Origin of the sequence: Streptomyces pseudovenezuelae (assembly GCF_001513955.1) — a bacterium.
Lineage (GTDB): Bacteria > Actinomycetota > Actinomycetes > Streptomycetales > Streptomycetaceae > Streptomyces > Streptomyces pseudovenezuelae.
In genome coordinates this window covers 525,090-754,157 of the sequence record NZ_KQ948144.1, presented here as the reverse complement: position 1 = coordinate 754,157, position 229,068 = coordinate 525,090, and the positions used below count along the sequence as shown (strand labels likewise).

The 229,068-nt window shown below is 70.8% G+C and carries 197 protein-coding genes, 5 tRNA genes and 2 pseudogenes (1 of these 204 cut by a window edge); 67 read left to right on the top strand and 137 right to left on the bottom strand.

Going from position 1 to position 229,068, the window contains the following annotated elements; translation table 11 throughout:
• Positions 1–172: 172 nt before the first annotated feature.
• The 4 genes from AQI94_RS03225 to AQI94_RS03210 form a co-directional block, all read right to left on the bottom strand.
• On the bottom strand, positions 173–1,597 hold the full coding sequence (locus AQI94_RS03225) for an APC family permease (protein ID WP_051831876.1): 1,425 nt from the start codon (positions 1,595–1,597) through the stop codon (positions 173–175).
• 217 nt (positions 1,598–1,814) lie between these two features.
• Entirely contained in the window at positions 1,815–3,017 is a 1,203-nt protein-coding gene (locus AQI94_RS03220; protein WP_051831875.1) for an NAD(P)/FAD-dependent oxidoreductase, read from the bottom strand.
• Positions 3,014–3,214, bottom strand: coding sequence for a ferredoxin (locus AQI94_RS03215; RefSeq protein WP_031036582.1), 201 nt, complete (start codon positions 3,212–3,214; stop codon positions 3,014–3,016). Before AQI94_RS03215 ends, AQI94_RS03220 begins: the two co-directional genes overlap by 4 nt.
• Before the next feature lie 47 nt (positions 3,215–3,261).
• On the bottom strand, positions 3,262–4,446 hold the full coding sequence (locus AQI94_RS03210) for a cytochrome P450 (protein ID WP_031036579.1): 1,185 nt from the start codon (positions 4,444–4,446) through the stop codon (positions 3,262–3,264).
• A 612-nt stretch (positions 4,447–5,058) separates the two neighbouring features.
• On the opposite strand from AQI94_RS03210, the gene AQI94_RS03205 reads away from it, so the two are divergent.
• On the top strand, positions 5,059–5,688 hold the full coding sequence (locus AQI94_RS03205; RefSeq protein ID WP_051831874.1) for a TetR/AcrR family transcriptional regulator: 630 nt from the start codon (positions 5,059–5,061) through the stop codon (positions 5,686–5,688).
• Between the two features lie 372 nt (positions 5,689–6,060).
• On the opposite strand, the pseudogene AQI94_RS45455 reads toward AQI94_RS03205, so the two are convergent.
• The 4 genes and pseudogenes from AQI94_RS45455 to AQI94_RS03190 form a co-directional block, all read right to left on the bottom strand.
• Positions 6,061–6,195: pseudogene (locus AQI94_RS45455) on the bottom strand (RICIN domain-containing protein); the annotation flags it as partial.
• 1,263 nt (positions 6,196–7,458) lie between these two features.
• The gene (locus AQI94_RS03200) at positions 7,459–8,601 is read right to left on the bottom strand and encodes an acetate/propionate family kinase (RefSeq protein WP_031036574.1); all 1,143 of its coding nucleotides are present in this window, start codon (positions 8,599–8,601) and stop codon (positions 7,459–7,461) included.
• 430 nt (positions 8,602–9,031) lie between these two features.
• On the bottom strand, positions 9,032–11,206 hold the full coding sequence (locus tag AQI94_RS03195) for an FUSC family protein (protein WP_031036571.1): 2,175 nt from the start codon (positions 11,204–11,206) through the stop codon (positions 9,032–9,034).
• Between the two features lie 107 nt (positions 11,207–11,313).
• A complete protein-coding gene (locus AQI94_RS03190) occupies positions 11,314–12,444 on the bottom strand; it encodes a hypothetical protein (RefSeq protein ID WP_078852131.1) in 1,131 nt (376 codons plus the stop codon).
• Positions 12,445–12,936: 492 nt separating this feature from the next.
• On the opposite strand from AQI94_RS03190, the gene AQI94_RS03185 reads away from it, so the two are divergent.
• A complete protein-coding gene (locus AQI94_RS03185; protein WP_030323692.1) occupies positions 12,937–13,386 on the top strand; it encodes a DUF1931 family protein in 450 nt (149 codons plus the stop codon).
• Positions 13,387–13,421: 35 nt separating this feature from the next.
• Here the strand turns inward: AQI94_RS03185 and AQI94_RS03180 are convergent, their stop codons facing one another.
• From AQI94_RS03180 to AQI94_RS03130, 11 genes are all read right to left on the bottom strand, one after another.
• Positions 13,422–13,814 (bottom strand): DUF2267 domain-containing protein, encoded by a 393-nt coding sequence (locus AQI94_RS03180; protein WP_030323694.1) that lies wholly within the window; start codon positions 13,812–13,814, stop codon positions 13,422–13,424.
• Positions 13,815–14,011: 197 nt separating this feature from the next.
• Positions 14,012–14,509: an Hsp20/alpha crystallin family protein gene (locus AQI94_RS03175; RefSeq protein WP_030323698.1), complete on the bottom strand. Its 498-nt coding sequence runs from the start codon at positions 14,507–14,509 to the stop codon at positions 14,012–14,014.
• Between the two features lie 46 nt (positions 14,510–14,555).
• Entirely contained in the window at positions 14,556–16,337 is a 1,782-nt protein-coding gene (locus AQI94_RS03170) for an FAD-dependent oxidoreductase (RefSeq protein ID WP_031036568.1), read from the bottom strand.
• Entirely contained in the window at positions 16,337–16,600 is a 264-nt protein-coding gene (locus tag AQI94_RS03165; protein WP_031036564.1) for a UBP-type zinc finger domain-containing protein, read from the bottom strand. The genes AQI94_RS03170 and AQI94_RS03165 overlap by 1 nt, the downstream gene beginning before the upstream one ends.
• A gap of 6 nt (positions 16,601–16,606) precedes the next feature.
• Complete coding sequence (gene trxA, locus AQI94_RS03160; RefSeq protein ID WP_031036561.1) at positions 16,607–17,065, bottom strand: thioredoxin; 459 nt, start codon at positions 17,063–17,065, stop codon at positions 16,607–16,609.
• Positions 17,062–19,701 (bottom strand): ATP-dependent chaperone ClpB, encoded by a 2,640-nt coding sequence (clpB, locus tag AQI94_RS03155; protein ID WP_030323707.1) that lies wholly within the window; start codon positions 19,699–19,701, stop codon positions 17,062–17,064. The genes trxA and clpB overlap by 4 nt, the downstream gene beginning before the upstream one ends.
• Positions 19,692–20,060, bottom strand: coding sequence for a chaperone modulator CbpM (locus AQI94_RS03150; protein ID WP_030323709.1), 369 nt, complete (start codon positions 20,058–20,060; stop codon positions 19,692–19,694). The genes clpB and AQI94_RS03150 overlap by 10 nt, the downstream gene beginning before the upstream one ends.
• Positions 20,060–20,989 (bottom strand): DnaJ C-terminal domain-containing protein, encoded by a 930-nt coding sequence (locus tag AQI94_RS03145; protein WP_031036557.1) that lies wholly within the window; start codon positions 20,987–20,989, stop codon positions 20,060–20,062. The genes AQI94_RS03150 and AQI94_RS03145 overlap by 1 nt, the downstream gene beginning before the upstream one ends.
• A gap of 6 nt (positions 20,990–20,995) precedes the next feature.
• A complete protein-coding gene (gene grpE / locus AQI94_RS03140; protein WP_030323714.1) occupies positions 20,996–21,583 on the bottom strand; it encodes a nucleotide exchange factor GrpE in 588 nt (195 codons plus the stop codon).
• 10 nt (positions 21,584–21,593) lie between these two features.
• A complete protein-coding gene (dnaK, locus tag AQI94_RS03135; protein ID WP_030323716.1) occupies positions 21,594–23,510 on the bottom strand; it encodes a molecular chaperone DnaK in 1,917 nt (638 codons plus the stop codon).
• Positions 23,511–23,576: 66 nt separating this feature from the next.
• Complete coding sequence (locus AQI94_RS03130; protein ID WP_030323718.1) at positions 23,577–24,104, bottom strand: general stress protein; 528 nt, start codon at positions 24,102–24,104, stop codon at positions 23,577–23,579.
• A gap of 253 nt (positions 24,105–24,357) precedes the next feature.
• On the opposite strand from AQI94_RS03130, the gene AQI94_RS03125 reads away from it, so the two are divergent.
• Positions 24,358–26,118 carry a PucR family transcriptional regulator gene (locus AQI94_RS03125; protein WP_037940949.1) on the top strand — a complete coding sequence of 587 codons (1,761 nt, stop codon included), beginning with the start codon at positions 24,358–24,360 and terminating at the stop codon, positions 26,116–26,118.
• 132 nt (positions 26,119–26,250) lie between these two features.
• Here AQI94_RS03125 and AQI94_RS45270 read toward each other — a convergent pair whose 3' ends face one another.
• From AQI94_RS45270 to AQI94_RS03105, 4 genes are all read right to left on the bottom strand, one after another.
• Positions 26,251–26,592: an IS3 family transposase gene (locus AQI94_RS45270; RefSeq protein ID WP_030323725.1), complete on the bottom strand. Its 342-nt coding sequence runs from the start codon at positions 26,590–26,592 to the stop codon at positions 26,251–26,253.
• A 595-nt stretch (positions 26,593–27,187) separates the two neighbouring features.
• A tRNA-Ile gene (locus tag AQI94_RS03115) sits at positions 27,188–27,261 on the bottom strand.
• A 168-nt stretch (positions 27,262–27,429) separates the two neighbouring features.
• Positions 27,430–27,502 (bottom strand) — tRNA-Asn (locus AQI94_RS03110).
• Positions 27,503–27,508: 6 nt separating this feature from the next.
• Positions 27,509–27,581: transfer RNA gene (locus AQI94_RS03105), tRNA-Asn, on the bottom strand.
• Between the two features lie 157 nt (positions 27,582–27,738).
• Here AQI94_RS03105 and AQI94_RS03100 point away from each other — a divergent pair.
• The 4 genes from AQI94_RS03100 (at position 27,739) to AQI94_RS03085 (ending at position 33,436) form a co-directional block, all read left to right on the top strand.
• Positions 27,739–28,044, top strand: a complete 306-nt coding sequence (locus tag AQI94_RS03100; protein WP_031036549.1) for a hypothetical protein — start codon at positions 27,739–27,741, stop codon at positions 28,042–28,044.
• Positions 28,045–28,172: 128 nt separating this feature from the next.
• Entirely contained in the window at positions 28,173–29,609 is a 1,437-nt protein-coding gene (locus AQI94_RS03095; protein ID WP_031036546.1) for a xylulokinase, read from the top strand.
• A 165-nt stretch (positions 29,610–29,774) separates the two neighbouring features.
• Positions 29,775–31,508 carry an ABC transporter ATP-binding protein gene (locus AQI94_RS03090; protein WP_031036544.1) on the top strand — a complete coding sequence of 578 codons (1,734 nt, stop codon included), beginning with the start codon at positions 29,775–29,777 and terminating at the stop codon, positions 31,506–31,508.
• Positions 31,508–33,436, top strand: a complete 1,929-nt coding sequence (locus AQI94_RS03085; protein WP_031036541.1) for an ABC transporter ATP-binding protein — start codon at positions 31,508–31,510, stop codon at positions 33,434–33,436. Before AQI94_RS03090 ends, AQI94_RS03085 begins: the two co-directional genes overlap by 1 nt.
• Before the next feature lie 33 nt (positions 33,437–33,469).
• Here the strand turns inward: AQI94_RS03085 and AQI94_RS03080 are convergent, their stop codons facing one another.
• The 5 genes from AQI94_RS03080 to AQI94_RS03060 form a co-directional block, all read right to left on the bottom strand.
• The gene (locus AQI94_RS03080; RefSeq protein WP_031036539.1) at positions 33,470–34,759 is read right to left on the bottom strand and encodes an RNA polymerase sigma factor; all 1,290 of its coding nucleotides are present in this window, start codon (positions 34,757–34,759) and stop codon (positions 33,470–33,472) included.
• Positions 34,760–34,909: 150 nt separating this feature from the next.
• Positions 34,910–36,805 carry a DNA primase gene (dnaG, locus tag AQI94_RS03075; protein ID WP_031036536.1) on the bottom strand — a complete coding sequence of 632 codons (1,896 nt, stop codon included), beginning with the start codon at positions 36,803–36,805 and terminating at the stop codon, positions 34,910–34,912.
• A gap of 29 nt (positions 36,806–36,834) precedes the next feature.
• On the bottom strand, positions 36,835–38,100 hold the full coding sequence (locus tag AQI94_RS03070; protein ID WP_062229570.1) for an NAD(P)/FAD-dependent oxidoreductase: 1,266 nt from the start codon (positions 38,098–38,100) through the stop codon (positions 36,835–36,837).
• 134 nt (positions 38,101–38,234) lie between these two features.
• The gene (locus AQI94_RS03065; RefSeq protein WP_031047051.1) at positions 38,235–39,476 is read right to left on the bottom strand and encodes a deoxyguanosinetriphosphate triphosphohydrolase; all 1,242 of its coding nucleotides are present in this window, start codon (positions 39,474–39,476) and stop codon (positions 38,235–38,237) included.
• A 109-nt stretch (positions 39,477–39,585) separates the two neighbouring features.
• Positions 39,586–40,362: a sirohydrochlorin chelatase gene (locus tag AQI94_RS03060; RefSeq protein WP_031047047.1), complete on the bottom strand. Its 777-nt coding sequence runs from the start codon at positions 40,360–40,362 to the stop codon at positions 39,586–39,588.
• Between the two features lie 209 nt (positions 40,363–40,571).
• Here AQI94_RS03060 and AQI94_RS03055 point away from each other — a divergent pair, with 209 nt between their 5' ends.
• Positions 40,572–41,258, top strand: coding sequence for a SanA/YdcF family protein (locus AQI94_RS03055; RefSeq protein WP_031047044.1), 687 nt, complete (start codon positions 40,572–40,574; stop codon positions 41,256–41,258).
• A 57-nt stretch (positions 41,259–41,315) separates the two neighbouring features.
• Here AQI94_RS03055 and AQI94_RS03050 read toward each other — a convergent pair whose 3' ends face one another.
• Genes AQI94_RS03050 through AQI94_RS03040 form a run of 3 tightly spaced genes read right to left on the bottom strand, consistent with a single transcriptional unit; the run spans position 41,316 to position 44,875 of the window.
• Positions 41,316–42,083 (bottom strand): enoyl-CoA hydratase-related protein, encoded by a 768-nt coding sequence (locus AQI94_RS03050; protein ID WP_031047041.1) that lies wholly within the window; start codon positions 42,081–42,083, stop codon positions 41,316–41,318.
• A 12-nt stretch (positions 42,084–42,095) separates the two neighbouring features.
• A complete protein-coding gene (locus AQI94_RS03045) occupies positions 42,096–43,343 on the bottom strand; it encodes a ferredoxin reductase domain-containing protein (protein ID WP_031047039.1) in 1,248 nt (415 codons plus the stop codon).
• A complete protein-coding gene (locus tag AQI94_RS03040; protein ID WP_031047036.1) occupies positions 43,340–44,875 on the bottom strand; it encodes an amino acid adenylation domain-containing protein in 1,536 nt (511 codons plus the stop codon). The genes AQI94_RS03045 and AQI94_RS03040 overlap by 4 nt, the downstream gene beginning before the upstream one ends.
• 302 nt (positions 44,876–45,177) lie before the next feature.
• On the opposite strand from AQI94_RS03040, the gene AQI94_RS03035 reads away from it, so the two are divergent.
• Positions 45,178–47,280, top strand: coding sequence for a molybdopterin oxidoreductase family protein (locus tag AQI94_RS03035; RefSeq protein WP_031047033.1), 2,103 nt, complete (start codon positions 45,178–45,180; stop codon positions 47,278–47,280).
• Between the two features lies 1 nt (position 47,281).
• Here AQI94_RS03035 and AQI94_RS03030 read toward each other — a convergent pair whose 3' ends face one another.
• Complete coding sequence (locus tag AQI94_RS03030) at positions 47,282–47,701, bottom strand: gamma-glutamylcyclotransferase family protein (protein ID WP_031047030.1); 420 nt, start codon at positions 47,699–47,701, stop codon at positions 47,282–47,284.
• Positions 47,702–47,831: 130 nt separating this feature from the next.
• Here AQI94_RS03030 and AQI94_RS03025 point away from each other — a divergent pair, with 130 nt between their 5' ends.
• From AQI94_RS03025 to AQI94_RS03015, 3 genes are all read left to right on the top strand, one after another.
• Positions 47,832–49,487, top strand: a complete 1,656-nt coding sequence (locus AQI94_RS03025) for a M4 family metallopeptidase (RefSeq protein ID WP_031047027.1) — start codon at positions 47,832–47,834, stop codon at positions 49,485–49,487.
• A gap of 76 nt (positions 49,488–49,563) precedes the next feature.
• Positions 49,564–49,911, top strand: coding sequence for a hypothetical protein (locus tag AQI94_RS03020; protein WP_031047024.1), 348 nt, complete (start codon positions 49,564–49,566; stop codon positions 49,909–49,911).
• Positions 49,912–49,986: 75 nt separating this feature from the next.
• Entirely contained in the window at positions 49,987–50,886 is a 900-nt protein-coding gene (locus tag AQI94_RS03015; RefSeq protein WP_031047019.1) for an aminoglycoside phosphotransferase family protein, read from the top strand.
• Here AQI94_RS03015 and AQI94_RS03010 read toward each other — a convergent pair.
• Together AQI94_RS03010 and AQI94_RS03005 are read right to left on the bottom strand one after the other, a co-directional pair.
• Positions 50,880–51,311: a VOC family protein gene (locus AQI94_RS03010; RefSeq protein ID WP_031047017.1), complete on the bottom strand. Its 432-nt coding sequence runs from the start codon at positions 51,309–51,311 to the stop codon at positions 50,880–50,882. The two genes, AQI94_RS03015 and AQI94_RS03010, sit on opposite strands and share 7 nt — an antisense overlap.
• Positions 51,312–51,429: 118 nt before the next feature.
• The gene (locus AQI94_RS03005; RefSeq protein WP_031047013.1) at positions 51,430–52,011 is read right to left on the bottom strand and encodes an NADPH-dependent FMN reductase; all 582 of its coding nucleotides are present in this window, start codon (positions 52,009–52,011) and stop codon (positions 51,430–51,432) included.
• A 275-nt stretch (positions 52,012–52,286) separates the two neighbouring features.
• Here AQI94_RS03005 and AQI94_RS03000 point away from each other — a divergent pair, with 275 nt between their 5' ends.
• Positions 52,287–52,811 (top strand): hypothetical protein, encoded by a 525-nt coding sequence (locus tag AQI94_RS03000; RefSeq protein WP_031047010.1) that lies wholly within the window; start codon positions 52,287–52,289, stop codon positions 52,809–52,811.
• 112 nt (positions 52,812–52,923) lie between these two features.
• Positions 52,924–53,550, top strand: coding sequence for a class F sortase (locus AQI94_RS02995; RefSeq protein ID WP_062229569.1), 627 nt, complete (start codon positions 52,924–52,926; stop codon positions 53,548–53,550).
• A 477-nt stretch (positions 53,551–54,027) separates the two neighbouring features.
• Here the strand turns inward: AQI94_RS02995 and cpt are convergent, their stop codons facing one another.
• Positions 54,028–54,570 (bottom strand): chloramphenicol phosphotransferase CPT, encoded by a 543-nt coding sequence (cpt, locus tag AQI94_RS02990; RefSeq protein WP_031047372.1) that lies wholly within the window; start codon positions 54,568–54,570, stop codon positions 54,028–54,030.
• Positions 54,571–54,584: 14 nt separating this feature from the next.
• A complete protein-coding gene (locus AQI94_RS02985) occupies positions 54,585–55,367 on the bottom strand; it encodes a sulfite exporter TauE/SafE family protein (protein WP_031047370.1) in 783 nt (260 codons plus the stop codon).
• Positions 55,368–55,585: 218 nt separating this feature from the next.
• Here AQI94_RS02985 and AQI94_RS02980 point away from each other — a divergent pair, with 218 nt between their 5' ends.
• The 6 genes from AQI94_RS02980 (at position 55,586) to AQI94_RS02955 (ending at position 61,929) form a co-directional block, all read left to right on the top strand.
• Positions 55,586–56,806, top strand: coding sequence for an NAD(P)/FAD-dependent oxidoreductase (locus tag AQI94_RS02980; protein ID WP_031047368.1), 1,221 nt, complete (start codon positions 55,586–55,588; stop codon positions 56,804–56,806).
• Entirely contained in the window at positions 56,806–59,409 is a 2,604-nt protein-coding gene (nirB, locus tag AQI94_RS02975; RefSeq protein ID WP_031047366.1) for a nitrite reductase large subunit NirB, read from the top strand. Before AQI94_RS02980 ends, nirB begins: the two co-directional genes overlap by 1 nt.
• Entirely contained in the window at positions 59,406–59,756 is a 351-nt protein-coding gene (gene nirD, locus AQI94_RS02970; protein ID WP_031047365.1) for a nitrite reductase small subunit NirD, read from the top strand. The genes nirB and nirD overlap by 4 nt, the downstream gene beginning before the upstream one ends.
• 46 nt (positions 59,757–59,802) lie before the next feature.
• Positions 59,803–60,387, top strand: coding sequence for a TetR/AcrR family transcriptional regulator (locus AQI94_RS02965; protein ID WP_031047364.1), 585 nt, complete (start codon positions 59,803–59,805; stop codon positions 60,385–60,387).
• 72 nt (positions 60,388–60,459) lie between these two features.
• Entirely contained in the window at positions 60,460–61,221 is a 762-nt protein-coding gene (locus AQI94_RS02960; RefSeq protein ID WP_031047363.1) for an SDR family NAD(P)-dependent oxidoreductase, read from the top strand.
• A gap of 57 nt (positions 61,222–61,278) precedes the next feature.
• The gene (locus tag AQI94_RS02955; RefSeq protein WP_031047361.1) at positions 61,279–61,929 is read left to right on the top strand and encodes a LysE family translocator; all 651 of its coding nucleotides are present in this window, start codon (positions 61,279–61,281) and stop codon (positions 61,927–61,929) included.
• 3 nt (positions 61,930–61,932) lie between these two features.
• Here AQI94_RS02955 and AQI94_RS02950 read toward each other — a convergent pair whose 3' ends face one another.
• Positions 61,933–62,859 (bottom strand): oxidoreductase, encoded by a 927-nt coding sequence (locus AQI94_RS02950; protein WP_031047358.1) that lies wholly within the window; start codon positions 62,857–62,859, stop codon positions 61,933–61,935.
• A gap of 142 nt (positions 62,860–63,001) precedes the next feature.
• On the opposite strand from AQI94_RS02950, the gene AQI94_RS02945 reads away from it, so the two are divergent.
• Together AQI94_RS02945 and AQI94_RS02940 are read left to right on the top strand one after the other, a co-directional pair.
• Positions 63,002–63,490: an excalibur calcium-binding domain-containing protein gene (locus AQI94_RS02945; RefSeq protein ID WP_031047356.1), complete on the top strand. Its 489-nt coding sequence runs from the start codon at positions 63,002–63,004 to the stop codon at positions 63,488–63,490.
• 156 nt (positions 63,491–63,646) lie between these two features.
• A complete protein-coding gene (locus AQI94_RS02940) occupies positions 63,647–64,072 on the top strand; it encodes an excalibur calcium-binding domain-containing protein (RefSeq protein WP_225890140.1) in 426 nt (141 codons plus the stop codon).
• 7 nt (positions 64,073–64,079) lie between these two features.
• Here the strand turns inward: AQI94_RS02940 and AQI94_RS02935 are convergent, their stop codons facing one another.
• The 3 genes from AQI94_RS02935 to AQI94_RS02925 all read right to left on the bottom strand — a co-directional run bounded on the left by AQI94_RS02935 (position 64,080) and on the right by AQI94_RS02925 (position 69,061).
• Positions 64,080–64,520, bottom strand: coding sequence for a VOC family protein (locus AQI94_RS02935; RefSeq protein WP_031047351.1), 441 nt, complete (start codon positions 64,518–64,520; stop codon positions 64,080–64,082).
• Positions 64,521–64,731: 211 nt separating this feature from the next.
• On the bottom strand, positions 64,732–67,452 hold the full coding sequence (gene ppdK / locus AQI94_RS02930) for a pyruvate, phosphate dikinase (protein WP_031047349.1): 2,721 nt from the start codon (positions 67,450–67,452) through the stop codon (positions 64,732–64,734).
• A gap of 406 nt (positions 67,453–67,858) precedes the next feature.
• On the bottom strand, positions 67,859–69,061 hold the full coding sequence (locus AQI94_RS02925) for an ROK family transcriptional regulator (RefSeq protein ID WP_062229568.1): 1,203 nt from the start codon (positions 69,059–69,061) through the stop codon (positions 67,859–67,861).
• Between the two features lie 120 nt (positions 69,062–69,181).
• Between AQI94_RS02925 and AQI94_RS02920 the strand changes: the two genes are divergently transcribed.
• The 3 genes from AQI94_RS02920 (at position 69,182) to AQI94_RS02910 (ending at position 74,464) form a co-directional block, all read left to right on the top strand.
• On the top strand, positions 69,182–70,630 hold the full coding sequence (locus AQI94_RS02920) for an MGH1-like glycoside hydrolase domain-containing protein (protein WP_031051454.1): 1,449 nt from the start codon (positions 69,182–69,184) through the stop codon (positions 70,628–70,630).
• Positions 70,627–72,567 (top strand): amylo-alpha-1,6-glucosidase, encoded by a 1,941-nt coding sequence (locus AQI94_RS02915; protein WP_031051451.1) that lies wholly within the window; start codon positions 70,627–70,629, stop codon positions 72,565–72,567. Before AQI94_RS02920 ends, AQI94_RS02915 begins: the two co-directional genes overlap by 4 nt.
• A 166-nt stretch (positions 72,568–72,733) precedes the next feature.
• Positions 72,734–74,464, top strand: a complete 1,731-nt coding sequence (locus AQI94_RS02910) for an LTA synthase family protein (RefSeq protein WP_031051449.1) — start codon at positions 72,734–72,736, stop codon at positions 74,462–74,464.
• A 487-nt stretch (positions 74,465–74,951) separates the two neighbouring features.
• Here the strand turns inward: AQI94_RS02910 and dusB are convergent, their stop codons facing one another.
• Positions 74,952–76,073 (bottom strand): tRNA dihydrouridine synthase DusB, encoded by a 1,122-nt coding sequence (gene dusB, locus AQI94_RS02905; protein WP_031043045.1) that lies wholly within the window; start codon positions 76,071–76,073, stop codon positions 74,952–74,954.
• A gap of 96 nt (positions 76,074–76,169) precedes the next feature.
• Here dusB and AQI94_RS02900 point away from each other — a divergent pair, with 96 nt between their 5' ends.
• A complete protein-coding gene (locus AQI94_RS02900; protein ID WP_031043043.1) occupies positions 76,170–77,615 on the top strand; it encodes an MFS transporter in 1,446 nt (481 codons plus the stop codon).
• A gap of 258 nt (positions 77,616–77,873) precedes the next feature.
• On the opposite strand, the gene AQI94_RS02895 is transcribed toward AQI94_RS02900, so the two are convergent.
• Positions 77,874–78,770, bottom strand: a complete 897-nt coding sequence (locus tag AQI94_RS02895; RefSeq protein ID WP_031043041.1) for a helix-turn-helix transcriptional regulator — start codon at positions 78,768–78,770, stop codon at positions 77,874–77,876.
• 101 nt (positions 78,771–78,871) lie between these two features.
• Between AQI94_RS02895 and AQI94_RS02890 the strand changes: the two genes are divergently transcribed.
• Both AQI94_RS02890 and AQI94_RS02885 read left to right on the top strand, forming a co-directional pair.
• Positions 78,872–80,299: an MFS transporter gene (locus AQI94_RS02890; protein WP_031043039.1), complete on the top strand. Its 1,428-nt coding sequence runs from the start codon at positions 78,872–78,874 to the stop codon at positions 80,297–80,299.
• An 85-nt stretch (positions 80,300–80,384) separates the two neighbouring features.
• On the top strand, positions 80,385–80,591 hold the full coding sequence (locus AQI94_RS02885; protein ID WP_031043037.1) for a hypothetical protein: 207 nt from the start codon (positions 80,385–80,387) through the stop codon (positions 80,589–80,591).
• A gap of 14 nt (positions 80,592–80,605) precedes the next feature.
• On the opposite strand, the gene AQI94_RS02880 is transcribed toward AQI94_RS02885, so the two are convergent.
• The 4 genes from AQI94_RS02880 to AQI94_RS02865 form a co-directional block, all read right to left on the bottom strand.
• Positions 80,606–81,193, bottom strand: a complete 588-nt coding sequence (locus AQI94_RS02880; protein ID WP_031043036.1) for a TetR family transcriptional regulator — start codon at positions 81,191–81,193, stop codon at positions 80,606–80,608.
• A gap of 160 nt (positions 81,194–81,353) precedes the next feature.
• Positions 81,354–82,364 (bottom strand): aldo/keto reductase, encoded by a 1,011-nt coding sequence (locus tag AQI94_RS02875; protein ID WP_031043034.1) that lies wholly within the window; start codon positions 82,362–82,364, stop codon positions 81,354–81,356.
• 70 nt (positions 82,365–82,434) lie between these two features.
• Positions 82,435–83,043: a LysE family translocator gene (locus AQI94_RS02870; protein ID WP_031043020.1), complete on the bottom strand. Its 609-nt coding sequence runs from the start codon at positions 83,041–83,043 to the stop codon at positions 82,435–82,437.
• Between the two features lie 81 nt (positions 83,044–83,124).
• Positions 83,125–84,507, bottom strand: a complete 1,383-nt coding sequence (locus tag AQI94_RS02865; protein WP_031043018.1) for a glycine--tRNA ligase — start codon at positions 84,505–84,507, stop codon at positions 83,125–83,127.
• A 131-nt stretch (positions 84,508–84,638) separates the two neighbouring features.
• Here AQI94_RS02865 and AQI94_RS02860 point away from each other — a divergent pair, with 131 nt between their 5' ends.
• The 5 genes from AQI94_RS02860 (at position 84,639) to AQI94_RS02840 (ending at position 90,285) form a co-directional block, all read left to right on the top strand.
• On the top strand, positions 84,639–85,586 hold the full coding sequence (locus AQI94_RS02860) for a metal ABC transporter substrate-binding protein (protein WP_031043017.1): 948 nt from the start codon (positions 84,639–84,641) through the stop codon (positions 85,584–85,586).
• Positions 85,583–86,359 carry a metal ABC transporter ATP-binding protein gene (locus tag AQI94_RS02855; protein ID WP_078902689.1) on the top strand — a complete coding sequence of 259 codons (777 nt, stop codon included), beginning with the start codon at positions 85,583–85,585 and terminating at the stop codon, positions 86,357–86,359. The genes AQI94_RS02860 and AQI94_RS02855 overlap by 4 nt, the downstream gene beginning before the upstream one ends.
• Positions 86,359–87,261: a metal ABC transporter permease gene (locus tag AQI94_RS02850; RefSeq protein ID WP_031043012.1), complete on the top strand. Its 903-nt coding sequence runs from the start codon at positions 86,359–86,361 to the stop codon at positions 87,259–87,261. Before AQI94_RS02855 ends, AQI94_RS02850 begins: the two co-directional genes overlap by 1 nt.
• Before the next feature lie 58 nt (positions 87,262–87,319).
• Positions 87,320–87,736 carry a Fur family transcriptional regulator gene (locus tag AQI94_RS02845; RefSeq protein WP_031043010.1) on the top strand — a complete coding sequence of 139 codons (417 nt, stop codon included), beginning with the start codon at positions 87,320–87,322 and terminating at the stop codon, positions 87,734–87,736.
• A 149-nt stretch (positions 87,737–87,885) separates the two neighbouring features.
• The gene (locus tag AQI94_RS02840; protein ID WP_031043004.1) at positions 87,886–90,285 is read left to right on the top strand and encodes a M4 family metallopeptidase; all 2,400 of its coding nucleotides are present in this window, start codon (positions 87,886–87,888) and stop codon (positions 90,283–90,285) included.
• A 33-nt stretch (positions 90,286–90,318) separates the two neighbouring features.
• Here AQI94_RS02840 and AQI94_RS02835 read toward each other — a convergent pair whose 3' ends face one another.
• From AQI94_RS02835 to AQI94_RS02825, 3 genes are all read right to left on the bottom strand, one after another.
• Entirely contained in the window at positions 90,319–91,167 is an 849-nt protein-coding gene (locus tag AQI94_RS02835) for an isoprenyl transferase (RefSeq protein ID WP_031042999.1), read from the bottom strand.
• A gap of 27 nt (positions 91,168–91,194) precedes the next feature.
• Complete coding sequence (recO, locus tag AQI94_RS02830; RefSeq protein ID WP_031042994.1) at positions 91,195–91,944, bottom strand: DNA repair protein RecO; 750 nt, start codon at positions 91,942–91,944, stop codon at positions 91,195–91,197.
• A 102-nt stretch (positions 91,945–92,046) separates the two neighbouring features.
• Positions 92,047–92,250 carry a hypothetical protein gene (locus tag AQI94_RS02825; protein WP_031042979.1) on the bottom strand — a complete coding sequence of 68 codons (204 nt, stop codon included), beginning with the start codon at positions 92,248–92,250 and terminating at the stop codon, positions 92,047–92,049.
• Positions 92,251–92,400: 150 nt separating this feature from the next.
• On the opposite strand from AQI94_RS02825, the gene AQI94_RS02820 reads away from it, so the two are divergent.
• The 3 genes from AQI94_RS02820 to AQI94_RS02810 all read left to right on the top strand — a co-directional run bounded on the left by AQI94_RS02820 (position 92,401) and on the right by AQI94_RS02810 (position 94,957).
• The gene (locus AQI94_RS02820; protein WP_031042974.1) at positions 92,401–93,231 is read left to right on the top strand and encodes a helix-turn-helix domain-containing protein; all 831 of its coding nucleotides are present in this window, start codon (positions 92,401–92,403) and stop codon (positions 93,229–93,231) included.
• Positions 93,213–93,410, top strand: coding sequence for a DUF397 domain-containing protein (locus AQI94_RS02815; protein WP_031042972.1), 198 nt, complete (start codon positions 93,213–93,215; stop codon positions 93,408–93,410). The genes AQI94_RS02820 and AQI94_RS02815 overlap by 19 nt, the downstream gene beginning before the upstream one ends.
• A gap of 74 nt (positions 93,411–93,484) precedes the next feature.
• Positions 93,485–94,957, top strand: a complete 1,473-nt coding sequence (locus AQI94_RS02810; RefSeq protein WP_051832069.1) for an alpha/beta hydrolase — start codon at positions 93,485–93,487, stop codon at positions 94,955–94,957.
• Here the strand turns inward: AQI94_RS02810 and AQI94_RS02805 are convergent.
• Positions 94,945–96,066 (bottom strand): hypothetical protein, encoded by a 1,122-nt coding sequence (locus AQI94_RS02805; protein ID WP_062229567.1) that lies wholly within the window; start codon positions 96,064–96,066, stop codon positions 94,945–94,947. The two genes, AQI94_RS02810 and AQI94_RS02805, sit on opposite strands and share 13 nt — an antisense overlap.
• A gap of 87 nt (positions 96,067–96,153) precedes the next feature.
• Here AQI94_RS02805 and bla point away from each other — a divergent pair, with 87 nt between their 5' ends.
• Positions 96,154–97,104: a class A beta-lactamase gene (gene bla, locus AQI94_RS02800; protein WP_031042968.1), complete on the top strand. Its 951-nt coding sequence runs from the start codon at positions 96,154–96,156 to the stop codon at positions 97,102–97,104.
• Here the strand turns inward: bla and AQI94_RS02795 are convergent.
• Entirely contained in the window at positions 97,079–97,516 is a 438-nt protein-coding gene (locus tag AQI94_RS02795; RefSeq protein WP_391271769.1) for a phosphatase domain-containing protein, read from the bottom strand. The genes bla and AQI94_RS02795 overlap by 26 nt on opposite strands.
• Before the next feature lie 81 nt (positions 97,517–97,597).
• Here AQI94_RS02795 and AQI94_RS02790 point away from each other — a divergent pair, with 81 nt between their 5' ends.
• The 3 genes from AQI94_RS02790 to AQI94_RS02780 all read left to right on the top strand — a co-directional run bounded on the left by AQI94_RS02790 (position 97,598) and on the right by AQI94_RS02780 (position 100,067).
• Positions 97,598–98,125 carry a SigE family RNA polymerase sigma factor gene (locus AQI94_RS02790; RefSeq protein WP_031042964.1) on the top strand — a complete coding sequence of 176 codons (528 nt, stop codon included), beginning with the start codon at positions 97,598–97,600 and terminating at the stop codon, positions 98,123–98,125.
• A complete protein-coding gene (locus tag AQI94_RS02785; RefSeq protein WP_062229566.1) occupies positions 98,122–99,036 on the top strand; it encodes a hypothetical protein in 915 nt (304 codons plus the stop codon). The genes AQI94_RS02790 and AQI94_RS02785 overlap by 4 nt, the downstream gene beginning before the upstream one ends.
• 95 nt (positions 99,037–99,131) lie before the next feature.
• On the top strand, positions 99,132–100,067 hold the full coding sequence (locus tag AQI94_RS02780) for a dihydrodipicolinate synthase family protein (RefSeq protein ID WP_031053526.1): 936 nt from the start codon (positions 99,132–99,134) through the stop codon (positions 100,065–100,067).
• Positions 100,068–100,070: 3 nt separating this feature from the next.
• Here AQI94_RS02780 and AQI94_RS02775 read toward each other — a convergent pair whose 3' ends face one another.
• From AQI94_RS02775 to leuA, 5 genes are all read right to left on the bottom strand, one after another.
• Complete coding sequence (locus AQI94_RS02775; protein ID WP_031053523.1) at positions 100,071–100,736, bottom strand: response regulator transcription factor; 666 nt, start codon at positions 100,734–100,736, stop codon at positions 100,071–100,073.
• On the bottom strand, positions 100,733–102,016 hold the full coding sequence (locus tag AQI94_RS02770) for a sensor histidine kinase (protein ID WP_062229565.1): 1,284 nt from the start codon (positions 102,014–102,016) through the stop codon (positions 100,733–100,735). Before AQI94_RS02770 ends, AQI94_RS02775 begins: the two co-directional genes overlap by 4 nt.
• Positions 102,013–102,228, bottom strand: a complete 216-nt coding sequence (locus tag AQI94_RS44520) for a hypothetical protein (protein WP_158806314.1) — start codon at positions 102,226–102,228, stop codon at positions 102,013–102,015. The genes AQI94_RS02770 and AQI94_RS44520 overlap by 4 nt, the downstream gene beginning before the upstream one ends.
• A 137-nt stretch (positions 102,229–102,365) precedes the next feature.
• Complete coding sequence (locus AQI94_RS02765) at positions 102,366–103,061, bottom strand: TerB family tellurite resistance protein (RefSeq protein WP_031051342.1); 696 nt, start codon at positions 103,059–103,061, stop codon at positions 102,366–102,368.
• A gap of 186 nt (positions 103,062–103,247) precedes the next feature.
• A complete protein-coding gene (gene leuA, locus AQI94_RS02760; protein WP_031051344.1) occupies positions 103,248–104,969 on the bottom strand; it encodes a 2-isopropylmalate synthase in 1,722 nt (573 codons plus the stop codon).
• A gap of 319 nt (positions 104,970–105,288) precedes the next feature.
• On the opposite strand from leuA, the gene AQI94_RS02755 reads away from it, so the two are divergent.
• From AQI94_RS02755 to AQI94_RS02740, 4 genes are read left to right on the top strand one after another with little or no spacing between them, the layout of a single operon-like run.
• On the top strand, positions 105,289–106,356 hold the full coding sequence (locus AQI94_RS02755) for a M4 family metallopeptidase (RefSeq protein ID WP_031051346.1): 1,068 nt from the start codon (positions 105,289–105,291) through the stop codon (positions 106,354–106,356).
• Positions 106,357–106,377: 21 nt separating this feature from the next.
• A complete protein-coding gene (locus AQI94_RS02750) occupies positions 106,378–106,644 on the top strand; it encodes a protealysin inhibitor emfourin (protein WP_031051349.1) in 267 nt (88 codons plus the stop codon).
• Between the two features lie 46 nt (positions 106,645–106,690).
• Positions 106,691–108,013 carry a GH1 family beta-glucosidase gene (locus AQI94_RS02745; protein WP_031051351.1) on the top strand — a complete coding sequence of 441 codons (1,323 nt, stop codon included), beginning with the start codon at positions 106,691–106,693 and terminating at the stop codon, positions 108,011–108,013.
• Complete coding sequence (locus AQI94_RS02740; protein ID WP_062229564.1) at positions 108,010–109,248, top strand: MFS transporter; 1,239 nt, start codon at positions 108,010–108,012, stop codon at positions 109,246–109,248. The genes AQI94_RS02745 and AQI94_RS02740 overlap by 4 nt, the downstream gene beginning before the upstream one ends.
• Before the next feature lie 65 nt (positions 109,249–109,313).
• Here the strand turns inward: AQI94_RS02740 and AQI94_RS02735 are convergent, their stop codons facing one another.
• Positions 109,314–110,168, bottom strand: coding sequence for an NAD-dependent epimerase/dehydratase family protein (locus AQI94_RS02735; RefSeq protein WP_031059208.1), 855 nt, complete (start codon positions 110,166–110,168; stop codon positions 109,314–109,316).
• 118 nt (positions 110,169–110,286) lie between these two features.
• Between AQI94_RS02735 and AQI94_RS02730 the strand changes: the two genes are divergently transcribed.
• Positions 110,287–111,141 carry a helix-turn-helix transcriptional regulator gene (locus tag AQI94_RS02730; RefSeq protein ID WP_031059210.1) on the top strand — a complete coding sequence of 285 codons (855 nt, stop codon included), beginning with the start codon at positions 110,287–110,289 and terminating at the stop codon, positions 111,139–111,141.
• A gap of 23 nt (positions 111,142–111,164) precedes the next feature.
• On the opposite strand, the gene era is transcribed toward AQI94_RS02730, so the two are convergent.
• Entirely contained in the window at positions 111,165–112,133 is a 969-nt protein-coding gene (gene era / locus AQI94_RS02725; RefSeq protein WP_078902973.1) for a GTPase Era, read from the bottom strand.
• A 165-nt stretch (positions 112,134–112,298) separates the two neighbouring features.
• Between era and AQI94_RS02720 the strand changes: the two genes are divergently transcribed.
• Both AQI94_RS02720 and AQI94_RS02715 read left to right on the top strand, forming a co-directional pair.
• Positions 112,299–113,609: an ammonium transporter gene (locus AQI94_RS02720; RefSeq protein WP_031059214.1), complete on the top strand. Its 1,311-nt coding sequence runs from the start codon at positions 112,299–112,301 to the stop codon at positions 113,607–113,609.
• Entirely contained in the window at positions 113,606–113,944 is a 339-nt protein-coding gene (locus AQI94_RS02715) for a P-II family nitrogen regulator (RefSeq protein WP_031059216.1), read from the top strand. The genes AQI94_RS02720 and AQI94_RS02715 overlap by 4 nt, the downstream gene beginning before the upstream one ends.
• Positions 113,945–113,984: 40 nt before the next feature.
• Here AQI94_RS02715 and AQI94_RS02710 read toward each other — a convergent pair whose 3' ends face one another.
• The 5 genes from AQI94_RS02710 to AQI94_RS02690 all read right to left on the bottom strand — a co-directional run bounded on the left by AQI94_RS02710 (position 113,985) and on the right by AQI94_RS02690 (position 118,357).
• A complete protein-coding gene (locus tag AQI94_RS02710; protein WP_062229563.1) occupies positions 113,985–114,956 on the bottom strand; it encodes a WxL protein peptidoglycan domain-containing protein in 972 nt (323 codons plus the stop codon).
• Positions 114,957–115,006: 50 nt separating this feature from the next.
• Entirely contained in the window at positions 115,007–116,323 is a 1,317-nt protein-coding gene (locus AQI94_RS02705) for a WxL domain-containing protein (RefSeq protein WP_031059220.1), read from the bottom strand.
• Between the two features lie 157 nt (positions 116,324–116,480).
• Positions 116,481–116,954 carry a hypothetical protein gene (locus AQI94_RS02700; protein ID WP_031059222.1) on the bottom strand — a complete coding sequence of 158 codons (474 nt, stop codon included), beginning with the start codon at positions 116,952–116,954 and terminating at the stop codon, positions 116,481–116,483.
• Positions 116,955–117,159: 205 nt separating this feature from the next.
• A complete protein-coding gene (locus AQI94_RS02695) occupies positions 117,160–117,513 on the bottom strand; it encodes a cytidine/deoxycytidylate deaminase family protein (protein WP_031059225.1) in 354 nt (117 codons plus the stop codon).
• Positions 117,514–117,541: 28 nt separating this feature from the next.
• Positions 117,542–118,357 (bottom strand): helix-turn-helix transcriptional regulator, encoded by an 816-nt coding sequence (locus AQI94_RS02690; protein ID WP_062229638.1) that lies wholly within the window; start codon positions 118,355–118,357, stop codon positions 117,542–117,544.
• Positions 118,358–118,503: 146 nt separating this feature from the next.
• Between AQI94_RS02690 and AQI94_RS02685 the strand changes: the two genes are divergently transcribed.
• Positions 118,504–119,937, top strand: a complete 1,434-nt coding sequence (locus AQI94_RS02685) for an MFS transporter (RefSeq protein ID WP_031046851.1) — start codon at positions 118,504–118,506, stop codon at positions 119,935–119,937.
• Here AQI94_RS02685 and AQI94_RS02680 read toward each other — a convergent pair.
• The 4 genes from AQI94_RS02680 to AQI94_RS02665 are packed head-to-tail and all read right to left on the bottom strand — an operon-like array spanning position 119,899 to position 123,128.
• A complete protein-coding gene (locus AQI94_RS02680) occupies positions 119,899–120,258 on the bottom strand; it encodes an MmcQ/YjbR family DNA-binding protein (protein WP_031046848.1) in 360 nt (119 codons plus the stop codon). The genes AQI94_RS02685 and AQI94_RS02680 overlap by 39 nt on opposite strands.
• Positions 120,255–121,562 carry a hemolysin family protein gene (locus AQI94_RS02675; protein WP_031046845.1) on the bottom strand — a complete coding sequence of 436 codons (1,308 nt, stop codon included), beginning with the start codon at positions 121,560–121,562 and terminating at the stop codon, positions 120,255–120,257. Before AQI94_RS02675 ends, AQI94_RS02680 begins: the two co-directional genes overlap by 4 nt.
• Positions 121,559–122,056 (bottom strand): rRNA maturation RNase YbeY, encoded by a 498-nt coding sequence (gene ybeY, locus AQI94_RS02670; protein WP_020136251.1) that lies wholly within the window; start codon positions 122,054–122,056, stop codon positions 121,559–121,561. Before ybeY ends, AQI94_RS02675 begins: the two co-directional genes overlap by 4 nt.
• Positions 122,057–122,069: 13 nt before the next feature.
• Complete coding sequence (locus AQI94_RS02665; RefSeq protein WP_031046839.1) at positions 122,070–123,128, bottom strand: PhoH family protein; 1,059 nt, start codon at positions 123,126–123,128, stop codon at positions 122,070–122,072.
• A gap of 253 nt (positions 123,129–123,381) precedes the next feature.
• On the opposite strand from AQI94_RS02665, the gene AQI94_RS02660 reads away from it, so the two are divergent.
• On the top strand, positions 123,382–124,098 hold the full coding sequence (locus AQI94_RS02660) for an FAD binding domain-containing protein (protein ID WP_031046836.1): 717 nt from the start codon (positions 123,382–123,384) through the stop codon (positions 124,096–124,098).
• Between the two features lie 2 nt (positions 124,099–124,100).
• Here AQI94_RS02660 and AQI94_RS02655 read toward each other — a convergent pair whose 3' ends face one another.
• The 3 genes from AQI94_RS02655 to AQI94_RS02645 form a co-directional block, all read right to left on the bottom strand.
• Positions 124,101–125,252 carry a carbohydrate kinase family protein gene (locus AQI94_RS02655; RefSeq protein ID WP_031046833.1) on the bottom strand — a complete coding sequence of 384 codons (1,152 nt, stop codon included), beginning with the start codon at positions 125,250–125,252 and terminating at the stop codon, positions 124,101–124,103.
• Positions 125,253–125,373: 121 nt separating this feature from the next.
• A complete protein-coding gene (locus AQI94_RS02650; RefSeq protein ID WP_031046831.1) occupies positions 125,374–126,663 on the bottom strand; it encodes a glucarate dehydratase family protein in 1,290 nt (429 codons plus the stop codon).
• Positions 126,660–127,562: a 5-dehydro-4-deoxyglucarate dehydratase gene (locus AQI94_RS02645; protein ID WP_234438795.1), complete on the bottom strand. Its 903-nt coding sequence runs from the start codon at positions 127,560–127,562 to the stop codon at positions 126,660–126,662. The genes AQI94_RS02650 and AQI94_RS02645 overlap by 4 nt, the downstream gene beginning before the upstream one ends.
• Positions 127,563–127,719: 157 nt before the next feature.
• Between AQI94_RS02645 and AQI94_RS02640 the strand changes: the two genes are divergently transcribed.
• Both AQI94_RS02640 and AQI94_RS02635 read left to right on the top strand, forming a co-directional pair.
• Entirely contained in the window at positions 127,720–128,523 is an 804-nt protein-coding gene (locus AQI94_RS02640; RefSeq protein ID WP_031046821.1) for an IclR family transcriptional regulator, read from the top strand.
• 189 nt (positions 128,524–128,712) lie between these two features.
• The gene (locus tag AQI94_RS02635) at positions 128,713–129,900 is read left to right on the top strand and encodes an MFS transporter (protein WP_031046817.1); all 1,188 of its coding nucleotides are present in this window, start codon (positions 128,713–128,715) and stop codon (positions 129,898–129,900) included.
• 63 nt (positions 129,901–129,963) lie between these two features.
• Here AQI94_RS02635 and AQI94_RS02630 read toward each other — a convergent pair whose 3' ends face one another.
• The 10 genes from AQI94_RS02630 to hrcA all read right to left on the bottom strand — a co-directional run bounded on the left by AQI94_RS02630 (position 129,964) and on the right by hrcA (position 140,716).
• Positions 129,964–130,953, bottom strand: a complete 990-nt coding sequence (locus AQI94_RS02630; RefSeq protein ID WP_031046813.1) for an adenosine deaminase — start codon at positions 130,951–130,953, stop codon at positions 129,964–129,966.
• Between the two features lie 20 nt (positions 130,954–130,973).
• Positions 130,974–131,879, bottom strand: coding sequence for a ribonuclease Z (locus AQI94_RS02625; RefSeq protein WP_031046809.1), 906 nt, complete (start codon positions 131,877–131,879; stop codon positions 130,974–130,976).
• A 6-nt stretch (positions 131,880–131,885) separates the two neighbouring features.
• Positions 131,886–132,239 (bottom strand): histidine triad nucleotide-binding protein, encoded by a 354-nt coding sequence (locus AQI94_RS02620; protein WP_031046806.1) that lies wholly within the window; start codon positions 132,237–132,239, stop codon positions 131,886–131,888.
• A 31-nt stretch (positions 132,240–132,270) separates the two neighbouring features.
• Positions 132,271–135,486, bottom strand: coding sequence for a S41 family peptidase (locus tag AQI94_RS02615; RefSeq protein ID WP_062229562.1), 3,216 nt, complete (start codon positions 135,484–135,486; stop codon positions 132,271–132,273).
• Positions 135,487–135,531: 45 nt separating this feature from the next.
• Positions 135,532–136,065: a hypothetical protein gene (locus AQI94_RS02610; RefSeq protein WP_078902792.1), complete on the bottom strand. Its 534-nt coding sequence runs from the start codon at positions 136,063–136,065 to the stop codon at positions 135,532–135,534.
• A gap of 196 nt (positions 136,066–136,261) precedes the next feature.
• Positions 136,262–136,654, bottom strand: a complete 393-nt coding sequence (locus tag AQI94_RS02605) for a VOC family protein (RefSeq protein WP_031048573.1) — start codon at positions 136,652–136,654, stop codon at positions 136,262–136,264.
• A 17-nt stretch (positions 136,655–136,671) separates the two neighbouring features.
• Complete coding sequence (locus AQI94_RS02600) at positions 136,672–137,433, bottom strand: 16S rRNA (uracil(1498)-N(3))-methyltransferase (protein WP_031048575.1); 762 nt, start codon at positions 137,431–137,433, stop codon at positions 136,672–136,674.
• Positions 137,430–138,506, bottom strand: a complete 1,077-nt coding sequence (locus AQI94_RS02595) for a nitronate monooxygenase (RefSeq protein WP_031048577.1) — start codon at positions 138,504–138,506, stop codon at positions 137,430–137,432. The genes AQI94_RS02600 and AQI94_RS02595 overlap by 4 nt, the downstream gene beginning before the upstream one ends.
• 53 nt (positions 138,507–138,559) lie before the next feature.
• A complete protein-coding gene (gene dnaJ / locus AQI94_RS02590) occupies positions 138,560–139,699 on the bottom strand; it encodes a molecular chaperone DnaJ (protein ID WP_031048579.1) in 1,140 nt (379 codons plus the stop codon).
• Entirely contained in the window at positions 139,700–140,716 is a 1,017-nt protein-coding gene (gene hrcA / locus AQI94_RS02585) for a heat-inducible transcriptional repressor HrcA (protein ID WP_031048581.1), read from the bottom strand.
• Between the two features lie 151 nt (positions 140,717–140,867).
• Here hrcA and AQI94_RS02580 point away from each other — a divergent pair, with 151 nt between their 5' ends.
• On the top strand, positions 140,868–141,596 hold the full coding sequence (locus tag AQI94_RS02580) for an MBL fold metallo-hydrolase (RefSeq protein WP_031048582.1): 729 nt from the start codon (positions 140,868–140,870) through the stop codon (positions 141,594–141,596).
• A 34-nt stretch (positions 141,597–141,630) separates the two neighbouring features.
• Positions 141,631–142,446, top strand: coding sequence for a DUF3097 domain-containing protein (locus AQI94_RS02575; protein WP_031048584.1), 816 nt, complete (start codon positions 141,631–141,633; stop codon positions 142,444–142,446).
• Here the strand turns inward: AQI94_RS02575 and AQI94_RS02570 are convergent.
• From AQI94_RS02570 to AQI94_RS02560, 3 genes are all read right to left on the bottom strand, one after another.
• Complete coding sequence (locus tag AQI94_RS02570; RefSeq protein ID WP_225890139.1) at positions 142,424–143,002, bottom strand: Uma2 family endonuclease; 579 nt, start codon at positions 143,000–143,002, stop codon at positions 142,424–142,426. The genes AQI94_RS02575 and AQI94_RS02570 overlap by 23 nt on opposite strands.
• A 99-nt stretch (positions 143,003–143,101) precedes the next feature.
• Positions 143,102–144,334 (bottom strand): radical SAM family heme chaperone HemW, encoded by a 1,233-nt coding sequence (hemW, locus tag AQI94_RS02565; protein ID WP_031048587.1) that lies wholly within the window; start codon positions 144,332–144,334, stop codon positions 143,102–143,104.
• 30 nt (positions 144,335–144,364) lie between these two features.
• Positions 144,365–146,362 (bottom strand): ATP-binding SpoIIE family protein phosphatase, encoded by a 1,998-nt coding sequence (locus AQI94_RS02560; protein ID WP_031048590.1) that lies wholly within the window; start codon positions 146,360–146,362, stop codon positions 144,365–144,367.
• Between the two features lie 102 nt (positions 146,363–146,464).
• Here AQI94_RS02560 and AQI94_RS02555 point away from each other — a divergent pair, with 102 nt between their 5' ends.
• Both AQI94_RS02555 and AQI94_RS02550 read left to right on the top strand, forming a co-directional pair.
• Complete coding sequence (locus tag AQI94_RS02555) at positions 146,465–150,595, top strand: HAMP domain-containing protein (RefSeq protein ID WP_208611829.1); 4,131 nt, start codon at positions 146,465–146,467, stop codon at positions 150,593–150,595.
• A 13-nt stretch (positions 150,596–150,608) separates the two neighbouring features.
• On the top strand, positions 150,609–151,151 hold the full coding sequence (locus AQI94_RS02550) for a response regulator (RefSeq protein ID WP_031061641.1): 543 nt from the start codon (positions 150,609–150,611) through the stop codon (positions 151,149–151,151).
• Between the two features lie 91 nt (positions 151,152–151,242).
• Here AQI94_RS02550 and AQI94_RS02545 read toward each other — a convergent pair whose 3' ends face one another.
• Positions 151,243–153,117 carry an AMP-dependent synthetase/ligase gene (locus AQI94_RS02545; protein WP_062229560.1) on the bottom strand — a complete coding sequence of 625 codons (1,875 nt, stop codon included), beginning with the start codon at positions 153,115–153,117 and terminating at the stop codon, positions 151,243–151,245.
• Positions 153,118–153,352: 235 nt separating this feature from the next.
• Entirely contained in the window at positions 153,353–155,221 is a 1,869-nt protein-coding gene (gene lepA / locus AQI94_RS02540) for a translation elongation factor 4 (RefSeq protein WP_031061633.1), read from the bottom strand.
• A gap of 261 nt (positions 155,222–155,482) precedes the next feature.
• Between lepA and rpsT the strand changes: the two genes are divergently transcribed.
• On the top strand, positions 155,483–155,743 hold the full coding sequence (gene rpsT, locus AQI94_RS02535; RefSeq protein ID WP_031061631.1) for a 30S ribosomal protein S20: 261 nt from the start codon (positions 155,483–155,485) through the stop codon (positions 155,741–155,743).
• 316 nt (positions 155,744–156,059) lie between these two features.
• Here rpsT and AQI94_RS02530 read toward each other — a convergent pair whose 3' ends face one another.
• The 9 genes from AQI94_RS02530 to leuS form a co-directional block, all read right to left on the bottom strand.
• The gene (locus AQI94_RS02530) at positions 156,060–156,458 is read right to left on the bottom strand and encodes a nuclear transport factor 2 family protein (protein ID WP_031061629.1); all 399 of its coding nucleotides are present in this window, start codon (positions 156,456–156,458) and stop codon (positions 156,060–156,062) included.
• Positions 156,459–156,675: 217 nt separating this feature from the next.
• A complete protein-coding gene (gene holA / locus AQI94_RS02525; RefSeq protein ID WP_199814413.1) occupies positions 156,676–157,665 on the bottom strand; it encodes a DNA polymerase III subunit delta in 990 nt (329 codons plus the stop codon).
• A gap of 562 nt (positions 157,666–158,227) precedes the next feature.
• A complete protein-coding gene (locus AQI94_RS02520; RefSeq protein ID WP_037943528.1) occupies positions 158,228–158,473 on the bottom strand; it encodes a hypothetical protein in 246 nt (81 codons plus the stop codon).
• 72 nt (positions 158,474–158,545) lie between these two features.
• Positions 158,546–159,400, bottom strand: a complete 855-nt coding sequence (locus AQI94_RS02515) for an arylamine N-acetyltransferase family protein (protein WP_031051403.1) — start codon at positions 159,398–159,400, stop codon at positions 158,546–158,548.
• On the bottom strand, positions 159,381–162,113 hold the full coding sequence (locus AQI94_RS02510) for a ComEC/Rec2 family competence protein (protein WP_225890138.1): 2,733 nt from the start codon (positions 162,111–162,113) through the stop codon (positions 159,381–159,383). The genes AQI94_RS02515 and AQI94_RS02510 overlap by 20 nt, the downstream gene beginning before the upstream one ends.
• The gene (locus AQI94_RS45450) at positions 162,110–163,168 is read right to left on the bottom strand and encodes a ComEA family DNA-binding protein (protein WP_318658102.1); all 1,059 of its coding nucleotides are present in this window, start codon (positions 163,166–163,168) and stop codon (positions 162,110–162,112) included. Before AQI94_RS45450 ends, AQI94_RS02510 begins: the two co-directional genes overlap by 4 nt.
• 431 nt (positions 163,169–163,599) lie before the next feature.
• Positions 163,600–164,445 carry a DegV family protein gene (locus tag AQI94_RS02500; protein WP_031051396.1) on the bottom strand — a complete coding sequence of 282 codons (846 nt, stop codon included), beginning with the start codon at positions 164,443–164,445 and terminating at the stop codon, positions 163,600–163,602.
• Positions 164,446–164,517: 72 nt separating this feature from the next.
• Positions 164,518–165,252, bottom strand: a complete 735-nt coding sequence (locus AQI94_RS02495; protein ID WP_079062528.1) for a hypothetical protein — start codon at positions 165,250–165,252, stop codon at positions 164,518–164,520.
• Positions 165,253–165,406: 154 nt separating this feature from the next.
• Positions 165,407–168,283, bottom strand: coding sequence for a leucine--tRNA ligase (gene leuS, locus AQI94_RS02490; RefSeq protein WP_031048444.1), 2,877 nt, complete (start codon positions 168,281–168,283; stop codon positions 165,407–165,409).
• 443 nt (positions 168,284–168,726) lie between these two features.
• Here leuS and AQI94_RS02485 point away from each other — a divergent pair, with 443 nt between their 5' ends.
• Positions 168,727–170,058, top strand: coding sequence for a cytochrome b/b6 domain-containing protein (locus AQI94_RS02485; protein ID WP_225890136.1), 1,332 nt, complete (start codon positions 168,727–168,729; stop codon positions 170,056–170,058).
• Complete coding sequence (locus AQI94_RS02480; RefSeq protein ID WP_031048449.1) at positions 170,055–171,668, top strand: NADH-quinone oxidoreductase subunit NuoF family protein; 1,614 nt, start codon at positions 170,055–170,057, stop codon at positions 171,666–171,668. Before AQI94_RS02485 ends, AQI94_RS02480 begins: the two co-directional genes overlap by 4 nt.
• A gap of 115 nt (positions 171,669–171,783) precedes the next feature.
• On the opposite strand, the gene AQI94_RS02475 is transcribed toward AQI94_RS02480, so the two are convergent.
• The 4 genes from AQI94_RS02475 to AQI94_RS02465 all read right to left on the bottom strand — a co-directional run bounded on the left by AQI94_RS02475 (position 171,784) and on the right by AQI94_RS02465 (position 173,803).
• A tRNA-Ala gene (locus tag AQI94_RS02475) sits at positions 171,784–171,856 on the bottom strand.
• A 99-nt stretch (positions 171,857–171,955) separates the two neighbouring features.
• On the bottom strand, positions 171,956–172,189 hold the full coding sequence (locus AQI94_RS02470) for a hypothetical protein (RefSeq protein ID WP_003976229.1): 234 nt from the start codon (positions 172,187–172,189) through the stop codon (positions 171,956–171,958).
• 3 nt (positions 172,190–172,192) lie between these two features.
• Positions 172,193–172,366 (bottom strand): hypothetical protein, encoded by a 174-nt coding sequence (locus AQI94_RS43815; protein ID WP_107064274.1) that lies wholly within the window; start codon positions 172,364–172,366, stop codon positions 172,193–172,195.
• 69 nt (positions 172,367–172,435) lie between these two features.
• Entirely contained in the window at positions 172,436–173,803 is a 1,368-nt protein-coding gene (locus tag AQI94_RS02465; protein WP_031048450.1) for an MFS transporter, read from the bottom strand.
• A 225-nt stretch (positions 173,804–174,028) separates the two neighbouring features.
• On the opposite strand from AQI94_RS02465, the gene AQI94_RS02460 reads away from it, so the two are divergent.
• Positions 174,029–174,922: a helix-turn-helix transcriptional regulator gene (locus AQI94_RS02460; RefSeq protein ID WP_031048453.1), complete on the top strand. Its 894-nt coding sequence runs from the start codon at positions 174,029–174,031 to the stop codon at positions 174,920–174,922.
• A gap of 55 nt (positions 174,923–174,977) precedes the next feature.
• Here AQI94_RS02460 and AQI94_RS02455 read toward each other — a convergent pair.
• From AQI94_RS02455 to AQI94_RS44950, 7 genes are all read right to left on the bottom strand, one after another.
• A tRNA-Ala gene (locus tag AQI94_RS02455) sits at positions 174,978–175,050 on the bottom strand.
• Between the two features lie 82 nt (positions 175,051–175,132).
• Positions 175,133–175,792, bottom strand: coding sequence for a histidine phosphatase family protein (locus AQI94_RS02450; RefSeq protein ID WP_031048456.1), 660 nt, complete (start codon positions 175,790–175,792; stop codon positions 175,133–175,135).
• Complete coding sequence (rsfS, locus tag AQI94_RS02445; RefSeq protein ID WP_031048459.1) at positions 175,789–176,232, bottom strand: ribosome silencing factor; 444 nt, start codon at positions 176,230–176,232, stop codon at positions 175,789–175,791. Before rsfS ends, AQI94_RS02450 begins: the two co-directional genes overlap by 4 nt.
• Positions 176,233–176,345: 113 nt before the next feature.
• Entirely contained in the window at positions 176,346–178,190 is a 1,845-nt protein-coding gene (locus AQI94_RS02440; RefSeq protein WP_062229558.1) for an LCP family protein, read from the bottom strand.
• 16 nt (positions 178,191–178,206) lie between these two features.
• Positions 178,207–178,845 (bottom strand): nicotinate-nucleotide adenylyltransferase, encoded by a 639-nt coding sequence (gene nadD / locus AQI94_RS02435; protein ID WP_007381975.1) that lies wholly within the window; start codon positions 178,843–178,845, stop codon positions 178,207–178,209.
• 79 nt (positions 178,846–178,924) lie between these two features.
• Positions 178,925–179,089: a hypothetical protein gene (locus AQI94_RS44955; RefSeq protein ID WP_031051387.1), complete on the bottom strand. Its 165-nt coding sequence runs from the start codon at positions 179,087–179,089 to the stop codon at positions 178,925–178,927.
• Positions 179,090–179,207: 118 nt separating this feature from the next.
• Complete coding sequence (locus AQI94_RS44950) at positions 179,208–179,366, bottom strand: hypothetical protein (RefSeq protein WP_031051385.1); 159 nt, start codon at positions 179,364–179,366, stop codon at positions 179,208–179,210.
• A gap of 146 nt (positions 179,367–179,512) precedes the next feature.
• Between AQI94_RS44950 and AQI94_RS02430 the strand changes: the two genes are divergently transcribed.
• Positions 179,513–180,607 (top strand): M48 family metallopeptidase, encoded by a 1,095-nt coding sequence (locus AQI94_RS02430; RefSeq protein ID WP_031051384.1) that lies wholly within the window; start codon positions 179,513–179,515, stop codon positions 180,605–180,607.
• 62 nt (positions 180,608–180,669) lie between these two features.
• Here AQI94_RS02430 and AQI94_RS02425 read toward each other — a convergent pair whose 3' ends face one another.
• The 5 genes from AQI94_RS02425 to proB all read right to left on the bottom strand — a co-directional run bounded on the left by AQI94_RS02425 (position 180,670) and on the right by proB (position 185,755).
• A complete protein-coding gene (locus tag AQI94_RS02425) occupies positions 180,670–181,737 on the bottom strand; it encodes an SCO2583 family membrane protein (RefSeq protein ID WP_031051381.1) in 1,068 nt (355 codons plus the stop codon).
• Between the two features lie 78 nt (positions 181,738–181,815).
• Entirely contained in the window at positions 181,816–182,382 is a 567-nt protein-coding gene (locus AQI94_RS02420; protein ID WP_031051379.1) for an SCO2584 family spore wall biosynthesis protein, read from the bottom strand.
• Between the two features lie 147 nt (positions 182,383–182,529).
• Positions 182,530–183,816: a glutamate-5-semialdehyde dehydrogenase gene (locus AQI94_RS02415; RefSeq protein WP_031051377.1), complete on the bottom strand. Its 1,287-nt coding sequence runs from the start codon at positions 183,814–183,816 to the stop codon at positions 182,530–182,532.
• A gap of 90 nt (positions 183,817–183,906) precedes the next feature.
• A complete protein-coding gene (locus AQI94_RS02410; RefSeq protein WP_107119418.1) occupies positions 183,907–184,470 on the bottom strand; it encodes a hypothetical protein in 564 nt (187 codons plus the stop codon).
• Between the two features lie 178 nt (positions 184,471–184,648).
• Complete coding sequence (proB, locus tag AQI94_RS02405; protein ID WP_031043312.1) at positions 184,649–185,755, bottom strand: glutamate 5-kinase; 1,107 nt, start codon at positions 185,753–185,755, stop codon at positions 184,649–184,651.
• A 292-nt stretch (positions 185,756–186,047) separates the two neighbouring features.
• On the opposite strand from proB, the gene AQI94_RS02400 reads away from it, so the two are divergent.
• Both AQI94_RS02400 and AQI94_RS02395 read left to right on the top strand, forming a co-directional pair.
• Positions 186,048–188,033 carry a membrane protein gene (locus AQI94_RS02400; RefSeq protein WP_037942052.1) on the top strand — a complete coding sequence of 662 codons (1,986 nt, stop codon included), beginning with the start codon at positions 186,048–186,050 and terminating at the stop codon, positions 188,031–188,033.
• 119 nt (positions 188,034–188,152) lie between these two features.
• Positions 188,153–188,437: a hypothetical protein gene (locus AQI94_RS02395; RefSeq protein WP_031043317.1), complete on the top strand. Its 285-nt coding sequence runs from the start codon at positions 188,153–188,155 to the stop codon at positions 188,435–188,437.
• Here the strand turns inward: AQI94_RS02395 and AQI94_RS02390 are convergent.
• The 18 genes from AQI94_RS02390 to AQI94_RS02305 form a co-directional block, all read right to left on the bottom strand.
• A complete protein-coding gene (locus AQI94_RS02390; protein ID WP_031043320.1) occupies positions 188,421–189,623 on the bottom strand; it encodes a glycosyltransferase family 2 protein in 1,203 nt (400 codons plus the stop codon). The genes AQI94_RS02395 and AQI94_RS02390 overlap by 17 nt on opposite strands.
• A 163-nt stretch (positions 189,624–189,786) precedes the next feature.
• Entirely contained in the window at positions 189,787–191,838 is a 2,052-nt protein-coding gene (locus AQI94_RS02385) for a hypothetical protein (protein WP_031043323.1), read from the bottom strand.
• Positions 191,839–191,968: 130 nt separating this feature from the next.
• Positions 191,969–193,468, bottom strand: a complete 1,500-nt coding sequence (locus tag AQI94_RS02380) for a bifunctional cytidylyltransferase/SDR family oxidoreductase (RefSeq protein ID WP_031043325.1) — start codon at positions 193,466–193,468, stop codon at positions 191,969–191,971.
• A gap of 144 nt (positions 193,469–193,612) precedes the next feature.
• Positions 193,613–194,776, bottom strand: coding sequence for a hypothetical protein (locus tag AQI94_RS45265; protein ID WP_031043328.1), 1,164 nt, complete (start codon positions 194,774–194,776; stop codon positions 193,613–193,615).
• A 91-nt stretch (positions 194,777–194,867) separates the two neighbouring features.
• Positions 194,868–196,418 (bottom strand): alkaline phosphatase D family protein, encoded by a 1,551-nt coding sequence (locus tag AQI94_RS02370; protein WP_031043330.1) that lies wholly within the window; start codon positions 196,416–196,418, stop codon positions 194,868–194,870.
• 202 nt (positions 196,419–196,620) lie between these two features.
• The gene (locus AQI94_RS02365; protein WP_031043333.1) at positions 196,621–198,132 is read right to left on the bottom strand and encodes an FG-GAP and VCBS repeat-containing protein; all 1,512 of its coding nucleotides are present in this window, start codon (positions 198,130–198,132) and stop codon (positions 196,621–196,623) included.
• Positions 198,133–198,226: 94 nt separating this feature from the next.
• Positions 198,227–199,663 carry a GTPase ObgE gene (obgE, locus tag AQI94_RS02360; protein WP_031043335.1) on the bottom strand — a complete coding sequence of 479 codons (1,437 nt, stop codon included), beginning with the start codon at positions 199,661–199,663 and terminating at the stop codon, positions 198,227–198,229.
• Positions 199,664–199,781: 118 nt separating this feature from the next.
• Positions 199,782–200,036, bottom strand: a complete 255-nt coding sequence (gene rpmA, locus AQI94_RS02355; RefSeq protein WP_007381992.1) for a 50S ribosomal protein L27 — start codon at positions 200,034–200,036, stop codon at positions 199,782–199,784.
• A 14-nt stretch (positions 200,037–200,050) separates the two neighbouring features.
• Positions 200,051–200,371: a 50S ribosomal protein L21 gene (gene rplU / locus AQI94_RS02350; protein ID WP_007381993.1), complete on the bottom strand. Its 321-nt coding sequence runs from the start codon at positions 200,369–200,371 to the stop codon at positions 200,051–200,053.
• 206 nt (positions 200,372–200,577) lie between these two features.
• Positions 200,578–201,171 carry a dTDP-4-dehydrorhamnose 3,5-epimerase gene (gene rfbC / locus AQI94_RS02345; RefSeq protein ID WP_031043338.1) on the bottom strand — a complete coding sequence of 198 codons (594 nt, stop codon included), beginning with the start codon at positions 201,169–201,171 and terminating at the stop codon, positions 200,578–200,580.
• A gap of 8 nt (positions 201,172–201,179) precedes the next feature.
• A complete protein-coding gene (locus AQI94_RS02340) occupies positions 201,180–203,180 on the bottom strand; it encodes a glycosyltransferase family 2 protein (RefSeq protein ID WP_031043341.1) in 2,001 nt (666 codons plus the stop codon).
• The gene (rfbD, locus tag AQI94_RS02335) at positions 203,177–204,073 is read right to left on the bottom strand and encodes a dTDP-4-dehydrorhamnose reductase (protein ID WP_031043344.1); all 897 of its coding nucleotides are present in this window, start codon (positions 204,071–204,073) and stop codon (positions 203,177–203,179) included. Before rfbD ends, AQI94_RS02340 begins: the two co-directional genes overlap by 4 nt.
• Complete coding sequence (gene rfbB / locus AQI94_RS02330; RefSeq protein WP_031043347.1) at positions 204,070–205,056, bottom strand: dTDP-glucose 4,6-dehydratase; 987 nt, start codon at positions 205,054–205,056, stop codon at positions 204,070–204,072. The genes rfbD and rfbB overlap by 4 nt, the downstream gene beginning before the upstream one ends.
• Positions 205,053–206,120 carry a glucose-1-phosphate thymidylyltransferase gene (locus tag AQI94_RS02325; RefSeq protein ID WP_031043350.1) on the bottom strand — a complete coding sequence of 356 codons (1,068 nt, stop codon included), beginning with the start codon at positions 206,118–206,120 and terminating at the stop codon, positions 205,053–205,055. The genes rfbB and AQI94_RS02325 overlap by 4 nt, the downstream gene beginning before the upstream one ends.
• A gap of 211 nt (positions 206,121–206,331) precedes the next feature.
• On the bottom strand, positions 206,332–210,414 hold the full coding sequence (locus tag AQI94_RS02320) for an Rne/Rng family ribonuclease (protein WP_062229556.1): 4,083 nt from the start codon (positions 210,412–210,414) through the stop codon (positions 206,332–206,334).
• A 263-nt stretch (positions 210,415–210,677) separates the two neighbouring features.
• The gene (locus AQI94_RS02315) at positions 210,678–211,442 is read right to left on the bottom strand and encodes a TIGR03936 family radical SAM-associated protein (RefSeq protein ID WP_031036921.1); all 765 of its coding nucleotides are present in this window, start codon (positions 211,440–211,442) and stop codon (positions 210,678–210,680) included.
• Between the two features lie 48 nt (positions 211,443–211,490).
• On the bottom strand, positions 211,491–212,678 hold the full coding sequence (locus tag AQI94_RS02310) for a phage tail tape measure protein (protein ID WP_031036924.1): 1,188 nt from the start codon (positions 212,676–212,678) through the stop codon (positions 211,491–211,493).
• A gap of 15 nt (positions 212,679–212,693) precedes the next feature.
• Complete coding sequence (locus tag AQI94_RS02305; protein ID WP_031036928.1) at positions 212,694–213,221, bottom strand: GNAT family N-acetyltransferase; 528 nt, start codon at positions 213,219–213,221, stop codon at positions 212,694–212,696.
• Positions 213,222–213,314: 93 nt separating this feature from the next.
• On the opposite strand from AQI94_RS02305, the gene AQI94_RS02300 reads away from it, so the two are divergent.
• The 3 genes from AQI94_RS02300 to AQI94_RS02290 all read left to right on the top strand — a co-directional run bounded on the left by AQI94_RS02300 (position 213,315) and on the right by AQI94_RS02290 (position 215,742).
• Positions 213,315–213,899 carry a TerD family protein gene (locus tag AQI94_RS02300; RefSeq protein WP_031036931.1) on the top strand — a complete coding sequence of 195 codons (585 nt, stop codon included), beginning with the start codon at positions 213,315–213,317 and terminating at the stop codon, positions 213,897–213,899.
• A 171-nt stretch (positions 213,900–214,070) separates the two neighbouring features.
• Entirely contained in the window at positions 214,071–214,769 is a 699-nt protein-coding gene (locus AQI94_RS02295; protein ID WP_031036934.1) for a DUF899 domain-containing protein, read from the top strand.
• Between the two features lie 133 nt (positions 214,770–214,902).
• Positions 214,903–215,742 (top strand): class II glutamine amidotransferase, encoded by an 840-nt coding sequence (locus AQI94_RS02290; protein ID WP_031036937.1) that lies wholly within the window; start codon positions 214,903–214,905, stop codon positions 215,740–215,742.
• A 19-nt stretch (positions 215,743–215,761) separates the two neighbouring features.
• Here the strand turns inward: AQI94_RS02290 and AQI94_RS02285 are convergent, their stop codons facing one another.
• Both AQI94_RS02285 and AQI94_RS02280 read right to left on the bottom strand, forming a co-directional pair.
• Positions 215,762–216,172, bottom strand: a complete 411-nt coding sequence (locus AQI94_RS02285) for a hypothetical protein (RefSeq protein ID WP_031036940.1) — start codon at positions 216,170–216,172, stop codon at positions 215,762–215,764.
• 435 nt (positions 216,173–216,607) lie between these two features.
• Positions 216,608–216,904, bottom strand: a complete 297-nt coding sequence (locus AQI94_RS02280) for a hypothetical protein (RefSeq protein WP_225890135.1) — start codon at positions 216,902–216,904, stop codon at positions 216,608–216,610.
• A 914-nt stretch (positions 216,905–217,818) separates the two neighbouring features.
• On the opposite strand from AQI94_RS02280, the gene AQI94_RS02275 reads away from it, so the two are divergent.
• A complete protein-coding gene (locus AQI94_RS02275) occupies positions 217,819–218,724 on the top strand; it encodes an alpha/beta fold hydrolase (protein ID WP_031036946.1) in 906 nt (301 codons plus the stop codon).
• Positions 218,725–218,750: 26 nt separating this feature from the next.
• On the opposite strand, the gene fxsT is transcribed toward AQI94_RS02275, so the two are convergent.
• The 6 genes and pseudogenes from fxsT to AQI94_RS44510 form a co-directional block, all read right to left on the bottom strand.
• Positions 218,751–222,758, bottom strand: a complete 4,008-nt coding sequence (fxsT, locus tag AQI94_RS02270) for an FxSxx-COOH system tetratricopeptide repeat protein (protein WP_031036949.1) — start codon at positions 222,756–222,758, stop codon at positions 218,751–218,753.
• Complete coding sequence (gene fsxC / locus AQI94_RS02265; RefSeq protein ID WP_051831883.1) at positions 222,755–223,981, bottom strand: FxsC protein; 1,227 nt, start codon at positions 223,979–223,981, stop codon at positions 222,755–222,757. Before fsxC ends, fxsT begins: the two co-directional genes overlap by 4 nt.
• Positions 223,978–224,619 carry a TIR-like protein FxsC gene (locus AQI94_RS02260; protein ID WP_051831884.1) on the bottom strand — a complete coding sequence of 214 codons (642 nt, stop codon included), beginning with the start codon at positions 224,617–224,619 and terminating at the stop codon, positions 223,978–223,980. Before AQI94_RS02260 ends, fsxC begins: the two co-directional genes overlap by 4 nt.
• 8 nt (positions 224,620–224,627) lie before the next feature.
• A pseudogene (locus tag AQI94_RS02255) lies at positions 224,628–225,443 on the bottom strand (aminoglycoside N(3)-acetyltransferase).
• Entirely contained in the window at positions 225,440–227,692 is a 2,253-nt protein-coding gene (locus AQI94_RS02250; protein WP_031036959.1) for an FxsB family cyclophane-forming radical SAM/SPASM peptide maturase, read from the bottom strand. The pseudogene AQI94_RS02255 and the gene AQI94_RS02250 overlap by 4 nt, the downstream one beginning before the upstream one ends.
• A gap of 12 nt (positions 227,693–227,704) precedes the next feature.
• Positions 227,705–227,920, bottom strand: coding sequence for a hypothetical protein (locus AQI94_RS44510; RefSeq protein ID WP_158806131.1), 216 nt, complete (start codon positions 227,918–227,920; stop codon positions 227,705–227,707).
• Positions 227,921–228,290: 370 nt separating this feature from the next.
• Between AQI94_RS44510 and AQI94_RS02245 the strand changes: the two genes are divergently transcribed.
• On the top strand, positions 228,291–228,476 hold the full coding sequence (locus AQI94_RS02245) for a hypothetical protein (protein ID WP_158806133.1): 186 nt from the start codon (positions 228,291–228,293) through the stop codon (positions 228,474–228,476).
• Positions 228,477–228,573: 97 nt separating this feature from the next.
• Here the strand turns inward: AQI94_RS02245 and AQI94_RS46525 are convergent, their stop codons facing one another.
• Positions 228,574–229,068 carry the 3' portion of a polymorphic toxin type 5 domain-containing protein gene (locus AQI94_RS46525; protein WP_404817882.1) on the bottom strand. It continues 75 nt past the right edge of the window, so 495 of the gene's 570 nt are visible here — the last part of the coding sequence; its start codon lies beyond the right edge, outside the window; it ends in the stop codon at positions 228,574–228,576.

Sequence of the window (229,068 nt, the reverse complement as noted above, 5' to 3'; positions counted from 1 at the left end):
GACCGGACAGGCCCTGGCGTATGGGTACGTCTCTTGCCCACTGCACGCGGTGACCACAACCTCTCGCCGGCTCCGGTCTCGGGGCCCGGCACATGGATTCGCCGAGTCCGACGCCAGCCCCTGGCGGCGACGTGAGCCTGAGGCCACGTCGCCGCTACCGGGTCCGATTCCGTCAGTCGACGTCTCCGATCGCGGGCACGGTGCTGGTCGGCAGGGGCGACGGGCCGGCCGGTGCCGGAGCGGGCTCGAACGGGGTGCTTCGCCGCCGCCAGGCCGCGGCCAGTCCGATCACCAGGACGGCGAACGGGGTGACGGAGGTGATGATGTTGACGCTGCCGTTGGAACCGGTCATCAGCGTGATGTTGTCGATGAGCAGATACAGGACGCCGGCGAGAAGTACGGCGGCCATGGCGCTGGAACCGATGATCACAGGTGAGGGCCGGCGTTCGGGGGTGCGCCCTCGTAGGAAGACGACGACGGCCACGGACGTCAGCACCATCAACAGGATCAGTCCGAGCACGGCCGGTGTGCTGAGCCACACCGCCATTTTCGTGTACGGGTCCAGACCGGCGACGGCGAAGAACGCGACGCCCACCAGAGCGATCAGCGCCTGGTAGTTCCCGGCGACGGGCGAGCGATGGACCGGGTGTACCAGCCCGAGACGAGCGGGAAGCAGTCCGTCATGCGCCATCGCGTGTCCGTAGCGGCTGATGGTGTTGAAGTAGGCGAGGGAGGCAGCGATGGAGCTGGTGACCATCAGGACCTGCGTCACGTCGCCTGCCCACGGGCCGACGAACTTGTCGGCGACGACGAACACCATGTCGGTCGGATGGGTGCCGGCCGCGGTGGCGAGGTCGGCGGTCCCGAACGCCTGGATGATCACCCAGGACACCAGACAGTAGAACAGGGCCAGGAACGACAGGGAGATCACGGCCGCCCGGGGCATCGTGCGTTCGGGGTCCCGGGTCTCGGAGCGGTAGACGGCCGTGTACTCGATACCGATGAACGCGCCGAACCACACAAGGGAGGAGGCGGCCATCCCGCCGGTGAACACGTTGTGGGGTGCGAAGGAGGCGCCGCTGAAGCCGTGGGCTCCGCCGTGGGCGAGGACGCCGATGGTGATGATGGTGAGGATGGCGACCTCGGCGAGCAGGAGCACGGCGAGGACCTTGGCGCCGACGTCGATTCCGCGGCGGCCGAGGTACCACACCAGCACGGTGAACACGATCGCGTAGACGGACCAGTGCAGGTGTATGTGGAAGAAGTGGTCGACGAGGGACTGGGTCACCGTGGCGAGGATGCCTGCGCCGCCGATATGGATGGCCAGGTAGGCGAAGAGCGCGACCGCGGCGGCGGCCCCGCCGATCCGGCGTCCCAGACCTGATTCGATGTACGCGTAGAACGTGCCCGGGCGGTCGACGTAGCGGGTCATCGCCATGAAGCCCAGGACGAACAGGGCGAGGACCAGCCCGGCGAGGAGGAACCCGGCTGGGGCGCCGACACCTCCGACGATGTACCCCAACGGCCCGTAGCCCGCGATGAGGTTGAGCGGTGCGGCCGCCGAGATCACCAGGAAGACGACCCCCCAGACGCCCATGGCTCCTGCTTTGAGCCCGTCCTGTGTCGCGGACCGGCCGTCTGCGCTGCTTCTTGCAACCCCTTGTTTCATCGTGTTCCTCTCGGGGACGAAAACCCCCATGACTCATTTATCAGGTATCAGCTGTAAATCGGTGTATGGGGGCTATTTGGCGGGATGGATCACACGGGGCGGGTGCCGTGGCCTAGAGGCGGCGAACCGTCTCAGGATTCGGGGATCAGGTGGCGGCGGTGGTCGGCCGTCCACCGGGCAGTCGGGACCTGAGTTCCTGGAAGGTTCGAGGACTGCCGACCGTGAGGACGCCGGTGAGTCTCCCGCCGGTGAGGTAGCGCGCGACCAGGCTGTCCAGCGATGTGGACGGCCCATCGACGATCACTTCGTCACCGTGGAAGGAACCGGCCCCTTGAAGCAGGGCGCCGTATTGGGACGACCAGAAGTACGGGACCGTGTCGAAGGCCGCGGTCTGCGCCGCATCCGCGGCCAGCAGTTGCTCCGCGACATGGCGGCCCTGCTCCCTGGCGCAGGTCCAGTGCTCGACGCGCAGACGGCGTTCTGCCGAGGCACTGGGCCAGGACACCGCGTCGCCGGCCGCCCACACATCGGGGGCCGTCGTCCTGAGACGCTCGTCGGCAAGAATCTCCCCCCTGCTGCCCAGCTCGACACCGCTGCCCACGAGCCACTGTGTGGCAGGGCGGACCCCGACGGCGCAGACCACGACGTCGCCGTCCACCCGGCGGCCGTCGTCGAGCGTGACCACGCCGGCGTGGGCGCTTCCGGAGACCGCCACGACCCGGCGCCCCAGTTCGAACTCCACGCCCTCTTTGCGATGGCGGCCCTCCATCCACGCGGCGACCTGGGGGCCGACAATGCGCTGAAGCGGACCCTCCCCGGCTTCGACCACCACGACACCGTGGCCGAGCCCGCGCAGGACCGCGGCTGCTTCGAGCCCGATCAGGCCGCCTCCGACGATGACGACCCTGCTGGGGAGGACAAGGTCGTCACGGAGCACGCGCACATCAGCGAGTGAGTGCAGCGTGCGGATCCACGGGGCACTCTCGTGCCAGGGAGTGACCGGTGTGCAGCCGGGTGCGAGTACCAGGTCGTCGTACGGGACCGGCTCGTCCTTCGTCACCACTGTCCGCGTCGTCGTGTCCACCTGCTCGACGGGTGTCCCCGCGCGCAGATCGATGCGCAGTTCGGCCAGTTGCTCATCGCTGCGCAAACGGGCTTCCGTGGCGCCGACGCGCCCGCTGAGGACGTCCTTCGACAGGGGTGGGCGGTTGTAGGGCTGATCGGCGTCGGCATCGACCACGGTGATCGACACGTCGGCGCTGAGCGCGCGAAGACGCTCGGCACAAGCCAGGCCGGCGGCGCCGGCGCCGATGACGCAGACACGCCGCGCTCTGGCTCCGGGGCTCACTCCCGCCACCCGATCGCCTGGGCCGGGCACACGGCGATGGCACTGTCGACGCTTTCCACCGCGTCGTCGGGGACATCACCCGAGGGGTCGTTCAGTACGACGAGCCCGTCCGCTCCGAGGTCGAAGACGGCCGGGGCGGCGGCGGTGCACATTCCCGCTCCGATGCAGACGGGAGAGTTCACGTCGATCTTCTTCATGGTCGCGCTCCGTTTAGTTCCAGGTGTGTCCGGGGTGGACTGTGCGATCAGGCAGGCGTGACACGGACGCGGAGCGGCCCCAACTCTGCGAAGAACTCGGGTTCGCGTACGGTCGGCAGCGGTACGCGCTCGATCCGGCGCCAGCGGGAGGACATCGCCCGGATCAGTTCCTCGCACTCCATGACGGCGGCCATCCGGCCCATGCAGAAGTGGCGGCCCACGCTCCAGTTCAGCGGAGGGCGTGGGGCCTTGCGTGTCACGTCGAAGGCATCGGCGGCGGCGAAGACCTTCGGGTCGCGGTTGGCCGCCATCACCACCGCGAAGGCGTGCGCGCCCTGCGGGATGCGGATCCCGTCGATGTCGACGTCCTCGAGCGCGACCCGGAACGTCGGAATCGACGCGGGATTCCATCGGGCGACCTCGATGACAGCACCGGGCACCAGCGACGGGTCCGCGCGCACGAGGTCCCACTGGTCGGGATGGTCCGCGAAGGCCGCGACGATGTGGACCATCAGCCCCTGAGTCGTCTCGGTGCTCGCGGCCAGCATGATGCTGATCGCGTTGCGGACCTCGTCCAGGGTCAGGGAACCCGCCTGCTGTTGCCTGAGGAGGTGGCCGATGAGGTTGTCCGCGTCCTCACGTCCGTCGGCGACGATCTTCTCGACCCAGTCGTCCGACTCCCGCTGCGCCGCCTCCACCTCGTCCCTGGTGTCCGGGTCCATGGAGAACACCTTCACGACCGAGTCGGAGACGTAGGTGATGAAGTCGCTGTCGCTCAGCGGGACGCCCAGCAGGAGGGCGAAGAACCGGGCCGGGATGTGGCGCAGCACGCTCTCCACGATGTCGAAGTCGCCCGCCGCGCCGGCCCGGTCAAGGAGGTCCTCGATCATCACGCGGACCTCCGACCGGAGCCCTTCGATCCGCGACGGGGTGAGGAAGGAGCCGATGGCGGCCCGCAGACGCATGTGGTCCGGCCCTTCGGCTCCGTTGACGCTGGTCTCGGCGTTGCGAATCATCACCTCGTCGGTCACGCCGACGGACTCGAAAAGTTCCCTGAGACCCGTTCCGAGACCGGTGTGCCGCAATAGGGCGACGCAACTGTCGTAGGTGACGAACTCGAAGCCGGCGGCCGTCCTCACGACGTCCGCGCCGGTGGGTATGGAGCGCCATGGATCTCGGCCTCGCAGGTGCTTCTCCTCCGCGGGTGCGACGGTCGCGAGAGTGAAGGCCATGGCATGTCCTTTCGACCTGGTGCCGACGAGCGACGCGTGGCGTCGTACGCAACGGCGTGGTGACTTTCGGCGGTCGCCGCAACGCCCTGCAGGAAGTCCACATGGAGACGGGATCGGCGATTCATAGAAGCTCTGCCTGCGGCTTTGTGGGTCCGCGTCGGCAGCGGGGCGGGGTGGACGCCCGTTTTTCTGACAGTGTCAGATATAAGGCAGGGGTCCTCGCGTTGTCCAGAGGCCCAGAGCTGCTGTGTACGACCGCCCGCCTGCCGGGCTCGTGAGTGACGCCGGCCCCGCGGGCCGGGTCACGGGGTTGCACCGTCGCCAAATCGCCTGCCGGTCAGGCGACTTGGATCCGTTCGACCGGCGGTCGACCGGCGGGGCGGGTTCCGGGACGGTGCGGTACGGTCGAGCCTGTTTTTACCTGTCCGTCACAGGCCCGCACCGACGTCGCCCGGACGGCGATCCGGTGAGGGGCGCCCGGTAGGCTGACCGCGCAAAGTGCCTTCCTGCTGGGCTGACGAAGATCCTTCCCGGGCGTCATCGTCCCAGCTCAGAGGGTGCTTTTCGTGTTGCGGATCACTATGCGGGCATGACTGGCCGGGAGGGGAACCGATGCCGAAGATCGTCGACCATGAAGCACGCCGAGCCGACCTGGCCCGAGCACTGTGGTCGGTGGTGCAACGCGACGGAGTGAACGCCGCATCGATCCGTGCGGTGGCCACCGAAGCGGGATGGACCTACGGCTCGGTCGCCCACTACTTCAAGACCCGGGACGAGATGCTCCTGTTCGCCTATCGGCTCGCCTTCAGCCGCGAGCGAGAGCACTTTCCCATCGGGAACGATCAGCTCAACGCGCTCGACCGGCTGGTGGGTCTGCTTCTCCGGGCTCTGCCGGTCGATGAGGCTTCGAGCATCGACTTCCAGATCTGGCTCGCCTTCATGGGACGCGTGGCAGATGATCCGTTGCTCGCGGAGTCGGTTCGTCAAGAACACGATCTCTTCCACGACGACGTGCGCGTACTCGTCGAAGAGGCGGTGGTGGCCGGTTTCCTGGGACCGGAGCACGGGGTCGCGGCATTGGTGGACATGGTGGTCACCTTCGTGAACGGACTGGGCGTCGTGGCCGCGCTGGATCCCAAGCACCACGGCCCCGAACAGCTGGAGCGGAAGCTCAGGGATTTCCTGTCGAAGTTCGCCCCGGCCGGCCGCGCTGTCACGAAAGCGCACCGCGAAGCCGGATGACAACCCTTCGCAGCGGTCGGCGTCGACGAGTCAGGACCTCGAACCGCCGTCGTAGGGCTCGGTCCTGAACGTCGGCCAGCCCGGTTTCACGGTCTAGTCGATCGCCTTCGCACGCCGGCCGGCCGGCATGCACGGCGGTGTCCCGGTCCACCGTGAGGCGTCCACATTCCTCAGCCCAAGGGATTCCGCAAGAACGTCCATCTGGCGGAGATCATCCGGCGTAGCCAGGCCGACGACACCTTCAAGGTGACCGGTCCGGCCGTCGGCGCGCCGCGCATCCTTGACGTCCGCCCTCTTGTCCGAAGTCAGTGGCCGGTGCACTCCCTCCGGCTGTGGAAGCGCACTGGCCCCCAGCGGTGCGTGGCGGCGGGTTCAGGGGAATCGCAGGTCGCCGAGCCTCGGCTCCGGCTCGATGCTGGCTCCGTCGGCGGTGCTGCCCTCGTCGACGGCGAGGCAGAGCCCGCTGCAGCGGTTGATGAGGAAGCAGCAGCCGCCACCGGTGGGCGTGAGGGCCCACTGCTACTGGGGGGAGGTGTCCCACCGTCGTCGAACTACCCGGCCGTGTCCCAACGCGACAGGAGCACGCACGCCGCGGCATGAGTCGAGGACACGCCGGGCCGTTCCCAGTACGGGCCGTTATCCCGGCACACTCCCCCGCGCTCGGCCACCGCGCCCTCGGACGGACCGCCACAGCGACGAGCCACCCCGGGCGGAAAGCCGACCCGAAGATCACCAGACGCCACTTGCGATTCCTCGCGTCCAGCCAGCGTCCAGAATCGGGTGTCCAATCCCTCGGAAACGTCGGCAACGGAAGCGTGCCCTGCACCCGGGCCACCACATCAGAGCAGGTCACAGCGATTCGAACTAACGCCTATGGCCCCAGAGTTGAAGTCACGAGCAGCGGATTCCGTCCGTTGACACAAACTCCTGAATCCGCACCCTGGATGAGACGTTTCCGCAGTTCAGGGACGTGCACAGTGGGGCGGGTGGGACTCGAACCCACGGCCGACGGATTATGAGTCCTTTGGGGATCTTGGCGGTCCTTGCCGATCAACGCTCATTCTTGACGTTTTCACAGCTCAGATGCGGTTATCCGTGTTTGGGCTAGTCAGCCCTTGTCAGTCTGTTCCTGTCCTTGCGGCCTCAACTCGGCCTCAATGAGGCCCGACAGGGTCGCGCCGAAGGCATAGAGGACGATCGCGCCAGCTCAAAAACGGGAATCGAACCCGCGCGCAGCGGATTCCGCTTCCAACGCGCAGAGGCTCCGCCCCGGGCGCCGGGGCGGAGCCTCTATGGCAGTGACCATAGGTCAAACGGCAACGCCGAGCCTAGCCGAGTTCCATTGCGGCCAACCGTTAGGCCGCCCGCTTCAGTCCTTGAAGGCCAGACAGAGGAAGGCGTGCGCCGATCACCTCAAGGCGTTGCTGAGTGCGCATGTGGCTGGCGATGACATCGGGACCTTCAGCAGGACTGCGGGGCGCGGATCACGGGCGGTACGCGCCCGAACGATGTCGACTGCGAACTGAAGCCTCGTGTGACCAGCACCGGGATGCCGAGGGCGGCGAGCCAGTCGGTGGCGCAGGGCGCCCCAAGGGCGTTCGAAGGGGAGGTACGGAGCTCTGCTGACGGGCCAGTGGCCCTAAAGCCCCGTGACCGGACGGGGGATGACATACAGGACCAGACGTCTCCACTTCCCCGCGTGTTGTCCTGGCACAGGAGGCCGGTTCTTTGCGCGGGCCAGGCAGATGTGCCGGCAGTTGTCCTGGCCAGTCACATGCCGAGCACACGTCGCGTCTCGGCGGCGATCTGCTGTGTCTCGCCGGTTGCGACCACGAGGACCGGGACACCGCTCCCCGCCTGATCGATGCGTCGGAGGCCTTCCCGCATCAAATCTTCCAGTTCGGGGACGAGTAGCCCGCCTCGTATACCGAGAACAGTCATGCCCGAGCAGATCTCTTCGCGTACCTCGGGTTGGTCTTCGCCGATCTCCCCGGTGAAGACCAGCGCGTCCAGCCGGTCCAGCGAAGCGGCCATCGAGGCGATGCCCCTGCGGCAGCTGAGTGTGAACGTCGCCAGCGCCAACGCGGCCGCGGCATCACCCTCCGCGCGGGCACGCACCAGGTCCCGGGTGTCTCCCGATGTACCGGAGAGGCCGAGCAGACCGGAATGCCGGTGGAGTGCGGCATCCAATTCGTCCGCGCTCAGACCGTGCCGCCGCTGCAGCCACAGCAGGGCGCCGGGGTCGAGGCTGCCGCTGCGCCGGCTCATCACCAGGCCTTCCAGCGGCGTAAGGCCCATGGTGGTGTCCACGCTGCGTCCGTTCCGGACGGCGCAGGCCGAGCAGCCGCCGCCCAGGTGCACCAGCACGACCTGCAAGTTGCCGACGGGTCGGTCCAGGGCCTGCGCCGTCCTCTGCAGTGCCCACGCGTAGGAAAGCCCGTGGAAGCCGTACCGGCGCAGCCCGTATTCGGCTCGCCATCTCTCCGGCACGGCGTACGTGCGCGCCTCTGCTGGCAGGTCCTTGTGAAAGACAGTGTCGAAGCAGGCGACATGAGGAACGTCAGGCAGGAGTTCTCGTGCGGCATCAACGACAGGCAGGGCAGGGGTCACGTGCAGCGGTGCGAGGTCGGCGACATCCGCCAGCAGAGCCCGTACGCGTGCGTCGATCAGCGTATGTCGGGGCAGGTGCGGGCCGCTGTGGACGATTCGGTGACCGACCGACGCAGGAGCGGGCGCTTCACTGAGGAAGTTCCGCAGTTCAACCACCGAAGCAGGCCCCGGGGACTCCGAGGCGTCTCGAGCCGCCACCATTTCACCGTCCGCCGCGAACAGAGCGATGTGCAGGCTCGAAGAGCCGGCTGCGAGGACCAGTACATGACCACCAGAGCTCTCGTGGGAGCGGTCGGCACTCATCGCACACCTCCAGTGCTCACGTCCTCCGGCCCGCTGCGCCCGCCACTCAGCAACGGGCCCGGCACGGGCCCCGCCATCCCTTCACGCCGCTGCGGCAAGGCCGCAGGTTCCTGCGGTTCGTATCGCGTCGGGCTGCCTCATAACGCCTGTCCTGCCGCCGGTAGGCCTCGGTGATGTCGCGCATCGCCGCTTCCTCAGGCTGCCACCCCGAAGAGGGGTCCGCTCGTCCACCCCGTTCGCCCGCACACGCCGCGCGACAGGCAGGGGCACCCCTGGCATGCCGACACACCAACCGGAGAGCAGCCCTGCCAGGCCCGAGCAGTTCGACGCCCCAGTGCAACCCATCTCACGGTACGTATGGCGGTGCTCGACGCCGTCGGGAGACCACTAGCCGCTCCAGGAGGTGCGGCGCTCCCCGTGGCCTGAACCGTCACCCACAGCGGTGCGCGGGTCCCGATCCGTCACCTTCAGCCACGGCCGCCCGCACCCGTTGCTCCTCGCGAGCGGAGCCGATGTCCCGTTCCAGGGGTGTGCGGCTCACGGCTGTCGTGAGGTCCTCCAGGGCCCGCTTCTGTAGTTCCGCCCCGCGCCGTAGCACCTGGTTCCGCTCCCCGGATGCGGCTCCGTCCCACGCATCGAGCGCTTCCTCCACTCGCCCCCAGTCCGGATTCCTGTGCTCCCGCACGTCGACTGCCGCCTGCGCTGTGTCCGCCTCCAAGGCCTCTGCGACCCGCTCCGCCTCGGGGGTGGAACGGCTGTCGGCCTGTGGGACATGGCTCTCCATGAGCATCGCCGCCCGGTCGAGTTCCTCGAGTGCGTCCTGCGCCTGCTCCGCCTCGCGCGATGTCAGACCTCTGGGGCGGACCGGTTCCTGCTTTGCCTGGTCGTACGCCTCCTGCCAGGCGGCACGTGCCTCCCTGCTGGCCAGCAGGGCCCTGCGCATGTCGGCGAGATGCTCCCGGGTCGGTTCGGCGTGGCTGCGGAGCACTGCGGCCGCGTAGCGGCCGTCGGCTGCGAGCCAGTCCGCGAGCCGGCCAGGCAGCCGGGGGGTCTCCCATGCGGGGAACACCACGTACGCCAGCATGGCCAAGGCCCCGCCGAGCAGGGTGAGCACCACCCGCTCCGGGACCGTCTGCTCCCATGCCTGGCCGCCCATGCCGAGCAGGAAGACGACGTACGCGGCAGTGAAGCACTGGGAGTAGGCGTAGCCGGTACGGTTCAGCGTGTACGACAGGCCTACCGAGACGACCGCCAGCGCGCCGAACACATGGGCGTCCGGGCCCAGGGCCCGCACCATCGCGGTGGCGAGCGCCACCCCCACCAGGGTCCCGGCGAAGCGGCCCACCGCGCGCGCATACGTCCGGTGGAAGTCGGGCCGCATCACCATCACCGAGGCGATGGGCGCCCAGTAGCCGTGGCCCACGGGCAGCCGGGAAGCGATGAGATAGCCGAGCGTGGCCACCGCCGCCAGGCGGACGGCGTGCCGGAACACGGGCGAGTCCCGGCGGAGCTCACGGCGGACGGCCCGGACGACGACCGGGAGCAACCGGAACATCGTCGGGCGCACCCGGAAGTGGGCGCTCGCGGTGCCGGACGGCGTAGGCGCCCTGTCGCGCGCGCCGCCGCTCCCGGCGATCTCCAACGCCTCGGCGAGCAGTTCCACGAGCCGTTCGGCGGCCTGCCGGGCGGGCCCCTCCAGCACTTCGTGCTCCTCGTCGACGCGCAGGACGTCCGCGCTCCCGGGCGGCACCTCGGCGGGAGTGCCGCGGCGGATCGAACGGGCTGCCGCGTCCAGTACGTCTGCGGCCGTGCCGAGCAGCTCTCGCGCGCGGTCCCGCTCGGGTCCCTCCGCCGGGGCGCCGACGTCCGGGTCGGCGAGCGCGGCGAGGACCGGCAGAATGCGCTCGGCGAGGCCCCGGGGGCCGTGGAGGACGGGGGGACGGGTGCGGGCCTGTGAAGGCGTCACGGCGGCCGCGTCCCGGGCCGTCATCAAGGGCACCGGGTCGAACGGGGCGGCCGGGTCCTGCCGCAGCCGGCGTGCGTAGTCCGCCACGGCGGCCAGGGCGTCGGCGAGCGCGTCACGATGCGCCCCCCAACGGCGGATCGGGAACAGCAGGATCAGCACGGCCTGCGTCACGCCTCCGAGCGCGATGACCCCGGCGTGTTCCAGGGCTCGTCCGACGCTCGTCGGCAGGGTGATGGTCACCAGCATGCTGCCGACCGTCGTCGCTGCGACGATGCCGGCGGTCGAGCCGAGGGCCCATGCCATCCCCGCGGCAAAGGCCCATACGGCCAGCAGCGGGAGGAACGTCACGAGGCGCCCCGCCGTCAGATAGCCCACGAAGGTGCTGAGTGCCAGACCCGCGCCCGCACCGAGCGCGATCACCTTGCGCGGACGCCAGGTCCGCTGGAAGGTGGCCCCACCCGCGGAGTAGGCACCGAGGGCGGCGGACGCGGCGTACGCAGGGGAAACCAGCCACAGCGCCAGCCCGATGACGATCGCCACCCCCGCAGCCGTGCGGAGCGCGAGCAGGGGCTCCAGCCGCGTCTCCTCGATCGTGAGCCCGGATCGCACGACCTCCCTGAAGGTCCGCAGCCACCTCACCCCTGTGAGCCTAGCCCGAACGCCCTGCCGGGGCCCGTCGGCCGCTCCGCCGCCTCCTGACGGCCCCGCGCTCCGACGCCTCGCTGCTCGTCGTGCCGGTAGTCGGTTCATTTCGAGGGCGGATCATCGTGATCTTGGAGCATGCGGCGACGTTCCTGTTCGCGCTTCGAGTAGGCGGCTGCCCGGATCGCGTCGTCGCTTTCCAAGCCTGATCCCAGCGCGCCGCCCACGGTGGCGACCGAAGCGACGAACCAGGACAGCGTCACGTACTCGTCGGCGTGCAGGGGGGTTCGTGTCACGGAAGCGAACAGTTGGTCGTTGAGGATGAACAGCGCCCACAGCCAGTTGATGACCATCAGACCCACGTAGCAGACGAGCACACCGATCCCCACGGTCACGACCGTCGAGGCGTTGTAGAGCCGCGCCCTCTGCCTCGCCTCCGGCGAGCTCTCCGGTGGGCGATGCCACAGCTCCGCGTCCACGATCAGCCAGCCGATCATGAGCGCGACAGATCCGACCGTGGCGATCACGAGGCGTGGCGTGCTGAGGGACGCGGCCAGGCTCCAGACGGTGGAGTTCACGGTGGCCACTGCTCCCGTGGCGAGTGCGGCCGCCAGGGCTTTCGACAAGCCCGGCACCAACCGCCACGGCCGGTTGGCGCGGACCATACCGACGAGCACCCGCAGGTAACCGCGCGGCCCGTTGACGACGTACCGAAGATCGTCGGTCTCCTTCTCACCGGGTGGGCCCGGATGAACAGGCGCGAGACGATGGACGAAGGGCCCCGGACGCGGCTGACTTCGCGGAGGTCCTTCCGCCCCGGTGGTCCGTGGAGCCGCCAAGCGGAGCACGGCTTCTTCGACGGCCCGACGGGCCCTCACCGGCAGCCGCAGGCCTCCCAGTGAAGGCAGAGAGAGCAACGCCAAGCCGTGTTCGTGATTCAGGTTCACAGCGAGCCTGCGCCCGTGCGCGTGCAGCGGAAGGTCGGTGAGGGCCACGACGATGTCCCAGTTCTCCGCACTCCCGCGGTCCATGATCCGGCGCATCAAGGTGGGCGGGTCCTCGGTCCCCGACGTGAAGGGCTCACTGACCACCTCGACGTCGAACCGTCGCCCCTGGCCCGACTTGTCGGCGAGCCGAGCCGGAAGGGTCCGGGCCATGCGCTGCGCGATCTCCGTCGGCGCGTCCGGATCCGCCAGGAGAGCCACGACCGTAACGTCCTGCGACGACTCCCGCATGGCTGGACCCTCCTCGTCGGCTGTCCCGCGATCCCAAGTGCCCACAGACGCCGCCCAGGTAACGTCGACGCCGCGTGACACACCGGGCCCCGCCGGCAGGTGCAGGCCGTACGGCCAGATCACAGGGCCTGTTCCCAGCGCCGGGCCACAATCGCGTCCCCCACCGCGAAGACCCGCTCGGGCAGCACCCCGGCACAGTGTCCGCCCGGGAGCCGGAGTCCGGCAAAGAGCCGCGACACCCATGGGTGGGATGGGCCGCGTCAACCAGCCCTGGCTGCCGTTCACCGGCCTCTCCCGAGCGCTCTCGGCCCCGCTGTCGGCCGCACGCCCGTCCGACCACCCGGACAGTCGAACGCATGGGCCTGGCAGGGCAATGCAGGGAGGCTAATTGGGCCCCACATGCGCATGCGTTCACGCGCCCCCGTCGGCCAGGCTGGCTGGGAAGCCCAGGGGCCGGGAGCCACCCGGCTCCCGCAGCCGGAGGTTGCCGTCATGACCGTGATGTCCATCGCCAGATTCGAGAAGTTCTTTCGCGCGGCCGCAGGTCTGAACGTCGACAAGAACGATCTCAAGCGCTACAGCGACTTCGTCGACGCCAAGCTCTACGATCTGCTGACCGTCGCCCAGGCCACCGCCAAGGCCAACGGGCGCGACATCATCCAGACCTGTGACCTGCCGATCACGAAAGGCCTGCAGGAAAGCATTCACCACTTCAGGAAGATCGACCAGGAAGTGGAACTCAAGCCGATCCTGGAACAGCTCGCCACCCATCCCGCTCTGGACCGCACGCCCGATGAGGAGACCGAGGCGGCCTATCCGGACATCATCGGCGGACTCAGCCTGGCCCTTGCCCAGAGCTTCAAGATCCTCCACCCCGACCTGAAGAACCCTCAGACCCAGCACTGGGACGAGGCTCGAGCCGTCTTCGACCTCCTGCTGTGAGGGGGCTGCCCCTGGCCGAAGGCCTTGGCAGGGGCTCAGTCCGCGAGGTCGGCCTTGCCGAACAGGGCCGCGTAACTGGAGGGGAGTTGGCTGATGACCTGGTTCAGCTCACCGCCGGTCACCGCGTCGGCAACGGTGGTCAGGACCGCGCTGGCGTCCCACTGCGCCGTGCGCGGCCGGGCAGGGGTGCGCTCGGCGACCCGGCGGTAGAACTCCTCGATCCCGAAGCTCTGCGCCTGCTGGGGCGTTGCCTGGTTCAGAACCTGTCCCAGCGGGCCGGGCAGCTGGGATGCGAGGTCCCTGACCTCTCCCGGGCTGATCCGTTGGGCCAGCACCTCCAGTACGGCGTTGGTGACGTTCGCGGCTTCGTCCTGGTCGTTGTATTCGCCTCGCTCGCGTACATGGGCGAGGAATCCGTCGTATTTCATCGCTGCCTCCTTCTGTGCCGGTCGCCGCTGTCATGGGGGTCACCCGGGACTACCGCTCGAACTCACTGAGCCCACGGCGGAAGCGGCCGGGGCAGCCGGAATCCCTCCCTACGGGATGACGTCGCGCCGCCGTACGGCGAGCCTCGCCGGCCCGGCCGCGGTGCCGGACGGGCGTCCGGAACCGCGGCGCTCGCCTCTCAGCCGCTGCTCCCGGTGCTTTCACCCGTCTCGCTGATCTCGATGTGCCGGGGCTTCGCGACCTCGGCCTTGGGGACGGTGACGGTGAGCACCCCGTCCGAGATCTGCGCATTGATCTTCTCGGTGTCGACCTCTCCGGGCAGCCGCAGCCGGAACTCGAACGCTCCGGTGCGGCGGGTGCTCCGGCGCAGGACGCCTTTGCGTTCCTTCTCCTTGATCTCTCCGGTGACCACCAGCTCCTGGCCGTTCGCTTCGACGTTGATGTCCTTGCTCTTGACGCCGGGCAGTTCGATCCCGACGTGGAAGGCGTCGTCCGTCTCCGTGACATCCGCCAGGGGTGTCCACACGACTGCGGGAGCGGCACCTCCCACCGTGGACTCGATCAGTCCGCTCATCTCGCTGAGCAGTTGGTCGAACTCTGTCAGCGGATTGCGTGCCCAGCCAAGGGGCCTGTCCTGCAAGGCGCCACCGCGGTGGCGTCGGACGGGTGTGGCCATTCCCCTGCCTCCTTCTCCTTCTCGTGATGTCGTCGCCCGCTGGGTGTCATGCGAGCCAAGCGGACTCCTTGGGACGGGTGTTCGGGGAGCTGTCGGTGCCGCCGGGTGCGGCCGTCTGGCCCAGGTAGCGGTGCACGAAGTGGATGCTCATCGCGCCTTCGCCGACCGCGGAGGCCACGCGCTTCACCGAGCCGCTGCGGACGTCGCCGGCCGCGAACACGCCGGGCAGGCTGGTCTCCAACGTCAGGCAGTCGCGGCCCTGGCTCTGCCACAGCTCGGGAACGGAGCAGGCCTGCGCCTCCGCGCCGGTGAGAACGTAGCCCCGCGCGTCGAGGGCGAGCGCGCCGGACAGCCAATCGGTGTGAGGGTCCGCGCCGGTGAAGACGAACAGGGCCCGCACTTCGAGGTGGCGGTGCTCGCCCGTACGGTGGTCGACCACGGTGACCGCCTCCAGCTCCTTGTCGCCGAGTGCCTCGGTCACCTCGGTGCGCAGCAGGACGCGCACCCGCGGGTGGCGCTCGATCTGATCGATCAGGTACCGGGACATGTGAGCCTCGAGGCTCGGCCCACGGACGAGCAGATACACCTGTGGTGTGTACCCGGCCAGGAACAACACGGCCTGGCCCGCGGAGTTGCCGCCGCCGACCACCGCCACCGGGTCGGTACGGCACTGCTGGGCCTCGTAGACGGTCGCCGAGTAGTGGACGCTCGCGCCCTCCAACGGCTCGATGCCGGGCACTTGGAGGCGGCGGTAGCGGGCGCCGGTGGCCAGGACGACGGTACGGGCGGTGATCTCGCTGCCGTCTGCGAACCCGACGGCGTAGTGGCCGTCCCGCCGTTCGAGCCGGGCCGCCTCCGCAGGGAGGCTGATCCGGGCGCCGAACTTGTCCGCCTGGAGCACGGCGCGTTCGGTGAGTTCGGCGCCGGAGATGCCGGAGGGGAAGCCGAGCAGATTCTCGATGCGGGACGACGTGCCGGCCTGGCCGCCGGTGGCCATCGCCTCGACCACGGTCGTGCCGAGGCCCTCCGAGGCGGCGTTCACCGCGGCGGCGAGACCGGCCGGACCGGAGCCGACGATCAGGACATCGCTGCGGCCGTTGCCCGATCCCAGGGACGGCAGGCCGATCAGCCGGGCCAGTTCGGCGTTGCTCGGATTGCGCAGCAGGGTGGTGTCCCGCCAGATCACCAGCGGCGTCTGATCCGGACCGACCCCGAAGCGGCGCAGCAGAGCCTCGGCCTCCTGGTCCGTCTCCAGATCGATCCAGCGGTGCGGCAGCCGGTTGCGGGCGGCGAACTCGCGCAGCCGACGGGTGTCGGGCGAATAGCGCGAACCGATGATGCGGAAACCGGCTCCCTGCCCGACGAGCAGAGCGCGGCGGCCCAGGCAGGCGCGCAGCACCACGTCACCGAGCGTGGAGTCCCGGGTCACCAGGTCACGCAGCTGATCCATGGACAGGGCGAGGATCTCGCCGGGGTCCCTGACCACGGCGGTGTAGAAGGCCATCTGGCCGTTCAGGAGGCCGAGTTCGCCGATGAAGCGGCCAGGACCGTGCACACGCAGCAGACGTTCGCCGGGTGTGCCGTAGCCCTCGACGATGGCGATCGAGCCACTGAGGACGACGTAGAACATCTCGCACCGTTCGCCCTCCCGGATCAGCACGTCACCTGCCTCGGCGGCGCGCCGCCGGCCGTGCTGCGCCAGGCGCGCCGTCTGGTCGTCCGACAGGCGGGGATAGGCGCCGTGGATGTCGGGAGTCTCGAAGGGGACGCTCTCCTCCGCCTCCTCCGGCACCGGCGCCGCGCCCGGCCGCGTCTCGTCGCCGGACATCACACGAACGCCTCGTGGACGAAGCACCACCGCCAGTCCTCGCCGGGCTCCAGCGACGCCGCGATCGGGTGGCCGTCGGCGGCGGCGTGGCGGCGGGCGTGCCGGTTCGGCGAGGAATCGCAGCAGCCGACGTGGCCGCAGGTCAGGCAGAGCCTGAGGTGGACCCACGGGGAGCCGAGCTGCAGACACTCCTGACACCCTTCGGGGGTCAGTGGTCGGACCGGCCGGACGAGCGCGAGGTGGGGGTCGGTTCGTAGGGTCATGGCTGATCACCCTTTCCCGGCCGGTTCGCGGCCCGCGATCGACTGCTCCACCCACTGCCGCAGGACAGGGGCGGGTGCGGCACCCGCCTGCCGGGCGATGGTCTGTCCTTTGTCGAGGACCAGCAGCGTCGGTACCGCCTGGACCTCGAAGCGCTGCGCCAGGCGCGGGTTCTTGTCGATGTCGACCTTGACGAGCTTGATCTTTCCCGCGAGGTCGGTGGCGACCTTCTCCAGTGCGGGGCTGACCATGCGGCAGGGGCCGCACCAGGTGGCCCACAGGTCGACGACGACGGGCACGGTGGCCTGCTCGACGACCTCGGTGAAGTCGTCGTCGCCCGCGTCGGCCATCCACGGCAGTGGCTGCTTGCAGTTGCCGCACGTGGGGCGGCCCTCGGCGGCCACGGGTACCCGGTTGGTGCGCCCGCAGTGCGGGCAGGTGACGTTGGTGGCTTGCACGGTACTCATGCCGCCCTCGCTCCCTTCACGTCCTCGGGCTGGTCGTAGGTGACCACCAGCTCTCCGTGCTGGGCGTCGACGCGTACCTTCGCGCCGTCCTGTACGTCGCCGCGCAGCAGGGCGCGCCCGACCAGCGTCTCGACCTCGTGGGAGATGTAACGCCGCAGCGGCCGGGCCCCGTAGACCGGGTCGTAGCCCTGGTGGGCGATCAACTCCCGTGCCGCATCGGTGAGTTCGACGGCGATGCGGCGTTCGGCGAGGCGGCGGCGCAGTTCGTCGAACTGCAGCTCCACGATCCGCTCGATCTGGCGCTCACCGAGCGGCTTGAACAGCACGATGTCGTCGACACGGTTGAGGAACTCCGGGCGGAAGTGCCCGCGCAGTTCGCCCATCACCAGGGCGCGGGCGTCCGGCTTGATCTCACCCTCGGCGGTGGCGCCGTCGAGAAGGTGCTCGGAGCCGATGTTGGACGTCATGATGATCACGGTGTTGCGGAAGTCGACCGTGCGGCCCTGAGCATCGGTGATGCGTCCGTCGTCGAGGACCTGCAGCAGGGTGTTGAAGACATCGGTGTGCGCCTTCTCGACCTCGTCGAACAGCACGACCGAGTACGGCTTGCGGCGTACCGCCTCGGTGAGCTGGCCGCCTTCCTCGTAGCCGACGTATCCGGGCGGTGCGCCCACGAGCCGGCTGACGGTGTGCCGCTCCTGGTACTCGCTCATGTCGAGGCGGACCATGTTCTCCTCGGAGTCGAACAGGGCCCGGGCGAGGGTCTTGGCCAGCTCTGTCTTCCCGACGCCGGTGGGGCCGAGGAAGATGAACGAGCCGATGGGGCGGCGGGGGTCGCGGATGCCGGAGCGGGCACGGATGATGGCGTCGGCGACGAGCTTGACGGCCTCGTCCTGGCCGATGACGCGCTCGCGCAGGATGTCGTCGAGGCGCAGCAGTTTCTCGCGTTCGCCCTCCTGGAGACGGGAGACGGGGATGCCGGTCCAGGCGGCGACGATCTCGGCGATCTCCTCCTCGGTGACGACCTCGCGCAGCAGCCGGTTCTGCCCTTGCTTGGAGGCCAGTTGTTCCTCCTCCGCGGCGAGCCGGCGCTCCAGCTCCTGGAGGCGGCCGTAGCGGAGTTCGGCGGCGCGGTTGAGGTCGTAGGTGCGTTCGGCCTCCTCCGCCTCGTGGCGGACCTGCTCCAGTTCCTGGCGCAGTTCCTGCACGCGGCGGATCGCCTGCCGTTCGGCCTCCCACTGGGCGTGTTTGGCGTCGGCCTCGCCGCGCAGGTCGGCCAGTTCCCTGCGCAGTTCCTCCAGGCGGGCTTTGCTCGCGGGGTCGGTCTCCTTGGAGAGGGCGGCGTCCTCGATCTCCAGGCGGGTCACCCGGCGGGTGATCTCGTCGAGTTCGGCGGGCATGGAGTCGATCTCGGTGCGCAGGCGGGCACATGCCTCGTCGACGAGGTCGATGGCCTTGTCGGGCAGGAAACGGTCGGTGATGTAGCGGTGGGAGAGCGTCGCCGCCGCGACCAGCGACGTGTCCTGGATCTTGACGCCGTGGAAGACCTCCAGGCGTTCGCGCAGGCCGCGCAGGATGGAGATGGTGTCCTCCACGCTGGGTTCTTCGACCAGGACCTGCTGGAAGCGGCGTTCGAGGGCGGCGTCCTTCTCGATGTGCTTGCGGTACTCGTCCAGGGTGGTCGCGCCGATCATGTGGAGTTCGCCGCGTGCCAGCATGGGCTTGAGCATGTTGCCCGCGTCCATGGCTCCTTCGGCGGCCCCCGCGCCGACGACCGTGTGCAACTCGTCGACGAAGAGCAGGATCCGCCCGGCGGCGGCCTTGACCTCGCTCAGCACGGCCTTGAGGCGCTCCTCGAACTCGCCGCGGTACTTGGCGCCCGCCACGAGCGAGCCCATGTCGAGGGCGAACACCGTCCTGTCGCGCAGTCCTTCGGGCACGTCACCGCGCACGATGCGCTGGGCCAGACCCTCCACGATGGCGGTCTTGCCGACGCCGGGATCGCCGATCAGGACGGGGTTGTTCTTGCTCTTGCGGCTGAGGATCTGGGTGACGCGGCGGATCTCGGCGTCCCGTCCGATGACGGGGTCGAGCCGCCCGGCCCTGGCCTCGGAGACCAGGTCACGGCCGTACTTCTCCAGGGCCTCGTAGGCCACCTCGGGGTTGGCGGAGGTCACGCGCTGGTTGCCGCGGATCTGGGTGAGCGCGCCGAGGAAGGAGTCCCGGGTCACGCCGTGCTCCTTCAGCAGGCGCCCGGCGGCGGTCGCCGAGCCCTCCTCGGTCAGCGCCAGCAGCAGGTGCTCCACGGACACGTACTCGTCCTTGAGGCGTTTGGCCTCCCGCTCCGCCTCGTCCAGCAGCCGGGCCAGGCGCTGGGTGACGAAGACCTGGCCCGGCGCCGCGCCCGGGCCGGTCACCTTGGGCCGGCGCGAGAGCTCCTCGCGTACGGCCGCGCGCAACCCCTCCGGATCGGTGCCCGACTGCTGCAGCAGCCGCGGGATCAGCCCCTCCTCCTGGTCCAGGAGGGCGAGCAGCAGGTGTTCGCCGTCGACCTCGGTGTGGCCCAGGCGGCCGGCGGCGCTCTGGGCCTCCTGCAGGGCTTCCTGTGACTTCTGGGTCAGTCGGTTCATGTCCATGGTGGTAGATCACTCCTCATGCCTGCTCGCCGCAGCGCGGCTTCGAGCAGGCTGATGCGGTCGAGCAGGTCGAGCACCAGACCGAGGGACGCGTAGTTCAGGCACAGCCCGGTACGCAGCCGCTGAACGCGGGCCAGGGCGGCCGGGGCCGTGGGGGCGAACATCAGCCGTCCGGAGGCGTCAGGACCGGCGTCCACCAGTCCGAGGGCGACGAACCGGCGGATCAGGTCGGGATGGAGGCCTGAGCGGCGGGCCACGGTCTCCAGGGAGAGCATGGGCACGGGCACGATCGCGTACTGCACGCCCGCCTCGGCCGTTCGTGCGTGGGGCGGGCGGGCCTTGGCCGGTCGGTCGGTCATCAGGTCCTCCTGGGGTCGAACGAGGAGACAGCGGCAAGTTCCTCCAGCAGCTCGCGCTCCCGGTCGCTCAGCCGGGGCGGCACCATGATCCGCAGCTCCGCGTACAGGTCTCCGTCAGCGCCGCGCGGGCTCGGCATGCCCTCGCCGCGCAGCCGCAGGCGCCGTCCGCTGGAGGACCCGGCGGGCACGGTCACCTTCGCCGTGGCACCGCCCGGCGTGCGCACCGGCACGGTCGCGCCCAGCGCGGCCTCCCACGGGGTGACCGGAAGCTTCACGTGGACGTCCCGGCCGTCGAGGCGGAACTCGGGGTGCGGCAGGATCCGCACCCTCAGGTACAGGTCCCCGGCGGGAGCGTCGTCGCCGCTCCCGCGCCCGCCCTCCCCGGCCAGCCGGATGCGCTGCCCGTCGGTGGTGCCGGGCGGTACGTCGACCTGGTAGCGCCGCTGCCCGGCCGGTCCGGCGAGGGTGACCGTACGGCGGCCGCCCCGGTAGGCCTCCTCGACGGTGAGCGGCAGTTCGGCCTCTTGGTCGGCGCCGGGCACGCGCATCCGTCCGGCACCGCCGAACAGCGAGCCGAACAGATCCTCGACGTCGACCCCCTCGCCCCCGAAGCCCGACGTGGAGTACCGCACCCGGGGACCGCCGCCGGTGCTCCACCGGGAACCACCGCCGGCGCCGGCGGCGACCTGCTCCTCCCAGTCCTCCGGGATCTTCCGGAAGTCCTCGCCGAAGCGGTCGTAGCGGGCTCGCTGCTCCGGATCGGACAGGACGCTGAAGGCCTCGTTGATCTCCTTGAACCGCTCCTCCGCCTGAGGGTCCTTGTTGACGTCGGGGTGGTACCTGCGGGCCAGGGTGCGGTAGGCCCGCTGGATCTCGTCCCGGTCGGCGGTGCGCGGAACGCCGAGCACCTCGTAGAAGTCGCGTGCCATGGACGGTCACTCCCGCTTGGCGACGGTCACGGCGGCAGGCCGCAGCTGCCGCTCGGCCTCCCCGTAACCGGGTCGCAGCACTTGGACCACGGTGTTCGGATCGGCGTCGGGATCCTGGACCACTCCGACCACCTCGTGCCGGGCCGGGTCGAACTGCACACCTTTCTCCGCGTGGCGCGGGTAGCCCAGCCGCTCCAGGACGTTCACGGCCTGGTCACGCACGGCCCGGACACCCTCGACGATCGCACCGGGGTCGGCGGCCCCCGCGTGGCTGAGGGCGAGTTCCAGGTTGTCGATGACGGGCAGGAAGGCCGCAGCCGTACGGGCACGTTCGGCCGCGGCCACCCGCTCCAGCTCCCTGGCATGGCGTTTGCGCAGGTTGTCGAGGTCGGCCAGGGCGCGCCGCCAGTTGTCCTCGGCCTCGCGCAACGCTGCCGCGTACTCGTCGTCGGGTGCGGCGGTGCCGGTTGCGGCGTCGGGCCCTGGCTCGGCCTCCTCGGTCCGCGGTCCAGGCTGCTGGAGGTCCCCGCGCGGCGGCTGTACGGCGCCTTCCGGCGGCGGGTCGGGCACTTGGCTCCGGGGTGGGATGGGCATGGCGGGCACCTCAGCCCTTGTCGAACTCGGCGTCGATCACATCGTCGTCGCCCCCGGCTCCGTCCGGTGTGGCCCCGCCGGGGCCGGCTCCGTCCGGCGAGCCGGTGCCCGCGGGACCGTCCGCGGCGGCTCCTGCCTGGTGGGCCGCGAGGCCCGCGAAGACCTGCTGGAGTTCGGAGGCCAACGGCCGGACCTTGTCCACCCCGGCCTCGTTCTTGACCGCGTCGCGGGCCTCGGCCACCAGCATCTCGGCTCGGGCCTTCTCGTGTGCGGGCGCGGCGTCGCCGAGCTCCCCGAGGCGCTTTTCGACCTGGTAGGCGATAGCGTCCAGTTCGTTGCGCGCGTCGACTGCCTCGCGCAGGGCCTGGTCCTGTCCGCGGTTGCGTTCGGCCTCCTGGATCATCCGCTCGACTTCGCTGCCGTCGAGGTTGGAGCTCTCGCTGATGGTGATGCTCTGTTCCTTTCCGGTGTCCTTGTCCCGCGCGGTGACGTTGAGGATGCCGTTGGCGTCGACGTCGAAGATGACCTCGATCTGCGGCTCGCCGCGCGGCGCGGGGCGGATGTCGGTGAGCTGGAAGCGGCCCAGGACCCGGTTGTCGGCAGCCAGCTCACGCTCGCCCTGCAGGACGACGACGTCGACGGCAGGCTGGTTGTCCTCGGCGGTGGAGAAGGTCTCGGTGCGGCGCACCGGGATGGTGGTGTTCCGCTCGATGATCTTCGTCATCACTCCGCCGCGTGTCTCGACGCCCAGCGACAGCGGGGTGACGTCGAGCAGCAGGACATCCTTGACCTCGCCCTTGAGGACCCCGGCCTGGATCGCGGCGCCCTTCGCCACGACCTCGTCGGGGTTGACGCTCATGTTGGGGTCCTTGCCGCCGGTCAGCCTGCGCACCAGGGTCTGGACGGCGGGGATGCGGGTCGAGCCGCCGACGAGGATGACCTCGTCGATGTCGTTGTCACTGACCTTGGCGTCGTCCATTGCCTGCCGCACCGGGCCGAGACAGCGCTCCACCAGGTCGCCGGTGATCTGTTCGAACGTGGATCGCATGATCGTCTCGGTCAGATGCTTGGGCCCGGAGGCGTCGGCCGTGATGAACGGCAGGCTGACCTGCGTCTGGGTCACCGAGCTGAGCTCGGTCTTGGCCTTCTCCGCGGCCTCGAACAGCCGTTGCAGCGCCTGCGGGTCCTTGCGCAGGTCGATGCCGTTCTCCTTCTGGAACCCGTCGGCGAGCTGGTCGACCAGCCGGCGGTCGAAGTCGTCGCCGCCCAGATGGCTGTCGCCCGCCGTGGACCGTACCTCCACCACGCCGTCGCCGACGTCGAGGATGCTGACGTCGAAGGTGCCGCCGCCCAGGTCGAAGACGAGCACCGTCTCGTGCTGCTTCTTGTCCATGCCGTAGGCGAGGGCGGCCGCGGTCGGCTCGTTGATGATCCGCAGTACTTCCAGGCCGGCGATCCGTCCGGCGTCCTTGGTGGCGGTGCGCTGGGCGTCGTTGAAGTAGGCGGGCACCGTGATGACCGCCTCGGTGACCTTCTCGCCCAGCTGTTTGGAGGCGTCGTCGGCGAGTTTGCGCAACACCTGTGCGCTGATCTCCTCGGGAGCGTAGAGCTTGTCGCGCACCTTGAAACGGGCGGCGCCGCCGTCTCCCTCGACCACGTCGTACGTGACGGCCTTGGCCTCTTCGGAGATCTCGTCGAAGTGCCGGCCGATGAACCGTTTGGCCGAATAGATGGTGCCCTTGGGGTTGAGGATCGCCTGGCGGCGGGCCAGCTGGCCCACCAGGCGCTCGCCGGTGTCGGTGAAGGCCACCACGGACGGTGTCGTGCGGTTGCCCTCGCTGTTGGGTACGACCGACGACTCGCCGCCCTCCCAGACGGCGATCACCGAGTTCGTGGTGCCCAGGTCGATGCCTACTGCCTTGGCCATGAGGAACTCCTTTCGCGACGGGCGGCCCGCTCGTCCTCGGAGACGCGCCCGGCTTTCCGCACTCGCTCAGGTGACGGCGGGGCCGCTCCGCGGGCGGCCGCTCTTCCAGGCCCCGCTGCCGGTGCTGGTGCCGGTCCCGGTGGGCAGTTCGGCCAGCAGCCGCACCGCCTCCTCGGCGACCGCTTCGTCGGCGACGACGTCGTACTGGCTGGGCTGCATGTAACTCACCGAGGCGAAGTCCCGGCGGCCACGCTGGGCCGCGTGCACCACCAGGCCGAGCAGAGCACCGACGAGGGCTCCGAAAACCAGCCCGTACAGGGCGAGCAGCAGTCCCGACACGACCGGGTCCAGCCAGTTCAGCAGCCCGAAGATCCACCCGATCAGTGCTCCGGCCAGGGCGCCGCTCGCCGCGCCGTGCAGCGCGGCCCCGCCAGGTCCCATGCGGCCCGTCACCTGCTCGACCAGGCGCACGTCCTGCCCGATGACGGCCACCCTCTCCACGGGAAAACCCCGATCGGAAAGGTGATCGACGGCGCGTTCCGCCTCCTGGTAGGTCGTGTACGAGGCGATGGTCCTGCGGGCCTGCTCGTTCATCAGCCAGTCCTCCCTGCCAGGCCACCGGTGCGCCCGGCGATCCCCGACAAGTCCAGAGTGGCAAGAGAGCAGCGCGCTCCGCCTGCACCCGACAGGTCAGAAATCGACGCAGTCGGTCGGTCCAGGAGAGCAAGGCCAAAATCCAGACAAGTCGGATGACGTTGCCTAGGCTGGGCGCGCAGGGCTCGCCCAGTCGTGGATCCCACGACTCCCTCGATCGCCTCCGATGACCGGAGGGGAACGGGAGTGATCTATGGCCTGCCATCCGTCACGGAGGCTGCCCCCTGACGTGTCCGACCAGCAAGGGAACCGCCAACCGAGCGACACCGCGGGCACCGGACGGCACGACCCGAGCCCGCTCGCGGCGCTGGACCCGCACGGGCTGCTGGTGCTGTCCCACACCCTGTTCGCCTGCGCCGAGCAGAGTGAGATCGTGCGGTTGGCCATGGGGCACGTCAGTGCCCTTGGTCCCTACCACGCCGAGGCCGGATATCTCGTGACGAGCGACGGTCTGGCCCGCGTCCCAGGCCACGACGCGGGAGCGCCGAAGGCCGACGACGCACGGATGACGGACCTGGGCGAGGCCGACGGCTCCGTATCCCTTCCGGAACGGTCCTGGACCTGGGCGTTCGGCCTGCGCGGGGCCGGCGGTCTGCTCGGCTACATCCTGGTCTCCTCCCGCTCCGGGCCCGACGAACAGGGGCGCTTCCTCCTCTCGACCCTCGTGGGGCTCGCATCGGCGGCCCTGTCACTGACGGTCACGCGTGCCGCGCAGCACGACAAGGCCGGTGAACTCAGCCAAGTCCGCACCGAACGGGACACCGCGCTCGTGCAGCTGGCTGCCATGCGCTCCGAACTGCACCTGCAGAAGACCGTGCACGAGACCCTCGCCCGTGTCGCTGCCCGGGGCGGCGGCGAGGACGCCATCACCCAGGCGCTGTACGAACTCACCGGGCTGTCGGCGCTCGTCGAGGACCGGTTCGGCAACCTGAGGTCCTGGGCGGGTCCCGACCGCCCCGATCCCTATCCGGTGCGCTCCTCGACCCACCAGGAAGGGATGCTGCGGCAGGTCGCGCGCGAGCCGGGCCCGGTCAGAGTCAAGGACCGGCTGATCGCCCTGGTCCGCCCGCGCGGCGACGTCCTCGGCGTACTCGCCCTCGAGGACCCCGAGGCGACGGCCGACGAGCACACCCGGTTCGCCCTGGATCACGCACAGCGGTCGCTCGCCCAGGAGCTCATGCACGCACGCGAACTCGCCGAGGTCGAACTGCGACTGCGCCGCCAGCTGATCGACGACCTGTTGGAGGGCACTGACGAGACGAGCGCCTACGCCCGGGCCGAAGCCGTCGGCCACGACCTGCAACGCACCCATTACGTGGTCGTGGTGCACTGGCCGGGCAACGCCCCTGACGACTCCTTCACCCGAGCAGTCGAGCAGGCGACAGCCATCTCGGCGACCCGTCCGCTGATCACCCGTCGCGGCGACCGGATGGTCCTGCTGACCGAAGCGAGGCCCGACGACGATGCCGTCTACACGGCGCTGGCCCATGAGCTGGGAACGCCCGGCGGAGCGATCGGGGTGAGCGCCCGCTGCGACTCCCTGGACGACATTCCCCGCTGTTACCAGGAGGCATCGCGGGCCCTGGATGTGCGGCAGAACTCCCGCCAGCGCAGTGGGACGACGTTCTTCGACGACCTCGGGCTGTACCGGATCCTGGGGCCCGGAAACGATCTCCGGGAGCTCGAAGACTTCGTGCGCGAGTGGCTCGGCGAGCTGATCGACTACGACGCGGAGCACGACACCGAGTTGGTGGAGACGCTCTCGCGCTACTTCGACTGCGGAGGCAACTACGACGATGCGGCCGCCGCGCTGACGGTCCACCGCAGCACCCTGCGCTACCGGCTGCAGCGTATCCGTGAGATCAGCGACCGCGACCTGGCGGACGTGGACACCCGGCTCAATCTGCAGGTGGCAACGCGTGTCTGGAAGATCATCCTGGGCGGACGACGCTGACCGCGGGCGCCTGGAGAGCCGGCGCTGCGGGTCAGCCCGGCACTCGAACAGGTCGCCGGTGAGGCAAAGTCGATGTTGCGACCTGATCGCCTGTGGCACAGCCCCTCCGAGCTGCGACAACTGCCAGCTCTTTCACGAGCGGGTAGATCTTTTTCCCGGGAGATTCGCCTGCGACAGGTAGGCGGCGGCCCGACGCAGGACCTCGTTCTCCTGCTCCAACAGCTTGATCTGCCGACGTGCTTCGCGTAGTTCCGCACTTTCCTGGCTGGACGTTCCGGGCTTGGTTCCGTCGTCGATGTCCGCCCGGCGCATCCACTTCCACAGCGTCATCGCGTGCACTCCGAAGTCGGCAGCCACCTGCTCGACCGTCACGCCCGGACCGCGGTTCCTCGCTACCCGTACAACATCCTCGCGGAACTCTTCCGGATAAGGCTTGGGTACAGCGACATCCTTCCCGCCCTCCCCACAGGGCAAGCCAGTTCAGTTGACCTGCCCCACCATTTGGGCTCCAGGATCGGTGGCCAACCGGCAGCTGGGATGGTGTCGTTCTCGGAGGCTCCCCGAACTGTACGACGGATGGTCTGGCTGGCCTGGCTCGACCTCGCCGCCTCGCGATCTCGAGCCATGAGTAGGTCCGATGACGTCCCAGACCAGCCTCACGGCGGTACACCGGAGGTCGAGTGCCCTTCAGGGGCCGTCTTCTGTTGGGGCCTTGGCTCCTTGAGGCCTCAGCCGGACGCACTCCTCGCAGAGCTAAGAACACCGGACGATCGCCACGTGAAACGCCCCGCGCAACACGCAGACGACTCGTCGAACAACGCCTCCGCGGCACTCCCCCGTACCTCCGGCCTCAGGATGGCCTCAATACATGACCCTGTCGCAACGGAGCCGAGCGGAACACGCCTCCGTGGCAACACATCGGTACGCGTCCATGCAGGTCAGAAGGCCATCATGCAAAGCAGCGCCCCTCAGGCGTCAAACTCACGAGCAGCGGATTCAGTCCGTTCAGGCAAAGTTGACGCCCCGACACCCGAAAACGAACGTTTCCGCAGGTCAGTGACCTGCACGGTGGGGCGGGTGGGACTCGAACCCACGGCCGACGGATTATGAGTCCGCTGCTCTAACCGGCTGAGCTACCGCCCCATAGCGGCGTGTCGCGTACATGTGTGCGCGCCGTCTGCCGCAGCATAGCCGCTCATACGATCTCCTGCTCCGCAGGGGCGACTTCGCCTGCCCTCGAAGACTCCCCTGTGACCTGCGCAGTTCCGCCGGACATGAAAAAGGACCCCATCGGGGCCCTCCTTCGTCCTGCTCTCCCGACTGGACTCGAACCAGTAACCTGCCGGTTAACAGCCGGCTGCTCTGCCAATTGAGCTACGGAAGATCGAAGCTCCCCCGACTGGACTCGAACCAGTAACCTGCCGGTTAACAGCCGGCTGCTCTGCCAATTGAGCTACGGAGGATTGCCTCGTTGCATCGAACGTGACTCCCTGGGTATTCGCCAGGGGGCGGGCGCTCGCTGCGACACATACATTAGCGCAAGCAGGGGGGTGCTCCGCCAATCGGTTCCCCCGACACCGACGTCGCACCGGATACCTACGGCAAGGAAGGGTGGCCGCCATGCGTTACAAGCTCACTTTCGTGGTCGGACTGACTCTGGGTTACGTGCTGGGCACCCGCGCCGGGCGCGAGCGCTACGAACAGTTGAAGAAATCCGCCCGTCAGGTCGCCCAGAACCCCGCCGTCCGCAACACCGCGGAGACGGCGGCACAGCAGGGCCGCCAGTTCGCCGGCAAGGCGTACCACGTGGTCAGTGACAAGGTGGGCGACCGGGTGCCGGAGTCCGTGACCCAGCGGGTGCGCTCGCTGAAGGACCGCAACACGAACGGCGCCGCAGAGGACGACTGGGGCACGGGCCCCACCTGATGCGGGGGTGACGCACTCCACACACACCCCACACGCAACCCACACGCGGGCGCGGGACCGGAGGCACCGGTCCCGCGCCCGCGGAACTGCGCGCACCGCTACGACGCTACGCCCATAGAATTTCCGCCATGGGGATAGTCGCCGGGTTGGACAGCTCGCCCGAATTCACTCGCATCGTCGTCTGCGACGCGGACACCGGTGCCGTGCTCAAACAGGGGTACGCGCCCCACCCGGTCGAGGGCCGTCCATCCGACGTCGACCCCCAGGCGTGGCTGCTCTCCCTCGGCGAAGCCGCAGGTGGTGGCCTCCTGGAGGGCGTCCAGGCCATCGGCGTGTCCTCGCAGCAGAACGCCGTCGTGCCCCTCGACGCCCAGGGCAACACCGTGCGCCCCGCCATGGTCGGCGGCGACAAGCGCGCCCAGGTCGCCGCGGCCGACCTCGTCGACGCCCTCGGCGGGCGCGAGGCGTGGGCGCAGGCGGTGGGGTGCGTGCCGCAGGCCCCGCAGCCCGTGACCAAGCTGCGCTGGCTGAACAAGACCGAACCCGACGCCGCCCTGCGCACCGCCGTCCTCCTCCAGGCGCACGACTGGCTGGTGTGGCAGTTGCTCGGCCGGCCGGTGAGACGGACCACCGACCGCGGTGGCGCCTCCGGGACCGGCTACTGGTCCGCCGCCACCGGCGCCTACCGCGCCGACCTCGTGGAACTGGCCCTCGGCCACCAGGCGATGCTGCCCGAGGTGATCGGCCCGGCGGACGCGGCCGGTACGACCCCGGAGGGGCTGCTGATCTCCGCGGGGACCGGGGAGACCATGGCCGCCGCCTTCGGGCTCGGGATCGGGCTCGGGGACGCCGTCGTGTCGCTGGGCGCGTCCGGGTCCGTGATGGCCGTGCACCACGAGGCACTGGTCGACAACACCGGGATGATCACCTCCCTGGCCGACGCGACCGGCATGCACCTGCCCGTCGTCACCACCCTGAACGCCGTACGGACCCTGCGCGGGGCCACCGAGATGCTCGGGCTCAGCGACCTGGAGAGCCTGTCGGACCTGGCGATGAAGTCGACGCCGGGCGCCCACGGCCTCGTACTGCTGCCCTATCTGGAAGGCGAGCGGACGCCGAACCTGCCGCACACGGCGGGGACGCTGACCGGGCTCAGGCGGGAGTCGATGAAGCCGGAGCACCTGGCGCGGGCCGCGTTCGAGGGGATGCTGTGCGGGCTCGCCGACGCGCTCGACGTGCTGCGCGGGCGGGGGGTCGAGGTCCGGCGGGTCTTCCTGCTGGGGGCCGCCGCCGAGCTGTCCGCCGTACAGGCCGCCGCTCCCGCGCTGTTCGGGGCGCAGGTCGTCGTGCCGCAGCCGGCCGACTACGCGGCGATCGGGGCCGCCCGGCAGGCGGCGTGGGCGCTCGGGGTCTCGCAGGGCACGCTCGACCCGCGCACCCCGCCGATGTGGCAGGGGCCGGCCGCGCAGGTCCTGGAGCCGGGAGAGGAGCTGGCGGTGGGGCAGGCGGTGCGGCAGCAGTACGTGTCGGTGCGCGAGCAGACGTATCCGGGGGCGTTCCGCTAGACCTCGGAACGTAAGAGTCCGGTAGGAGTCGGTGACCGCGAGGACCCGCCAGGCCGTACGGAGCACTGCTGTCGGCTTAATCGGTTGAGGTAACACGGGTGGAGTGTCCGACGATAGGGGCCAGGGGCAACCACTCGCCCCGTCGCCGACTCCGAGAGACGTAGCGTGCTCATACGACTTCTGCGGACCTATCTCAGGCCCTACAAGAAACCCATCGCCCTCCTGGTGCTGCTGCAGTTCCTCCAGACCTGCGCCACCCTCTACCTGCCCACGCTCAACGCGGACATCATCGACAACGGCGTCGTGAACGGCGACACCGGCTACATCCTGAGCTTCGGCGCTGTGATGATCGGGATCTCGCTGGCGCAGGTGGTGTGCAACATCGGGGCCGTGTACTACGGCGCCAGGACCGCCGCCGCGCTCGGCAGGGACCTGCGGGCGTCGGTCTTCGACCGGGTGCAGTCGTTCTCGGCGCGCGAGGTGGGCCAGTTCGGCGCGCCCACGCTGATCACCCGTACGACCAATGACGTGCAGCAGGTCCAGATGCTGGCCCTGATGACGTTCACCCTGCTGGTGTCGGCGCCCATCATGTGCGTCGGCGGCATCGTGCTGGCGCTCGGCCTGGACGTGCCGCTGTCCGCCGTCCTGGTGGCCGTGGTGCCGACGCTGGGCATCTGTGTGACGTTGATCGTACGGCGGCTGCGGCCGCTGTTCCGGTCCATGCAGGTGCGCCTCGACACCGTGAACCGAGTGCTGCGCGAGCAGATCACCGGCAACCGGGTCATCCGGGCGTTCGTGCGGGACGAGTACGAGGAGGACCGCTTCCGGAAGGCGAACACCGACCTGACGGAGATGTCCCTCAGGACCGGCAACCTGCTCGCGCTGATGTTCCCGGTCGTGATGACGACGGTGAACCTGTCGTCGATCGCCGTGGTGTGGTTCGGCGCCCACCGCATCGACAGCGGCGGGATGCAGATCGGCGATCTGACCGCGTTCCTCGCCTATCTGATGCAGATCGTCATGTCGGTGATGATGGCCACCTTCATGTTCATGATGGTGCCGCGCGCGGAGGTGTGCGCCGAGCGCATCCAGGAGGTCCTGGACACCTCCTCCAGCGTGGTGCCGCCCCTGGCCCCCGTCCATGAACTGCGCCGGCACGGGCATCTGGAGATCCGGGGGGCCGGCTTCCGCTATCCGGGCGCCGAGGAGCCGGTGCTCAGGGCGATCGACCTGGTGGCCCGGCCCGGCGAGGTGACCGCGGTGATCGGCTCCACCGGCAGCGGCAAGTCCACCCTGCTCGCGCTCGTCCCCCGGCTGTTCGACGCGACCGACGGCGAGGTGCTCGTCGACGGCACCGAGGTGTCGACCATCGACCCGAAGCTGCTGGCCAGGACCGTCGGACTGGTGCCGCAGAAGCCCTACCTCTTCGCGGGCACGGTCGCCACGAACCTTCGCTACGGCAATCCCGACGCCACGGACGAGGAGCTGTGGCACGCGCTGGAGGTGGCGCAGGCCAAGGGCTTCGTCGAGGGGCTGGAGAACGGCCTCGACTCCCCCATCGCCCAGGGCGGCACCAATGTCTCCGGTGGTCAGCGGCAGCGGCTCGCCATCGCGCGCACCCTCGTGCAGCGGCCGGAGATCTACCTCTTCGACGACTCCTTCTCCGCCCTCGACTACGCGACCGACGCGGCCCTGCGCGCGGCGCTCGCCGAGGAGACCTCGGAGGCCACCGTCGTGATCGTCGCCCAGCGGGTGGCCACCATCCGCGACGCCGACCGGATCGTCGTCCTGGACGAGGGCCGGGTCGTCGGCACCGGCACCCACCGCGAGCTGATGGCGGACAACGAGACCTACCGGGAGATCGTGCTCTCCCAGCTCACGGAAGCGGAGGCTGCCTGATGGCCGGGCCCATGGGGCGCATGATGGCAGGCGGCGGTCCCGAGACCCGCTCGCTGGACTTCAAGGTGTCCGGCAGGCGGCTGCTCGCACAGTTCAAGCCGGAGCGGCTCACCCTCTACGCGATGCTGTGCTGCGTGGTGCTGAGCGTCGGCCTCAACGTGGTCGGGCCGAAGATCCTCGGCCAGGCCACCGACCTGGTCTTCGCGGGCATCATCGGGCGGCAGATGCCCGCCGGCGCCAGCAAGGAGGAGGTCCTCGCGGGGATGCGGGAGCGCGGCGAGGGTCAGGTCGCCGACATGCTCCGCAGCACCGACTTCACCCCGGGCGAGGGCATCGACTTCACCGCCGTGGGGCACGTCCTGCTGTTCGCGGTCGGGGTGTTCCTCGTCGCGGGGCTGCTGATGGCGGTCGCGACCCGGCTGGTGAACCGGACCGTCAACCGCACGATGTTCCGGATGCGCGAGGACGTGCAGACGAAGATGTCGCGGCTGCCGCTGTCGTACTTCGACAAGCGCCAGCGCGGTGAGGTCCTGTCCCGGGCCACGAACGACATCGACAACATCGGCCAGACCCTCCAGCAGTCGATGGGCCAGCTGATCAACTCGCTGCTCACCATCATCGGGGTGCTCGCGATGATGTTCTGGGTGTCCTGGCTGCTGGCCCTGGTCGCGCTGGTCACCGTGCCGCTGTCGTTCGTCGTCGCCACCCGCGTCGGCAAGCGCTCGCAGCCGCACTTCGTGCAGCAGTGGCGCACCACCGGCAAGCTCAACGCCCACATCGAGGAGATGTACACCGGCCACACCCTGGTGAAGGTGTTCGGCCGCCAGGACGAGTCGGCCGCGCAGTTCGCCGAGCAGAACGAGGCGCTGTACGAGGCCGGGTTCAAGGCGCAGTTCAACAGCGGGGTCATGCAGCCGCTGATGATGTTCGTCTCGAACATCAACTACGTGCTGGTGGCGGTCGTCGGCGGCCTGCGGGTGGCGTCCGGCTCGCTGTCCATCGGTGATGTGCAGGCCTTCATCCAGTACTCCCGGCAGTTCTCGATGCCGCTCACCCAGGTCGCGTCGATGGCGAACCTCGTGCAGTCGGGTGTCGCCTCGGCCGAGCGGGTCTTCGAACTCCTGGACGCGGAGGAGCAGGAAGCCGACCCGGTCCCGAGCGCGAAGCCGGAGGAACTGCGCGGGCGGGTCGCCCTGGAGCACGTCTCCTTCCGCTACGACCCCGAGAAGCCGCTCATCGACGACCTCTCCCTGAAGGTCGAACCCGGGCACACGGTCGCGATCGTCGGCCCGACGGGAGCCGGAAAGACCACGCTGGTCAATCTGCTCATGCGGTTCTACGACGTCTCGGGCGGCCGGATCACCCTGGACGGCGTGGACATCTCGACGATGTCCCGGGACGACCTGCGCGCCGGGATCGGCATGGTCCTCCAGGACACCTGGCTGTTCGGCGGCACCATCGCGGAGAACATCGCGTACGGGGCGCCCGGGGACGTCACCCGGGGCGAGATCGAGGAGGCGGCCCGCGCCGCCCACGCGGACCGGTTCGTCCGGACGCTGCCCGAGGGCTACGACACCGTGATCGACGACGAGGGCAGCGGGGTGAGCGCGGGCGAGAAGCAGCTCATCACCATCGCCCGGGCGTTCCTGTCGGACCCGGTGATCCTGGTCCTCGACGAGGCGACGAGTTCGGTGGACACCCGTACCGAGGTGCTGATCCAGAAGGCGATGGCCAAACTGGCGCACGGCCGCACCTCGTTCGTCATCGCCCACCGGCTTTCGACGATCCGCGACGCCGACACCATCCTGGTGATGGAGAACGGCTCGATCGTCGAACAGGGCACGCACACCGACCTGTTGGGGGCGAACGGCGCGTACGCCCGCCTGTACAAGGCCCAGTTCGCGCAGGCGGTGGCGGAGGTCGACTAGCGGGTGGGGGCCGTCGAGGGACGGCCCCCGCCTTCAGTCCAGATAGCCGCGCAGCTGATCCGCGAACGCGTGGTCCCGCAGCTTGTTCAGCGTCTTGGACTCGATCTGCCGGATCCGCTCCCGGGTCACCCCGAAGATCCGCCCGATCTCCTCCAGCGTGCGGGGACGGCCGTCGGCCAGCCCGTACCGGAGTTGCACGACCTTCCTCTCCCGCTCCCCCAGGGTGGACAGCACCGCTTCCAGGTGCTCCCTGAGCAGCAGGAACGCCGCCGACTCGACCGGTGAGGCCGCGTCGCCGTCCTCGATGAGGTCACCGAGGGCGACGTCGTCCTCCTCGCCCACCGGGGCGTGCAGGGACACCGGTTCCTGGGCCAGGCGCAGGACCTCGCTGACGCGCTCCGGGGCGAGGTCGAGGTGGTCCGCGACCTCTTCCGGCGTCGGTTCGTAGCCGCGTTCCTGGAGCATGCGGCGCTGGACGCGGACGACCCGGTTGATCAGCTCGACGACGTGGACCGGGACCCGGATCGTGCGGGCCTGGTCGGCGAGGGCCCGGGACATGGCCTGGCGGATCCACCAGGTGGCGTAGGTGGAGAACTTGTAGCCGCGGGCGTAGTCGAACTTCTCGACCGCCCGGATCAGGCCCAGGTTGCCTTCCTGCACCAGGTCGAGCATGGTCAGGCCGCGGCCGACGTACCGTTTCGCGACGGACACCACGAGCCGCAGGTTCGCCTCGATGAGGCGGCGCTTGGCCATCCGGCCCAGTACCACCAGGCGGTCCAGGTCGAGCGCCAACTGGCTGTCCAGGTCGGGGGTGTTGCTCAGTTTCTCCTCGGCGAACAGGCCGGCCTCGACCCGGCGGGCGAGGTCGACCTCCTCGGCCGCGGTGAGCAGCGGGATGCGGCCGATCTCCCGCAGGTACTGGCGGAACAGGTCCGAGGACGGGCCGCCGGTGTCGACGCGGCCGCGGGGTGGCTCGGGTGGTTCGACCGGCTCGGTCTCCACCTGTTCGAGGGCTGCCGCGGGCGGGGCGTCCGGCTCCGTCTCGGGGTGGTGCGCGACACGGTTCTGCGGGGGCACCGCGACGAGGACGTCGGGCTCGGCGTCCTGCTCTGTCGTGTCGTCGGTACTGTTCTCGGTCTGTGCGAGGGTCTGGGTCTGCACGGGGGCGACCTCCAGGATGATCGCTGCCAAGGAGTGCGGCAGCGGTACTTCGGGGGCGGAGTCGGCGGCCTCGCCGCTGTCCGTCCCGTACGCGTTGAGCGGAACCGCGGGGGTCTGGGACCCGCTGGGGACGGATCGGCCGCGCTCCGAGGACTCAGGCACCGGAACCCAGTGTGGAGTACGACACACAGCCGCCACGAGGGGCGTGCGGTGACTTTTTGAGTCCGGTCCGTGACCGCGTGGTTACTTCACCTGACGAGTACGCGATCCGAGGGCCGTGAAACCACTTGAAAGGCGTACGGAACCGGACGCTCAGAGCGCGGCGGCGCCCTGCTCGCGCAGTGCCTGGCCGTACTGCTGGAGGACCCACAACTCGTTCTGCACGGCGGCCAGGTGGGCCGGGTCGCCGCCGGAGCCGAGGCGGATCAGGGTGCCCTGGACCTCCTGGATGCGGCGGTCGACGGCGCGGCGGCGGACCGTGACCAGCTGATCGCCCGCGTAGTTCTCGTCGACGGTCTTGCGCATGATCGCCTCGACGGCCAGCTCCGTGACCATCGCGCGGACCGCGTCGTCGGGGGCGGCCTCGCGGACCCGGACGAGGTAGTCCTGGGAGTCCTGGACGCCGTACTCGGCGCCGCCCGCGTCCATGATGGCCTGGCGTACGGCCGCGTAGGGCGGGGCGGTGAACTCGTCGATGCCGTACGCGTCGAAGGCCGGGGAGACCAGCTCGGGGCGCTGCAGGGCGAGCTTGAGCAGCTCGCGCTCGGTGGCGTAGACGGGGTTGCGCAGGGTGAGGGCGGGGCCGGAGACGGCGGGGCGGTGGGCTCCGTCGTACGACGGCTGCGGGGCGCGGCCGCTGGGTACTGGAGCTTTCCCCCCGGAACGCCGGTGGAGGTGGCCGACGCGATCCACCACGAACTCCGGGTCCAGGATCCCGACCAGACCGGCGAGTTCTACTGCCATCTCACGCCGTGCGGTGCGCTCCTTGATCCGAGCAGCTACTGGCGCTGCCTCGTCGAGTGCCGCCGCGCGGCCTCCGGGGGTCTCGAGGTCGTAGCGCCGGACGATCTGCTGGAGCGCGAACTTGAACAACGGGGTGTGTGGTTGGACCAGTTCCGTGACTGCATCGTCGCCCTTGGCCAGGCGCAGTTCGCAAGGGTCCATTCCGTCAGGGGCGATCGCGATGTAGGTTGACGCGGCGAACTTCTGGTCGTCCTCGAATGCGCGCAACGCGGCCTTCTGGCCCGCGGCATCCCCGTCGAACGTAAAAATGACACGTGCGGTGCCGTTGTCCATCAGCAGACGCCTGAGGATCTTGATGTGCTCGCCACCGAAAGCCGTACCGCAGGTCGCGATCGCCGTCGTCACGCCGGCGAGGTGGCAGGCCATGACATCGGTATAGCCCTCGACCACCACTGCACGGCTGGACTTCGCGATCTCCTTCTTGGCCAAGTCGATGCCGTACAGCACCTGGCTCTTCTTGTAGATCGCCGTGTCGGGCGTGTTGAGGTACTTGGGGCCGTTGTCCGCCTCGTAGAGCTTGCGCGCGCCGAAGCCGACGACGTCTCCGCCGATGTCGCGGATGGGCCACATCAGGCGGCCGCGGAAGCGGTCGATGGGACCGCGGCGGCCCTCCTGGGCGAGACCGGAGAGCAGGATCTCCTTGTCGCTGAAGCCCTTGCCGCGCAGGAAGCGGGTGAGGTGGTCCCAGCCCTGGGGGCTGTAGCCGACGGAGAAGTGCGCGGCGGCGGCCTGGTCGAAGCCGCGCTCGGCGAGGAACTGGCGGCCGGTGTCGGCCTCCGGGCTGGTGGCCAGCTGCTCCATGTACCAGTCGGCGGCGATCTTGTGGGCCTCGACCAGGCGGATGCGCTCGCCGCGCTGGTGGGAGGGGTTGTAGCCGCCCTCCTCGTACCGCAGGGTGATGCCGGCCTGGGCGGCGAGACGCTCGACCGACTCCGAGAAGGTGAGGTGGTCGACCTTCATCACGAACGTGATGGTGTCGCCGCCCTCCTGGCAGCCGAAGCAGTGGAAGAGCCCCTTGCTCGGACTGACCTGGAAGGACGGCGACTTCTCGTCGTGGAAGGGACACAGGCCCTTGAGGTTGCCACCGCCCGCGTTGCGCAGCTGGAGGTACTCGGACACCACGGCGTCGATCGGGACCGCGTCCCGTACCGCCTTCACGTCCTCGTCGTTGATCCGTCCTGCCACGCGTGAAGTCTACGGGGAGGTACTGACACCTACGGGACGAGGTTTGCGAGCGGAACGTGTGGGTCCGCCAGCGCCTCGGTGTCCACCTGAGCCTTGGACCGGATCAGTGCCTGGATCGGCTCCGTGACGTCCCACACGTTGACGTTCATCCCGGCCAGCACACGGCCCTGCTTCACCCAGAAGGCGATGAACTCCCGCTTCCCGGCGTCTCCCCGGATCACCACTTCGTCGTACGAGCCGGGGGGCGCCCAGCCGCTGTACTCCATCCCCAGGTCGTACTGGTCGGAGAAGAAGTAGGGCACCCGGTCGTACGTCACCTGGCGGCCCAGCATCGCGCGCGCCGCCGCCGGGCCGCCGTTGAGCGCGTTGGCCCAGTGCTCGACGCGCAGCTGGTTGCCGAACAGGGCGTGGTGGAAGGAGGCCACGTCGCCCGCCGCGTAGATGTCCGGGTCGGAGGTGCGCAGCTGTCCGTCCACGGCGACACCGCCGCCGTGCGCCCGGTCCGCCAGTGCGAGCCCGGCCGCCTCCGCGAGAGCCACGCGGGGGGCGGCGCCGACCGCGGCGAGGACGTCGTGCGCGGGGTGCTCCTCGCCGTCGTCGGTGCGGGCCGCGAGGACCATGCCGTCCTGCCCGACGATCTCCGTCAGTCTGGCCCCGAAGTGGAAGCGGACACCGCGCTCGCGGTGCAGCTCGGCGAAGAGGTTGCCGAGCTCGGGGCCGAGGACGGAGTGCAGCGGGGTCGACAAGGGCTCCACGACGGTGACCTCGGCGCCGTACTCCCGGGCCGCCGCCGCGACCTCCAGGCCGATCCAGCCGGCGCCGGCGATCACGAGGTGGCCGTTGTCCCTGCCCAGGGTGGCCAGGACGCCCTTGAGGCGCTCGGCGTGGGCGAGGCGGCGCAGGTGGTGGACGCCCGCGAGGTCGGTGCCCGGGATGTCCAGGCGGCGCGGCTCGGCGCCCGTCGCCAGCAGCAGCTTGTCGTAGCGCACGGCGGTGCCGTCCGCTCCGAAGCGGACCGTCTTCGCCGTGCGGTCGATGGCGTCCACGGTCTCGCCGAGGTGCAGCTCGATGTCGTTGCGCGCGTACCAGGCGGGTTCGTGCACGAAGACGCTGTCGCGCTCCTCCTTGCCGAGGAGGTAGCCCTTGGAGAGCGGCGGGCGCTCGTAGGGGTGGTCGCGTTCGTCGCAGATCAGTATCACGCGGCCGGTGAAGCCCTCCGTCCGGAGCGTCTCGGCGGCCTTCGCACCGGCGAGACCTCCTCCCACGATGACAAAAGTCTGATCCGCGTCGACCACTTGATGCCTCCTCGTAAAGGTGCCGCCACATGGGAGCGTCCCGCACGGTGCGTGAGGGGGGAAGAGGGAGTGGCCCGATCAGGCCACGGAGGGTCACATTCGGGCACCTTTCCCGTCACTCCTGCATAGGTGTTCTACACGTGCCCTGTAAGGCGCGCGTGAAGCGAGCGGGCGGACGCGTCGGTGAGGGACCCGATCTGGTCGACGATCACCCGCTTGCGCGCACGGTCGTCCGGCGCCCGGTCGAACAGCGCGCGAAACTGGGGGTCGAGGCCGTCCGGGGCGCGGACGGTGAGCGCCTCGGCCAGTTCCGCGACCACGATTCGCTGGTCGGCCCGCAGCCGCTCCTGCTCGGCGCGCTGCATGACGTACCGGTCGGCGACGGCCTTGAGGACCGCGCACTCCAGGCGGGTCTCATGCGGTACGACGAGTTCGGCCTCGTATCTCGTGAGTCTCCCGGTGCCGTACCTCCCGCGCGTGGCGGCCTCGGCGGACAGGCAGAAGCGGCCGATGAGCTGGCTGGTGGCGTCCTTGAGGCGGGCCTGGGCCACGGCCGAGCCGTCGTAGCCGTGCGGCCACCAGGGTTCCTCCTGGAGGCGGTCCAGCGCGGCGGCGAGTTCGGCGGGGTCGGTGTCCTCGGGGACGTATCTCCCCAGAGCGACCTCGAAGACCGCCCGGCGTTCGGGTTCGGCGTGCAGGCAGTTGGGGTCGATGTGGCCCGCGTGCAGGCCGTCCTCGACGTCGTGGACCGAGTAGGCCACGTCGTCGGACCAGTCCATGACCTGGGCCTCGAAGGTGGTGCGGGTGCCGGGGGCGTCCTTGCGGATCCAGTCGAAGACGGGGCGGTCGTCCTCGTAGACACCGAACTTCCGGGTCGGGTGCGCACCGCGCGGCCAGGGGTATTTGGTGGCCGCGTCGAGGGTGGCTCGGGTGAGGTTCAGTCCCACCGAGCCCTCCTCGGTGAAGCGCTTGGGTTCGAGGCGGGTCAGGAGCCTGAGGGACTGGGCGTTGCCCTCGAAGCCGCCGCAGTCGTCGGCGAACTCGTTCAGAGCCTGTTCGCCGTTGTGGCCGAACGGGGGGTGGCCGAGGTCGTGGGCCAGGCAGGCGGCCTCGACCAGGTCCGGATCGCAGCCGAGGGCCGCGCCCAGCTCACGGCCGACCTGGGCGCATTCCAGGGAGTGCGTGAGGCGGGTGCGGGGGCTGGCGTCCCAGGCCTGGCTGCGGGTGCCGGGCGTGACGACCTGGGTCTTGCCGGCGAGCCTTCTGAGCGCGGCCGAGTGGAGGATGCGGGCGCGGTCGCGCTGGAAGGCGGTCCGGCCGGGGCGCTTGTCGGGTTCTGGGGCCCAGCGTTCGGTTGACTGCGGGTCGTACAACATGTCTTGACAGTACGGGCAGGGACTGACAATTCGCCGGTGTGTCCGCGGGGATCCGCCGCACGGCGGGGGCGGCACCGCGGTGGCTTCGCGCGGCTGCCCGCGCCCCTGACTAGGCCGCCGTGGCCTGCGATGCCCAAGCCTGGTCGTAGCGGTGGACGATCAGGTCGGCCATGGCCGGGTGGGTGCCCAAGGGCGCTGACGCGATCCAGGGGGCCTTCTCCGCGCACTGCCTCGCGAACAGGCCCGGGGCGGTGAAGTACGACGCCACCGCGACCCTGTGGCGGCCCCTTGCCGTCAGGGCCCGGATCGCCGTGTCGACCGTGGGAGTCGCCGCCGAGGCGTAGGCGGGGACCACGGGGACCCCCAGACGGTCCGCCAGGAGCTGAGCCGTACGGCGGGTGTCCACCGCCGAGTCCGGGTCCCGGGAACCGGCCGCAGCCAGGACCACCGCGCTCTCGCGTCGGACCGTCTCGTCCGCCGCGGTGGGCCAGCCCGCTTCCACGAGGCGGGCGTGCAGGGTCTCCACCAGGAGGGGGTGCGGACCCAGCGGGACCGCCACGCGTGTGCGTGCCGGGGACGCCGCCGCCATCTCGGGGATGTCGCGCTTGACGTGGTAGCCACGGGAGAGCAGGAGCGGGACCAGGACCGCCTCCGCCGTGCCGAGGGAAGCCAGCGTGTCCGGCAGCAGGGGCTCGTTCAGCTCGATGTGGCCCAGGTGGACCGGCAGGTCGGGGCGCTGTTCGCGGACCCGGTCCAGGAGCTCGTGAACCGTGGCGAGGGTGCGCGGGTCGCGGCTGCCATGGGCCACCAGGACGAGCGCGGGCGGCTCGGGGCGGCGCCGGTCGTCGAGCGGTACGAGGCCGAGGTGGCTGCTGATCCGGTTCATACCACCGATGGTGACGGCCTGAGGTTGCCTCCCCGTTTCACGGCAATAACGCGTCCTTTCCAGTGGTTCACCGTGCGGGGTTCACCCCTGTGAGGACGCGTGACCTGCGCCTTCGTGGCCGTGAGTGAGCCTGGTCACGCGTCGGTGGGCGAACCGACCGGCCCGGGAGCACGTCTGTGTCTGTCGAGCGAGCGGGAAGGGACCGTCCGATGCGACTGCCGAGGGTACGCAGACCGCGCCTGCCACGCACGCGTGCCGGATGGCGCGGGCTCGTGCAGGCGGTGATGGCGCTGTGCGTGGTGGCGCTGCTGCCGTCGACCTGGATGTACGTGGTGACGGGCGACCGGCTGCGCACGACGGCCGACGTGCCGCGCACCGAGGTGGCCGTGGTCTTCGGGGCCGGGCTGTGGGACGGCGAGCCGTCGCCGTATCTCGCGCACCGGCTCGACGCGGCGGCGAAGCTGTACCGGGAGAACCGGATCGAGGTCGTCCTCGTCACCGGCGACAACAGCCGCGAGGACTACGACGAGCCCGACGCCATGCGCGCGTACCTGACCCGGCACGGCGTCCCGGACACCCGGATCGTCAGCGACTACGCCGGGTTCGACACCTGGGACTCCTGCGTCCGGGCCAGGAAGATCTTCGGCGTGGACAAGGCTGTGCTGATCAGCCAGGGGTTCCACATCCGGCGCGCGGTCGCCCTCTGTCAGGCGGCGGGGGTCACCTCGTACGGCATCGGCGTCGAGGCCAAGCACGACGTCACCTGGTACTACGGCGGCACCCGGGAGATCCTCGCGGCCGGCAAGGCGGCCCTGGACGCGGTGTTCCGGCCGGATCCGCGGTTCCTGGGGCCGAAGGAGCCCGGGGTGACGAACGCGCTGGCGTCGGCGCGCTGAGCCGGGCGCGGGCGGGCCCGGGCGCGGGGCACGACGGCCCCGCCCCCGGGCGCGCGGTCAGCGGCCGGTGAAGCGCGGGGCGCGTTTCTCCAGGAAAGCGGTCATGCCCTCCTTCTGGTCGGCCGTCGCGAACAGGGCGTGGAAGACGCGGCGTTCGAAGCGGATGCCGTCGCGCAGGCCGGTCTCCAGGGACTGCTGCACACACTCACGGGCCGCCCTGACGGCGGTACGCCCGTACGAGGCGATCCTCGCGGCCGCCTCCAGGGCCTCCGGCAGCACCCGGTCGTCCGGTACCACCCGGGAGACGAGACCGCAGCGCTCCGCCTCCCGTGCGTCCATCGTGCGTCCGGTGAGGACCAGGTCCATGGCCTTCGCCCGGCCGACCAGGCGGGTCAGGCGCTGGGTGCCGCCGATGCCCGGGATCACGCCGAGCTTGATCTCCGGCTGTCCGAAGACGGCCGACTCCCCCGCGACGACGAGGTCGCACATCATCGCCAGTTCACAACCGCCGCCCAGCGCGGGCCCGTTGACGGCGGCGATCTTCGGGGTGCGCAGATCGGCGAACTCCTCCCAGCCCGCGAAGTAGTCCTCGGCCGCCATGTCCACGGCCGACCTGCCGGCCATCTCCCTGATGTCGGCGCCGGCCGCGAAGACCCGCTCGGAACCGGTGACGACGAAGCAGCCGACGTCCTGGTCGTCGTCCAACGGGCGCAGGGCCTCCAGGAGTTCGGCCAGCAAGGCGGAGCTGAGCGCGTTCAGGACGTGCGGGCGGTGCAGACGGACGGTCACGACGCCGCCGTGCCGTTCCAACTTCAGATGGTTCATCGGCCTTCCTCTCTACGAGTCCCAGATCGCGCCGTAGGCGGGGATCCCCCGCCGCTCCAGACCGTGCACCACCTGCCAGGTCAGCTTTCTGTTGGAGATGCAGATGACGGCCTCGGCCCCGAAGTCCCGGTAGGCCTCGTAGGCGAGGCGCACCATGTCGGGCTTGCCGTGCCGGGAGGTGTCCCAGACCAGCGCGTGCGGCTGGACGGCGAGGATCTCGTCGACGAGGCCGTCGCCGTAGGTGGCACGGGGGTCGCGGGTCGCCCAGACCAGGCGGGAGGGCACCTCGGCGGCCAGGAGATGGGGCAGGCAGGGGCCGATGCCGCTGCCGGTCGCCACGTAGACCACCTTCTTGAACAGGACCTCGATGTTGGCGACTCCGGCGGTCGTGATGCCCTTGACCCAGACCTTCGCCGGCAGGTCGTCGATGAAGGCGCCCGTCCAGTCGCCGGCCCGGGAGATGGTGAGCCGGAAGCCGGGCTCGCCGGGTGCGGGGACGTTGGCGAAGGAGTGCCATTCCTTCAGCGGGCTGCGGCTGATCGCCGTGGAGGAGCCCGCGAAGGGGGTCTCGCCGTGGTCGAAGCGGGCCAGCACGACGTGCGAGGAGGGGCGTTCGAGGCGTACGGCCACCTTGCGCAGCCGTAGCCAGGGCAGGGCGACGCTGAAGGTGACGACCACGAGGAGGGTCACCTCGAAGGGGCCCGGACCGGCGAGGAGGGTGTGGGTCCAGAACAGGAGCAGGGCCGTCCAGCCGCCGAAGCGGTGGATCTTCTCGAAGTGGTCGTGGTGGCGCCTGCGGAAGGGTGGCAGGGCCGTGCCGACGACGAGTGCCAGGAGGGCCAGCAGGGTCCAGCCGACGACCAGGAGCGGGCCGTCGCGGGTCACGACCGTCAGGGCCAGGAACCAGGCCGTGCCCGCGAGGGCGCCGCCCACGTGCAGGCCGCCGAAGTGGTAGACCTTCCCGAGCGTCCAGCGCAGTTTCAGGGGCCAGCTCGTCGGCGCCGAGGTCGCCAGCCGGAACAGCAGGTTGATGACGTACTGCTGGCGGACGACGACGGCCAGGGCGAGGTTGACGAGGGCCGCGTGGCCCAGCGTGCGCGCCGACGGCACCCAATGGCCGTACAGGAAGAGGGCGTTGCCCAGCAGCACCAGTGCCGCGAGCCGGTTGTGGTGCATCAGGCGGGGGTGCTTGAGCAGTCGGCGGGGCCCCGGGACGAGCGGGGGCAGGTCGACGTCCTGCCGGTGGAGCGAGGTGGTCATCGGACCGCCCCCTGAAGGGTCGCCCGGTGCCCTTCCAGGGCCGTCCGCAGCAGTGCCGCCTTGTCGATCTTGCCTCGGTCCGTCTCGGGCAGGAATGGCATGGGCATGACAGTCTCGGGGACGCAGTAGTACGGCAGCGCGTCCGCGACCGCCCGCCGGGCCCGCTCGGGGTCGACGTCCGCCGGGCAGACGAAGGAGACCAGGGTGCGGTCGTCCCGCTTCAGGGTCACCGCGCGGGCGCAGCCCTCGACGGACTCCAGGACCGAGGAGACGGAGTCGAGCTCGACACGGAAACCGCGGACCTTGACCTGGTCGTCGGTGCGGCCGAGGTGTTCGAGCTCGCCGTCGGGGGTCCAGCGGCCGAGGTCGCGGGTGCGGAACATCCGGTGCTCGCCGCCGAGGAAGGGGTCGGGGGCGTAACGCTCGGCGTTCAGGGCGGGGTTGTCCAGATAGCCCGCCGAGACGCCGTCGCCGCCCGCCCACATCTCGCCGACCGCCCCGACGGGCAGCGGACGACGGTCGGCGTCGAGGACGTAGACCGTGTTGTTGGGGGTGGGACGGCCGATGGTCAGCAGCGGAGCCGATGGGTCGTGGCGGCTCATCGTGTTGACGATGGTCGTCTCGGTCGGGCCGCAGCAGTTGTAGAAGGCGGCCCGGCGCGCCCAGCGGTCGGCGAGGGGGCGCGGGCAGGGCTCGCCGGCGACGGCGACCGTCCGCACGCGCCGGCAGAGCGCCGGGTCGATGCCGGACAGGACGGTCGGGGTGGCGATCAGGACGTCGGCCGTGCGGGCCGTCGCCGTGAGGTCCCGGCCGCGGATGACGAGGGTGCCGCCGTGGGTGAGGCAGCCGAGGATCTCCCAGGCCGCCATGTCGAAGGCCACGTTGAGGAGGTGGGCCACCCGGTCGCCGGGCCGGATGCCGAGGCCGCCGGGTTCGGTGAGGAGGAGGCCCGCGACATTGCGGTGGGTGACCTTCACGCCGTTGGGGCGGCCGGTGGTGCCGGAGGTGAACAGGACGTAGCAGCCGTCGTCGGGGCGCACGGTCCGCGGGGGCGCGGCCGTCGGTTCGTACGGCAGCGGTTCATCGAGGGTGATCACCTGGGCGCCCCGGGGGACGCGGGACGCGTGCTCGGCGACGGTGAGGACGATCCGGGTGCGGGCCGTCCGCACCACGTGGGCGAGCTGGGCCGGGGGTGCGAGGCCGATGTCCTGGGGGACGTAGGCGGCGCCCGCCTTCAGGATGCCGAGCAGCCCGACGAGCATCGGGACGGAACGGCGGACGAAGAGTCCGACGTGGTCGCCGGGCCGGACGCCCTCCCGGACCAGCCGGGCGGCCACGGCGTCGGCGTACCGGTCGAGCTCGCCGTAGGTGATCGTGGCGCCGGCGTGTTCCGCCGCCACGGCACGAGGGGTCGCGGCCGCCCGGCGCTCGATCGCGCGGTGGACGAGCGGGTCGGGGACGGCAACGGTGGGTCCGTGGCCGTAGGCCCAGAAGAGATGCTGGTCGCGGGGGACCAAGTGGCGCAGAGACATGCTGGCGGAACCTCCTGGCTGGCTTCTCACATCACGGTGTGCCTGGCGCCAAGCTGGATCCGCTTTCGACTGTAGCCCCGGTTTTTCAACACTCAACGATGTGTGATCGGCCAAGCACGCGACGGAATGCGCCACATGTGGCGTCTTTCACATCGCAGGCAACTTCCGCGCCGCACGGCGGCGACTCTCAGGTGGGCGAGTGCGCGCCTCACCGGTTCCGGGCGCCGAGCGGGAGGTCGCCGTCTTGGGCGCGTAACACGGAGCCGTCCCCGGCGTAACACGGCCGACGCACGCTGAGGAGCATGCCGAACTCCGTGACGCCCACGCACTGCCCGTACTGCGCCCTGCAGTGCGGCATGAACCTGACCCCCGCCCCGGACGGGACCGTCGAGGTGAGCGAGCGCGCGGACTTCCCGGTGAACCGGGGGGCGCTGTGCGGCAAGGGCCGTACCGCGCCCGCGGTGCTCTCGTCCCGGGTGCGCCTGACCTCCCCGTTGGTGCGCTCCGGGGGCACGCTGGTGCCCGCGAGCTGGGACGAGGCACTGGACCGGATCGCCGAGGGGCTGTCCCGCACGCGCACGGAGCATGGCCCGGACGCGTGCGGGGTGTTCGGCGGGGGCGGCCTGACCAACGAGAAGGCGTACACGCTCGGCAAGTTCGCCCGGGTCGTCCTCGGCACCTCGCAGATCGACTACAACGGGCGCTTCTGCATGTCGTCCGCGGCGGCCGGCGGCATGAAGGCCTTCGGCCTCGACCGCGGGCTGCCCTTCCCGCTGGAGGACATCCCGAAGTCGGGCTGTGTGATCCTGGTCGGCTCGAACCTCGCCGAGACCATGCCGCCGTCCCTGCGCTTCTTCACCGAGCTCAAGGAGAACGGCGGCACGCTGATCGTCGTCGACCCGCGCCGCACCAAGACCGCCGAACAGGCCGACCTGCATCTGATGCCCCGGCCCGGCACGGACCTGGCCCTCGCGCTCGGGCTGCTGCACCTGGTGGTGGCGGAGGGCCGCACGGACGAGGCGTACATCGGCGAGCGCACGGTCGGCTGGGAGGACGCGCGGGCCGCCGCGATGGCCCACTGGCCGGAGTACGTGGAGCGGATCACCGGGGTCCCCGTGCCCCAACTCCGCGAGACGGTGCGGATGTTCTGCGAGCCCGAGTCCGCGATGGTGCTCACCGCACGCGGCCCCGAGCAGCAGTCCAAGGGCACCGACACCGTGAGCGCGTGGATCAACCTGTGCCTGGCGACCGGGCGGGCGGGACGGCCGTACAGCGGGTACGGCTGTCTGACCGGGCAGGGCAACGGACAGGGCGGGCGTGAACACGGCCAGAAGGCCGACCAGTTGCCCGGCTACCGCAAGCTCGACGACCCGGCGGCGCGGGCCCATGTCGCCGAGGTGTGGGGCGTGGACCCCGACTCGCTGCCCGGACCGGGGCGCAGCGCCTACGAGTTGCTGGACGCGCTCGGCTCGGACATCAAATCGCTGCTGCTGATGGGCTCCAACCCGGTGGTGTCGGCGCCCCGCGCGGCGCACATCGAGGAGCGCATCAAGTCCCTTGACTTCCTTGCCGTCTGTGACGTCGTCCTGTCGGAGACGGCGGCCCTCGCGGACGTGGTCCTGCCGGTCACGCAGTGGGCCGAGGAGACGGGCACGACGACCAACCTGGAGGGGCGGGTGCTGCTGCGCCGGCAGGCGATCACCCCGCCGGACGGCATCCGCAGCGACCTGGACGTCCTGCACGGACTCGCCGACCGCCTCGGGGTGGAGAAGGGGTTCCCGACCGACTCCGAGGAGGTCTTCGAGGAGCTGCGCCGGGCGAGCGCGGGCGGCCCCGCCGACTACTCCGGGATCACCTACCGGCGACTGGCGGAGGAGAACGGGGTGTTCTGGCCGTGTCCGACGCCCGGGAAGGACGTACCCGCCGGTGACCACGACGTGCACCCCGGCACCCCGCGTCTCTTCCTGGAGCGGTTCGCGCACCCGGACGGCCGGGCCCGCTTCGTGCCCGTCTCGCACCGGGCGATCGCGGAGGAGCCCGACGCGGAGTACCCGGTGCTGCTGACGACCGGACGGGTCGTGGCCCAGTACCAGTCCGGCGCGCAGACCCGGCGCGTGGACGAACTGAACGCCGCCGCGCCGGGCCCGTTCGTGGAGTTGCACCCGCGGCTCGCGGAGCGTCTCGGGGCGGCCGAGGGCGACCCGGTGGCCGTGGTCTCGCGGCGCGGGCGGGCCGTGGCCCCGGCCCGCATCACGCTGGGCATCCGCCCCGACACGGTCTTCATGCCCTTCCACTGGTACGGCGAGGGCCGTGCCAACACCCTCACCAACCCGGCGCTGGACCCGACGTCCCGGATGCCGGAGTTCAAGGCGTGCGCGGTGCGGCTGGAGACGGTGGAGCGCTAGCTCACCGCAGCAGCCAGTCGCCGCTCTCGATGAGCTTGCCGCGGGCGCGCAGACGGGCGGCGACGGGGGGTGCCGCCACGTAGACCCAGGCGCGCACGGGCGTGCCGTCGGCCGCGCGGATCACCTCGCGGGCGACCCGCTCGTACAGGTTGCGCGGGTCTCCCGGGGTGTACTCCTCCAACTCGTCGAGAGCGGCGAGCAGTTCGGCGTAGGCGTCGGCCCGCGGGGTGAGGAGTTCCCCCGCGACCGTCCCCCCGGCCTCCTCGACGGCGTACGGGTAGCCGGGGCCGTCGTACAGCAGCGCGCCGGCGAGTCGGCCCGGCTCCTCGGAGCGGAGGCGGCCGCGCAGGAAGAGGTCGTGGTTGACCTCGCCTGGGCGGAGGGTGCCGTAGACGAAGAACGGGAGGCTCGCGGGGGTCACAGAAACGATTCTCTCCCCTCACATACCTGCACGTGACGCGGTATGGACACGGCTTGTCATGGCCTCTTAAATCTTCGTCAACGTCCGCGCCACCCCCCACGCGCCCGTTGGCGCCTTTCAGAGGAGACCGATGAGTCGGATACGGCCGTACGTCCGAGGTGCCCGTTCCCGTCGGCTCGCCACCGCCGGAGTGGCCGCCACCGCCGCCACCCTGCTGGCCGCCGCCCTCTCCCCCGCCGCCGGTGCGGCGGACCGGCCGACCAGGGCCACCGCACTCGAGAACGCCGCCTCCGTGCTGTCCGACCGGGCCTCGGCCCTGGGGCTCACCTCCGCCCAGGACACCAAGGTCCGGGACGTGATCGTCGACCCCGACGGCACCCAGCACGTCCGCTACGACCGTACGTACCGCCAACTGCCCGTGCTGGGCGGTGACTTCGTGGTCCACCTGGCGCCCGACGGGGCGTACAAGGGCTCCTCGCGCGCCACCAGGAGCGCGATATCCCTCGCCGGGATCACCCCGGCCCTGTCCGCCCCGAAGGCGGCCGACCTCGCGGCGAACGCCCTGAAGGCGGCCAACCTCGGCGAGACGCTGAAGAAGCTGACGGCCAAGCCCCGGCTGGTCGTCGACGCGCTGCACGGGGCGCCGAAGCTGGCCTGGCAGACCGACGCCGTGGCGCAGGACGCCCTGGGCAACCCGGTCGCGCGCACGGTCCTCACGGACGCCCGCACGGGCGCGCAGATCGACGCGTGGGACAGCATCGAGCAGGCGGCCGGCGACGGCAAGTCGCTCTACAGCGGCACGGTGTCGCTGGAGACGACCCAGTCGGGATCGGCGTACCAGCTCAAGGACGCGACGCGCGGCAACACCTACACGGGCGACGCGGCCAACAAGACCGACCTGTGCTTCCTGACCATCTGCCTCAGCCGGGCGCCCGCGACCCTGTTCACCGACGCCGACAACCACTGGGGCACCGGAGCGAGTTCGGACCGGGCCACGGCGGCGGTGGACGCGCAGTACGGCACCGACGTCACCTGGGACTACTACAAGAAGGTCCACGGGCGCAACGGGATCGGCGGGGACGGCAAGGGCTCCTACAACCGCGTCCACTACGGCAACAACTACAACAACGCCTTCTGGGACGACAGTTGCTTCTGCATGACCTACGGCGACGGTGACGGGACGCAGCTCGGTCCGCTGGTGTCACTGGACGTGGCGGGCCACGAGATGTCGCACGGCGTGACGTCGAAGACGGCCGCGCTCACGTACTCGGGCGAGTCGGGCGGGCTCAACGAGGCGACCTCCGACATCTTCGGCACCCTGGTGGAGTTCTACGCGGGCAACTCCTCGGACGTCGGCGACTATCTGATCGGCGAGAAGATCGTCCGCTCCGGCTTCGGACGGGACGCCCTGCGCTACATGGACAAGCCGTCCAAGGACGGCAAGTCCGCCGACTCCTGGAGCAGTTCGGTCGGCAACCTCGACGTCCACTACTCCTCCGGTGTCGCGAACCACTTCGCGTACCTGCTGGCGGAGGGCAGCGGTGCCAAGACCGTCAACGGCGTCAGCTACAACTCCCCCACCTCCAACGGCTCCACGGTCACCGGCATCGGCCGGGACAAGCTGGGCGCCATCTGGTACCGGGCGCTGACGGTCTACATGACGTCCTCGACGAACTACGCGGGAGCGCGTACGGCCACCCTGAACGCGGCGAAGGACCTGTACGGCGCGGGCAGCACCGAGTACAACGCGGTGGGGGCGGCCTGGAGCGCGGTGAACGTGAACTGACGTCCACCGGACACCGGATGCGCGACGGCCGCCTCGGGGTTCCGGGGCGGCCGTACCCGTGGAAGGAGGCGGGCAGGTGGGCGAGGGCGACCCGCACATCCATGTCGAGGTGAAGGTGGTCCGCAGCCAGGCCGCCGTGCGCACCGTGCTCGCGGCCACCTTCGGCCTGGCGGGCGACCTGCCGAGCACCGTCGCCACCGGGTGCGGGCTGCGGGTGCCGTACGCCATGACCTCGCCGCGACCGGACCGGGTGACGTGTCTGGCCTGCCGGGAGCACGCCCGCGCCGAGCACCTGCGCCTGGCCGACGAGATCGAGCGCATCGGCGGCCTGCCCGGGTCTCCCGTCGCCGCCGCCGAGGCCCGGCAGGCCGCGGCACGCCATCGCGCACTCGCCGAGCGGTTCTCGTCCGGCGCCGGGGGCTGAGGGAAAAGCGCTGGCACCGTGCTCTCGGGCACGGATACGCTCCACCGCCGACACCCGCCGCTGCCCTGGAGCCCCATGCCGTCCACCACGAAGATGCACGCCGACGAACTCGACATCGACGCGGCTCTGGTCGGCGGGCTGATCGCGGACCAGTTCCCGCAGTGGGGTGAACTGCCGCTCACGCGGGTCGAGTCCGCCGGGACCGACAACGCGATGTACCGGCTCGGGGACGACCTGGTCGTACGGTTGCCGCGGTTGCCCGGTGGCGGGCACCAGGTGGACTTCGAGCACCGGTGGCTGCCCCGGCTGGCACCGCATCTCCCGCTGGCCGTGCCGGAGCCGTTGGCGAAGGGCGGACCCGGCCGGGGATACGCGCTGCCCTGGGGGGTGTACCGATGGCTGGAGGGGTCCAACGCCTACGACTCGCCGATCACCGAACTCACCGACGCGGCCGTGGAGTTGGGGCGGTTCGTCGCCGCGCTGCGCACGGTCGACGTGACCGGCGGACCGGCCTCCTACCGCCCCGGCCCCCTGCACGTCTGTGACGACGGCACCCGGTCGGCGATCCAGGACCTCGGCGCCGCCGGCCTCCTGGACGCGGCCCGTGCGACCGCCCTCGCCGACGAGGCGCTGCGGCTCCCCCGGTGGGACCGGGCGCCCGTCTGGCTGCACGCCGACCTCCTCCCCGGCAACCTGCTCGCCGTGGACGGCCGCCTCACCGCGGTCATCGACTTCGGCTGCCTCGGCATCGGGGAGCCCACGGCGGACACCCTGCCGGCCTGGACCGTGTTCAGCGGTGAGAGCCGCCGGCTGTTCCGGGAGGCGGCGGAGTTCGACGACGCCACCTGGGAGCGGGGGCGCGCGTGGGCCCTGTTCTGGGGAGTGGGCGCGGTGCACTACTACCGGGGCGGCAGGAACCCGGTCCTCACGGCGGTCGGGACGCGGGCGATCGAGGAGGCGCTCGCGGACTACTGACCGAAGTCCGGGAGGGTGAGCGTGCCGTCCTCCGCCAGGGGGAAGCCCGGGTTGTACGCCACCTCCCAGGCGTGGCCGTCCGGGTCCGTGAAGGCGCCGGACCGGAAGCCGAGCGCGTTCACCGCGGCCGGCTTGGTGACGGTGCCGCCCGCCGGCGCCACGGTCGCGAGGAGGGCGTCGACCTCCGCCTCCGAGCGGACGTTGTGCGCGAGGGCGACACCGCCGAAGCCGTGCGCCGGTCCCGGCTCCAGTCCGCAGTCCTGCGCGAGTTTCTCCCGGCTCCACAGGACCAGGCCCAGGCCGCCCGCCTGGAAGAAGACCGTCTCCGCGACCTCCTGGCCGCGCCAGCCCAGGGCCTCGTAGAAAGCCTTGGAGCGGGCGAGGTCCGAGACGCCCAGGGTGATCAGGGTGATGCGCTGTTCCATGCCCATCGCCTCACCGTAGCGCCGCCACGGGAGGCCGGCGCGACGCCCCGGCCCGCCGGCCTCACTCGCCCGTCCCCTTGACGGCGATCCGGCCGGCGGAGGTACGGCGGCGGCCCCTTCACCTGCCGTACGGATGGGCGTCCCTGCCCGCCCTCAGCACCCTCCCCCACCACACCAGCTGGTCCAGCATCGTCTTCGCGGCCGCGTCCGGGCCCGAGGGATCCTTCAAGCGGCCCTCGGCGAAGGAGCCTCCCGCGTTGTGGAAGCTCACGGTGTCCCGGACCGTCACGGCGTGGAGTTCGGCGAAGACCTGGCGCAGGTGCTCCACGGCTCGCAGGCCGCCCGAGATGCCGCCGTAGGAGACCAGGGCCACCGGCTTGGCCTGCCACTCCGTGAAGTGCCAGTCGACCAGGTTCTTCAGGCCGGCCGGGTAGGAGTGGTTGTACTCGGGGGTGAGGACGACGAAGGCGTCCGCCGAGGCGAGCCTGGGAGTCACCGAGGCGAGGGCGGCGGTCGCCTCGGGGGTCGGGGCCATGGACAGGGGCAGGTCGGTCTCGGCCACGTCCACGACGTCCGGGATCAGGTCGTCGCGGTCGCGGAGGCGGTCGAGGAGCCAGTCGGCCACCACGGGGCCGAAGCGGCCGTGGCGGTTGCTGCCGACGACCAGGGTGACGCGGAGAGGTGCGGTGTCTGTCTGCATGCGGGACAGCCTGGTACCTCGACCAAAGTTGAGGTCAAGCGACGATCGCGGCCGGCGGGTCACCCGTTCACACGCGCGCCCCGCACCCTTCGGGATCTCTTCGGCCGGCTGCCCGCCGTACGGCGATGACCTGCTGAAACTCCGGCCTACCCGGCCCGGGGCGCGGCGATCTGACACCCATTCACCGCAATTCTGACGCACTCTCAGGAAGCGGGCTCGGCCCACTGCCACTTACCTCGAAGGCACAGGGACACCCGAGAGCTCGAAGGAGCACCATGCGCCCCACCACCCGCCTGCTGACCGGCAGCGCGCTCGCCGTCGCCGCCGCGGGTCTCGTCTGTGCGCCCGCGTACGCCGGGGACACGGACGGGCTTGAGGTGTTCCCGTCCTCCGTGGTGCCGGGTGGGCAGGTCACCGTGAGCACAGCGGCGTGCGGGGCCGGCGGCACGGCTGCCGCCGGGGACGCCAGCGCGGTGGGCGCGGGCTCCTTCACCCTGGCGCCCGATGCGCGCGACGGCGACGCGACCGGACAGTTCCGGGTGCCGCCGAGCGCGCAGCCGGGGACGTACGAGATCGCCGCGACCTGTGCGGAGGGCGGTCGGCGGGTGACCGGTGACCTGGTGGTCACGCTGACGTCCCAACGTCAGCCGGTGCATCCGCGAGGAAGTGTGAAGACGGGGGTCGGTGGCGCTCTGGGCCCCGACCCCGTGCAGACCGCGGCCGGCGTGGCGGCTCTCGCCGTCGCCGCCGCGGGCGGTACCTGGCTCCTGCATCGCCGGGCGAGAGGCGACGGGATCTGACGGACACCCTCCGCTGTCCGTCCGCCGGTACCGCATGTCCCCTCCCCCTCCGGGTCCGACGCCCCTCGCGGCCCGGAGGGGGACGGGCAGTCCGGCCGTAGAGGAGGTATCCGTGCGCAACCGCAGCTTCGGCAACACAGCCATAGCGGGCGTCACCGTGGTGGCCCTGTGCTCCGGCGCGTGGCTGCTGCGCAGCGGCACCGAAACCCACGCCCCGCCGCAGCCGTCCGCCGCCCAGGCGCGCGCGGGAGGCGACAGCGGGCGGGCGGCCGCGCCCGCGCTGCCGCCGTCCCCGCCCGACCGCGTCCGCATCCCCGCGATCCGGGTGGACGCGCCGCTGATGGCCCTCGCCCTCACCGCGGGCGGCAGCCTCGATGTGCCGCCGGCCGCCAGGAAGAACCTCGCCGGCTGGTACGAGGCCGGCACCACCCCCGGCGAGACGGGCACCGCGATCGTCGCCGGGCACGTCGACAACGCCGAGGGCCCCGCCGTCTTCTACGACCTCGGTGCCCTCCGCAAGGGCAGTGCGATCGAGGTGGACCGGCGCGACGGAAGCGTCGCGGTGTTCTCGGTGGACGCGGTCGAGGTGTACGACGCCAAGAACTTCCCCGACGAGAAGGTGTACGGCGCCGCGAAGAGGCCCGAGCTGCGGGTGATCACCTGCGGCGGCGGCTACTCACGCTCCACCGGTTACCGCGGCAACGTGGTGGTGTTCGCCCACCTCACGGAAAGCCGCTGACGAGGAACTCGGAGGGCGTCGGTTTCGATGCCCTGGTGACGATCCCGCGACGACACCGGCCTCACGGCAGACGCCTGTCGGACAAGGCAGTGGTACTCGCTGTTCGCGGGACTCGGGGGACGTCGACTTCGATGCCCTGGTGACGATCCCGCGACGACACCGGCCCTCACGGCAGACGCCTGTCGGGCAAGCCACGGGTGCTCACTGTTCCGGCACTCACGGGGAGCCGCTGACGAGGGACTCGGGGGATGTCGGCTCCGACGCCCAGATGCCGATCCCGCGACCACACCGGCCCCACGCCAGACGGCCTACGCACAACGCACTGGTGCTCACTGTTCCCGCACCTCACAGGAAGCCGCAGACGAAGAACTCGGAAGACCCCGGCCCCGACGCCCAGATGCCCATCCCGCCACGACACCGGTCCCACTACAGACGGCCGTCGGACAAGCCACGGGTGCTCACTGTTCCCGCACCTCACTAGGAGCCGCTGACGACCGCCTCGGCGATGGTGTGCGCGCAGTCCAGGGACTCGGCGCGGGTGGTGTCGACCTCGATGTCGTAGACCACGCCCTGGTGGACGATCTCCGCCTGCTTCTCGGCCATCCCCCGGGCCCGGTCGCCCCGGACGATCTCGCGGCCCGCGGCGACGGCGGCCGCGCAGCGCACGCCGACCCACAGCACGTCCAGCCCGTCCAGCGACTCGCGCCACCGCTCCTGGGAGTGCGCGCCGCCCAGGAACACGTCGTCGACGATCACCCGGGCGCCCGCCCAGGCCGTCGCGGCGACCCCCGCCCGCCAGGCCGCCTCCAGGCGCGTGAACTCCTCCCCGACGCTCACGCCGCCGTCCGGCGCGAACGCGATGCCCGAGCCGGAGGACTGGAGCGAGGCGGGCAGCGCCTCGACGAACCCGTCGATCCCGAAGGCCAGCCACGGGTCGGGCAGGACCGCCTGCAGACAACGGACGATTCCGGACTTGCCGGAGCTGGAACCGCCGTTGAGCACGATCACCTGAGTCGTCACCGCGCCACCCTAGGTCAGGCGAGCCACTGTTCGTACGCGATATTCGCGACCAGCGCGAAGACCACGGTCAGCAGGACGACCCGCACGAAGGCGCCGCCCTTCTTCAGCGCGGTGTGCGCGCCCAGCATCCCGCCCACGAGGTTGAAGAGGGCCATCACCGCGGCGAGCTGCCACAGGACGGTGCCCTGCCAGGCGAACATCGCGAGTGCTCCCGCGTTGGTGCAGCAGTTGACGATCTTCGCGGTGGCGGAGGCGGTCACCAGGTCGAGGTGGAGGACCGCGGTGAGGACGAGGACGAGGAACGTACCGGTGCCGGGGCCGATCAGACCGTCGTAGAAGCCGATGCCGAGGCCCGCGAGACCGATCGCGGCGAGGATCTGACGGCGGGTGGCGGGACCGGTCGCGGGGGCGGTGCCGAAAGCCGGGCGCAGGATGACGAAGGCGGCGACACCCAGCAGTACGACCATGATCAGCGGCTTGAGCACCTCCGTGCTCATCCCGGCCGCGAGGAAGGCGCCGGCCGAGGACCCGGCGACGGCGGCGACACCGATCCGGACGGCCAGGCGTACGTCGACGGGGGCCTTGCGGGCGTACGTCACCGCGGCCCCCGAGGTGCCGACGATGGCGACCGCCTTGTTGGTGCCGAGCGCGTACGCGGCCGGGGTGCCGGCCGGCAGGCCGAGCAGCAGGACCGGCAGCAGAAGGAGCCCTCCGCCGCCGACCACGGCATCGATCCAGCCTGCGGCGAGGGCTGCCACGCACAGGACGACGATCATGGTCAGGGATATCTCGGGCATGATCGCGACCCTAAGGGACGGGGTCCGTGCAGGTGACACGCACCTGGGCGGGGTCCGGGACGCCCCCGGGCGAGCTCGCGGGACGGCGTCCTCACAGTGCGCCCCCGATGCCCCTCCCGAACCCTCACACCCGCCTCCCGCCCCTGCTGAGGGCAGCGTTCCTCGCGGGAAACAGAGGTGATGCGGTCGGGTAACACCCGCAACGCACGCTCCTTGGCATGACCTCGAATACGCGTGTGGTGGTGATCGGCGCCGGGCTCGCGGGCGTCCGGCTCGCCCGGCGGCTCGGAGAGCTCGGCACGTCCGTGACGCTGATCGGCGAGGAGGAGCACCGCCCGTACAACCGGGTGCTCCTCGCCGAGGTGCTGGCCGGGCGGTACACCCCCGAGGTGATCGCGCTCCCGGCACCGGCCGCGCTGACCCGTGCCCGGGTCACCGGCATCGACCGCGGGGCACGGACCGTCGAGTACGCGGACGGTTCGAAGATCGCATACGACACGCTGGTCCTGGCCACCGGCTCCAACCCCGTCCTGCCGCCGCTGCGCGGCCTGTTCACCCCCGACCACGAGCTGCCCGAGGGCGTGCACGCGTTCCGGACGATGGACGACTGCCTGGGGCTGTCCAAGGCGGTCCGGCCGGGAGTGAAGGCGGTCGTGATCGGCGGCGGGCTCCTCGGGGTCTCCGCGGCCCGCGCGCTCGCCCAGCGCGGCGCCCAGGTCATGCTGGCCCAGCAGTCCGAACGGCTGATGGAGCGCCAGCTCGACCCGAGCGCCTCCAAGCTCGTCCGGCGCCACCTCGGGGACCTCGGCGTCGAGGTCCACACCGACCTGCGCGTGCGGGACGTGCGCTGTGTCGGCGGGGCGGTCCGCTCGGTCGAGATGGCCGACGGATACGCCCTGGACGCCGAGATCGTGGTCCTGGCCTGCGGGGTCCACCCCCGGGTCGGCCTCGCGCAGACCGCGGGCCTCGAAGTGCGCAAGGGAATCGTCGTGGACGACGAACTGCGCACCTCCGACCCGCACATCCACGCCATCGGCGACTGCGCCCAGCACGACGGCACCGTCTACGGCCTCGCCACCCCGGCCCTCGAACAGGCCGATGTGCTCGCCGAGTTGCTGGCGGCCGGCGCCGGAAACCAGGGCGCCCGCTACACCGGCACCCGTTCGCTGACCCGGCTGACGCTCCCCGGACAGACCGCCTTCGACCTGGCCGCGTTCGGCGAGACCGAGGCACTTCCGGGCGACGACGTGGTCCAGCTCGCGGACGCCACCCGCGGCACCTACTGCAAGGTCGTCGTCCGCGACGACCGCCTGGTCGGCGGGGTCCTCGTCGGCGAACTCGGCACCGTCGGCGCGCTCGCCCGCGCCTGGGAGGGAGCAGAGCCGCTCCCCGACAACGGCCCGCTGCTCCACCTGCTCACCAACGATGGAGGCTCCTGATGACCGCCACCCCGGAGGCCACGGAGGCCACCCCCACGATCGTGCTCGTCGGCCACGGCATGGTCGGCCAGCGCTTCCTCGAAGCCCTCGCCGAGCGCGGCATGACCGCCACCCACCGCGTGGTCGTCCTGTGCGAGGAGCCGCGTCCCGCCTACGACCGCGTCGCGCTCACCTCGTACTTCTCGGGGAAGACGCCCGAGGAACTCTCCATGACGGACATGGAGTTCATCGAGACGCACGGCATCGAGCTGTACGTCGGCGACCCGGCCGTCTCCGTCGACCGCGAGGCGAAGAAGGTCACCGCGAGGTCCGGTCAGGTCTTCGCGTACGAGACCCTCGTCCTCGCCACCGGTTCGTACCCCTTCGTGCCGCCGGTCCCCAACAAGGACGCCCGGGGCTGTTTCGTCTACCGCACGATCGAGGACCTCCTCGCCATCGAGGAGTACGCGAGGACCCGCACCACCGGTGCCGTGGTCGGCGGCGGTCTGCTGGGACTTGAGGCGGCCGGAGCCCTGAAGGGCCTCGGGCTGACCTCCCACATCGTGGAGTTCGCGCCCCGGCTGATGCCGGTGCAGGTCGACGACGGCGGTGGCGCGGCGCTGCTGCGCACCATCGAGGAGATGGGGCTCTCCGTCCACACGGGCGTCGGCACGCAGGAGATCGTGGTCGACGAGGACGGTGCCGTCACCGGCATGAAGCTCTCCGACGGCTCCGAACTCGCCACCGACCTGGTGGTGTTCAGCGCCGGTGTCCGTCCCCGCGACCAGCTGGCCCGCGACTGCGGTCTGACGGTCGGCGAGCGCGGCGGCATCACCGTGGACGAGCAGTGCCGCACGGTCGCCGACCCGCACGTGTTCGCGATCGGCGAGTGCGCGCTGGCCGCCGACGGCCGGGTGTACGGCCTGGTGGCCCCCGGTTACGAGCAGGCCGAGACGGCGGCGGCGACCATCGCCTCCGACGAGGCCGCCTTCCTCGGGGCCGACCTCTCCACCAAGCTGAAGCTGCTCGGCGTGGACGTCGCCTCCTTCGGTGACGCGCACGGCGCGACCGCCGACTGCCTGGACGTCGTCTACTCCGACTCCCGCGCGGGCCTCTACAAGAAGCTGGTCATCGGCCGCGACGGCACGCTGCTCGGCGGCATCCTGGTCGGCGACGCGGAGGCGTACGGCACGCTGAAGGCGTTCACCGGTTCGGTCCCGCCGGTCAAGCCCGAGTCGCTGGTGCTGCCCGCCGGTGCCGGGGAGTCCGTCCAGCTCGGCCCCACCGCGCTGCCGGACGACGCGATCATCTGCTCCTGCAACAACGTCCGCAAGGGCACGATCCGCGGAGCGGTCACCGAGCACAACTGCACCACCGTGCCCGAGGTGAAGAAGTGCACCAAGGCCGGTACGACCTGCGGCAGTTGCGTCAAGGTGCTCGGCCAGCTGGTCACCGCCGAGCTGGAGGCGTCCGGCGTCGAGGTCGACAAGGGCCTGTGCGGCTGCTTCTCGCAGACCCGCGAGGAGCTGTACGAGATCGTCCTCGCCCTGCGCATCAACACCTACCAGGACCTGCTGGACCGCTACGGCCGCGACGGCGCCAAGGGCGGTGACGGCTGCGAGATCTGCAAGCCGGCGGTCGGCTCGATCATCGCCTCCCTCGCCCCGACGATCGGCGCGAGCGGCTATGTCCTGGACGGCGAGCAGGCCTCCCTGCAGGACTCCAACGACCACTTCCTCGCCAACATCCAGAAGAACGGCTCCTACTCGGTCGTCCCGCGCATCCCCGGCGGTGAGATCACCCCCGAGGGCCTCATCGTGATCGGCGAGATCGCCCGCGACTTCGGCCTCTACACGAAGATCACCGGCGGCCAGCGGATCGACATGTTCGGCGCCCGGGTGGAACAACTCCCGCTGATCTGGACGCGGTTGGTGGACGCCGGCTTCGAGTCGGGTCACGCGTACGGCAAGTCGCTGCGCACGGTTAAGTCCTGCGTCGGCCAGACCTGGTGCCGCTACGGCGTCCAGGACTCGGTCCGCATGGCGATCGACCTGGAGCTGCGCTACCGGGGCCTCAGGTCGCCCCACAAGCTCAAGTCGGCGGTCTCCGGCTGCGCCCGCGAGTGCGCCGAGGCCCAGTCGAAGGACTTCGGCGTGATCGCCACCTCCAGCGGCTGGAACCTCTACGTCGGCGGCAACGGCGGCGCGACCCCGCGCCACGCGGACCTGCTCGCCCAGGACCTCACCGACGCCGAACTGATCAAGCTGATCGACCGGTTCCTGATGTTCTACATCCGCACCGCCGACCGCCTGGAGCGCACCTCGACCTGGCTGGAGCGCATCCCCGGCGGCCTGGACCACGTCCGTGACGTGGTCGTGGAGGACTCCCTCGGCATCTGCGAGGAGCTGGAGTCCCTGATGACGGCCCACGTGGCGCACTACGTCGACGAGTGGGCGACCACCATCAACGACCCCGAGAAGCTCGCCCGGTTCGTGTCCTTCGTGAACGCCCCCGACACCCCCGACCCGGTCGTCGGCTTCGTCCCCGAGCGCGAGCAGATCAAGCCCGACCTGCCGCTGCTGACCATCGGCCACCGTCCCCTGGAAGGAAGCGCCCAGCGATGACCCTGGCACCCGAGACCACCGACCTGAAGGTCGAACTCCAGCTGAACGGCGACTGGTTCGCGGTCTGCGAGCTGGCCCGGCTGCTCCCCGGCCGGGGAGTGGCGGCGCTGCTGCCCGACGGCCGCCAGGCCGCCCTGTTCCGCGACCGCGCGGGCAACCTGTACGCCGTCGACAACCGCGACCCCTTCGGCGGGGCGGCCGTCCTCTCCCGCGGGCTGACCGGAAGCGTCCAGGGCCGCCCGTTCGTGGCCTCCCCCCTGCTCAAGCAGCGCTTCGACCTGGAGACCGGGCAGTGCCTGGACGACGAGTCGGTGCGGATCGCCACGTACGAGGTGCGGGCGGCGTAGCAAGCTTTCTTGACCGACCGTTCTCGACAGGCCTAGGCTGCGACGCGTGGCCAGGACCAAGGAGTTCGACCCCGACGCCGCGCTGCAGGCAGCTCTGGAGCTGTTCTGGCGGCGCGGCTACGAGGCCACGTCCCTGTCCGACCTGGTCGAGCACCTCGGCATCGGGCGGGCCAGCATCTACGCGACCTTCGGCAGCAAGCACGAGCTGTACCTGAGGGCGCTGGAGCGCTACGACCGGGCAGGGCTCCCGCCGATCGTGCGGGAGCTGTCCCAGCCGGGCCCCGCACTGCCTGCCGTGCGGGCGGTCGTACGGCGGTACGCGAGCGAGGCGGCCGACGACCAACTGCGCCGGAACGGCTGCATGGTGACCAACGCGGCCGCCGAACTGGCTCCGCACGACCCGGCGGCCGCACGGCACGTCGAGCGCAACTGGGACCAGCTGGAGACCGTGCTGCACTCGGCACTGGTCCGCGCGCAGGCACAGGGCGAACTGCCGGCGGACCGCGATCCGCTGACCCTCGCCAGGATGCTGCTGGTGGTGCTCCAGGGACTTCGGGTCGTCGGCAAGGCGTCCGCGGACCCGGCACGGGTGCGGGACGCGGCGGAACAGGCGTTGGCGCTGCTCGACTGAACCCCTCAGGGCGGCGGCGCCCTTTTCTTTTGCCGCCATATTGAACCGAACGGTCAAGAATCAGGGGAGATCATGACGCGTTTCATCGGCAGGACCGCTCTCGTCACCGGTGCGGGCTCGGGGATCGGCCGGGCCCTCGCCCTGGCGTTCGCGGCGGAGGGCGCGCAGGTGGTCGTGGCCGGACGCAGCCGGGAGCCGCTGACGGAGACCGTCCGGCTGATCGAGGAGGCGGGCGGCAAGGCGCTCGCGGTGACGGCCGACGTCTCGCGGGCCGCCGAGATCCAGGCCGTCGTGGACGCCGCCGTGGACCGCTTCGGCGCGCTCGACGTGGCCGTGAACAACGCGGGGGTGTTCCGGGGCGGGCAGCCCTTGGCCGACCTGTTGCCGGCCGACTGGCAGGAGCAGCTCGACATCAACCTCACGGGGGTGTTCCTGGCGCTGCGGGCCGAGATCCGCCAGATGCGCTCACAGCCCTCCGGCGGCGCGATCGTGAACATCGCCTCCACCTTCGGCGCCCACACCCGCGCCCCGGGCGCCGCCGGGTACGCCGCCACCAAGGCGGCCGTCTCCGCCCTCACCCGGGGCGCGGCCCTGGACCACATCCGCGACGGCGTCCGTATCAACGCGGTCAGCCCCGGCGCGGTGGACACCCCGATGTCCCTGCGCGCCGGCGAGACGGAGGCGGACCGCGCCGACCGCGCGCGGGCCACCCTCCCCCTGGGCCGGGTCTCGTCGCGGTCCGAGATCGCCGCCGCCGTGCTGTACCTGGCCTCGGACGACGCCTCCTCGGTGGTGGGCACCGATCTGGTGGTGGACAGCGGGGCGACGGCCTGAGGATCCACCGCTGGAAAACGGCTGGAGGGCGAAGGAGGGCCATGCTTGCATGGGGGCATGGTTCCCACCGACCGTCTCCTCGCCTTCGCGGCCATGTCGTTCCTGCTGATCGTGGTCCCCGGACCCAGCGTGCTGTTCGTGATCGGCCGGGCGCTCGCGCAGGGCCGGCGGGCCGCCCTGACCACGGTGGCCGGGAACACGGTCGGCGCCTACGTACTGGTCCTCGCCGTGGCGTTCGGGGTCGGCTCGGTCGTGGAGCGCTCGGTGCTGGTCTTCACCACGCTGAAGCTCGCCGGCGCCGCCTACCTCGTGTACCTGGGCGTCAAGGCGTGGCGCGGGCGCGGGTCGCTGCGCGCGGCGTTCGCCGAGGACGTGTCGGCCGGCGCGGCGGGGCACGGCGGTCTGCGCACGTTCTGGGAGGGGTTCGCGGTCGGAGTGACCAACCCCAAGACGATCGTGTTCTTCGCCGCGGTACTGCCACAGTTCGTGGACCGCGGCCAGGGCGGGGTGGCCGTGCAGATGCTGCTGCTCGGGCTGGTGTTCAACCTCATCGCACTGGTCTCCGACGCCGTGTGGGGGCTGGTCGCGGCGACCGCGCGGGGCTGGTTCGCCCGCTCACCGCGCCGCCTCTCCCTGGTGGGCGGGGTCGGCGGACTGACCATGATCGGCCTGGGCATGACGGTGGCGGTGACCGGGCGCAAGGACTGACGCTCAGGCCCCGAGGGCGTCGTACGTCACCCCCGTGAGCTCCTCCGAGGCGGCCCACAGGCGTTGCGCCGCCCGGTCGTCGCGGGTCCAGGGGGCCCGCCGGGAGGGGGCCGGGGAGCCGCGCCACCCGACCAGGGACGGTCCGGTGAAGGAGTCGGGCGGCACCTCGGGGGCGGTGGCCGCGTAGAGGGTGGGGAGGGCGCCCGCCTCGGCGGACTGGGCGAAGAAGCGGTTGCCGACCCGCATGAAGCGTTGCACCGCCCTGCGGCCGGCCATCTCCGGACCCGCCGTCTGGAGGTTGGTGGCCGCGTACCCGGGATGCGCCGCCGCGGCGATCACGTCCGCGCCGTGGGCCGCCAGCCTGCGGGCCAGCTCGTGGACGAAGAGCAGGTTGGCCGTCTTGGAACGGGCGTAGGCGACCCAACGCCGGTAGCGGCGCTCGCTGTTGAGGTCGTCGATGTCGATGTTGGCCAGTACGTGCGCCGTGCTGGAGACGGTCACCACGCGCGCGGCGGGTGCCGCGAGGAGCACCGGCAGCAGCAGGCCGGTGAGCGCGAAGTGGCCCAGGTGGTTCACCCCGAACTGGGTCTCGAAGCCGTCCGCGGTCGTGCCGTACGGCAGCGCCATCACGCCCGCGTTGTTGACCAGCAGGTCGAGACGGTCGTAGGGATACGTCCTCGCGAACTCCCGTACGGAGGCCAGGTCCCCGAGGTCCAGCCGGGCGAACTCCACGTCCGCGCCCGGCACTTCACCGCCCAGCCGGACCCGGGCCCCGACACCCCGCGCCTCGCTGCGGCAGGCGAGCAGCACACGGGCACCCCGGCGCGCCAGCTCCCGCGCGGTGACGTACCCGATTCCGCTGTTGGCCCCGGTGACCACGGCCACCCGCCCACCCTGACCGGGAACGTCCTCCACACTCCAGCCGGCCATGACGGGGCTCCTTCCGGAGACGGGGTGGGATCCAGCGTGACATCCCATGACATGCAATGGTCACAGATAGAACACTTCGCCTCCACAATTGCGACACCGGCAATACGGTCATCCCCTCACGCAACACCGCCAGGGGGACGACATGGCCAACCCGTACAACACCCAGCCCACGCCGCCGTCGTGGCAGCCGACGCCGCCGCCCGCGTCACGGCCCGCCCCCAAGTGGGCCCGGAAGCGGTTCGTGCTCCCCGCTCTCGCGCTCACGCTCTTCCTCGGCGTCGGCATAGGAGCCGGCGACCAGGACAGGACGACGAACGACGCGAAGCCGGCCGCGGCCAAGCCGCAGCCGACAGTGACCGTGACGGCGACGGCCACCGCTACGGCCACGGCGACCGCGGAGCCGGAACCCGCGGCCACCGTGACCGCCACGAAGACGGTCAAGGTCACGAGGACGGTCACGGCACAGGCCGAGGCGGACACCGACTCCGGGGCCGACCCGGGTTCCGACAGCGTCTATTACGCCAACTGCTCCGAGGCCCGCGCAGCCGGCGCCGCGCCGATCCACCGCGGTGAACCCGGGTACGCCTCGCACCTGGACCGGGACAACGACGGGGTGGCCTGCGACAGTTGAGCTTGCGGCGGCGGCCTTGCGGAGAGTTACCCTCCGGTCACGTCACGTTCGCATCACGGGTTTCTCATGTCGCCGACAGCGCACCCGCGTCTCACTAGGTTCGTCACCTCATATCCGGCTGATCGCCACTTCTTGATCATGCGCGCGGATATCACCATGAACCTGGAGGGACCTGCTGTGAACCTGCTCCGCAAGCCCGGCGCCATCGCCGTCGCCGCGCTGGCGCTGGCCGTGCTGCCGGGCGCCGCCTCGGCACACGACGGTGACCACCCGTTCGAGAACTGCGCCGAGGCGTACGCCGCCGGTTACGCGAACATCCCCGAGGGCGACGAGCACTACGGCAGCCACCTCGACCGGGACGGCGACGGCATCGGCTGCGACCGGCCGCCCGCGGACTTCAAGGCCCACGACGACCAGGCGGCGGCGGAGGCCGGGGACACCGGCAGGAAGGGCCCGGACCTCGCCGAGACCGGTGGCGGCGGTGGCGACACCACCGTGTACCTCGCCGCCGCGGGCTCGGCCGTCCTGCTCACCGGCGGTGCGCTGGTGGCGTCGGCACGCAGGCGCCGCGCCGAGCGCTGAGGCGCGCTCAGCCCAGCTGCTCGGCCAGTCCGACGATGACGCCCTCCGGGCCGCGGACGTAGCAGAGCAGATAGCTGTCCTCGAACCGGGCGATCCCGCCGAGGAGTTCGGCGCCGTGAGGACGCAGCCGGGCCACCGTGTCCTCGATGTCGTCGACGGCGAACATGACGCGATGCGTGCCCAGGATGTTGTGCGGCCGGTTCCGCGGCCCCGCGTCGATCGCCGCGGGGCTGCGGTACTTCGCCAGTTCGAGCCGGCTGTGGCCGTCCGGGGTCCGGACCATCGCGATCTCGCAGTGGACGCCGTCGAGTCCGGTGCACAGGTCGGCCACCGGACCCTCGACCTCCGCCCTGCCCTCCAGTTCCATACCGAGTTCCACGAAGAACGCGACGGCGGCGTCCAGGTCCTCGACGACGATGCCGACGTTGTCCATCCGCTGAATCGCCATGCTGGTCTCTCCCTCTTCCCGGTGCGGCCGGTGGTGGCCGCTGCTGCCCCTGGGACGGAGCAGGTCTCACGTTCTCGACATCCGCCGGGCGCACGAGAGGGCGGCATCCCCGCACAGGATGCCGCCCTCTCGTCGTGCTCCGGAACCGCCGCCCATCGGATGAGGGTCGGGGACGGGTGGCGGTTCCGGGGTTCCCGTGGCCGTCGCGGGCCTACCGGTGGTCGCTTCCGTTGGCCGTGATCGCCGCGCGCCCCGCCTCCAGGCGGGCCACCGGGATACGGAACGGGGAGCAGGAGACGTAGTCCAGACCCACCTCGTGGAAGAAGTGGACCGACTCCGGGTCACCGCCGTGTTCACCGCAGACGCCGAGCTTGAGGTCGGGGCGGGTCCTGCGGCCCGCCTCGGCAGCGAGCTTGACCAGCGAGCCGACACCGTCCTTGTCGATCGTCTCGAACGGGCTGACCCCGAAGATGCCCTTCTCCAGGTACGCCGTGAAGAAGCTCGCCTCCACGTCGTCGCGGCTGAAGCCCCACACCGTCTGGGTCAGGTCGTTCGTGCCGAAGGAGAAGAACTCCGCCGCCTCCGCGATCTGCCCGGCGGTCAGCGCGGCACGCGGGAGCTCGATCATCGTGCCGATCGACAGCTTCAGCTCCACACCGGTGGCCGCCTCGACCTCCGCGACGACCTGGTCGGCCTCCTCGCGGACGATCTCCAGCTCCTGGACGGTGCCGACGAGCGGGATCATGATCTCCGCGCGCGGGTCGCCCTTGGCGTTCTTGCGCTCGGCCGCGGCTTCCGCGATCGCGCGGACCTGCATGGTGAACAGGCCGGGGATGACCAGGCCGAGACGTACACCGCGCAGGCCCAGCATCGGGTTCTGCTCGTGCAGCCGGTGCACGGCCTGCAGGAGGCGCAGTTCGTTCTCGTGCGGCTCCTGGCGGGACTCCGCGAGGGCCACACGGACCGACAGCTCGGTGATGTCGGGGAGGAACTCGTGCAGCGGCGGGTCGAGCAGCCGGACCGTCACCGGCAGCCCGTCCATCGCCGAGAACAGCTCCACGAAGTCCTGCTTCTGCAGCGGGAGCAGCGCCTTCAGCGACTCCTCGCGCTCGTCCTCCGTGTCGGCCAGGATGAGGCGCTCGACCAGCTCACGGCGGTCGCCGAGGAACATGTGCTCGGTACGGCACAGGCCGATGCCCTGGGCGCCGAAGCGGCGGGCGCGCAGCGCGTCCTCGGCGTTGTCCGCGTTGGCCCGCACCCGCAGGCGCCGCTTGCGGTCGGCGAACGCCATGATCCGGTGCACGGCCTCGACGAGCTCGTCGGCGTCGTTGGCGCCCGCGTGCATCCGGCCCTCGAAGTACTCCACGACGGGCGACGGGACGACCGGGACCTCACCGAGGTACACCTTGCCGCTGGACCCGTCGATGGAGATGAGGTCGCCCTCCTCCACCACGTGCCCGCCCGGCACGGTCATCCGGCGCCGCTTGGTGTCGACCTCCAGCTCCTCGGCGCCGCAGACACAGGTCTTGCCCATGCCGCGCGCGACGACGGCCGCGTGGGAGGTCTTGCCGCCGCGGGAGGTCAGGATGCCCTCGGCCGCGATCATGCCGTCGAGGTCGTCGGGGTTGGTCTCCCGGCGGACCAGGATGACCTTCTCGCCCGAACGGGACCACTTGACGGCGGTGTACGAGTCGAAGACCGCCTTGCCGACGGCCGCGCCCGGCGAGGCCGCGATGCCCCGGCCGACCTGCGCGACCTTGGTGTTCTCGTCGAAGCGGGGGAACATCAGCTGGGCCAGCTGGGCGCCGGTGACCCGCTGGAGCGCCTCGGCCTCGTCGATCAGGCCCTGGTCGACGAGCTGGGTGGCGATCCGGAAGGCCGCGCCCGCCGTGCGCTTGCCGACCCGGGTCTGGAGCATCCACAGCTGACCGCGCTCGATGGTGAACTCGATGTCGCAGAGGTCCTTGTAGTGGTTCTCCAGCGTCTCCATGATCTGCATCAGCTGGTCGTACGACTTCTTGTCGATCTGCTCCAGCTCCGCGAGCGGGACGGTGTTGCGGATGCCCGCGACGACGTCCTCGCCCTGGGCGTTCTGGAGGTAGTCGCCGTAGACGCCCTGGTGGCCGGAGGCGGGGTCGCGGGTGAAGGCGACACCGGTGCCGGAGTCGGGGCCGAGGTTGCCGAAGACCATCGAGCAGACGTTGACCGCGGTGCCGAGGTCGCCGGGGATGCGCTCCTGGCGGCGGTAGAGCTTGGCGCGGTCGGTGTTCCAGGAGTCGAAGACCGCGTGGATCGCGAGGTCCATCTGCTCGCGCGGGTCCTGCGGGAAGTCCCGGCCCGCCTCCTTCTTGACGATCTTCTTGAAGGCGGTGACCAGCTTCTTGAGGTCGGCGGCCTCCAGGTCGGTGTCGACCGTGACCTTCTTGGCCTGCTTGGCCTTGTCGAGGGCCTCCTCGAAGAGGTCGCCCTCGACGCCGAGGACGGTCTTGCCGAACATCTGGATGAGGCGCCGGTAGGAGTCCCAGGCGAAGCGGTCGTCGCCGGCCTGCTGGGCGAGCCCCTGGACCGACTTGTCGGAGAGACCGATGTTCAGGACCGTGTCCATCATGCCGGGCATGGAGAACTTCGCGCCGGAGCGGACCGAGACGAGCAGCGGGTCGTCGGCCTGGCCGAGCTTCTTGCCCATGCGCTGCTCCAGCGCGTCGAGGTGCGCACTCACCTCGTCACGCAGTGCCGCCGGCTCCTCGCCGCTCTCCAGGTAGACCTTGCAGGCTTCGGTCGTGATGGTGAAGCCGGGAGGAACGGGGAGTCCCAGGTTGGTCATCTCGGCGAGGTTCGCGCCCTTGCCACCCAGGAGGTCCTTGAGGTCCTTGTTTCCCTCGGTGAAGTCGTAGACGAACTTCGCTACGTGGGGTTCTTTGTTTTCCGACACGGGTCTCGACTCCCTCGAGGACGCGGTGGCTGCCCTGACGTCGAGGAACATACCCAGATCGAAGGCGCCTGGGTACGTCTACTCGGGCGTCATACGCCCGTAACCAGCCGTCCGCCAACGGATCGAAAGTCAAAGCTTGGCAAGCGACACGGGCCCGATGTTTTCACTTCTTGAACGCAACAACCCTCACGGACCGCCAGAATCGCTCATCTGAGCGGCACTTGGCACGCCTGATTTCGATCGATGAACGATCAAGGGGTGGCACTCAGTGCCACCCCTTGGAGAAGTGCAGTCGGTCAAGATCCGCTCATTCGAGCGCGACCCCTATCAAGCGTGGCGAGAATCACGCTGCCACAGGGCGCCGGATTTCACCATGCGGACGCGTTTCGGGGCCGCAACACGGGCGTCATACGCCCATGGCCAGCAACCGCTCCTCGACCCGCTCGGGCGCGTACAGATGCTCCACGACCAGCGCACCCGCCCCGACCAGCCCGGCCCGCTCCCCCAGCCGTGAGGTCACGACCTCCAGGCGGGCGGTGGAGCGCGGCAGCGCCCGCTGGTACAGCAGCTCACGGACGCCGGTGAGGAAGGGAGTTCCGGACAGATCACCGGCGATCATCAGGACCCCGGGGTTCAGCAGGGTCACGACGGTCGCCAGAACGTCCCCGACATGCCGCCCCGCCTCGCGCGCGAGCGCCGCCGCCTCGGGATGCCCGGACGCCAGCAGATCCCGCACATCCGAGCCCGACGCCGCCGGCACCCCGGCCGCCGCCAGCCGACGGGCCACGGCACCACCGCTCGCCACGGCGGCGAGGCAGCCGTAGGACCCGCACCGGCACAGCGCCTCCGCGCCGGCCGGCACCCGGATGTGGCCGAGGTCGCCCGCGCCGCCGTCGATGCCCCGGTAGACCGAGCCGTCGACCACGACCCCGGCGCCGATCCCGGTCGAGACCTTGACCAGCACGAACGCGGTGCAGTCGGGATACGCGGTGCGCTGTTCGCCGTACGCCATGAGGTTGGCGTCGTTGTCGACGAGCACGGGGACCGGGCCCGCGCCGGTGTGCTCGGTGAAGGATCCGGCCAGGCGGTCTCGTATGTCGTAGCCGTCCCAGCCGGGCATGATCGGCGGCTGGACCACCCGGCCGCTCTCCAGGTCGACCGGCCCAGGCACGGCGAGGCCGATCCCGCAGACCTCCGCCGCCCGCTGCCCCGCCTTCTCCAGCAGCTCGGCGAACCAGCGGCCGAGCTCCCCCAGCACGACGTCCGGGCCGTCCTCGATCACCAGGGTCCCGCTGTGCTCGGCGAGGATCTCGCCGGTCAGGGAGAGCACGGCCGCGCGCGCGTGCCGGGTCTCGAGGTCGGCGGCGAGGACCACGGCGTGGGCGTCGTCGAACTCCAGGGTGATGGAGGGGCGGCCGCCCAGCGGGGAGTCCACGGGACCCCCGGCGCCCTCGCGGAGCCAGCCCGCACGGAAGAGACGGTCCAGGCGCTGGCCGACGGTCGCCCGGGACAGTCCGGTGGCCTGCTGGAGCGCGCCGCGCGTGACGGCTCGCCCGCTGCGGACCAGTTCGAGCAGATCTCCGGCGCCGGTCTGACTCCGCCCAGCCATGCGCACCCCCTTGTGTTTCTCAACTCTGCATTACATATTGGGTTTTGCGTGTTAAATAGACGTAACCCTACGGTAGCCCTGACCGAACCGGTCAGCCACACGTCTTTCGGGGAGCCCCGAGTGGAACGCACTGCCCAGCTCATCACCCCCTCCGCGGAGCGTTCGATCGCATACGATCCGCCGGGTTCACCGCCTCCGCTGCACGCGAGGGCGGCAAGGGTGCTGGAGGGCAACTGGACCGGCGCCTCCACGGTCCCGTCACGCGGTCTGTACCCGCACCAGTGGTCCTGGGACTCCGCGTTCATCGCGATCGGCCTGCGCCACCTCTCGCCGCTGCGCGCGCAGACGGAGCTGGAGACCCTGCTGGCGGCCCAGTGGGGCGACGGGCGCGTCCCGCACATCGTCTTCAACCCCTCCGTACCGCTCGACGCGTACTTCCCCAGCCCCGACTTCTGGCGCTCCTCCACCGCGGGGCGTCCGGCGGGCGCCCCGCGCACCGTACAGACGTCCGGCATCGTGCAGCCACCGGTGCACGCCCTGGCCGCCTGGCTGGTCCACCGCGCCGACCCCGGCCTGTCCCGGGCGCGCGGCTTCCTCGCCCGGGTGTACCCGCGCCTGGCCGCCTGGCACCGCTATCTCCTGCACCGCCGGGACCTGGGCGGCGGCGGCCTCGCGTCCGTCGTGCACCCCTGGGAACAGGGTATGGACAACAGCCCCGCCTGGGACCTCCCGCTCTCCCGGGTGACCCCGGCCCCGGCCCGCTCCTTCCGCCGCGCCGACCTCGACCACGGGGCGGCCGAGGACCGGCCGACGGACCTGGACTACGGACGGTACGTACGGCTGGCGACGGACTACCGGGACGGCGGGTACCGGGACGGGCCGGGCGGGAGTCGAGGTGTCGGCACCGGCGGGTTCGCCGTCGAGGACCCCTCCTTCAACGCCCTGCTCGTCGCCTCCGAGCACGCCCTCGCCCGGATCGCCGCCGAACTGGGCGCACCCGGCACGGCCCGGCACGCGCGCGCGGAGCGGCTGACGGCGGCGCTGGTGGAGCGGCTGTGGGACCCGAAGAGCGGAATGTTCCTGTGCCGGGACCTCAGGGCCCCCGCCCCGGACGGCCGCGGCACCCTGATCCCCGAACGCGGTGTCTCCGGACTGATCCCGCTGCTCCTGCCCGGCCTGCCGCGGGACATCGTCCGGACCCTCCTCGGTACCGTGTCCGGCCCTCACTTCGGGCTGGGCACCACCACCCGCCTGGTGCCCAGCCACGACCTCCTCGGCGAGGCCTTCGACCCGCACCGCTACTGGCGCGGACCGGCCTGGTTCAACACCGCGTGGCTCGTGGAGCGTGGGCTGCGCACGCACGCGGAGCACCGGCAGGCCGACGCGCTGCGGGAGTCGGTGCTGGACCTGGCGGAGGCCACCGACTTCGCGGAGTACGTCGACCCGTACACCGGCGAGGCCTGCGGGGCGACCGGCTTCAGCTGGACCGCCGCGCTCGCGCTCGACCTGCTGCACAGCGACACCACAGTCACGGCGGACATGGGATTCATGGGAGGGAACCGGCGATGACGGACCGGCATCATCTGCTCGTGCACGGCGGGACGTTCGCTGCCGTGGGTGACGGCGGGGACATCAGCGGCGTACGGGGCGGCGGCAGCTCCCCGGACGGCTTGTTCGTACGCGACGCCCGGCACCTGAGCCGCTGGCAGCTCACGGTCGACGGCGCGGTGCCGGAAGCCCTGTCGCCGGTGGCCGACGGCGACACCGCGCGCTGTGTCCTGGTCCCGCGAGGCGGCCGCCAGGAACCCCCCGCGCACACCCTCTTCCGCGAACAGGCGGTGGGGGACGGCTCGTTCGTCGAATCCCTGCGGATCACCAGCAACCGCCCGGTCGCGACGACGGTCCGGCTCGCGGTCACCGCGGACGCCGACTTCACCGACCAGTTCGAACTCCGCTCCGACCACCGCACCTACACGAAGACCGGCGCGACCCGCACCCGCGAAGTCCTCGACGACGGCGTGGAGTTCGGCTACCAGCGCCGCGAATGGCGTTCGTCCACGACGGTGACGGCCGAGCCCGCCCCGGACGGCGTCGAGGAGACGGGCACCGGAGCCAGGCGCCTGGTCTGGACGCTCGACCTGGAGCCGCACGGCACGGCCGAGCTGACCCTGCGCGTGATGGCCCGCCCGCACGGCGACCGGCGGACCCGCCGGGTGCCGAGCTCCCCCGCCGCCCTGAACCGTCAACTCCTGGCGATGGAGGGCGAGTTCGTGGAGGGTGTCGCCTTCCCGACCGGCTGGCCGGAGCTGGCCGCCGCCTGCGCCCGCGGGCTCGCCGACCTCGCCTCGCTGCAGGTCCCGGCGACCGGCCCGGACGGCGAGGACCTGCGCGTCCCGGCCGCCGGAGCGCCCTGGTTCCTCACCCTCCTGGGCCGCGACGCCCTCCTCACCGCGCTCTTCGCCCTCCCCTACCGCCCCCAGCTGGCCGCCGCGACCCTGCCCGCGCTCGCCGCGACCCAGGCCACCGAGATCGGCGCGGCCTCCGTGGCCCAGCCCGGCAAGATCGTGCACGAGGTGCGGCACGGCGAGCTCGCGCACTTCGAGCAGGTGCCGTACGGCCGCTACTACGGCTCGGTCGACGCGACCCCGCTGTTCCTCGTCCTGCTCGGCGCCTACGTGGAGCAGACCGGGGACGCCGCCCTCGCCCGGCGCCTGGAGTCCCACGCGCGCGCCGCGATCGGCTGGATGCTCGACCACGGCGGCCTCACCTCGCGCGGCTATCTCGTCTACCGCGCCGACCAGGGGGGCCTGGCCAACCAGAACTGGAAGGACTCCCCGGGATCGATCTGCGGCGCCGACGGGACCCGCCCGAACGGCCCGGTGATGGCCGCGGGCGCCCAGGGCTACGCGTACGACGCGCTGCGCCGGACCGCGTGGGTCGCCCGCACGGTGTGGGGGGACGAGACGTACGCGGCCCTCCTCGAACAGGCCGCGGCGGACCTGCGGGACCGGTTCCAGCGGGACTTCTGGATGCCGGACCGCTCGTTCCCGGCCCTCGCACTGGACGGAGAGGGCGGCCAGGTCGACGCGCTGGCCTCCGACGCCGGGCATCTGCTGTGGTCCGGGCTGCTCGACAAGGAGTACGGCGAGCTGGTGGGCCGGCGCCTGCTGGAGCCGGACTTCTTCTCCGGCTGGGGCGTACGCACCCTGGCCTCCGGCCAGTCGGCCTACCACCCGCTCTCCTACCACCGGGGATCGGTGTGGCCGCACGACAACGCGCTGATCACGCTGGGTCTGGCCCGGTACGGACTGCACGACGAGGCGCGGGCGGTGGCGCACGGCCTGGTGGACGCGGCGACGGCGACCGGACACCGCTTGCCGGAAGTGCTCGCGGGGTACGGGCGGGAGTCCCACGGCGAGCCGGTGCCGTATCCGCACGCGTGCGTGCGGGAGTCCAGGTCGGCGGCGGCACCCCTGGCGCTGCTGACCGCGGTCGGAGGCGCCTAGCCCCGCGGGTGGGAAAAGCCCTCACCTGACCGTTGACCACGCGTTTGCCCGGTGTTTGCCCGCGGCGGTGAACTGCCGCCGGAAGCCGGACGTACGGGAATGTGGCGGATCCGAGACCCCATATCGGGTCCGCCTCCTACCAGGACCCGTACGGAAGGACCCTCGGGTGTCCGAGACCCTTGCAGAGAGCACATCACCCGAGGCCGAATCGACGGGTGGGGACGGTACGCCGGCCGGGAAGCCCTCCTGGCGGGACACCCACCCCACCGCCGCACGCAACACGCGGTGGGCCCTGAACGTCCTAGCCGCCCTGCTCGTCCTCGGCGCCCTGCTCCTGCCGAACAAGGTCGTCTATCTGCACCCGCGGGCGTTCGTGCGGATCCCGGCCGAGGCGATCCTCGGGGCGGCCGTGATGCTCGCCCTGCCGCGCCGGCCGCGGCTGGTGGTGGCCGCGGTGTCCGGCGCGGGGCTCGGCGTGATGACGATCCTGAACCTGCTCGACATGGGGTTCAACGACTATCTCGGGCGGCCCTTCAATCCCGTCCTGGACTGGGAGCTGCTCGACGACGCGCAGTCGTACGTCGCGGACTCGATGGGCGGGGCCGTGGCGGTCGCAGCCGTGATCGGCGTGATCGTCCTCGTGCTCCTGCTGCTGGCCGTCATGACGCTGGCGATGGTCCGGCTGAGCGGCCTGCTGGTCCTGGACCGCCGGACCGCCACCCGGGGAACGCTCCTCGCCGCCACCGTCTGGGTCACCTGTGCCGCCCTCGGTCTCCAGGTCTTCGGCATTCCGCTGGCCTCCGAGCACACCGCCGCGCTCACCGCGCTCCAGGCCAAGCGGGTGCTGTACACCGTCCGGGACGAGGCGGAGTTCCAGAAGGTCGCCAAGGTCGACGCCTTCGGGAACACACCGGGCGCCCAGCTGGTGCCCGATCTGCGCGGCAAGGACATGATCTTCACCTTCATCGAGAGCTACGGCCGCAGCGCCGTCGAGGACCCGGGCATCGCGCCCGGCGTCGACAAGACCCTCGACGCGAGCACCGCGGCCCTCGCGAAGGCCGGCTTCCACGCGAAGAGCGGGTGGCTGACCTCGGCGACGTACGGCGGCAGCAGCTGGCTCGGCCACTCGACGACCCTCTCCGGCCTCTGGATCGACAACCAGCAGCGCTACCGCACGGTCATGGCCAGCGACCACCTCAGCCTCACCAAGGCCTTCAAGAAGACCGGCGCGTGGGACACGGTCGGCGTCATGCCAGGTGTCCAGAAGGGCTGGCCGGAACAGCAGTACTACGGCCTCGACAGGGTCTACAACGCCTTCCAACTCGGCTACCAGGGACCCAAGTTCAGCTGGTCGACGATGCCCGACCAGTACGCCCTGGAGGCCTACCAGCGCCAGGTCCACGGCAAGAAGCGCGACAAGCCCCTGATGTCCGAGATCATCCTGACCTCCAGCCACCAGCCCTGGGCGCCCATCCCGAAGATGGTCGACTGGGACGACCTCGGCGACGGCTCGATCTTCAAGCCCATCCAGAAGGCCGGCAACAAGGCCTCCGACATCATCGCCGACCCCACCCGCTCCAAGCAGGAGTACGGCAAGTCCATCTCCTACTCGGTGACGTCACTGACCCAGTGGCTGGAGCGCTACGGCAGCGACGACACTGTCCTCGTCTTCCTCGGCGACCACCAGCCGATCGCCCGGGTCAGCGGCGAGAACGCCAGCCGTGACGTGCCGATCTCCATCGTCGCGAAGGACCCCAAGGTCCTCGACAAGATCACGACCTGGAACTGGACGGACGGCCTGAAGCCGGCCCACAACGCCCCCGTCTGGAAAATGAGCTCCTTCCGAGACCGCTTCCTGAAGGCCTACGGCTCGACTCCACACCCGTCCAAGGGGTAACGCTCCGCGGTCCGGCGGGGGCTGGTCGCGCGTTTCCCCGCGGGCAGCTGCGCTGGGCTTGGGCGGGGCGCCTACGGGGGTGCGGGGTTCGGTCGTATTGCGGGTGCGAGCCGGTGGGGGCTGATCGCGCAGTTCCCCGCGCCCCTGAGGAGGTGCAGTCACCGGCGCCGCTACGGACCCCACGGTCCGGTCGTGTTGTGGGTGCGGGCCGGTGGGGGCTGATCGCGCAGTTCCCCGCGCCCCTAAGGAGGTGCAGTCACCGGCACCACGACGGAACCGTTGGCCGGGTACGGCGGCAAGGGGACGGGGTGGGGGGTGTCCGCCCGCAGCGGCCGGCGTCCGTTGCAGGGCACTGCTGAAGGGGCCGAGCCGCCGGACCGAGGACGGATACCCCCCACCCCGGCCCCGACCCGCAACCCACCCATCCAGGGGCGCGGGGAACTGCGCAAAAACGCCCGCCCCCACACACCCGCACCCGGGCATCCGCTCAACCCCCCGACGTCTCCAACTCCGCATCCTCCCCCACCCCCGCACAGTCGTACGGATCCTTCAGCCACCCGTCCGGCAGCACCACCCGGTTGTTGCCGGACGTACGCCCCCGCGGCCCATCCGCCCCCGTGGGCCACGGCTGGTCCAGATCCAACTCGTCCAGGCCCGACCGAAGCTCCGACAGCGACGACGTGATCGCGAGCCGCTTGCGCATCTCGCTGCCGACCGCGAACCCCTTCAGGTACCAGGCCACGTGCTTGCGGAAGTCGATCACCCCGCGCGACTCGTCCCCGATCCACTCCCCGAGCAGCGTGGCGTGCCGGACCATCACCTCGGCCACCTCCCGCAGCGAAGGCCGCGCGACGTCCTCCGTACGCCCCTCGAACGCGGCCACGAGGTCCGCGAACAGCCACGGCCGCCCCAGGCACCCTCGCCCCACGACCACCCCGTCGCACCCCGTCTCCCGCACCATCCGCAGCGCGTCGGACGCCGACCAGATGTCGCCGTTGCCGAGGACCGGGATCTCCGGGACGTGTTCCTTCAGGCGGGCGATCGCGTCCCAGTCCGCCGTGCCGCCGTAGTGCTGGGAGGCGGTCCGGCCGTGCAGGGCGATCGCCGTCACGCCCTCCTCGACCGCGATCCGTCCGGCGTCCAGGTAGGTGAGGTGATCGTCGTCGATGCCCTTGCGCATCTTCATCGTGACGGGCAGATCCCCCGCCCCGCTCACGGCCTCCCGCAGGATCGCCCGGAGCAGCGGTCGCTTGTACGGCAACGCGGACCCGCCCCCCTTGCGCGTGACCTTGGGCACCGGGCACCCGAAGTTCAGGTCGATGTGGTCGGCGAGGTCCTCCTCCGCGATCATGCGGACGGCCTTGCCGACGGTGGCCGGGTCCACGCCGTACAGCTGGATCGAGCGCGGCTTCTCGCTCTCGTCGAAGTGGATCAGCTGCATGGTCTTCTCGTTGCGTTCGACCAGCGCCCTGGTCGTGATCATCTCGCTGACGAACAGGCCCTTGCCACCGCTGAACTCCCTGCACAGCGTGCGAAAGGGCGCGTTGGTGATCCCTGCCATGGGGGCGAGGACGACGGGGGGCTGGACGGGGTGCGGGCCGATCTGCATTCCCCCATTGTCACGCATCCCCGCCGGCGGCCGGGCACGGATCATGCATTAACCATTAGTTAGACGCACTATCGAAATCGGCGTACGATGGAGCGCATGCCCGAGCTCAGCCATCGTCGCCGCATGCTGGTCCTCGCGATCTGCTGTATGAGCCTTCTGATCGTGAGCCTCGACACCACGGCCCTCAATGTCGCCCTGCCCGCCATGCAGCGGGGGCTGGACGCGAGCACGGCGGGCCTCCAGTGGACGATCGACGCGTACACCCTGGTGCTCGCCTCATTGCTGATGCTGGCCGGCTCCACGGCCGACCGGATCGGCCGCAAGCGCGTCTTCATGGCGGGCCTGGTCGTCTTCACGATCGGCTCCGCGCTGTGCTCCGCCGCGCCGAACCTGGAGGCGCTGATCGCCTTCCGCATGGTGCAGGCGGTCGGCGGCTCGATGCTCAACCCGGTCGCGATGTCGATCATCACCAACACCTTCACGGACCCCCGCGAGCGGGCGCGGGCGATCGGCGTGTGGGGCGCGGTCGTCGGCATCTCCATGGCCGCGGGGCCGCTGGTCGGCGGAGTGCTCGTGGACTCGGTCGGCTGGCGCTCGATCTTCTGGGTCAACCTGCCGGTGGGGCTCGCGGCCCTGCTGCTCACCCTGCGGTACGTGCCCGAGTCCCGGGCGCCCAAGGCCCGCCGCCCCGACCCGGTGGGACAGCTCCTGGTGATCGCGCTGTTCGGCTCGCTGACGTACGCGATCATCGAGGCGCCGGCCTCGGGGTTCTCGTACGTCCTGCCCTTCGCCGTGGTGGCCCTCGTCGCGCTGGCCGGGATTCTCTGGTACGAACCCCGTCGCGACGAACCCCTCATCGACCTGCGCTTCTTCCGGTCGGCGCCCTTCAGCGGGGCCACGGTGATCGCGATCAGCGCGTTCGCGGGTCTGGGCGGGTTCCTGTTCCTGTCGACGCTGTACCTCCAGAACGTCCGGGGGCTGGACGCGCTGCACGCGGGCCTGTGGATGCTCCCGATGGCCGTGCCGATGTTCCTGTGCGCGCCCCTGGCCGGGCGGCTGGTGGGGAGCCGGGGGCCGAGGCTGCCGCTGGTCGCCGCCGGAGTCATGATCACCGCCAGCGGGGTGCTGTTCGCCGCGTTCGACGCGGAGACCTGGGACGTGACCCTGTTCCTCGGCTACGTGCTGTTCGGGATCGGCTTCGGGCTGGTCAACGCGCCGATCACGAACACGGCGGTGTCGGGTATGCCGCGTGCCCAGGCCGGGGTCGCGGCGGCCGTCGCCTCCACGAGCCGTCAGCTCGGGCAGACGCTGGGGGTCGCGGTGATCGGGGCCGTTCTGGCCGCAGGGGTGGGTGCGTCGTCGTACCGGGAGACGTTCGTGTCCGCCGCCGTGCCGGGGTGGTGGATCCTGGCCGGGTGCGGGGTCGCGGTGCTGGTTCTCGGCGCCGTGACCAGCGGGGCCTGGGCTCGGCGGACCGCCGAACGGACGGCTGAGCGCCTGGAGTCGGTGGAGGTCCGCGAAGCGGCGGGAGTCAGCGCGTAATCCCGCCCTGCCGCACCGCCCGCTCCACGTCCCCCAACGCCCCGGCGTGCCGCCGCCCCGGGTCCAGGCGTACCGGCCGTACCGCATCCCGGCCGGTGAAGGTTCGCGAAGCGGCCGGAGTCAGCGTCTAATCCCGCTCTCCGACCCACCGGCACTCTGCAGCACCGCCCGCTCCACGTCCCGCAAGACCCCAGCACGCCACCGCCCCCTCCACATCCCCGCCGACGTACCGCAGGAAAGGGCCCGCAGAGATCGCGCTCACGCCGGAAGGCGTGAGGCCCGCTCCAGGGCGATCGCGTGCAGTTTCTCCAGCCGTCGCCGGGACTCCTCGTCCGCGGGGGCGTAGGTCACCATGCGCGGGCCCGCCTCGGGGCCGAGCCACAGGTCGGTGTGGTCGAGCGAGACACGGCCGACGTGACGGTTCATGAACTCCTTGCGGCGGCCCCGGTGTTCGACGACCTCGTGCCGGTCCCAGACCTCGCGGAACTCCGGGGACTCGGTGCGCAGCCGCTTCAGGAGCATCTTCCAGCCGGGCTCGGCGAGGTGTCCGGCCATGGTGGCGCGGAAACGGGCGGCCATCAGGCGCTGCGCCTCCGGCAGGTGGATGATCGAGGAGCGCCAGTCGTCGTTGGTGTAGGAGAGGATCATGCAGTTGCGGTCCTCGGGCGGCACCGCGTCCAGGTCGCAGAGCAGCAGGCCGTAGGTGCGGTTGTACGCGAGGATGTCGTAGCGGCTGTTCTGCACACAGGCCGGGACCGGCTCCAGCTGTTCGAGAACCTGCCGGATGGCGGGGGTGACCGACGGACAGGCGGTGGCCGGTGTCGGGTCGATCGCGCCGGCGAGCTGGAAGAGGTGCGAGCGCTCGCTCGGGTCCAGCTGGAGCGCGCGGGCGAGGGCGTCCAGGACCTGCACGGAGACCTGGATGTCCCGGGCCTGCTCCAGCCAGGTGTACCAGGTGACGCCGACCGCGGAGAGCTGGGCGACCTCCTCCCGGCGCAGGCCGGGGGTGCGGCGCCGGCGGCCGCGGGGCAGGCCGACCTGTTCGGGGGCGATGTGCTCGCGCCGGTGGCGCAGGAAGGCGGCGAGCTCATGGCGCCGGATCGCCGAGAGGGACGCGGTCGCCGGTACGGCATTCTCCTGGGCCATGGTGGTCATGCCTCCAGCCTGCCCGCACCGGGACCCTGTTGCCAGGTGGTTCTTCTACCAGGATAAGAAGACTCTGGTACCCCTCTGCGGCCAGGCGCAGGCTCTGAGGCGTGACGACCGAAACCACGACTACACGCCCCGTCCGATCCGCCGCGCCACCCGAGCTGGGCGGCCTCGGACTGTTCACGGTGCTGCTCGCCGCGGCACTACCCCTCATCGACTTCTTCATCGTCAACGTCGCCCTGCCCAGCATCGGCGCGGACCTCTCCGCGAGTGAGTCGGTCCTCGAACTCGTCGTGGCGGGTTACGGGTTGGCGTACGCCGTCCTCCTCGTCCTGGGCGGCCGGCTCGGCGACCTCTTCGGGCGGCGCCGGCTCTTCCTGGGCGGCATGCTGGCGTTCGGGCTGACCTCGCTGGCGTGCGGGCTCGCGCCCACCGCCTGGACGCTGGTCGCGGCACGGGTCGCACAGGGCGCCGCGTCGGCCGCGATGCTGCCGCAGGTCCTCGCCACCATCCAGTCGTCGACGACCGGTTCCCGCCGGGCGCGGGCCATGGGCCTGTACGGCGCCACGGCGGGCCTCGCCATGGTGGCGGGCCAGATCCTCGGCGGGGTCCTGGTGGCCGCCGACATCGCGGGCACGAGCTGGCGGGCGACGTTCCTGGTGAACGTCCCGGTCGTGCTGGTCGGTCTGGTCCTCGCGGCCCGTACGGTCCCCGAGACCCGCTCCCCCCGCCCCGAGCCGGTGGACGGTCCGGGCACGGTCCTGCTGGCCGCGACCCTGCTGGCGCTGCTCGCCCCGCTGACCGAGGGCAGGGCGGCGGGCTGGCCGCTGTGGACCTGGCTGTCGCTGGCGGCGTTCCCGTTCCTGGCGGGGGCGTTCTTCGCGGTGGAGCGCAGGGCGGACCGGGGCGGCCGTACGCCACTTGTCCCCCCGAGCCTGTTCGAGCTGGTGTCCCTGCGGCGCGGCCTGCTGCTGATCCTGCCCTTCTCGATGGGCTTCGCCGGGTTCATGTTCGTGATCGCGGTGGCCCTGCAGGAGGGGGCGAGCCGCAGTCCCGTCCAGGCGGGCCTGGCGCTGGTCCCGCTCGCGGTGACGTTCCTGTGCACGTCCATCGCCGGGCCGCGGCTGATCACCCGCTTCGGCACCCGGGTGGTCACCGCGGGCGCGCTGATCCAGGGGGTCGGCCTGGGCCTGATGATCCTGGCGGCCCGCTCCTCCTGGCCGGACCTCGGACTGCTGCCCCTTCTGCCCGGTGGCGCGATCGCCGGAGTGGGCCAGGCGCTCCAGCTGCCCGTGGTCTTCCGGATCGTGCTGTCCGAGGTGCCGCCCGCGCGGGCCGGTGTGGGCAGTGGCGTGATGGTCACCACCCAGCAGGCGTCCCTGGCGCTGGGCGTGGCCACGCTGGGCAGCCTCTTCCTCGCCCTGGTACCGGGCATGGGCATGCGGGACGCCCTGGTGACGACGCTCCTGGTGCAGCTGGCCGGGGTGGCCCTGACCGGCGTCCTGAGCCTGCGGCTGCCGCGGACCGTCGCCTGACGGGACGGCCGGCCGGCGAACGCCCCGTGAAGATACTGCTGTTGATGTTGTTCTTGCTGCACACTCCTAGCCGGAGGCGAGGCACATGGTGCAGATCGGCACGAGCAAGGTGAGCCGCTGGGACCGGCACGGTCGCGAACACGTCGTCCAGGTGGAGCGCAAGGGTGCGCAACGCACGATCAGATGCGACACCTGCGGCTGGCGCAAGGGGGCGCAGTTCCTGCCCTGGCTGAAGGCGGAGGAGCATCTGGCTCAGGCGCACCAGGCGACGGTGGACCCGTCGAAGACGTGACGGGTCCGCCGCGGTCAGGCCCTGAGGCCGCGGACCAGCAGGTCCACCAGTGCGGTGAACTCCTCTTCCGCGCCCGGCTGTTCCCACTCCTGGGCGTAGACGGGGTCGTGGTAGCGGCCGGTGGCCTGGAAGACGGCCAGGGCCGCGACGGCCGGGTCGGCGACGGTGAAGGCGCCGGCGTCGATGCCGTCCCGGACGACGCGGGTGAGCTGGTCGGTCAGTTCGGTGAGGTGCTCGATGACCGTCGTGACGCTCTCACCGGTGAGGACCGAGTAGGTGGCGAACAGCTCCGGATCGTCGCCCGCCTTGCGGCGCTTGGCCTCGAAGAGCGCGGCCAGCCAGTCCCGCAGGCGGGCCTCCGGGTCACGGTCCTGCGCGGCGATCTCGGCCAACATGCCCGTCGCCCGGTCCAGCCACCGCTTGGTCACCGCCTCCCGCAGCGCCGCCTTCGTGCGGAAGTGGCGGTAGACGCTGCCATGGCTGACGCCGAGCGCGCGGGCCACGTCGACCACGGTGGCCTTGGCCGGGCCGTGGCGGCGCAGCACATCCTCGGTGGCTTCGAGGATGCGCTCGGCGGTCAGGGTCTCGCTGGTCGGGGGCATGCCTAGAAGGTACCTGGCACGGTGTGCGCCGCCGGGTGGGTACCGCTCGACCAGCCCGCACCGCACTCACCGAGGGGCGCGGGGAACTGCGCGACCAGCCCCCGGCGGCCCGCGGCCGGCCTACGACAGCCGCCCTCGCGCCCTCTCCCCTGCCCGGCGTTCACCGCTCGCTGTCCAGCATGGCCATCTGCGGCGCCGCATACCGCTCCCCGGCCACCGCGTCCGCCGGCACGGCCTCCTCGATCGCGGCCAGTTCGTCCGCGTCCAGTACGACGTCCAGCGCCCCCAGCGACTCGGTGAGCCGCTCCCGGCTGCGGGCACCGATCAGCGGGACGATGTCCTCGCCCTGGGCCAGTGCCCAGGCGATCGCGATCTGCGCGACCGAGACGCCCTTCTGCTCGGCGAGCTTGCGCAGGGCCTCCACCAGATCCAGGTTGCGCCGGAGGTTGTCCCCCTGGAAGCGGGGCGAGTGGGCGCGGAAGTCGTTCGCCCCGAGCCGCCGGTCGGCGCTGAAGTGGCCGGAGATCAGCCCGCGGGCCAGGACTCCGTACGCGGTGATCGAGATGCCCAGCTCACGGGTGGTCGGCAGGATGGACCGCTCGATACCCCGGCTGATCAGCGAGTACTCGATCTGGAGGTCCGCGACGGGCGCGGTGGCCGCGGCCCGGCGGATGGTCTCGGCGCCGACCTCGCTGAGGCCCACGTGCCGGACGTACCCCTGCTCGATCAGCTCGGCGATCGCGCCCACGGTCTCCTCGATCGGGACGTCGGGGTCGAGCCGGGCGATCCGGTAGACGTCGATGTGGTCGGCGCCGAGGCGCTGGAGCGAGTACGCGGCGAAGTTCTTCACGGCGGCGGGGCGACCGTCGTAGCCGGCCCATTCGCCGCCGGGGCCGCGCAGCGCGCCGAACTTGACGCTCAGCAGGGCCTGTTCGCGCCGCGCGGCGGGCGCGGTGCGCAGCGCCTCGCCGATCAGCAACTCGTTGTGGCCCATGGCGTAGAAGTCGCCGGTGTCGAGGAGGGTCACGCCCGCCTCCAGGGCGGCGTGGATCGTCGCGATCGACTCCGTCCGGTCCGCCTCGCCGTACAGCGCGGACATGCCCATGCAGCCGAGGCCGAGGGCGGAGACCTGGGGGCCGTTGGTTCCGAGGGTTCGGGTTCGCATCGTCATGCGATCCACCCTGCCATGACAGCTGACAGATTTCAATATCTGTCAGCTGTCATCTGTCAGCCGCCATCTGTCAGTCGGTGGTCGCCAGCTTCACCCCGAGCAGCACGAAGGACCCCGCGAAACTCCGCCGCAGCCAGGCCATCACCCGGGGCCGCGAGATCACCTGGCTGCGGACCGAGGCGGCGAGCACCCCGTACCCGGCGAAGACCACGAAGGTCGCCAGCATGAAGACCCCGCTCAGGGCCAGCATGCGCGGCAGGGCGTGCGGTTCGGACGGACTCACGAACTGCGGCAGGAAGGCGAGGAAGAAGATCGTCAGCTTCGGGTTGAGGAGGTTGATCAGCACCCCTCGGACGATCACGCGGCCCGCGGACCGGGGCGCCGCGTCCTGGTCGACGTCGATGACCTCCTTGTCCCGCACGGTCGCCCAGGCCATGTACAGGAGGTAGGCGACCCCGGCGTACTTGACCGTCCGGAAGGCCACCGCACTGGCGTTCAGCAGCGCGGCGAGCCCGGTGACGGTGGCCAGGACGTGCGGCACGATCCCGAGGGTGCAGGCGAACGCGGCGACGACGCTCGCGCGAGGACCCCGGGAGAGCCCGGCGGCGAGGGTGTAGACGACCCCGGTGCCGGGAGTGGCGACCACGACGAGGGTGGTGAGGAGGAAGGCGAGGCTCATGAGGCCAGCCTGGACAGCGAACGGCCCCCGACACAGGGCCAGCGCCGGGCCTGTATCGGGGGCCAAAGACAGCCGGGGGACCTAGCAGCCGATCAGCCGGCCGGCCAGGTAGCCCTCGATCTGGTCGAGGGAGACGCGCTCCTGCTTCATGGAGTCGCGCTCGCGGACCGTCACCGCGTTGTCGTCCAGGGTGTCGAAGTCGACCGTCACGCAGTACGGCGTGCCGATCTCGTCCTGGCGCCGGTAGCGGCGGCCGATCGCGCCGGCGTCGTCGAACTCGATGTTCCAGTTCTGGCGCAGCGTCTGGGCGAGGCCCTTGGCCTTCGGGGACAGCTCGGGGTTGCGGGACAGCGGCAGGACCGCGACCTTCACCGGGGCGAGGCGGTGGTCGAGGCGCAGCACCGTGCGCTTCTCCAGCTTGCCCTTGGCGTTGGGCGCCTCGTCCTCGACGTAGGCGTCGAGCAGGAAGGCCAGCATCGCGCGGCCGACACCGGCCGCGGGCTCGATGACGTACGGCGTCCAGCGCTCGCCGGCCTCCTGGTCGTAGAAGAAGAGGTCCTGGCCGGAGGCCTTGGAGTGGGCGGTGAGGTCGTAGTCGGTGCGGTTGGCCACACCCTCCAGCTCACCCCACTCGTTGCCGCCGAACTGGAAGCGGTACTCGATGTCGGCGGTGCGCTTGGAGTAGTGGGAGAGCTTCTCCGCCGGGTGGTCGTACCAGCGCATGTTCTCCTCGCGGAGACCCAGGCCGGTGTACCAGTTCCAGCGCTGCTCCATCCAGTACTCCTGCCACTTCTCGTCCTCGCCCGGCTTGACGAAGAACTCCATCTCCATCTGCTCGAACTCGCGGGTGCGGAAGATGAAGTTGCCGGGCGTGATCTCGTTGCGGAAGGACTTGCCCATCTGCGCGATGCCGAACGGCGGCTTCTTACGCGAAGCGACCTGCACCTGGGCGAAGTTGGTGAAGATTCCCTGCGCGGTCTCCGGACGCAGGTAGGCCACGGAGCCGGAGTCCTGGGTCGGGCCGAGGTGGGTGGAGAGCAGACCCGAGAACTGCTTGGGCTCGGTGAACTGGCCCTTGTTGCCGCAGTTGGGGCAGTTCACGTCGGCGAGGCCGTTCTCCGGGGCGTGCCCCTTCTTGGCCTCGTACGCCTCCTCCAGGTGGTCCGCGCGGAACCGCTTGTGGCAGGAGGTGCACTCGGTCAGCGGGTCCGTGAAGGTGGCCACGTGACCGGAGGCGACCCAGACCTCGGGGGCCAGGATCACGGACGAGTCGAGACCGACCACGTCCTCGCGGGACGTCACCATGTAACGCCACCACTGACGCTTCAGGTTCTCCTTGAGCTCGACACCCAGCGGTCCGTAGTCCCAGGCGGCCTTCTGGCCTCCGTAGATCTCACTACACGGGAAAACGAAGCCCCGGCGCTTGCTCAGGCTGACGATGGTGTCGATCTTGTCGGCGGCCACGGTGCTCTCTTCATGACGAATGGACGGCAGCGAATGCCTCAGGTTACCGGCGCGGCCACCCCCGGTATCAAATCGGTTCGCGACCCGGACCTTGTTGACAACGGTTTCCATATTTGATGAAAATGACTGTCATGAACGTACGACGTCACCTCATACCCGCGGTCGCCGCGGCCGCGGCCCTCGCCGCCCTCTCCGCCTGCTCCACCGACAGCGCCGTCGCGGGCGGCACCGGCAAGTTCGACGTCGTCGCGTCCTTCTACCCGATGGCCTTCCTCGCCGAGCAGATAGGCGGGGACCACGTGCACGTCACGAGCCTGACCGAGCCCGGCCAGGAGCCGCACGACCTGGAGATCAGCGCCCGGCAGACCGCGCAGCTCCAGGAGTCCGACGCGGTGCTCTACCTCAAGAACCTCCAGCCCTCCGTCGACGACGCGGTGAACCAGTCCGAGATCAGGACGAAGATCGACGCCGCCTCCCTCACCTCGCTGGAGAAGCACGGCAACGAGGTCGGCGGCCACGCGGCCGAGCACGACGACCACCCCGACGACGAACTCGAAGGTCTCGACCCGCACGTCTGGCTCGACCCGGTGCGCTACGCGCAGATCGCCGAGGGAGTCGGCAAGGCCTTCGAGAAGGCCGACCCGGACCACGCGGCCGCCTACAAGGCCAACACGGCGGCCCTGGTGAAGAAGCTCGACGCGCTGAACACGCAGTTCGAGAGCGGGCTCAGGAACACCGGCACCAAGGTCTTCATCACCACCCACGCCGCCTTCGGCTACCTCGCCGAGCGCTACGGCCTCACCGAGGAGGCCATCAACGGCCTGGACCCGGAGTCGGAGCCGAGCGCCGCCCGCGTCAAGGACCTTGAGAAGATGGCGAAGGCCGACGGGGTGACGACCGTGTTCTACGAGACGCTCGTCAGCGACAAGACCGCCAAGACCATCGCCTCCGACGCCGGGCTGAAGACGGACGTCCTCGACCCGATCGAGGGCATCACCGCCAAGTCCCGCGGCAAGGACTACTTCGCGGTCCAGGAAGCCAACCTCAAGGCGCTGCAGGGCGCCCTGGGAGCGAAATGACATCGGAGGCCGGCATGAGCGAGTCCGTCATCGCGTTGCGCGCAGTCCGCGCCGACCTGGGCTCGCGGCCCGTGCTGCGCGGCATCGACCTCACCGTGCACCGCGGTGAGGTCGTCGCGCTGCTCGGTGCCAACGGCTCCGGCAAGTCCACCGCGATCCGCACGATCATCGGCCAAGTGCCCGCCTCCGCCGGGGAGATCGAGCTGTTCGGCACCCCGCGCGGACGCTTCCGGGACTGGGCGCGGGTCGGATACGTCCCGCAGCGCACCACCGCCGCGGGCGGCGTCCCCGCGACCGTCACCGAGATCGTCTCCTCGGGACGGCTGTCCCGCGCCCGCTTCGGCGTGCTCCGCAAGGCCGACAAGGCAGCCGTGCGCCGGGCCCTGGAGCTGGTCGGCATGGCGGACCGGGCCAGGGACTCCGTGAACGCCCTCTCCGGCGGCCAGCACCAGCGCGTGCTGATCGCCCGCGCGCTCGCCGCCGAACCCGAACTCCTGATCATGGACGAGCCGATGGCGGGCGTGGACCTGGCCAGCCAGGAGGTGCTGGCCCGCACCCTCGGCGAACAGGTCGCCCAGGGCACCACGGTCCTGCTCGTGCTGCACGAACTCGGCCCGCTGGAGCCCCTGATCGACCGGGCGGTGGTCCTGCGCGACGGCTGTGTGCAGCACGACGGACCGCCCCCGCGGGCGGTCGGCCAGCACGCCCTGCCGGGCCACGACCACGTCCACCCCCACGACCACGAGCCGATCCGTACGGGACTGCTGAGCTGATGGACTTCCTCGACTACGCCTTCATGCAGCGGGCCCTGCTCGCCGCCGTCCTGGTCGGCATCACCGCCCCCGCCGTCGGCATCTACCTCGTCCAGCGCCGCCAGGCCCTCATGGGCGACGGAATCGGCCATGTCGCGATGACCGGCGTCGGCCTCGGCTTCCTGCTCTCCTGGTCGCCGGTGTGGATGGCCACCCTGGTCTCGGTCCTCGGCGCGGTACTCATGGAGCTGATCCGCTGGTACGGCAGGACGCGCGGTGACATCGCCCTCGCGATGCTCTTCTACGGCGGTATGGCCGGCGGCGTGATGTTCATCAACCTCGCGCCCGGCGGCTCCAACGCCAACCTGACGTCGTACCTGTTCGGTTCGCTGTCCACGGTCTCCGAGTCGGACGTGACGGCGATCTGTGTGCTCGCCGCGTTCGTGGTGCTCGTCACCCTCGGTCTGCGCCGCCAGCTGTTCGCGGTCAGCCAGGACGAGGAGTTCGCGCGGGTCACCGGTCTGCCGGTGCGCGCGCTCAACCTGCTGACCGCGGTCACGGCCGCGGTGACGGTGACCGTCGCGATGCGCGTGGTCGGGCTGCTGCTGGTCAGCGCGCTGATGGTGGTGCCGGTGGCGGCGGCCCAGCAGCTCACCCGGAGCTTCGCGGCCACCTTCGCGATCGCGGTGGCGATCGGCGTGACGGTGACGATCAGCGGCACCGTGACCTCGTACTACCAGGACGTGCCGCCCGGTGCGACGATCGTGCTGCTGACCATCGGGGCGTTCATCGTGCTGACGGGTCTGGCCACCCCGCTGGCCAGGCGACGGGCCCGGGCGGCGGCGGCCGCGCAACCCGCCCCGGACCCCGCGGAGTGTGCGATTCCGGCCAGTCGGCAGGCGGACGGCACGGTCGGCGTCTGACCGGGCACAGGCCGGGCTGGCACAATGGCCCGGCAGGTGCCGAACGAAGGAGGAACCCGTGACGACCGCAGGACCGCCCGTGAAGGGCCGCGCCACCCGGCAGCGGGCCGCCGTGGCGGCGGCCCTCGACGAGGTCGACGAGTTCCGCAGCGCGCAGGAACTGCACGACATGCTCAAGCACAAGGGCGACGCCGTCGGTCTGACCACGGTCTACCGCACCCTCCAGAACCTCGCCGACGCGGGCGAGGTCGACGTCCTGCGCACCTCCGAAGGCGAGTCCGTCTACCGGCGCTGCTCCACCGGCGACCACCATCACCACCTGGTCTGCCGGGTCTGCGGCAAGGCCGTGGAGGTCGAGGGCCCGGCCGTCGAGAAGTGGGCCGACGCGATCGCCGCCGAGCACGGATACGTCAACGTGGCGCACACCGTGGAGATCTTCGGCACCTGCGCGGACTGCGCTGCCGCCCAGGCCTGATCCACAAGGAACACACAGGGGAGCCGAGGGATAACCCTCGTCTCCCCCTCCTCTGCATGACATGACCCGGACAACCGTGCGACTCTCCTGCCAGCTCTCACGCAGTTCCCGCACGGCACCTCCACCCCGTCGTCGCAGTAGGAGTACGAGTGAGACCCTCCCCACGAAGATCAGCCATCGCCGCGTCCCTGGTGGCCGCCGCGTCCCTCCTCGCCGTAGGCGTCCAGACGGTCCCCGCCGCCGCGGGGCCCGCCTCCCCCCACCCCAGCCCGCTGCGCACCGGAGGCCTGGAGGCCAAGCTCTCCCCGGCCCAGCGCACGGCACTGATCAAGAGCGCGTCCGGCAAGGCCGCCACGACCGCCGACTCCCTGGGCCTCGGCGCCAAGGAGAAGCTGGTCGTCAAGGACGTCGTCAAGGACAACGACGGCACCCTGCACACCCGCTACGAGCGCACCTACGACGGCCTGCCCGTCCTCGGCGGCGACCTGGTCGTGCACACACCCCCCGCCGCACAGGCGACGGGCACACTCGGCGCGACCTTCAACAACAACCGCCGTACCGTCTCGGTGAAGTCCACGACCGCCACCTTCGGCAAGGCGGCCGCCGAGACCAAGGCACTGAAGACGGCCAAGACGCTCAAGGCCGAGAAACCGGCAGCGCAGAGCGCCCGCAAGGTGATCTGGGCGGGCTCGGGCACACCCAAGCTGGCCTGGGAGACGGTGGTCTCCGGCTTCCAGGACGACGGCACGCCCAGCAAGCTGCACGTCGTCACCGACGCCACGACCGGCGCCGAGCTCTCCCGGTTCGAGGGCATCGAGACCGGCACCGGCAACAGCCAGTACAGCGGCACGGTCACCATGGGCACCGCGCTGTCCGGTTCGACGTACCAGCTGTACGACACCTCGCGCGGCGGCCACAAGACGTACAGCCTCAACAACGGCACCTCGGGCACCGGCACCCTGATGACCGACGCCGACGACGTCTGGGGCACCGGCTCCGGCTCCAACACCCAGACCGCCGGCGTGGACGCCCACTACGGCGCCCAGGAGACCTGGGACTTCTACAAGAACACCTTCGGGCGCAGCGGCATCAAGAACGACGGGGTCGCCGCCTACAGCCGGGTCCACTACAGCACGGCGTACGTCAACGCCTTCTGGGACGACGACTGCTTCTGCATGACCTACGGCGACGGCACCAGCAGCACACACGCGCTGACCTCGCTGGACGTGGCCGGGCACGAGATGAGCCACGGTGTGACGTCCAACACGGCCGGGCTCAACTACACCGGCGAGTCGGGCGGCCTCAATGAAGCCACCTCCGACATCTTCGGCACCGGCGTGGAGTTCTACGCCAACAACTCCTCCGACGTCGGTGACTACCTCATCGGCGAGAAGATCGACATCAACGGCGACGGCACGCCGCTGCGGTACATGGACAAGCCGAGCAAGGACGGCGGCTCGGCGGACAGCTGGTACTCGGGGGTCGGCAACCTCGACGTGCACTACTCGTCCGGGCCCGCGAACCACATGTTCTACCTGCTCTCCGAGGGCAGCGGCACCAAGACGATCAACGGCGTGACCTACACCAGCACGACCTCCGACGGGGTCGCCGTCGCCGGGATCGGCCGGGCCGCCGCCCTGCAGATCTGGTACAAGGCGCTGACGACGTACATGACGTCCAGCACCAACTACGCCGGGGCCCGCACCGCCGCCCTGAACGCGGCCGCCGCCCTGTACGGCACCAGCTCCGCGCAGTACGCCGGGGTCGGCAACGCCTTCGCGGGCATCAACGTCGGCAGCCACATCACCGTGCCGTCGACCGGCGTGACGGTGACCAACCCGGGCAGCCAGACCAGCACGGTCGGGACCGCCGTAAGCCTTCAGATCGCGGCGAGTTCCACCAACAGCGGCTCACTGACCTACGTGGCCACCGGACTGCCCGCCGGCCTGTCGATCAGCTCCTCCACCGGCGCGATCTCCGGTACGCCGACGACCGCGGGGTCGTACAGCACGACCGTCACGGTCACCGACAGCACCGGGGCGACCGGCACCGCGTCCTTCACCTGGACCGTGAACGCGGCCGGCGGCGGCAGCTGCACCTCGACGCAGCTGCTGGGCAACGCGGGCTTCGAGTCGGGCAGCACGACCTGGACCGCCTCCACCGGTGTCATCACCAACGACACCGACGAAGCCGCCCGCACCGGCTCCTACAAGGCCTGGCTGGACGGCTACGGCTCCACCCACACCGACACGCTGTCCCAGTCGGTGACGGTCCCGAGCGGCTGCACGGGGACGACGTTCACCTTCTACCTGCACGTCGACACGGCGGAGACCACCACCAGCACGCAGTACGACAAGCTGACGGTGGCCGCCGGTTCGACGACCCTGGCCACGTACTCGAACCTGAACGCGGCCTCCGGGTACGTCCAGAAGTCCTTCAGTCTGTCGGCCTTCGCCGGTCAGACGGTCACCCTGAAGTTCACCGGTGTCGAGGACTCCTCGCTCCAGACGAGCTTCGTGATCGACGACACGGCGGTGACGACCAGCTGATCCTGCGGGCCGGATGACGGGCGGGTCGGAGGCTCAGGCCTCCGGGTCGCCCTTCATCGCTTCCTCCATGGCGAGCAGCTCCTCGTTCGGGACGGCCCCGCCGAAGCGGCGGTCCCGGGAGGCGAACTCGACGCAGGCCCGCCACAGGTCACGGCGGTCGAAGTCGGGCCACAGGACGTCCTGGAAGACCATCTCCGCGTACGCGCTCTGCCAGAGCAGGTAGTTGGAGGTCCGCTGCTCGCCGCTGGGCCGCAGGAACAGGTCCACGTCGGGCATGTCCGGGTAGTACAGGTACTTCGCGAGGGTCTTCTCGTTGACCTTGGACGGGTCGAGACGGCCCGCCTTCACGTCCTCGGCGAGGGCCTGCGCGGCATCGGCGATCTCGGCCCGGCCGCCGTAGTTCATGCAGAAGTACAGGGTGAGCTTGTCATTCCCCTTGGTCTGCTCCTGCGCGACCTGGAGCTCCTTGGCGACGGACTTCCACAGCTTGGGCATCCGGCCCACCCAGCGCACCCGGATGCCGAGCTCGTCGAGCTGGTCGCGGGTCTTGCGGATGAAGTCGCGGTTGAAGTTCATGAGGAAGCGGACCTCGTCGGGCGAGCGCTTCCAGTTCTCGGTGGAGAAGGCGTAGAGCGAGATGTTCTTCACGCCGGCCTCGATCGCGCCCTGCAGCACGTCGAGGACCCGCTCGGCGCCGACCTTGTGCCCCTCGGTGCGGGGCAGGCCGCGCTCCTTGGCCCACCGGCCGTTCCCGTCCATGACGATCGCCACATGCTCGGGGATCAGCTCACCGGGGAGCTTGGGCGCGCGGGCCCCGGAGGGGTGCGGCTCCGGCGCCCGGCACTCGCGCCGCCGGCGCCCCAGGATCCCGTTTACGACCATGGTGCTTCTCGTCTCCTCAGTGCTGCTCTACGACTTTTCCACGTACCGGAGGGAGCGCAGCCCGCGCTCCATGTGCCAGTGCAGATAGGCGGACACCAGCCCGCTGCCCTCCCGGACGTGCCGCGGCTCGCACGCGTCCGCGGTCTCCCAGTCTCCCGTAAGCAGCGCTGCGAGGAGTTCCAGGGTCTGCGGCGACGGTACGACGCTGCCGGGCACCCGGCAGTCCACGCAGACCGAGCCTCCGGCGGCCACGGAGAAGAAGCGGTTCGGGCCGGTCATGCCGCAGCGCGCGCAGTCGCTGAAGCTGGGGGCGTAGCCGTTGACCGCGAGGGAGCGCAGCAGGAAGGCGTCGAGGACGAGGTGGGGGGCGTGCTCACCCCTGGCGAGGGTCCTGAGAGCCCCCACGAGCAGCAGGTACTGCTGCACGGCGGGCTCGCCCTCGTGGTCGGTGAACCGCTCGGCGGTCTCCAGCATGGCCGTCCCGGCGGTGTACCGGGCGTAGTCGGAGACGATCCCGCCACCGTACGGAGCGATGGTCTCGCTCTGTGTGCACAGCGGCAGCCCGCGCCCGACGAGCTCGCTCCCCCGCGCGAAGAACTGCACGTCGACATGGGAGAAGGGCTCCAGCCGCGCCCCGAACTTCGACTTGGTCCGCCGCACCCCCCGGGCCACGGCCCGCACCCGCCCGTGCCCGCGCGTGAGCAGCGTGATGATCCGGTCGGCCTCCCCCAGCTTCTGCGTCCGCAGCACGACCCCGTCGTCCCGGAAGAGACTCATCGCACACCCCCGATCGGGGTGCGCGGCACGGTGCCGTGGTCGCGGAACAGACTCATGAGCCCATTCTCGCCTACCCGGGAGCGTGCTCGTCGGTGACCGTGATTACGGTCTGCCTTCTTCCGCCGCCCGGAGCGCGGTGGTGATCCTCGGCCGCTCGGCCGGGGTGGCCTCCCGTACGGCCTCCGGCACCGCGTCCCACTCCCTGCCGCCGCCGTGCGGTCTGAGTTGGACGTACGGCCCCTCATGCCCCATCACGACGCCGGACCTCCCGGTACTGGTGTCCACGACGTACGAACCCACGGGCATTTCCGCCACCGATTCCCTCCTGACTCCGATTTCATCGAACTCCCCGCCTTTTTCGGGTTTCACTCTTCCCTTCTCCACGGTGGCCTTCTTTCCCTACACTCGGCAGGAGTCTGTGCACTACAAGTGCAAGGCTGAACAAGGGGGTTGGCCATGGCCAATGGTTCACGACAGGCGGCGTGGGAGTTCTTCGGAACGGAACTGCGCAGGCAGCGGGAGGAGGTGGGGATGACCCAGGCTGAGCTGGGGTCACGGGTCTTCGTCTCCGGCGCCTACATCGGGCAGTTCGAGCAGGCCTTTCGAAAACCTCAACTCGATATCTCGCAGCGGATCGATGAAGTTCTACAAACCGACGGTATTTTCGAGCGGTTGTGCAGGAAGCTCATCGACGACAAGCGGTACGCGGATTACTTCGCGCAGGCGGCGGAGTTGGAGGGGTTGGCGACGACTGTCTGGGACTTCGAGCCGACGGTCGTACCGGGACTTCTGCAAACACCGGCATACGCGAGAGCCCTCGTGCTGGCGACGCACCCGCTCGCGACGGACGAGCTCATCGCCGACAGGGTCGCTGCCCGGATGGAGCGATCCCAGCTCCTCAAGGACGCCACGAGGCCGATGTACTGCGTGATCGTGCACGAAACCGTGCTCCGCGTCCCCGTCGGCGGGCCCGAGATCGCGGCTCAGGCGCTGGAGCACATGCTCGTCATGGCCGAGGAACGCAAGGTGCTGCTGCAGGTGCTGCCGTTCTCAGCCGGAGCGTCCGCCTACAACGGCTCGCTCCGCCTCATGGAGTTCGACGACGCCCCACCGACCGCCTATACAGAGACGTCGTTTTCGGGAAGCCTCCTCGACGGCCCGGCAGTGGTGAAGCAGGCACGCCGAGCTTACGATCTGCTCAGGGGTGCCGCTCTGTCGCCGGCGGCGTCCCTCGCCCTGATCCGATCGGCGGCTGAGGACCTCAGACGATGCACCAGTTCGACCTGAGCAACGCACAGTGGCGCGCGAGCAGTTACAGCAACGGCGACGGCGGCAACTGCGTCGAGGTCACCGACACCGTCCCCGGTCTCGTCCCCGTCCGGGACTCCAAACTCGGCACGGACGGCCCGGTCCTCACCTTCCCCTCCCGCGCCTGGACCCACTTCCTCGGGCTCCTCAGGGGGTAAACCCCCCTGCCGATCGGGCAGTTGACCGGATGGGCCGACGGCAGTCGATCCGCGAGGCTCCTCGCATGAAGCAGATGACGCAGAGCCTCGCCCTGATCGCCGCCGCCTCCGGTGTCGTCTTCGGTGCCCTGACCCCGCTGTCCGCCTCCGCCGACTCCCGCACCCCGGCACTGAAGTGGACCAAGTGCGAGGGCAGCGGCCTCGATCCGCGCCAGCAGTGCGCGACCGTCTCCGTGCCCATGGACTACGCGGACCCGGACGGCCCGAAGATCGGGATCGCCGTCTCCCGTATCCGCAGTGAGAATCCGGACGCCCGGCGCGGCGCCCTGCTGCTGATCCCCGGCGGTCCCGGCGGCGACAGCATGAACGACCCCTCGGGGAAGGGGCAGAAGCTGCCGCGGAAGGTGCGGGACGCCTACGACCTGATCGGCTTCGCGCCGCGCGGGATGGCGCCCTCGACGGCCGTCGACTGCGGCCTCGAACACCGGGACCTGGCCCGTACGACCCTGCTGCCCTGGCCTTCCCCGGACGGTTCCGTCGACGCGACCATGACGGCGGGCAAGCGCATCTCCACCGCCTGCGCACGCAACGGCGGCGAGCTGATCCGGCACATCAGCACGCTCAACGAGGCCCGTGACCTCGACCGGGTGCGCGCCGCGCTCGGCGAGCGGAAGGTGTCCGCGTGGGGTGTGTCCTACGGCACCTATGTCGGCGCCGCCTACCTCCAGTTGTTCCCGCAGCGCACGGACCGGGTGGTCCTGGACAGCAACGACCGCCCGGACCCCGTCCTAGGGGAACGGCTCTGGCTCGCCGCGTTCGAGCGGGGCGCCGAGGACAACTTCCCGGAGTTCGCCGAGTGGGCCTCCGCGCCCGGCAACCCGGACCGCCTCGCCGACACGGCCGCCGAGGTGCGCCCGCTCTTCCTGCGCCTCGCCGCCCGCCTCGACCGCGAGCCGATCCCCTGGCCGGGCGCCAACCCGGCGGAACTCAACGGCAACGTCCTGCGCCAGTCGATGCTCGACTCCTTCTACGACCCCGACGACTACCCGGCCCTGGCCAGGCTGATCCTCGCCGCCCGGAAGGGCACGGTACCGCCCGCGCCGGCGGCACCGCCCGAGGCAGTCCTCCAGAACGTCACCGCGGTCGCCGCCGCCACCCTGTGCAACGACGTCGACTGGCCGGGCGACCCGGAGGTGTACCGCCGGGGCGTGACCGAGAGCCGCGCGAAGTACCCGCTGACCGGGGGCATGCCGAGGAACGCGATGCCGTGCGCCGCCTGGCCGTGGGAGCCGAGGGAAGCGCCGGTGCACGTCGGCGACCGCGGCCCGTCCAACGTCCTGATGGTGCAGAACGAACGGGACGTGGCCACCCCGCTCAGCGGTGCCCTCGGACTCCGCGAGGCACTCGGCCGGCGTGCCGTCATGGTCGTCAACGACTCCACCGGCCACGACGCCTACCTCGACAACGGCACCGCATGCGGCGACGCGACCGTCTCCCACTTCCTGGCCACCGGCAAGCGTCCCGCCAGGGATCTCTACTGCGAGTGAGCGCACCTTTCGTACCGTCGGGCCAGCGCGTGGAACGCCTCCTTCGGCTCCCAGTGCCAGTCCGAACGCGGGTCGTCGGGGCGGTCCTTGATCGCCTTGGTGATGCCGTAGCTCGCCATGTCGAGGTCGTGGCGGGGGTCGTCGGGGCGGTGGGGGGCGTCGGCGGTGAGGAACTCGAAGGCCATCGCCGCGTAGAGGCCCATCGACTCGAAGACGTCGAGGAGCCGGGTGAGGTAGGCGGCCTGGGTGCGCTCGCTGCGGACGACGTTCCCCTTGATCTCCGGCGGGTCCTTGTCGTAGTCGACGATGTCCCAGCCCATGCCGCCGGCCTCGGGGGCGCCGACGAAGGTGCAGGTGCCGAACTCGGTGATGGCGACCGGCTTGCCCCAGCGCCGGTACTGCCTCAACTCACGTACGTAGTCGTGCGGTTGCCGGTAGGACGAGTAGTAGTCGATGCCGACCACGTCGAACAGGTTCCAGTCGACCTCGTCGTCCTGGGCGGCGGCGTAGCTGAGGCGGCCGTCGAAGACCGAGCGGCCCACCTCGGCCGCCCGCGCGGTGAAGCGGTCCAGCTCGCGCTGCATCCGCACCGGGTCGTAGCTGCCCCTGATGCGGTTTCGGACCCGCTCCAGGACCGTGTCCCCCGGCAGGATCCCGGGCACGAACAGCCAGAACTCGCAGCCCACACTGAGTTCGACGCTCGCGCCCTGCCGGCGCAGCCGCTCCGCGAACCGGCCGCACTCCGCCAGGTGGTCGAGGATGTCCCGGCGCGGCACGTCCCCAAGGGTCGGCTGGAGCCAGACGTGCAGCCCGCGTTCGGCGGCCTCGGCGGCGGTGGCGGTGAGGCGTTCGACGCCGTCGCCGGTGACGTCGACGGTGTCGGCGTGCAGGTCGTCGCGGATGGCCCGGATGTCACCGCGCATCCGGGCGGCGCTCCAGGCGGTGCCCGGCGTCTCACCGGCGCCGACGGTGTAGACGACGCCGTGGCGTCGAAGTCCGCGCGGTCGTCCCCCGGCGTCGGCCCGCCCCGCGGGCAGGAGCGCGGCGGCCCCCACGGCGGCGGCCCCGGCCAGAAACCGTGCCCGGTCGATCCCTGTTGTCTTCTCCATGCCGCCACTGTGTCGGCGCCGCGCGGGCCTGTCCGTCCGCCGATGGTCCACCGCCGTGCAACCAAGGGATGAGACCCGACGTCGATCATGGGAGAGACCGGTAACCGTCACCGATCGAAGGAGAGCAAGATCTTAAACTCCGGAGAACTGTCCCGACGCACCCTCCTGGCCGCCGGCACGGCCACCTTCCTGACCGGCGCCACCGCCACGGCCGCACACGCCGCCGAGGACGACGTCACCGCCCGGTTGCGCGCGCTGGAGGAGCGCTACGACGCCCGGCTCGGCGTCTTCGCGCACCGCCTCAGCACCGGACGGTCCGTCCGGTACCGCGCCGACGAGCTCTTCCCGATGTGCTCGGTGTTCAAGGCGCTCGCGGCGGCGGCCGTCCTGCGCGACCTCGACCGGCACGGCGAGGTGCTGGCCCGCCGGATCCACTACACCGCGGACGACCTGGTGATGCCGGGCTCCGACCGGACGAAGGAGCATCTGGCGGAGGGCATGACCATCGCCGAGCTCGCCGACGTGGCCATCACCTACAGCGACAACACGGCCGGCAACCTTCTCCTGCGCGAACTCGGCGGCCCCACCGCGATCACGCGCTTCGCCCGCTCGCTCGGCGACCGGGTCACCCGCCTCGACCGCTGGGAGCCCGAGCTCAACACCGCCGAACCGTGGCGGCGCACGGACACGACGAGCCCGTACGCCGTCGGCCGCACCTACGGCCGGCTGGTCCTCGGCGACGCGCTGAACCGGCGGGACCGGGAGCTGCTCACGCACTGGCTGCTGAACAACACGACCAGCGTGAACCGCTTCCACGCGGGCCTGCCGAAGACATGGACGATCGCCGACAAGACGGGCAGCGGCTCCTACGGCACCGCCAACGACGTGGGCGTCGTCTGGACCGACGCCGGCGACCCGATCGTCCTGTCGGTGCTGTCGACCATGCCCGCGCAGGACGCCGTACGGGACGACGCGCTGGTCGCCGACGCGGCGCGGGCGGTGGCCGACACCCTCACCCGACCGGCCGGAAGCGCCTGACGTACCGCCGCTGCCACGGCGTCTCCACCGCCCGTCGGTCGTAGTGCCCCCGGACGTAGGCCACCGCCCTCTCCGGGGGCACCCCGTCCAGAACCGCCAGGCAGGCCAGGGCCGTTCCGGTGCGGCCCCGGCCGCCCCCGCAGGCGATCTCGACCCGTTCGGTGACCGACCGTTCCCAGGCGTCGACGAGGACCCCACGGGCCTGACCGCGGTCCGCCGGCAGGCGGAAGTCCGGCCAGCGGACCCAGCGGGAGGCCCAGGGGACCTCCGGCGGGGCGTCCCCGAGCAGATAGACGCCGTACGACGGCGTCGGCGCGGCCGGGTCCAGCGGGTAGCGCAGACCGCGGCCCCGCACCAGGCGCCCGGACGGCAGCCGCAGGACACCCGGATCGTGTGCGTCCCATCCCTCCATGACCTCATTCGAACTCGTCATCGACGACCGGGCAACCGAATCGGCCCGCCTCGTGGTCTGGTGGGCGAGGGAGGGTGCCAGATGCAGGCCGAACAAGAGGACCGGTTCCAGGAATTCGTCAGAGCCAGGTGGTCGCACCTCGTGCGGACCGCCTATCTGCTCACCGGCGACGCCCATCACGCCGAGGACCTGACGCAGACGGCGCTGGCGAAGGCGTACCGCTCCTGGCGGCGCGTCTCGGGCAGCGACAACCCGGAGGCGTACGTCCGGCGGATGCTGGTCACCTGCAACAGTGACCGCTTCCGCAAGCGGCGCGTGAAGGAGTCGCTGACCGACGCGCCACCGGAGCGGGCGGGCCGCGACGAGGCCGTGGCCCGGGTCGACGAACGCGGGGTGCTGATGGCCGCCCTGGCCCAACTGCCGCCCAGGCAGCGGGCCGTGGTCGTCATGCGCTACTGGGAGGACCTCTCGGAGGCGGAGGCCGCCGAGGTGCTCGGCTGCTCTCAGGGCACGGTCAAGAGCCAGGCGTCCAAGGGGCTGGCGAAGTTGCGTACGTATCCGGGGCTCGCGCAGGTCATGGACCGCGCCCCGCAGGGAGGCACGAGATGAGTGAGGAAGAGGAGCGGGGCTTCGAGGAGCAACTGCGGGAGCTGCTCGCCGAGGACGCGTACACGATCCGGCCCTCGCCGGTGCCGTATCCGAGCATCCGCCGCCAGGGCGTGGTCGAGCGGCGCCGGCGGGTGGCGGTGGCCGGGGCGGTCCTGGTGACGCTGGCCGCGGTGCCGGTGGGGGCGTTCGCGGTGGGCGGCGGGGGCACGGGGACGGCCGACACGGCGACGACGCCCACGGCCTCGGCGAGCGCCCCGCCGACGCCGACCCCCTCCCCCGCACCCGGCGGGCCCGCGGGGCCGGCCACGGCGGGACAGCTCCGGGACGGGATCACGCTGGAGCAGGCAGCGGTGGGGCTCGACAAGTGCCTCGCCTATGACCGGGACCGCGTGGGCCACGGCGGCATCGCCTCCACGGACCTGGGCAAGCCCGAGGAGTACCGGATCATCCTGGCGCTGAACAGCACCGGTGACTCCAACTCGCCCGGTGACGGCATGTTCGTGGTCGCCGTGAAGGAGAAGCCGCAGCAGACCCGGCTGATCTGCAACATCAAGGACGGCGAGGCCTCGGGGCTCAACACCAGCGTCGGCGGCGACCGGCAGCCGGACTCCCCGCCCGTGCTGGCCGACATCAACGGCGGAAAGCTCTACCAGCAGTCCTTCATGGACAAGGGCAACTGGAAGCTGCCGTTCGGCTGGGGCTTCATCGGCACGGTCGAACCGGGCGTGGCCGAGGTGACCGTCTCCTACGGCGGCGTCAGCAGCGAGGCGGTCCTCGACCACGGCTGGTTCGTCGCCTCCGGCACCCTGACCCAGCAGGTCACCAGGAACCCGCACATCAAGGGCTACGACAAGGGCGGCAAGCTGATCTACGACTCCGACGAGGACACGTCGTACCAGCAGGTGCAGTAGCAGGACAGTTCGGGACAGGGGGGCGCCGTACAGGGGTCGGCGCCCCCTCGCCCTGTGGGGGAGGATCATGGGACGGCCGATCCCGAGGAGCCCCGATGACCCTTCCCGCCCCGCTGACCGGAGTCGTCCCGCCCGTCTGCACGCCCCTGACACCGGACCGCGAGGTGGACGTCCCCTCGCTGCTCAGGCTCGTCGACCATCTCGTCGCGGGCGGGGTGCACGGCCTGTTCGTCCTCGGTACGACGTCCGAGGCGGCCTTCCTGACCGACGCCCAGCGCAGGCTGGTGGTGGAGACGGTCACCGGCCGTGTGGAGGGCCGGCTCCCGGTGCTGGCCGGGGTGATCGACATGACGACGGCCCGGGTCCTGGACCATGTGCGGGCCGTCACGGCGGCGGGCGCCGACGCGGTCGTCGTCACCGCGCCCTTCTACACGAGCACCCATCCGCGGGAGATCGCCCGCCACTACCGGCTGGTCTCGGCCGGCAGCCCGGTCCCGGTCATCGCGTACGACCTGCCCAGCGGTGTCCACACCAAGCTCCCCGCGGACGTGGTGCTGGACCTGGCCGCCGAGGGCGTGCTGGCCGGCCTCAAGGACTCCAGCGGCGACCTCGCCGGCTTCCGCACGGTCGTCTCCGGCGTCCGCGCCCACCCCGGCATCACCGGCTTCAGCGTGCTGACCGGCTCCGAACTCATCATCGACGCGGCCCTCGCGGTCGGCGCGGACGGGGCGGTGCCCGGTCTCGCCAACGTCGACCCCGAGGGATACGTCCGTCTCGACCGCCTGTGCCGCGCGGGCGACCTAGACGCGGCCCGGGCCGAACAGGAGCGGCTGTGCGCCCTGTTCGGCATGGTGAGCGTGGGCGACCCGGCCCGCATGGGCGCGTCCTCGTCGGCGCTGGGCGCCTTCAAGGCGGCGCTGCATCTGCGGGGAGTGATCGACTGCCCGGTGACGGCGGAGCCGCAGGTGCCGCTGTCGGCGGCGGAGGTGGAGCGGGTGGCCGCGTTCCTGGCCGCGGCCGGGCTGCTCTGAGCCCTACGGCGTCCCCGGCGTCACGGTCCCCGACTCGTAGGCCACGATGACCAGTTGGGCCCGGTCCCGGACCCCCAGCTTCCCCATGATCCGGCTGACGTGGGTCTTCGCGGTGAGCGGGCTCAGGCCCAGCGCCTCGGCGATCTCGGTGTTGTTCAGGCCCCGCGCGACCAGGGCCAGCACCTCGCGCTCGCGGTCGGAGAGGCATTCGGGCCCGCCGCCCGCCACCGGTACCGAGGGGCTGCGCAGGAACCGCTCGATCAGCCGGGCCGTCGGTCCCGGGGACAGCAGCGCCTCGCCGGCCGCCACCGTGCGGATGGCGTCGAGGAGTTCGGCCGGCCGGGTGTCCTTCACCAGGAAGCCGGAGGCCCCCGCGCGCAGCGCCTCGACGATGTTCTCGTCGGTGTCGTAGGTGGTCAGGACCAGCACCCGCACCCCGGCGAGTTCCTCGTCGGCCGCGATGAGCCGGGTCGCCTCGATGCCGTCGAGGTCGGGCATGCGGATGTCCATGACCACCAGGTCGGGCCGCACCTCACGGGCCGCCCCCACGGCCTCCCGCCCGCTGGCGGCCTCTCCCACGACCTCCATGTCCCGCGCCGACTCGACGAGCATGGCGAACGCGGCCCGCACCAGGGTCTGGTCGTCGGCAAGCAGTACGCGGATGGTCATGCGTTTCCCTCCCCCACGGTGAGCGGCAGCGCCGCCGTCACCTCGAAACCGCCGTCAGGGCGTGGTCCGGCGTCGAGTGTGCCACCCACGCTGCGGGCCCGCTCGCGCATGCCGACCAGCCCGAAGCCGGGGCTGCCGCCCGGGACGGGCCCGATGCCGTCGTCGGTCACCGCCACCCGCAGGGCGCCCGGTTCGTCGTACAGCCTGAGGCGTACGGCCGGTTCGGGTCCCGCGTGCCGGACCGCGTTGGTGAGCGCCTCCTGGACGATCCGGTAGGCGGCGGCGCCGACGGCGGGCGGCGGGTCGGTGCCGATGCGCAGGTCCTGTTCGACGCGGGCGCCCGCGAGCCGCGCCGCCGCGACCAGGTCGGGCAGGCCGTCGAGACCGGGCAGCGGGCCGCGGGTGTCCTGGGGGCCGTGTTCGCGCAGCACCTCCAGCGTCGTACGGAGTTCACCGCGTGCGGTGCGGCAGGTCCCGGCGATGTCGTCGAGGGCCTTGGCGACCGCCTCCCGGTCCAGCCGCTCGGGGTCGGCGGCCAGGACGTGCGCGGCGACGGAGGTCTGCACACCGATGAGGGTGATGCTGTGGGCGAGCAGGTCGTGCAGGTCGCGGGCGATCCGCAGGCGTTCCTCGGTGACCCGGCGGCGGGCCTCCTCCTCGCGGGTGCGTTCGGCGCGGACGGCGCGCTCGACGATGGAGGAGACGTACTGCCGGTAGTAGCGGACGTCGATGCCGAAGAAGAGGACCGCGATGATCCAGCCGGAGGTCTGCAGCAGTTCGAGGGCCCGGTGGGCGTTGACGGTGAGCATCACGGTCAGCGAGACACTCAGCACGACGGCGCCCGTCAGGACCGTCCGCAGGGGGCGGCCGGTGACGGCGACCGTGTAGAGGGCGACGTAGGCGACCGGGGTGGCGGCGGCGTGGTTGTTGTCGAGGGCGTGGTACGGCGCGATCAGCGCCACCACCGCGGCCAGCACGAGCACCGGACTGCGGCGGCGCCACACGAGCGGCACGTGGGTGGCGAGCAGCAGCGTCCAGCCGAGGGCGTCCGGGCGGCGGCCGTCGTCGATGCCCAGGCCGAGGCACACGGCGGCCACCGCCAGCGCGACGGCGAGCAGCGCGTCGTTGCGGGTGCCGTGCGGGGCGGTCCGCGGGTCGCGGTTGACCGCCGCCATGATCCGCTCGCCGAGCCTGGGTCTCCTGGTCTCCTGCACGGTGTCATCCTCGGGGACGAAGGCGCTCTTCGGGGAGGGAAGGGCGCCCGGGAACGGCCTCGTCACACGGGTTCCGGGCGGCGCTCGGCCCCCACCGGCGGCTCGGGCGCCCTGGACAGCGCCCGCACGAGGAAGGTGTCGAGCAGCACGCCGACCGCGGTCACGAAGCCCACGATCATCCGGTCGCGGCTGTCGGTGTCCGTCACGACGGTCCACAACCCCAGCACCAGCCAGGGCACGGCCCGTCGTCGCCGTGCGCTCGCCTTTGCGGCCCTCATCGAGTGACCTCCTTCCGGTCCGGCGTCCGGGTCGCTTCCAGACTCCCGGCGGGAGGGCCTTCGTTCGTCGGGCGGGAGGGCGAGTCGGGGGGTACTGCGTGGGGTGGCCCGGGGCGCGGACTACTCCCCGGGGAGTATCAGGACGGCGTCCGGGCCGCCGCGAGCAGCCTGGTCACGTCGTCCGCGCAGATCGTCAGGGCCGTGCCGACCGTCGTCAGGGCGTCCCGTTCGGCCGGGGTGTACGGGCCGTCCGCGAGGGCGATGCGGGCCGCCTGGAGGAGGATCGCCTCGCGGCCCGCCGGGGCGAGGTGGGGGGCGAGCGGGTCGAGCGCCTCGTGGAGCTCTATGGCGAGGCCGGCTCCGCAGGGGCGGTCGTAGACCCGGCCGGTGTCCTCGGCGAGGGCCTCGACCAGGGTTTCCAGCTGGTCCTCCGTGCAGTCGTCGAAGCCCGCCGCGCGGACCGTGGCGGCCGCGGTCTCCAGGGAGGTGCGCGAGCAGGTGCCGCCCGCCGCCAGGACCGCCAGCGCGACCGTGTGGACGGCGTCGCGGAGCATCGCGGAGAAGCGGGTCGTGGTGGGGTGGTCGAGGACGTCCGTGCCGAAGTGGCGCCGGCAGGCCGCGCATTCCACCACCGGGCCCGTGTCGCCCCGCGGCAGGACCGGGACGCCGAGCAGGGTGAAGCGGCGACGGCCGGTCAGCCGCTGGAAGTTGCGGTCGCCCCCGCATCCGGGGCAGAAGAACTCGCCGTCGCCGACGGTCGTCCACGCGGTACGGGTGCCCAGGAGGCGCGCAGGCCTGGCAGCACGGCCGTTTCGTCCCCGTCCTGGCAGCACGTCACACCTCCGCGTAACCCCGCGGCAACATCGCCGCGCTTGCGTGATGTTAGCCACATCAGCGAGGCGGAGTCAGCACCCCTGACGAGACCTGCTCGTGACCTCCACGCGCGGATGGCCGATAAACGACGGGGCCTTGATCGCCGTATACAGCGATCAAGGCCCCGAAACCGCCGGTCAGAGGGATTATCGAGCGGCCCGGTTGACGGCCGAGACGACCGCCTTCAGCGACGCACGCGTCGTGTTCGCGTCGATGCCGATTCCCCACAGAACCTTGCCGTCGATCGCGCATTCGATGTACGAGGCGGCCTGCGCGGAGGCGCCCTCGCTCATCGTGTGCTCCTGGTAGTCCAGCAGCCGGGCGTCGATGTCCACCTTCGCCAGCGCGTCGAAGAAGGCGGAGATCGGACCGTTGCCGGTACCGGTCAGGACCGTGTCGACCCCGTCGACCGTGGCCTCCACCTTCAGGGTGTCCACGCCGTCCGTGTCGGTCGTCGACTGGCCGTTCTTGACCTGGATGCGGCCCCACGGGTTCTCGGGGTTCGGCAGGTACTCGTCCTGGAAGGTCGCCCAGATGTCGGAGCCCTTGACCTCGCCGCCCTCGGCGTCCGTCTTGGCCTGGATGATCTTCGAGAACTCGATCTGCATCCGGCGCGGCAGGTCCAGCTTGTGGTCGTTCTTCAGGACGTACGCGATACCGCCCTTGCCGGACTGCGAGTTGACCCGGATCACGGCCTCGTAGGAGCGGCCGACGTCCTTGGGGTCGATCGGCAGGTACGGGACCGCCCACTCGATGTCGTCGACGGTGACGCCCTTGGCGGCCGCGTCGGCCTCCATCGCGTCGAAGCCCTTCTTGATGGCGTCCTGGTGGGAACCGGAGAAGGACGTGTAGACCAGGTCGCCCACGTACGGGTGGCGCGGGTGGACCTCCATCTGGTTGCAGTACTCCCACGTGCGACGGATCTCGTCGATGTCGGAGAAGTCGATCTGCGGGTCGACGCCCTGCGAGAACAGGTTCATGCCCAGGGTGACCAGGTCGACGTTGCCGGTGCGCTCGCCCTGGCCGAACAGACAGCCCTCGACGCGGTCGGCGCCGGCCATCAGCGCCAGCTCGGCGGCGGCGACGGCGGTGCCGCGGTCGTTGTGCGGGTGGATCGAGATGCACACGTACTCGCGGCGGGAGAGGTTGCGGTGCATCCACTCGAAGCGGTCCGCGTGCGTGGAGGGGGTCGAACGCTCCACCGTGGCGGGCAGGTTGAGGATGATCTCGCGGCCCGGACCGGGCTGGTAGACGTCCATCACCGCCTCGCAGACCTCCAGCGCGAAGTCCAGCTCGGTGTCGGTGAAGATCTCGGGGCTGTACTGGTAGCCGAACTCCGTCTCCGGGCCCAGCAGCTTCTCCGCGTACTCCATGACCAGGCGGGTGCCGTCGACGGCGATCTGCTTGATGTCGTCCTTCGAGCCGCGGAAGACCACGCGGCGGAAGACGGGAGCCGTGGCGTTGTACAGGTGGACGGTCGCGCGCTTGGCGCCCTTCAGCGACTCGACGGTCCGCTCGATCAGGTCCTCGCGGGCCTGGGTCAGTACGGAGATCGTGACGTCGTCGGGGATCGCGCCCGGCTCCTCGACGATCGACCGCACGAAGTCGAAGTCCGTCTGGCCCGACGCCGGGAAGCCGACCTCGATCTCCTTGTAGCCCATCTTGACCAGCTGGTCGAACATCCGGCGCTTGCGCTCGGGCGACATGGGGTCGATCAGGGCCTGGTTGCCGTCACGCAGGTCGGTGGAGAGCCAGCGGGGAGCGACGGTGATCCGGTTGTTCGGCCAGGTGCGGTCCGGGATGTCGACCTGCTCGTACTGGCCGTACTTGTGGATCGGCATGGTGCTGGGCTGCTGGCGGTTCGCCATGATTGCGGGGCTCCTCAGGATGTCCGGGAAGGACGGCCGACACGCAACGCGAAGCTCCGCGGGGAGGGAGTCGACCTGGACTACAGGCCCTCGCCGCGGCAGCTAAGAAGAAGCAGCCCGAAACGCATGATGCGCAGAATGCTAGCGGAGCCGCTCTCCGTGCGGGGCGCCGTATCAGTATGCGGGACCAGGGGAGCGAAGGGGACAAAAAGTGCGCCATACCACTTCGTCACGGAGCGTGCGCCTCCGTGTCCGCATATTTCACCAATCATGGTTGCGGCTAGTGACACGGTCATGACTCAGTGCAAGGGTGCCGGGCATGACGACTCACGGGGGCTTCGAGCCCGTCTTCTGCACCGTCGTTCCGCCACACGTCCTCGACAAGCTGGCCCGCAACGACGACCCCGCACTCTCCGGTCCCGCCCGGCGCACCCTGATGCGCGACAGCGAGCTGCGCGGCCGTCGCCGCGTGACGACCGAGTTCGGCCTGGCGGCCGCGCCGACGGCGAAGGCACCGTCGGACCAGCCGCTGCGCACGATCTACGACGCCGGGCACACCACCGCCCTGCCGGGCACCAAGGTCCGCGCCGAGGGCTCCGAGCCCGGCCAGGACGCCACCGTCAACCGCGCCTACGCCGGTCTCGGCGCCACCTTCGACCTCTACCTGAAGGCCTACGCCCGCCACTCGATCGACGGCGACGGCCTCCCGCTCGACGCGACCGTCCACTTCGACGAGGGCTACAACAACGCCTTCTGGAACGGCGAGCAGATGGTGTTCGGCGACGGCGACGGCGAGATCTTCCTCGACTTCACCATCCCGATCGACGTCATCGGCCACGAGCTCACCCACGGTGTCACCCAGTACACGGCGAACCTCACCTACTACGGGCAGCCCGGCGCCCTCAACGAGTCGATGTCCGACGTGTTCGGCTCGCTCATCAAGCAGTACACGCTCGGCCAGACCGCCGCCGAGGCCGACTGGCTGATCGGCGCGGGCCTGCTCGCCCCCGGCGTCACGGGCAAGGCGCTGCGCTCGATGAAGGAGCCGGGCAGCGCGTACGACGACGACGTGCTCGGCAAGGACCCGCAGCCGGGGACCATGGACGACTACGTCCGCACCGGCCGCGACAACGGCGGCGTGCACATCAACTCCGGCATCCCCAACCACGCGTTCTACCTGGTCGCGACCGCCCTCGGCGGCCACGCCTGGGAGAAGGCGGGGCAGATCTGGTTCGACGTCCTGACCGGCGGCGAGCTCTCGGACCGAGCCCTGTTCACCGACTTCGCGAAGCTCACGGTCGCGGCGGCGAAGGCCCGCTACCAGGAGGGCGACGAGCTCCAGGCCGTGTCGAAGGCCTGGGAGCAGGTCGGGGTGCGGATTCTGTGAGTCCGTACTAGACAGGGACCCATGCGTATTCAGGTGCGGCGCACGGGCGGGTTCGCGGGCATCGAGCGGCACAAGGAGGTCGACACCTCCGGGCGGCCCGATGCCCACGAATGGCAGGCCCTGGCCGAGAAGGCGGTCGCCGCCGGCCGGGTCACCCCGCCGATCGGGGTCCCGGACGGCTTCAACTACGAGATCACCGTGGACGGCAGGACGGTCTACGCGGCCGATCCCCGGCTCACGGAGGAGCAGCGGAGACTGATCTCGAAAGTACTCAAAGAGGGTGCGTAACTGGTTGTTCACGCCTGGCCGTTGACTTCCCTACCCGCCGGTACCCATGATCCGGCGCATGGCGACTGAAGAGCATGCGATCCCTCGTTTCCCGGCCGGCTTCCTGTGGGGCGTCTCCACCTCGGCCCACCAGATCGAGGGTGCGGCGGACGAGCGCGAGCGATCCGTGTGGGACACCTTCACGGCCGAACCGGGACGGGTGAAGGACGGCTCGACGGCGGCGGTGGCCTGCGACCACTACCACCGCTACCGCGAGGACGTGGCCCTGCTGGCGGGCCTGGGGGTGGACGCGTACCGCTTCTCGGTGTCCTGGCCGCGGGTGCGCTCCGAGGGCGGCCTCGACTTCTACGACCGTCTCGTGGACGAACTCGTCGCGGCGGGCGTCCGTCCGGTCCCGACGCTCTTCCACTGGGACCTGCCGGAATCGCTGGACTGGCTGGAGCGGGACACCGCCTCCCGGTTCGCCGAGTACGTGTCCCTGGTGGCCGACCGTCTCGGCGACCGCGTCGACAAGTGGATCACCCTCAACGAGCCCGCCGAGCACACCCTGTTCGGCCACGCGCTCGGCGCCCACGCGCCGGGCAAGCAGCTGATGTTCGACGCCCTGCCCGCCGCCCACCACCAGCTCCTGGGCCACGGCCTGGCCGTACAGGCACTGCGCGCGGCCGGGGCCACGGACATCGGCATCGCCAACTCGCACGGCCCGACCTGGCCGGCCTCCCGGGAGCAACCGGACCTGGAGGCAGCGGACTTCTACGACCTGCTGCTGAACCGGCTGTTCGCCGACCCGCTGCTGCTGGGCGAGTACCCGTCCGGACTCGGCGAGTTGATGCCGGGCGACGTCGCCGCGGACCTCAAGGTCATCAGCGAGCCGCTCGACTTCTACGGCGTCAACTACTACTCCCCGACCCGGGTCGGGGCGCCGCAGGGCGAGGACATCGAGTTCGGCGGGCTGACGATCCCGGCCGAACTCCCCTTCTCCGTGCAGGAGATCGAGGGCGTCCCGGTGACGGACTTCGGCTGGCCGGTGGTCCCCGAGGGGCTCACCGAACTCCTCACCGCCTTCCACGAGCGCTACGGCGACCGGCTCCCGCCCGTCGTCATCACCGAGAACGGCTGCTCCTACACGGGCGTCGACGACCAGGACCGGATCACCTACCTGGACGGCCACATCCGCGCCCTGCACAAGGCGGTCGAGGCGGGTGTGGACGTGCGCGGGTACTTCGTGTGGTCACTGATGGACAACTTCGAGTGGGCGGAGGGGTACGCGCGCAGGTTCGGGCTGGTGCACGTCGACTTCGAGACGCTGGCCAGGACCCCGAAGGCGTCGTACGCGTGGTACCGGGAGCTGCTGCGGGCGCAGAGGTGAGCACGGCTCTCTCGGAGCCGGTCGACCGGGTCGGCAAGGGCTGGACGGCCTCTTTGTCGCTGGCCAACGTGGCGATCTGGGTGGGCTGGTACGGCCCGTTGCAGATCCTGCTGGCTCGGCAGGCGGAGGACTTCGCGCCCGGCACCGGCATGTCCAAGGAGACGCTGCTGGCCTGGGTGACCGGGGTGGGCGCGGTGGTGTCGCTGGCGGCGAACCCGTTCTTCGGCGCGCTGTCGGACCGCACCACGGCCCGCTGGGGCCGCCGCAGCCCGTGGATCGTGGCCGGTGCGGCGGGCGGCGCGCTGTCGTTGCTGGTGCTCGCCGGGGCGGGCGGTCTGTGGCTCATGACGCTCGGCTGGTGTCTGGTCCAGCTGACCCTGAACGCGGCCTTCGCGGCGGTCACGGCGGCCGTGCCGGACCGGGTGCCACGGCTCCAGCGGGGCGCGGTCGGCGGCTGGATCGGGGCGGCGCAGATCCTCGGCGCGGTCGTCGGCACCGGGCTGGCCACCGCGGCGGGCGGGATCGCGGCGGGCTATGCGGCCTGCGCGGTGTTCACGCTGGCGGGGGTGCTGCCGTACGTGCTGCGCCACCAGGACCTCCGGCTGGCGTTCACGGACCGACCGGCTTGGTCCTGGCGGTCGTTCGCGCGCGGCTTCTGGCTGAGCCCGCGCCGCTACCCCGACTTCGCCTGGGCCTGGGTGACCCGTTTCCTGATCAACCTCAGCAACGCGCTGGTGCTCCTGTATCTGCTGTACTACCTGCGGGATGGCCTCCACCACGACGACCCCGAGCAGGGCGTCCTGATCCTCACGGCGGTCGACAGCGTGGCACTGCTGGCCACGGTGGTGGTGGGCGGGGTCTGGTCGGACCGGGTGGGCCGCCGCAAGCCGTTCGTCCGCTGGTCCGGCGTCCTCATGGCGGTGGCGACGGCCCTGCTCGCACTGTGGCAGACCTGGCCGAGCGCGATCATCGTGGCAGCGCTGCTCGGTGTGGGCCTCGGGGTGTTCATGTCGGTCGACTTCGCCCTGATGACGGACGTACTGCCGACGGCCCTGGACCGGGGAAAGGACCTGGGCGTCATCAACATCGCCAACTCGCTGCCCCAGGTGGCCGCCCCGGCGTTGGCGGCACCGATCGTGACGCACCTGGGGGGGTACCGAGTGCTGTACGGGGTGGCGGCGGTGGTGGGCTTGGCGGGAGCGGTCCTGGTCGGCCGTATAAGAAGCGTCGACTAGATGCTGTCAGGGGCGCGGGGAACTGCGCTACCGGCCACGACGGACCCCGCACCCGCCCACCGGCCTCAGAGTGCTCCCGCCTCCCGAGCCGCATAGACCGACGAATACACCGGCCGGTACCCCAGCTCTCGCCGGATCCGCTCCGTGGACATGAGCACCAGCCACGGGTCGGGATCGGTCCGCTCGTACAGCTCAGCCGGAATCTCCACCCCGTTGAGCTGATGCAGCTCCACCGCCGTCACGGGCGCGTCGTCGGCGATGTTGTACACCCGTCCCGGGATCCCCGGCGCGTGCAGGATCCGCAGCAGGCCCTGTGCGACATCCACGTGGTGCCCCATGTGCAGCCGCTGGCCCGACGCCCAGTTCTTCGCCCACATCAGGGACTGGGCGAGATGCGGATCCCCCTCGCCGTAGACGAAGGGAAGCCGCCCGACGCGCACATCGAGCCCCTCCATCGCCAGCAGCAGCCGCTCGGCCTCCGCCTTGGACGCGGGATAGGCGCCCCACATGGAACCGCCGGGCCGGCTCTCGTCCTCCTCGGTCACCAGGCGCCCCCGTCCCTGGCCGTACACGAGACCAGTGCTGACCTGTACGAACCTCCGCACACCGGCTGACTGTGCGGCAAGGCCCAGCTCCACCGCCGCGTCCCGGTTGACGGCCCACGCTTCCTCGTCCGGTACTCCCCGGAAGGATGCCGCGACGTTCACGACCGCGTCGACGCCCGCCACGGCCTTGCCGAGGACGTCGGTGTCGCGCAGGTCGCCCACGACGACCTCGGCGCCGAGTGCGGCGAAGGGCTCGCCCCGGGCCGTGTCCCGCACCAGCACCCGTACCCGCTCCCCCGGCCGGGACTGCGCCAGCAGCCTCGGCACGAAGCGCCGCCCGACCTGTCCCGTCGTACCTGTCACCAAAGTCAGCATGGTGTGCTCCTCTCGTCCGGACCAGCGTGGAACGGCCGCGCGAGCACCGGGAGAGACCTCTTGATCAGGGGATCGGCAGTCCCTGGATAAGCCGGGCGGGGTGCCGCACGCTGGAGGGGTGAACCGAGCCGAACTCGCCGACTTCCTGCGCCGTGGCCGCGCCCGGCTGAACCCGTCCGACGTGGGTCTGGCTCCGGGCGCCCGGCGCCGCACGCCCGGCCTGCGCCGCGAGGAGGTGGCCCAGCTGGCCGGGATGTCGGTGGACTACTACACCCGCCTGGAGCAGTCCCGCGGCCCCCGCCCGTCCCGTCAGATGCTGACGGCGCTGGCCCGGGCGCTGCGCCTGACCGACGTGGAGCAGGACCATCTGTTCCATCTGGTGGGCGAGGAGCCCCCGCGGCGCGAGACGGCGTCGGCGCATGTCCGCCCGGGGCTGCTGCTGATCCTTGACCGGCTGCACGACACCCCGGCGCAGGTGGTGAACGACTGCGGCGAGGTGCTGGCGCAGAACGCGATGGCCAGGGCCCTGGTGGGGGACGTGACGGCCCGCCCGCCCCGCGAGCGCAACCTGGTCCGCTGCTTCTTCCTGGACCCTGCCGCGCGCACGCTCTTTCCCGAGGAGGACCTCGCGGACCACGCGCGCACCCAGGTGGCCACCCTGCGCGCGGTGACCGCGGCCCGCCCCGACGACCCGGAGCCGGCCGCGCTGGTCGCCGAACTCCGTTCGGCCAGCGAGGAGTTCGCGCGCCTGTGGGACGAGCACGAGGTGTCCCAGCGCGACCGCGCGACGAAACGCTTCGTGCACCCCGTGGTGGGACTGCTGGAGCTCGACTGCGAGGTCATGGTCAGCCACGAACACCACCACCTGCTGGTCGTCCACACGGCCCGCCCGGGGACGGAGGCGTACGAACGACTGCAACTGCTGAGAGTGGTGGGCCTGCAGGACCTGACCCCGCAGCGGACGAACCCCTAGAACCCCTAGAACCCCTAGAACCCCTAGAACCCCAGCTTCCGCAACTGCCGAGGATCCCGCTGCCAGTCCTTGGCCACCTTCACATGCAGGTCCAGGAAGACCGGCGTGCCGAGGAGGGCCTCGATCTGCTTGCGGCTCTTGATGCCGACCTCCTTCAGGCGCTTGCCCTTGGGGCCGATGATGATGCCCTTCTGGCTGGGGCGCTCGATGTAGACGAAGGCGTGGATGTCGAGGAGGGGCTTGTCGGCGGGGCGGTCCTCGCGGGGGATCATCTCCTCGACGACCACCGCGATGGAGTGCGGGAGTTCGTCACGGACGCCCTCCAGCGCGGCCTCGCGGATCAGCTCGGCGATCATGACCTGCTCGGGCTCGTCCGTGAGGTCGCCCTCGGGATACAGCGGCGGGCCCTCGGGAAGCATCGGGATCAGCAGGTCCGCGAGCAGGTCGACCTGCTGGTTCGCGGTCGCCGACACCGGGACGATCTCCGCCCACTCGATGCCCAGCTCCTTGCCGAGCTGGTCGACGGCGATCAGCTGCTCGGCCAGCGTCTTGGAGTCGACGAGGTCCGTCTTCGTGATGATCGCGACCTTCGGGGACTTCTTGATCCCCGCGAGTTCCTTCACGATGAAACGGTCCCCGGGACCCAGCTTCTCGTTCGCGGGCAGACAGAACCCGATCACGTCGACCTCGGCCCACGTGGTGCGCACCACGTCGTTGAGGCGCTCCCCCAGCAGCGTGCGCGGTTTGTGCAGGCCGGGGGTGTCGACCAGGATCAGCTGGGCGTCCTCCCGGTGCACGATCCCGCGCACCGTGTGCCGGGTCGTCTGCGGCTGGTTGGCGGTGATCGCCACCTTCTGGCCGACCAGAGCGTTCGTAAGGGTGGACTTGCCCGCGTTGGGGCGGCCCACGAAGCAGGCGAAGCCGGCGCGGTGGGGGGCCTCCGACGATGCCGACGGCTCGGATGACTGACTGCGAACGCTCATGCGCCCCATTCTCCCTGATCCACGGAGCCCCGCCGCACAAGCGCCCGAGCACCGGCCGGACCGTGAGCTTGCGGAAACCCCACCGCAATGAAACACACCGGAAACACCCCTGTGCACAGCCGGAAACGCACGCCGGTGACCCTCTGACGAGCCCCCACATCGTTGGAGATCTCCATGTCCCTCGCCGCGCAAGGCATCGACACCGGTGACACCGCCTGGCTGCTCGCCGCGACCGCCCTCGTCCTGCTGATGACCCCGGGGCTCGCCCTCTTCTACGGCGGCATGGTCCGCACGAAGAGCGTCCTCAACATGCTGATGATGAGCTTCGTGTCGATCGCCCTGGTCACGGTGGTGTGGCTGGTCGCCGGCTACTCCCTCGCCTTCGGGGACGACTCGTTCGGCGGCCTGATCGGCAACCTGGAGCACGCCGGCATGAGCGGCCTCGGTCCCGGCAGCGTCCACGGCACCGTCCCCACCCTCCTCTTCGCCACCTTCCAGCTGACCTTCGCGATCATCACGGCGGCACTGATCAGCGGCGCGATCGCCGACCGGGCGAAGTTCGGGGCGTGGCTGGTGTTCGTCCCGGTCTGGGCACTGCTCGTATACGTTCCCGTCGCCCACTGGGTGTGGGGTCCCGGCGGCTGGGTCCTGGACCGGCTCGGCGCGCTCGACTTCGCCGGCGGTCTGCCGGTCGAGATCACCTCCGGCGCCTCCGGTCTCGCCCTCGCGCTGGTCCTCGGCCCGCGGCTGGGCTTCAAGAAGGACGCGATGCGCCCGCACAACCTCCCCATGGTCGTCCTGGGCGCGGGCCTGCTCTGGTTCGGCTGGTTCGGCTTCAACGCGGGTTCGGCCCTCGGCGCCAACGGTCTCGCCGCCGCCGCCTTCCTCAACACCCTCGCCGCCGGCTGCACCGGACTGCTCGGCTGGCTCTTCGTCGAGCAGAAGCGCGACGGCCACCCGACCACGCTCGGCGCCGCGTCCGGCGCGGTCGCGGGCCTGGTCGCGATCACCCCGTCCTGCGGCTCGGTCTCCCTCCTCGGCGCGCTCGTCGTCGGCCTCGCCGCGGGTGTCGTGTGCTCGTACGCGGTGGGCTGGAAGTTCCGGCTGAACTACGACGACTCGCTGGACGTCGTCGGTGTCCACCTGGTCGGCGGAGTCATCGGCACGCTGCTGATCGGCGTCTTCGCCGAGAAGGCGATGACCGGCGGCGCCGAGGGCCTGCTCTACGGCGGCGGCCTCGCCCAGCTCGGCAGGCAGCTGGTGGCCGTGGTCGCCGTCGGGGCGTACGCCTTCCTGATGACGTACGGCATCGGGAAGCTGATCGACAAGGTGATGGGCTTCCGGGCCGACGAGGAGCACGAGCACACCGGCCTGGACCTTACGGTGCACGCCGAGACCGCATACGATCACGGCGTCCTGGGCCACGGTGCCCCGGTCGGCGCGTCCCCCGTCCCCTCCGCCCAGAAGGTCAAGACCCAGGCATGAAGCTCATCACCGCGATCGTCAAGCCGTACCGCCTCGACGAGGTCAAGACCGCGCTCCAGGAGATCGGCGTCCAGGGTCTGACCGCGACCGAGGCCAGCGGTTACGGGCGTCAGCGCGGCCACACCGAGGTGTACCGCGGCGCCGAGTACCAGGTGGACCTGGTCCCCAAGGTCCGCATCGAGGTCGTCGTCGACGACGCCGACGCGGACGCGGTCATCGACACGATCGTCAAGGCCGCCCGGACGGGCAAGATCGGCGACGGCAAGGTGTGGGCGCTGCCGGTGGAGACGGTCGTACGGGTGCGGACGGGCGAACGGGGCCCCGACGCACTTTAATAGGGACGCACTTCAAAGGAACGGCACGAGGAGCGCCCCTTCAGGGGCGCGGGGAACTGCGCGACCAGCCCCCACCGGCCCGCAGCCGCAAACGAACCCACATCCCCCCTCCCACACCACTCGCCACGAACAACACCACCGCGGCCAACCACGGCAACGCAAAGAAACTCGCACTCGCCGACTCCCGCGTGTCCTTCGCGCTCGCCGTCAACTTCACGTCGCCCCAGTCGAGTTGCGGCGAGCCCCGCCACGGCTCACTCAGCCGCACCCGCTGCCCCGGCAGCAACTCCCCCGGAATCCGTGCGAGTTCGCGGGCGAGCAAGGTACGCCCGAACAACCCCGTCGCCCGCAGCTCGACCTTCGGGCTCAGAGTGACGTTGCCGGTGTTGCGCAGGGTGTACGAGATCGTGGCACCACTGTCCCCCAACCCCGGTACCAGCGGCTGATGGTGGCTGACGCGGACGTCCTCGACGGCGATGGCCGGCACGGTCGGTCCGCCCACCCGCAGATAGATCCTGGCGGCGACGGCCCGCTGCACCCCGAGCGCCACCGCCCCGTCGCCCCTGTCGATCCGTTCGTCCAGCGCCACCAACGCGCCGGGATGGTCGCCCGGTTCGGCGCCCTCGGGCACCGACAGCGTGAACGGCACGGTGATCCTTCCGTGCGCGGGGACGGTCACCCGGGACTTCGCGGGCCTCGCCCAGGCCCCCACCCCGCGCTGCTTCTCCGCGACCGTCCGCACGGCGAAACCGCCGTCGCGGGCGGTGTTGTAGGCGTCGGCGGCGTAGAGCCGGAAGGTCAGCGGCCGACCGGTCCGGTTGCTGACGACGACCTTGTCGTCGATGGTCTGTCCGGGGTCGGCGGAGAGGTAGAAGTAGGGGCGCGCGGCGATCTGGGAGGCGGCGGGGTACACGGACCAGCTGCCGTTGTCGGCGGCGTGCGCGGGCGCGGCGGCCGCGGCCAGGAACAGGCTCAGGCTAAGGCTCAGGAGAAGGACGTACAGCTTGCGCATGGGTGCGGACCCCCAAGGAGGCGGACGGGCGGGTGCGGGCGCCCGTACGGTCAGCTGAGCGTGAGGGTGAGAACGCCGGAGTACGTGCCCACGGGTGTGAACGCCGGCACGTTCAGGGAGAGCCCGGCGTCCACGGTGAACTCACCACCGGTGAGCGTGGAGTTGGGCGTGGACGCGAGAGTCGCCCCCGAGGATCCGACCGCGCCGGCGGAACCGGCCTGGCAGGTGCTCGGGCTGCCCGCCTTGGTGGCGCAGGTGGGACTCCAGCTCAGCGCGCCGGCGTCGATCTTGGCGCCGGCTCCGGTGAAGTCGGTGACCTTGCCGGTGAGGGACCAGCCGGCGGGTCCGCCGCGGAAGTCCTGGACGGTCACCTTGTTCAGGTTGCCGGTCGAGGCCCCGCCCTTGCCGTAGTCCACCGCCGAGAGGCTGACGGAGTCCCCGGCCTGGGACATGGACAGCGTGCCCGCCTTCACCGTGGTGGTGACCTTCTGGCTGCCGGCCGGGACGGGGGTGTCGTCGATGACGACGTACGCCTTCGGCCCGGCGCCCTTGGCGTCGCTCCACGCGGCGCCCTCGTACGCGACGACACCGGTCGTCGTCTTGTCGTTGACGACGAGCGCCCCGCTGAAGGCGCCCGAGGAGTTGACGGTGGCGGTGGCGGTGTCCGCGGTCTGGGCGGCGCCCGCCCGCCCGGCCAGGGTGACCGTCGCGCCCGGGGTGAACTTGCTGCCGGTGACGGTGACGCTCGCACCGGGCTTGCCGGAGGCCGAACCCAGCGCGATGTCCCGCTCGTTGACGGGGTTCGCGTCCGTCGCGGTGACCGTCTCGGAGACCGGGGCGGGCGGGGTGATCACCGTGCAGGGTGTGTCCAGTTCGAGGATGTAGCTGGTGTGGATGTTGTAGTCGCCGGGCGAGAGCGTGATCGCGCCGGGTGAGGTGACCTTGAAGGTGCCGGTCATCGAGAACGACGGGAAGGCGCCGTTGCCCGGCACCGGGTCGTTCTTCTTCGGTCCGGCGACCGTCACGGCGCCGGTCTGGGCCCCGCCGAGGGCGACCTTGCCGGTCGGCGTCATGATGTCGGCCGGCAGCGCGATGGCCGTGGGGTTGCTGGCGGCCGGTTTGACCACCGTGTAGGTCACCGTGACGGTGTCGCCCACCTTGGGGCTGGTGTTGTCCACGGCGATCCTGGCCGTCGTGGTGCCGTCGATCGGCGGGATGCCCGCGACCGCGGGCGGGATGCAGTGCGTGGCGAAGTCCACGTCGGTGGCGGCACCGGCCGGACAGGCCAGTGCGCCGCCCGCGGTGACCGCGAGCGCGGTCGCCCCGAGAAAGGACGCCAGACGGCGTCTTCGAGTCGTCGAACCCATGGATGTGCCCCCTCCGGAAGCTCCTGAAGTCCTGCGCCGACAGGGGGCATTGATGTGTGGATCGCGTGAGAAGTCAATGGAGTTGCCGCAGAAACCTGACGGCATGTCAGTTTCTGCGGCAACCGGGGGACTCGCTCCGGAGGTCTGGCGCCGGAGGTCAGTCGAAGACGAACGGGCCCGGGGCCTGCGGACCGGTCGCCGTGCAGGTCACGGTGATCCCGAAGACGACGATCTGGAGTGAACCGCCGTACGACTCCAGGCTGTCGCCGGACGCCACGGTTCCGTCGAGGGGTCCGACGGTGACGGGGTCACCGGCCGCGATGGCGGGGTTCTCCGTACCGGTGAAGGTGGTGGTGCCGCCGTTCGCGTTCACGAAGGTGAGGGTCGAGGTGATCGAGTCCTCGGAGAGCGCGAGCGGAGCGCTGATCGCCGAGGTGACGGTCACGGTGGCCGCGGTGCCGTCCTGCGTGGCGGTGAGGGTCGCCTCGCCGCTGCCGAACATGCCGCAGTCGGCGTTGATGGTCGCGGTGTCCGGGGTGACAGCGAGAGCGGCGGGTGCGAACGCGAGCCCGGTGGCCGCGAGCGCGCCGACCACCAGTGCCGCACCGGTACTGATGCGTGTGCCGTTCATGGAATCCGGTTCCCTTCCCGTGGTGGGGACTGCCATGTGGGGATGGACGGGGGGTGCGTCCCGACGGACGGCCGGGCTTCACGGGGCGTGGTGCGGGACGCCGCGCGAGCGGGAATCTGACGGTCCGTCGGAATCTCCGGTTCCATTGATGCGCGTGGGACGAGGGAGGGCAAGCCGGAATTCCGGCCAACTGTTACCGGGGGTATCAGCCGGCGGTCACGGTGGCGCGCACGGTGCCGTCGACCCCCGCCACCAGCACCGGAGTCTGCGGCCCGCCCAGATCCCGGACGGCGGCCCGGTCCTGGTCGGAGGCCGAATCCGCGTCCGTCACCACGGCCGCCGCCTCCAGGGACTTCGCCCCGGACGCCACGGCCATGGCCACCGCGGTCTGCAGCGCGCTCAGCTTCAGTGACGCCAGGTCGACGGTCCCGGCCACATACGTCCGCCCGGTCTCGTCCCGTACGGCCGCCCCCTCGGGCACCGCGTTACGGGCCCGCGCCGAACGGGCCAGGGTGACGATCTTGCGGTCCTCGGGGTCAAGCGCACTGTTGTCGGTCATGACAGGAGCATACGAACCGAACCCCGGGTCATCCCGCCACGGGGTACATCGCCCCGCGCCGCCCCTCCGGTGAGGCCAGCCACTCCAGCTTGGCCGCGGTGCCGGCCTCGTCCAGCGGGGTGTGCAGGACCACCGTCAGGTCGGGGCGGGCCGGTACCCGCATCGCCGTGGACTCCACGCACAGCAGTCCGACCAGCGGATGGTCGAGCTCCTTGCGGATCACACCGGCGTCCTCGATGTCCCGCCGCTCCCACAGCTCGGTGAACTCGGTGCTCGCCGACCGCACCCGGGCCAGCACGTCCTGGAACCCCTCGTCCTCGGGCCGCGCCGAGGCGGCCGCCCGGAACTGGGCGACGACGGTACGCGCGTTCTGTTCCCAGCTGTGCGATCGCGACCGGTACAGCGGGTCGGTGAAGAAGTCGACGAGGCAGTTCTGGGTGTTCTCCGGCCGCATGCCCAGCACCCAGCCGGCGGCGTCGTTGTACAGCACGCAGTTGTAGTACGCGTCCATGATGTGCGCCGGATACGGCATCCACGCCTCGATCAGCCGCCGCAGCCCCTCGCAGCCCTGGTCGGCCGCCGGTTCCGGCGCGGGCGGGTTCAGCCCGGCCAGGACGTACAGATGGCGCCGCTCGGCGTTGCTGAGCCGCAGCACCCGCCCGACGGAGTCGAGGACCTGCGGGGACACCGAGATGTCCCGCCCCTGCTCCAGCCACTGGTACCAGGAGGCCCCCACCCCGGCCAGCACCGCGACCTCCTCGCGCCGCAGCCCCGGCGTGCGCCGCCGCGCCCCGCCGTCCGGCAGCCCTGCCTCGGCGGGCGAGACCCTGGCCCGCCGGCTCATCAGGAACTCCCGCAGCTCACGATGCCGCTCACTCTTGGGTACGACCTCGGGCACGAACGCATCCCCCTCGTTGTTGCCTGGTGGTGCCACCACCAGCACAACTTGCGGCTCCCCACGGCTATTCCGGCGCCCGCAGGCTCTTGCCCATGGCGATCGACACCACACCCTCCGTTCCCGACGCACTCGACACCCCCCGGCTGTCGACGCGCGACAAGCTCGTCCTGTTCGTCCTGTGCGCCGCCCAGTTCATGGTCGCGCTGGACTTCTCCGTCCTGAACGTCGCCCTGCCCGTCCTCGGCGCCGACCTCGGCATGAGCCAGTCCGCCCTGCAGTGGGCGGTCACGGCGTTCGCGCTGCCGTCCGGCGGCTTCCTGCTCCTGTTCGGCCGCATGGGAGACCTGTACGGCCGCAGAAAGCTCTTCCTCGCGGGTCTCGTCCTGTTCGGCGCCGCCTCCCTGCTCGCGACCCTCGCCTGGGACCCGGCGTCCTTCCTCGCCGGACGCGCCCTGCAGGGCCTCGGCGCCGCGGCGATCGTGCCGACCGGCATGTCCCTGCTGACCACGACCTTCCCCGAGGGCCCCGCCCGCGACCGCGCCCTGGGCATCTCCGGCACCCTGCTCTCGCTCGGGTTCACCGTCGGCATGGTGGCCGGCGGCACCCTCACCGACACCCTCGGCTGGCGCTCCACGATGGGCCTGCTCACCCTGTTCGCCCTGATCGTGCTCCCGCTGGCCCCCGCCCTCCTGCCGGAGTCCCGCACCCCGGACCGCCCGCGCCTGGACGTACCCGGCGCGATCACGGTCACCGGCGGACTGCTCGCCCTCATCTACGCCCTGTCGACCGCCGCCGACCACGGTTTCGGCCGTGCCGACGTCGTCGTCGGCCTGGTCACGGGCCTGCTGCTGCTCGCCGCCTTCGTCACGGTCGAGTCCCGCAGTGCACAACCGCTGGTGTCCCTGCCCATGCTGCGCCGCCGCACGGTGGCGTGGGGCAACATCGGCGGTCTGGTGACCTTCTCGATGATGTCGACGGTCGTCTTCGTGCTGACCCTCTACCTCCAGGAGATCCTGCACCTGTCCGCCTTCGAGACCGGCCTGGTCTTCGGCGTCCAGGGCGTCCTCTCGGCGGTGGCCGGCACCTACGCCCCGAGGGTCATCGGCCGCTTCGGCCCGCGCCGCACACTGGTCGGCTCCCTCGTCGGCCAGGGCGCCCTGATCGCCGCTCTGCTGGGCCTGGACACCGGGAACTGGTCCGTCTGGCTCGCCACGGCCGCCGTCTCCCTGGCCAGCATGTGCCACCTCGGCGCGATCATCTCGTACGGCATCACGGTCACCTCCGGTGTCCCCGACGAGGAGCAGGGCCTGGCCACCGGCCTGGTCACCTCCACCCAGCAGGTCGGCATCACCGTGGGCATCCCGCTCCTTGGCGTCCTCGCCACCACCTCGGACGACCTGCTGTCCGGCGTCCACACGGTCCTCGCGCTGGACTCGGTCATCGTGCTGGCGGCGGCGGCAGTGGTCGCGGTGGGGCTGCGGGTGCGCTCAGGGGCGGTCGAGGCGGAGCCGCTCGGCGCGCGGTAGACCGGCCACCACCAGGTCGTACGAGTCCTCGACCAGCTCCCGGACCAGACGGTCCGGGAGCTCGCCGTCGACCGTGACGGTGTTCCAGTGGCGCTTGTTCATGTGGTAGCCGGGGACGATCAGCCCGGCATGGTCGGCGCGCAGCCGGATCGCGTCCTCGGGATCGCACTTGAGGTTGACCGTCAGGGGCCGCGCGTCCAGGTTCGTCAGGGCGAAGAGCTTGCCGAGCACCTTGAAGACCGAGGTCTCGGGGTTGAACGGGAAGTCCTCCACCACCGCGTTGAAGGACAGACAGAGGGCACGCAGCTCCTGCGGGGTCACTCGGACTCCTTCTCCTCCACGGCCGGTTCGAGGGCGCTCACCGGCTCCACCAGGACCGTCACGATCTTGTTCCGGCGCCCGGCGGCGGCCTCCGCGGTCAGCCGCAGGGCGCGCCCGTCCGGAAGGTCGACGACCGCGGACGCCCCGGCGATGGGGACCCGGCCCAGCGCCTTCGCCAGCAGCCCGCCGACGGTCTCCACGTCCTCGTCGTCGTACTCGTCGAGCCCGTACAGCTCGCCGAGGTCGGTGATGTCGAGGCGGGCGGTGACCCGGTGGCGGTCCTCGCCGAGGTCCTCCACCGGCGGCAGTTCACGGTCGTACTCGTCGGTGATCTCGCCGACGATCTCCTCAAGGATGTCCTCGATGGTGACGATGCCGGCCGTGCCGCCGTACTCGTCGATGACGACGGCGACGTGGTTGCGGTCCTGCTGCATCTCGCGCAGCAGGTCACCGGCGTTCTTCGTGTCGGGCACGAAGGCGGCGGGCCGCATGGCCGTGGACACCAGCTCGCTCTCCGCGTCCCGGCTGATGTGCGTCTTGCGGACCAGGTCCTTCAGGTACACGATCCCGACGATGTCGTCCTCGCTCTCCCCCGACACCGGGATGCGCGAGAAGCCCGACCGCAGCGCGAGGGTCAGCGCCTGACGGATCGTCTTGTAGCGCTCGATGACGACGAGGTCGGTCCGCGGGACCATGACCTCCCGCACCAGCGTGTCGCCGAGTTCGAAGACCGAGTGCACCATGCGGCGCTCCTCGTCCTCGATCAGGGACTCCTTCTCGGCGAGGTCGACCAGCGCCCGCAGCTCCGCCTCGGAGGCGAACGGCCCCCGGCGGAAACCCTTGCCGGGGGTCAGCGCGTTGCCGATGAGGATCAGCAACGACGGGATCGGGCCCATGATCCGGGCCAGCGGGAGCAGGATGTACGCGGCCGCGGTCGCCGTGTTGAGCGGGTGCTGACGCCCGATGGTGCGCGGGGACACCCCCACCGCCACGTACGACACGAGCACCATGACCCCGATCGCGACCAGCAGGGCGCGGGTGGTGCCCGGGAACTCCTGGAGGCAGGCGTAGGTGACCAGGGCGGCCGCCGCCATCTCGCAGGCGACGCGCACCAGCAGCGCCACATTGAGATAGCGGGTCGGGTCGGCGGCGATCTGCGCGAGCTTGGCGCTGCCCCGCCGGCCGTTGCGCACGGCTTCCTCGGCGCGGAAGCTGGAGACGCGGGCGAGACCCGCCTCCGCGCAGGCGGCGAGCCAGGCCACGACGACCAGCGCGATCGCGCCGGAGACGAGGGGCAGGCTCATGAGACGGTCGGCGCGGGGGACGGGCCGGTCAGGCCCTTCTCCTGCCGCCACCCGTCCACGATGGCCGCCTGCAGACCGAACATCTCGGCCTTCTCGTCCGGCTCCTCGTGGTCGTACCCGAGCAGGTGCAGCACGCCGTGGACGGTGAGGAGCTGGAGCTCCTCGTCCATGGAGTGCTGCGTCTCGGCCTCCTCGCCCTGCTTCTTGGCGACCTCGGGGCAGAGCACGATGTCGCCGAGGAGGCCCTGCGGGGGCTCGTCGTCGTCCTTGCTGGGCGGCCTGAGCTCGTCCATCGGGAACGACATGACGTCGGTGGGCCCCGGCAGGTCCATCCACTGGATGTGCAGCTGCTCCATGGCATCTTCGTCCACGACGATCACCGAGAGCTCGGAGAGCGGGTGGATGCGCATCCGCGCGAGCGCGTAGCGGGCGATGTCGAGGATCGCCTGCTCGTCGACCTCGGTTCCGGACTCGTTGTTGACGTCGATCGACATGGTGCTGGCTTGTCTACTTCCGCTTGTTCCGGCCGCCCTTGTGGGTGCCGTTCTCCGTACCGTTCTCGGTGTCGTACTTCTCGTACGCGTCGACGATACGGCCGACCAGCTTGTGCCGTACGACGTCCTGGGAGGACAGGCGGGAGAAGTGCACGTCCTCCACACCCTCCAGGATGTCCTGCACCTGCCGCAGCCCGGACTTGGTGCCGTTGGGCAGGTCGACCTGCGTCACGTCACCGGTGATGACGATCTTCGAGTCGAAGCCGAGCCGGGTGAGGAACATCTTCATCTGCTCGGGGCTCGTGTTCTGGGCCTCGTCCAGGATGATGAAGGCGTCGTTGAGCGTTCTGCCCCTCATGTACGCCAGCGGCGCCACCTCGATCGTCCCCGAGGCCATCAGCTTCGGGATCGAGTCGGGGTCCAGCATGTCGTGCAGGGCGTCGTACAGCGGGCGCAGGTAGGGGTCGATCTTCTCGTAGAGCGTGCCCGGCAGGAATCCGAGCCGCTCTCCCGCCTCCACCGCCGGGCGGGTCAGGATGATGCGGTTGACCTGCTTGGACTGCAGGGCCTGCACCGCCTTGGCCATGGCGAGGTAGGTCTTGCCGGTACCGGCGGGGCCGATGCCGAAGACGATCGTGTGCTTGTCGATCGCGTCGACGTACCGCTTCTGGTTGAGGGTCTTGGGGCGGATGGTGCGGCCGCGCGAGGACAGGATGTTCTGTGTGAGCACCTCGGCCGGGGTCTCCTGGCCGTCGCTCGTCCCGTTCTCGCTCGCTCGCAGCATGGCGATCGAGCGTTCCACTGCGTCCTCCGTCATCGGCTGTCCGGTGCGGAGCACCAGCATCATCTCGTCGAACAGGCGCTGGACGAGGGCGACGTCCGCCGCCGCGCCGGTCGCGCTGATCTCGTTTCCCCGGACATGGATGTCGGCCGCCGGGAAGGCCTTCTCGATCACGCGCAGGAGGGAGTCTCCGGACCCCAGGACCGAGACCATGGGGTGCTGGGCGGGGACGGTGAACTGTGCTCTCGCCTGCCCCTGCGCGGGGCTGTGACCTGTGGGTGTCTGAGTCATGGGCCGGCGCTGAAGGCCTGCGGTTCCTCCTCGTCACGGCCGCACCTGAGAAGGCGGCCTCGCGGTTTCAAGAGTACGACGGTGCACTGACAACGCCGTAGGGCTTTTCGACGACAAGGGCGCCCTCGATGCAGCGGTGAGCCCTGCATGCTCCCCCCGCACCCCGGGGCAGAATGCGCTCGCTACCACGTGTGTTCGAGGGCGGCGAGAGCCGCGGTGGTCCCGGAGTCCGTACGGAGAAAGCAGGAAGACCGTGCTGTTGCGTCTGCCCACCTCCCTGTCCGAGGCCCAGGAGTGCCTGACCGACGGGGCGGTGCCCGTCGGCGGCGCCACGCTCGTGTGGGCCGCCTGGCAACGCGACGGCTTCCCCGAACAGGCCGTGTCGCTGCGCGAGGTGCCGGAGGCGAACGTGCTGGGGGCCGGGGAGCTCGGGGCGGCGGTCCTGCTGCACCGGATCGACGAGCGGGTGCCGGAGGTGCTGCACCGGGCCGCGGCCGGCATCGGCACCGGGGCGGTGCGCCGGACCGCCACGGTCGGCGGGAACATCGTCGGCAGCACCCTGCGCTGTCTGCTGCCCGCGGCACTGGTCCTGGGCGCCCGGGCGCGGGTGCTGGCGGCAGAGGGGCCGTTCGAGGCCGACCTCGCCGAGCTGCTCGCCAAGAAGCCACTGCTGCTGAGCCTGCACTGGGATGAACCGCTGGTCAGCGGCTACCGCAAGGCGACCGAGGCCCCGGGCGGGCCGCCGCCCCTGGTCGTGGCGACCGCCGTGCACCCGGGCGAGCGCCCCGGACTGCGCGTCGCCGTCCGCGACGGCTACGACTTCCTGAGCGGGAGCGTGCCCTGCGACACACCCGCCGACACCGTGCTCGACGCCCTCGGCGGTACGGCGGTGGGGGCGCTGCCCGCCGAGGCCCGCGAGGTGGTCCGGGAGCAGGTGCTGTCCACGCTGGAGCGGGCCGCGAGCCTCTGAGGTCAGGTGGACCGGCCGAAGCCGATCGTCGGGACGGCTCGCCGAAGGGGCCAGCCCGGAGCGGTCTCCTCCGGGATCAGGCCCGCCAGGAAGGCGTACCGGCGCAGCGCGGCGGGGTCCTGGGAGGCGACCGACTGGACCTTGCGCCACCAGGCGCCGATCTCGGCCCAGCCCGGCGCGGACAGGGAGCCGCCGAACTCCTGGACGGAGAGGGCGGCGGTCAGGCCGGCGAAGGCCAGCCGGTCCGCCAGCGGCCAGCCCGCGAGGGTGCCGGTGACGAAGCCGGCCACGAAGACGTCCCCGGCGCCGGTCGGGTCGAGCGCCTCGACCTCGATCGCCGGGACCTCGGCGGCCTCCCCGGTACGCCGGTCCACCGCGTACGCGCCCTCCGCCCCGAGGGTGACCACGGCGAGCGGCACGTGCTCGGTGAGCGCGTGCGCGGCCTCGCGGGGGCAGCCGGCGCCGGTGTAGCGCATCGCCTCCTCCGCGTTCGGCAGGAAGGCCTCGCAGTGTGCGAGGTCGGTGAGGCCGGCCAGGTCCCAGGCACCGGTCTCGTCCCAGCCGACGTCGGCGAAGATGCGGGTGCCGTTGCTCGCCGCCTGGGCGATCCAGGGGGCGCGCCTGCCCGGCTCCAGCGAGGCCACGGCCGCACGCGCGCGTGGGGGGCAGTCCGGCGCGCCCTCTTGGACGAGCACGGCCTCGGGGGGCGGCTCGTGACCGTGGGAGACCATGGTGCGCTCGCCCTCGTACGCCATCGACACGGTGACCGGGGAGTGCCAGCCGGGCACCCTGCGGGAGGGGGAGAGGTCGATGCCCTCACCCTGCTCCAGGGCGTCCCAGCAGTACTCGCCGTAGTGGTCGTCGCCGAAGGCCGCGGCCAGCGAGGTGCGCAGCCCGAGCCGGGCCAGGGCCGTCGCCATGTTCGCCACGCCGCCGGGGCTCGACCCCATGCCGCGGGCCCAGGACTCGGTCCCGCGCACCGGGGCGGAGTCGAGCCCGGTGAAGACGATGTCGAGGAAGACGGTGCCGGTGAGATAGACGTCCCAGGGCGGATCGCCGGGTGTGCGCACGGCGTCCAGGGGGTCGACCTGGGCCTGGCACGGCCCGGCTTTCCCGTTGTCGTACGACGGTCCCTTCCCGTAGGACGCGATCACGGTGAGCTCCCTGCGCGTGGTGCCGATCAGGCCAGTCTGCACCACCCCACCGACAACGGGCCGCCGCTCACCCGCGACCCGCCCGGTGCGCCGGACCTCCGCAGTCCCTCGGATCCCCCGCCTACCAGCGAGGCACGGCCGGCGTGACCCACCCCGGCTCGGCCACCCGCATCGCCGCGCCGTCGTCCCGCTCCCGCAGCGAACCGTCGTCATCCAGCCAGCGCCGATGCAGGAGCGCCACCTTCTCCCGGTCGACTTCGACCCCGAGCCCGGGCGCGTCGGAGACCCGCACCGCCCCGCCCTCGAAGACCAGCCGCTCGGTCAGCACGTCCTCGGACTGCCACGGATAGTGCGAGTCGCAGGCGTGGTGGAGATTCGGCACCGTGGACGCCACATGCGTCATCGCGGCCAGCGAGATCCCCAGATGGGTGTTGGAGTGCATGGACACCCCCACTCCGAACGTCCGGCAGATCGCGGCGAGTTGCTGGGTGTTCCGCAGCCCGCCCCAGTAGTGGTGATCGGAGAGCACCACCTGCACGGCATCCCGGGCGAACGCCTCCTTGATCTCCGCGAAGGTCGTCACGCACATGTTGGTGGCCAGCGGCACATCCGTCCCGGCGGACACCTCGGCCATCGCCGCGGTCCCCAGCGCGGGATCCTCCAGGTACTCCAGGACGTCTCCCAGCTCCTCGGCGACCCGCAGCGAAGTCGCCACGCTCCAGGCCCCGTTGGGATCGAGCCGCAGGGGCTGCCCGGGGAACGCCTCGGCAAGAGCCCTGACCGCCGCGATCTCCTCGTCCGGCGGGAAGACCCCGCCCTTGAGCTTGAAGGACGTGAAGCCGTACCGCTCGGTGAACAGCCGGGCCTGCGCCACCACCCCCGCGGGGTCGACAGCCGCCCCCCAGTCGTCCTTCTCGCAGACGACGCCCTCCGGATGGGCGGCCCACTTGTAGAACAGATACGCGCTGTAGTCGACCGCGTCCCGCACCTTGCCCCCGAGCAGCGCGTGCACGGGCAGCCCGAGCGCTTTGCCCAGCGCGTCGAGGCAGGCCACCTCGAACCCGGAGACGACGGACAGCCGCAGCTTGTCGGCGGTCTGTACGCCCCGCAGCCCGCCGACGTCGACCTGGCCGGAGACCCGGGAGGAGTCCACCGCCACCTGGTCCGCGACCGTGAAGAGTCCGTTCAGATCGCCGACCTGACGTCCGATCAGCTCGGCGGCGAACGGCCGGGCCAAATCCAGGTACTTGGTGTCGCCGTACGTCTCCCCGACCCCCACGACCCCCTCGGCGGTCTCCACCTCGACGATCAGCCGGGGGGTGTACGGCTGATGCACGCCCTGGGTGTTCAGCAGCGGCGGATCGGCGACGAGGATCGGCGTCAGCCGGACATCGGTGATCGTGAGGTTCACAGCGAGGCTCCCACGAGGTCGAGGCCGGTGGCCAACAGCAGGCGAAGGTCCGCCAGGTCGGCGTCCGACGGGTCGGTGAGCGGCGCCCGCACGGGCCCCACCGGCCGCCCCCGCAGCCGCGCAGCCGCCTTCACCAGCGACACCGCGTACCCGGGCACCCGGTCCCGGAGCTCGACGAGCGGAACGTAGAAGTCGCGCAGCAGCCTCTCGACCGTGCCGTCGCCCTTGTCGCCGGCGCGCAGCGCGTCGAAGAAGGCGCCGGCGATCTCGGGGGCGAAGGCGTGGACGGCCGAGGAGTAGGCGGGGACGCCGACGGTGGCGTAGGCGCGGGCCTGGATCTCGGCGGTGGAGGCGCCGTTGAAGAACAGGAAGCCCTCGGGGGCGGCGAGGGTCAGGCGCTGGAGCCGGTCGAGGTCGCTGTGGCCGTCCTTGAGCCCGATGACCCCGTCGATCGCGGCGACCCGCCGGAACGCGTCCACGCCGAAGGTGACCTGACCGCGCTGGTAGGCGATGAGCGGCAGCCGCGTGCGGGCCGCGATCTGCTCCAGCTGGGCGACCAGCCCGTCCTGCGGGGCGGCGACCAGGTAGTGCGGGAGAACCAGCAGCGCGTCCGCCCCCGCCTCCTCGGCGATCCGGGCGAACCGGACGGCCTGCGCCCAGCCGTAGCCGATCCCGGCGACGACGGGCACGCGCCCGCCGGCCTCCGCGACGGCGATGGTGACGACCTGCCGGTACTCGTCCTCGTCCAGGGAGAAGAACTCGCCGGTGCCGCAGGCCGGGAAGACCGCGCCCGGCCCCCACTCCAGTTGCGTGGCCAGGTGCGTGCGGAAGCCGTCCGGGTCGAGGGTGCCGTCGTCGTGGAAGCTCGTGAGCGGGAAGGACAGCACACCGTGTGCCATGCCGTCCCGCAGTCGTCGGGCCGTGTCCGGGTCGGGGGTCACCCTCGGTCATCTCCCTATGTAGACGCTATCTACGTATGAAGATGGAGATTAGGTAGGCGAACCGCGCCCGTCAATGGGTCGGCGCCAGGTTTGAGGGGCCGATTACCATCGGCGCATGTCGGAGACAGGGGTCGAGCGCCCGGAGACCGGTGGTGTCCGCGAGGTGAAGTCGGCGGCCCGCACCGTCGAGCTCCTCGAACTGCTGGCCGCGCGCGGCGACCGCCCGGCGCGGCTCCAGGAGCTCGCGGACGAGCTGGGCGTGCCGCGCAGTTCGATGTACGCGCTGCTCCAGACCCTGATCTCGCGCGGCTGGGTCCGCACCGACGTCACCGGCTCGCTGTACGGCATCGGCATCCACGCCCTGCTCACCGGCACCAGCTACCTGGACTCCGACCCGCGCGTGCGGGTCGTGCGGCCGTATCTCGACGAGGCCTCCGAGGCTCTGGGCGAGACGATCCACCTGGGCCGGCTCGACGGCCGGGACGTGGCCTATCTCGCGACGCGCGAGTCGCACGAGTACCTGCGGACCATCAGCAGGGTCGGCCGCCGGCTGCCCGCGCACGTCGGCGCGCTGGGCAAGGCACTGCTGGCCGAACGGCCCGACGAGACGCTCCCCGAGGGGCCGTACGAGGCGCTCACCCCCCACTCCCACACCACCCGCGACTCCCTGCTGACCGATCTCGCCGAGGTCCGCGCCCGCGGCTACGCGATCGACCGCGAGGAGGGCGTCCCCGGCATCGTCGGCTTCGGCTTCGCCCTGCGCTACGACTCCCCGGCCCAGGACGCCGTCAGCTGCTCGGTACCGGTCGCCCGTCTGACGCCGGACCACGAGCAGCAGATCATCACGGTGATGCGCGAGATCAGGGGCAAGATCGAGGCGACGGCACCGGGCGCGGGGGGCGCCCCCAGCTGGCGTTAGAAGCGGCCGGAGAGCGCTCGCGTCTACCCGGCTTCCCGGACCCCAAACAGAACGTGATCCACATCACGCAACCCGCTCTTCTTCCGCAACCGCGTGCTTGATACAAATTCTTCGCGCGTTCCTGTCCGTCGACGGCCTGCGCCCCACCCCCTTTTGAGCCGCTTCTTTTCGCATGCCCTGGGAACGCCCGTGTTCGCCCGTCGCTCCACCCTGCCCTGGCCCCTCATTGCCCTTTTCACGGCCGGGTACCTCGCCCCCTACCTCCTCCCCACCACCGTCGGCAGACTCGACTCCGGGCTGCCGCTCACCGCCACCGAGGCGGGTGCCGTCGGCAGTGCGCTGCTGCTGAGTTCGGCGGCGGCCGGCTTCCTGCTCGCCTCCCGCGTCGACCGTGTCGGCCCCCGCACCCTCGCTCGCGCCGGTCTCGCCCTCGCCGCCCTCGGCTACGGCGGCGCCGCCCTCACCCACGCCGTCCCCGCGGTCGTCGTCGGGGCCCTGATCGGCGGCTTCGGATCCGGTACGTCGACGGCGGTGGCCGCCACCGGCATCGCCGCCCAGCCGGACCCGCACCGCGCCACCACGGTCGGCCTGCTCGGCGTCTCCGCACTCGCCGGCGCGGTCTACCTGACCGTCCCGCACCTGGGCCCCGGCCACGGCCAGCCCCTCGCCGCGATCGCCCTCACCGCCCTGGCGGTCTGGCCCCTGACGAGCCGTCTCCCGCTGCGCACGGCCCCCGCCAGGAGCCGGGAGATCCGCACCCCGCTCCCCCACCTCCGCGCCGGTCTCCTCCTCGCCGCGACCCTCCCGTGCTGGTCCCTCGCCCAGAACGCCCTCTGGGGCGTCAGCGGCCGCATCGGCCTCACCCAGGCCCACCTCTCCGAGGCGACGGTCGGCGCGGTCTTCGCGATCGCCCTGGGCGCGGGCCTGCTGGGCGTCGTCGGCGCGGGCGCGCTCGGTCCCCGCCTCGGCCGCGCGCTGCCCGTCGGCGGCGGCACGGTCCTCATCGCCGTCTGCATCACCCTCAGCGCCTCCGCGACCGACCTGAGGTCCTTCGCGACCGGCGAGATCGCGTGGAACACGCTCTACCCGATCGTCCTGTCGTACGTCATAGGCCTCGCCGCCTCCCTGGACCCCCGCGGCCGCTGGGCGGTCCTGGTCGGCTCGGCCTCCTCACTGGGCACGGCCGCGGGCCCCCTGACCGGCAGCCTGCTGGCCACCGAGACCGGCTTCCCGGTGATGGGCATGGTCCTGGCAGCGGGCCTGCTCCTGATCGCGGTCCCGATGACGGCGGTGGCGCTGGGCGCGGGCAGGCGCACGCTCCCGCTGGTGGAAATCCAGGTGCAGACCCAGGTGTACGACAAAGCGACGGCAGCGTAAGGCGTTCAGGGGCGCGGGGAACTGCGCGACCAGCCCCCACGCACCCGCACCCGACAACGCACCTCAGAACTCGTAAGCATCAACTTCCGCGAGATACCGAGCCCGCAGCCCTTCGTCGTGCTCCAGGAAGGACGCAAGGAAGGAGTTCCGAGCCAACTCCCGCAACTGTTCCTCGCCCAGGCCCAGCGCCACGCGCACCGCCTCGAAGTTGTCCCCCGCATACCCCCCGAAGTAAGCCGGATCGTCGGAGTTCACCGTGCACATCAACCCCGCGTCCAACATCGCCGGCAACGGATGATCGCCCAGCACATCAACCGTACGAAGCCGCACGTTGGACAAGGGACACAGAGTCAGCGGAACCCGGTCCCGGACAAGCCGCTCTACCAACGTCGGAGACTCCATGCACCGCAGCCCGTGGTCGATGCGCTCCACCCCGAGCACGTCGAGCGCCTCGACGATGTACTCCGGCGGCCCTTCCTCCCCGGCGTGCGCCACCCGCCGCAGCCCCATGGCGGCAGCGGCCTCGTACACCTCGCGGAACTTCGCCGGGGGATGCCCCACCTCGGCGGAGTCGAGCCCGACGCCGACTATCCGGTCGAGGTACGGCTTGGCCGCCTCAAGGGTCTCCAGGGCCGATTCGGCGGACTCGTCCCGCAGGAAGCACATGATCAGCTGCGTGGAGACACCGTGCACGGCCTGACTGTGCTCCAGTGCCCGCCCCAGCCCCTCGACGACCGTCCCCATCTCCACACCCCGAGCCAGGTGCGCCTGCGGGTCGAAGAAGATCTCCGCGTGCCGCACCCCCTGCGCGGCGGCCCGGGCGAGATAGGCGTTCGCCAGGTCCTCGAAGTCCCGCTCGGTGCGCAGGACGGCCATGAGCTCGTAGTACAGGTTCAGAAAGGACTGGAGATCCTCGAACCGGTACGCCTTGCGGAGCGTGTCCGTGTCGGCGTACGGCAGCTCGACGCCGTTGCGCGCGGCCAGCTCGAAAGCCAGCTCCGGCTCCAGGGTGCCTTCGATGTGCAGGTGCAGTTCAGCTTTGGGGAGGGACATCAAAGCATCGTACGGCCGCTTTATCGCCGTTTCGGAACCGGGACCCTCAGCAGGTCGTGGGCCACGGTCAGCTCGCCCTCGTACCCGGCGGCCCGCGCCTGCCGTTCGAACTCCTCGGGATCGGAGTAGCGCTGGCTGAAGTGGGTGAGCACGAGATGCCGTACGCCGGCGTCGCGGGCCACGGCGGCGGCCTGACCGGCGGTCAGGTGGCCGTGTTCCACGGCGAGTTGCTGGTCCTCGTCGAGGAAGGTCGACTCGATGACGAGCAGGTCGCAGCCGTCGGCGAGGGCGTGGACACCGTCGCAGAGGCGGGTGTCCATGACGAACGCGAACCGCTGGCCCCGGCGGACCTCGCTGACGTCGTCGAGGGAGACGCCGTTCAGCGAGCCCTCCCGCTGGATCCGTCCGACATCGGGCCCCTTGACGCCGTGCGCGGCGAGGCGGTCGGGGAGCATCCGGCGGCCGTCGGGTTCGGTGAGGCGGTAGCCGTAGGACTCGACGGGGTGCGACAGCCTGCGGGCCTCCAGCGTGCAGCCGCCGGCCTGCGCGAGCACCCCGTCGGCCGCGACCGGTGCCTCGGTGAGCCGGACCGTCTCCCGGTACGCCGTCGCGTACCGCAGGCGGTCGAAGAAGTGCTGCCCCGACTTCGGGTAGTGGGCCGTGACCTCGTGCGGGACCCGGTCGAGGTTGATGCGCTGGATCACGCCCGCGAGGCCGAGGGAGTGGTCGCCGTGGAAGTGGGTGACACAGATCCGGTTGAGGTCGTGGGCCGCGACCCCGGCCCGCAGCATCTGGCGCTGGGTGCCCTCACCGGGGTCGAAGAGGATGCCCTGGCCGTCCCAGCGCAGCAGGTAGCCGTTGTGGTTGCGGTGCCTGGTCGGGACCTGGCTGGCGGTGCCGAGGACGACCAACTCACGTACGGACACTACGAGTTACCCGGGGGGCCACTGGAGACCGCGGCCGCCGATCACATGGGCGTGGGCGTGCCAGACGGTCTGGCCGGCACCGCTGCCGGTGTTGAAGACGGTGCGGTAGCTCTCCAGCTTTTCCTGTTCGGCGACGGCCCGGGTCGCCTGGAGGACGTCCGCGGCGAGCTGCGGTTCCGCGGCGGCGAGGGCGGCGGCGTTCTCGTAGTGCGCCTTGGGGATCACCAGGACGTGGGTGGGGGCCTGGGGGTTGATGTCCCGGAAGGCGACGGTCGTCTCCGATTCGCGGACGATCGTCGCCGGGATCTGGCCCGCCACGATCTTGCAGAACAGGCAGTCGTCCTGGGGTTCCCCTGGCATGACGTTCCTTCCGTAGAGGTCCTGAGGCATCTTAACGAGGCAGGCTCGGCGGGATCTTCGCCGGAGCGCTCTCCAACGCCTCCAGCGCGATCCGCACCGCCTCGTCCAGCTGGGCGTCCCGGCCCGCCGCGTAGTCCTGCGGCCGCTGCAGGACCTCCACGTCCGGGTCGACGCCGTGGTTCTCGACGCCCCACTCGTACCCCTCCAGCCAGAAGGCGTACTTCGGCTGGGTGATCAGTGTGCCGTCGACCAGCCGGTAGCGGCTGTCGATCCCGATGACCCCGCCCCAGGTGCGGGTGCCGACGACCGGGCCGATGCCCAGTGCCTTGATCGCCGCGTTGACGATGTCGCCGTCCGAGCCGGAGAACTCGTTGGCCACGGCGACGACGGGTCCGCGAGGCGCGTCCCTCGGGTAGCTGTACGCGCGCATCCCCCGCGGCAGCGCCCAGCCGACGATCCTGCGGGCCAGCTTCTCGACGACCAGCTGGGAGGTGTGGCCGCCGCGGTTCTCGCGGACGTCGACCACCAGGCCCTCGCGGGCCACCTCGACGCGCAGGTCGCGGTGGATCTGCGCCCAGCCCGGTGCCTGCATGTCCGGGACGTGCAGATACCCCAGCCGGCCCCCGGACCTCTCGTGGACGTAGGCGCGGCGGTCGGCGACCCAGGCGTGGTAGCGCAGGGGCTCCTCGTCGGAGACGGGGACGACCACGGCGTGCCGGAGGTCGCCGCCGCCGGAGGGGGAGACGGTGAGCTCGACCGGTCTGCCCGCCGTGCCGACGAGGAGCGGACCGGGGCCGGTGACGGGATCGACCGGCCGGCCTCCCACCGCGACGATCGCGTCCCCGGCGCGGACCGCCACACCGGGTGCGGCGAGCGGGGAGCGCGCGGCGGGGTCGGAGGTCTCGGTCGGCAGGATGCGGTCGATGCGCCACTGCGCCGCCCCCTGGGGGCCGTCGTCGTGGCGGGAGATGTCGGCGCCGAGCAGGCCCTGGCGGGGGCCGTGACCGTGGCCGCCGCGCGGGGTGACGTAGGCGTGCGAGGTGCCGAGTTCGCCGTGCACCTCCCAGAGGAGGTCGACGAGGTCGTCATGGGTGGCGACCCGGTCCAGGACCGGACGGTAGCGGTCGAGGACGCCGTTCCAGTCGACACCGCTCATGTCAGGGCGCCAGAAGTGGTCCCGCATGATGCGGCCGGTCTCCTCGTACATCTGCCGCCACTCGGCCGAGGGGTCGACGGTCTGCCGGATGCGGCCGAGGTCGACCGAGATGTTCGTGTCGCTGTCGTCGTCGCCCGAGGCACGGCGGTCGCTCGGTACGACCTTCAGCCTGCCGTCGGTCCACAGCAGGACCCGCTTGCCGTCGCCGCTGACGGCGAAGTGGTCGGCGTCGGCCGCGAGGTGTTCGAGGCGCTGCTGGGCGAGGTCGTAGCGCTGGAGGTCGGTCTTGGGGTCGGGGTCGTCCGGGGTGGCCCGGGAGGAGCCGAGGACGCCCTGGACGGGGTGGCGCAGCCACAGCACGCCGTCCTTGGCCGCGCGCAGGTTGGAGTAGCGGCCGGCCTCCACCGGGAAGGGCACGATCCGGTCGGCGAGACCTTCCAGGTCGATCCGGGTGGTCGGGGTGCCCTCGCTGTCGGGGGTCTCGTCCTTGTCGGGGGCCTCGAAGGGCCGGCCGTGGCGCTGCGGGCCGAAGGGGGACGGGGTGGTCGCGGCCAGGGTGATCAGGTGCGGGCGGTCGCCGACCACGAACGCCAGGTCGAAGACGTGCTCGTCGTAGACCGGGTCGAAGGAGCGGTTGGACAGGAAGGCCAGGTGCTTGCCGTCGAGGGTGAAGGCCGGGGCGTAGTCCTGGAAGCGCAGCGGGGTCGCCTCGGTGACCGACAGGTCGGTGGTGTTGGCGAGGCGGAGCTGGCACAGCGGCTCGGGGCCGGGGTGCGACCAGGCGAGCCAGGCCGAGTCGGGCGAGAAGGTCAGTCCCCGTACGTCGCCGTCCTCGCTGCGGTCGACCTCGCGGACCTCGCCGGTCTCCCGCTCGACGAGCAGCACCCGGCCGTCGTGCGCGGCGACCGCGGCCCGGCTGCCGTCGGGGGCCATGGCGAGCCCGAGGACCCGGCCCAGGCGGCCCGCGGCGAGGCGGCGCGGGGTGGCGCCGGGGGCGAGTCCGGTGGCGGGCGCGAACTCCAGGGCGTCGTCGCCCTCCGCGTCCGTCACCCAGACGACCCACTCCTCGCCCTCGGCGCGGAAGGTGCGCGGCAGCCGCGCCCGGACGCCGGGTTCGTCGGCGAGCGCGCGGGCCGGGCCCGAGCGGTGGGTGACCCAGTGGACGGCGCCGCGCACCGCGACCGCGCTGCCGCGCGCGGTGTGGTCGGGGGCGGCCGAGCCGAACCAGCGGGAGGCGTCCACCGGGAACGGCTGCCGGTCGGCGCGCCGGCCGCCGAGCCGGACCTCCAGGCGGCGCGGTTCGGCGCCGTCGAGGTCGTCGAGGATCCAGAGCTCACCGGCGGAGGTGTAGACGACCCGGGTGCCGTCGCCCGCCGCGTGCCGGGCGTAGTAGCCGTCGAGGGGGGTGTGCCGGCGCAGGTCGGAGCCGTCGGCGAGGGAGGAGTAGACGGCCCCGGTGCCCTCGTGGTCGGAGAGGAAGGCGATCCGGTCGCCCGCCCACACGGGGTACTCCAGATTCCCGTCCAGCTCCTCGTGCAGCCGTACGAACTCGCCGTCGCCCTCGCGGTCGATCCACAGCTTGCCCGCCGTGCCGCCCCGGTACCGCTTCCACCAGGCGGCCTCCCGGCCCATGGGCGCGGAGAGGACCACGGTCGCGGGGCCGTGGGCGACATCGCCGACGGGGCCGTACGGCAGGGTGGTGCCGGGGCCGCCGTCGAGCGGGAGGGTGTGCGCCCAGCTGCGGCGCAGGCTCGCCTGGCCGTGGGTGGTGATCGCGAGGATCTTGCCGTCCGGGGTCCAGCCGCGCACCTGGGTGCGGGCGCTGCCCCAGTGGGTCAGCCTTCTGCCGGGGCCGCCGTCGACCGGGGCGATGTGCACCTCGGGGGCGCCGTCGCGGGCGGAGGTCCAGGCGACGGTGGTGCCGTCGGGCGAGATCCGGGGGTGGGTGACCGGCACGTTGTCCGCGCTGACCCGCCAGGCGCGCCCGCCGTCGAGCGGCGCGAGCCACACGTCGTCCTCGGCGGTGAAGGCCACCAACTCGCCCCGCAGGTGCGGAAACCGGAGATATGCAGACGTCGCAGGCTGTGTCACCCGATCACCCTATGCACGTGCGGTCCCCGTGCACAGAGGTTTCGATCACTTGCCGTCGGGCCAGCACTGCGGGTCGTTCTGGCACCAGATGGTCCTGGTGACGGTCACCGTGACGGTGGGGCCGGGCTGCCCGGGGTTGTTGACCCGCGGGGTGGGGGTGGCGGTGCAGTCGCCGAGTCCGTCGACGTGGAACCACTGCTTGCCGCCCACGGTGGCGGTGAGGTCCCCGCGCACACACGCGCCGCTGACGGTCCGGGTCACCTTGCCCTTGACGGTGATGTCCTTGCCGTCCCGCGTCTTGCCCTCGCAGTTCACGGTGGCGACGGTGTTCACGGTCGCGCTCGGCGTCCGGTCGCCGTTGTCGTACGAGGCCGTGCAGGTCAGCCAACTCACGTCGGCCTTCTGCCGGTTGAGCTCCTTGGTGACCAGCTGGTCGGTGGTGTACGAGACGGTCGCGGAGCTGACCGCCCCGGTCGGATCACACGCGGCGACCCCGCCCACGGCCAGCACGACACCCCCGACCACACCCGCCACTCGCACCCCGCGCGGCCGACGCCCGTTCCGTCTCAACGCCACCATGAAGGGCAGCCTGCCACCGCGTGCCGTCCGGCGGTAGGGCGCATACGGTCATTGAGCGCGCCGGTTGTGAGTGACCCGGCGTCGACGTGACCGCCGCAGGGGGCTGCCGCCCCCAGGCCCCCGCATCGGCCCGAAAGGCCTCGTCCTCAAACGCCGGACGGGCTGAATGATGCGAAACCGGCGTCGAGAAGTACCGTCAGCCGCGCAGCAGCAGCCACTCCTGCAACTCCACCAGGTTGCCCTCCGGGTCCTTGAGGTGGGCGACGCGCATGCGGTCCGTCATGAGGGACGGGCCGTGCAGCAGGGTGGCGCCGCGGGACGCGAGCTGCTCGCAGTAGGTGTCCAGGTCGTCGACGCGCAGCACCACCAGGGAGCGGTGCCCGGTGGCCGTACCGCCCAGTTCGCCGAGGACCTCCGCCATCATCGCCCGGTCCTGGAGCGCGATGCCCGCCGAGCCGGTCGCGGGGCTGAACTTCTCGTACGGCCCGTCCGCCGCCCCCGACTGGGGCTTCAGGCCGAGGACCTCGGCGTAGAAGCGGTAGCAGGCGGCGAAGTCGGTGACGAGCAGACGTACTTGGGCGAGTTCCACAGCCGTCCTTCCAGGGATCAGGACCAGCGGCCGGTGCGGCCGAGGAGCAGGGCGGTCGCCGCGGTCCCGGCGGTCGATGTACGCAGCACGGTAGGCCCGAGGACATAGGCGCGCGCACCCGCCTCCTCGAAGAGCGCCAACTCGTCCTTGGCGACGCCCCCTTCGGGACCGACGACCAGCACGATCTCGCCCTCGTCGGGGAGTTCGGCGGTGGCCAGCGGCGCGCTGCCGCGCTCGAAGTCGGAGTGGAGCACGGCGGCGAAGTCGGCTTTGGCGAGAAGTGCGGCAACCTGCTTGGTGGTTGCCGCGTCCGCGACCTCGGGGAAGCGGAGCCGGCGGGACTGCTTGCCGGCCTCGCGGGCGGTGGCCCGCCACTTGGCGAGTGCCTTCAGGCCCCGGTCGCCCCTCCACTGGGTGATGCAGCGGGCCGCCTGCCAGGGCACGACGGCGTCGACGCCGACCTCGGTCATGGTCTCGACGGCGAGTTCACCGCGGTCGCCCTTGGGGAGGGCCTGGACGACGGTGATGCGGGGCTGCGCCCGGGGTGCCTCGTGCACCGAGTCCAGCTGGACGATCAGCCGGTCCTTGCCCTCGGTGCCGAGCACCACGCAGTCGGCCCAGTGCCCGGCACCGTCGGTGAGGATGACGTCCTCGCCGGGCTGCAGGCGCTTCACGGAGACGGCGTGGCGGCCTTCGGGGCCGTCGAGGACGTAGCGTCCGCCGGTCCCCGGCTCGGTCTGCTGGACGAAGTGCTCGACGACGAACACCGGTGCGGTCATCGCAGGTCCCCCTTGCCTGACAACGCTGTCCTGGCGGCGTCGAGTTCGGCCGCGAGTATCTCCACGAGCTGCCCCGCGGGCAGTTCGCGTGCCAGCCGGTGGCCCTGTCCCGACCACAGCGCCATGCCCTGGGCGTCCCCGGCCTTGGCGGCGGCCTTGCGGAGCGGGGCGGTCAGGTGGTGGACCTCGGGGTAGGCGGCGGGGGCGTACGGCCCGTGCTCGCGCAGGAAGCGGTTGACCAGGCCCCGGGCGGGCCGCCCTGAGAAGGCGCGGGTCAACTCGGTGCGGACGTAGAGGGGGTTGGTCAGCGCCTGCTTGTGCACGTCATGGGCGCCGGACTCGTGCGCGGCGAGGAACGCCGTGCCGAGCTGGGCCGCGCTCGCGCCGGCGGCGAGGACGGCGGCGATCTGGCTGCCGCGCATGATGCCGCCGGCGGCGACGATCGGGAGGGTGACCGTCTCACGGATCTGGGCGACCAGGGAGAGGAGCCCGAGACCCGAGCCGTCCTGCTCCGGGAGGTCACGGTGGGTGCCCTGGTGCCCGCCGGCCTCGACGCCCTGCGCGATGACCGCGTCGGCGCCCGCGTACTGCACGGCCAGGGCCTCTTCGGGGGTGGTCGCGGTGACGAGGGTGAAGGTGCCGGCGCGCCGCAGCGACTCCAGGGCGTCGCTGCTCGGGACGCCGAAGTGGAAGGAGGCCACCGGCACGGGGTTGTCGAGGAGTACGGCGAGCTTGGCGTCGTACCCGTCGTCACGGCCGCTGTCGGGGTCGCCGAGCTCGGTCTCGTACCAGGTGGCCTCGCCGGCCAGCTGGTGGGCGTAGACCTCCACGGCGGCCGGGTCGGCGTACTCGGGCTGCGGCATGAAGAGGTTGACGCCGAAAGGGCGCCCGGTCAGCCCGCGCAGCTGCTTGATCTCCTGGTACATCCCGTCGGCCGTCTTGTACCCGGCGGCGAGGAACCCGAGCCCGCCCGCCTCGGACACGGCTGCGGCGAGCCGCGGCACGGAGACGCCGCCCGCCATGGGGGCCTGCACGATCGGATGAGGGAAGAGATCGGTCAGTGCGGAGGACATGACGGCATGTTGTCACGTCCTCCGGACAAGTCCGAATCCGACCTTCGCACCGCTCAGGTACGCCCGTTGAACGCGTCCTTCAGCCGCGAGAACAGCCCCTGCTGCCCCGGCTGGAACTGCCCCGTGGGCCGTTCCTCGCCGCGCAGCTTGGCCAGCTCGCGCAGCAGGCGCTCCTGCTCGGGGTCCAGCTTGGTGGGGGTCTGGACCTCGACGTGGACGATGAGGTCGCCGCGGCCGCCGCCCCGCAGGTGGGTGACGCCCCGGCTGTGCAGCGGGATCGACTGACCGGACTGGGTGCCCGGGCGGATGTCGACCTCCTCCATGCCGTCGAGGGTCTCCAGCGGGACCTTGGTGCCGAGGGAGGCCGCCGTCATCGGGAGCGTGACCGTGCAGTGCAGGTCGTCGCCCCGGCGCTGGAACTGCGAGTGCGGGAGTTCGTGGATCTCGACGTAGAGGTCACCGGCGGGACCGCCGCCGGGGCCGACCTCGCCCTCACCCGCGAGCTGGATCCGTGTGCCGTTGTCCACGCCGGCCGGGATCTTCACGGTGAGCGTGCGGCGCGAGCGGACGCGGCCGTCGCCGGCGCACTCCGGGCACGGGGTCGGGACCACGGTGCCGAAGCCCTGGCACTGCGGGCACGGGCGGGACGTCATGACCTGGCCCAGGAAGGACCGCGTCACCTGCGACACCTCGCCGCGGCCGCGGCACATGTCACACGTCTGGGCGGAGGTGCCGGGGGCGGCCCCCTCGCCGTTGCAGGTGGTGCAGACGATCGCCGTGTCGACCTGGATGTCCTTCGTGGTGCCGAAGGCCGCCTCGTCGAGCTCGATCTCCAGACGGATCATCGCGTCCTGGCCGCGCCGGGTGCGCGAGCGCGGCCCCCGCTGCGAGGCCGTACCGAAGAACGCGTCCATGATGTCCGAGAAGTTCCCGAACCCACCGGCCCCGAAGCCGCCCGCGCCACCGCCGCCGGCCTGCGAGAGCGGGTCGCCGCCGAGGTCGTAGACCTGCTTCTTCTGCGGGTCCGACAACACCTCGTAGGCGGCGTTGATCTCCTTGAACCGCTCCTGGGTCTTGGGATCCGGGTTGACGTCCGGGTGCAGCTCGCGTGCGAGCCGACGGAACGCCTTCTTGATCTCATCCTGCGACGCGTCGCGGCGCACGCCGAGAACGGCGTAGTAGTCCGTGGCCACTTACGACTCCGCCAGGATCTGTCCGACGTACCGTGCCACTGCGCGTACCGCTCCCATCGTTCCCGGGTAATCCATGCGGGTCGGTCCGACCACGCCGAGCTTGGCGACTGCCTCGCCGCCCGAACCGTAGCCGACCGACACCACCGAAGTGGAGTTGAGTCCCTCGTAGGCGTTCTCATGACCAATACGTACGGTCATGCCCGAATCCCCGGCCTCACCAAGGAGCTTGAGGAGGACGACCTGCTCCTCCAGGGCCTCCAGGACGGGCCGGATCGTGAGGGGAAAGTCATGTCCGAAGCGGGTGAGATTGGCGGTGCCGCCGATCATCAGCCGCTCCTCGTTCTCCTCGACGAGCGTCTCCAGGAGAGTGGAGAGCACTGTCGAGACCGTACCCCGGTCCTCGACGTCGAAGCCTTCGGGCAGGTCCTCGACCAACTGCGGCACATCGGCGAACCGTCGCCCGGCGACCCTGCTGTTGAGCCGCGCCCGCAGATCGGCGAGCGAGGCCTCCCCGAAGGGTGCCGGGCAGTCGACCATGCGCTGCTCGACCCGGCCGGTGTCCGTGATCAGCACGAGCATCACGCGCGCCGGGGCGAGCGAGAGCAGCTCCACGTGCCGCACGGTCGAGCGGGTCAGGGACGGGTACTGCACGACGGCGACCTGCCGGGTGAGCTGCGCGAGCAGCCGCACCGTCCGGGCCACGACGTCGTCGAGGTCCACGGCGCCGTCGAGGAAGTTCTGGATCGCGCGCCGCTCGGGCGCGGTCATCGGCTTGACGCCCGCCAGTTTGTCGACGAACAGCCGGTATCCCTTGTCGGTCGGGATCCGCCCGGCGCTGGTGTGCGGCTGGGCGATGAACCCCTCGTCCTCCAGGACCGCCATGTCGTTGCGCACGGTCGCCGGGGACACTCCGAGGTTGTGCCGCTCGGTCAGGGCCTTCGACCCGACCGGCTCCTCGGTGCCGACATAGTCCTGGACGATCGCGCGCAACACCTGGAGCCTGCGTTCACTCAGCATCGCGCACACCTCCAGAAGTCGTTCCCTCGGGCACCTTGCCTGGCACTCTGTTCGTCCGAGTGCCAGCACTCCCCGGCAAGTGTACGGCGGTGGGGTAGTCCCTGGGCAAGGCTGGTCCCGCCGGGACCGGTTGTACGGCTAGCGTCGCGGTATGACGGTGACTTGGGAAGAGCTCGGGTGGGAGCGGGTCGCGACCGGCGTGGGGCGCTGCCGGCTGCCCGGCTGGGACTGTACGGCGGGCCTGGTGATCGGCGAGGGCACGGCCCTGTCGGTCGACGCGGGCTCCTCTCTCGCGGAGGGTGCCCGCCTGCGCGCGCAGGCCGGGGAACTGGCCGGCCACCGTGTGACCCATCTCGCGCTCACCCACCCCCACTTCGACCATGTCTTCGGTGCGGCGGCGTTCGCGGGCACGGAGGTGTTCGGCGCGGTCGGCGTGGAGACGGTGCTGGCGGGGCGGGTCGGCCGTGCGGAACTGCGGGCGGACGCCGTGCGCAACGGACTGGACCCGGGGGCGGCCGACGAGGCGGTGGACGCCCTCGTCTCCCCCCGGCACCACGTCTCGGGCGAGTGGACGCTCGACCTCGGCGGCGGCCGCCAGGTCCTGCTGGCGAACGTCGGCCCCGGTCACACGGCCCACGACCTCGCCGTCCTGGTGCCCGGCACCCCGGAGGTCGTCTTCTGCGGCGACCTGGTCGAGGAGTCGGGCGAACCGCAGGCGGGCCCGGACGCCGTACCGCGGCACTGGCCGGCCGCGCTGGACCGGCTGCTGGAGCTGGGCGGCGAGGACGCGCTGTACGTGCCCGGTCACGGAGCGGTGGTGGACGCGGCGTTCGTGCGGGCGCAGCGGGACGCGCTGGCGGCCCGCTTCGGCGTGTCGTAGTGATCCCCGGACCGGTTCTCCTATCGTCATCCGAATGCGCCAGTACTCCGCCGACCTGACCCCTCCGTGGAAGAAGCCCCGGCCGGTGCCGGAGGTGCCCGCCGAGCCCGGCCTGGTGGTCGAGGAGCCGGGCACGGGCTTCTGCGGCGCGGTGATCGGCTGCGAGGCGGGCACGGTGACCCTGGAGGACCGCTTCGGCAAGCACCGGGTGTTCCCGCTGGAGCCCCGCGGTTTCCTCCTGGAGGGCCGGGTGGTGACCCTGGTGCGCCCCTCCTCACCGGCTCCCGTACGACCGTCCCGGACCGCTTCCGGCTCGGTGGCCGTCCCCGGCGCACGCGCGCGCGTGGCCCGCGCCGGCCGTATCTACGTCGAAGGCCGCCACGACGCGGAACTGGTGGAGAACGTCTGGGGCGACGACCTGCGCGTCGAGGGCGTGGTCGTGGAGTACCTGGAGGGCGTGGACGACCTGCCGGCGATCGTCGCCGAGTTCGCGCCGGGTCCGGACGCCCGCCTGGGCGTCCTGGTGGACCACCTGGTCCCCGGCAGCAAGGAGTCCCGTATCGCCGCGTCGGTGACCAGCGAGCACGCCCTGGTGGTCGGCCACCCGTACATCGACATCTGGGAGGCGGTGAAGCCGTCGTCCCTGGGCATCGAGGCGTGGCCCCGGGTGCCGCACGGCCAGGACTGGAAGACGGGCGTGTGCAAGGCGCTGGGCTGGCCGTCGGAGAACACGGGCGCGGTGTGGCAGGCGATCCTGAAGCGGGTGGGCTCCTACAAGGACCTGGAGCCGGAGCTTCTGGGCCGGGTGGAGGAACTGATCGATTTCGTCACGGGTAGCGGTGGGGCCTGACTCCGGGAAACGTTCCGAAATCGCTGGTGTCCATTTCGAGCCCCAGTTCCTCCAAGGGCAGAGGTGCCCCGAACTTCGTGACCTGCTGCCGCTCGTAGTCGGCGTTCTCTCCCTTCCCGGTGGGCCTCGTCAACAGGACGCACTGCGCCATGATCGGGTCGACGATGAGGTAGGCAGGCACCATTCCCGCGGCGTAGATCGAGCGTTTGATTTCATAGTCCCGCTGGACGCTGGTCTTGGATACGACCTCGACAACCATCGTGATCAGGCGACATGGCAGCAGCCGTCCCGAGGCAGGCATCGCCTCACGCTCGAGGACCACCAGGTCCGGCACTGGCTCACTGGCTTCGTCGAGAATGTCGACGTCCTGGGTCTGCAATCGCGACCATCGCTTACGCGGGATCTGGTCCAGCACGTCCTCGACGATCATGTTGTGCACAAGATCAGGGCTGGCCATCATCACGATTTCCCCCCGGAGAAGCTCGACCTTGACGCCCTCGGGAGGCTCAAGCTCCTCGAAGTACTTGGTCATCCCACGCTCGTCCACAGCGGTCATCTCCGTGGCCCTCCACATCCGCCGCGTACTTTTGACGGCAGCTAGGGACCAGGTTAGGGATCGAACCGGCATTCCGCACCGGTTCACTCCGCCGAGTGATCAGTCCACCAAGTCCCGGACCACCGCATCGGCCAGCAACCGCCCCCGCAGCGTCAGCACCGCCCGTCCCTCGTCGTACGGGCCCTCCTCAAGCAGCTTGTCCGCGAGCGCCCGGCTCGCGGCCTTCAGACCCTCCGGCCGCAGCAGGGACAGCGGCACCCCCTCCCGAAGCCGCAGCTCCAGCAGGATCCGCTCGACCCGCCGGTCCTCCTCCGACAGCAGCTCGCGCCCGGCGCCCGGAGACCTGCCGGAGGCCAGCGCGGCCGCATACGCCCCGGGATGCTTCACGTTCCACCACCGCACCCCGCCCACGTGCGAGTGCGCCCCGGGGCCGGCCCCCCACCAGTCCGCCCCGCGCCAGTACAGCTCGTTGTGCAGGCACCGGCCCGCCGGTGAGGTCGCCCAGTTCGACACCTCGTACCAGTCGAATCCGGCCGAGGACAGCGCCTCGTCCGCGATCAGGTACCGGTCCGCGTGCTCGTCGTCGTCGGTCATCGGCACCTCGCCCCGGCGGATACGACGAGCGAGCTGTGTGCCCTCCTCGACGATCAGCGCGTACGCCGACACGTGATCGGGGCCGGCCCCGATCGCCGCCTCCAGGGACGCCCGCCAGTCGTCGTCGGACTCGCCGGGTGTGCCGTAGATCAGGTCGAGGTTCACATGGTCGAAGCCCGCCGCCCGGGCCTCCGCGACACACGCCTCGGGCCGGCCCGGGGTGTGCGTGCGGTCCAGCACCTTCAGGACGTGCTGCCTCGCGCTCTGCATCCCGAAGGACACCCGGTTGAAGCCGCCCTCCCGCAGCGCGGCCAGATAGGCCGGGTCCACCGACTCCGGGTTCGCCTCGGTGGTCACCTCCGCGTCCGCGGCCAGCCCGAACTCGTCACGGATCGCCCCCAGCATCCGTACGAGGTCCCCCGCGGCCAGGAGGGTGGGCGTACCGCCGCCGACGAACACCGTGCGGACCGGGCGCGGGTCGTCGCCGAGGACCTTCCGCGCCAGGCGGATCTCGTCGATCAGCGTCTCGGCGTAGTTGTCGCGGGAGGCCAGCACCCCGCCGGAGCCGCGCAGCTCGGTCGCGGTGTAGGTGTTGAAGTCGCAGTAGCCGCAGCGGGTCGCGCAGTACGGGACGTGCAGGTAGAAGCCGAGCGGGCGGTCGGCGGACCCGGTGAGCGCGGACGCGGGGAGCGCGCCGTCGTCGGGGACGGGTTCGCCGTCGGGGAGTGCGGAAGGCATGTCCTCCATTGTCCAGCACCCCGCGGACACCTATTCCGCCTGCAGGACCAGCAGGGCCAGATCGTCCTCCGGCGGCCGGGCCCCGAAGTCGTGCACCAGCCGTCTGATCCGCTCCGCGATGAGTTCGGCGCCAAGGCCCGCGCAACCGGCGAAGGCCTCCGCGAGGCCGTCCTCGTCGTCGAACTGCCGGGGGCCGCTGCGCCGCTCGGTCACCCCGTCGGTGACGCACAGCAGGCTGTCGCCGGACCGCAGCTCGAAGGTCTCGCTGGTGTACGTCTCGTCCTCGACGACCCCGAGCAGGGTCTGCGGCCGCGCGGCCGTACGGACCTCACCGCCCGCCCCGAGCAGCAGCGGCAGCGGATGTCCGGCGGAGGCGAGGGTGCAGCGCACTCCGCCGTCGAAGGGCGCCAGCTCGCCGTACAGGAGGGACAGGAAGCGGGTCTGCGGGCCGTCGCCGGGGGTCGTGGGGCGTCCGCCCGCGGCCGCCAGGGCTCGTGCCGCCGCGTCCGCGGCCTCCGTCGCGTCGTCGAGGAGCAGCTGGTTGAGGCGGTCCAGGACGTCGGCGACGCGGTAGCCCTCGCGGGCCAGCAGCCGGAGCCAGGGCCGCGCCAGTCCGATCACCACGGCCGCCTCGGGGCCCTTGCCCTGGACGTCTCCGACGGCGAAGCACCAGCGGCCGTCGCCGGCCGGGAACAGGTCGTAGAAGTCGCCGCTGGGGCCGCCCTTGTCGCACGGCTCGTACACCAGGGCGCTGCGCACCCCGGGGATCTCGGCGACCGCGCCGGGCAGCAGCCCGCGCTGGAGCACCGCGCTGATGGTGGCCTGGCGGGCGTACTGGCGGGCCGCGCCGATGGCGAGCGCGACCCGGCGGCTGAGGTCCTCGACGAGCCCGGTGATCTCGTCGGGGAAGGAGATCAGCCCGGCCCGGCCGATGACCAGGGTGCCCAGCGGGCGGCCGCCGGCGGTGAGGCGGTAGGCGAGCGCGGAGCCGTGCGCGGCGTGCGGGCCGAGCGCCTCGTCGGGCCAGGGGAAGGGCACGGGCCCCTGCCGTTCCGGCACCGAGGAGACCGGCGGCTCCTTCTCCAGCGCCCGCCGCAGGTCCTCGATCCTGTTCTCGGAGCAGTGCCACACCCGGGCCAGCCGGGGGCCGGACAGACCGCTCTCGGCCCAGCCCGCCGCGCCGCTCGGGGCCTCACCCGGGCGAGGGGACCCCCAGCGTCCGGCGACCTCGTCCTCCAGCCACACCGCACACCAGTCGGCCAGCCGCGGCACGATCAGCTGGCCGGCGAGCGCGGCGACCAGGTTCTCGTCGAGCTGCCCGGCGAGCAGGTCGGAGGCCTCGGCGAGGAAGGACAGGGCGCCGCGGTTGAGCCAGTCCCGGTCGGGCTCCCCGGGAGGAACGGGTTCGGGCGCGGCCGGGGGCCGGGACGGGGGTGGTGCCGGGGCGAGTATCCCGGCGACCCGCAGCCCCCGCTCGTGCGCCTGCTCCCCGGCGTACGCCTGGATCCCGTCGACGGCGTCCTTGCCTCCGGCCGGCAGCTGCGCCCACACGGTCTTGGCGCCGGTGCGGTAGGTGATGCCCCAGGTCTCGGCGAGGGCGGCGACCAGGCGCAGTCCACGGCCGTACTCCGGTGTGCCGTGCCGGGGTTCGAGGTCGCCGTCCCGGGGGGCGCGCGAGGGGTGGTGGTCGAGGACCTCGACGACGAGCGCCCCGGTGGGGGCCTCCAGACGGCAGTCCACCTCGATGTCGGTGCCCGCGTGCACGACGGCGTTGGTGACCAGTTCACTGACCACGACCACGGCGTCGTCGGCCTGCCGGTCGCTGAGCAACTCGGTTCCGGGAAGCGCCAGTTCGGTCCATTCGGCGACCGCAGCGCGTATCAGGGCCCGGGCCGAGCCCGGGGCGAGCGGACCGCCGGGGAAGGTGGCGTGGGCGTGCGCCGGGGCCTGCGGGGGCGCGTCGCCACCGCGCGCGGGCGGATCGGACGCACGGGCAACGGACTCCCGTTGCGCAGGAATGGCCCCCATGCCCGTCTCCCGGAGCAGTTCGGACGAATACACCTCAGTCGATGCGGACAGAGTGACAGACTGGCCACGCCCATAAGCGCCGAGTTACCGAAGTGGGCCGCCATGAGTGAGAACAGTGGTACGCCTGTGCTCGAAGAAGGACACAATGCCGACCGGATTCGAGCATCGGACCTGCGTCCCCTGCTCGCCGCGATGACGGCTGCCCGGGACGGCGACTTCCGCCGGATGCCGGAGTCCGGGGACGGGATCGTGGCCGAACTGACGGCCGTCTTCAACCAGTTGGTGGACCGCAACGTCCACTTCACCGGCGAGGTCAACCGGGTCAAGCGGGAGCTGGTGCGGCACGGCCGCCTCGACGAACGGCTCTCCCCCAGCCCGGGGCAGGGGACGTGGGCCTCCCGGGTCGACGACGTGAACCAGCTGCTCGACGCCCTGGTGGCGCCGGCCGCCAACGCGACCCGGGTGCTGGACGCGGTGGCCGGCGGCGATCTGACCCAGCGGGTCGACCTGCACGACGGCAACCGGCAGCTGCGCGGTGATCTGCGGCGGCTGGGCCGGGCCGTGAACAAGATGGTCGACCAGCTCTCCCTGTTCACCGGCGAGGTGACCCGGGTGGCCCGTGAGGTCGGCACCGAGGGCCGGCTCGGCGGACGGGCCAAGGTGACCGGTCTCTCGGGCAGCTGGCGCGATGTGACGGAGGCGGTGAACACCATGGCCTCGCGGCTGACCGCCCAGGTCCGGGACATCGCCCTGGTGACGACCGCGGTGGCCCGCGGCGACCTGACCCGCACGGTCACGGTCGAGGCGACCGGCGAGCTGCTCGAACTGAAGCTGACCGTGAACACGATGGTCGACCAGCTCTCCGCCTTCGCCGACGAGGTCACCCGGGTCGCCCGCGAGGTCGGCACCGAGGGGCAGCTGGGCGGCCGGGCCCAGGTGCGCGGGGTGTCCGGGGTCTGGAAGGACCTCACGGACAACGTCAACTTCATGGCGTCGAACCTGACGTCCCAGGTGCGGAACATCGCCCAGGTGACGACGGCCGTGGCCAACGGCGACCTGAGTCAGAAGATCACCGTGGACGCCCAGGGCGAGATCCTGGAGCTGAAGTCGACCATCAACACCATGGTGGACCAGCTCTCCGCCTTCGCCGACGAGGTCACCCGCGTGGCCCGCGAGGTCGGCACCGAGGGCAACCTCGGCGGCCGGGCCCAGGTGCGGGGCGTCTCGGGCGTCTGGAAGGACCTCACCGACAACGTCAACTTCATGGCGGACAACCTCACTTCGCAGGTCCGCAACATCGCGCTGGTGTCGACGGCCGTGGCCCAGGGCGACCTCGGCAAGAAGATCACGGTCGAGGCGAAGGGCGAGATCCTGGAGCTGAAGTCCACCATCAACACCATGGTCGACCAGCTCTCCGCCTTCGCCGACGAGGTCACCCGCGTCGCCCGCGAGGTCGGCACCGAGGGCAACCTCGGCGGCCAGGCGCAGGTGCGGGGCGTCTCGGGCGTCTGGAAGGACCTCACCGACAACGTCAACTTCATGGCCCTGAACCTGACCTCACAGGTCCGCAACATCGCCCAGGTGACGACCGCCGTCGCCAACGGCGACCTGTCGAAGAAGATCACGGTCGACGCCCGTGGCGAGATCCTCGAACTGAAGGACACCGTCAACACGATGGTGGAGCAGCTGCGCGCCTTCGCCGACGAGGTCACCCGGGTGGCCCGCGAGGTCGGCACCGACGGCCGGCTCGGCGGACGAGCGCAGGTGCTGGGGGTCTCCGGGGTGTGGCGGGACCTGACCGACAACGTCAACTACATGGCGGACAACCTCACTTCGCAGGTCCGCAACATCGCCCAGGTGACCACGGCCGTCGCCAACGGCGACCTCTCCAAGAAGATCGACGTGGACGCGCGCGGCGAGATCCTGGAGCTGAAGACCGCCATCAACACCATGGTCGACACCCTCTCCTCCTTCTCCTCCGAGGTCACGCGGGTGGCCCGCGAGGTGGGCTCCGAGGGCCAGCTCGGCGGCCAGGCGCGGGTCGAGGGCGTGTACGGCACCTGGAAGCGCCTGACGACCAACGTGAACGAGCTGGCCTCCAACCTGACCACCCAGGTCCGCGCGATCGCGGAGGTGGCCTCCGCGGTGGCCCAGGGCGACATGTCCCGCTCGATCACCGTGGAGACGCAGGGCGAGGTCGCCGAGCTCAAGGACAACATCAACCTGATGGTGGCCAACCTCCGCGAGACGACCCGCGCGAAGGACTGGCTGGAGTCCAACCTCGCCCGCCTGGCCGCGCTGATGCAGGGCCACCGGGACCTGATGGAGGTCGCCGACCTGATCCTGCGGGAGCTGACCCCGCTGGTGAACGCGCAGTACGGGGCGTTCTTCCTGGCCGACCCGGACGAGGACGGTACCTCTCTCCGCACAACCGTTCCTGCAAAGGGACTGGCGTTCATCGCGGGCTACGGCTCGGCGCAGGGCGCGACCGTCGACACCGGCGGCATGCCGGTCCACGGTCTGGTGCGTCAGGCGGCCCGCGAGAAGAAGCGCATCCTGGTGGAGGAGGCCCCGCCGGACTACATCAAGATCAACAGCGGGCTGGGCGAGGCGGCCCCGGCGAGCGTCGTCATCATCCCGATCCTCTTCGAGGACAAGCTCCTCGGCGTCATCGAGCTCGCCTCCTTCTCCCGCTTCTCCGACGTCCACCTGGCGTTCTTCGACCAGTTCGTGAACACCATCGGCGTCGCCATCAACACCATCATCGCCAACTCCCGCACCGAGTCCCTGCTCGGCGAGTCCCAGCGCCTGGCGATGCAGCTCCAGGAGCGCTCGGACGAACTCCAGATGCAGCAGGCGGAGTTGCAGCGCTCCAACGCGGAACTGGAGGAGAAGGCAGCCCTGTTGGCCACCTCCTCGCAGTACAAGTCGGAGTTCCTGGCGAACATGTCCCACGAGCTGCGCACCCCGCTGAACTCCCTGCTCATCCTGGCCAGGCTGCTCTCCGACAACCCGGACGGCCATCTCTCCGACCAGGAGGTGCAGTTCGCGACGACGATCCACCGGTCGGGAAGCGATCTCCTGCAACTGATCAACGACATCCTGGACCTGTCGAAGATCGAGGCCGGCCGGATGGACGTACGCCCGAAGAAGCTGCCGCTGATCAAGCTCCTCGACTACGTCCACGCCACCTTCCGTCCGCTCACCCTGGACCGGGGGCTGGCCTTCGAGGTGGCGGTCGGCGAGGCCGTGCCGCGCGAGATGTACTCGGACGAACAGCGCCTCCAGCAGATCCTGCGCAACCTGCTCTCCAACGCGATCAAGTTCACCGCCTCGGGCCGGGTCGAGCTGCGCGTGAACCGCGTCAAGGACCCCGAGCACCGGTACGTCCGCGACAGCGACGACGTGGTCGCCTTCGCGGTCTCCGACACCGGCATCGGGATCGCCCGGGAGAAACTCCCGGTGATCTTCGAGGCGTTCCAGCAGGCCGACGGCACGACCAACCGCAAGTACGGCGGCACCGGGCTCGGTCTGTCCATCAGCCGGGAGATCGCGGGTCTGCTGGGCGGCCGTATCGTCGCGGAGAGCGAACCCGGCAAGGGCTCCACGTTCACGCTCTACGTCCCCGTCGTCAGCCCCGGCCACACGGCGACCGGCCCGACCGCCGAGGACCAACCCCTGCCGGCCCCGGAGGACCTGTCCACCGAGCCGTATCCGACCGCCCACGACGCCGAGGACTCGTGGCCGGCGCCCACCAAGCTGGAGGCGTGGACGTCGGGCCGGGCGGGTCAGGTGCTGTCCGGCCGACGGGTGCTGATCGTCGACGACGACATCCGCAACGTCTTCGCCCTCACCCATGTGCTGGGGCGCGTCGGCATGCCGGTCCTGTACGCGGAGAACGGCCGCGAGGGCATCGAGACCCTGGAGCGCAACCCGGACGTCGAACTGGTCCTGATGGACATCATGATGCCGGAGATGGACGGCTACGAGACCATCGCCGCCATCCGCCGCACCCCGCGCTGGACCGGGCTGCCCATCGTCGCGCTCACCGCGAAGGCCATGCCCGGAGACCGCGAGAAGTCGATCGCGCGCGGCGCCAACGACTACGTACCCAAGCCGGTGGACGTCGATCAGCTGCTGACCGTCGTCTGCGCGCTCCTGGACCCCGAGGGCGCACAGACGCAGGAGCGGACCGACGCGGAGGAGGCGGTGGTTCCGCCCACCGACAACTGAATGAGGCTGTCACATGAACGCTGAGGCAAGGACCGACGACAGTGCCGGCATCCTCCTGGTCGACGACATGGAGGACAACCTGATCGCGCTGGAGGCGGTTTTGGGGTCCCTCAACGAACCGCTGGTCCGCGCCCGTTCGGGCGAGGAGGCGATGAAGGCCCTGCTCCGCCGCCGGTTCGCGCTGGTCCTCCTGGACGTGCGCATGCCGGGCATGGACGGCTTCGAGACGGCGGCGAACATCAAACGTCTGGACCAGACGAAGGACGTCCCGATCATCTTCCTGACGGGCACGGACGACTCGGGCTACGCCTTTCGCGGCTACGCGACGGGAGCGGCGGACTATCTGACCAAGCCGTTCGACCCGTGGGTGCTGCGCGCCAAGGTGAGCGTGTTCCTGGAACTGCACCGCAAGAACCAGCAGCTGGAGCGGCTGCTGGTTCGACAGCGGACGGACTACGAGGAGGTCAGCAGACAACTGGCGGACCTGGAGCAGGACTTGACGGAGCCTCAGCAAATGAGGGTCAAGGAACTCCGGCGCCTTCTCGAGAAACGGTGAACTGTCCCACCCAGGGGCGCGGGGAACTGCGCGACAAACCACGACGCACCGCAAGCCGCCCAGCAGCCCCCGCCACCCCTCCGCGGACGCGCTACGCCTCGCGAGACCCCGCGTACATCTCATCGATCAGATGCTTGTACTCCCGCTCCACCACAGGCCGCTTCAGCTTCAGACTCGGCGTGATCTCACCGTGCTCCACATCGAGATCCCGCGGCAGCAACCGGAACTTCTTGATCGTCTGCCACCGCTGAAGCCCCTCGTTGAGCTGCTTCACATACCCCTCGACCATGGACACGGTGACGGGCGCCGCGACGACCTCCGCGTACGACTTGCCTTCGAGACCGTTCTCCTTGGCCCAGTCGAGGATCGAGGGCTCGTCCAGCGCGATGAGCGCCGTGCAGAAGTTCCGGTCCGCGCCGTGCACCAGGATGTTGGACACGTACGGGCACACCGCCTTGAACTGCCCCTCGACCTCGGCGGGCGCGATGTACTTGCCGCCGGACGTCTTGATGAGATCCTTCTTGCGGTCGGTGATCCGCAGATACCCGTCGGGCGACAGCTCGCCGATGTCCCCGGTGTGGAACCACCCGTCGGCCTCCAGCACCTCGGCCGTCTTCTCGGGCAGCCCGTGGTAGCCCTCCATGATCCCGGGGCCCCGCAGCAGGATCTCGCCGTCGTCGGCGATCCGGACCTCGGTGCCGGGCAGCGGCTTGCCGACCGTACCGGTGCGGTAGGCCTCCCCCGGGTTGACGAAGGAGGCCGCGGAGGACTCCGTGAGGCCGTAGCCCTCCAGGATGTGGATGCCGGCGCCCGCGAAGAAGTAGCCGATCTCGGGCGCCAGCGCGGCGGACCCGGAGACACACGCCCGCAGGTTCCCGCCGAAGGCCTCCCGGATCTTCGCGAAGACCAGCCCGTCGGCCACCTTGTGCTTGGCGCTCAGCCCGAAGGACGCGGAGGCGACCCCGGTGCGGCGGAAGTTGTCCTGGGTCTCCTTGGCGTAGGCGCGCCCCACCTCGGCGGCCCACTGGAAGATCTTGTACTTGGCGCCACCGCCCGCGCGGGCCTTCGCCGCGACCCCGTTGTAGACCTTCTCGAAGATGCGCGGGACGGCCGCCATGTACGTCGGCTGCACGATCGGCAGATTCTCGATGATCTTGTCGACGCGGCCGTCGACAGCCGTGACGTGACCGACCTCGATCTGCCCGGAGGTGAGCACCTTGCCGAAGACGTGGGCGAGCGGCAGCCACAGGTACTGCACGTCGTCGCCGCTGATCAGACCGGTCGCGGCGATCGCCTTCGCCATGTACGCCCAGTTGTCGTGCGGGAGCCGGACCCCCTTGGGGCGGCCGGTGGTGCCGGAGGTGTAGATCAGCGTCGCGAGCTGGTCCTTGGTGATCGCGCCGACGCGCTCCTGGATCAGCTCGGGGTCCTTCTCCAGGCGGGCGGCGCCACGGGCCTCCAGCTCGGTGAGCGTGAGCACGAAGTCGCTGGTCTCCACGCCCGCCGGGTCGATCACCACGACATGGGTGAGCGCGGGCAGCTCGCCGCGCTTCTCGATCGCCTTGGCGAGCTGGGCCGCGTCCTCCGCGATCAGCACCCGGCTCTCGGAGTCGGAGAGGATGAACGCCGACTCGTCGGCGTTGGTCTGCGGATAGACCGTGGTCGTGGCGGCACCGGCGCACATGATGCCGAGGTCCGCGAGGATCCAGTCGAGACGGGTCGAGGAGGCGAGGGCGACCCGCTGCTCGGGCTGCACCCCCAGCTCGATCAGCCCGGCCGCGATGGCGTGCACCCGCTCCGCGGCCTGCGCCCAGGTGAGCGACTTCCACTCGTCCGGGCCCTGGCCGGAGGCCGCCGGCACCGGGTAGCGGTACGCCTCGGCCTCGGGTGTGCTCGCAACGCGCTCCAGGAAGAGGGTCGCCACACTCGGCGGGCGGTTCTCGATCAGTGTCTGTGTGTCGCTCACGACATCCTCCGGGCCCGCGACAGTGCGGCTGGCTCTCAGGTTTGCGGCTGTTGTTTAACTCGCGAGTAACTATCGAGCAGAGATCAGAGTAAAGCGCGGCCGACCCGTTCGTAAGGGGCGGCGGCCTGTCACTTCCTACAGAGCGCGACGTTACGCACGCGTAGGGGCCCGTCGCACTTTCGCACGACGGACCCCTTTCCGTCCGATTCGACAGGCAACCGGCTGTAACCCGCGGTTACTTCTTGCCCTTGCCCGACCCCGCGCTGTCATCGCTGGAGAGCACCGCGATGAAGGCCTCCTGCGGAACCTCCACGGAACCCACCATCTTCATCCGCTTCTTGCCTTCCTTCTGCTTCTCGAGCAGCTTCCGCTTACGGGAGATGTCACCGCCGTAGCACTTGGCGAGGACGTCCTTGCGGATGGCGCGGATGGTTTCGCGGGCGATCACCCGGGAGCCGATGGCGGCCTGGATGGGCACCTCGAAGGCCTGCCGCGGGATGAGCTCGCGCAGCTTGGCGACGAGCCGCACACCGTAGGCGTACGCCGCGTCCTTGTGCGTGATCGCCGAGAAGGCGTCCACCTTGTCGCCGTGCAGCAGGATGTCGACCTTGACCAGGGACGACGTCTGCTCGCCGGTGGGCTCGTAGTCCAGCGAGGCGTATCCGCGCGTCTTCGACTTCAGCTGGTCGAAGAAGTCGAAGACGATCTCCGCGAGGGGGAGCGTGTAGCGGATCTCGACGCGGTCCTCGGAGAGGTAGTCCATGCCGAGCAGGGTGCCGCGCCGGGTCTGGCACAGCTCCATGATCGAGCCGATGAACTCGGTCGGGGCGAGGATCGTGGCGCGTACGACGGGCTCGTACACCTCGTTGATCTTGCCCTCGGGGAACTCGCTCGGGTTGGTGACGACGTGCTCGGTGCCGTCCTCCATCAGGACCCGGTAGACCACGTTGGGCGCGGTGGCGATCAGGTCGAGCCCGAACTCGCGCTCCAGGCGCTCACGGATCACGTCGAGGTGGAGCAGGCCCAGGAAGCCGACGCGGAAGCCGAAGCCGAGGGCCGCGGAGGTCTCCGGCTCGTAGACGAGGGCGGCGTCGTTGAGCTGGAGCTTGTCGAGGGCCTCGCGCAGCTCCGGGTAGTCGGAGCCGTCCAGCGGATACAGACCGGAGAAGACCATGGGCTTGGGGTCCTTGTACCCCCCGAGCGCCTCCGTGGCCCCCTTCTGCTGGCTGGTTACGGTGTCACCGACCTTGGACTGGCGGACGTCCTTCACACCGGTGATCAGATAGCCCACCTCGCCGACACCGAGGCCGTCGGCGGCCAGCATCTCCGGCGAGTTCGTCCCGATCTCCAGCAGCTCGTGCGTGGCGCCCGTCGACATCATCTTGATGCGCTCGCGCTTGTTGAGCTGGCCGTCGATGACACGGACGTACGTCACGACCCCGCGGTAGGAGTCGTAGACCGAGTCGAAGATCATCGCGCGGGCGGGGGCGTCCTTGACGCCGACCGGGGCCGGGACCTCCTTGACGACCCGGTCAAGCAGCGCGTCGACACCGAGCCCGGTCTTGGCGGAGACCTTGAGGACGTCGGACGGGTCGCAGCCGACGAGGTTCGCGAGCTCCTCGGCGAACTTCTCGGGCTGCGCGGCCGGCAGGTCGATCTTGTTGAGCACCGGGATGATCGTGAGGTCGTTCTCCATCGCCAGGTACAGGTTGGCGAGAGTCTGGGCCTCGATCCCCTGGGCGGCGTCCACGAGGAGGACGGTGCCCTCGCACGCGGCGAGCGACCGCGAGACCTCGTAGGTGAAGTCGACGTGCCCCGGGGTGTCGATCATGTTGAGGATGTGCGTGTTGCTCTTGTCGCCGGTGGGGGCCCACGGCAGACGCACCGCCTGCGACTTGATCGTGATTCCGCGCTCACGCTCGATGTCCATGCGGTCGAGGTACTGAGCACGCATCTGGCGCTGCTCGACCACACCGGTCAGCTGGAGCATCCGGTCGGCGAGGGTGGACTTGCCGTGGTCGATGTGCGCGATGATGCAGAAGTTGCGGATCAGAGCCGGGTCGGTACGGCTCGGCTCGGGCACGTGGCTGGGGATCGCGGGCACGCAGGGTCCTGATTCTTGAGGCGTCCGCAGTGTCTGCGGTCTCGGGTCGGATCGATACGTAGCCTCCATGGTCCCACGGGCGGGGACCGGCGACCGGTTTGGGCCACTCACCGGGCCGCTGGTACTCTGGGTGGCTGTGTCTCATGCCCTCTCAGCGCGAGGCACAACTCCAAGAAATCACCTGGTCCGGAACCAGGGTCTTCCTTGCTCTTCTGCTCGGAATCCTCCTGACTCCGTGCCTGAACCTGTAGAGGCTCATTCGTGGCGAACATCAAGTCCCAGATCAAGCGGATCAAGACCAACGAGAAGGCTCGGCTGCGCAACAAGGCCGTCAAGTCCTCCCTGAAGACCGCGATCCGCAAGGCCCGTGAGGCCGCTGCCGCGGGTGACACCGAGAAGGCCGCCGAGCTGAACCGCGCTGCTGCGCGCGCGCTCGACAAGGCCGTCTCCAAGGGTGTCATCCACAAGAACCAGGCCGCCAACAAGAAGTCGGCGCTTGCTTCGAAGGTCGCGGGCGTCTAAGCCTTACTTTCTCTGATCTGACCGGTCCCGTTCCACGGGGCCGAACCGCCGGAAGGACCCAGAGCGGGCCCTCTCATCCGCTCCCGACCGGCTCCCAGGAGTCACGCGCGGCCTGCGTTCGCCACGCGGGCGTGACTCCGACAGCTCGATCAGCTCGATACGAAGACCCCGGTGTGCTCGCCCTTCCCCAGGGCGGGGTGACCGGGGTCTTCGTCATGCGTCCCGGCGGGGTGTGTGCGGCTCGTGCCCTTGCGACTCGTGCGTTTGCGGCTCGTGCGTTTGCGGCTCGTGCGTTTGCGGCTCGTGCCCTTGCGGGTCACTCCGCCCAGAACTCATTGCTCTTGTCGATGTCCTCAAGGCACTCGTCGAGGTCGGTGACCTTGTCCCCGACGATGCGGAAGACGATGCATCCGGTGTCGTCCAGGTGCCTGCCCCGCCGCTCGGCCGTGACCCGGCACATCCCGACGGCGTGCCCACGCCCGTCGACGGCGATCCCGAGCATCTCCAGACGCATCGACCCACCCGTCTCCTGCCCGAGCTTCCGGTACATGTCGATGATCGCGTCCTGCCCCTTGAAGTCCCCCGAGAGCGGGTGGTTTCCGGGCACGTGATGCGTGGCATCCTTCGCGATCAGCTCCCGCAGGGTGTCCATGTCCCCACGGGCGAACGCCTCGAACCCCTGACGAACCAGCACTGCGTGCGGATGTTCAGCCATGACGACCGCCACCTCTCTGCTGTCCGGCGATGTTCGGCTGACAGGAACGATTGTCCTCCCCGGGGACAGGGGGAGCCAGCTTGAGAAGCGAGAAGGGAAGGGGCCGGGCGCCAGCGCGGACGCGCTACGGCGGCAGTACGGGGCACCCTCCAGGACACCGCGAGCCCTGCCGGCAACGGCAACAGCAACGGCGAAAACTCAGCTCCGCCACGCGCCGCTAGCCCCGCCCCCGTGAACGGGCCGCCCGAGCGATCGCCACCACTGCCTTCTCCAGGGCGTACTCGGGATCGTCCCCTCCGCCCTTCACCCCGGCGTCCGCCTCAGCCACGGCCCGCAGCGCGTCGGCGACACCGTCCGGCGTCCACCCCCGCATCTGCTGCCGCACCCGATCGATCTTCCACGGCGGCATCCCCAGCTCACGCGCGAGATCAGCGGGCCGCCCGCCCCGAGCCGACGACAGCTTCCCGATGGCCCGCACGCCCTGCGCCAGCGCGCTGGTGATCATGACCGGAGCGACTCCGGTCGCCAACGACCACCGCAACGCCTCCAGCGCCTCCGCGGCCCGCCCCTCCACCGCCCTGTCGGCGACAGTGAAGCTGGACGCCTCGGCCCGCCCGGTGTAGTACCGCCCCACGACGGCCTCGTCGATCGTCCCCTCGACATCGGCGACCAGCTGGGACACCGCGGCCGCCAGCTCTCGCAGATCGCTCCCGATCGCGTCGACCAGCGTCTGACACGCCTCGGGCGTGGCCGACCGCCCGGTCGCCCGGAACTCCTGTCGCACGAAGGCCAGCCGGTCCGCCGGCTTGGTCATCTTCGGGCAGGCGACCTCGCGCGCCCCCGCCTTGCGCGCGGCGTCGAGCAGCGCCTTGCCCTTCGCCGCCCCCGCGTGCAGCAGCACGAGGGTGATCTCCTCGGCGGGCGCCCCGAGATACGCCTTCACGTCCTTGACGGTGTCGGCGGACAGGTCCTGCGCGTTGCGCACGACCACGACCTTGCGCTCCGCGAACAACGACGGGCTGGTCAACTCGGCCAGCGTCCCCGGCTGCAGCTGGTCCGACGTCAGATCCCGCACATCCGTGTCCGCGTCAGCGGCCCGAGCAGCGGCGACCACCTCCTGCACAGCCCGGTCGAGCAGCAGTTCCTCCTGCCCCACAGCGAGGGTCACGGAGGCGAGGAGGTCGTCATGAGCAGTCTTCTTGGCCATCGCGTACAGCATGGCACGGGGCACTGACAGTGCCGCGGCCACGGGCACCGACGAGTGTGCGCCGGTGCGGCCGGTGAGGCCGGTCACGCGGTCCCCGCGCCACGGACGCCCGCGCCTCAGGGCCGGGCCGGCTGGCAACAGGCCGCCCGCGTTCCCGCAACGGCCCCGGCACCGAACGGGAGCGGCACCGAACCGGAATTGTCACCGGACCGGGAGTGGCACCGGACTGGAAGCTGCACCGACCCGACCAGACCGGCACCGGCACCGGCACCGGCACCGGAATCACGCCTCAGAGCCGGGCCGGCTGAAAACCGGCCGCCCACCTTCCCGCAACGGCCCCGACACCGGAGCCGGGAACGGCACCGAACCGGAAGCGGCACCGACCCGACCAGACCGGCACCGGCACCGGCACCGGCAGCGGCAGCGGCAGCGGCAGCGGCAGCGGCAGCGGCAGCGGCAGCGGCAGCCGATGGACCCACCGAGGGGGCCGCAGAGGAAGCCACAGAGGGCGGCCAGCCCCCTCACTCCCTCTCAGGCCCCCCGAGCCACGGCCCCGCGGCCCTCACGGCTCTTCCCGCCACCCGTCCCACTCCCCCACGAACTCCTCCAGCTCCCTGGCATCCAACCGCCCCGCCGCATCTCGCAGCACCACCAGCCACTGCGCGTCCTCGGCGTCGTCCTCCCCTGCCAACGCGTCCCGGACGACCTGCGGCTCCTCATCCACCCCGAACCGCTCCGAGAGCGCCTCGACGACCTCCTCCGCGGCATCCCGATCGGGCAGCACCAGCACATGTCTCACATCGCTCACGGCACCATTTTCCAGGCCCCGCGCCCAAGCCCGGAATCCTCACAGCCGCCCGCTCGGAAACGCCGGGCCGGATCAGTCCTGACGGCCGGCGTCCCGCACAGTCGGCACGCGGCCGAGTGCGATACCGAACGTCTCCCGGTACACCTCCAGCACCTCCTCGTCCGTCTCCAACTCCCGTTCCTCACGGGCCCCGTCGGCAGCCGTCGTCTTGAGAACCCGTCCGCTGAGCGTGATCCGCCCGCCATCCTCCGTCACCCTCGAACACACCAGGGACTGCGTGAAGTGCGAGGCCGGCGAGGTGCTGTGCCACCAGGCCCCGGCCACGAAGTCACCGAGCACCCGAGGCCGTACCTCCAGCCGGTACTGACTCCTGCCGCCCACGACCACATCCAGGTCCGCGGCGTCACTCCCTCCCTTCTTCACCGTCCCGTCCCCGCTGCGCACTCCCGCCGCGTCGGGCCCCGCCTCGACGATCCGGAAGGTGCCCCCGGGGTCCTCCTGCTCGCCCCGCACCCCGAACGCCAACGGGTAGTGACTGTGCGCCCCGAACCCGACGTCGGCCAGCCACTCACCCCCGTCCACCGTCCGCACCCGCAGCGCGAGATGGTCGTACGGGATCCCGAGCCGCCCCGCGTCCCCGTACACCCGGCCCGCGAGCAGCGTGACGTCGAAGCCGAGCCCGGCCAGCAACGCCCCGAACGCTCCGTTCAGTTCGTAGCAGAACCCTCCCCTACGGGCGCCCACCACCTTCTCCACCAGCCGCTCCTCCTCCAGCACGATCTCCTCTCCGAAGTGCACCGACAGGTTCTCGAAGGGCACGGTCTGCAGATGGCGCAGATGCAGTTCCCGCAGGACCTCCACCGTGGGCCACGCCGGGTGCTGGACTCCCAGACGGCGGAGATACGCGTCAACCTGTGTGGGATTCATGCGTCCAGTCTCGCGCCACCCACAGCTCCCCAGCGGCCGCGCCACCCGCACCGTCATAGCCGTCCGCCTCACCACCACGGTTTCCGCCGCCCCTCCCGGCGACCGCCAGCGCCCCGTCCCGGTCCGTCCGCAGCACCACCGCGCCCCCGGCCCGCAGCGCGGCGACCGTCCCGGGAGCGGGGTGGCCGTAGGTGTTGTCGGCACCGACGGAGATGAGCGCGAGCCGCGGGGCGACCCGGCGTATCAGCTCCGGGTCCTGGTAGGCCGAACCATGGTGAGCGACCTTGAGGACGTCCACCCCGGCCAGCCGCGCCCCCGCGGGTGATCGCAACAGCTCCTGCTGGGCGGGCGGTTCGAGGTCCCCGAGCAGGAGGAAGCGCAGCCCGGCCGACCGCACGAGCATCGTGACGCTGGCGTCGTTGGGCCCCTCCGACACCGGCACCGCCGGACCCGCCGGCGGCCACAGCACCTCCCAGGCCAGGGTCCCCGTGCGCCGTTCCTCCCCGGCCACGGCACGCGTCACCGGAATACGCCGGGCCGCCGCCTCCCGCCGTACGGACTCGGCCTGGTCCACCGGTTCCTCCAGTCCCGTCGTCTCGATCGCCCCCACCGAACGGCCCCGCAGCACCCCGGCCAGCCCCGCCACATGGTCGGCGTGGAAGTGGGTGAGCACCACGAGCGGCACCTTGGTGATGCCGAGTGTGCGCAGGCAGTCGTCGACGAGCGCCGGATCGGGGCCCGCGTCCACGACCACGCCCGTGGCCTCACCGGCCGCCAGCACCATCGCGTCGCCCTGGCCCACGTCGCACATCGCCAGCCGCCAGCCCGGCGGTGGCCACCCCGTGATCACCCGGGCCAGCGGGGGCGGCTGCACGACCGCCAGCACGAACACCAGCACGCAGCCGGCACACCACCAGGGATGTCCCAGCAACCGCCGCCCGGCGAGCAGCAGGAGCCCGGTGAGGAGAGCGAGCAGTCCCGCCCCCGTCCAGCTGCCCGGCCAGTCCACTCCCCCGCCGGGCAACGACGCCCCGGTCCGGGCGACGTCCGCGATCCACCCGGCGGGCCAACCCGCGCACCAGGCCAGCGCCTTGGCCACCGGCATCGCCACCGGTGCCGTCGCCAGCGCCGCGAAGCCCAGCACCGTGGCCGGGGCGACCGCGACCTCCACGAGCAGATTGCACGGCACCGCGACCAGGCTCACCCGCGCCGACAGCACCGCGACCACCGGCGCGCACAGGGCCTGCGCGGCGGCAGCGGCGGCCAACGCCTCCGACGTCCGGGGCGGCACCCCGCGTCGGCGCAACGTCAGGCTCCAGCGTGGCGCGAGCGTGAGCAGCGCCCCGGTGGCCAGCACGGACAGCAGAAAGCCGTAGCTGCGGGCCAGCCAAGGGTCGTACAGCACCAGCAGCAGTACGGCCGTCGCCAGCGCCGGGATCAGTGATCTGCGGCGCCCGGTCGCGAGGGCGAGCAGTGCGACGGCCCCGCAGGCCGCCGCCCTCAGCACGCTGGGGTCCGGCCTGCACACCACGACGAATCCCAGGGTGAGCCCGCCGCCGAGCAGCGCGGTCGCCCGCAGCGACACCCCGAGGCGGGGCGCCAGCCCCCGTCGCTCGACGAGTTGGGCGAGTCCGGGCGGTCCGATGAGCAGGGCGAGCAGGATCGTGAGGTTGCTGCCGGAGACGGCGAGGGTGTGCGCGAGGTCGGTCTCCTTGAAGGCCTCGTCCAACTCGGGTGTGATCCGCGCGGTGTCCCCGACGACCAGCCCCGGCAACAGGGCCCGGGCATCCGCCGGCAACCCGTCGGTGGCTTCCCGCAGCCCGGCCCGCAACCGCCCCGCGAACCGCTGTGTGCCCGATGCCTCCCCCACGACCTCGGGCCCTCCCCGGTCCCGCACCCGCAGTACGGCCGCGACCCGGTCGCCCCCGACCAGCGCCGGCGCGGTACGTGCGGTGACCCGCAGCCGCGTGGATGGCAACAACCCGAGCCATTGCGAACGAGCGGGGCCTTCCACGGCGGGCGTCGAGCCGGACGTCGGCCCGGATGTCGGGCCGGCCACCGCCCCAACGCTCCCGGGACGACCAACGGCCCCGGCCTGTGAACCCGAGCCGGCCCCCGAACGCGCGTCGACGATCAGCAGCACCGGCGTCCGTGTCGCCACCACCCGCCCGTCCGCCGTCTCCACCCGTCGGACCTCGGCGCCGATGACGACGGCGGTCGGGGCCGCGTGATCCCCCGTCACGCGGGGGCGGGTCAGCCGGGGGTCGGAGATCACCTGGACCTCAGCCGTCACGGTCGCGTACTGCCGGGCCAGTGCGGGCACCGGTCCCCGCCGCAGATCAGCCCCGTGCAGCCCGGCGGAGGCGGCGGCCGCGGAGACACAGAGCAGCACGGCGGCGACCGGCACCCGGCCGCCCCCGCCGAGGCCCCGCACCCCGCGCCACCGTGCCGCCAACAGCACGCAGGCGAGGACCAGACAACCCGCCACCACACCCGTGACCCACCCCGCGGACGCATCCAGGGTCACGGCGGCGGTGCCCCAGGCCGCGAGGGCCGCCGGTACCAACCGCAGATCCGTCGGCCCTTCCTGCCGCGGATGCGCGTCCCCGAGCCGCTTCCCTGACTCGGCGCGCGCAGTGGCCCGCCCCCGTGGCCACACCCCTGCCAACGCCTCATCCTCGTGCCGTCGCCGCGCCTGCGAGTCGTCCCTCATGGCTGTACGAGATTCCGCAGATCGGCGAAGCGGCGGTCGCCGATGCCATTCACCTCACGCAGCTCGTCCACCGAGCGGAAGCCGCCGTGCTGGGTGCGGTAGTCGACGATGTGCTGGGCCAGCACGGGGCCCACTCCGGGCAGCGTGTCGAGCTGGTCCACGGTGGCCGTGTTCAGGGAGACGGGAGCCGCCGCCCCAGCGGGACCACCGGTGACGGGACCACCCGTGCCCGGCCCGCCCGTCCCTGCCACGGGTGCGGGTGCGGGCGGGCCGCCGACGACCACCTGCTCGCCGTCCACAAGGAACCGCGCGCGGTTGAGCGTGTCGGTGTTCGTGCCCGGGCGCACGCCACCGGCCGCCTTCAGCGCGTCGGCGACCCTCGAACCGGCCGGCAACCGCTGGATCCCGGGCTCGCGGACCTTTCCACCGACGTCCACGACGATCTCGGCTCCGGGCGCGCCCGCCGTGTTCGAGCCCCCGCCCGAGACGGCAGGCTCGGCCGGACCTCGCCGTCCACCCGCGCCGGTCTGCCCACTCTCCGGGCCGCTCTCCCCGAACGGGGCCGCCGCGCGCACCACTTCGGGCGCCTGGACGGGCTGCGTCCGGCCCGTCCAGAAGTGCTGGAGGGCGAACACCGCGGCCACGACCAGCAGTACAGAGAGCGCGACCACGTTCCGCCGCTCCAGCCCGCACCGCGTCTGCAACCACACCGGCATCCGCTCTCGCAGAGCCAGCCCGGCCCGTTCCCGCCAGTCCCCGCTCCGGGGATCGGCGTCTCGCCAGGCGCCACCGCTACTGCGACTTCTACCGCTACTGCTGCTGTCGACGTCTGTCCGGTCCCCTTCCCGAGGGCCACCGTCCGACCGAGCGCTCTCAGCGGAACCGCGATCCCACCGGGCCCCCTCCGCAAACCCTTCGCCCCGCGGGCCGGACTCGGGAGCCCTTACCTCCCGAGGAGCCCTCCCCACGAACCCGACGACATCGGCGGACCCGACGACATCCACGGCCCGGACATCCCCCAGGCGCGCCGCACCGGCTTCCGCACCGACCTCCACCACCTCCTCGGCGACTCCCGGCCGACCACCCGACGGCGGCCCCTTCCCCGAGTCCCGCCGCTCCCCCGCCCGTTCGGCGAAGAGTGCCTCCGCCCGCCGCTGGAGTTCGTCCGCCGAGGCGGCATGCCGATGCCGGACCCGGCCCCGGGTGGTCGGCCGTCGGTGTCGGGAGCGTCCGTCGGAATGGGGGCCGCGGCCCGGCCCGCTGGTCGCCGTCGCTGTACGTGAGCGTGATCGAAGTGCCATGCGCCGAGGATCGGGCACTCCCGCACCCTCGCGATGATCTTGGTCAATTCCCGGGGATTACCCACCGGTTGTGGAAAAACCCGCCACCCGGACGAGTGACGGGAGTGACGAACCCACGAACCCAGCCCACCTCACCTCACCCCACCCCACCCCACCCCACCCCACCTACAACCTCGCGCCCCCGGTCACCGAGGCGAGACCACGACCCCCAGCAGGCCGGGCCCCGTGTGCGCCCCGATCACGGCCCCGACCTCGCTCACATGCAGGTCGGCAAGTCCGGTCACCCGCGCCCGCAGACGGTCCGCGAGGGCCGACGCCCGGTCGGGGGCGGAGAGATGGTGGACGGCGATGTCGACCGGCGCGCTGCCGGCCCGGTCCGCGGCGATCTCCTCCAGACGGGCGATGGCCTTGGACGCCGTCCGCACCTTCTCCAGGGGCTCGATCCGCCCACCGGCGAGCTTCAGCAGGGGTTTGACGGCGAGCGCGGAACCGAGGAGGGCCTGCGCTGCCCCGATCCGGCCTCCGCGGCGCAGATAGTCGAGGGTGTCGACGTAGAAATAGGCGGACGTGCCCGCGGCCCGCTTCTCCGCGGCCGTGACGGCCTCGTCCACAGTGCCGCCCGCCTCCGCGGTCTCGGCGGCGGCGAGCGCACAGAACCCGAGAGCCATGGCGATCATGCCGGTGTCGACGACGCGCACCGGCACCGGCGCCTCACGCGCCGCCAGGACCGCGGCGTCGTAGGTGCCGGAGAGCTCGGCCGACAGATGCAGCGAGACGATGCCGGTCGCGCCGGACTCGGCGACCTTGCGGTAGTGCTCCGCGAAGGCCTGCGGGCTGGGCCGCGAGGTGGTGACGGGGCGTCGCTTCTGGAGTGCCTGCGCCAGCGACCGGGCCGTGATCTCGGTGCCCTCCTCCAGCGCGCGGTCGCCGAGGACCACGGTCAGGGGTACCGCTGTGATGCCGTGCCGCTCCATCGTCCCCTGCGGCAGGTAGGCCGTTGAATCCGTGACGATCGCGACATGGCGGGACATGAGCTGGAGGTTACCTGCCGTAGCGTCCGGGTGGCAGCCCGGCCCCTGTCGCCCGGGGCCGCCGTGTGCGGATCAAGTCGTGCTCTCGGGACGGGGTTTCTTCTGCCAGGGATACGTGGGGCGAGGTCCCGGCGGGGTGATGGCGGGCCGTGTCGGTTCCTCGGCGGTGCGGGAGCGGGGCGTCTCGGGCCAGGTCTGCTGCCCGGGCCCGGCGTCGGCCGCGGGCGCCTCGGGCCACGGGGGCGGTGTCGCGGCGGGCTCGGTCTTCGTCCAGTGCCGCAGGGCGCCCGACTCGACGTCGATCTGCGCGCTCAGTGTGTCCAGGTCGTCGTCGGCGAAGCGGTGGGCGCGGTCGCGTGCCGCCCAGCGCAGTGCGTCGGCCGACTGTGTGATGCGCTCGGTGCGTTCCCGCAGGCCCGGCAGGCGCTCGGCGAGCTTGGCCCGGTCGGGCTCGGCCTCCAGGCGCTTGAGTTCGCCGTCCAGCTCGTGGCCGTGCGCGCTGAGCCGCCGGAAGAGGCCGACGGACTCCTTGAGGGATTCGTCCTCGGCCACGCTCGCCTGGAGGGCGTCCTGGGTCGCCCGCATCGAGGTGCGCAGCTTCAGCCGCAACTGGGCCAGCTCGCCCGCCGGGCCGACCTGGGCGAAGGACTTGGCGCGCAGGGTGTGGTCCTCGACCGTGCGCCGGGCCTGGGTGATGGTGCGGTCCACTCCGCGCTTGGCGGCGCCGACCACCTTCACCGTGGCGTAGGCGCCGAGGGCCACGAAGAGCACGAAAAGCAGGGCCACGATCGCGATCACTGCTTCCACAACGCTCCTCCTCCGACCGGCGCGGACGGCCCGCGCCGCTCTTCAACGGTAAACGCAACAGGCAGGCCCGGAGTTCCTGAGGAACCCCGAACCTGCCCGCACGCAACCCCTAGGGGCCCGAGCCGAAACCCGGCGCAACCGCACCGGACAGGCACTACGCCGGAACGATGTTCACCAGCTTCGGCGCCCGCACGATCACCTTGCGGATGTCCGCCCCGTCCAGCGCCGCCACGACCTTCTCGTCGGCCAGCGCGACCTTCTCCAGCTCGTCGTCGGAGATGGCCGGCGAGACCTCCAGGCGGGCCTTGACCTTGCCCTTGACCTGGACCACGCAGGTGACGGTCTCGTCCACGACGTACCGCGGGTCGGCGACCGGGAAGTCCTGGTGGACGACCGAGCCGGTGTGGCCCAGCTTGCGCCACAGCTCCTCGGCGATGTGCGGGGCCAGCGGCGTGATCAGCAGCACCAGCGCCTCGGCGACCGGGCGCGCGACCGCGCCGCCCGCCTTGGTCAGGTGGTTGTTCAGCTCCGTGACCTTGGCGATGGCCGTGTTGAAGCGCAGCCCCTCCAGGTCCTGGCGGACCCCGTCGATGGCCTTGTGCAGGGCGCGCAGCGTGGCCTCGTCGGGCTCGGTGTCGACGACGGTCACCTCGCCGGTGGCCTCGTCGACGATGTTGCGCCACAGCCGCTGCAGCAGCCGGTACTGGCCGACCACCGCGCGCGTGTCCCAGGGACGCGAGACGTCCAGCGGGCCCATCGCCATCTCGTACAGGCGCAGGGTGTCGGCGCCGTACTCCTCGCAGATCGCCTCGGGGGTGACGGCGTTCTTCAGGGACTTGCCCATCTTGCCCAGCTCGCGCTTGACCTGCTCGCCCGCGTGGAAGAACTGGCCGTCGCGCTCCTCGACCTCGGTGGCCGGCACCGGGAAGCCGCGGCTGTCGCGGTAGACGAAGGCCTGGATCATGCCCTGGTTGAACAGCTTGTGGAACGGCTCGGGCGACGAGATGTGCCCCAGGTCGAACAGGACCTTGGACCAGAAGCGCGCGTACAGCAGGTGCAGCACGGCGTGCTCGGCGCCGCCGACGTACAGGTCGACACCGCCGTGCGGCTGACCCGCGCGCGGGCCCATCCAGTACTGCTCGATCTCCGGGTCGACCAGGACGGAATCGTTGTGCGGGTCCAGGTAGCGCAGTTCGTACCAGCAGGAACCGGCCCAGTTGGGCATGGTGTTGGTCTCGCGGCGGTACGGGCGGGGGCCGCGGCCGTCGCCCAGGTCCAGGGTGACGTTGACCCAGTCCTCGTTGCGGGACAGCGGGGTCTCCGGGGAGGTGTCCGCGTCGTCCGGATCGAAGGTGCGCGGCGAGTAGTCCTCGACCTCGGGCAGCTCCAGCGGCAGCATCGACTCGGGCAGCGAGTGGGCGATGCCGTCCTCGTCGTAGACGATCGGGAAGGGCTCGCCCCAGTAGCGCTGGCGGCTGAACAGCCAGTCGCGCAGCCGGAAGTTGACGGTGCCCTCGCCGATGCCCTTCTGCTGCAGCCACTCGGTGATGCGTGCCTTGGCCTCGGTCACGCCCAGGCCGTCCAGGGAGATGTCCTGGCCGTGCGAGTTCACGATCTTGGCGTCGTACGAGGCAAAGGCGTCGTCCCACGTCGAGGCGTCCGTGCCCCGGTCGTCGCTCGGCTCGACCACGCAGCGGATCGGCAGCTCGAAGGCGCGCGCGAAGGCGAAGTCACGCGTGTCGTGCGCCGGTACGGCCATGATCGCGCCGGTGCCGTAGCCCATCAGGACGTAGTCGGCGATGAAGACGGGGATCTGCTCGCCGTTGACCGGGTTGGTCGCGAACGCGCCGGTGAAGACGCCGGTCTTGTCCTTGGCCTCGGCCTGGCGCTCTACGTCCGACTTGGAGGCGGCCTGCGCGCGGTAGGCGGCGACGGCCTCGGCCGGAGTGGCGTGACCGCCGGTCCACACGTCGTGCGTGCCCTCGGGCCAGGCGGCCGGGGTGAACTTCTCGACCAGCGGGTGTTCGGGGGCCAGCACCATGTAGGTCGCGCCGAACAGGGTGTCCTGGCGCGTGGTGAAGACGGTGATGGCCTCGCCGTCGATCGGGAAGTCGACGCGGGCGCCCTCGGAGCGGCCGATCCAGTTGCGCTGCTGCAGCTTGATGGCCTCGGGCCAGTCCAGCTCGTTCAGGTCGTCCAGCAGACGGTCGGCGTACGCCGTGATCCGCATGTTCCACTGGCGCAGCTTCGCCTTGAAGACGGGGAAGTTGCCGCGCTCGGAGCGGCCGTCGGCGGTGACCTCCTCGTTGGCCAGCACGGTGCCCAGGCCCGGGCACCAGTTGACCGGCGCCTCGGAGGCGTACGCCAGGCGGTACTCGCCCAGGACGTCGGCACGCTCGGCGGCGGACAGGGCGGTCCAGGAGCGGCCACCGGGGACCGTGCGCTCACCGGACTCGAACGCGGCGACCAGCTCGGAGATCGGGCGGGCCTTCTTCGCCTCGTCGTCGTACCAGGAGTTGAAGATCTGCAGGAAGATCCACTGGGTCCACTTGTAGTACTCCGGGTCGATCGTGGCGAACGACCGGCGCTTGTCGTGGCCCAGGCCCAGCCGGCGCAGCTGGGACTTCATGTTGTTGATCGCGGCCTCGGTGGTGATCCGCGGGTGCTCGCCGGTCTGCACGGCGTGCTGCTCGGCGGGCAGGCCGAAGGCGTCGAAGCCCAGGGTGTGCAGGACGTTGTGGCCGGTCATCCGCTGGAAGCGGGCGAAGACGTCGGTGGCGATGTAGCCCAGCGGGTGGCCGACGTGCAGGCCCGCACCGGAGGGATACGGGAACATGTCCATGATGAACTTCTTGGGCTTGGCGACCAGCTCCGGGTCGCCCGCCAGGTCACCCTTGGGGTTCGGCGCGGCATAGGTGCCCTCGGCGTCCCAGATGTCCTGCCAGCGTGCCTCGATCTCGGCCGCGACGGCGGCCGTGTAGCGGTGCGGCGCGGCCACCTCGGCGGGGGCAGCGGGGTTCGTCTCGCTCATGTCCTCAAAGCTCCATCGATCGTCTCTGCCAGCGGCTGTGTCGTCCGGAAACGAAAAATCCCCTCGCACAGGAGGGGACGCCGCGCCGATTCCGACCACGTCTTCACCGGTGGTCGGGACTGATCAGCGCGGCTCGCTAAGCAGAAGGCGTACGGCACGCATGGCGTCAGAGTACCGCAGGCGTTGAGCAAGCGGCGACGAGCTTACGTATGCCTCTTTGGCACCGGGTGCCGCACTCGCCGCCGCAGTCGAGAGCACCGTCCGATCCGACAGAACTGAACCAAGGTCAATGATTACTTCGCGTAACAGTTACTAAGGGGCATCACAACAGCCCCACGGCCGTTTGATAACAACGCAATAACTCAAACGCCGTACCCATCGGTATGGCGCCACTTAGAGTGCGGCAGCGGGACCGCCTTCCCGAACCGCTCGGAGTTGCCCCCATGAACCCTCGTAGTAGCAACAACACGCTCCCCAGGACGGGCCGGTCGGCCTACGGGGTGGCGACGGCCGTCTTCCTGCTGGCCATCCCTCTGGTCGTGGTGTACGGAGGTGTCTGGCTCCAGGACTTCCTCAACTTCGGGGCGGGCGTGGTGACGCTTGTCCTCCTGACCTGTTCCGTGATCTGGGGGCTGGTCGCGCAGGACCGGCTGATCCTCAACACCCGGCAGCGGATCGTCGCCCAGGGCGTGCACCGGATCACCGCGGTGGGCTCGATCTCGTTCCTTCTGCTGCACATCGGAATCAAACTGACCCTCGACCACACCACGTGGATCGCCGCGTTCATCCCGTTCGGGCTCGGTTTCAGCAGCAGCGGCGGCCTCATAGGCCTCGGCACCCTGGCCGGCCAGCTCATGATCTTCGTCGGCATCACCGGCGCCCTGCGCAACCGGTTCGCGTCCCCGGCGCCGGTCGCGGCCCGCTGGCGCGCGATGCACATGCTGGCCTACCCGGCCTGGTGCGCCGGGCTGGTCCACGGCCTGTACGCGGGCCGCGCGGTGAAGGCCCCGATCTTCACCTACATGTACGCGCTCTGCGTGCTCGGCGTCATCGTGGCCCTCGCCCTGCGCGCGGCACCGCGCCCGTTCAAGCGCAGGATCACCGACCGGGTCGCCATGCTCCTCGGTGCCGAGGAGCGGCCGGGCCGCGAGGAGCTCGAGGCCAGCCGGGCCAGGAGGGCCGCGGAGAGCGCCGCACCGGGCCGCGAGAGCCGCAGGGCACCCGAGTCCGCCGGCCGGCGCTCGGAGTCCGCCCTGCCCGGCTACGAGGGCCTGTCCCAGACCGGCTCGATACCCGCCTACCAGGCCCCTCCGGCCTCCGAACCCGCGGGCAGCGGGTTCGCCGCCGCCTATCGCGCCATGTCGCCGGGGACACAGCAGCCCTTCGACACCGGCCAGACCGCACGCATGGACATGCCGATGGACATGCAGGCGGCCACGGACCCCATCGCGCGCATGGACACCGGGGGCAGCACCTCCGGCAGCTGGCCGATCCCGTCCCCGCCACCGGTCGGCGAGGCGCCCGCGTCCGTCTACGACCCGCTCCAGGACACGGGATACAACATCCCCACCTATGGGGGCAATTCAGGCACGGCCAGCTATCTCACAGGTGATGTACGCGACACCGGTGAGTCGAACACCATGTATGGCACGTACAACTCGAATGACACGTACAACAGCGGTCCCGCCACTGATCCAACGCCCGGTCAGTCGTACGACTTCGACTCACCGGGTTCGGGCGAACCTTGGAACACGCCGTCCGGAGGCTATAGGTGAACGAGGCCCTGCCCGACGTACCAGAAGTCCGCGTGGTCGGTCTTCCCCAACTCACGTCGGGCTTCGACCTTGTCGAACGACTTGACCTGCCCATGCACCTGAAGGTGCATGGGCCGCTCGAACCCATGGGCGGCGAACAGCTCGCGAAGCTGTCCGAAGCCATCAACCTGAAGGGGCGCGGCGGCGCCGGCTTCCCCTTCCACAAGAAGCTGCGCTCGGTCGCCGAAGCGGCGATCAAGCGCGGTGTCCGGCCGGTCGTCGTCGTCAACGGCAGCGAGGACGAACCCGCCTGCCGCAAGGACACGGTGCTCATCAACCGTGCCCCGCACCTCATCCTGGACGGCGCCCTCCTGGCCGCCGAAGCCCTGGGTGCCCGCACGCTCGTGGTGGGGGTCACCCGGGAGTCCACACAGCGCTCCATGGAGGCCGCCCTCGCCGAGCGCGGCCTCAGCAACGGCCGCAGGTCGGCTCTCCGCGCACGCGTGCAGCGCAATCCCGTCCGCATGGTCACCGGAGCGGCGGCCTCGCTGATCCGTTCCATCGACGGCGGCCCGGCCATCCCGCCCGGCCGCAAGGTCAGCGCCTCGCAGAACGGCGTCGGCGGCGCGCCCACCCTCCTGTCCAACGCCGAGACCTTCGCGCAGCTGGCGATCGCCGCGCGCATCGGTCCGGAGCGCTACGGCAACACCGGGCTGTACGACGAGCCGGGCACCGTCCTGCTCACGGTCTCCGGCGCGGTCGCGCGCCCCATGGTGATCGAGGTGCCCACCGGCGTACCGCTGCGCTACGTCCTGCAGTTGGCCGGCGCCCCGCCGGTCCCGCAGGGCGTCCTGACCGGCGGCTACCACGGCAAGTGGATCGACGCGGCGACGGTCAACGAAGCGGTCGTCTCCCGCAACTCCCTGGACGCCGTGGGCGGGGCGCTCGGCGCCGGCGCGATCCTGCCGATCACTCAGGAGACCTGCCCGCTGGGCGAGTCGCTGCGGGTGGCGCAGTGGCTGGCCGAGGAGAGCGCGGGCCAGTGCGGCCCCTGCTACCTCGGACTGCCGGCCGCCGCGCGCGGCATGGAGGACATCCTCAACGGCGGCGGTCCGGCCGCCCTGGAGGCGCTCAAGCAGGTCGCCAAGAACGTGAAGCGGCGCGGCGCGTGCTCGCACCCGGACGGCTCCGCGATGTTCCTGGAGTCGACCATCAAGGCGTTCACGGACGACCTGGCCGCCCATGTCCTCGGCAATGGCTGCGGACGGCCCGTGGAGGGCGTTCTGCCGCTCTTCGAGGGCGGCAAGATGCCGACGGGCATCCCGGGCGGCGCCGAGGCCGAGGAGAACGGTCCCAGCCGCCAGAAGATCTACGTCGACTGGACGCTGTGCCGGGGCCACGGCCTGTGCGCCGACATCCTCCCCGAGGTCTTCGAACTCGGCGCCGACGGCTTCCCGACCGTCGCCCAGGCCCAGGTACCGCGCTACGCCGAGGCGAAGGCTCTACGCGCGGTGCGTCGCTGCCCGGCGCTCGCCCTGCGCCTGGAGGAGGAGAGCGCCCGCGACAAGGGGCCCACCCGCAACCTGCCGGTCCTGTCCCAGGGCCGCGGAAGGCGGGCGCTGGGCCGCTGAGCCGACGTCACGAAGGGGGCCGCCCGAGATCGGGCGGCCCCCTTCGCCGTATACGAGCAACTCCCCCTGGAAACGCAACAATCCCGCCGGATCGAATGATCTGGCGGGATCTCTGTGGAGCTAAGGAGATTTGAACTCCTGACCCCCTGCATGCCATGCAGGTGCTCTACCAACTGAGCTATAGCCCCGTGCTGCGCTCCGCCCGGTTTCCCTGGCGGCGACGCCAACATTACACGGTCCACCGGGTGGAACACCAAATCGTTTCCCTGCGGGCAGCGGGGACGACGTCAAGCGGTCACGAACGAGTAGAACCGCTTCAGCGTGCAGTGTTCTTCGAGGAGACGACCGTAGATCGGCTCACCCTCCAGTTCGCGGTACGTCTCGATGGGGTCGCCTTTTATGATCAGCGCCCGCGCGCACTCCTCGCACCAGTACTGGTAGTCGGGATTGACCGGCTCCATGTCCCGCACGATCGGCGTCCCGCTGCCGCACCAGTCGCATTTTCGCCTGTGTGCACCCATCGATCAGCTCCAGCTGTGGCCGCAGGCCGTGCACACGTAGGAGATCCCGCCGTTGTCGCCGAGTACTTGGGCCACGTGGACGGAACCGCAGGAAGGGCAGATGAGGCGCACCGTCGTGTCCCTTGTCGAAGCCGCTTCGCGGAGGTGGCCGACCTCCGCGAGGATGCTCGCAGGCATCACTACTCCCTCCCGTCGGGCCGCGCCCCCTTCCGGCCGTTTGATTCTGCCACGGCCGGACCAATACGGTCAGCGACGCCTGAGTACCAGTCCGGACACGGCGCCCACCGCGGCGGTCCCGGCCAGCGCGAACATGCACGCCCACAGCGCCTCCGCAGAGGTATACGCCTCAGAGGGGCCCAGTGACTCAAGTCGGTTCAAGAACAGTGTGCCGAAGCCCGCGACACCGATCAGCTGGCCGAGCTGAGTGACCGTGGCGAGCAGCCCACTGGCGTCCGCCGCGTGCCGTGGCGGCACCGTGGCCAGGGCCCCGGTGAGCGTCGGACTGAAGGCGAGGGCGAGCCCGACGCCCACGCCGGCGTAGGCGGCGTACAGCGCGATGCCGCCCTCGCCGCCGTCCTTCAGGACCAGCCCCACGCCCAGCGCCGCCAGCGCGGTGATCAGGAACCCGGCGGGCGTCAGCAGCCGCTGCCAGGACGCGGGCCACCGGCGCCAGGTGAGTCCGACGACGCCGAAGACCACCGCGGTCGGCGCGAAGGAGAGTCCGGCCCGCAGCGGGCTGTAGCCGAGGCCGCCCTGCACGTACAGGGTGAGCACGAACAGGAAGCCGCCGTTGACGGCCATGACCGCCATGATCCGGAAGGCGGCGAGCCCCGTGCCGGGATGGCGCAGCACCCTCGGTGTGATCAGCGGGGCGCCGCCGCGCCGGGCCAGCCGGGACTCGTAGCCGCAGAAGAGGGCGAACAGGATCGCGGCGGCGGCCATGGACAGCCAGGACCACAGCGGCCAGTCCTCCTCCTGCCCGAGCACCAGCGGAACCGTGCACAGCGACACGGCCGCGCCGAGCAGCACCAGGCCGGGCAGGTCGAGGCCGCGCGCCCGGTCCCGGGGCGTGGGACGGTCCCCGGGCAGCAGGACACGGGTGCCCAGGACCAGCAGGACGAGGCCCACGGGGACGTTCACGAGGAAGACCGGCCGCCAGCCCGTGCCGAACAGGTCGGCGCTGACCAGCACTCCCCCGACGACCTGCCCGGCGGCGGCGCCGACCGCGAGGACCGCCGAGTACACGCCGAGCGCCTTCATCCGGGCCTCGCCGGTGAAGTTGCGCTGGATCAGGCTGAGCACCTGCGGGATCATCACCGCCGAACCGGCGCCCTGCACCAGCCGGAAGGCGATCAGCCCGGTGGCGCTCTGGGCGAGACCGCAGGCGAGCGAGGCCCCCGTGAACAGGGCGAGCCCGGCGAGGTGGACCCGGCCGTGCCCGAACCGTTCGCCGAGCCGTGCTCCGGTGATCAGCAGCACCGAGTACGTGATGGCGTATCCGGCGACGACCAGCTGGAGTTGGGCGCCCGAGGCGTGCAGTTCCGTGCCCATCGTGGGGGCCGCGACATTCACGATGAACACGTCGAGCAGCGCCATGAACTGGGCGGCGAGCACGAGCGCGAGCAGCGGCCGGGGCCGGTTGTCAGTGGCGGGTGCTTCACTTCTGGCAGGTGGGGAACCGGACGCGGAATCCGGTCCCGTCCGGGGTGTTGTCGTCATGCCGTCGAGCATGAGGACACCCCGGTACGGGTGCCGAGAGCCCGCCGATGCTGGTACTGCCAGCACCTGGCAAGCGCCGGGCGCGGCACCGAGGATGGTCGTGACGAGGGGGACGTGACGATGAGGACGACACAGCGACGACGGCCCGAGCTGGCCACGTTCCTGCGCAGCAGGCGGGCCCGGGTGACCCCGGCCGACGTGGGCATGCCGCCGGGCCTCAGGCGCCGCACCCCGGGACTGCGCCGGGAGGAGGTGGCCCAGCTCTCCGGTGTCGGTGTGACCTGGTACACATGGCTGGAGCAGGGGCGGCCGATCAACGCGTCCGCACAGGTCCTGGATGCCGTGGCCCGCACCCTGCGGCTGGACGCGCCGGAGCGGGAGCATCTGTACCGCCTGGCGCAGGTGCCCTTCGCCCCGGCCCCGGAAGGTCTGACGCGCTCGACGGGCCCGGAGGTGCAGGGCATCCTCGACGCCCTCGCCCCTCTCCCGGCGGTCGTCTACAACTCCCGCTACGACATCCTCGCCACGAACACGGGCTACCGCGACCTGTTCCTGATACCGGAGATCCTCGGCATCGGGGTGGCGAACGCGCTGTGGACGCTGTTCACGGTGTCCGACGAGGCCTGCCCGTTGCTGCACCGGGAGCGCGAGCTGCCGGTGATGGTGGCGACACTGCGGTCCTCGTACGGCCGGCATGTGGGCGAGCCGGCCTGGGAGGAGTTCATCCGCGGTCTGTCGGCGGCCAGCCCGTACTTCGCCGAGCTCTGGGCGAGCGGGGAGGTGGTGCCGCCGGGGCCACGGGTGAAGACCTTCCGCCACCGGGCCGTGGGCGAACTGCGGATGACCTCCCAGTCGCTGTCGATCGACGGGATGCCCGAGTGCCGGATCGTGGTCTACACCCCGGAGGACGAGGAGACGCGGGAGAAGGCGGTGCGACTGCGCAAGCACACGGAGGTGGAACAGGCGGAGGGGAAACAGGTGGAGCGGGAGCACACAGAAAATCCCGCCTCCTGAAGGAGACGGGATCCTCATCAATCGATCTTTGACAACTCAACAGAGTGTCGATCCGTGGAGCTAAGGAGAATTGAACTCCTGACCTCCTGCATGCCATGCAGGCGCTCTACCAACTGAGCTATAGCCCCGGACGTTCCCCCCGCTCCGCGGGGCGAACAAGAAGAACTTTAGCCTGCGACCTGCCGGAAAGTGAAATCCGGTCCGGAGCCCTCAGTCGTCGTCGCCGAGCACCGGCTCGGGGAGGGTTCCGGCGTTGTGCTCCAGCAGGCGCCAGCCGCGGGCGCCCTGGCCGAGGACGGACCAGCAGCAGTTGGAGAGGCCGCCGAGGCTTTCCCAGTGATGGGCGTCCAGACCGAGCAGCCGGCCGATGGTGGTGCGGATCGTGCCGCCGTGGCTGACCACGACGAGCGTGCCGTCCTCGGGGAGCTTCTCGGCGTGCCGGAGCACGACGGGGGCGGCGCGGTCGGCGACCTCGCTCTCCAGCTCACCACCACCGCGGCGGACCGGCTCACCCCGCTTCCAGGCGGCGTACTCCTCGCCGTGCCGGGCGATGATCTCGTCGTGCGTCAGCCCCTGCCAGACGCCCGCGTAGGTCTCGCGCAGGCCCTCGTCGTGGGCCACCTCCAGGCCGGTGAGCGCGGCGAGCTCGGCGGCGGTGTTCGCAGCGCGCCGGAGGTCGGAGGCGACGATCGCGTCGGGCTGGAGGGAGGCCAGCAGCCGGGCGGCGCGGCGGGCTTGTCCGACGCCGGTCTCGGTGAGCTCGACGTCGGTGGTGCCCTGGAAGCGGCGCTCCACGTTCCACGAGGTCTGGCCGTGCCGCCACAGGATGACGCGGCGGCCCCGGCTCTTGCGGTCGGCAGGAGCGGTCACCGCGGCTCCCCGAACTCGGCGTCGTCCTCCTCGGCCCGGAGCTCGGCGTGCTCCTGCGCCTTGCCGCGGGTCGCCTTGGCGTCCGCCGGCAGCTCCAGCTCGGGGCAGTCCTTCCACAGCCGCTCCAGGGCGTAGAAGACGCGCTCCTCGCTGTGCTGGACGTGGACGACGATGTCCACGTAGTCGAGCAGGACCCAGCGGGCCTCGCGGTCGCCCTCGCGGCGCACCGGCTTGACACCGAGCTCCTTCGAGAGCCGCTCCTCGATCTCGTCGACGATGGACTTGACCTGGCGGTCGTTGGGTGCGGACGCCAGCAGGAAGGCGTCGGTGATCGAGAGGACGTCGCTGACGTCGTAGGCGATCACATCGTGGGCGAGCTTGTCGGCGGCCGCCTGCGCGGCGGTGTTGACGAGCTCGAGGGAACGGTCAGTGGCGGTCACTACAAGGCTTTCGGTCGGCGGTCGATTGACATCAAGGGTCTCACGGACCGCCGACGCCACCCCACGCGTCGCTGGAGATCACGTGGGGTGGCGCTCACGGCCCGGAGCGGGGCCTAGGACGAGGAGCCGGGCTTGTAGTCCTGGCCGAGGAGCACGGAGACGTTGGCGCTCGATGCGATCGTGCCCTTGCTGACGGCGCTGGTGGGCAGGCCGAGCGTCTTGGCGACCTCGGTGGCGTTCGCCTTGTCGGCAGCGTCGGCGTAGACGACCTTGGAGGTGGCCCGGGCCGAGGAGGGCGTGCCGCCGTCGACGAAGGTGAAGCCGCCGTTGAGGAGGACGACGCGGGCCTTCTCGGTGTTGTCCTTGGTGCCGGTGGCGTTCTGGACCGAGACGCTCACCGCCGCGTCCTTGTCGGGGCTCTTCGCCTTGCCGCCGAGGACGTCCTTGACGACGCCCGCGCCGGCTTCCGCGCTCAGGGTGCCGTCCTGCTGGACGGGCAGCAGGGCGGTCTTGTAGTCGCCGCTCTTGGCGAGGTCGGCGAGCTTGGCGAGGAAGGTGCCGAGGTCCTTGTCCGTCAGGGACGGGTCGAGGATCTGGGCCAGGGTCTGCACGGTGGTGGTCGCGGCCGCCGGGTCGGAGGACAGCTTGCGCAGTACGCCCTGGAGGACCTGGCCGAACCGCTCCAGCTGGGCGTTCTGGGCCTCGCCGGAGGCACGGTAGGTGGCGTAGGCGACGGCCATCTTGCCGCTGAGGGTCTGGTCCTTCCCCTTGCCCACCAGGGGCGCCTGGCCCTTCTTCTTCGCGCCCGGGTCGGGCACGGCGGCGTTGGTGTCGACGTCGATGTTGCCGACGAGGTCGACCAGGTTCTGCAGATAGGGGGTGTCCAGACGCCAGGTGCCCTCGATGTCGGTGCCGAGGGTGGTGTCGAGGGAGTCGACGGTCCCGGACGAGCCGTCGTCGTCGACCGACTTGGCGAGGGTCGTCGTGGAGCCGTCGTCGGACGACACGGCCAGGGAGTTGGGGATCAGGACGGTGGTGCCCTGCTTGGTGGTGGTGTTGTCGACGAGCAGCGCCGTGGAGGTGCCGCCCTTCGTGGTGTTGTGCAGATGGACGACGATCACGTCGCGGTTCTGGGCGCTCGCCGCGACCGGGGTGTCCTGCTTGCTCTCCGTGCCGGACAGACCGGGCAGCTTCCCGGCGTACCAGAGGTAGCCGACTCCGCCGACCGCGACCAGGGCGAGGACGACGACGAGGGCGACGAGCCGGCTGCGGGCGCGGCGCTTGGCCTCCTCGCGGCGCTCGGTGCGGTTCTCGGTGAAGTTGAGCCAGTCGATGACGTCCTCGGAGTCACCGTCGGGCTCCTCGACGAACGCGAACTGCGCGGTGTGGTACTGCCGTTCGTCCCCGTGGGCGGCCTCCGCACCGGCCTGGCCCGCACCGGGGCGGCCGGCGCCGGCAGGATCCTCGTGAACCGCGCCGCGGTAGCCCTGGCCGGTCCGGGAGCCCGCGGGCTGCCCCTGTCCGGCCTGCGTCGCTCCGGCCGGCCCGCCCTGTTGCGGGATGTAGGCGGTCTGCTCGGCGACGCGGGGCTGCTGGCCGCTCGCGGCGGCCCGGCCGTAGGGGTCGTACGCCGTTGCCGAACCGCCGCCCTGCGGACTCCCGGTGGCGTAGGGGTCGTAGGGCGGTACGGGCGCCTGCTGACCCGTGTCGCCGGTGCCGTAGGGGTCGTAGGGCGGGACGGGGTTCTGGGTGCCCGTGTCGTACGGCGGCGCGGGCTGCCCGCCCGTGGCGTACGGGTCGTAGCCGTAGCCCTGCTGGGCGTAGGGGTCGTACTGCTGCTGGGGGGCCTGTTGCGGCGGGACCTGCTGGTACACCGGTCGGCCGTACTCGTCGTAGCCGACGATCGTGTACTGGTTCTCCGGGTCGTCGCCGTAGCCCGCGTCGTATCGGTCGTTCACCGGTGCCCCTCTCGGCTCACTCGCCGCGGTACAGCTCGCGCTTGTCGATGTAGCGCACGACGCCGTCCGGCACCAGGTACCAGACGGGGTCGCCCTTGGCGACTCTCGCGCGGCAGTCGGTGGAGGAGATGGCCAGGGCGGGGACCTCGACGAGCGAGACGCCGCCCTCGGGGAGCCCGGGGTCGGCCAGGGTGTGGCCGGGCCGGGTGACTCCGATGAAGTGCGCGAGGGCGAACAGCTCTTCCGCGTCCCGCCAGGTGAGGATCTGGCCGAGGGCGTCGGCGCCCGTGATGAAGAAGAGGTCGGTGTCGGGGTTGAGGGCCTTGAGGTCGCGCAGGGTGTCCGTGGTGTAGGTCGCGCCACCGCGGTCGATGTCGATGCGGCTGACCGAGAACTGCGGGTTCTCGGCGGTCGCGATGACCGTCATCAGATAGCGGTCCTCGGCCGGGGAAACCTTGCGGTGGGTCTTCTGCCACGGCTGGCCCGTCGGCACGAACACGACCTCGTCCAGGTGGAACTGCGCGGCGACCTCGCTGGCCGCCACGAGGTGCCCGTGGTGGATCGGGTCGAACGTTCCGCCCATGACGCCCATGCGGCGCTTGCCGGGGTTCGACGGGCTGTTGCCCGGGCCGGTAGGCATGTCCTGCTCTCCCATGCGTGCAGACCCTACCGGCCCGGCCTGAGGACCTCGGCCGGCGCAGGCCCGGAGTGCCCCGCTTTGGGCACTCGGTGCCTCAGCGGTCGCGGTTGAAACGGGTGGTGATCCACAGCAGGAGCAGCAGGATGAGGAAGGCGGCGCCGCCGGTCACCAAGGGGTCGAGGCTCTCGTGGTTGCCGCCGTGCTCCTCGCCCTCAGCGGCGAGGGTGACCAACTGGGCAGCGGTGCTGTGGAAGCTCATCTTCGGCAGGACCTATCCGGTGGGCGGGATAAAGACGTCGGCCCATCGTAAGCGGGCGCGGTGAGGGCCATCACGCCGACTCCACCGTTGGGGGACGGCGGGGAACCTTCGCCCTTCGTCAGTCGTCCTTCCGCTTGTACCCCCGCAGCAGGAACCACGCGGTGAACGCACAGCCCAGGAACATCACGATCAGTACCACCCGGAGCAGATTTCCGGCCCCTTGCTGCTCGGCGGCGTTCGCTGCCCCGGTGAGCCAGGCGGCCCGGGTGTGCTCCATGTCGTGGACTCCTTCGCTGTACTGCCGGTCCACGCTATATCCGCCTAGGCTGGGCTCTGCTTCGGGGGCGCAAAGGGCCGCACAAGGGTCCGCAAAGGACCACAGCGGCCGAAGAGGCACAGCCAAAGACGCACATGGGGGAAGACATGTCCGACGACGGCCACCACGAGAACGGCCACGAGAACGTGCCGAGCAGGCAGCGCAGGCGTTTCCCGGGTATCTCCTCGCGTGCGTACGAGCACCCCGCCGACCGCTCCGCCCTGGTGGCGCTGCGCAAGCTGAGCGGATTCGACACGGTCTTCAAGGCGCTCAGCGGCCTGCTCCCCGAGCGGAGCCTGCGGCTGCTGTTCCTGTCCGACTCGGTGCGCGTCTCCGACCAGCAGTTCGCGTACCTCAACGACATGCTGCGGGACGCCTGTTACATCCTGGACCTGGAGAAGGTCCCGCCGATGTACGTCACCCAGGACCCGCAGCCCAACGCGATGTGCATCGGCCTGGACGAGCCGATCATCGTGGTCACCACGGGTCTGGTCGACCTGCTCGACGAGGAGGAGATGCGGGCGGTCGTCGGCCACGAGGTGGGCCACGCCCTCTCCGGCCACTCGGTCTACCGGACCATCCTGCTGTTCCTGACCAGCCTCGCCCTCAGGGTGGCGTGGATCCCGCTGGGCAACCTCGCGATCATGGCGATCGTGACCGCGCTGCGCGAGTGGTTCCGCAAGTCGGAGCTGTCGGCGGACCGGGCGGGCCTCCTGGTCGGCCAGGACCTGCGGGCCTCGATGCGCGGCCTGATGAAGCTGGCCGGCGGTCACCATCTGCACGAGATGAACGTGGACGCGTTCCTGAAGCAGGCCGAGGAGTACGAGGCCGGCGGTGACCTGCGCGACTCCGTGCTCAAGATCCTGAACGTCCTGCCGCGCTCCCACCCCTTCACCACCGTGCGGGCGGCCGAGCTGAAGAAGTGGGCCGAGTCCCGCGACTACCAGCGGATCATGGACGGCCACTACCCGCGCCGCACGGAGGACAAGGACACCTCGGTCACGGACTCCTTCCGCGAGTCGGCGGCGAGCTACGCGACCAACGTCAAGAGCTCCAAGGACCCCCTGATGAAGCTGGTCAGCGACATCGCGGGCGGGGCGGGCGACCTGGGCGGCAGGGTGCGCAGGGGCTTCGGCGGCTTCTCGAACCCGAGGGAGGACGAGCCCCCGACGGACGCGCCTCGGGACAACGAGGGGGGCTGAGACTCCCCGGGGTGCGGCGGGCCTTCACCGGACCGGCGGCCGACGACGCACCCCCGGCGCCGTCACACTCTCGGCTGCGCGCTGGTGGCCAGGGACCCGCACAGGGCCGTGGCACTGCCGGTGGCGTAGGGATCCGTGCCCGCCGGCCCGCCGGCCTTCGCGGTCCGCCCGGCCAGTAGGGGGTGCAGCCGGTTCGTGGAGTCCTCGGCGCAGGACAGCGGCCCGGCCTGGACGTACGACACCACCAGCTGGGCCGTGTGCATCCGCAGATCGTCCCGGTCGAACCGGAAGTGCAGCTCACGCCGGACGGTGAACAGCGACACCTCGGAGGCCGCCGCGCCGGCCGCTCGCAGCGCGTACACGAACGTGTGGTCCGCGGTGACCTCCAGCGTCGACGAGTCGGTCTCGGCGGCCTGGAGACTCCCCTGTACCCGGATCCTGCCGTCGGCCAGCCGCGCCTCGGCGGGGTCGAAGCGCACCAGCCACCCGGTCGGGGCGTGCCGACCGTCGGCGGCCGGGTGGGCGAAACTCTGGTCGAACTGGTCGAGTTGGTCCGTGTCCAGGAGCACCCGCACGGCGCGGACCTGGTCGCCGGCGAGGACGTCCGGGTCGAGGGAGGACCGCACGATGTAGTCCTTCGCGGTGGTCAGCGCGGACACGACCTGGCTGTCGGAGAAGTGCGCGGTGCGGCGGGAGGCCGGCAGCGGGATGCCCTCGGCGCCGACGCGGAACTGGGCGGCCGGGCTGTGCTCGTACAGGTACTCGGCGTCGGCGTGACCCGGGACCCGGCCCTCGGGGGCCAGCGGGATGACGGTCATCCGCAGGGGTTCGACGGGCTGCCGGATCGTGGCGTTCTGGTAGGGGTGCCGTACCCCCATGTAGATCGCGGTGCCGAAGGCGACGGCGATCAGCAGGACCAGGATCAGCGCCTGCCGGGACAGTCCCCGGCGCAGCGGCGGGCGGCGGCGGACGGCGGGCGCGTGGTCGGACATGCGCTCCTGCGCGGAGTACTCCTGAAGGCGGGCAGCGCGGACGAACGACTCGTCGAAGACGACGGATCGGTACTCGTCCTCACCACCCACGGGGCCGCCCTCGGGTGTCCCCTCAGGTGGGTCTCCTGGCCCTCCCATATCTTCAGGGTAGGTCTCGGGGAGCTCGCATAAACGCCCCGCTGTGCGACAAGTTCTGACAGGTTCTCACCAGGAGGGTCAGGGCGTGCGCGGGACCGCGGAGGCGGCTGGCTGGGAGTAGTCGGCGGACGCCGAGGGCGTCACCGTGCTCCCCTGCTCCAGGCCGGTCGAGGCGGGCGGCGGAACCCGGTCGCGGCTGCCGGAGGAGGAACCCCGGTAGACCGCGGTGAAGGCCAGCGCGACCATGCCGATGCCCATCACGAGGGCGAGCATCCAGGCGACGGGGCGGTGCCAGCGGACCTGTTTGCCGTAGGTCCCCGGGGCGCCGTAGCGGCCTTCGAGGATCTCGGTGTCGTCCAGGTCGTCGAGTTCGGGATCATGGCCGAAACCGCCGGGTCCGAAGCCGTCGTCGTAGCGCTCGGCTCTGGGGCGGGCGCGGCGGGCCTCGGCCTCCGAGGCCTCCGCTCTGGCCTGGGCCGCGGCCAGGAGGCGCTCGACGGCGGTCGGCTCGTGCACCACGGCCGCCCGTACGAAGGCCTCGTCGAAGACCACGGAGGCGAACTCTTCGTCCGACACCCCGCGGTCGTGGTCGTCGTCGGGCTCCCAGCCGTCAGGGAACGGCGTGCCCCCCACGTCCTCCGGCACGCTTCCAGAGTAGACCTGGGGGGTCAATTTGGGCAGACGGTATGGAAATTCATCCGCCGTATGAGACACCTCTCATGCGCCACGGAAGCGGGCCGGGGCGCCTGCCGGGTGCATATGCCCTGGCCGCGCGCCCCCTGGCGCCCCTTTTCAGCGGCGGATGTGACCGTCGCCGGTGACGATGTACTTGGTGCTGGTGAGCTCCGGCAGGCCCATCGGGCCCCGCGCGTGCAGCTTCTGCGTGGAGATGCCGATCTCCGCGCCGAAGCCGAACTGGCCGCCGTCGGTGAAGCGGGTGGAGGCGTTGACCGCGACGGTCGTGGAGTCGACCAGCTGGGTGAAGCGGCGGGCGGCCTGCTGGGAGGTGGTGACGATGGCCTCGGTGTGGCCGGAGGTCCACAGCCGGATGTGCTCGACGGCCTTGTCGAGGGAGTCGACGACGGCGGCGGCGATGTCGTAGGAGAGGTACTCGGTGTCCCAGTCCTCCAGGGTGGCCTCGACGACGGTCGCCTTGGTGTCCTTCGCGTACGCCAGCACGCGCGGGTCGGCGTGGACGGTCACCCCCGCCTCGGCGAGGGCGTCCAGGGCGCGCGGCAGGAACTCGGGGGCGATGTCCTGGTGGACCAGGAGGGTCTCGGCAGCATTGCAGACGCTGACCCGCGAGGCCTTGGAGTTGATCAGGATGTCGATCGCCATGTCGAGGTCGGCCTGGGCGTCGACGTAGACGTGGCAGTTGCCGGTGCCGGTCTCGATGACGGGGACGATCGACTCCGTCACCACGGTCTGGATCAGCGAGGCGCCGCCGCGCGGGATGAGCACGTCGACCAGGCCGCGGGCGCGCATCAGCTCCTGCACGCTCTCGCGGGACTGGCCGGGCACGAGCTGGATCGCGTCGGCGGGCAGCCCGGCGCCGCCCACGGCATCGCGCAGGACCCGTACGAGGGCGGTGTTCGACTCGTACGCGGAGGCCGAGCCGCGCAGCAGGACGGCGTTGCCGGACTTCAGGCACAGGGCGGCGGCGTCGACCGTGACGTTCGGGCGGGCCTCGTAGATGATGCCGACCACACCGAGCGGGACGCGGACCTGGCGCAGGTCGATGCCGTTGGGCAGGGTCGAGCCGCGCACGACCTCGCCGACCGGGTCGGGCAGGGCCACCACGTCCCGGACGTCGGAGGCGATGGCGCGCACCCGCTCCGGGGTGAGGGTCAGCCGGTCGATGATCGACTCGCTGGTGCCGGCCTCGCGGGCCTTGGCGATGTCCTTGGCGTTGGCCTCGACGATCTCGCTGGTACGGACCTCCAGGGCGTCCGCGATGGCGAGCAGCGCGTCGTCCTTCTCGGCCCTGGGCAGCGGGGCGAGGTCGGCGGCGGCGGCCTTGGCCCGGTAGGCGGCCTGGACGACCGGGGTCATGGAGTCGTACGGCGAGAGCGAGGTCATACCGGAAGGGTAGTGCGCCGACCGGGGGCGTCCACCGCTTGTTCCACAGCGCGAGACGGGATCAAAGGGACATCGTCACGGGCCGGGGGATCAGAACGGGTGGACCCCGACCGGTGAGGCGGGCGGCGGACCGTACCCCTCGGCGATGCGCTGGTGGTAGGTCTGGCGGTCGATGACCTCCAGGCCGACGATCTCCCAGGGCGGCAGTCCCGCGGTCTGCCGGTGCTCGCCCCACAGGCGCAGGGCGACGGCGGCCGCGTCGTGCAGGTCGCGGGCCTCCTCCCAGTAGCGGATCTCCGCGTGGTCGTTGGCGTAGCGGCTGGTCAGGAAGAAGGGGTGGTCGTGGGCGAGCTGTTCGAGGGCGCGCCGGACCTCTTTCAGCGGGGCCTCCTCGCCGGAGACGCTGAGGGTGACATGCCACAGGCGCGGCAGGTCCCGGGGCTCCTCGCCCTGGTACCGGTCGCCGGCCGCGACGCTCGTCAGGGCGCGCTCCTCACCGGCCGCCCGGGGGGCCGGGCCGCCGGCCTCGCCCGCGGCCGGGGCCGGTGAGCCGCCGGCCGCCCGGGCCACGGTCCCCGCGGGGGGACCGGATCCGCCGCGGGAAGCCGCCGCACCAGCGCGGGACGCGGTCGCCCCAGGGCGCACTCGTCTCACGACGGCCTCCTTCATGCACACGTCGACCCCACGGGTCGGGCGGAATGTGTCCCTGGGACAAAGTTGAGCAGGCCGCAAGGGCTCGTGGGGCGGTTTTGCGGAACGTCCACCTCAGGGCGACCGTCTTGGCAGGGCGTTCACCCCGTTTTCGGGCACACCGTGCCCCGCCGGGCGGTCCTCAGGGGTGCAGGAGCACCAGATCGTCCCGGTGGACGACCTCCCGCTCGTAGGCCGGCCCCAGCTCGCGCGCCAGCTCCCGGGTGGAGCGGCCGATGAGCCGCGGGATCTCCTTGGCGTCGAAGTTGACGAGCCCCCGGGCCACGGCGTGCCCGGTGCCGTCCCGCAGTTCGACCGGGTCGCCGGCGACGAACTCGCCCTCGACGGAGGCGATCCCGGCGGGCAGCAGCGAGGTGCGGCGGTCGACGACCGCCTTGACCGCGCCGTCGTCCAGGATCAGCGCGCCCTGCGGGGTGGAGGCGTGCTGGAGCCACAGCAGCCGGTCGGCGGAGCGCTTGCCGGCGGGGTGGAAGTAGGTGCCGGTGTCGCCGCCGGACAGCGCCTCGGCCGCGTGGACCGCGCTGGTCAGCACCACGGGGATGCCCGCGGCGGCCGCGATCCGGGCCGCCTCGACCTTGGTGACCATGCCGCCGGTGCCGACGCCCGCCTTGCCGGCGCTGCCGATCTCGACGCCCGCCAGGTCCCCGGGCCCGCGCACTTCGGCTATCCGCGAGGTCCCCGGCTTGCTCGGGTCGCCGTCGTAGACGCCGTCGATGTCGGAGAGCAGGACGAGCAGGTCGGCGTGGACCAGATGGGCCACCAGGGCGGCCAGCCGGTCGTTGTCGCCGAAGCGGATCTCGTCGGTGGCGACGGTGTCGTTCTCGTTGACGATCGGCAGGGCGCCCATCGCGAGGAGCTTGTCGAGGGTGCGGGAGGCGTTGCGGTGGTGGGCGCGGCGGCTCATGTCGTCGCTGGTCAGCAGGATCTGGCCGACGCGGACGCCGTAGCGGGCGAAGGAGGCGGTGTAGCGGGCGACGAGCAGGCCCTGGCCGACGCTGGCGGCCGCCTGCTGGCGGGCGAGGTCCCGGGGGCGGCGGCGCAGCCCCAGCGGGGCCAGTCCGGCGGCGATGGCACCGGAGGAGACGAGGACGATCTCCCTCTCTCCTCCGCTGCGGCTCTTGGCGAGGACGTCGACGAGCGCGTCGACCCGGTCGGCGTCGAGGCCGCCGGTGGCGGTGGTCAGCGACGAGGAACCGACCTTGACGACGATCCTGCGGGCCTCGCCCACGGCCTGCCTTGCCCCTGCCACCTTGTGTCCTGTCCCCTCGCGCCACTGTGGGTACCTCGTCCGCAATGTACGCGAAGGGGACGCGGCGACGCGCATCCGTCCAGCCCCCGGACCCGATACCGGACGCCCTCGGGGGCCGCTCCGGTTCCCGGTCCGAGGAAAACGGAATTACACCGTCCCATTAATCAGAAGTGAATTCTTTTCGACCACAGGGTGTACAACCATTCACCTCTTGCTCGTGTCGAACTGGCCGACATCAAGGTCATTGCCGTAGCTCGAGAAAGTCCTGCCCATGACGATCCGTCGGTTGTGCGCGGTCCTGCGCGTCAGCGGGAAAACCGAACTTCTCCTGGTGATCCTTTTCGCCGCCGGTTTCGCGGCGCTTCCCGTGCTGGCGCTGCTGCCGTCCCTGTGGGGCTTCACGGTGGCGTGGGCCGTGACGTATGTGGCGGACGAGGCCCTGCACAGCAGGGCCCCGGGATTCGTCCGCCGCCTGGCGACACTGCAGCTCAGCCGCACGATGCGGTTCGCCGTGCGGACGGTGATGCTGCTCGCCCTGGCCGACCGGACCGACGCTCCGGACGCGGTGCTGATCACCGGGCTCGCCGTTCTCAGCGCCCATTTCCTGCTGGTGATGTTGTATTCGGCGCTGCATCACGCGATCCGCAGGCGGCGCGTGCTGCCGGTGATCGTGCGCAATCTCGACATGAGCGGGATCGACATACCCGCACACCCGCCCGCCTGGCTCTACCGGCGTTTCCTGCGCAAGCTGCTCCACCTCGACCTGCCCGCCCACGCGGGGCTGATCGTCGCGCTGGCCACCGGCACCTGGTACGCGGCCTACGCCGGTTACGCGCTGACGATCGGCGCCGCCACGGTCGCCCTCGCAGCCCTGCTGGGACAGTTCCGCGCGGTGCGCCGGATGCCCCGCCGGGACGCGGTGATCGGCGAGGTCAACCGCCAACTGGCCGCGTACCGGCCCGAGGTGGCCCTGTACTTCAGCTTCGCCGCGGTGTCCCGGGACTTCATGTACCAGGTCAACATGTGGATCGAGACACTGGAGCAGCTCGACCGCCGCCCGGTGATCGTGCTGCGCGAGCGGGCCTCGTTCCGCTTCCTGGCCCGCACCCGCGTCCCCGTGGTCTGCGTGCCCAAGGCCGACGACCTGGCCGAGCTGGACCTGTCCGGCGTCCAGGTCGTGCTCTACCCCGGCAACGCCGGCAAGAACGTCCACATGCTGCGGGTCGCCGAGGCCAAGCACGTCTTCATCGGCCACGGCGACAGCGACAAGCTCGCCAGCAGCAACCGCGTCAGCAAGGTGTACGACGAGATCTGGGTGGCCGGAAAGGCGGGCCGGGACCGCTACCAGCGGGTGCGGCACGCCATCAGCGACGGGGCCATCGTCGAGGTGGGCCGCCCGCAGCTGGCCCCGGTCCGCTCGCACGCCGAGCACGTCCCCGGCCCGGTTCCCGTCGTCCTCTACGCGCCCACCTGGGAGGGCTGGAGCGACGACGACTGCCACACCTCCCTGATCCCGATGGGCGTACCGCTGATCGAGGGGCTCCTCGCGGAGAACGTGCGGATCATCTACAAGCCGCACCCCCTCACCGGCAAGCGCTCGCCGGAGGCGGCCGCCGCGGACCGGACCATCAGGGAGCTGCTGCGGGGCGACGAGGAGAAGGTCGCGGAGGCCGCGCGCACCCGGCTCCAGGAGATCCGGGCCCGGCTGGACGAGATGTCCGGCCGCCACGAGGGCGACGACGCCCAGCAGTTGCGGGACGCGCGGGTCCCGGACGGGGACGGCACGGCCGAGTGGCAGGAGCTGCGGGACGAGTGGCACCGGATCTTCTGGGCGAGCCGGAGCGGCGCCCGGCACCACGTGATCCTCGAACAGCTCCCCACCCTGTACGAGTGCTTCAACCAGGCGGACCTCCTCGTCAGCGACGTCTCCTCGGTGGTCGCCGACTTCGTGGCCAGCCTCAAGCCGTACGTCCTGACCAACGCGCAGGACCTGTCCGACGAGGAGTTCCGGGCCGCCTACACCACCGCGGGCGGCGCCTATCTGCTCGACCGCGCCTGCACCCGGCTGCCCGAGATCCTGCGCTCGGTCCGCGCCCCCCACCACGACCCGATGGCCGCCCAGCGCCGCACCCTCAAGGAGTACGTCCTCGGGCCGGACCACCCGACCTCCATGGAGCGGTTCAACGCGGCCGTCAACGATCTGGCCGACCGGTCGACGGCGGAACGCGCCGAGGACCTCCTGGCCCCGCTCGCGTGACGGCACCCCCGCGCCCGGCGTCTCCCCGCCGGGCCGGGCCGAGGACACCCGAGTGTCGTCCGGAGGCCGGCTCGCGTTGACCAGGGCGTCCGTCTCGCGACGACCCTGGAGTGTCCCCCGTGCGAAAACGCCTCCCCAGCCTCCGGTCCGCGCTGCGGCTGCCGGGCCGGCAGACCGCGACGAGAGCGCTCGTCGCCGCCGTCCTGGCAGCCGCCGTCGTCGCCCAGGCCGTCGCCGCCCTGCGTCCGCACGTCCCGCTGCTGCTCGCCGCGACGGCCGCCTCCCTGGCCGTCGAGGGCGTCCTGCACCGCTGGCAGCGCGGCATGGTGTCCCTGTTCGCCAAGGGGCAGCGGCGGGACGAGGAGACCGCGGGCGCCTCGGGGGCGCTCACACTGCCGGGGTGAGCACCCTGCGCGCCTTGCGGACCGCCCGCCGCAGCAACTGGTCGACGCCGACCTCCCGGTAGCCCGGCACCTCCCGGGCCTCGCGCGGCTCGGCCAGGTAGACGGAGTCGGACAGGCCCGTCGACCCGTCGCGGAAGAACGGGTAGGCGAGATACACCCGGCGCCCGCCCTTCTCCAGCACCGGCTGAGGGCTCTTCTTCGCCCTCATGAACTCCAGGACCTCCACCAGGAGGTCGGGGCGGTCCATCGCCACCAGCTGGAGCCGCAGACGCTCGTGGACGCGGAGGCGGTGGGCCACCTCGCCGGTCCAGTAGGCGTCCACCAGGGGCCTCGCGAGCTCCAGCTTCTCCTGACGGACCGCCTCGTCGTCCTTGAGGAACCTCGGGCCGAACTGCGGGAGCAGCGTGACGAGGAAGGGGCGCACCATCAGCGCGTCGCGGCGGGCGCCCGCCGGGACCATGTCGGCGATCAGGTTCATCAGGGCCCGCGCGGAGTCGAAGCGCAGGGTGTGGCTGCCGGTCTTGGTGACGTGCTTGCCGTCCTCACGGCCCACCAGGTAGTAGCAGGTGTGGTCGGCGATCACGGAGACGCCGTCGGCCCGCAGATAGGCCTCCATGGTGAAAAGGGCGTCCTCGCCCGTCCACAGGGACTCGTCGAAGCGCATGCTGTGCCGTTCGAGGAACTCCCGGCGGAACAGCTTCTGCGCGCTCAGCGTGAACTTGATGTTGGAGGAGAAGACGTCGGTGCGCTCCAGGGTCTGCCCCCACATCGACGTCGGCGGCTTGCGGTTGACGCCCTCGACCCGGCCGAGGACGACGTCCGTGCCGTTGCGGTCGGCCATCGCGACCATCCGGTCAAGGGCCTCGGGGCCGAGCCGGTCGTCGGCGTCGAGGAAGAAGACGTACCGCCCCCTCGCCTTGCCCAGGCCGACGTTGCGCGGGCCGCTGGGGCCGCCGGAGTTGTCCTGGCGGATCACCGTGACGTCGAGGGAGGTGCGCGCGGCGAACTCCTCCAGGTACTCCCCGGTGCCGTCCGCCGAGCCGTCGTCGACCGCGATGACCTCGATGCGCTCGATGCGCTCGTGACCGATCGTCTGCGCCTCGACGGAGGCCAGACAGTCGACCAGGTACGGCATCGCCTCGTAGGCCCCGATGACCACGGTCACATCAGGTTGCGCAACGGTCACTTCTCCCCCAGTAACGGTCTGTTTCCCCCAGATCCGCTCAGGGGCAATCCCCTAGACGGCCGGACGAGGGAGAAAGTTGCTTCCGGCACTGGGATATACGCGCGAAGGGCCCGGTTTTCGGGATCACCCCCGAAAACCGGGCCCTTTCTTTACGAAGGGGAGGTCAGGCCTTGGTCGTGGCCTCCGCCGCGGAGGTGGCCGCCCGTGACTCCTGGCCGACGTTGCGCGCCTCGGCCTTGATCGCGAGGTTGGCCACCGCGGTGTTGAACTGCTCGATGGACGTGGGCTCGTCCGGGCCGAGCAGGTACTGCTTGAGCTCCACCCGGTCCTCGGCCAGCAGGTCGGCCGCCGGGTCGCGGACCGCGCCCAGCAGCTCGCCCAGCTCGGCGGCCTTGTTGGACAGGATCGTGGCGGCCCGCACCGCGGTGTTCTGCCGCTTGAACTCCTCCACGCCCAGCTCCGCGGAGTCCGTGACCGCGTACGGCTTGCCGCTCGCGATGAAGTCGGAGACCACGCTGGAGATGTCGGAGACCATCGCGTCGGAGACGTTGAAGCAGTCGTACAGCCGCGGTTCGGCGCCCGTGACCACGCGGTGCTCCCACACCGGGAAGGAGCGCCAGTACGCGTCGTTCCACTCGCCGCGCAGCCGGGCGATCTCCTCGTACTTGGCCACGTCGACCACACCGTCACGGGTGGCCTCGGCCTCGTCGCCCTTCTCGCCGCCGCTGCCGACCAGGACGGCGAGCCGCGCCTCGATGCGGGCGAGCTCGGCCTTGGCGGCGGCCGCCGCGGTCGCGTCGGCCTGGAAGCGGGGGTCCGTGGCGCGCTCGGCGGTGGCCTTCTCGATCAGCGCGGTGACCTTCTGGTGCGCGGCGCCCGCCTTGGGCAGGACCGTGCCGGTGAAGGGGTGCGGCTTGTAGAGGACACGGACCGGCGGGTCGGCCGCCAGCAGCTTCTTCACGATGTTCTCGCCGGCCAGCATCAGCGAGGTGTTGCCCGGGTTGCCGTCCCAGCCCTCCCAGGTGGGGGCGTAGAGCACGGTCGGCATCCGGCTCTCGGGTACACCCTGCCCGTTCTGGATCGGGGCCAGCTGCGGGCGGCCCACCTCGACGATGTCCTCGTCGCGGACACCGACGTCGGCGATGGCGTAGCGGTCGCGACCGGCCCGGCCGGCCACCCACACCTCGTCGTACGCCTTGCTGAACGGGTTGACGCTCGCCAGCTTGTCGCTGTCGCCGTGGCCGATGAAGACGTGCTTCATGGTGGGCACGCGCAGCAGGTGGATGTTCTTGCCGACGTTCGCCGCGTACAGCGCGACCCGCACCGAGGACAGGTCCATGTTCATCAGGTGCACCCCTCCGGGCACGCAGATGACGGGGACCGTGGTGGGCGCGAGGTTCTGGAGGATGACGCGCTCACGCAGGATGATCAGCGGCCGGGAGTCCAGCTGCTCCATGGTCTCCAGCCACATGTTGACCTGGTAGACGGAGTCCTTGGAGCCGGAGAAGTAGAGGACCGTCTCCGGCTGGTAGTCGCGCAGCCACTCGTCGACCTTGGCGAGCACCTTGTCGGCGTTCGGCGGGACCTTCTTGCCCCGCACGTACGGCATCAGCGCGAGGACGTACAGGGAGCCGAGCACTATCGTCACGCCGATGCCGATGAAGCCCGGCAGCGCCGAGTCCATCGCGGCGGCGACGAGTATGCCGACCACGGCCGCGAGGTCGAGGTGGAGCATCTTCTCGGCCGACCGGTTCAGCAGTCCCATCGGCGGGGCGTCCGGGATGCGGATGCGGGAGGCCAGGTCGACGTTGCGGGTGGCGACCGGGAGCCGGCGGCGGTTGCGGATCAGGGTGACCAGCGCGCCGTGCGGGGCCTGGAGGCCGTAGAACGCGATGAAGCAGGCGGTGGCCCCGTAGAAGATCAGGTTGTTGGAGAGGTCGAGCCGGGCCAGCAGCAGGATCAGCAGGAGCTGTCTGATCAGGAAGCGGATCGACAGTCCGGCGCGCACCTTGCTGAGGCGGTTGATCAGATAACTGCCCTGGCGGTGCAGATAGTGGTCCGCAAGGTACGTGACGGCGGTCGCGGCCGCGAAGGCGGGGACGCTCGGGATGAGCGCGGCCACCATTATGGCGGGGAAGCCCGCCAGCATGAGGACCGCCGCGGCCAGCTCGGCCGCGCTGCCCACCCGGGCGACGCGAATAGCGGTGCTTATCACTGAAAACCTGCTCTGGGAGGGATGCCGGTTGTTTACGAATTAACGGTGCTTAAGGCTTCAGGCCCCTGTGAATGCACCAGGAACGGGCAGCCACAGAGGCCTGAATTTACCGAAAACTAATTGTCCCTGATTATGCCACGCCGTCCTGACGGTCCAGAACACTGGCCAGCGCGGCCTCGAAGCCGGAGGCCTGGCCCGCGGAGGCCGTCGGGTCCTGCTGGCGGACGTCGATGACATGCCCGGTCAGCTCGGAGAGCAGCACGTCGAGCGAGGTGCGGGCCACCGCCTCGGAGGACAGCAGGCTGCCCGCGGGCTCCTGGCCGAAGGCCTTGGTGCGCATGGGCGTGGCGGTGCGCTCGGGGTTGATGCAGTTCACCCGGACGCCTTCACCCGCCCATTCGTCGGACAGGGCCTGCGTGAGGTTGACCATCGCCGCCTTGGTCGAGGAGTACAGGCTGTACTCGGCGCGGCCGCGGGTGTAGCTGCTGGAGGTGTACAGCAGCAGCTGGCCCTTGGTCTCCGCCAGGTACTTGTACGAGGAGCGCGCGATCTGCACCGGGGCCAGGTAGTTGACCTTCAGCGCCTCCTCGATGGTGGCGTTGTCGGTCTCCGCCAGCTTGCCGATGCGCAGCACGCCCGCGGTGTTGACGACGTAGTCGATGCGCCCGGTCTCGGCGTACGCCTTGGACAGCGCGTCGTCGACCTCCTCCGGGTTCTCCACGTGGGTGCCGGTGGTGGAGCGGCCGAGCGCGTACACCTTGGCGCCGTAGGCCTCGGCGAGTTCGCCGATGTCCTTGCCGATGCCGTAGGAGCCGCCGAAGACGACGATGGTCTTGCCGGTGAGCAGCTCGCGGTACGCGTCGTCGCTGACCTGCTCGGGAGCGGCGGTCGAGGCGAGCTGGAAGAGCTTGTCGGCGATGAAGACGTCGACGGGCTGGGTGACCTTCATGTTGTACTCGTCACCCGCGACGACGTGGATCGGCACGTCCGGCAGGTACTTGAGCACGACCGAACAGTCGTCCGTGGCCTGGAAGTTGGGGTCACCGGCGGCGACCTCGTAGGCGCGCTTGATGGTGGACAGCTTGAAGGCCTGCGGGGTCTGGCCGCGGCGCAGCCGGGAGCGGTCCGGGATCTCGGTGATGAACTCGCCGTCGTCACCGTGCTTGCGCGTGACGATGATGGTGTCCGCGGACGGGATGGCGACGTCGACGGCCTGGTAGCGCTCCAGGGCGACCACGCAGTCGTCGATCACACGCCGCGAGAGCAGCGGGCGTACGGCGTCGTGGAACAGGACGTTGACGTCCTCACCCTCGGCCAGGCCCTCGCCGAGGGCCGCGATGGCGCGCTCGGTGGTCTCGTTCCGGGTGGTGCCACCCTCGATGATCTTCCTGACCTTCCGGAAACCGGCCTTGGCCACGATCTTCTCTATGTCCGGAACGTAGCCCGGCGCCATCAGGACGATGATGTCGTCGATGGAGTCGGCCTTCTCAAAGGTGGTCAGGGTGTGCTCGATGACTGCCTTGCCGGCGATCTTCAGCAGCTGCTTGGGGATCGAGAGACCCACGCGCTGACCGGTACCACCGGCCAGGATCACTGCGGTGGTACGGGGCTTGGCGATGTGCTGGGACACAGAAGACCTACCTCGGGGCGACAGGGAACGGGGAAATGGTCCCACTTGCGGTTACCGCTGTGCAAGGTGACCGCCGTTCGCTGCATATGTACGCGCTACCTGTCATTCATCTTGCACTGCCGGTAACGGTGACCGTCCGGGAGTTCAGCGTCGGCGCAGCTTCTTCAGACACCGGTGACCCAGTACCCGCATCAGTTCCTTCGACGACGTCTGGTGCACCGTACGCGCCCCGGCCGCCGAGGCGAGCGCCCCGTACAGCGCCTGGGCCGCCACCTCGGGGGAGATCCGCGGCGCGGGGATCCCGGCCGGCGCGGGCGCCTTCGGTACCGCGGACAGGAGACCTGGGTCACCGACGATCCGCACGCCGGTGCCCGCGATGTTCCGGGCCATGTCGGCGCCGATCCCGGCGGCGGCTTCCACGGCCCACTCCGGAGTGAGGATCTTCACGTCCTCGGGCGAGGGGCTGCACGTGTTCTTCATATGCATGACGGCGCCGTTGCGGACGAGCCTGGAATACAACTCGTCGGGCAGTCCATTGCCGCGGAATTCCTTGTTAAGATTCCGCAGCATTTCGGTCTCGGCGAGGGTAAGAGAACGATTCGCGGTGTCCGGGACGGGCTGGAGGAGATTCCCGGGAAGTCCGAGGAGCTGTTCGAAAGTGCGCAGCAGACCACCACGGTCGCGGTCGTCGACCACGACGACGGTGATCCGCTCCGGACCGACCGCCCGCACCCAGCGCTCGACGAGCCGGTCGTGCCGGTGGCGGCGCCAGAAGCTGGGGTTGGGCTGCTCGTACGGCGCCTTCCGCAGCATGTGGGTGAGCCAGTCCTCGTACCCCATGCGCAGCCCGTTCTGCACGTACTGCTGCCACTGCGAGGGCATGATCCGCACCAGCGGCCGCAGGGTGACCAGCACATGCGTGCGCTCCCCGCCGAGCTGCCCGACGATCCGCGCGATCGTGTCGTCGTCCTCGGCGTCGGCGAAGAACTCGCTGCTGATCACCGAGGTCTTCCCGCCGGTGGCCCCGACCTGCTCCAGCAGGCGCGTCCAGTGCTTCTCGGTCGGCGCGGTGTCGCCCATCATCGCGGGCCTGGCGCAGGCGGCCAGGGCGGCTTCCATGGGGTGTCTGGTGTGCGCGGGGAAGACGACGCCGTGCTCGGGCAGCAGGTCCTTCGCCGCGAACAGCGCGGCCTGGACGGCGGTGGTGCCGGTCTTGTGAGGACCGATGTGCAGCAGGCGCGTGCCGACGGGCAGCGCGGCGGTCACACCGTTCACCGGAAGGTCGTCTCTCGTACAGTCCGTCTCCATAGTCAGAGGACGGTAAGAGAAGTGCCTGAGTGTTACCTGAGAGGAGCGTGGGACTGTGCTGAGGAGCATGCCCCTCTCAGGCAACGCGCGCTCACGCGGGCCGTACCCCCGGTTTGCCCGCGTCCACCCGCAGCTGTGCCAGCGTGGTCGTCGTCGCCTCCGGCCTGACCACCGTGTCCACGGCCCTGACCTGCGCGTCGATGCCGTACCGGTCGATGTCGAAGAGGTGGTAGCCGCGGTGGGCGTCGATGTACTTCCAGTGCGGGTTGTCGGCCATCAGCGGGTCCCACTGGGCGTGGAAGGCCGCCTGGTCCTGGTCGCCGTTGCTGGAGATGGATGTCCCCACGAACTCGGCGCCGACGACCCGGGAGGACGGGTCGGCGTAGTCCTCCTTGAGGTCGCTGATCATCGTGAGGTGGCGGTCGCCGGAGAGCACGACCGGGTTGCGCACGCTCCGGAACTCCTCCAGGAAGGCATTGCGTTCGACCTGGTAGCCGTCCCAGGCGTCGTAGTACCAGAGCTTGCCCTCGCCGGGCAGGATGTCCGTCTCGGCCATCATGATCTGCGAGGCGATGAGGTTCCAGCGGGCCGGTGAGCCGTGCAGCCCGTCGAGCAGCCACTGCTTCTGCTCGGCGCCGAGCATGGTGAGCGAGGGGTCCTGCGCGGCCGCCTGGCTGGTGACCTGGTCGCTGCGGAACTGCCGGGTGTCGAGCACGTTCAGCCGGACCAGCCGGCCGAACTCCAGCCGCCGGTACATCTGGATGTGCGGGCCGTTCGGGACGGCGGTGGCACGCACCGGCATGTGCTCGTAGTACGCCTGGAAGGCGGCGGTGATCCGGGCCACGAAGGCGTCGTGCGGCTGCTTGTCGGGGTCCTGCGGGATCTCGCCGGCCCAGTCGTTGTCGACCTCGTGGTCGTCGAAGGTGACCACCCAGGGGGTGCTCGCGTGGATCTCGGCGAGGTCCGGGTCGGTGCGGTACTGGGCGTACCGGTTGCGGTACTGCAGGAGGGTGTACGGCTCCCCCGTGCCCTCGTGCCGGCGCGGACCGGACGAGGACGGCGCCGACTCGTAGATGTAGTCGCCGACGAACAGCACGAAGTCCGGGTCCTGTTCCAGCATGTCGGCGTACGGGGTGAAGTAGCCGTGCTGCCAGTTCTGGCAGGAGGCGAGCGCGACCCGGAGGCTGCCGCCGGAGCTGTGCCGGGCGGGGGCGGTACGGGTGCGGCCGGTGCGCGAGAGCTGGCCGTCGGCGCGGAAGCGGTACCAGTACGTACGGCCCGCGCGCAGGCCCCGTACGTCGACGTGGACGCTGTGTCCGTACGCGGGCAGGGCCTGGGCGGTGCCGCGGCGGACGACCTTGCCGAAGCGCTGGTCCTCGGCGAGCTCCCACTCGACCGGCACCACTCTGTCGGGCATGCCTCCGCCGTTCAGCGGATCCGGGGCGAGCCGGGTCCACAGCACGATGCCGTCCGGCAGCGGGTCGCCGGAGGCCACGCCGAGGCTGAACACTCCGTCGGGCAGCGGGGGCTCCGCCGCTCGTGCGGTGCCCGGCAGCCACAGCTGGGCGGAGGCGGCGGCGCCGAGCACGGCGGCGCCGGCGGTCAGAAAGCGGCGCCGGCCGGGTGATGCTGCTCCGTACATGGGCGAACTCCCTTACGTCGCTGACCTTTTGGGCACCCTGGAAGCTCACGCTTCGGGGTGATCCGTGCGTTGAACCAGAGTGTTCGCGTGCATGACAAATAGGTAGACAACAGAAGAGCCGTTGCGACTCGGGTATCACATGATGAACGTGATCCCGGCGCAACGGCCTTCAGGACACCGCCGACTGACGATCTTTTGGGTTCTAGTTGGCGAATTCCGAGCCCAGACGGGCCTTCGCCGCGGTGGTGCCGAGGAGCGTATGGCCGAAGGTGAACGTCCCGTTCGGCGCAACGACGGTGGCCGGAACCGGCACACCGCCGGGCGACACCACGTACTGCGCCCGGGAGCGGAAGGACCACACGGACCCGGCGCCCGCGTTCTCGCCGGGCGCGCCGACCGCGAGATCGGCCAGTCCGTCGCCGTTCGCGTCACCCGCATGGACGGCCCCGCCGAAGGCGTCACCCTTCTCGGCGGCTCCCGGCACGCCCGTGGTGTTCTGCGTGACCACCTGGTGGGAGCCGGCCCCGGTCAGCCCGTCGGCCCGGCCGCTGAGCACGACGACCGCGCCCGCGTCCTTGACGGAGTTCGGGGCGGTGGCGGGGCCCAGGTCCTCGCCGGGCACACCGGTGACCACGTCGAGGTAGCCGTCGCCGTCGACGTCCGCGAGCTGCACGTCGGTGCCGAAGCCGTCGCCCTTCTCGGCGGTGCCGGGCACCCCGGGGCTGTCCTGGTTGACGGCCTGCTCCGCCACTCCGTCAGGAGCGCCCGAGGTACCGGGGATCCAGTCGACACGGCCGCCCTTGGCGCGGTAGGCGTCATGGTCGCTCTCGTAGCCGTCGACGGCCCGGCCCACCACGATGTCGGCGTAGCCGTCCCGGTTCACGTCCCCGACCGCGAGGTTCTCGCCGCCCTGGAGCGCGGCACCGTCGATGTCCCAGACCAGGGTCCAGGGCGTGAGGCCGTCCTTGGTGCCCCACCAGTACGCGATCCGCCGGGAGTCGAAGGTGTCGGTTCCGGTCTGGGCGGCCACGACGTCGGTGATCCCGTCGCCGTTGAGGTCGCCGACGTCGAGGTCGAGGACGCGGCTGTCGTACCGGTCCTTGACCACCTGGCGTTCCCCGGTGGCCGCGCCGGAGCGGGTGAAGGGGCCGCCGGTCGCCACCAGGCCGTACCGGTCCACCGCGGTCAGCAGATCGGTCGCCCCGTCCCCGTCGACGTCCCCCACCGCGAGGTGTCCCTTGGTGCCGAGCCCGTCGCGGGCCGCGCCGGAGGCGAGGGAGGCGCCGCCGGACAGACCGCGGGCGCCGCCCCAGACGACCTGCACCAGACCGGCCCCGCCGTTCTCGCCACCGACTCCCACGACCAGGTCCGTGTACCCGTCCCGGTCCAGGTCGGCGGTGGTGAGCGCGCTGCCGAACCGGTCACCCGCCTCGGAACCGCCGGGGACACCCGCGCTGTTCTGGCTGAACACCTGCTTCGTGGCGGACCTCAGGCCGCTCGCCGAGCCGTACAGCACCCCGACGAACCCGGCCTTCGCCCTGCCGGCCACGGTTCCGTCGGGGGCGGCCACCGCGAGGTCGGCGTAACCGTCACCGTTGAAGTCGTCCCGCACCTCATGGGGCGAAGCTCCCGCGACGGCGGGCAGGGCGACGGCACCGCCGAGCGCCAGGGCTACGGCGAGCGCCGAGCGCCACCCTCTTCGTTGAACGCGCATACCGCATCCCCTCCTGTGACGGTCGTACAGATGTGCCCGTTACGACTCACAGGAAGGGCGGTTGGTTGTCTTGCGCCCGATTTCGCGTGTCGGCTCAGAACGGCTCGAAGTCGTCGAACTCCTGGGCGGCCTCGTCCCGTTCGGCCTGCTTGTCGCGGCGGCGCTGGGCGGCGGGCCGGGGCTCCTCGAAGCGGTGGTCCTCGCCACGACGGCCGAGCATCTCGGCGCCGGCCATGACGGTCGGCTCCCAGTCGAAGACGACCGCGTTGTCCTCGGGGCCGATGGCGACGCCGTCGCCCGAGCGGGCGCCCGCCTTCATCAGCGCCTCTTCCACACCGAGGCGGTTGAGACGGTCGGCGAGGTAGCCGACGGCCTCGTCGTTGCTGAAGTCGGTCTGCCGCACCCAGCGCTCCGGCTTCTCGCCGCGCACCCGGTACAGCCCGTCCTCCTCGCGGACCACGGTGAAGCCCGCGTCGTCCACGGCCTTGGGCCGGATGACGATCCGGGTCGCCTCCTCCTGGGGCCTGGCGGCCCGCGCCGTGCCGACCAGGTCGGCGAGCGCGAAGGACAGCTCCTTCAGCCCCATGTGGGCGACGGCGGACACCTCGAAGACGCGGTAACCGCGCGCCTCCAGATCGGGCCGCACCATCTCGGCGAGGTCCTTGCCGTCCGGTACGTCGATCTTGTTCAGGACGACGATGCGGGGACGGTTGCCGAGGCCGCCGTACTCCGTGAGCTCCGCCTCGATGATGTCGAGGTCGGAGACCGGGTCGCGGTCGGACTCCAGCGTGGCGGTGTCCAGGACGTGCACCAGGACACTGCAGCGCTCCACGTGCCGCAGGAACTCCAGGCCCAGGCCCTTGCCCTGGCTGGCGCCCGGGATCAGGCCCGGTACGTCGGCGATGGTGTAGACGGTGTCGCCGGCGGTGACCACGCCCAGGTTCGGGACCAGCGTGGTGAAGGGGTAGTCGGCGATCTTCGGCTTGGCTGCTGAGAGGACGGAGATCAGCGAGGACTTTCCGGCGCTCGGGTAGCCGACGAGGGCCACGTCGGCGACGGTCTTGAGCTCCAGCACGATGTCCTGGAGGTCGCCGGGCACGCCGAGCAGCGCGAACCCGGGGGCCTTGCGGCGGGCGGAGGCCAGCGCCGCGTTGCCGAGGCCGCCGCGACCGCCCTGGGCGGCGACGTAGGAGGTGCCGTGTCCGACGAGGTCGGCGAGGACGTTGCCCGCCTTGTCGAGGACCACGGTGCCGTCCGGCACCGGCAGGACCAGGTCCTGGCCGTCCTTGCCGGAGCGGTTGCCGCCCTCACCGGGCTTGCCGTTGGTGGCCTTGCGGTGCGGGGAGTGGTGGTAGTCGAGCAGCGTGGTGACGGACTGGTCGACGGTGAGGATCACGTCGCCGCCCCGGCCGCCGTTCCCGCCGTCGGGTCCACCGAGCGGCTTGAACTTTTCACGGTGGACGGAGGCACAGCCGTGACCTCCGTTACCCGCGGCGACATGCAGTTCGACGCGGTCCACGAAGGTGGTCATGGTCAGTGCCTCCAGAAGACGTACGGAATACCTATTGCTGTAACACGCGAAAGGCGGACCCGCCTTCCCACCAGGGAAGTGAGGTCCGCCTCGCGAAAAGTTCGGTCTAAGCCTGAGCTCAGGCGACCGGAACGATGTTCACGACCTTGCGGCCACGGTGGGTACCGAACTCCACCGCACCGGCGTTCAGCGCGAACAGCGTGTCGTCGCCGCCACGGCCGACGCCCGCACCCGGGTGGAAGTGGGTGCCGCGCTGGCGGACCAGGATCTCGCCCGCGTTCACGACCTGACCACCGAAACGCTTCACGCCGAGGCGCTGAGCGTTGGAGTCACGACCGTTACGGGTGGACGATGCGCCCTTCTTGTGTGCCATCTCTCCTCAGTCCCTTACTTCGCAGCCGCGGGGATCTCAGTGACCTTGATCGCCGTGTACTGCTGGCGGTGGCCCTGACGACGGCGGTAGCCGGTCTTGTTCTTGTAGCGAAGGATGTCGATCTTGACGCCCTTGTGGTGGTCCACGACCTCGGCCTGGACCTTGATGCCGGCCAGGACCCACGGGTCGCTGGTCACAGCGTCGCCGTCGACAACGAGCAGGGTCGAGAGCTCGACCGTGTCGCCAACCTTGGCAGTGGAAATCTTGTCAACCTCAACGATGTCGCCGACAGCAACCTTGTGCTGGCGACCACCGCTGCGCACGATGGCGTACACGCGGATCTCACTCTCTCGCTCGGGAACGGCACCCCCGCAGTCCAGCCGCCCGGCAGAACGAGCGGCCTCTCCCGGCCGGAACAGCGACCCGAGAGGAAGAGGTTTACGGGGATGTGGCGTGTCACCAGTGGACACGCCGACGGTCTAGGTTACGGGGCCGCGGCCGAACGGGTCAAACCGGGCCCCGTCACGTTCAAACCCACGCGTCAGGAACCGAGGCTCTCCCGGTACGCCACGCACTCCTCGTAGGAGGGCAGCAGCCCCTGCTCGCGGGCCTCGGCCAGGGTGGGCGCCTGCTCGTCCTTGGGAGAGAGCAGCGGGGCGACCCCTTCGGGCCACTCGATGCCGAGCTCCGGGTCGAGCGGGTGGATGCCGTGCTCACGCTCGGGCGCGTAGCCCTCCGAGCACAGGTAGACCACGGTGGCGTCGTCGGTGAGCGCCATGAACCCGTGGCCGAGCCCCTCGGAGAGGTAGACGGCGTGGTGGTCCTGGTCGTCGAGGCGGACGATCTCCCACTGGCCGAAGGTCGGCGAACCTACCCGGATGTCCACGATCACGTCGAGGACCGCGCCGCGCACGCACTTGACGTACTTGGCCTGCCCGGGCGGCACGTCGGCGAAGTGGATGCCGCGCAGGGTGCCCCGGCTGGAGACCGACATGTTGGCCTGGGCCAGCCCGAGCGAGTGGCCCGCGGCCTCCGCGAAGACGGGGGCCTTGAACCACTCGTGGAAGCTGCCCCGGCCGTCGGGGAAGACCTTCGGCTCGAACACCCAGGCACCGGAGATCGAAAGGGGTCGCATCGCGGGGCTCAGCCCTTCTTCTGGTTGGTCAGGGCGCGCTTGATACGCCCGGCCGCCCGGCGCCACAGCGGACGCGGCGCGGCGGCCTTCTTCTTCGGGACAGCGGCGGCGGCTTTCTTCGTGGCCGACGGGGTGTGCCGGTCGATCACCTTGGCGGCACCGGAGGCGTCCACCACGACATCGACCGGGAGCCGGGTCCACTTGCGCTCACCGCGGGCCGCGGAGGGCACCCCGACCCGGACCGCCCAGCGCATGCCGGTGAGCTTGTCCAGCGGCAGCGTGGCGGTGGCGATACGGCCGTCCAGCGTGGCGTCGGCCGGGTACTTGCCGACGTTCTTGCGCTCGAAGCGCAGCTGAACGGTGTCTCCGCCGGTCGCGGCGATGTGCAGCGGCAGGGGCAGCCGTACGTCCGAACCCTCGACGGTGCCCTCGGCGGGCGGCATGAACGCGACCGCCTCGCCCTCCAGCTTGTTGGTGTGCTGGTCAACGTCGAGCGAGAGGTTGCCGGGTCCGTCGGTCCAGTAGGGCAGGACGAGCCGCTGGGGCTCGCCGGTGAGGGCGGCCAGCCGGCCGGCCTCGACGTCCTCGCCGCGCACCGCGCCGAGCCGGGTCTCCTTGCTCCAGCCGCAGGACTTGATCCTGAGGTGCAGGTCCCAGATGCCCTTGTCGAGCGGGGCGCCGGAGGCCGCCGTCTCGGGGTCGAGCTCGGCGCGGGCGGAGATCCGCTGGCGGAGGACACCGTCCCCGGCCGCGACCTCGTGCAGCTCGCTCTTGACGGGGAGGTAGAACTGCCGGGCGTCCTCGCGGTGCCGGACCACCAGGTCCACATCGCTCTTGGCGAGCGGGGCGTCCAGCTTGATGCCCTGGTCGTCGAGGGCCCCCAGGGCCTCGTCGGACAGCGGCAGGCCGAGCAGCCGGCGCTCGCCCTCCTGACGGAAGGTCATCGGCTCGTCGCCGATGTGCAGTTCGGCGTCGAAGCCGACGCGCAGGGTGCCGTCCTGCCACTCCAGCGAGGTGAGCGCGCCGGTGGGCTTGATCCCGGCCTCCCACTCGGCGAGCGTGCGGATGTCCTGGTAGCGGTCGGCGAAGACCAGCCCCGCGACCACCTTCTGGGTGAGGCCGAGACGGGCGACGACACCGGGGCCGAAGCGCTCGGTGACCACCTTGTGGATCTCGGTGTACAGCTCCTCGGCGTAGTCCTCGGGGAGCTTGAGGAGGCGCTGGCCGCGCAGCCGCTCGACCATCTCGTTGCGCAGCCAGCGGCTGAACAGCTTGTCGCGCAGCGCGCCGGGCTCGGTCAGCGACTCGACGACGTCGAGGGCCTCGCGCAGGTTGCCGAAGTAGCCGACCGGGTCGAAGCGCTGGAAGCCGGCGTTGGAGCCGTCGTCACGGGTGATGTGGTAGTAGCACAGGTAGTCGCCCAGGACGGAGACGTTCTTCGCGCGCAGGTAGGTCTCCACGACGAAGACGTGGTCCTCCAGCCGGCGGCGACCCTCCTTGAAGCGGATCCCGTGCTCGTTCAGGAACTCCCGCCGGAACATCTTGTGCGGGGTGAGGCTGTCGATCAGCGGCGCGTTGGAGACGGTGGCGCGCGGCCGGTTGACCCGGAACAGCTCCTGCGGGACCGGGCGTCCGATGCCGGCCATCTTGCCCACGACGACGTCGGCCTCGTTGGCCTTGCCGTAGTCGTACATCCGCTCAAGGGCCTCGTCGCCGAGCCAGTCGTCGTGGTCGACGAACATGACGTACTCGCCCTGGGCGGCCTCGATGCCGGTGTTGCGGGGCCTGCCCGACCAGCCGGAGGACTCCTGGTGGATGACGTGGAAGTGCGGGTGCTCGGCGGCGAGCTGGTCCAGCCGGGCCGGGGTCTCGTCGGTGGAGCCGTCGTTGACGAAGTAGACCTCGAACTCGTCCGGGGTCAGGCTCTGCCGGAGCAGACCCGTGATGCAGTCCTCGACGTACTTGCCGGGGTTGTAGACCGCGATGACGACGCTGACCTTGACCGTCACGCCGTGTTCTCCTTCAGATGGACCCGGTGGATCTCCGGGAAGGCCTCGGTGAGAGCCGTGCGCCAGTCGCGCAGCGGCTCGATGCCGGCCTCGGCGAACCGGCCGTGACCGAGGACGCTGTAGGCGGGACGGGGGGCGGGGCGCACGAACGCGTCGCTCGTGGTGGGGCGGACCCGGTCCGGGTCGGCGCCGAGCAGACGGAAGATCTCCTGGGTGAAGCCGTGCCAGGTGGTCTCGCCGGAGCTGGTGCCGTGGTAGACGCCCGCCGGGGCGGTGCCGGCCAGGGCGCCGCGGCCCAGCTCGACCAGCAGGCCCGCGAGATCGGCGCTCCAGGTGGGCTGGCCGCGCTGGTCGTCGACGACGTCGAGGGTGTCCTTGACGCCCTCCAGCTTGATCATCGTCCTGACGAAGTTGGGGCCGCCGGCACCGTAGAGCCAGGCGGTGCGCACGACATAGCCGCGCTCGGTCGCGAGGACCGCCTTCTCCCCGGCCAGCTTGGTGCGGCCGTAGGCGCTGCGGGGCGCGGTGGGCGCGTCCTCGGCGTACGGCGTGGTGGCGTCCCCGGCGAAGACGTAGTCCGTGGAGACGTGCAGCAGGACGGCGCCGGTGCGGGCGCAGGCGGCGGCGAGATAGCGGGGCCCGTCGCCGTTGATGGCGAGCGCCTCGTCCTCACGGGTCTCGGCGTCGTCGACGGCCGTCCAGGCGGCGCAGTTGACGACCACTGCGGGCCGGTGCTCTTCGAGCGCCGCGCTCACGGCCTCGGCGTCGGTGAGGTCCAGCGCCTTGCGGTCGAGGGCGACGTACCGCTCCCCCGACTGGGACAGCCGGGCCAGGACGTCCTGGCCCAGCATGCCGCCCGCGCCCGTGACCAGCCAGGTGCGGTTGTCGGTCACAGCGCGGCCCGCTCCTTCAGCGGCTCCCACCAGGCACGGTTGTCGCGGTACCACTGCACGGTCTCGGCGAGGCCCTGCTCGAAGCTCTTGCGGGGCTCGTAGCCGAGCTCCTCGCGGATCTTCGTGCAGTCGACGGAGTAGCGGCGGTCGTGGCCCTTGCGGTCCTCGACGTACTCGACGCTGGTCTCCCAGTCGGCGCCGCAGGCCTTCAGCAGCAGGCCGGTGAGCTCCTTGTTGGAGAGCTCGGTGCCGCCGCCGATGTTGTAGACCTCGCCGGCGCGGCCCTTGGTGCGCACGAGCTCGATGCCCTGGACGTGGTCGTCGATGTGCAGCCAGTCGCGGACGTTGCCGCCGTCGCCGTACAGCGGGACCTTCTTGCCGTCGAGGAGGTTGGTCACGAAGAGCGGGATGACCTTCTCGGGGAAGTGGTGGTGCCCGTAGTTGTTGGAGCAGCGGGTCACGCGCACGTCCAGGCCGTGGGTGCGGTGGTACGACAGCGCGATCAGGTCGCTGGACGCCTTCGCCGAGGAGTACGGCGAGTTGGGCTCCAGCGGGTGCGTCTCGGGCCAGGAACCCTCGTCGATCGAGCCGTAGACCTCGTCCGTGGAGATGTGCACGAAGGTCTTGATGCCGGCGCGGTGGGCCGCGTCGATCAGGGTGTGCGTGCCGACCACGTTGGTGCGCACGAACTCGGCGCCGCCGTCGATGGAACGGTCGACGTGCGACTCGGCGGCGAAGTGCACCACCTGGTCGTGTTCGGCCATCAGCTTGGCGACCAGCTCGGGGTCGCAGATGTCGCCCTGCACGAAGGCGAATCCGGGGTGCTCGCGCACCTCGTCGAGGTTGGCCGGGTTGCCCGCGTAGGTCAGCTTGTCCAGGACGGTGACCGAGACGTCACCGGGGCCCTGGGGGCCGAGCACGGTACGGACGTAGTGCGAGCCGATGAAGCCGGCACCGCCGGTCACCAGAATCCGAGTGGTCATGAAGAGATCTGCACCTTGCTGTGATCACCGAGCACGAGCCGGTGTGCCTTGGGGTTGCGGGGCGCGGGCGTGACCTCGACGTCACGTCCGATGAGGGAGGCCTCCACGCGGCGCACGCCGGTCACGGACGAGCCGCGCAGCACGATGGAGTACTCGATTTCGCTGTCCTCGATCCGGCAGTCCTCGGAGACGGACGTGAACGGACCGATGTAGGCGTCGTTGACCACCGTGCCGGCACCGATGATGGCAGGACCGACGATCCGGCTGCCACTGACCCGGGCGCCCGCCTCGATGCGGACCCGGCCGATGATCTCGCTGGACTCGTCGACCGTGCCCTTGTTCACCGGATCGACGGTCTCCAGGACCGACCGGTTGACCTCCAGCATGTCGGTGACGTTGCCGGTGTCCTTCCAGTAGCCGGAGATGGTCGTGGAGCGCACGTCACGCTTCTGGTCGATCAGCCACTGGATCGCGTGGGTGATCTCCAGCTCGCCGCGCCAGGACGGCTCGATGGAGCGGACGGCCTCGTGGATGGCCGGGGTGAAGAGGTAGACGCCGACGAGTGCCAGGTCGCTCTTGGGCTGCTTCGGCTTCTCCTCCAGGCCCACCACCCGGCCGTCGGCGTCGAGCTCGGCGACACCGAAGGAGGTGGGGTTGGGGACGCGGGTCAGCAGGATCTGCGCTTCGGGCCGCTCGGCGCGGAACTCGTCCACCAGACCGGTGATGCCACCGACGATGAAGTTGTCGCCGAGGTACATGACGAAGTCCTCGTCACCGAGGAACTCCTGCGCGATGAGGACGGCGTGGGCGAGGCCCAGCGGCGCGTCCTGCGGAATGTAGGTGACCTTGATCCCGAACTGGGAACCGTCGCCCACCGCCTCGCGGATCTCGTCGGCGGTGTCGCCGACGACGATGCCGACCTCACTGATCCCGGCCTCGGCGATCGCCTCCAGGCCGTAGAACAGCACGGGCTTGTTGGCGACCGGCACCAACTGCTTGGCGGAGGTGTGGGTGATCGGGCGGAGGCGGGTGCCCGCTCCCCCGGAGAGCACGAGAGCCTTCACGAAAATCCCTATTTGTCTAAATTAAGCGTCAATCTCGGCTCACATCATAACCCTGGGGACAGGCCCGGGATTCACCAGCCATTCACATGATCGATCACCGGTTGACAACTTTCCGTCGGACGCAATACCCACAGAATCACGAAATCCGCCCCCGGCGAACCAGGAGCGGATTTCGATCATCAGACGGCTGAAAAGATGCGGTGACCGTGCGTCAGGACTCGTCGGCCTGGGTCGAGACGGACTGCGGCGACTGCTGCTCCGCCGCCACCGTCTTCTTCGCCGCGGCCTTCTTCGCGGTCGTCTTCTTGGCGACGGTCTTCTTCGCGGCCGTCTTCTTGGCGGTGGTGGCCTTCTTGGTCGCGGCCTTCTTCGCCGTCGCCTTCTTGGCTGTCTTGCGAGCCGTCTTCTTGGCCGGAGCCGCCTCCTCGACGGGCTCCGGCGCGTCGGCCGGCGCCTCGGCCGAGGGCACGACCACGACGGCCGCCTCCTCGGACGCGGTGGGCGCGGTGGCCTTGCGGACGGCACGGCGGCGCGGACGGGCCGGGGCGGCGCTCTCGGCGACGACCTCGGCCTCGGGCTCGGCCGGCGCGGCCACCGGGGCCTCCTCGGCCTGCGCCTCGACCACCGGCGCGGCCTCGGCGACCGTCACCACGGCCGCCTCGGCACCCGCCGGGGAACCGGCCGGAGCCGACGCCCTGCGAGTGGCCCTGCGACGCGTACGGCCCTTGGGAGCGGCCTCGTCGCCGGCGGTGGGCTCGCTCACGGACCCGGCCTCCACGACGGGGTCCTCCGCGGCAACCGGCTCGGCCTGCGCCTCGGCGGCCGTCTCCGGCTGCACCGGACGGGCGATCTCAGCCTCGGCCGGCACGGCCTGAGCGGTCGGGACCTCGGCCTCCTCGGAGACCAGGGTCTCCTCGTCGGCCGGCGCCTCGGCACCACCCGACCTCCGCGAACCGCCACCCCGCGGGGCACCGGCCGGAGCGGACGCCCGGCGGCCCGCCCTGCGACGGCCACGCCCGCGCGTGGCCGCGGCCTCCGCCTCGGCGACGCTGCTGTACAGCTCCTCGTCGGGCGCGAACTCGGTGGGCGTGAGGGCGATCGGCTCGGCCACCTCGGCGGCGACCTCCGCCTCGGTCTCGACCTCGATCTCCTCCGGCGCCTCCACGACGGCCGCGGCCTCGTGGGTGTGCTCGTGCCCGTCGCCGCCGCGCCCGCGCTTCTTGCGCTTGCCGCCGCCACCGGCGGAGGTCGGCTGCTCCATGTGCACGATGACACCGCGGCCGTTGCAGTGGACGCAGGTCTCCGAGAAGGACTCCAGCAGACCCTGGCCGACCCGCTTACGGGTCATCTGCACCAGGCCCAGCGAGGTGACCTCGGCGACCTGGTGCTTGGTCCGGTCCCGGCCCAGGCACTCCAGCAGACGCCGCAGCACCAGGTCCCGGTTCTGCTCCAGCACCATGTCGATGAAGTCGATGACGATGATGCCGCCGAGGTCGCGCAGCCTGAGCTGACGCACGATCTCTTCGGCCGCCTCCAGGTTGTTCCTGGTGACCGTCTCCTCCAGGTTGCCGCCCTGTCCGGTGAACTTGCCGGTGTTGACGTCGACGACGACCATCGCCTCGGTCCGGTCGATCACCAGCGAACCGCCGCTGGGCAGCCAGACCTTGCGGTCCAGCGCCTTGGCGAGCTGCTCGTCGATCCGGTACGTGGCGAAGACGTCGACCTCGGAGGTCCACTTCGAGAGCCGGTCGACCAGGTCGGGCGCGACGTGGGAGACGTAGCCGTGGATGGTCTCCCATCCCTCGTCACCGCTGACGACGACCTTGGTGAAGTCCTCGTTGAAGATGTCGCGGACGACCCGGACGGTCATGTCCGGCTCGCCGTAGAGCAGCGTCGGCGCGTTGCCGCTCTTGGCCTTCTTCTGGATGTCCTCCCACTGACCCTGCAGACGCTCGACGTCGCGGCGCAGCTCGTCCTCGCTCGCGCCCTCGGCGGCGGTGCGCACGATGACACCCGCGTCCTCGGGGACGATCTTCTTGAGGATGGTCTTCAGACGCGCGCGCTCGGTGTCGGGCAGCTTGCGGCTGATGCCGGTCATGGAGCCCTCGGGGACGTACACGAGGTAGCGGCCCGGCAGGGAGACCTGGCTGGTCAGACGCGCGCCCTTGTGCCCGATCGGGTCCTTCGTGACCTGGACCAGCACGGGCTGGCCGGACTTGAGCGCGGATTCGATGCGGCGCGGCCCGTTGGCCATGCCGAGCGCCTCGAAGTTGACCTCACCGGCGTACAGCACCGCGTTGCGGCCCTTGCCGATGTCGATGAAGGCGGCCTCCATCGACGGCAGCACGTTCTGGACCTTGCCCAGGTAGACGTTGCCGACGTACGAGGTGGCCTGCTCCTTGTTGACGTAGTGCTCGACGAGCACGCCGTCCTCGAGGACGCCGATCTGGGTACGCTCACCGCTCTGCCGGACGACCATCACACGCTCGACGGCCTCACGGCGGGCCAGGAACTCGGCCTCGGTGATGATCGGGACACGGCGACGGCCCTGCTCACGGCCCTCGCGGCGGCGCTGCTTCTTGGCCTCCAGACGGGTCGAGCCCTTGATGGACTGCACCTCGTCGGACGGCTCGCTGCCCCTTTCCCGCGCGGGACGGGGCTCGCGCACCTTGACGACGGTCCGCTCGGGGTCGCCGTCACCGGGCTCGGCGTCGGCGGAGGAGTCACCGGACCGGCGCCTGCGGCGACGGCGGCGACGGCTGCTGGAGCTGGAGCCGCCGGACTCGTCCGAACGGGCGTCCTCGTCGTCCTCGTCGTCGTGCTCGTCGTCCTCGTCCTGCGCGGACCGCCCGGTCTCCTCGGCGGGCTCGTCGGAGTCGTCCGACTCCTCGTCACCGGAGGCATCGGCGGACTCACCGCGGCGACGGCGACGGCCACCGCGCCGGCGGCGACGCCGCGACCCGGTCTCCTCGGCGTCGTCCCCGTCCGCGGAGTCCTCGGCGCCCTCGTCGGTGTCCTCTTCTTCCTCCACGACGGTCTCGGCGGCGGTCTCCCGCACCTCGGGCTCGTCAGCGGCACCCCGGCGCCGGCGGCGGCGCCGCGACCCGGTCTGCTCCTCGGTGATCTCCTCGACCGGCTCCACGACGGACTCGACGGGCTCGGCCGGCTCGCTCTGCCCGGCCTCCGCCTCCGCGGCGGCCTCGGCGGCCGCCCGCTGCGGGGTCTGGAACTGCGGCTCGGTGAAGACGGGCGCCTGGAACACGGCGACCGCGGGTCGCGCCGGGCGACGCGGCGATCCGTCCTCGTCATCGGCACCGGAGGCGGCGGCCGCACCACGCCGGGCGGGCTCGGAGAACCCGGTGGCGGCCTGGCGGACGGACCGACGACGGGCACGACGCGGGGCGGCCTCCTCGACGGGGGCCTCAGCGGCGGGGGTCTCAGCAACGGGTTCCTGCACGGCGGGGACCTCGGCAACCGGCTCGGACGGCGCGGCCTCGACGGCCTCGCCCTCGGGGGCACCGGCAGGCGCGGAAACGCGACGCGTGGCACGGCGGCGGGCACGACGCGGGCTCGCGTCCTCGGCATCGGCGGGCTCGGCGGGCGCTTCCGCGGCCACCGGCTCCACGGTCTCGGCGACCTCGGTGGCGGCAGGTGCCACGGACTCCGCGGCCTCCGGAGCACCGGCGGGCGCGGCGGCACGCCGCGAGGCCCGGCGACGCGTACGACCGGCGGGCGCGGGGGCCTCGGCAGCGGGCGCCTCGTCGGCGCTCTCGGTCACGGCAGGCGTCTCGGCGGTCACCGACGCCTCGGCCTCAGCGGCCGGCGTGGAGACCCGACGGGTCGCGCGGCGACGGGTACGCCCGGCGGGCGGAGCCGCGTCCTCGACGGCGGGCGCGCTGTCGGCGGCCGGGGTCTCGGCGGGCGTCTCGGCGGCGACCACCGGCACCACGGTCTCTGCGGCCTCGGCCGCCGCGGGTGCCCCGACAGGAGCGGAGGCCCGGCGGGTCGCACGCCGACGCGGACGCCCGGCGGGAGCGGCGGCCTCGGCGGGCTCCTCAGCCTCGGGGCTCTGGATGTTCTCGACGTTCTCGTCGAGCTTCTCCTCCTCGTCCGTGACGAGGACCTCGGCCTCCGCGGCCGGTATGGCCGGAGCAACGACCTCCTCGCCGCCCGGGGCGGCGGCGACCGGCGGTCCCGCCGGCCTGGACGCGGCACGGCGCCGCCGACGCGGCGGCAGGGTGTCGCTGGGGGTGTTCTGTTCGGAACCCTCGATGGGTTCGGTCGGTTCGAGCATGCGGGCTTGTCTCCCGTCAGGCTCCCGGGCGCCGCGCCTGGTCCGGCGAGGATGCCGGTGACGTCCGCGGCTCGCGCGATGCGCGGTGCCGCCGTCCGGGGCGCGGGCGCCGCACGGGAGCTCTCTGTGTCCTGTCTCGCCGGTTCCGTACGCCCTTGTTGGGTACGGCCTGGCGAAAGTCTTGTGGTCGGTGCGCCGCCCGACCCAGGTGGCTCCCGAGTACCAGGGCTGCGCTACGACGCCCGTCCTTCGCGGGACCTTCCTTACGCCGGCGCCTTCGCGGCGGCAGTCGGTTCGGCCGTTGAGTGGGCCTCGACTGCCTCGCGGTCGGGCGCGAGCGGGTCGGTCACCGTGCCGGTCTCTTCATCGAGCAGCCCCTGCGCCAGCCTGGTCACCGCTGCGGGGACCGGCGGCGCCAGGTCGGCCACGGCGCGGAGACCGGACAGGACGTCGTCGGGTCGAACGGCAGGCGTCACGTGCCGAACAACCAGCCGCAGTATCGCACAGGGCTGGTCGGTCGGCCTATCAGCGGGTTCACTGTGCGTTTCGAGTTGTACGACCGCGGGGCGGGCGTCGAAGGTCCTCAGGCCGTTCTTGGTGGTGCGCTGGACCTCGACCGCCTCGGCGGAGGTGAACGCGGCGACCGCGCTCTCGGCCTCGGCCTGGTGCACGCCGTCCAGCCTGAGCTCCCACACGGAAGCGGTCAGCCGGTCGGCGAGTCCCGAGGTGCGGGCCTCGACCGCGTCGACGACATCGAGCCCGGCGGGCAACGACTCGTCGAGGAGGAGCCGGAGCTTCTCCGGGTCGCGCGCCTGCGTGAGCGCGATCTCCAGGTACTCCGCCTCACTGCCCGTGCCGGTGGGTGCGGCATTGGCGTACGACACCTTCGGATGCGGCGTGAACCCCGCCGAGTACGCCATGGGCACCTCGGCACGGCGCAGCGCACGCTCGAAGGCGCGCTGGAAGTCACGGTGGCTGGTGAACCGGAGGCGGCCGCGCTTGGTGTAGCGCAGTCGGATGCGCTGCACCGCCGGTGCGGGCGGCGGGCCTTCGGGCTGTCGCTTGCCCAGTGTCGCTCAGTCCTTCGTGAGTGCGGTCGTACTGCTACCAAGAGTACGTGTGTCGGCGGCCTGCGGTTCCCGTCGGGCCACCGCCTCACGCTCACGAGTGCCGCCGGCGTCGCCGAAGAGCATCCGCCGGACGTCGGCGCGGGCCTGCCGTACGGACTCCCTGGCGGAGGCGAGCGCGGCCCGGGTGATCCGTCCCACACTGCGCGCGGCCTCGGCGACGGGACGCAGCACCGTGTCCCGGATCACGTGTCCGACGGGGGTCAGGATCTCGCGGTACACCCAGCGCACCGGCTCGACGAAGATCCACCGGAACAGGGTCGCGAGGAACCGGCCGACGACGAGGGAGATGCGCCCGGCGATCCGCCAGGCGTGCCCGAGCGCGTCCCACACCTCCCGCCCGACCACGGCGAGGGCTCTTCCCACGGGCGCGAGGATCCAGCGCCACAGGGCGACGACGGGCAGCACGAGCAGGATCCGGGCGATCCAGTACAGGCCGGCACCGATCCCGGTGACGACGGCACTCGCCAGCCACGCGAGCCCCCTGGCGCACCAGACGATCGCCCGCCCGACCGGCGTGAAGATCCAGGCGAGCACGGCTCCGACGCCCTTGAGGAGCCACACGATCCCGTGCCCGACCGGAGTGAACATGCGCGCGTACACCCACGTCAGCCCGGCCCCGATGCCCCGCAGGACCCACGCGATCCCCCGCACGACGGCAGCGAGGCCGTTCGCGATCAGTGTGAGGATCCATACGAGCCCGGCGCCAAGGCCCTTGAGGACCCACAGGACGCCGTGCCCGACCGGAGTGAGCACACGCGCGTACACCCACACCAGCCCGGCGCCCACCCCCCGCACGGTCCAGGCGATGCCGTGCCCGACCGGCGTCAGTACATACCGGTACAGCCACACCAGGGGGACGACGAGGAGCACCTTGCCGAGCCAGCCGACCGCCTTGGCGACCGGCACGACCAGGTAGCGCCACAGGGCCACGCAGGGCCAGACGACCAGCGCCCGCCACAGCGGCCGCACCAGGTAGTCCCGCAGGAAGCGCCCCACGACGACGAGCGCGTCCCACACGAGCCGCACGGGCACGACCAGCACGAGCACGACGATCCGTACGGGGATGCGAATCGCGACGGTCAGGCATCCTTCGGGTGGGGGCGCCTGCGGCGCGGGCTGCTTCTCCAGGTCCATAACGACGTAGACGCCTCAGTTCCCCGTCCGGATCCAGTACCGCAGCTTTCCGCCGCGCCGGTCCTCGAATTCTCCGCCATTGGCCTCGATCACCTTACGAGACGCGGTGTTGATGGCGTCACAGGTCACCAGGGCGCGGTCGACGCCGAGTTGACGGCAGACCGGCAGAGCGGCCGCGAGCATGGCGGTGGCGTGCCCCCGTCGCCGGGCCCCGGGACGGATCACGTATCCGATGTGGCCGCCGAGCTCCAGCAGATGCGGGGTGAGCCGGTGCCGTATCGAGAGCCTGCCGAGGAAGGTGTCGCCCTCGACGTACCAGAGGTTCGTCATCGGCACCCAGTCCGGTCGGCGCGGCCGTTGGGTCTCCGCGCGCAGCATGTCCACGAAGGCCGCGAACCCCGCGGGCTCCCGCAGCCCCTGCGCGTGCGGTCCGATCCATCCGCTCTCCAGCATGGCCGGGTCCTGGCCCTCTTCGGTGAACTCGCTCACGGCGTCGAGGTAGGAGGCGTGGAACCGGGCGTCGGGCGGGGTCAGCTGCGGCATCACCCCATGATGGCGAGGCCACCTCCCGCCCGGCCACGGGTTTGTGCGGGCCCGCGGTCCCGGCCGTCGTGCGAGCCCGTGCACTATGTCCCCATGATTACGCTTACGAAGGAAGACGGTCCCGCCGACCTGGACGGCGTGACCCATCTGTCCATAGGGGTCTCCTGGGACCCCACCGCGGGTGCCAGCGGTGGAGTGATCGGCAAGCTCCGCCGCAAGAGCGGCACGGACCTCGACCTGATCGCCATCGCCATGCACGACGGCGACCCGGTACGCCTCGCGGGCCTCGACTCGCTCGACCCGATCGGCAACGGCTCCCTGCTCCACAGCGGCGACAACCAGACCGGCCACGGGGACGGCGACGACGAGACGGTCACCGTCGAGTTCGCGAAGATCCCGCCGCACATCACCTCGATCGTGTTCGTCGCCGCCGCCTACAAGAAGGGCAGCTCCTTCCAGAAGGCCCGCAACATCAGCTTCAAGGTCTACGACGCCAGCGGCGGCAGCTCCCAGCAGGTCGCCGACATCTGGCCGAGCATGCTCACCACGGACAACGGCTGCGCGGTCGCCAAGGCGGTCCGGGTCGGCACCACCTGGAAGCTCGAAGTCATCAACACCACCGGCAAGATCAAGCAGGGCGACGAACTGGCCCTGATGCGTTTCGCCGCGAGCAAGTAGCGGAGCGGATGGGAGAGCAGGGAGGAGCCAGGGGGGGAAGTCCACGCCACCCCGGCCCTCCCCCCCTTCCCTCTCCCTTTTCCCCTCCCCCTACCGACCGATGAGTTCCGAAGCCCCATGGAGTCTGCCTCCGCACAAGAGAAACCCGCGTACGCACTCTGTGAGGGACCCATGACCGCACACGCACTGCCTCCCGTCGTCGACACCGCGACGTGGGAGCAAAGGCTCGCGGACCTACGAGCCCGGGAGAAGGCAGCGACCCGCGAGCTCGACGCCGTCGCGGCCGAACGCCGTCGCCTGCCGATGGTCCGGATGCCGGACTACACACTGGAGGGCGAGGACGGCCCGGTCCGGCTGGCGGACGTCTTCGAGGGCAAGAGCCAACTGATCGTCTACAACCACATGTGGTTCGCCGGCCAGGAATGGCAGTGCCCGGGCTGCACCGGCTTCACCTCGCAGTACACCCGTCTGGAGTTCCTGGACAACTACGACGCCAGGTTCGTCGTCGTCACCCAGGGCCCCATCGAGGAGGCCCTCGCCTACCGGGAGCGGGTGGGCAACAGGATGCCGTGGTACTCCACCGCGAACAGCCCCTTCGGGTCCGACGTCGGCGCCCCGCCCGACGGGGGATTCGCGGTCAACGTCTTCCTGCGCGACGGCGACACCGTCTACCGCACGTGGCACACCGACGGCCGCGGCACCGAGCAGCTCAGCCACACCTTCGCCCTGATCGACCTCCTCCCCTACGGCCGCCAGGAGGAATGGCAGGACTCCCCCGAGGGCTGGCCCCAGTCCCCGACCTACAGCCGCTGGGCCGCGTCCAAGGACATCGCGGCGCTCTACGGCCCGAACCCGGTCGACGGAGGCTGAGCCCTGGTCCCGGACGAGGGCGCCGCGGGCAGGGGGCGCCCTCGCGCACTCACGCCCTGCCCCTCTCGCCGGGGCGGTCCATACTGGTCGCAGGAGTGTCGCCGTCCTTCGTTCTAGGAAGGTGAGTGCGCACATGTGCCGCTGGATCGCCTACTCAGGTACGCCTGTCCTTCTCAGCCACGTCCTGTTCGAACCTCGCCACAATCTGATCGACCAGAGCCTGCACTCCCGCATGGGCGTGGAGACCACCAACGGCGACGGGTTCGGCATCGGCTGGTACGCACAGGAGCTCACCACACCGGCGGTGCTGCGGGACGTGGGGCCCGCCTGGAACAACCGGAACCTGCAGGAGGTCGCTCACCACGTCCGTTCGGGTCTGTTCTTCGCCCATATCAGGGCGACGACCGGAACAGCCGTCCAGCAGACCAACTGCCACCCCTTCCGGAGGGATCGCTGGCTGTGGATGCACAACGGCATGATCAACGAGTTCCACCGGCTCAGGCGTGACCTGGCGCTGGCGGTCGACCCGGCCCTCTACCCGGAGATGGAGGGCTCGACCGACTCCGAGCTGATGTTCTACCTGTCCCTGACCTTCGGACTCACCGAGGACCCGCCGGGCGCCGTGGCCCGCATGGCCGGCCTGGTCGAGGAGACGGGACGCAGACACGGCGTCCCCCATCCCCTCCAGATGACCGTCGCCCTCGCCGACGGTGACCGCCTATGGGCCTTCCGCTACTCCAGTGAGGGCTCGTCGCGGTCCCTGTTCTACAGCACCAGGGTGGACTCCCTGCGCGCGCTCCACCCGGACACCGCGTTCCTCCGCGAGGTCGGCGAGGAGACCCGCCTCGTCGTCTCCGAACCCCTGGGCGACCTGCCCGGCGCCTGGAACGAAGTACCCGAGAGCACCTACGGCATCGTCCAGCCGGGCCAGGACATGCTCCACCCCTTCAAGCCCCGCCTCCCCCAGCCGTAGCGCCGTCGGCCTGGTCGGTTCAGTAGCTGACACTCCGGTCAAAGCTGGTGACGTTGAGCTTGATGCCCTTCGCGCTCTTGAGCGTCGTGGGGTACTCGCCCCGAGCCGTCTGGCCGGGTTGCACGTTGGTCTCCAGCTGCGAACCGTCTTCCACGCGCGTGCCGCCGGCATCGACCGCTTCCCAGTCCCAGGCGTAGTTGGACTTCTCGCTGCTGCTGTTCTTGATCGTCCAGACGAGCCAGATGTCGGTGATACCGGCTTGCGAGCGGTCGTCGAGCCGGAAGCTGACGAGGTCAGCTCGTTCCCCGGCGGGTTCCCCTGTCTGCTTCTGGCGCGTCTTCGCCGTGGGCGTCGCGCTGGGCGCAGAAGTGGTGCTCTCGTCCTTGTCCCCCGACGCGATCACCAGCACGGCAATGACGATCACGACCACCGCGGCCAGGGCGCCGGCACACCCCTAGCCACGCTAGGAAGCCATCAGACCCGTCGCGAACCGAGAGCAGCCACTCAGGCGACAGGGAACGGCAGAGGCGTTCTCTGCGCCTCACTCGCGATCGCCCGCGGCCCACTCTCAGCCCCGAGCACCCTCAGGACAGCAGCCGTCTCCTCCTCGCTGCCGTCCCTGAGGGCATCCGCAATGCCTCGCGCACCTCAGTGCGAGTGACCACTCGCAGCCGGCGCCGGACCCGCGTTCTTGACCGTAAGAGGCAGCAGGTTCTTCCCGGTCAGGCTGATCTGGATCTGAGTGTCCACCTGGGGGCATATACCAACAGAGCCACAATCAGAACTGCTCCTTCCGGCGGTTGCTCCGACAGGCGCCCATGAACTGGCAGGGCTTCGGCGTAGTCGCATGACGTCCGGTTCGTGATCATCCGAGGCCGAGGAGCGCGAGGGGGCGGCGAGGGTCGCGCACGAGTTCGGCCAGCTGGGCCGCGGCCGCCTGATCGGCGGTCAGGCTGGTGATGGCGTAGACCGTCTTGACGGTGGTCTGGCCGGTCTTGCGGTCGGTGCGCCGGCGCTTGATCTGCACGGCCTGGCGGGCTCCGGGGAAGAGGAGGCTGTTCACGGTGGCGTCCTTGATCCGGCGGATCTCCGAGCGGCCGTGGCCGATGCCCGGGTGCGTCCCAGGCTGCTGGAACACGGCGCAGCCGAGGAATGGTGGCATTGGGAGGAAGGGTGCATCACCGCGGCCTGGCGGGCTACGGCCTCGGACTAGAGCCGGGACGGTCGTGGTCTGCTCAAGCTCTCGGTCGGCTCGCGGGGTGACCGGTCAGGAACGAGAACAGTGACGGGCACGTCTCTGGGTCTGTGGGTCGTCCTCCGAAGAAGCCATCCCGCGTCCGGTTCCCTTGGCCTCTCAAGGGTCGTTGCCTGGGGAACGGTCAGATCGGCGACAGATCACGGCCTCGTCGGGCGGGCACCAGGGGGCGTGGCCCTTCTCCGTGAACAGTTCGTCCCGCCGGGTCCCGCGCTCAGCTCGCCACCGTGGCTCCCGTGGTACCGGCCCGCGCCATCCGCACGGTCAGCGGCGGGCCCATCCGCCCCGGAGCCGGACCCGCAGCCACCACGCGCCCCTCCCGGCCGCTCCTTCCACACCGCGCCCCACCAGCGGACCACGGCCTTTCGCTCAACGGGGCGGAGATCAAAGGGACTTCACCAGGACGTATGAAGATCACCAGCGGTATCCGAGGGCCAGGGGCGCTTGCGCGCCCGCTCGCGCGTCACAGGACCGGCGGCCGGCCCGGGGTCTGCGCGGGGCGGTGCACGCTCACCACCACTTGGGGCCGCTCTCGCGGCACTCCGCCGTTCACCAAGGAAGACGAATCGCGCGCCTTGCGCCCATCGGTCGAGGAAATGCCTCCTTCGGCGTATTGAACAACCCGACCGCCAGGCACGTCACTTAGAACATGCACTACCGTCAACGCGTCGCGTGACAGGGAGCGACAAAGTACGGAGGTTTCGCCAGCAGGGTACGAAGTCCGAAACATACGTCGACGCGAGGTCACGCGGCACAGATGCTGGTCTCGGGTCCCGCTCCGGACATCGGCCTCTGGCAACGGGAGGTACCACGTGTTCAGGATGGTCGAGGCGGCTGGCTGCCCTGGCAGAAAGCTTGCCTGCGAGACTTGGGGGGATCCGAACGGGTACCCGGTCTTCTTGCTGCACGGAACGCCGGGCAGCCGACTCGGGCCGCGTCCTCTGCCCGCCTTCCTGCACCGGCTCGGCATCCATCTGATCGCCTATGACCGCCCGGGTTATGGCGACTCCGGGGGCTTTCCCGGACGCGTCGTCAAGGATGTGGTGGACGATGTCGAGGCCATCGCCACCGCGCTCGGTATCGAAGGCCGGTATTCCGTGGTGGGCCGTTCGGGAGGTGGCCCGCACGCCTTGGCCTGTGCCGCCCTCAATCCGGATCGGGTGGCCAGTGCGGCCTGTCTGGTGAGTCTGGCCCCACCCGACGCCGAGGGCCTGGACTGGTATGCGGGAATGGCCGAGTCGAATGTACTCGCCTATACCCGGGCAAGGCTGGCGATCACGAAAGACCCCAAGGGGCTCAAAGAACTCACGGACAGTCTCGCCAGAAGCGCCGACGCCGTGAGGCAGGAGCCGGGTTCCCTGCTGAGCAATCTCGATCCCGAACTGCCGGCGGCCGACAGGGAGGTCGTCGAGGACGCCGGGATGCGGGGCCTGCTGCTGGACAACTACCTGCAGGGTGTGGGCGAGTCCTGGGAGGGCTGGCTGGACGACGTCCTGGCCCTGTGCCACCCCTGGGGATTCGATCCGGCCACCATCAAGGACGTTCCGGTTCTGCTGTGGCACGGCGAGCACGACACTTTCTGCCCGGTGAGCCACTTCCGGTGGCTCGCCGATCGCATCCCCTCCGCAATCCCCGTACTGCAGCCCAGCGCCGCCCACTTCGCCGCCCTGTCCGCCCTGCCCGAGATCCTGGCCTGGGTCCGGGACCGGGGACACGGGCGGAACTGAGGGCGGTCGGCGTCCGCGAGACGTCTCTAGATGGGATGCGGGTCGAGTTCGAGCCCCGAGCGGTTCCACTCCCGCAGCGCCACGGTGTACGGGTGGTCCGCCCCCAGTCGGCGGGTCATGGCCCCCAGCGTCTCCTGTCGTTTGGCGTCGGCGACGGTCTCCTCGTGCAGTTCGTCCAGCAGGATCGCCATGTTCGCGCTGCACACCAGGGTGGCCGGGTGATCGGGCTTGAGACTCTCGCGCAGCCGGTCGTAGGCCTCCTCGTACAGGGTCCGGGCGGCTGCCCTGTTGCCCAGCGAAGCCTGGGCGTTGGCGACGTTGACTCGGCACATGACCCCAAAGAGGTGGTCCTCGCCGAAGATGCTCTCGAAGGCCGCGGCGGCCTGCTCCGCACAGGTCAGCGATACCGCCGCCTCACCGGCTGCGTAAAGATAGACCGCGTAGTTCGTCATGCAGGCGATGGTGTGGGGGTGCAGTTCTCCGAAGCCTTCGGGGCGCTGACAGCCCGCGAGCACCATTCGGGCCAGGTCGGCGGCCTCCTGTGCGCGTCCCTGAGCAGCAAGGTCTCCGGCGAGGCTGAGCTCCAGCAACAGCCTCTCCGGGGAGGCGCGTCCCTCCTCGTCGCCCATCGCCTCCAGGACTCTCCTGGTGAGTTCCTCCGCCTCCGCCGCCAACCCGGCCCGGCGGAGCGAGACCGTCAGCGCCTTCGCCGCGTTGTGGGTGATCGGTGAACTCTCCCCGTAACCAGGGTCCTCGAGGCAGAGCTTGTAGGTGCTGCGCAGTTGGCGCACCGCCTTGTCGTACTCCCCGCAGTCGCACAGGTCACGGCCGTGGTTGATGGCGGACTCGATGGTGTTGGTGTGATTCGTGCCGAAGATCGACTCCCGGGTCTCGAGGGTGCTCTGGTCCAGTTCGAGCGCCTCGTAGTACTGGCCCGACAACCTCAGCGACACCGCGAGGTTGCTGCTGGCCAGCAAGCTGCGCTGGTGGTCGTCGCCGTAGAGTTCGATGAACTTGCGACGGGTCTGCCGGTCATAGGCCAGGGCGTCCGTGAACCGGCCGAGGCCGCGCAGATCGGCGGCGTTGCTGCCCGCGGTCATCAGGATGTGCAGGTCGTCCTCGTCCTTCAGCGTCTCCCGTTGCCGGCGCAGTACGTCCTGATCGATAGCGAGGGACTCGGTATACCGCCCCTGGGCCCGCAGGATGTTCGCGATCTGGAACTCCATGTGCAGCGCCCACCGCTCGTCGCGGCCGCCGTTCTGCGGCTTGCTCCACTCCGTCAGGACTCGACGGCTGAGATCCAGGGCCTGTTTCAGCTCGCCCCTTCGGCGCAGCTGGCGTACCCGGTCGACGATGAGCTTGCGGATACCGCTGGTGCGGGTCGACAGCGCCCAGGGAGTGCCGAGGTGCGGCCAGATGATGCGGTAACGCTCCCAAGTGTGGTGATCCTCGGGGTCGTCCTTCTCGGGCCGTGCGGCGACCAGGGTGCGGTACACCGCCTCAGAGGTGGCGCGCTGGTCCTCCTCCGTCATCGAGGCGCGCACCGACATCTGCACCAGCCGGTGCACCTGCAGGCTCTGTGAGCGCCGGTCCACCTTGGCCAGCGAGTACCGGTTGAGTTCCTGGAAGCCCCTGGAGATCATCTGCGTGCTGTCCAGCACGGCGGATCCGCCCCGAAGAGCCCGGGAGATCTCGGTGCTCTGCAGTAGGTCGAAGGAGATCGGTTCCGGACTGAACCAGGAGGCGAGTCGCAACAACTGCACCGCGGGCGGGTAGTTCTTGCTGAGCTGCGCGATGGCCACCCGCCATGCCTGTGACACGTCCAGCAGCTGATCGTCCGGGCTGATGCCCTCGGTGTCCGCGGCCGGCTGGTTCTGCAGCTGCGACACGTACTCCTCGGTTCCGATGCCGGACTCCTTGAGCGCCGCGGCCGCCTGCTCCACGGCCAGCGGCAAGTCTCCGAGCGCCTCCGCCACCGCGTCGGCCTCTTCCACGGTGCACTCCGGAAGCCGGTTGCGCAGGTGGGTGATACTCTCGCCGCGATCGAACACGCCGACCTCGACGATCTCCGCGTGCCGGTCCCAGCCCTCGGAGCGCTGGCTGGTGACGATCACATGCCCGGATCCGCCGCTGACGAGCAGATCGGTCAGACTCTCGGGACCTTCGGCATTGTCCAGGATCAGCAGCCACCGGTGGTAGGGAAGCCCGCGCCTGAGGGCATCTCGCACCGCGGCCGCGGTGTCCGTGGGGTTCTTGCGCTCCTGTACACCAATCTTCGGGGCCAGCCAGGCGTACTGCTCCACCGCCAGGTTGCGCTGGTCGGCCTGGATGTGCCAGACGACGTCGTAGTCCCCGCGGAACCGGTGCGCGAACTCCTGTGCCAGGAGGGTCTTGCCCGCTCCTCCCATGCCCCGCAGCAGCACCGTGCCGCTGCCTCGCCGCAGTTGCTCGCGCAGGTCCTCCATCATGCCTGCGCGTCCGGTGAACGCCGTGGTGCGCAGCGGCACCAGCCACACCGGGGGTTCGGCCCCCGGATAGCGCGGTCCGTCGCCGTCCGTGGTCGCCGGATGTACCCCTGACGGTGTCGCCGCGTCCAGCGCGCGCAGCAACGCCTCCGCGGCCTGGGCCTCGTCGGCGCCGCAGGCGACGAGATCCGCGGCCTGCCGTTCCGAGTACGGAGCGCTCACCCGGACGTCATCGACCTTGACGGGGATGAGGCTGCGCCGGCTGCCCAGCGAGTCGATGGAGGCGATCTTCTCCCAGACCGTACGAGCCTGATCGGACCGCAGATAGGCGTTGGACAGCACCGCGACCGTCTGGAAGGCGGAATCCACCCCCTGTTCCGTCTCGTCCTTGACGAGACGCCCGGGGACGGTGCCGCTGGGTGCGAGGTGCACCCGGAATCCCGTGGTGCGCAGCACATGGGCGATCCAGTCCGCCCAGGTGCGGTCCTCCGGGACGAAACTGAGGTAGACGTCCGAGTTGCCGAGCGGCCGCTGCCGTTTGTAGAGCTCCAGTTGGTGCTGCCGGACGCCCTCGTCGATCCGGGTCAGCGAGGTCACCTCGCCGTCCGAGATGATCCCGGTCAGCCGCTCGCACGCGGCGAGCATCGACGAGTGGCTGCCGGGTGCGTCACGGAATGGCGCGAGCATCTCCTCGTAGGCGTAGCTGGGACGGTAGGGGATCTCGGCCTTGCCCCAGTAGTCCAGCGGGTCCCGGTCGCTGTGGTGGCGGCGCAGCGTCTCGGCGAATCTGGACCGCACCTGTTGCCGGGTGGCCTCCAGCCGGTCCGCCTCGCCGTTGGCGTCCTCGACTCGCGTCAGTACCGGGACAATGCGGATGTTGCGGTACCCATAAATGCCGTCGATCTTGCTCGCCACGGCGTGCGCGCCGTCGATGCCCTGGCTGCTGGGCGTGAAGCAGACCACCAGGACGTGCGGCAGCATCACCGTGCAGATGTCGGAGACGTCGTTGAGGCCCGTGCGGCTGTCGACCAGCACGTAGTCGTAGTGCTGGCACAGCTCCTCCCGTAAGGCCTGCAGAAGACGCGGGCCGTGCCAACCATCCCAAAACGGCATCCAGTTGAACTGCGAGAACGCCGCCAGATACTGGCTGTTCTGCGCCCCGGCGGAGATGAAGTCCAGTTGCCCCCGGCCCGGGAACTGCCAGTTCACCGGGATGACGCAGTGATTGAAGCGGGCCTGTTCGGCGACCCAGGCCGCTTCCTCCTCGCCGGGGTGTCCCTCGTCCACCGCGGCGGCCTGCTGCTTCTGCAGGTGCAGCCGTTCGGTCACCGCCTGGCTGAAGCTGCTGAAGAGGTTGAGGACACCGGCCTTGGTGCGCAGTTGTTCCTGGTCCAGGAAGGGGTGGAGGAACCTGTCCAGACCGGGAGCGTCCAGATCCCAGTCGACGGCCAGGACCCGCTGGCCTCCGGAGGCAAGGATCCAGGCGGCGTTGGCCAGCGCCATGGTCCGTCCGGTGCCGCCCTTGTAGGAGTAGAAGGTGACGATGCGTCCGTTGCCCTCGCCGCTCATTCGCCGGTCTCCGAATCGTCGTCCTTGGTCGGCCAGGAGCGTGGTGCCGGGGCGTGCTCCTGGATGCCACCCACATACCGCATATACGACCCCTGCGCCAACTCGGCGAAAATCAGACCGAATGCGTCCGCTGTCTCTATCCCCCGGGCGGCCGCGCGCTGGGCGTTGCGACCCGCGTCGATGTGTCTGGGGAGTGCAGCCCTGAGCAGTGCGCGCAGTCGTTTCTCGTGCTGCCGGGTCTGTTCCTCGTCCACGGCGAGCACCGCTAGCACGGCGACCCAGGGCCGGTCGGCCGCGTCGATGTCCCGGACGCGCTCGGCGAGCCGGGGATCGCTGAGCGTCCAGGCGTCGATCACCAGCACCCACGGGGCCGGTCCCGGGCCGGGGCTGAGGAACTCTGCGTAGGCCTTCTCGAAGGGCACGGACTCCGGGCTGAACCCCAAGTTCCGTGCGACTGCGGCCATTTGGACGGCTACGGGTGCCTCGCCTGCCGACCGGTAGGGCCGCCAGTCGGTCGGCAGCGGTCCGTAGGCATCCGCATCGCGGCCCGGGGGAAGCCGGTCGCCCTGCGGGGCCAGCACGGTCAAACGCAGCACCGGGCGCGGTGGCGGCACCGCGAAGGCGTCGGCGACCGCGACGACCTCACCGGCGTGCACGGGCGGCGCGGGAAAGGCGCGGGCTGCCACCGCCACCCGCCGGGCCAGCCGCTCCAGGATCCGCCGGTAGACCTGCCCGTCCTCGTCCACGTCCAGCAACCGGTAGAGTCCGCCGTCCTCGTACCGTTCCTTCTCGTACACCGCGGCGGACGATTCCTCGTGCGGCTCGGGAGGGCCGAGCTCGACCGGGACGTCCAGCACCGCAAGGGGCAGCGCCGCAGCGGCCCGGCGCGGCGTCCACAGGACAGGGACCACCGACCCGGGGAAGCTGGCGCCCGCACGTCGCCGGAACGCGGCCCACTGCCGGCCGCAGACGGGGTCGGTGAAGTACCGTGGCGAGTACAACGGTACGAACACCTGGCAGGTGGCCAGAGCTCGCTGCGACTCGGCGAGGGTGGCGCCCGCGCGCTCCACGAAGCCCGCCGTGACCTGCGGGACATCCAAGGCACGGGCCACAGAGCGCGACAGATCGTCGAAGAACTCGAAGACGGGCCGGTCCGGGTCGGGCCCGAACACCCGGCTGCCGGGCGTACGGGCATGGCTGAGGAAGAAAACCGGAGCCGTCACTGATCCTCCTGGAACACGTTCCTGAGGTCCTCGAACAGGGCGACGTCGCACGGATCGAGGCGCGCTGTCTCGGCAACCTCCACGATCGCCTGCGCGATGCCCCACACAGCCTGTCGATAGCGTGTCCTGCGCCCCTCCGCCATGAGGCCGAACAAACCCTTCTGCTGGTACTCGCCGCCCAGATCGACATGCGTGTGCTGAAGGCGCCGGGCCACCGCCGGCACCCGCACCCGATCGGGGGACAGCCACCACACGGGGACGATCGGCGTCACCGTATGGGGTCTGGATTTGCGGTGGTGCTGCTGACGGCGCTCGAAGGCGTCCCACTCCTTGCCGCACCACTCGCTCTCGAAGTAGCGCGGAGAATAGACCGGAACAAATACCTGGCAGGTTGCCAGGGCGTGCTTGAGGTGTTTCTCCCATTCCGCACCGAGCGGAATCCTGCGGTCCAGAAAAGCTTGAGTGCCGCCGGCGTCGACCGTGGTGAGCTGCATGATCAGATCGAACAACTGCTCGTAGAACTCCACCAGATGCCGGTCCGGGCCGCCCGGGTCGCCGCGCGCGATCGGCACATGGGCGTAGCTGAGAAAGAAGTACGGCGCTTGTCGGACCGAGTGCGATTCATACGGTCCGCTCACTGTGCCCCCTACAGCCGCCTGCAGTCTCCGAACCATTGGATCGCGAAATCGACGGTGGGGACCATAGGCAGGAAGCGGGCATTTGCCGAGCCGACCCGGCCGTGCCGCACCAAGAGCACGCCGGGCCCTTCGGCCTTGTCCAGATCCGCGCCGAGCGAGGCGAAATCGCGGTTGTCGAGCACGATGTCGATGCAGGACCGCCACACCGCTCCGTCTGCCGTGGAGACCACGCAGTCGTGCTGCTGGGTGGGTGTGCCGGGAATCGAGTACTCGGCGAGATGCAGGGCCGTGCACCGGTCGTAACCCACGCCGAGCAGGAGGATGCCCGCCAACGCCTCGTACAACCGGCCCAACGGTGAACTCCAACCGTGACGACAGTCCAGAGCATGACCTCGGGTGATCCACTCCGCCAGGGGGCCCAGGGCCGCGAACGAGGTCTGCGGATGCGTGCTGCGCCGTGCCCACGGTGCCCGTCTGAGCTACTCCGCGAGTGCTCCCAACCCGGTGCTCGGTGTCGTGCCGACGTCAAATCCCGGCATGTCGGCGCGGTGTTCCGCCTCCTGCGCGGGCGTGAGGCCGGCCACCCGTGCGCGGTACGCACGCGACGTCAGTGAATTGCCGGTGGTGTGCGTGGGCACGACCACGGTTCCCTGCGGGGTCACCGCCTCGCGCAGTGCCCGCAGCACGCCCGCAGGACCGTTCCGCGTCCGCCCCACGGCGCGGAGCGAGGCGTGCACGAGCAGGGTGTGTCCGGGCGTCACGCCCAGGCCGCGCAGATCCTCGGCCAGCGCCCGCACACGGCGCGCGGACTCGACACGGGTCATCCTCGTTCCAGCACCGGACCGGCGCCGGCGGAGGAGCGCATGGCGGTGGCGAACCGCAGGCCGAGCGGAGTGAGGCCGCCGCCCACCAGCACGGCGTCCAAGGCGGCCACGGAGGCTGACCACCAGTGCCGGGCCTGCTCCGCCGCCTTCCGCCCGGTGCGTCGTCGCCACACCTCCGCGACGGCGAGATGGGCGTAGACCCCTTGGAGCACGGCCTCCGCGGGCCGGGCATCGGGCCGCCAGGCGACTTCGTACAGCTCCTCGTGGGCCGGGTCGACAAGGCCGTACATGTCCAGCAGGGCGCCGAGCTTCGCGTGCTGGATCTCATGGATCAGCAGCAGTGCCAGGTCCTCGGCCGTCTCCGGAAGCGCGACGGCCACGGCTCCGAACGCGTGCCGGGAGGTGTCGCTGACGTTCCGTCCAGGCACGGGCAGCAGCGGTGTGATCGCACGCAGTCCGACGACCAGACTGTCCACATACCGCGGATGGTCACGGCGGACGATGTACCAGGCGGCGGCGAACAACTCCTGCCAACGGCCGAACTCCTCCTGCGACAACCGGGGTGCCGGCGGCCAGACATGACAGTTGCGGTACGGATCGGTGTCCTCCACGGCGACGCGGACACCCTCCGCGGTCAGATACCTCGTCGGCTCGAACGCGGCCTCGACGTCCCGTGCCCGCACCCGGCCGCCCTCGACGGACACCGTCACTTCGCCGCTCGCCGCAACCGCGCCGTCCAGGACCGTCAGACGCCCCAGCGAGGGCAAGTGGACGGCGCCCGACCGCAAGGGGACGGCGAGCTCCGCTCGGCGCCCGGACCGGACGGCTGCCGCCAACGCCATCTCTGTCACCCGCCCGGTGTCGAGGTCGCCCGCCCCCGTCGAGAGCGCCTCGCAGCACCGCACGGCCCAGGCCCGGACGTAAGGCTGGGCGAGAACGGCGTCCAGCGCGGACGCCTCCTCCCGCACGAGGCAGCGCCAGCCCTCGCCGGTCAGGGCGCCCGCGTTGTGGAGGTAGGCCAGCACCGAACGCCGCAGACTGATCTGTGCCTCGGCCAGCCGGCCCACCGCGGCGGCGTCGGAGCCACCCGACGCCAGAGCCTCGAAGTCCCCTTCCGGCAGGCGGTGACGGCTCGGGGGTCGATCCGCCGCGCGCACGTGCTTGATCAACCGCAGCAGGCCCGCACAGTAGACGGAAGGATTGTCGAACCCGCTGCCGCTGCGGTAGCGATGCCCGTACAGGCCGCCTCCGCAAACGGTCACCACCTCGCAGCGACGGCACGGCACCGGCAGCGCCCCTAGGCCCGGCGCCCGGGCCAGGAATCCGGGATGCGCCGCGGCCGTGTCGAAGCTGTCGGTGCGCACGTGGAACCCGGTCGCCGCGGCTCCCGAGCCCACCGTCTTCAACCAGTCGGCCTGCTCGATCGCCCCGTTCGTCTCCACCACCACCAAGTCGGGGCTGCCCAGTCCCAGGGCTTCCGTGAAACCCGTTCGCCCCGCCCCCGCCGCCTCGATGGAGTCGAACATTCTGACAGGGACCGGGCGGCCTTCGGCGTTCCAGATGTCGAAGACGGTCATCAACCAGTTCGCGTAGTCGACCGCACCGCCAGGACCGGGCGGAGGACGGTCCCAGGTCGCGTGCGGCAGGAGGAAGTCGATACGCGGCGGGCGCAGGTCCACCAGGGCGCGGTACACCGCCTCCGGGTCGTTGTTCACATCGACGGTGCACAGCAGGCCGGCGAAGGCCGCACGGTACTCGGGCCTGCTCAGCAGTCGCACCGCGCGGACCACGTCGTCGTAGCTTCCCGAACCGTCCGCCCGCACCCGGTGGCGGTCGTTCGAGACCCGGTCGCCGTCCAGTGAGACGCCGACGACGATGCGCTCGTCGAGCAGCAGGGCACACCATTCCTCGTCGAGGAGCAGCCCGTTGGTCTGCATACGGAGGTCGAGGCTCGCCACCTCGCCCAGCGCCGACCTCAGTTCGCGCGCGATCAGGCGCAGCCGGTCCCGTCCGACCAGGAGCGGCTCTCCCCCGTGCAACACGGCGCGCACCCCGTGCAGACGATGCGCTCGGGCATGCTCGGCGATGCGCAGAGCGGTGGCACGGACCGTCTGCGGGGCCATGACGCGCGGCTGGTGGCGCCAGCCCTGGTCCGCGTGGCGATACACGTAACAGTGGTCACAGGCGAGATCACAACGGCTGTGGATCTTGAGAACGAACTGCCGGAAGGGACGGACCCGGGCGGCCATCGGCACAGCCCGTCAGAGCGCAGAGCTGAACCCATAGGACGCTGGTCCGCCCGCCGGTACGAGACGCTGCACTGCCAGTTCGTCCTCGGCACTCATCCGATCAAGAGGAACCCCTCGACGATCCACGAGCAGACTGATCAGACCGTTGTCGGCGACGGCATCCTTCGATTCCTCAGGAGCTCCACGCATCGCGGGCCCGGCGGAGCGGTTCAGCTCATCGCTGTCCATGACAGTTCCCCTCGGGTCTGCGCCACTGGAGCACTGCGTCCGCGTCGCTTCGTACCACGTTCGACCATCCGGCGGCGGCTCGGGCATCTCGATGTCTTCATGCTGTATTCCCACTCAGAAGCGCGGCAAGACCGACACCAGCCAACCAAGGGGTGGCGTCGGCCAACCGCCGTCGCGGGGTGGGATGCAGACGTGGGCAAACGGAATGCCCGGGGCCGGTCCGGTGACACACGCCGCCGCGCAGACGCCGCGCCGCCGTAGGGCCTCACCGGACTCCACGTCACGGGCGAACCCGACCCCGTCGACGGGGTCATCAGTTGCTTGGGGTCTCCTGGGGACGGTCTACCACCAGGAGGTGCTGTGGGCGTCCGTGCGTTCCGACGAGCTGAACATCAGCACGCAGACCTGGAAGGACCGGCTCGCCGAGCTGCTGGTCGGGGAGGCCGGGGTCGTGATCCTGGTGCCGGCAGACGCCACCTCGAACGGACAGCACGTGATCGTTTGGTTGTCGTTGGTGACGTACATCCACACGATGGCATGGACGCCGTATCCCTAGTCGCTGAGTTGCGCGGTGGTCGGGACACCCCACCCCCTCTGCCTGCCGCCGACGTAGCCGTCCTGCATCCCGTACGAGGCGACAGCGTGCGGATTGCTCAGCGCCATCGCTCCCGCCACGGGCTGGCCGCTGAGGCTGTCGGGGATTCGGTGAAAGCGTTGGCGCCGCCCGTGCAGTCGGACGGCGCGGCCTGAGCCGTGCCGGCTGAACCGGCCAAGAGGCCTGCCCCGAGTACGAACGCGGCCATGCCCGCGCCGAGGATCCGGCAGATCTGGTGCATGCTTCTCCCTGGTCGAAGAGCTGACGGTCCCGCAGACCGGCCCCCCTGCCGTCCTGACCGCCCTGTCGAAACCTTCGTCACGCCCTCACGCCGGGGCCGACGCCTCCCTGTATGAGTCGAACGGCTCCCTGTGCGAGTACGAAGGCAGGAGCCGACCACACGACGTGCTGCGCGGAAGTCGCCGGAACGGCGCGGCGGATGGCGGCCCGACCCACACAGAGGCGGCGGCTCGACGACCGGGGCCGCCGACACGGTGCCCTTCGGCAGGGCTCCGTGGGCCTCCCACAGCCGTGCCGTGGGAATGTCCACCGG

Excerpts from the sequence above, each read along its gene's own strand:
- AQI94_RS03225 (WP_051831876.1), bottom strand. The coding sequence starts at position 1,597 with ATGGGCGTCTGGGGGGTCGTCTTCCTGGTGATCTCGGCGGCCGCACCG.
- AQI94_RS03215 (WP_031036582.1), bottom strand. The coding sequence starts at position 3,214 with ATGAAGAAGATCGACGTGAACTCTCCCGTCTGCATCGGAGCGGGAATG.
- AQI94_RS03210 (WP_031036579.1), bottom strand. The coding sequence starts at position 4,446 with ATGGCCTTCACTCTCGCGACCGTCGCACCCGCGGAGGAGAAGCACCTG.
- AQI94_RS03205 (WP_051831874.1), top strand. The coding sequence starts at position 5,059 with ATGCCGAAGATCGTCGACCATGAAGCACGCCGAGCCGACCTGGCCCGA.
- AQI94_RS03200 (WP_031036574.1), bottom strand. The coding sequence starts at position 8,601 with ATGAGTGCCGACCGCTCCCACGAGAGCTCTGGTGGTCATGTACTGGTC.
- AQI94_RS03190 (WP_078852131.1), bottom strand. The coding sequence starts at position 12,444 with ATGCGGGAGTCGTCGCAGGACGTTACGGTCGTGGCTCTCCTGGCGGAT.
- AQI94_RS03185 (WP_030323692.1), top strand. The coding sequence starts at position 12,937 with ATGACCGTGATGTCCATCGCCAGATTCGAGAAGTTCTTTCGCGCGGCC.
- AQI94_RS03180 (WP_030323694.1), bottom strand. The coding sequence starts at position 13,814 with ATGAAATACGACGGATTCCTCGCCCATGTACGCGAGCGAGGCGAATAC.
- AQI94_RS03175 (WP_030323698.1), bottom strand. The coding sequence starts at position 14,509 with ATGGCCACACCCGTCCGACGCCACCGCGGTGGCGCCTTGCAGGACAGG.
- AQI94_RS03170 (WP_031036568.1), bottom strand. The coding sequence starts at position 16,337 with ATGTCCGGCGACGAGACGCGGCCGGGCGCGGCGCCGGTGCCGGAGGAG.
- AQI94_RS03165 (WP_031036564.1), bottom strand. The coding sequence starts at position 16,600 with ATGACCCTACGAACCGACCCCCACCTCGCGCTCGTCCGGCCGGTCCGA.
- trxA (WP_031036561.1), bottom strand. The coding sequence starts at position 17,065 with ATGAGTACCGTGCAAGCCACCAACGTCACCTGCCCGCACTGCGGGCGC.
- clpB (WP_030323707.1), bottom strand. The coding sequence starts at position 19,701 with ATGGACATGAACCGACTGACCCAGAAGTCACAGGAAGCCCTGCAGGAG.
- AQI94_RS03150 (WP_030323709.1), bottom strand. The coding sequence starts at position 20,060 with ATGACCGACCGACCGGCCAAGGCCCGCCCGCCCCACGCACGAACGGCC.
- AQI94_RS03145 (WP_031036557.1), bottom strand. The coding sequence starts at position 20,989 with ATGGCACGCGACTTCTACGAGGTGCTCGGCGTTCCGCGCACCGCCGAC.
- grpE (WP_030323714.1), bottom strand. The coding sequence starts at position 21,583 with ATGCCCATCCCACCCCGGAGCCAAGTGCCCGACCCGCCGCCGGAAGGC.
- dnaK (WP_030323716.1), bottom strand. The coding sequence starts at position 23,510 with ATGGCCAAGGCAGTAGGCATCGACCTGGGCACCACGAACTCGGTGATC.
- AQI94_RS03130 (WP_030323718.1), bottom strand. The coding sequence starts at position 24,104 with ATGAACGAGCAGGCCCGCAGGACCATCGCCTCGTACACGACCTACCAG.
- AQI94_RS03125 (WP_037940949.1), top strand. The coding sequence starts at position 24,358 with ATGGCCTGCCATCCGTCACGGAGGCTGCCCCCTGACGTGTCCGACCAG.
- AQI94_RS03100 (WP_031036549.1), top strand. The coding sequence starts at position 27,739 with ATGCGTTACAAGCTCACTTTCGTGGTCGGACTGACTCTGGGTTACGTG.
- AQI94_RS03095 (WP_031036546.1), top strand. The coding sequence starts at position 28,173 with ATGGGGATAGTCGCCGGGTTGGACAGCTCGCCCGAATTCACTCGCATC.
- AQI94_RS03085 (WP_031036541.1), top strand. The coding sequence starts at position 31,508 with ATGGCCGGGCCCATGGGGCGCATGATGGCAGGCGGCGGTCCCGAGACC.
- AQI94_RS03065 (WP_031047051.1), bottom strand. The coding sequence starts at position 39,476 with ATGTTGTACGACCCGCAGTCAACCGAACGCTGGGCCCCAGAACCCGAC.
- AQI94_RS03060 (WP_031047047.1), bottom strand. The coding sequence starts at position 40,362 with ATGAACCGGATCAGCAGCCACCTCGGCCTCGTACCGCTCGACGACCGG.
- AQI94_RS03055 (WP_031047044.1), top strand. The coding sequence starts at position 40,572 with ATGCGACTGCCGAGGGTACGCAGACCGCGCCTGCCACGCACGCGTGCC.
- AQI94_RS03050 (WP_031047041.1), bottom strand. The coding sequence starts at position 42,083 with ATGAACCATCTGAAGTTGGAACGGCACGGCGGCGTCGTGACCGTCCGT.
- AQI94_RS03045 (WP_031047039.1), bottom strand. The coding sequence starts at position 43,343 with ATGACCACCTCGCTCCACCGGCAGGACGTCGACCTGCCCCCGCTCGTC.
- AQI94_RS03040 (WP_031047036.1), bottom strand. The coding sequence starts at position 44,875 with ATGTCTCTGCGCCACTTGGTCCCCCGCGACCAGCATCTCTTCTGGGCC.
- AQI94_RS03035 (WP_031047033.1), top strand. The coding sequence starts at position 45,178 with ATGCCGAACTCCGTGACGCCCACGCACTGCCCGTACTGCGCCCTGCAG.
- AQI94_RS03025 (WP_031047027.1), top strand. The coding sequence starts at position 47,832 with ATGAGTCGGATACGGCCGTACGTCCGAGGTGCCCGTTCCCGTCGGCTC.
- AQI94_RS03015 (WP_031047019.1), top strand. The coding sequence starts at position 49,987 with ATGCCGTCCACCACGAAGATGCACGCCGACGAACTCGACATCGACGCG.
- AQI94_RS03010 (WP_031047017.1), bottom strand. The coding sequence starts at position 51,311 with ATGGAACAGCGCATCACCCTGATCACCCTGGGCGTCTCGGACCTCGCC.
- AQI94_RS03005 (WP_031047013.1), bottom strand. The coding sequence starts at position 52,011 with ATGCAGACAGACACCGCACCTCTCCGCGTCACCCTGGTCGTCGGCAGC.
- AQI94_RS03000 (WP_031047010.1), top strand. The coding sequence starts at position 52,287 with ATGCGCCCCACCACCCGCCTGCTGACCGGCAGCGCGCTCGCCGTCGCC.
- AQI94_RS02985 (WP_031047370.1), bottom strand. The coding sequence starts at position 55,367 with ATGCCCGAGATATCCCTGACCATGATCGTCGTCCTGTGCGTGGCAGCC.
- AQI94_RS02980 (WP_031047368.1), top strand. The coding sequence starts at position 55,586 with ATGACCTCGAATACGCGTGTGGTGGTGATCGGCGCCGGGCTCGCGGGC.
- nirB (WP_031047366.1), top strand. The coding sequence starts at position 56,806 with ATGACCGCCACCCCGGAGGCCACGGAGGCCACCCCCACGATCGTGCTC.
- nirD (WP_031047365.1), top strand. The coding sequence starts at position 59,406 with ATGACCCTGGCACCCGAGACCACCGACCTGAAGGTCGAACTCCAGCTG.
- AQI94_RS02960 (WP_031047363.1), top strand. The coding sequence starts at position 60,460 with ATGACGCGTTTCATCGGCAGGACCGCTCTCGTCACCGGTGCGGGCTCG.
- AQI94_RS02955 (WP_031047361.1), top strand. The coding sequence starts at position 61,279 with ATGGTTCCCACCGACCGTCTCCTCGCCTTCGCGGCCATGTCGTTCCTG.
- AQI94_RS02950 (WP_031047358.1), bottom strand. The coding sequence starts at position 62,859 with ATGGCCGGCTGGAGTGTGGAGGACGTTCCCGGTCAGGGTGGGCGGGTG.
- AQI94_RS02945 (WP_031047356.1), top strand. The coding sequence starts at position 63,002 with ATGGCCAACCCGTACAACACCCAGCCCACGCCGCCGTCGTGGCAGCCG.
- AQI94_RS02940 (WP_225890140.1), top strand. The coding sequence starts at position 63,647 with ATGAACCTGGAGGGACCTGCTGTGAACCTGCTCCGCAAGCCCGGCGCC.
- AQI94_RS02935 (WP_031047351.1), bottom strand. The coding sequence starts at position 64,520 with ATGGCGATTCAGCGGATGGACAACGTCGGCATCGTCGTCGAGGACCTG.
- AQI94_RS02925 (WP_062229568.1), bottom strand. The coding sequence starts at position 69,061 with ATGGCTGGGCGGAGTCAGACCGGCGCCGGAGATCTGCTCGAACTGGTC.
- AQI94_RS02915 (WP_031051451.1), top strand. The coding sequence starts at position 70,627 with ATGACGGACCGGCATCATCTGCTCGTGCACGGCGGGACGTTCGCTGCC.
- dusB (WP_031043045.1), bottom strand. The coding sequence starts at position 76,073 with ATGCAGATCGGCCCGCACCCCGTCCAGCCCCCCGTCGTCCTCGCCCCC.
- AQI94_RS02900 (WP_031043043.1), top strand. The coding sequence starts at position 76,170 with ATGCCCGAGCTCAGCCATCGTCGCCGCATGCTGGTCCTCGCGATCTGC.
- AQI94_RS02895 (WP_031043041.1), bottom strand. The coding sequence starts at position 78,770 with ATGACCACCATGGCCCAGGAGAATGCCGTACCGGCGACCGCGTCCCTC.
- AQI94_RS02885 (WP_031043037.1), top strand. The coding sequence starts at position 80,385 with ATGGTGCAGATCGGCACGAGCAAGGTGAGCCGCTGGGACCGGCACGGT.
- AQI94_RS02880 (WP_031043036.1), bottom strand. The coding sequence starts at position 81,193 with ATGCCCCCGACCAGCGAGACCCTGACCGCCGAGCGCATCCTCGAAGCC.
- AQI94_RS02875 (WP_031043034.1), bottom strand. The coding sequence starts at position 82,364 with ATGACGATGCGAACCCGAACCCTCGGAACCAACGGCCCCCAGGTCTCC.
- AQI94_RS02870 (WP_031043020.1), bottom strand. The coding sequence starts at position 83,043 with ATGAGCCTCGCCTTCCTCCTCACCACCCTCGTCGTGGTCGCCACTCCC.
- AQI94_RS02860 (WP_031043017.1), top strand. The coding sequence starts at position 84,639 with ATGAACGTACGACGTCACCTCATACCCGCGGTCGCCGCGGCCGCGGCC.
- AQI94_RS02855 (WP_078902689.1), top strand. The coding sequence starts at position 85,583 with ATGACATCGGAGGCCGGCATGAGCGAGTCCGTCATCGCGTTGCGCGCA.
- AQI94_RS02850 (WP_031043012.1), top strand. The coding sequence starts at position 86,359 with ATGGACTTCCTCGACTACGCCTTCATGCAGCGGGCCCTGCTCGCCGCC.
- AQI94_RS02835 (WP_031042999.1), bottom strand. The coding sequence starts at position 91,167 with ATGGTCGTAAACGGGATCCTGGGGCGCCGGCGGCGCGAGTGCCGGGCG.
- recO (WP_031042994.1), bottom strand. The coding sequence starts at position 91,944 with ATGAGTCTCTTCCGGGACGACGGGGTCGTGCTGCGGACGCAGAAGCTG.
- AQI94_RS02825 (WP_031042979.1), bottom strand. The coding sequence starts at position 92,250 with ATGCCCGTGGGTTCGTACGTCGTGGACACCAGTACCGGGAGGTCCGGC.
- AQI94_RS02820 (WP_031042974.1), top strand. The coding sequence starts at position 92,401 with ATGGCCAATGGTTCACGACAGGCGGCGTGGGAGTTCTTCGGAACGGAA.
- AQI94_RS02815 (WP_031042972.1), top strand. The coding sequence starts at position 93,213 with ATGCACCAGTTCGACCTGAGCAACGCACAGTGGCGCGCGAGCAGTTAC.
- AQI94_RS02810 (WP_051832069.1), top strand. The coding sequence starts at position 93,485 with ATGACGCAGAGCCTCGCCCTGATCGCCGCCGCCTCCGGTGTCGTCTTC.
- AQI94_RS02805 (WP_062229567.1), bottom strand. The coding sequence starts at position 96,066 with ATGGAGAAGACAACAGGGATCGACCGGGCACGGTTTCTGGCCGGGGCC.
- bla (WP_031042968.1), top strand. The coding sequence starts at position 96,154 with ATGGGAGAGACCGGTAACCGTCACCGATCGAAGGAGAGCAAGATCTTA.
- AQI94_RS02795 (WP_391271769.1), bottom strand. The coding sequence starts at position 97,516 with ATGGAGGGATGGGACGCACACGATCCGGGTGTCCTGCGGCTGCCGTCC.
- AQI94_RS02790 (WP_031042964.1), top strand. The coding sequence starts at position 97,598 with ATGCAGGCCGAACAAGAGGACCGGTTCCAGGAATTCGTCAGAGCCAGG.
- AQI94_RS02785 (WP_062229566.1), top strand. The coding sequence starts at position 98,122 with ATGAGTGAGGAAGAGGAGCGGGGCTTCGAGGAGCAACTGCGGGAGCTG.
- AQI94_RS02780 (WP_031053526.1), top strand. The coding sequence starts at position 99,132 with ATGACCCTTCCCGCCCCGCTGACCGGAGTCGTCCCGCCCGTCTGCACG.
- AQI94_RS02775 (WP_031053523.1), bottom strand. The coding sequence starts at position 100,736 with ATGACCATCCGCGTACTGCTTGCCGACGACCAGACCCTGGTGCGGGCC.
- AQI94_RS44520 (WP_158806314.1), bottom strand. The coding sequence starts at position 102,228 with ATGAGGGCCGCAAAGGCGAGCGCACGGCGACGACGGGCCGTGCCCTGG.
- leuA (WP_031051344.1), bottom strand. The coding sequence starts at position 104,969 with ATGGCGAACCGCCAGCAGCCCAGCACCATGCCGATCCACAAGTACGGC.
- AQI94_RS02755 (WP_031051346.1), top strand. The coding sequence starts at position 105,289 with ATGACGACTCACGGGGGCTTCGAGCCCGTCTTCTGCACCGTCGTTCCG.
- AQI94_RS02750 (WP_031051349.1), top strand. The coding sequence starts at position 106,378 with ATGCGTATTCAGGTGCGGCGCACGGGCGGGTTCGCGGGCATCGAGCGG.
- AQI94_RS02745 (WP_031051351.1), top strand. The coding sequence starts at position 106,691 with ATGATCCGGCGCATGGCGACTGAAGAGCATGCGATCCCTCGTTTCCCG.
- AQI94_RS02735 (WP_031059208.1), bottom strand. The coding sequence starts at position 110,168 with ATGCTGACTTTGGTGACAGGTACGACGGGACAGGTCGGGCGGCGCTTC.
- era (WP_078902973.1), bottom strand. The coding sequence starts at position 112,133 with ATGGGGCGCATGAGCGTTCGCAGTCAGTCATCCGAGCCGTCGGCATCG.
- AQI94_RS02720 (WP_031059214.1), top strand. The coding sequence starts at position 112,299 with ATGTCCCTCGCCGCGCAAGGCATCGACACCGGTGACACCGCCTGGCTG.
- AQI94_RS02715 (WP_031059216.1), top strand. The coding sequence starts at position 113,606 with ATGAAGCTCATCACCGCGATCGTCAAGCCGTACCGCCTCGACGAGGTC.
- AQI94_RS02710 (WP_062229563.1), bottom strand. The coding sequence starts at position 114,956 with ATGCGCAAGCTGTACGTCCTTCTCCTGAGCCTTAGCCTGAGCCTGTTC.
- AQI94_RS02705 (WP_031059220.1), bottom strand. The coding sequence starts at position 116,323 with ATGGGTTCGACGACTCGAAGACGCCGTCTGGCGTCCTTTCTCGGGGCG.
- AQI94_RS02700 (WP_031059222.1), bottom strand. The coding sequence starts at position 116,954 with ATGAACGGCACACGCATCAGTACCGGTGCGGCACTGGTGGTCGGCGCG.
- AQI94_RS02695 (WP_031059225.1), bottom strand. The coding sequence starts at position 117,513 with ATGACCGACAACAGTGCGCTTGACCCCGAGGACCGCAAGATCGTCACC.
- AQI94_RS02690 (WP_062229638.1), bottom strand. The coding sequence starts at position 118,357 with ATGAGCCGGCGGGCCAGGGTCTCGCCCGCCGAGGCAGGGCTGCCGGAC.
- AQI94_RS02685 (WP_031046851.1), top strand. The coding sequence starts at position 118,504 with ATGGCGATCGACACCACACCCTCCGTTCCCGACGCACTCGACACCCCC.
- AQI94_RS02675 (WP_031046845.1), bottom strand. The coding sequence starts at position 121,562 with ATGAGCCTGCCCCTCGTCTCCGGCGCGATCGCGCTGGTCGTCGTGGCC.
- ybeY (WP_020136251.1), bottom strand. The coding sequence starts at position 122,056 with ATGTCGATCGACGTCAACAACGAGTCCGGAACCGAGGTCGACGAGCAG.
- AQI94_RS02665 (WP_031046839.1), bottom strand. The coding sequence starts at position 123,128 with ATGACTCAGACACCCACAGGTCACAGCCCCGCGCAGGGGCAGGCGAGA.
- AQI94_RS02645 (WP_234438795.1), bottom strand. The coding sequence starts at position 127,562 with ATGGCACACGGTGTGCTGTCCTTCCCGCTCACGAGCTTCCACGACGAC.
- AQI94_RS02640 (WP_031046821.1), top strand. The coding sequence starts at position 127,720 with ATGTCGGAGACAGGGGTCGAGCGCCCGGAGACCGGTGGTGTCCGCGAG.
- AQI94_RS02630 (WP_031046813.1), bottom strand. The coding sequence starts at position 130,953 with ATGTCCCTCCCCAAAGCTGAACTGCACCTGCACATCGAAGGCACCCTG.
- AQI94_RS02620 (WP_031046806.1), bottom strand. The coding sequence starts at position 132,239 with ATGCCAGGGGAACCCCAGGACGACTGCCTGTTCTGCAAGATCGTGGCG.
- AQI94_RS02610 (WP_078902792.1), bottom strand. The coding sequence starts at position 136,065 with ATGGTGGCGTTGAGACGGAACGGGCGTCGGCCGCGCGGGGTGCGAGTG.
- AQI94_RS02600 (WP_031048575.1), bottom strand. The coding sequence starts at position 137,433 with ATGACCGCACCGGTGTTCGTCGTCGAGCACTTCGTCCAGCAGACCGAG.
- AQI94_RS02595 (WP_031048577.1), bottom strand. The coding sequence starts at position 138,506 with ATGTCCTCCGCACTGACCGATCTCTTCCCTCATCCGATCGTGCAGGCC.
- hrcA (WP_031048581.1), bottom strand. The coding sequence starts at position 140,716 with ATGCTGAGTGAACGCAGGCTCCAGGTGTTGCGCGCGATCGTCCAGGAC.
- AQI94_RS02580 (WP_031048582.1), top strand. The coding sequence starts at position 140,868 with ATGACGGTGACTTGGGAAGAGCTCGGGTGGGAGCGGGTCGCGACCGGC.
- AQI94_RS02575 (WP_031048584.1), top strand. The coding sequence starts at position 141,631 with ATGCGCCAGTACTCCGCCGACCTGACCCCTCCGTGGAAGAAGCCCCGG.
- AQI94_RS02570 (WP_225890139.1), bottom strand. The coding sequence starts at position 143,002 with ATGACCGCTGTGGACGAGCGTGGGATGACCAAGTACTTCGAGGAGCTT.
- hemW (WP_031048587.1), bottom strand. The coding sequence starts at position 144,334 with ATGCCTTCCGCACTCCCCGACGGCGAACCCGTCCCCGACGACGGCGCG.
- AQI94_RS02560 (WP_031048590.1), bottom strand. The coding sequence starts at position 146,362 with ATGGGGGCCATTCCTGCGCAACGGGAGTCCGTTGCCCGTGCGTCCGAT.
- AQI94_RS02555 (WP_208611829.1), top strand. The coding sequence starts at position 146,465 with ATGAGTGAGAACAGTGGTACGCCTGTGCTCGAAGAAGGACACAATGCC.
- AQI94_RS02550 (WP_031061641.1), top strand. The coding sequence starts at position 150,609 with ATGAACGCTGAGGCAAGGACCGACGACAGTGCCGGCATCCTCCTGGTC.
- AQI94_RS02530 (WP_031061629.1), bottom strand. The coding sequence starts at position 156,458 with ATGGCTGAACATCCGCACGCAGTGCTGGTTCGTCAGGGGTTCGAGGCG.
- holA (WP_199814413.1), bottom strand. The coding sequence starts at position 157,665 with ATGGCCAAGAAGACTGCTCATGACGACCTCCTCGCCTCCGTGACCCTC.
- AQI94_RS02515 (WP_031051403.1), bottom strand. The coding sequence starts at position 159,400 with ATGAATCCCACACAGGTTGACGCGTATCTCCGCCGTCTGGGAGTCCAG.
- AQI94_RS02510 (WP_225890138.1), bottom strand. The coding sequence starts at position 162,113 with ATGAGGGACGACTCGCAGGCGCGGCGACGGCACGAGGATGAGGCGTTG.
- AQI94_RS02500 (WP_031051396.1), bottom strand. The coding sequence starts at position 164,445 with ATGTCCCGCCATGTCGCGATCGTCACGGATTCAACGGCCTACCTGCCG.
- leuS (WP_031048444.1), bottom strand. The coding sequence starts at position 168,283 with ATGAGCGAGACGAACCCCGCTGCCCCCGCCGAGGTGGCCGCGCCGCAC.
- AQI94_RS02485 (WP_225890136.1), top strand. The coding sequence starts at position 168,727 with ATGAACCCTCGTAGTAGCAACAACACGCTCCCCAGGACGGGCCGGTCG.
- AQI94_RS02470 (WP_003976229.1), bottom strand. The coding sequence starts at position 172,189 with ATGGGTGCACACAGGCGAAAATGCGACTGGTGCGGCAGCGGGACGCCG.
- AQI94_RS43815 (WP_107064274.1), bottom strand. The coding sequence starts at position 172,366 with ATGCCTGCGAGCATCCTCGCGGAGGTCGGCCACCTCCGCGAAGCGGCT.
- AQI94_RS02460 (WP_031048453.1), top strand. The coding sequence starts at position 174,029 with ATGAGGACGACACAGCGACGACGGCCCGAGCTGGCCACGTTCCTGCGC.
- nadD (WP_007381975.1), bottom strand. The coding sequence starts at position 178,845 with ATGGGAGAGCAGGACATGCCTACCGGCCCGGGCAACAGCCCGTCGAAC.
- AQI94_RS44955 (WP_031051387.1), bottom strand. The coding sequence starts at position 179,089 with ATGAGCTTCCACAGCACCGCTGCCCAGTTGGTCACCCTCGCCGCTGAG.
- AQI94_RS44950 (WP_031051385.1), bottom strand. The coding sequence starts at position 179,366 with ATGGAGCACACCCGGGCCGCCTGGCTCACCGGGGCAGCGAACGCCGCC.
- AQI94_RS02430 (WP_031051384.1), top strand. The coding sequence starts at position 179,513 with ATGTCCGACGACGGCCACCACGAGAACGGCCACGAGAACGTGCCGAGC.
- AQI94_RS02425 (WP_031051381.1), bottom strand. The coding sequence starts at position 181,737 with ATGGGAGGGCCAGGAGACCCACCTGAGGGGACACCCGAGGGCGGCCCC.
- AQI94_RS02415 (WP_031051377.1), bottom strand. The coding sequence starts at position 183,816 with ATGACCTCGCTCTCGCCGTACGACTCCATGACCCCGGTCGTCCAGGCC.
- AQI94_RS02400 (WP_037942052.1), top strand. The coding sequence starts at position 186,048 with ATGACGATCCGTCGGTTGTGCGCGGTCCTGCGCGTCAGCGGGAAAACC.
- AQI94_RS45265 (WP_031043328.1), bottom strand. The coding sequence starts at position 194,776 with ATGGAGACGGACTGTACGAGAGACGACCTTCCGGTGAACGGTGTGACC.
- AQI94_RS02370 (WP_031043330.1), bottom strand. The coding sequence starts at position 196,418 with ATGTACGGAGCAGCATCACCCGGCCGGCGCCGCTTTCTGACCGCCGGC.
- AQI94_RS02365 (WP_031043333.1), bottom strand. The coding sequence starts at position 198,132 with ATGCGCGTTCAACGAAGAGGGTGGCGCTCGGCGCTCGCCGTAGCCCTG.
- obgE (WP_031043335.1), bottom strand. The coding sequence starts at position 199,663 with ATGACCACCTTCGTGGACCGCGTCGAACTGCATGTCGCCGCGGGTAAC.
- rpmA (WP_007381992.1), bottom strand. The coding sequence starts at position 200,036 with ATGGCACACAAGAAGGGCGCATCGTCCACCCGTAACGGTCGTGACTCC.
- rfbC (WP_031043338.1), bottom strand. The coding sequence starts at position 201,171 with ATGCGACCCCTTTCGATCTCCGGTGCCTGGGTGTTCGAGCCGAAGGTC.
- rfbB (WP_031043347.1), bottom strand. The coding sequence starts at position 205,056 with ATGACCACTCGGATTCTGGTGACCGGCGGTGCCGGCTTCATCGGCTCG.
- AQI94_RS02320 (WP_062229556.1), bottom strand. The coding sequence starts at position 210,414 with ATGCTCGAACCGACCGAACCCATCGAGGGTTCCGAACAGAACACCCCC.
- AQI94_RS02310 (WP_031036924.1), bottom strand. The coding sequence starts at position 212,678 with ATGGACCTGGAGAAGCAGCCCGCGCCGCAGGCGCCCCCACCCGAAGGA.
- AQI94_RS02305 (WP_031036928.1), bottom strand. The coding sequence starts at position 213,221 with ATGCCGCAGCTGACCCCGCCCGACGCCCGGTTCCACGCCTCCTACCTC.
- AQI94_RS02300 (WP_031036931.1), top strand. The coding sequence starts at position 213,315 with ATGATTACGCTTACGAAGGAAGACGGTCCCGCCGACCTGGACGGCGTG.
- AQI94_RS02295 (WP_031036934.1), top strand. The coding sequence starts at position 214,071 with ATGACCGCACACGCACTGCCTCCCGTCGTCGACACCGCGACGTGGGAG.
- AQI94_RS02290 (WP_031036937.1), top strand. The coding sequence starts at position 214,903 with ATGTGCCGCTGGATCGCCTACTCAGGTACGCCTGTCCTTCTCAGCCAC.
- AQI94_RS02280 (WP_225890135.1), bottom strand. The coding sequence starts at position 216,904 with ATGCCACCATTCCTCGGCTGCGCCGTGTTCCAGCAGCCTGGGACGCAC.
- AQI94_RS02275 (WP_031036946.1), top strand. The coding sequence starts at position 217,819 with ATGGTCGAGGCGGCTGGCTGCCCTGGCAGAAAGCTTGCCTGCGAGACT.
- fxsT (WP_031036949.1), bottom strand. The coding sequence starts at position 222,758 with ATGAGCGGCGAGGGCAACGGACGCATCGTCACCTTCTACTCCTACAAG.
- AQI94_RS02250 (WP_031036959.1), bottom strand. The coding sequence starts at position 227,692 with ATGGCCGCCCGGGTCCGTCCCTTCCGGCAGTTCGTTCTCAAGATCCAC.
- AQI94_RS44510 (WP_158806131.1), bottom strand. The coding sequence starts at position 227,920 with ATGGACAGCGATGAGCTGAACCGCTCCGCCGGGCCCGCGATGCGTGGA.